The sequence below is a fragment of the Janthinobacterium sp. GW822-FHT07H11 genome (assembly GCF_058798615.1).
In genome coordinates, this window is sequence record NZ_CM179507.1 from 1254754 (window position 1) to 1483865 (window position 229112).

Consider the following 229112-nt stretch of genomic DNA (forward strand, 5'->3'; position numbering starts at 1 on the left):
AATGACGGCCTGCAGCGACTCGGACAGCATGGCGCGCACCATTTCCTTTTCCTCGGCGGGGAAGACGTCGATGATGCGGTCGATCGATTTCGCCGCCGACGAGGTGTGCAGCGTGCCGAACACCAGGTGGCCCGTCTCGGCCGCCGTCAGCGCCAGGCGGATGGTTTCCAGGTCGCGCAATTCGCCGACCAAGATCACGTCCGGGTCCTCGCGCAGGGCCGAGCGCAGGGCGTTGCTGAACGAATGCGTGTGCGAACCGACTTCGCGCTGGTTGATCAGGCATTTCTTGGGCTCATGCACGAACTCGATCGGGTCCTCGATGGTGAGGATGTGGTGGTTCAGGCGCTCGTTGACATGGTTGACCATGGCCGCCAGGGTGGTCGATTTGCCCGAACCGGTAGGACCCGTGACCAGCACCAGGCCGCGCGGGCGCATGGCCAGGTCGGCGAAGATGCGCGGGGCGTTGAGTTCTTCCAGCGTCAGCACCTTCGACGGGATCGTGCGCAGCACGGCCGAGGCACCGCGTTCCTGGTTGTAGGCGTTGACGCGGAAGCGGGCCAGGCCGGGAATCTCGAACGAGAAGTCGCACTCGAGCGCTTCTTCATAGGCCTTGCGCTGGCCATCGTTCATGATGTCGTAGATCATGCCGTGCACTTCCTTGTGCTCGAGCGGCGCCACGTTCAGGCGGCGCACGTCGCCATTCACCCGTATCATCGGCGGCAGGCCGGCAGACAGGTGCAAGTCGGATGCCTTGTTCTTGACGGAGAAAGCGAGTAGTTCGGAAATGTCCATTTATAATCCCTGTGCCTGCAATGATGGGCTACCGCGCGCTGGCGACAGCGTAGCCCGAATCCACTAGAAAATGATTATGTCCACAATCGAACAGAACTTGCAAGCCGTGCGCAGCAGTATTGCGCAGGCGGCGCTTGACGCGCAGCGTATGCCGGCCGACGTGACCCTGCTGGCCGTCTCGAAGACCTTTGGCGCCGATGCCGTGCTCGAAGCGCTGCGGGCGGGCCAGGCGGCCTTCGGCGAGAATTACCTGCAGGAAGCACTCGACAAGATCGCCGCCGTCCGGCTTGCGTTGCCGCAAGGCGCCCCCGCCTGGCACTTCATCGGTCCCATCCAGAGCAACAAGACGCGCCCCATCGCCGAGCATTTCGACTGGGTGCACACGGTGGAACGGGAAAAGATCGCCGCGCGCCTGTCCGAGCAGCGTCCCGACGGCATGCCGGACCTGAACATCTGCCTGCAGGTCAATATCAGCGGCGAAGCGAGCAAGAGCGGCGTGACGCCGTCTGACTTGCCGGCGCTGGCGCATGCCGTGGCGCACTTGCCGCGCCTGCGCCTGCGCGGCCTGATGGCCATCCCCGAGCCGGAAACGGATGTGGCCCTCCAGCGCCGTGCGTTTGCGCAATTGCGTACGCTGTACGAACAATTGAAGGCGGACGGCCTGGCGCTCGATACCTTGTCGATGGGCATGTCGGCCGACCTGCGCGCCGCCGTGCTGGAAGGCGCCACCATCGTGCGCGTGGGCAGTGCCATCTTCGGTTCCCGACACTATTCCTGATTATAGAAAGAACAACCATGACGACAGAATTGAATATCGCCTTTGTAGGCGGCGGCAACATGGCCGCCGCCCTGATTGCCGGCCTGGCGGGCAAGCTGACCCTGGGCGGCAATATCCACGTGATCGACCCGCATGCGCCGGCGCTGGAAAAGCTGCAGGCACAGTTCGGCGTGACGACGGCGCCGCTTGCGGGCGACGCGCTGCGCGGCATGGACGTGATCGTGCTGGCCGTGAAACCGCAAAGCATGCGCGACGTGGCGGCGCAGCTGCTGCCCTTCCTCGACGGCGAGCGGGCGCCGCTGGTGCTGTCGATCGCGGCCGGCATCCGCGCGGCCGACCTGTCGCGCTGGCTCGGTGGTTACGGCGCCATCGTGCGCTGCATGCCGAACACGCCGGCCCTGATCGGCATGGGCATCACGGGCATGGTGGCCAGCGGCGGCGTCAGCGAGGAACAGAAAAAGACGGCGGACGCCATCCTGCGCGCCGTCGGCCAGACCGTCTGGCTCGATGACGAGGCCAAGATCGATCCCGTCACGGCCGTCTCGGGCAGCGGTCCCGCCTATGTGTTTTACTTTATCGAAGCGATGCAGCAGGCGGCCGCCGAACTGGGCCTGACGCCGGAGCAGGGCACGCAGCTGGCCATCGCCACCTTCACGGGCGCGGCGCAGCTGGCGGCCAACTCCAGCGAACCCGTGTCGCTGCTGCGCGAGCGCGTCACCTCGAAGGGCGGCACGACTTATGCGGCGCTCGCCAGCATGGAAGCGAGCGGCGTCAAGGCGGCCATCGTCCAGGGCATCAAGGCGGCCGCCCAGCGCGGTCGCGAGATGGGGGACGAGCTGGGCAAGTAATGCCGTAGGCTGCCAGGCACAGGTATTTTCAAGGGGGCGGCTGTTTCTTGGCGAAACGCTGTAAGACCGTGCGGATCAGGGGCAGGGCCGCGTTCGCTTGCTTGAGCAAGGAAGCGCCCGCCAGCAGCAGCGGCACGAAGCGGCGCGGGCGCACCAGCAGCAGCCCCAGCACGGCGCCGCCCGCCATCAGGGGAATCTTGAAGCGCGTGGCCAGCGCGCGGCGCAGGTTGCCGCCCGTCAATGGTTGCAGCAGCTGGCGCGTCTGCACGCCCAGCGCCAGGCGCTGCAGCGCGCATTCGGCCACCAGCGCATCGCGCCGCCGCGCCAGGCTGGCGGCGTTGTGCACAGGGGACAGTTTGGTCGGGTGGGTGGTCATGGCTGCTCCGTTCCGCGGCGGGCCAGGTGCTGCAGCTGGTCCAGGTCCTTGTTCAGTTCGGTAAGTGTGAAGGACAGCAGTTTCGGCTTGCTGTGGAAACTGGCGCGCACGCCCAGCAGGGTGGCGAGCGCGGCGGCGATGAAGACGGCGGCGGTGATGGCGATGGCGGCGATGCGATGCGTATCCCAGAACACGACGATCACCAGGAAGACCAGCAAGACCAGGCCGACGAACAGGCACAGCAGCGCCAGCATGGCCAGCGCCAGGTAGGACAGGAAGCGCAGCGACTCTTCTTCCATTTCCACGGCCGCCAGGGCCAGTCGGGTCTGGGCCATGGCGGCAAGCGTCGCTGCGACCTGGGCGACATGATGAACGAGATTCATATGCTGCCTTTCGCGTCAGTGCCCGGCGGCCGGGCCGCCGGCGGGGGCCGCCTGCTTAGCGGCGTGACGAGGAGAGCAGCAGGCCGAACAGCACGCCCACAACGGCGCCCGCGCCCACGGCTTTCCATGGATTGTCCTGCACGTACTCGTCGGTGGCCTTGGCCGCCTTCTTGGTGCGTTCAAGCAAGTCTTCTTCCAGCTTGATCAAGTCCTTCTTGGCCGTTTCCACGGTGGCGATGAACCTGTCCTTGACGGCTTTGACATTCTCGCCCGTCTGGTCCTTGGCGCCATCGAGCCAGCCTTCCGCTTCATTGATGACCGTCTTCAGGTCGCCGACCAGTTTTTCGCGGGCCTTGTCGGCGTCGGCGAGGATGCTGTCGCTGCTGGATTTGCCGGTATGTGTCGAGCTCATGTATTACCTCATGGAAGTGAAACTGCACAGTGAAATACCAGTGTAGGCAGCAGCGGCCAGCCTGTATTGCGCCGCCTCAACGGCTGCCGGGGCGCAAGAGTTATTTGCTAGCGGAAAGCAAAGTCCAGCACCACGCCCGCAAATACCGCTGCTCCTAGCCAGTTATTATGCCGGAATGCCGCAAAACACGGCATCCGCTCGCGTGCGCGTATCAGCGTGTAGTGGTAAACGGCGCAGCCGGCCGCCACCAGCAGTCCCGCCACATACCAGTAGCGCAAGCCCAGGTACCAGCCGCAGGCCAGCCACAGCAGCAGGAACACGGCATAGCACAGCATGACGATGGCCACGTCGTAGCGGCCGAAGGTGATGGCCGAGGTCTTGATGCCGATCTTCAAGTCATCGTCGCGGTCGACCATCGCGTATTCCGTATCGTAGGCCACGGCCCAGAAGACATTTCCCAGCAACAGCAGCCAGGCCACGACGGGCACGCTGTCCGTGATGGCGGCAAAGCCCATGGGGATGCCGAAGCCGAAGGCGATGCCGAGATACGCTTGCGGAATCGCAAAGAAGCGCTTGAAGTACGGGTAGGTGCCGGCGATGATGACGGCGGCCACCGACAATTGCTTGGTGAGCGCATTCAGGGGCAGGATCAGGCAGAAGGCCAGCACGGTCAGCACGCCGGCCACGGCCAGCGCTTCCTTGCCGCTGATGCGGCCGCTGGTGATGGGGCGGTCCATCGTGCGCTTGACGAATTTGTCGATATCCTGGTCGGCGTAGTCATTGATGGCGCAGCCGGCCGAGCGCATGAGGAAAGTGCCAAGAGTAAAAATGAGCAGCAGCCGCCAGTCCGGCACGCCTTGCTGCGCCAGCCACAGCGCGCACAGGGTAGGCCACAGCAGCAATACGGTACCGATAGGCTTGTCCAGCCGTATCAGGCGAAAATACAGCGCCAGCTTAGTCATGGGAAACTCAATCTTGTTGAAGAGAAACGGCGATTATCGCAAATAGTACGTAAATGTACTATTTTCCGGCGAGCGCGCTAGCCTTCTTCGTACAGCGAGTCGATGCCGGGCAGGTTGCAGCTGGCGATGGCGGAACACAGCGCGTCGATGGCCGCCTTGCGCGTAAAACTCTTGCGCCACAGCATCACGACGCGGCGCGAGGGCACGGGTTCCTCGAAAGGACGGTATTCGAGCATGCCGTCGGTCGCATGCATGTTCGCCACGGACGCGCGCGGCAGCACCGTCAGGCCGATGCCGCTGGCGACCATGTGGCGGATGGTTTCCAGCGAAGAACCCTCGAAGGTGCGCTGCATGCCATTGCCGGGCGAGGAAAAGCGCGCCATCTCGGGGCACACTTCCAGCACCTGGTCGCGGAAGCAATGGCCATTGCCCAGCAAGAGCATGGTTTCCGACTTCAAGTCCTGCGCCGTGATCTTCTTGCGCGCCGTCCACGGATGGTGGCGCGGCATGGCGACCACGAACGGTTCGTCGTACAGCTCCTGCATGGCCATGCCGTGCTCGGGCAGGGGCAGCGCCATGATGGCCACGTCCAGTTCGCCTTGGCGCAGCAGCTCGAGCAGGCGAACCGTAAAATTCTCCTGCAAGATCAAGGGCATTTGCGGCACGTGGTCTATCATGGCCTTGACCAGCGGCGGCAGCAGGTAGGGGCCGATCGTGTAGATCACGCCCAGGCGCAGGGGGCCGGCCAGCGGGTCCTTGTTTTGCTTGGCCAGTTCCTTGATGGCGGCCGTCTGTTCCAGCACGCGCTCGGCTTGCGCGATGATCTGCGCGCCCAGCGGCGTGACGGAGATTTCGGCGCCGCCCCGTTCGAACAGCACCACGCCCAGTTCATCCTCGAGTTTCTTGATGGCCACTGACAAGGTGGGCTGGGCAACGAAACAGGCTTCGGCGGCATGGCCAAAGTGTTTCGCTCGCGCGACTGCAACGATATATTTCAGTTCAGTCAGTGTCATAAGGTGATTGAAACACAGGAAGTGCTTACTTGCAATGAATGAAAGGTGGCGGAAACGCCAAACTGTGGCGCCGATGGCGTATTGTAGCGGATCGCCCCCTATAATGCGGGGCATGGCAATGGCGGGAGGCCGTGATGGACGTGAGCGTACAGGCGCTGGAAGCGGTAATTAATTACTGGAGGGCAAAGCAGCCGGCACGCGGCAACGAATATGCGCTGTCGCCACCGGTCAGCCGGCTGGCCACCGTGTATGCGCTGATGATCTTTCAGCACCAGGATGCCATCGCGCAAGAGCGGCTGGACCCTGGCACGGTGGCCCTGATCGATGCCTGGCGCGCCGACGGCGGCGGCATCCATGGCGATAGCCACCCGTGAGCCAGTCCTGATTTAACCCAACAACGAGAGCGATACCTATGCCTGACTTTGAACACAAGATATGCGGCCGCGACACGCTGCGCGCGCGCGTGGCGGCCTTGCCCAAGCCGGTGGTGGTGACGAACGGCGTGTTCGACATCCTGCACCGCGGCCACGTGACTTACCTGGCGCAGGCGCGCGCGCTGGGCGCCTCGCTGGTGGTGGCCATCAATACCGATGCCTCCGTCAAACGCCTGGGCAAGGGCGACGACCGCCCGCTGAACAGCTGCGAAGACCGCCTGGCCGTGCTGGCGGCGCTGGAATCGGTGAGCCTGGTCGTGCCGTTTTCGGAAGACAGCGCGCTGGAAGTGGTGCAGGAAATCATGCCCGAAATCTATGTCAAGGGCGGCGACTACGACATGACGGCCATTCCTGAAGGAAAAGCCGTGCTGGCCTATGGCGGCCAGGCCGTGGCGATCGACTTCGAACACGACCGCTCGACCACCAAGCTGCTGAGCAAGGTACGCCAGCAATAGCCGCCTGGCAACGGTCGCATGGCCGCCTGGCGCCTGCGGCCATGCGCATATTTCAATAAGGATGAAAAGACGCTACTATGGGAATCAGGCTCAGGCTGGGATCTCGGTTCCGCAGCCCCGGCGTGCAGGATGGTGTGTCAAGTCGCGTTTTGCGCGGCTTTGTTTGCAATAGAAAACTTAATGAACCTTAAAACCTCTGGGGAATGGCCGCTGGCGTCGGGCACGTGGCGCGCTGCCGATGGCGGATGGGCGTTGCTGCGCACGGCGGCAGGCAATGCCGTCTCGCCCTTGTTGAGCCTGGCCGATGTGGGCAGGCTGATGCACGCCCGCCGCCTGCCGGGCGAACCCGTGCGCCACTACCCCCCTGAATTTTCCTTTGATCCGGCGACAGGCACGCCGCTGCAAGTGCCGCCCGAGGCGGGGGGCGCGCTGCCATGGGTGCCGCCGTATGGCGCCCATCCCGTCAGCGACCGTCCCGTGGCCGGGGCGGCCGGCTTGCACCAGGCCTGCATGCCCTTGCAGCTGGCCGACCAGCGCGCGCGCGCCGAGCATGCGGAAGCGGATGCGTCGCTGCCCTTGCCGCCGCCCGGCGAATATGAGTTCTTTTCCGCCCGCTTCGGCACGGCAGGGCAGGCCTTGCTGGCGCTGGACCCGCGCAAGGCCGCCCTGCACGCCTGGCTGCCTGGCTCGAAACGCTGGCTGGCGCTGCAGGCGGACGAGGGCGGCTTGCTGGCCGAAACGGACCTCGGCGCCGGCGCCTGGCGCGCCGAACTGATCCCCGCATTCAACAGCGTGCTGTACCTGCCGACCGGACACGGCCTGGCCTGCGTCCATGCCGACGTGGCCGCGCTCGGCTACCGGGTCGAGCACCTGGGTGGGGCGCCATGCGTGGGGGCGCCCATCCGTTTCCAGAACCGCCTGTGGGCGCCGCTGCGCGACGACGACGGCCGCATCCGTTTCGTCAACGTCGATGCGCAGCAGCAACGCGGCACCGACGTGCTGCTCGATGGCGTCGTCGCCACGGGCATGCTGGGCGCGCCCGTGGCCTACAACCGCATGGCCGTCTGGCCCGGCGCGCAGGGCCAGTTGCGCCTGCAGCTGCAGCCCGACGGCGACGTGGCCGCGTCGTTCACGCCGTGGCCGGCGGGCCTGGAAGCGCATTTCGAGTTTGGCAGCCCCTATTTGTCGCGTGACGGGGGCTTGTGGCAATTGTGCTTCGAGGAAAGCCGCAACACCTATGTCTACCTGAAGCTGGGCAGCCAGCCCGAGCGCGCCGACGCGCTGGCGCCGCGCCTGTGTTCGGGCAGCGTCAATTACCGTTTTGCCGCCAAGCAAACAACGGCGCCGTGGGAAGAGCCGGAGCACGGCGATGACGGCGGCCGCAACCAGGTCGTCATGCCGCTGCTGGAAGCGGGCGGGGGCGGCAGCGTGTTCGGCGTCAAGTGCGAAACCAGCGCCGGGCTGTTGAGCCTGCTCAATTCCACCGAGCGCCTGCGGGCCCGGCTGGTGCAGGACGACGGCGTGCGCGAAACGGTGTTCCATTCGTTCTTTGTCAGCGAACCGTGGCGCACGCGCCTGTTTGCCAGCGAGGGCCGGCTGTGGGCCTACCACCCGCTGCTGTCGCGCATCGATGGCTGGACCTTGCAGGCATGAGGGCGCGCCTGCTGCTTGCCGCGCTTGCCGCCGCGTGCGCCACGGGTGCCGCGCACGCGGCCGGCATCCAGCAGGCATTCCTGGTACAGAATTCGGGCTGGATGGAGCCATTTTATACGGATCAGCATTCGCAGCTCAAGGCGCTGGTGGGCGCCGTGGCGCAGGCGGCCACGACGCCGGACGACAAGGTGTACACGCTGGCGTTCAGCCAGAGCAGCGGCAGCCATGTGTCGCCGTCGCTGATCGCGCAGGGGCAGGGCGGCGCCGGCGTGGGCCGCCAGCTGGCCGGCCTGGGCCTGGCGCGCAAGGGCAGCGGCGGCGCCCTGGCCGACACGGATTTCCAGGAAGCCGTGACGAAGACCATCACGGGACCGTTCCAGTCCGCCTCGGGCATCGTGTGGATCTTCACGAACAACAGGAACAGCCCGAATAACGATGGCCAGACGGCCGCGCGCAACCGCGACTTCTATCGCCTGCTGCACCTGGAGCCGTCGATCACCAGGACGCTCGTATTTCCATTGCGCATGCCGGTGCAGGGCAAGCTGTACAGCGCCAAGGGCTTGATGGTGTATGCGCTCGCGTATGGCCAGCCGGCGTCGGACGCGCTGAACCGCATCCTGGCCGAAGGGCGGCTGTCGCAAGTGCTGACGCGCCCGCCCGCGCGCCTGAAACCGGTGGACCAGGATGCCGTGCGCATCGTGCCCCAGTCCGTCCAGAACAGCGAGCATGTGCACGCCAGCCTGGGCCGCGACGGGCGCACCATCGTGCTGGACGTCGACGCGCAAAACCTGGTGCCGCAGGTGGTGCTGCAGGCATCGCTGCAAAACATGTTTTACCCCTACGTGATCGACAGCGCCACGGTGCACGCCGCGCTGGCCGGCCAGCGCGTGCCGCTGCAGGTGACGCCGGCGCAGATCCGCCGCCTGCAGCCGGGCGCCAGCCAGTCCGTGCAGGTGCGTTTCGCGCTGCCGATGGCGCAGATACCGTCGCCGTGGTCGGCGCAGGCGCTGGCCGCGATGGGCAAGCAAGTCTTGCTGCCGATGCAGGCGACAGTGGCGCTGAGCGCGCAGCGGCTGGCCGTGGCGCCCGCTTTTTCGCAGGATTTGCAGGACCTGTTTCCCGGCGATCCGCTGTCGGAAATCTTTACGCCGCCCGACAGCGTGCGCGCGTCGCAAGCGATGTTACCCTTGCTGGTGCGCATACAGTATCCCTTGCTGCCCGTGCTGGCGATGCTGGGCGGCGTGCTGGCGCTGGTGCTGGGCGTCATCGCGCTGGGCTTGCTGGGCACGCGCGCCACGCGCTACAAGGTGCTGGTCGACGGCGTGCCGCGGCAGGTGCTGTTGAAACCGTTCAAGCGCCTGCTGATCCGCGACGAACAGGGCGGCGAGGTGGGCGAGATCCGGCGCGGCCTGGGCCGGCCGGCCGTGGTGCGCGTGGCGCAGGGCCGCGCCCTGAGCATGGCCTGAGCGGCCGGCATTGCATTTGTCCCATTCATTACACTATTACTTCGAGGCAGACCATGGCGCAAGATACTCCCAAAGACAACCCAGGTTTTACGCTGCCGGCCCCGCTTCCCGCATCGGCCTCGGCGGCGGCATCGGCCGATGCCCCGGCGGCCACGGCCACCACCGAGCCCGTGCCTGCGCTCGATCCGGCCAGCGCCACCGATACCTCGGCGCGCGACACGCTGATCGGCGGCGCCGTGCTATTGCTGTTGTTCATTGCTTTCTTCTTTGCCAAGAATGCCTATGCGAATGGCCTGGTGGCCAAGCGCGTGCCGCCGAACAAGGCCAACGCGGCCGGCTGGTGGCTGTTCATCTTCCTGGCCAGCCTGGCCACCGGCCTGGTGCTGGCGGCCGTGAACGCGCATAAATTCCTCGCGCCGCTCTTCATGGGACCGCTGGTCCTGGTGGGCCTGGTGGCCTTGCTGTTAACTTTCACGTCGAGCCGCCGCTAGGCCGCGCGCGCTTTCAGGAATCCCCATGGCAGACATTCTGAACCAGACGCTCGACGGCGCCGCCGCCGAGCGCAAGCAGGACAAGATCATCGAACTGCGTCCGACCCTGTTCATCGGCATCGGCGGCACGGGCATGCAGGTGCTGATGCGGGTGCGCCGGCGCATCCTCAATGCCCAGTGGGGCGGGGCGGGGCAGCGCGCGCGCATCGAGGGCCTGTCCGAGTTTCCCATCGCCCAGTTCATCCATTTCGACCTGGACCATGGCGCCGTGATCGAGAGCGGTGAATCGCAGGCGAAGGACCTGCAGTTCGAGCAGGTGAAGTTTGGCGACGACGACAAGGTGGTCGAAGCGTTCGACATGGACAAGTACAGCCGTGATGAAGATTCGCTGGAGAAATATCCGCACATCAAGGAATGGCTGCCGCTGACGCCGCAGCGCATCCGCGAACTGCGTTTCGACATGAGCAGCGGCGCGGGCCAGATCCGCGCCGTGTCGCGCCTGTATTTCTTCGACAAGTATGCGAAGGTGCGCGACAAGATCCGCCTCAAGCTGAAGGCCCTGAAGGCGGGCCTGTCGCACGAGCGCCAGCTGGCCGAGCTGGGTTTGCGCATGGAAACGAACCGCTTCCGCATCGTCGTCGTCGGTTCCGTGGCGGGCGGCACCGGTTCCGGCTCCTTCCTCGACATGGGCTTGCTGGCGCGCTGGCTGGCGCGCAGCGAAGTGGGCACGGCCGACGTCGAGCTGATGCTGTTCCTGCCGACCGGATATACCAAGGCCAACAAGGACAGGGTGGAGGCCAACGGCTATGCGGCGCTGATGGAGCTGGAATCGGCGATGATGGGCAACAAGGGCTATGTGGGCCGCTGGGATGCGTATGACCGCCCGGAACTGTCGCGCGAGCCGTACAGCGAGGTGTACCTGATCGATTCGGGCAACCTGGCCCAGCAGCACACCAAGGATGTGGCCGACGTGTATCACATGGTGGCCGATTCGCTGTTCGAGGATTTCGCCTCGGCCGATTTTGCGCGCGCCAAGCGCTCGATCGCCGTCAACCAGGCGCAGCACAAGAATGCGCTGTACAACGCGCCCGTGCCGCAGGACCGCTTCGGCGACATGCGCCTGTATTACTCGAAGCGCTATTCCGCGTTTGGCATGGCCGTGCTCGACACCCGGCAGGATGCGGCACGCGACGCGCGCGCGCACCGCTGGGCCGGCGCCATGCTGCGCGCCTTCTTTGGCGTGGGCGCCAGCGATGGCGCCGTCAACCGCGCCACGGATGTGCAGCGCGATAACTTCCTGGCCGCCAATATGTTCCTGAAGGGCACGCCCTTCAGCGCGTTTCCCGAGTTTTCCGACAAGAGCATCGAACTGAAGCGCTCGAACGGCGACTTCATCGATTTCCGCATGGTCGACGAATTGCTGGAAGACCGCCACGGCCACCTGCTGGCCGGCGTGGAAAACCGCGTCAATACGCGCATCAACGACATCCGCACGGGCTTCGACCGCAGCGAATGGCCGGCGCAGGTGCGCGATGCGATGGGCCACCTGGAGCGCGATGCCGTGCGCGACCAGGACTCGAATGCCGATACGACGGAAGACCGCATCAGCCGGCGCCGCCGCGAAGTGCTGGAGGAAGTCAAAAAGGTCGTGCGCGACCAGCTGTATGGCTATCTCGACAACAAGGATTTCGGCGGACTCGAATACGTGCTGTCGCTGGTGGAACAGATCAAGGACCGCATCGAGGCGTCGGGCAGCGGCCTGATGGCGCAGATCGGCCACAATGCCGAGCGTTACAGCGAGATCAAGGAAGCCGTGCGCTCGCGCGAATACGAGCGGCTGCTGAATAACCTGGAACAGACGCGCGGCGGCTTTTCCTTCTTCAGCAATAGCGAAAAGCAGGCTGGCGTGGTGATGGACCACTTGCGCATCGAAATGGCGAATGCGCTGAAATTTCATTTGCGGGCCAAGGCGGCCGACGAGGCCGTGATGCTGCTGGCTGAACTGTCGCGCTGGCTGGGCAACCGCATCGGCGTCGATGGCCAGGGGCGCGCGCAGTGGAACGGTCTGGTGGGCGAACTGCAGGCGGGCCGCGAAGGTGTGCTGGCCATGCTGGCCGAGTTGAACCTGGCCAATGCCATCTTGCAGAAAGACCTGGAAAAGGAACATGCGACGCTGATCGTCATCCCCGTCACCGGACGCGAGATCGCGCCGCCGTCGCCCGTCGTGCTGCGCCAATGGGCCGACGAGGCCTTCAAGGACATGGGCGGCTCGAAGGCCCTGTTTCCCATGCTGAATGAACCGGTCCAGCGCGCGCTGATACTGGAAAAGGTCACGCGCATGGCCGAGAACATGATCGCTGCCATGGGGGCGCAGGAAGGCGCGGCCAGCGTGCCCGATCCCCTGGTCGAGGCGCTGGAGCAGATGGAGGTGGCCGAGCGCCTCGACCGCTTCCGCAAATTGCTGGCCTGCGCCATGCCATGGATAGACGCCAACATGGCGGGCGATTTCACGGTGGTGTCGGACCAGTTCAAATGCGTGATCGGCGTGGCCAATGCGGCCGCTTTCCGGACCCGCTTCGGCGCCGAGCTCGAATCGTGCATGCCGACCCAGGTGGGCATCACGGTGAGCCAGCTGGAGATCGTCGAGACGGGCATCCGCGGACGGGCCGTCTGCTACAGCGAGCTGGCCGGCGTGCCGATGACGGTGCTGCGCGGCCTGGAAGGCTGGCGCACCAGCTACCGCAAGGAGGGCGACAATGACAAGGCGCCCACGCATACGCATATCGATCCGACCCAGTTCACGCATCCGATCGCGCCGAACACGGATGAAATGAAGCGCCTGGCGGAAGACTTTGGCCAGTTCCTGCAAGCAATTATGCTGGGCATCCTGACGCGCCACACGGGCCGCGTGGTGCCGCCCGGGCAGTACCAGTTTGCCGTCGAGCCCGGCGACTTGCGGCGCATCGGCAATGAGCGGGCGATACGCCAGAATGGCTTGCCGGCCTCGTACCAGAAGAATATCGAGTTGCGCATCGAAGAAAAACTGGCCGCGCTTGACGCCGTGCAGACCACGGCGCTGGCGGCGCTGGCAAAATACCATGAACGCACCGTGTATGCGCCCCGGCTGATCGCCCAGGCCGACGGTTCGCAGGAAGAATACAAGGGCTTCGGCAGCGCCATTGCCGCCGAAGTGTTCGGCCGCCTGCGCGAATCGGCGCGCCGCAAGGGACTCGACAGCGAGGAGTTCGAGCAGGCGCTGGCGACCCTGCTGGCGCGCCAGAAGGAATGGGCGCACGTGATCGGCGACTCCGACAGCGATGCCTATGACTGGGAAGTGCGCGCACCGGAAGCCGATGGCCAGCCGCGCCTGAAGTACGCGATCAAGGCCGAGATGCTGGAAGCGGGGCGGCTGGAACGCTGGCTCTATCCCCCAAGGGTGGCGCCTGCGGCGGCAGCGGCGGCGCCAGCCGACATGCCGCCTGGGCTGGGCGGCTTGCCGCCGCCGCTGCCCGAACTGCAGTATTTTTTGGGCATCCTGGGCCAGCAGCAAGGACCGTACACGGCCCGGCAGATCGCGCAGTTCGTGCAGGCCGGACAGGTCGTCCCGGCCAGCACCAAGGTCTGGCGCGCCGGCATGCCGGCCTGGGCCGAACTGGCGCAGCTTGCCGAACTGGCGCCGCTGCTGCAGGATGTGCCGCCGCCGCTGATGCCGCCGCCATTGGCGTGAGCGGGGGCGTGAACGGCCAGGCGAGGGAGCCGTCATGAAGAACTGCGCGTATTGCAAGGCTCAGCTGCACGGTCCTGTCGGCTATTGCCCGTATTGCGCGCAGCCGGTCGATGGCGCGCCACGGGCGGCACCCGTGCCGTCCGTAGCGCCTGCGCCAGCCGTGCGGCCGCGCCAGCCGCCGCCCACGCCGGTGGCCGCGCCCGCACGGGCACTCGCACCGGCACCGGTATCGGCACCCGGGGCGGCGCCTGTCGCGCCGCCCCGGCGCGCGGCGCAAGGGCCGCCGCCGGCGCCCGCTGCCGCGCCGCCGTCCGCGCGCCGCTGGCTTCCCTGGGCCGCTGGCGTGGCGGCGCTGGCGGCCGTCGCCTGGTTGTTGTCGGGTAACAAGGAAGACGCCGCCTGCAACGCCGCCATCGACAGCGGCCTGGCGCTGGTGGCGAACGGCAGCCTTGATGGCGCGCGGCAAAAACTGGCCACGGCGCAGGCCGCGTGCGGCGGCACGTCGGCCAGGCTGGCGCAGTTGCAGGCCGCCATCGGCAAGACGGCGGCCGCGTCGGCCGCCTGCCAGCGCGCGGTGCGCGCCATCGGACGCGATCTCGACAGTCATCGCCTGCTCAGCGCCGCCCAGGGACTGGCCACGCTGGCTGCTGCTTGCGACGACACGGCCACGGTGGCCGCGCTGCGCCGGCAACTGGCGCAGCGGCAGGCGGCGGCCGCTGCCGTGCAGGCGGGTGTGCGCCAGGCGCTCGACGAGCGTGCCGTGGCCACGGCGCAAGCCGGCATCGCCAGGCTGGAAAGCCTGGACCGCGAATATCCTGACTTGCCGCAGTTGAAGGCGGACCTGCGGGCGCTGGCCAGCGCGGCCAGCGCCGGGCCGGCCGCCGTGCCCGCGCCGCCCGCACCGCGGCGACAGTCGCGGGAACCGCCGGCCTCGCGCGTGGTCGAATCCGATACGCCGCGCCGCATGCCGGAGCCGGTGGCGCCTGCGCCATCGGCTGGCGGCAATGATGCGGCGGCGCGTGCCGAGATGGCGCAGTCGTTTGTGCGCGATGCCGAGCGGGCCTTGTTGGAGCGCAAGTTCGATGCGGCGAAGACTTACCTGGAAGGCGCGCGGCGGCTCGATCCCGGCAATGCGCAGATCGACAGCCTGTCGCGCCAGATCCGCGCGCGCGAGCGGCAGGTACTGCAGACGGAAACGTCGATACGCTGACGCGCGGCGCATCCGGCCCCGACATATTGGCACACTGTCATACGGAGGTTTCATGTTGCACGCCACCACCCTGCGCGCCATCGCGGCGCTGACCCTGGCCGCCACGCTGGCGGGCTGCGCCACCATGCCGCCGGGCGGCGCGGCGCCATCGGCAGGCGATGGCCGGGCGGCGGCCGATGCCGATCCCTGCAGCGTGGGCGCGTCCGCAGCGGCGGGCGCGGCCGTGGGGGCCTTGCTGGGCGCCCTCGTCAATGGCCGCGATGGCGTGCTGCAGGGCGCGGCCATCGGCGGCGGACTGGCCGCGGCGGGTTGCCTGGCGTTCAATGTGCAGACGCGCCAGACCAAGACGGCGGCGCAGGCGGACCGCGACTACATCCGCGTGCGCGGCGCGCTGCCGCGCGAACCGCAGGTGGTGGCCTACACGCAGCAGCTGAGCGCAGCCACCGTCAGGCGTGGCCAGCCATTTAACATCCATTCCGTGGTGGAACTGGTCAATGGCAGCGCGCAGGGCGTCAGCGACGTGCGCGAGGAGCTGGTGCTGTCCGATCCCCAGGGCCAGCCATTCAAGTCCGGCTCGAAGGTGCTCTCCAGCACGAACAGGGGCGGCGGGCGCTTTGAAAATTCATTTGAGCTGACCTTGCCGCCCGGCGTCTCGCAGGGCATGTATGGCATCCGCACCAATCTGTACGTCAACGGCAAGCTGCTGGCCACGCGCGACTTGCGCACGCAGCTGGTCAGGCGCGCGACGACGGCGTCGATGCTGGCGCTGCGCTAGGCGTCGGCGGCCACTGCGTCCAGCAGCCAGTCCTGGAAGGCGGCGATGCGCGGGTCGCCGCCGCTGCCCTGCGGATAGACCAGGTGGTAGGCGTAGTCGCGCGCCACGGGCATGCCGATGTCGAACAGGCGCACCAGCCGGCCTTGCGCCAGTTCCTTGCTGAGCATGGCCAGTTCCAGCAAGCCCACGGCGGTGCCATCGAGCACGGCCTGCAGCACATGGCCGGAGTCGCCGAAGCCCACGCAAGCGTCGCCGTTGAAATGCGGCACACCTGCCGCCGCCATCCACATGGGCCAGTTCGGCCACGCCACGCCGTCGATCCGGCAATCCACATGGCATAGCGTATGGCCGAGCAAGTCGCGCGGCTGGCGCAGCCCCGTGCCGCTGTCGCGCAGCGCGGGGCTGCATACGGGCACGACGATCGTGCCAAACAGGCGCCTGGCCTGCGCATGCGGATAGTTGCCGGCGCCAAAGCGGATGGCGACATCGACGTCGTCCGTCGCGAAATCGCGCACCTCGTCGCTGATGTCGAACGTCAATTCCACGGCGGGATGGGCGGCCCGCCACTGCGCCAGCCGGGGCAGCATCCAGCTGGTGGCGAAACGGGGTCCCATGGACAGGCGCAGCGGCGCCGCGCCGCGGTCCAGGCGCCGGGCGCGGGCCACCGCATGCTGCAAGGTGGCCAGGGCATCGGCGGCGGCCTCGAACAGCAGGCCGCCGGCCGCCGTCAGCGCCATGCTGCGGCTGTTGCGCGTAAAAAGTACCAGGTCCAGCTGTTCTTCGATTTCCTTGACCTGGTAGCTGACGGCGGCCGGCGTCAAGCCCAGTTCGTCGGCAGCGCGCGTGAAGTTGCGGTGGCGCGCCGCCGCCTCGAAGGTTCTCAGTGCCCGGGTGCCGGGAAGCATGCGTTTCATGGGTCTTCAAGGAAAATTGAATGATGGGTAAAAAATACTCGTTTCTCAAGCGCTAGCCGATTGCCGATAATGATTTTCCTTGATGATACACGTGGAGAAAAAATGTTTGTGGCTCAACTCAATGGCCGTCCCGCCAGCAGCGCGGAGCTGGCGCCGCTGGCCTATGCCGGCTATGCCCATTTCACGGCCATGCAGGTGCGCGCCGGCCAGGTGCGCGGCCTCGACCTGCACCTGGCCCGGCTGCGCCAGGCGTCGCTGCAATTGTTTGGTGCGGCATTGCCCGACGACACCGTGCGGGCCCGCCTGCGCGCGGCGCTGCAGGCCAGTCCTGCCGATTGCTCATTGACGGCGAGCTTGTCCTGCCCAGCCGGCGAATTCGCCGTGGCCGCCGCCCCGGCGATGCCGCAGTTGCTGGTGCGCACCAGTCCGCCATCGGATGGCCCGCCGGGGCCGCTGCGCCTGATGGCGGTCGAACATGAACGCATGTTGCCGTCGATCAAACACGTGGGGGAAATCGCCAAGACATATTATTTGCGCCAGGCGGCCCGGCAAGGACTGGAGGACGCCGCCTTCCTTGACCGCGAGGGCCGCCTCAGCGAGGGGACGATCTGGAACCTGGCGTTCTGGGATGGCCAGGCCGTGGTGTGGCCCGTGGCCGCCATGTTGGCGGGCACGACGATGAGCATCGTGCGCCGCCAGCTGGAGCGGCTGGGCGTGCCGCAGCGCGAGCAGGAAATGCGCCTGGCCGACGTGGCTGGCATGGCCGGCGCCGTTGTCATGAATTCCTGGACGCCGGGCGTGCCCGTCACGCGCATCGGCGACATCGATCTGCCGCCCGCGCCGGCGTTTCTGGCCTTGTTGCACCGGGCGTTTCAGGCGGAAGCGTTGCTGCTGCCTTAGCTTAGGCGCCGCCCTGATAGCCGTGCTGCCGCCACGCCTCGTAGACGACGACGGCCACCGTATTCGATAAATTCAAGCTGCGGTTGTCCGGGCGCATCGGCAGGCGGATGCGTTGCTCGGCAGGAAAACCGTCGCGCAGGGCGGGATCCAGGCCTTTTGTTTCCGAGCCGAACACGAACACGTCGCCGGGCAGGAAGGCCACCTCGCCGAACGGGCGCGAGCCGCGCGTGGTCATGGCGAACATGCGGGCCGGGTCGGGCTGGGCGTCGGCCAGGAACGCTGCCCAATTCTTGTGCACCTTCATCTTGGCGTAATCGTGGTAATCGAGGCCGGCGCGCTTCATCTTGGCGTCGTCGAGCGGAAAGCCCAGCGGTTCGACCAGATGCAGCTGCGCGCCCGTGTTGGCGCACAGGCGGATGATGTTGCCCGTGTTGGGCGGGATTTCAGGTTCTACCAAAACGACATGAAACAAGATGCTCTCCAATAGGCATAAAAACCGTTGTTAGTTAACTAGTGCGGCGGCGTGCGGGCCACGACCAGGACGCTGACCCGCGCCGCGCCATGGCGCTTGAAGGCGGCGGCCAGCACGTTGGCGGTATGGCCGCTGCTCATCACGTCGTCGACGATGCCGACATGGCATCCGCGCAGCATGGCCGCATGTTGCGGCGCGACGGCAAACGCCTGCGCCAGGTTGGCCTGGCGTTCGCCTGGCGCCACGCCGCTCTGTGCCCGCGTTTCGCGCACCCGCAGCGCCAGGCGGGGCTGCAGCGGAATGGCCAGCAGGCGCGCCAGCGGACGGGCAATTTCCAGCGCCTGGTTAAACCCCCGCTCGGCCAGGCGCCCCGCCGCGAGCGGCACGGGGCACAGCAATTGCGGCAGCTCGCGGCCCGGCTGGCGCAATTCATCCGCGATGGCCTCCTGCAGTAGCTGCGCAAACAGGGGCGCCAGCGCCAGGCGCGCGCCAAATTTCAGTTGCAGCAGCAACTGGTCGACGGGGGCCGCATAATCGAACGCCGTGAACGTGGCATCGTACGCGGGCGCCCGGCGCAGGCAGCGGCCGCACACGCTGGCCGCGTCGGCCAGCGGATTGGCGCACTGGCGGCAGCGGGGGCGGACCTGCCCCAGGTACTGCGCGCGGCACGGCGAACACAGCATTTCCTGGCAACTGGCGCCGCACAGCGCGCACTGTGCCGGCAGCAGGCTGGCGCACAGCCGCCGCAGCGCCGGCCATGCCGTGCGTCGATAGGGCCAGGAAGCGTTCTTCATCGCAATCGCGTTGATCCATGTACACTGCCGACATTATCTCATCTCACCCGATTCGACATGCCAGTTCCCACCAGTCCGCCCAAAATGAGTGCGCCCATCGATGCGGTGCAAGTACGCGATTTCTTTTCCCGTCCGGCGCGCGCCGCGCCGTCGGACTTCCTGCGCCGGGAAGTCTCACAGCGCATGCACGAGCGCCTCGAGCTGGTGAAAATCACGCCCTTGCGCGTGCTCGACGCCGGCTGCGGCCCTGGCGCGGACCTGGCGCAGCTGCACAAGGATTATCCCGCAGCGCAGATCATCGGTCTCGATGCAGCGCAAGCGATGATGCAGGCGGCGCGCGCGCCGGCGTCGAAACTGGCCGGCCTGAACCAGTTCCTCAGCAAGCTCCTGCCGGCCAAGGCGGGCGTGGACCTGTTGTGCGGCGACCTGGGCGACCTGCCGCTGGCGCCGAACAGCATCGACCTGGTGTGGTCCAACCTGGCGCTGCACTGGCACGCCCAGCCCGACCGCGTGTTTGCCGAATGGCGGCGCGCGCTGCGCCTGGACGGCTTGCTGATGTTTTCCTGCTTCGGTCCCGATACTTTCCGCGAAGTGCGCGACGCGTTCGCCGAAGCGGACCTGTATCCGCACGCCTTGCCCTTCGTCGACATGCACGACTTTGGCGACATGCTGGTCGAGACGGGTTTTTCCACGCCCGTGCTGGACATGGAGATCATCACCGTGACCTACGATACGGCGGAAAAACTGCTGGCCGACGTGCGCGCGTTCGGCGGCAACCCGCTGACCACGCGCCGGCGCGGCCTGATGGGCAAGGCGGCCTGGCGGCGCATGCTGGACGCGCTGGAAAAGAGGCGCCGTCCCGACGGCAAGCTGGGCCTGAGTTTCGAGATCATCTACGGCCACGCCTTCCGTCCGGCGCCGCGCGTGACGCGCAATGGCGAGGCCATCATCCGCTTCGATCTGCCGCGCAAGCCGAAATGACGGCAGAAAGAAACCGACACTCGGTTGCCATTCGCGCATGGAGGTGCGACAAGCGTTGCAAAGCGCGCGGCGGCCGGGCCGGGGGCGCGCGCAACGCCGATTATTGCTTGATGGATTCAAGTTTACTTGATTATAATCGTTGACTGTTTTGTCAGCTTGCCAAGTAGAAAAAACAAGGGCTGCCTGCAAAATAAAAAAAACAAAGCGAGACTTATTCGAAGTTACTGCATTAGTATAGTAACCATCTTCCATGCATGGCCATATCAGGGCGTGGAAGAAAAACAGGATTCCAGCATGGTTGTTCGTCTGCGTTTTGCTGCCGGCGGCCAGCATGGAATTCGCTGGTGCTTGACGCGCATGGCCGGGATTTGGCCGTGTCGCTTTCATGGAGGAGCGGCAGCGGTCCAGTACGGAGAAATCCGCAGCCGTTTAAAATATCATTATTTTTGGGTGGTTGGGGAAAACATGAAACATGCAAAGCGACTTCAATCGTTGATGCTCGGGCTGTCGCTGACAGCCGCCGGTATCGGGCGATGGGCCACGGCGGCACCGGCAGCCGGCACCTATCCCGGCACTGGCGGTCCCGTGCCGTTCGAGATGAATCTGCAACCGCCGGCGACACAGATCGCCCATGAAATCTACGATTTGCACACCTGGATGATGGTCATCTGCCTGGTGATCTTCGTTGCCGTCTTCGGCGTCATGTTTTATTCCATCCTCAAGCACCGCAAGTCCCTGGGCCACAAGCCGGCCACCTTCCACGAAAGCACCACCGTCGAGATCGCCTGGACCGTCGTGCCTTTCCTGATCGTCATCGGCATGGCCCTGCCTGCCACGCGCACCGTGGTCGGCATGAAGGATACCTCGAATGCCGACATCACCATCAAGGCCACCGGCATGCAGTGGAAATGGGGCTATGACTACCTGAAGGGCGAGGGCGAGGGCATTTCCTTCCTCTCCAACCTGGCCACGCCGCGCGCGCAAGTGGGGGCGCCGGGCATGCCGCCGACGGAAAAACGCGGCGAAAACTACCTGATCGAAGTCGACAATGAAGTCGTGGTGCCGGTCAACAAGAAGATCCGCATGGTACTGACGGCCAACGACGTCATCCATGCCTGGTCCGTGCCCGCCTTCGGCGTGAAGCAGGATGCCATTCCCGGCTTCGTGCGCGACACCTGGTTCAAGTCCGACCATATCGGCACCTTCCGCGGCAATTGCGCCGAACTGTGCGGCAAGGAACACGCCTTCATGCCCATCGTCGTCAAAGTGGTGTCCCACGACGATTACAAGGTATGGGTTGATAAAAAACAAAAGGAGATGGCGGCACTGGCCGATGATCCGAACAAGACCTGGACCATCGACGAGTTGAAAGTCAAGGGCGAGAAAGTCTATGCCGCCAACTGCGTGGTCTGCCACCAGGCGACAGGCAAGGGCGTGCCGGGAGCGTTTGCCGCGCTCGACGGCTCGCCCGTGGTGAACGGTCCGAAGGCGGCACAGATCCATGTCTTGCTGAACGGGCAAAAGAGCGGCAAATTCCCGGCTGAAATGCCAGCCTGGAAACAGCTGTCCGACACGGATATCGCGGCAGTGATTACTTACACGCGCAATACCTGGTCGAACAAGGCCGAAGAGAACATCGTTCAACCAGCCGAAATCGTGGCTGCACGCAAGTAATTAGGAGCCGCATATGAGTACTAGCACCTTGGACCACGCCGGTCACGATCATAGCCACGACCATCCGACCGGCTTGCGCCGCTGGCTGTTTGCCACCAACCACAAGGATATCGGTACCCTGTACCTGTGGTTCTCGTTCATCATGCTGCTGTCGGGCGGCGTGCTGGCCTTGATGATACGCACGGAACTGTTCCATCCGGGCCTGCAATTTTTCCAGCCTGAATTCTTCAACCAGCTGACCACCATGCACGGCCTGGTGATGGTGTTTGGCGCCATCATGCCGGCCTTCGTCGGCTATGCCAACTGGATGATCCCGCTGCAGGTGGGCGCCTCCGACATGGCGTTTGCGCGCATGAACAACTTCTCGTTCTGGCTGCTGCCGCCGGCCGCCATCCTGCTGGCCACCTCCTTCCTCGTGCCCGGTGGCGCCACGGCCGCCGGCTGGACCCTGTATGCGCCGCTGTCGACGCAGATGGGCCCCGGCATGGACATGGCCATTTTCGCCATGCACCTGATGGGCGCTTCGTCCATCATGGGCTCGATCAACATCATCGTCACCATCCTCAACATGCGCGCACCGGGCATGACCCTGATGAAAATGCCGATGTTCTGCTGGACTTGGCTCATTACCGCGTATCTCTTGATCGCCGTCATGCCGGTGCTCGCCGGCGCCATTACCATGACCCTGACGGACCGCCATTTCGGCACGTCCTTCTTTAACGCGGCAGGCGGCGGCGACCCCGTCATGTACCAGCACATCTTCTGGTTCTTCGGTCACCCCGAGGTCTACATCATGATCTTGCCGGCTTTCGGCATCGTCTCGCAGATCCTGCCCGCGTTTGCCCGCAAGCCCCTGTTCGGCTATGCCTCGATGGTCTACGCCACGGCCTCGATCGCGATCCTGTCCTTCATCGTCTGGGCGCATCACATGTTTACTACCGGCATGCCGGTGACGAGCCAGCTGTTCTTCATGTACGCGACCATGCTGATCGCCGTGCCCACGGGCGTGAAAGTGTTCAACTGGATCGCCACCATGTGGAAGGGCTCGATGACCTTCGAGACGCCGATGCTGTTCTCGGTGGGCTTCATCTTCGTGTTTACCATGGGCGGCTTCACGGGTCTGATCCTGGCCGTCACGCCGATCGACATCCAGCTGCAGGATACCTATTATGTGGTGGCGCACTTCCACTACGTGTTGGTGGCCGGTTCCCTGTTCGCCCTGTTCGCCGGCTTCTACTACTGGTCGCCGAAATGGACGGGCCACATGTACAACGAGACGCGCGGCAAGATCCACTTCTGGCTGTCGCTGATCACGTTCAACGTGACCTTCTTCCCGATGCACTTCCTGGGCCTGGCCGGCATGCCGCGCCGCTACGCCGACTATCCGGCGCAGTTCACGGACTTCAACATGATCGCCTCGATCGGCGGCTTCGGTTTCGGCCTGATGCAGGTGTACTTCCTGTTCTTCGTCGTCTTGCCGACCATCCGCGGCGGCAAGGCTGCGCCGGCGAAACCATGGGAAGGCGCGGAAGGCCTGGAATGGACCGTGCCGAGCCCGGCGCCGTTCCACACGTTTGAAACGCCGCCCATCGTCAAGTAATCGTCAAGTAATGCCAGTGTCACGGGCCGGCGCCACTGCCGGCCCCTTTGAATAGAGTGCCTGCCATGACCGAAGTGAAAACTGAGCGCAAGAAACCGAACAACCTGCGTACCGGACTGATATTGGGGGGCCTGGCGGCCTTCTTCTTCCTGTCCGTGTTCGCCAAGCGCCTGTGGTTCTGACGTGACGAGCCCCGTGCAACAGGAAACGCGCGGCCTGAACCGCAAGATGCTGGGCAAGCTGCTCGTCATTGCCGTGTTGATGTTCGGCTTTGGCTATGCCCTGATTCCCGTCTATAAGCAGATTTGCGAAGTGATGGGCATCAACGTGCTGACGCAGAAGGATGGCACGGTTGCCTACGACAACAACACGCAGGTCGACACGACGCGCAGCGTCACCGTCGAATTCGACGGCAATGCCCAGGGACCGTGGCGCTTCCGTCCCACCGTGTCGAGCATGAAAGTGCACCCGGGCGAACTGGTCACCGTGATGTACGAGGTGGTCAACACGCAGGGGCGCACCGTCAATGCGCAAGCCATTCCCAGCTACGCGCCGCAGAGCGCGACGCCGCATTTCAAGAAGGTCGAGTGTTTCTGCTTCAAGCAGCAGACCTTGAAGCCGCACGAGGCGCGGCAGATGCCGGTGGTGTTCTTCCTCGATCCGGCGCTGCCGAAAGAGGTGAAGACCATCACCCTGTCGTACACGTTTTTCGAGATCGCCGGTCTGAGCCAGGCTCAGACGCCGGCCGTCCAATAGGAGAGTGCCATGAGCGAGCCGCAAGCAGCCAAACCGCAGAAAGCGTCGTTCCTGTATTCGCTGCGGGCCGTGGTGTGGTCGTTTACAGGCTTGCGCCGCAAGAGCGACTTCGATACGGATTCAGCCAAGATCAATCCCGTGCATATCGTCATCGCCGGTTTCCTGGTGGTGGCTTGCCTGATCGGCATCCTGATTTCAATTGTTAAATTCGTCGTTTTATAAATTATAAAAAACCACCCTATAAGTTTTCGAGGAGATGATGATGAGTTCCAACCACGCCGCAGCACCCTATTATTTTGTGCCGGGACCGTCGCGCTGGCCCATGCTGGGCGGCGCCAGCCTGCTGCTGACCATGATAGGCGCCTCGGCCTGGGTCAACGATGTCTCCTGGGGACCGTACGTGAATTACCTGGGCCTGGCCGGCATCCTGCTGGTGCTGTATTTCTGGTTCGGCGACGCCATCGGCGAATCGGAAAAAGGCTTGTACAGCGAGCGCATCGACCACTCGTTTCGCTGGAGCATGAGCTGGTTCATCTTTTCCGAAGTCATGTTCTTTGCCGCCTTCTTCGGCGCCCTGTTCTATGCGCGCAGCATTTCGATGCCGTGGCTGGGTGACCTCGACCACAAGCTGATCTGGCCGGATTTCGCGGCGCACTGGGGCAATACGGGCCCGGCCGGCACGGTGCAGGAATTCACCACCATGACGCCGTTCTGGATTCCCACCATTAACACGGCGCTGCTGCTGACCTCGGGTGTCACCTTGACCATCTCGCACCACGCGCTGCGCGCCGGCCACCGCGCCATGACGGCCCTGTTCCTGTTCGCCACCATCGTGCTGGGCGCCATCTTCATGGGCTTCCAGGTCTACGAATACATGCACGCCTACAGCGAACTGAACTTGAAATTGACGTCCGGCATCTACGGCGCCACCTTCTTCATGCTGACGGGTTTCCACGGCTTCCACGTGACCCTGGGCGCCATCATGCTGTCCGTTATCCTGTACCGCGTGCTCAAGGGCCATTTCACGCCGGAGCACCATTTCGGCTTCGAAGGCGCCGCCTGGTACTGGCACTTTGTCGACGTCGTCTGGCTGGGCCTGTACGTGGTCGTGTATTGGTTATAATGGCGGGGCAGGGCGCGCGTTGTTGAGGCGCGCGCCGGCACCATAAAAAAAGCCGTACCGGGAGATCCTGGGTACGGCTTTTTTCTTAGTGTGAAGAATTTGCCAATCAGGCAATGCCGGGCCTTAATGTATTCCCGTCGGCTGGATGTAGCCCAGATGATGCGCCAGCAGGATCAGCAAAAACAGGGCGATCGACAAGCCCACGCGCATGGCCAGTGCCTGCACGGTACGGTTGCTCTTGCCCTTGTCGCGCATGAGGAAGAACAGGGCCGAGCCCAGGCTGCCCAGGATCAGGATGAAGGCGATGGCAACGAGGATTTTCATGGATGATAGCGCCAGGCGAGAGGAGGTTTCATTGTAATGCGTATCCGCTTCCATTTTAGATGGATTCCCTTTGTTGTAATGCTGCTACTGGTGGTGCTGGGAGTTTCTCTGGCGCAATGGCAACAGCGCCGTGCCGATGAAAAAGTCGCCCGCGCCGCCCGGCTGGAAGCGGGCAACCTGGCCGCACCGCTGGCATTGACGGCCGCGCCCCTGCTGCCGGCCGATGCGCAAGCGATCGAATATCGTCGCGTCACCGTCACCGGCCATTTCGTGCCCGCCTGGACGGTGTACCTGGACAACCGCCCCTACAAGGGCCAGGCCGGCTTCCACGTGCTCACGCCATTTCACATTGAGGGTTCCGCCATGCACGTGCTGGTGGCGCAGGGCTGGTTGCCGCGCAACAATGCCGAGCGCACGCGCATTCCCGACTACGCCACGCCCGCGGGCACCGTCACCATTGCCGGCATCGCGCGCCTGAATGCGGGCCATGTGATGGAACTGGGCACGGCGGCGCCGCTGGCGCCGCACGCCATCGTGCAAAATGCCGATATCGGCCAGCTGGCCTCGGCCAGCGGCCTGGCCCTGCAACCCCTGCTCATCGAACAAACAGTTGATCCAGTTGATCCTTCAACAGCGGCGCCAGCGTCCGGCCAGCTTCCCGTGCGCGACTGGCCGGCGCCCGACCTGGGCGCCGACAAGCACCGCGGCTATGCCTTCCAGTGGTATGCACTGGCACTGATGGCTTTTTTATTTTTTGTCTTTACAGGATTTCGACGTGCAAACAAACAACCCTGAAGCAACGCAAGACAGCACCAATAAACAGGCGCAGAACACGGGCCGCTGGAAACTGCTGGCCGTGGTGGCCGTGTGCGCGTTTCCCATCATCGCCTCGTATTTCACGTATTACATCATCAAGCCCACGGGCCGCAACAATTACGGCGCCCTGATCGACCCGCGCCTGTATCCGATACCGGAAGCGCAGCTGCAGGTGACGGAACTCGATGGCAAGGCGGCGCCGCTGGCGCAGTTCAAGGGCAAGTGGGTGCTGTTGCAGACGGGGCCGTCCGACTGCCAGGCAGCGTGCAAGCAGCAACTGTTTGCCATGCAGCAGCTGCGTTTGATGCAGGGCAAGGAACGCGAGCGCATCGAGCGTGTCTGGCTGGTGACGGATGCGCAGCCGCTCGACACCCTCGTGATGCGCGAATTCGACGGCACCAGCATGCTGCGTGTGAATAATGACGCCCTGAAGGCGTGGTTGCCCGTGGAGCCGGGTGGCCAGGCGGCCGAGCACCTGTATCTGATCGATCCGTTGGGCAACCTGATGATGCGCTTCCCGAAAGACGCGGACCCGAACAAGGTCAAGAAAGACATCGCCAAGCTGCTCAAAGCTTCGGCGATCGGTTGAGGAGTCTGCATGCCGACGATGCATCTCTCCGCGCTGGCCCAGCTGGGCTTGACTGGCCTGCTGGTGGCGCTGTTGCCTTTGACCATGGTCTGGGTGTCCGCGGACGCGAATAAATACCGCAAGCTCGTGTGGATCGCCGTCTTCCTGACGGTGGACCTGATCATGTTCGGCGGCTTTACGCGGCTGTCCGATTCCGGCCTGGGCTGCCCCGACTGGCCCGGCTGTTATGGTTCGGCCAATCCTTTCCTGGCGCACGAGCACATCGTGGCGGCGGAAACCCTGATGCCGACGGGCCCCGTCACGGTGGTGAAAGCGTGGATCGAGATGACGCACCGCTACCTGGCCATGGCCATCGGCGTCTTGATCGTGGCAATGATGGTGCAGGCGTGGCGCCAGTGGAAGAAAAGCCAACGCGAGGAATTCGCCCCCGCGCTGCCGACGGCGCTGTTCCTGTTCGTCTGCCTGCAGGGCGCGTTCGGCGCCTGGACGGTGACATTAAAACTGCAGCCCGTGATCGTCACCATCCACTTGCTGCTGGGCATGGGGCTGCTGGCCATGCTGACGTGGCTGGGCGGGCGCCAGGATAACGCCGTGCAACCTTTGCGGCGCGCCGATGCGGACGCGGCCGTGCTGCGTCCCGTGCGCGCGCTGGCCGTCCTGTCGCTCGTGCTGCTCACCGTGCAGATCGCGCTCGGTGGCTGGGTGAGCACCAACTACGCCACGCTGGCCTGCACGGATTTCCCCCTGTGCGGCGGCAAAGTCATACCGGACATGGATTTCGAGCATGGTTTCCACCTGTGGCGCGAACTGGGCAAGACGGCCGCCGGCCATTACCTGCCGTTTTCCGCGCTGACGGCCATCCACTGGGTGCACCGCAACTTCGCCTTCGTCGTGCTGGCCGGCGTCGGCTATACGGTGTTGCGCGCCTGGAAACTGCCATCGCTGCGCGGCACGGCGCGCTGGATCGCCGTGGTGCTGGCCCTGCAGGCGGGCACGGGCCTGGCGACGATTTACCTGAACTGGCCGCTGTCGATTGCCGTCCTGCATAACGGCGGGGCGGCGCTGCTCGTGTTGTTGCTGACCATGTTAAACTACAAGGCTAAATTCCAACTCGATGTAGCGCGGACGCCTGCCTCCGCCGCCGCGCCAGTGCCCACGGCACCAGCCAGTTCTTCCCGTACCGCATAAATGACTACTCAGACACTCAGCCGTAAACCTTCCCCCCGCATCGCCCAGTATTGGGCGCTGACCAAGCCCCGCGTGACGCAACTGGCCGTGTTTTGCGCCGTCATCGGCATGTTCCTGGCCAGCGAGGAGTTGCCGGACTGGCATGCGGTGGTATTCGGCACCATCGGCATCTGGCTGCTGGCCGGCGCCGCGTTTGCCGTCAACTGCCTGGCCGAGCGCGAGATCGATGCGCGCATGGCGCGCACGGCGCGCCGCCCCATGGCCATGGGCGACATTTCCGTCAAGCAAACGGTGGTGTTCGCGCTCGTGATCGGCGGCCTGGGCATGGCGATCCTGTATCACCTCGTCAATCCGCTGACCATGTGGCTGACCTTTGTCACCTTTGTCGGCTATGCGCTGATCTACACCATGGTGCTGAAACCGGCCACGCCGCAAAATATCGTCATCGGCGGCCTGTCCGGCGCCATGCCGCCCGCGCTGGGCTGGGCCGCCGTGGCCAACGACGTGCCGATGCAGGCGTGGCTGCTGGTCCTGATCATTTTCGTCTGGACGCCGCCGCACTTCTGGGCGCTGGCCATGTACCGGCGCGACGATTACGCGCGTTCGGGCCTGCCCATGCTGCCCGTCACGCACGGCATGCAATTTACGCAATTTCACGTCTGGCTGTACTCGATCGCGCTGGCCGCCACCACCTTGCTGCCGTACGCCGTGCGCATGAGCGGCCTGATCTACCTGGTCTCGGCCGTGGTGCTCAATGCCGGCTTCCTGTATTACGCGTGGAAGATGTACCGCCACTACACGGACTTGATCGCGCGCAAAGCCTTTACGTTTTCCATCATCTACCTGGCCTTGCTGTTCGCGGCCTTGCTGGTCGACCACTACATTCCCCTCGGCACATGAAAAAATACCTGACCCTGTTGTTGGCGGCCTCGCTGGTCGCCGTCCTGGCCGGTTGCGGCAAGCCTGCCGCGACTAAGCTGGCATTCAAGAATACGGACGTGACGGGCCTGGGCTATGCGCGCGAGTTCGCGCTGACGGACCACACGGGCCAGCCGCGCACCCTGGCCGACTACAAGGGCAAGCTGGTGCTGATGTTCTTCGGCTACACGCAATGCCCGGACGTCTGCCCCACGACCATGGCCGACATGGCCCAGGTGATGCGGGAAATGGGCCCGCAGGCGGACCAGGTACAGGTGCTGTTCGTCACCGTCGACCCCGAGCGCGACACGCAGGCCTTGCTGGCGCAATATGTGCCCGCCTTCGACAAGCGTTTCGTCGGCCTGTATGGCAACCTGGAGCAGACGGCCAGGGTGGCCAAGGAATTCAAGGTGTATTACGCCAAGGTCGAAGGCGAGACGGACAGCAGCTACACGGTCGACCACACGGCCGGCACCTATGTGTTCGACCGCGAAGGCAAGATCCGCCTGTTCGTGCGCCACGGCGAAACCCCGGCCGCCATCGCGCACGATCTTAAACTTCTGCTATCCTGATCCGGTCGCGCCCCCGGGCGCCATCTTCAGGATACGCAGTACATGGATAAACGTTTCGAGCCGCACGCCCGCCTGGCAGCCGTCATCTTCTTGCTGATCGGCTGCTTCTTCGTCCTGCGGCCTTTCCTGGCCGCCATGCTGTTTGCCGCCTGCGTCGGCATTTCCAGCTGGCCCCTGTATATCCTCCTGCTGGAACGCCTGAAAGGCCGGCGCAACCTGGCGGCCGCCATCATGACCGTGTCCCTGATCCTGGTCATCGTGCTGCCGCTGGCCCTCGTCACCTACAACCTGGCCGACAATGTCTCGCGCATCTATGAGCAGATCCGCGCCGCGCTGGAAGCGGGCGGCCTGCATCCGCCGGCCTGGCTGGCCAGCATTCCCGTGGTGGGCGACACCATCGCCGGCTACGTGGAGCGCCTGCTCGCCGACCGCGAGGAATTATTGAATTTGGGTAAGACCATGCTGGAACCGGCGCGCCATTTCCTCGCTTCCGGCGGCATTTTGCTGGGCACGGGCCTGGCGCAGACCAGCCTGGCCGTGTTCGTCAGCTTCTTCCTCTACCGCGATGGCCAGCAATTGAGCCGCGCGCTGATGACGGGCGCCGGCCGCATCATCGGCGACAGCGCGCCGGGCGTGGGCCTGACCATCAGCCGCACCGTGCGCGGCGTCATGTATGGCTTGCTGGGCACGGCGCTGGCGCAGGCGCTGGTGGCCGTGATCGGCTTCCTGATCGCCGGCGTGCCGGCCGTCGCGCTGCTGGGCGTGGCCACTTTCATCTTTTCGCTGATACCCGTCGGTCCGCCCCTGATCTGGGGCGGCGCCGCCATCTGGCTGTTCAATGACGGCCAGACGGGCTGGGGCATTTTCATGCTGGTGTGGGGCGCGCTGCTGATCAGCGGCGTCGACAACGTGGTCAAGCCCATGCTGATCAGCCGCGGCAGCAGCTTGCCGTTCCTGCTGGTGCTGCTGGGCGTGCTGGGCGGTGTGCTGGCCTTCGGCTTCGTCGGCATCTTTATCGGGCCGACCTTGCTGGCGGTGCTGTACAGCCTGCTCCAGACGTGGACGGTGGGGGAAACTACCGTGCCGCAGGGCAAGGATACGCTTACCTTGAAAAAAGATTAATCACGTAGATCGGCATCCAGATCCCGCTCCTGCTTCGGGATCACCTTGATCAGCACGATGCGGGGTCCGTTCATCTTCTTGACGACGATGTCGAAGTCGACAAAGGTGATGCGCTGGCCCTGCTTCGGAATGTCACCGAGCTTGACCATGATCAAGCCGCCCACCGATTCCACGTCGTCCAGGCCCAGTTCCTCGTTTTCGATATCGATGCCGAGGATGCGTTCGAGCGAGAAGATGGGCAGGCTGGCCTTGCCGATCAGGGTGCCGTCGCTCTGCTTGAGCCAGTCGTTTTCATTGCGGCGGAATTCGTCGCGGATTTCGCCGACCATGGCGCCGAGCAAGTTATCGAGCGTGATGAAACCCAGCGGGCGCTTGCCCTTCTCGCCGATCAGCGCGAAGTGGGGCGCGCCGTCGCGAAAGCGCCGGAACAGTTCCAATGCCGGCGTGCGCGCGGAAATGATGTCCACGGGACGTAAAAACGGCGTGAGCGAGGTGATCGGTTTGCCCGCCTGCTGGGCAAAGAACAGGTCTTTCAGGTGCACCACGCCCAGCACGTCGTCTTCGTTCGTGTCGAAATACGGGTAGCGGCTGAAGCGGTTGCGCAGCACCGTGTCGAGGTTTTCTTCCAAGGTGTTCGAGGCGTGCAGGGCGATCACTTCATTGATCGGGCGCATCAGGTCCGATACCGTCATCTGTTCGAAATCAAGCGATTGCGCCAGGATGTTGCGCTCGTCGCGCGTAAATTTTTCGCCGGGCTGGCTGGTGCGCAAGATCAGTTTCAGTTCTTCGGACGAGTAATGGGCATCGTGGCCGCCCTTGCCGGACAGGCCCGCCAGGCGCAGCACCCAGTTGGCGCTGGCGTTGAGCAGGTAGATGGCCGGGTACATGGTCCAGTAGAAACCGTACAGGGGAATGGCGCTCCACAGGCCGACGGCTTCCGGGTTGCGGATGGCCATCGATTTGGGCGCCAGTTCGCCCACGACGATGTGCAGGAAGGAAATGACGCTGAAGGCGACGACGAAGGACACGCCGTGGATCAGCTCTTGCGAGGTGACGCCGACGGCGCCGAACAGCGGCTCCAGCAAGCCGGCGAACGCCGGTTCGCCGACCCAGCCCAGGCCCAGCGAGGCCAGCGTGATGCCCAGCTGGCAGGCGGACAGGTAGGCGTCCAGCTGGCCATGCACTTTGGCCAGGATGCGGCCCCGCAGTCCCTGTGTCTTGGCGATGGCGCGGATGCGCGTGCGCCGCAAGGTGACGATGCCAAACTCGGCGGCAACAAAAAAACCGTTCAGCGCGACCAGGAAGAGGGCGAGCAGGACTAGCAAGACATTGTGCATGGGGGCGCTGAAGATGGGCTGTAAAAACGACATCTTAAACGACGAAGGGCGGCATAGCCTAATTTAGCCGCGCTCCCCGCCCGTGCCGGCGCGCGTGCGCGGCCGGTTTTTCACGCTTGTTCAGCCTTTGGCCACCGTTTGCGGCCCGCCGCGCATGGCGAAGACCATGACGGCCGAGACGATGGCGGGGATGGCGACGACGAGGAAAATCGTGCTGTTGGGCCAGTTCAGGCGGATCAGCTCGCCACCGAGCACGGGGCCGATGATGGAGCCGATGCGGCCCACGCCCAGGCTCCAGCCTATGCCCGTCGAGCGCAAGGTGGTCGGGTAGTAGCTGGCCGCCAGGGCGTTGACGGCAGGCTGGCCGCCCACCACGCAGAAACCGGCGATGAAGATGGTGATGAACAGGAAGGCCAGCGACACGTCCGGACGGCCGATCAGGGCAATCGCCACGGCGGCCACCAAAAAGCACGGCAGCAGGATGCGGCGGAAGCTCGAGCGGTCGATCAGCTGGCCCATGACGAGGGTGCCGATGGTGCCGCCCACTTGCAGGGCCGTGCCGGCCAGCACGGCGTTGGCCGTCGACAAGCCCGCTTCCTTGGCGATCGTCGGCAGCCAGTTGGACAGGAAATATAAATTCAGCAAGTTCATGAAGTTGATGACCCACAACAAAATCGTCATCTTCGCGCGGCCGCCCGTAAACAATTGCAGCACGGGCGCGCCCTTGTGTTCCTTTTCATGCACGAGGTATTGCGTGTCGGCCGTGATGTTGACGGTGGGATCGATGCGCTTGAGCCACTTGGCGACTTTATCCAGCTTGCGTTTCTTGAGCACCAGGAATTGCATCGATTCCGGCAGCAGGAAGAACATCAGCACGCCGATCACCAGCGGCACCACGCCACCCACGTAAAACACGGATTGCCAGCCGAAGGCGGGAATCAGCGCGGCCGACAATAATCCGCCCAGCACGGCGCCCAGGGTAAAGCCGCACGAGACGAGCATCATCAGGGTGACTTTCTTGCGCAACGGGCTGTATTCGCCGGCCAGCGCCATGGCGTTCGGCATCACGGCGCCCAGGCCCAGGCCGGTAATGAAGCGTATCAGCTGCAATTGCTCGATGGTTGTCGCCAGCGGCGTGACCAGCATGCACAGCGAAAAGAAGATGGTCGAGCCGATCAGCACGGGACGGCGGCCGAACTTGTCGGCCGTGATGCTGAAGACGAGCGAGCCGACCAGCATGCCCAGCAGGCCCGCGCCAAACACGGGACCGAGGTTGGCCTTGCTCACATGCCAGTCGGCAATGATGGCCGGCGCCACATAGCCCATCGCCTGCACGTCGAAGCCATCCATGATGACGCACAGCCCGCACAGGATCAGCATGCCGATCTGGAAGGAGCCGATCTTGTTGTTATTGATGAGATCGGGAATATCGATCGTCTTGCCTGCCGTGGACATGGTGATGCTCCTGTTTTTTTATGGTGATCGCGCCCTTCCAGCGAGGGAGGGGCGCGTGTTGGTCTCAGGCTTCATTACAATCGCTTTTGATTGATTATTCAAACGTTATTTTCGAATGGATTTATCAGGTTTCCTTATGAATCTTCGGGTGGCCCTGGATGGCGGCCAGGATCACGTCCAGCGCCGGGTGCATGATCTTGCGCTCGTTCGAAATGACATAAAACTGTTCGCGCAGGGACGAGGCGTCGCCGACCAGCACGGCGCCGAATTGCTCCTCGATGTCGGCCGCCAGGCTGGCCGAGGCGAAGAACAGGCCCAGGCCCTTGCGGCCAAACGCGTTGAGCATGGCGTTGTCCTCGAATTCGCCGACCACGTCGGGGCGCACACCTTGCTGCACCATCCATTCGTCGATGCGCCCGCGCAAGGCGTTATTGCGCGCGGGCAGCAGAAATGGCGCGCCGTGCAGGCTGTGGGGGAAATTGCCGCGGTACTGTTCCGCCAGTGCGGGGATGGCGAACAGCTTCATGGCGCTCTCGCCCCACAGGTGGCTGGACACGCGCAGGCTGGCGCCGGCCGGCACGGCGCGGTCCGTCAACACCAGGTCCAGCTTGTGCAGGGCCAGGTCGGCCAGCAGGGATTCGAACTCGTCTTCCAGGCACACGAGCTTGACGGGCTTGCTCAGGCTGCGCGTGGCGTCGAGCATGCGGTAGGCCATCAGCTTCGGCAAGGAATCGGAAATGCCCACCGTCAAGCGCATCTTTTCCGCGTCCGTGTCGGCCAGCGCGTCCTGCATCTGCTCGCCCAGCAAAAAAATCTGGTCTGCGTAGCCGAGCGCCAGGCGGCCCGCTTCCGTCGGCACCAAACGCCGTCCCTGCGGCTGCAGCAGCGACCTGCCCAGTTCCTTTTCCAGCAGGGCCAGCTGGGTGCTGATGGTTTGCACGGCCAGCCCCAGGCGTTCGGCCGCGCGCGTCACGCCGCCCTCCTTGGCGACCACCCAAAAGAAGTATAAATGGCGGTAATTGAAGCCCGTGGTTTTCATCGCTGCATCCTCTATCTTCTGATTTTACGAAGTAATACTTCCATTATCTTCTATTTTTAAATGTGTCACACGTCCCTATACTACCTTCCATTGAATGTAGATAAAGGGGAACTATCGATGAAACATTTCAGAGTGTCATTTTTAGTGACATTTATCTGCCTGGGCATTTCCGCCTGGTGGGGTTACACGCACGGTGGCGTGCAGACGATGCTGGCGGCGCTCGGTATCGCGGTGATCCTGGGCGTGATGGAAGTATCGCTGTCGTTCGACAACGCGGTGGTCAACGCTTCGGTGCTGAAGAACTGGGACAAGTTCTGGCAGAACCTGTTCCTCGGCGTGGGCATCATCATCGCCGTGTTCGGCATGCGTCTGCTGTTCCCGCTCGTCATCGTGGCGCAAGCGGCGGACCTGGGCTTGATGGAAGTATGGAATCTGGCCCTGAGCAATCCGGAACAGTATTCGATGCACCTGACGAATCACCATGCGGAAGTGGCGGCTTTCGGCGGTATTTTCCTGCTGCTGGTCTTCCTGAACTTCCTGCTGGACTCGGAAAAGGAAACGCACTGGCTGGGCCGTATTGAAGAAAAACTGGGCGCGCTGGGCAAGATTTCGTCGATTTCCGTGATGATCGCGCTGGGCACGCTGATGGTCAGCCTGTCGATGATCGAAGAAGGCCAGAAACTGGTGGTCTTGACGGCCGGCCTGTGGGGTATTTTGACCTACGTGGGCGTCGATGTGATCAGCGGCTTGCTGGAAGGCGATAACGGCGACGGCAACATGGGCGACATCATCAAGCGCGGCGGTATTGGCGGCTTCCTGTACCTGGAAGTGCTCGACGCCTCGTTCAGCTTTGACGGCGTGATCGGCGCGTTCGCCATCACCAAGGATGTCGTGATCATCATGCTGGGCCTGGCCATCGGCGCGATGTTCGTGCGTTCGATGACGGTGTTCCTGGTGCGCAAGGGTACGCTCGACGAGTTCGTCTATCTGGAGCACGGCGCGCACTATGCGATCGGTATCCTGGCCGTGATCATGTTGGTCAGCATGAAGTTCCACATTCCCGAGATCTTCACGGGTCTGATCGGCGTGGCCTTCATTCTCGCCTCGCTGTGGTCGTCGATCCGCTACAAGCGCAGGATGGCGCTTGAAGAAGGCCGGACGGAAGCGCTGGAAGCGGTCAAGGCAGTGTAAAGAATGCGCGACAAACGACTACACCCGTTTGTCGGCAAGTTGCAGCAAGCGTCGCCGCCGGCCTGGGGAGTCAGGCCGGTGGAGGACGCCAGGTGTTTGGTCATATACAACCCACATAGGAGAAATACATCATGGCAATCAGTCTGCAAAAAGGCGGCAACGTCAACCTGAGCAAGGAAGCTCCCGGCATTTCGAAGATGATCATCGGCCTGGGCTGGGATGCCCGCGCCACCGACGGCGCCGCGTTCGACATCGACGGTTCCGTGTTCCTGCTGAAGGCCGACGGCAAGGTACGCGCCGACGTCGACATGATTTTCTACAACAACCTGAAGTCGAGCGACGGCTCCGTCACCCACTCGGGCGACAACACCACGGGCGCCGGCGATGGCGATGATGAAACCGTCGTCGTCGACCTGGCCACGGTGCCGGCCGAGATCGACAAGATCGCCGTCTGCGTGACGATACACGATGCCGAGGCGCGCAAGCAAAACTTTGGTATGGTGTCGAAGGCGTACGTGCGTTGCGTGAATGCCAACGGCAATACGGAAATCGCCCGCTTCGACCTGTCGGAAGACGGTTCGGCGGAAACGGCCATGGTCTTCGGCGAAATCTACCGCAACGGCGGCGATTGGAAATTCAAGGCCATCGGCCAGGGTTACAAGGGCGGTCTGGGCCCGTTAGCTGCCTCGTTCGGCGTCGGCGTATAAGTTGTAAATAATCAAGGCGGTCCGCAGCGCGGTCCGCCGCCATCACCATCATTGTTGAGGAAGGAACAGTCAGATGCCAGTTTTTACTATTACCGGGGACGTCGACCCGTTCCTGCATGTGTCGCTGGCCAAGGGCGAGAAGATTTATTGCGAATCCGATGCGATGGTGATGATGGAAACCAATCTTGAGCTGAAAGGCAAGATGACGGGCGGCATAGGCGCCGCGCTGATGCGCACCTTTGCCAACGGCGAATCGTTCTTTCAGCAGCATATCGAGGCCATGCGGGGCGACGGCGACTGTCTGCTGTCGCCCACCTTGCCTGGCGCGATGCGGGTGCTTGAGATTGGCGCCCAGCAATACATGATCAGCGACGGCGCCTTCGTGGCGGCCAGCGCTGGCGTGGAATTGAAGGTGCGCACGCAAAGCCTTGGCAATGCGCTGTTTGCCCAGAGCGGTGGTTTTTTCATCACCGAGACGGCAGGCAGCGGCCAGTTGGCGGTATCCGGTTTTGGCGCGATGTCGGAACTGGAAGTGACGCCTGGCAAGGACGTGGTGATCGATAACGCGCACGTCGTTTGCTGGGACAAGCGCCTGCAATACGAAATTTCCATCACGACCGGCAGCAGCGGCGGCTTTCTGGGCAATTTGATCAATAGCCAGACCAGCGGCGAGGGCATGGTGCTGAAGTTTTCAGGCACGGGAAAAATCCTCGTGTGCTCGCGCAACCGCGCGGCCTTCCTCGCCTGGACCCAAAGCAAGCCGGCGTAACTAACATTTGATGTAACCAAGCAAACAGGAGCTATGCGTATGTCTGTCAATTTGAGCAAGGGCCAGAAGATTTCTCTGGACAAGGAAGCTGGTACCACCCTGACCCGTATCACCATGGGCCTGGGCTGGGATGCGGCCAAGACCAAGGGTTTCCTGGGTTTCGGTTCGAAGACGGAAGCCGTCGACCTGGACGCCTCGTGCGTCATGTTCGACGAAAACAAGGGCACGTCCGATATCGTCTGGTTCCGCCAGCTGAAAAGCAAGGACGGCAGCATTGTCCACACGGGCGACAACCGCACGGGTGCGGGCGATGGCGACGACGAACAGATCAATGTCGATCTGTCGAAGGTGCCGGCGCACGTGAAAAGCCTGGTCTTCACCGTCAACAGCTTTACTGGCCAGAACTTCTCGCAGGTGGAAAACGCCTATTGCCGCATCTTGAATGCGAGCAATAACCAGGAAGTCGCGCGTTTCAACCTGTCTGTGCAAGGTACCCACACGGCACAGATCATGGCCAAGCTGTACCGCCATAACGGCGAATGGAAGATGCACGCCATCGGAGAAAACGGCAACGGTCGCACGTTTGACGACTTGATGCCCCAGATATCCGTGCATCTATAAGGAGCAGTACGCAGCGGGCGGGGGACGGACCGGATACCGGCCCTTGTCCGCTGCTCTATTTTGAAGGAGAGTATGTCGTGATGCGATTGCTGATAGCCTTGCTACTTCCGTGTCTCACGTTTTTCATGCTGGGGCGCCCGCTGGCCGGTGCCGTCGCCTTGATCTTGCAGTGCACTGTGATCGGCTGGGCGCCGGCGGCCCTATGGGCCCTGTACACGGTGAACCAGCATAAAACGGAGCAGGAACTGGAAGGTGCGTTAAGCCGCAGCTACATGCGCAGGCGTAGTCGCTTGATTTAAGGTCGATTGATCTAAATCAACCGGGCGCTTGGAATCCTTGCGCTAAAGCCCGCACGAGCGATCGTGCGGGCTTTTTTGTGCGCGCTCACTTCTTGCAGCGGATCGGCACGTTGACGGAAATACCGTCCGAACTCAGGTTGCGGTACTGTAAGTCCTCGCTCTCGATGGCAAAGCTGGGCACGGCGTGCACATAGCGCTGCTTGCAGACGGTGTCGTCGTTGATCAGCTGGTTCGACAGCATGTAGTCGCACAGGGCGAAGCGCGACTCCTCGTCGTCGAGGACCAGCACGCGGGCCGCGCTGTACAGCGCCGATTGCAAGACGTCCGGGCTGCAGTTTTCCGGCCCCGTCAATTTCAGATGGGTCTTCGTCTGCGTGGCCAGGCGCTGCAGCTTGACGAGGGCGGCACGCTCCTGTTTGCGGGAAAAATCGACTTGCGCGTCGCCGCTGGACAGGCGCAGCGCCAGCGAGGCGATCTGGTCGATGGAAATATGCCAGGCAAAGCCTTCCAGCCGCGTGCGGATCTGGCCCGGCAGCGGATCGGCCGCATCGACTTCGCAGCGAAACTGGCCCAGGTGGGGACGGCACAGCACTGGAATGGAAAAGGCGGAGGTGCGCTTGCCCTTGACGAATTTCTGGCTCAGGTCGCCGAAGTTTTCATGCGTGATGGTATCGAAGCGGGCTTGCCCGAAGCCCATCTTGACGAGGTTTTCCTTGCGCTGGCGCGAAAACAGGGCATCGACGGCATCGTAGATATTCTTGTTGAAGATGCGGTCCAGCGGCTGGCGCTCGTCCGACATCTTTTCAAACACGGCGCTGGAATTGGGGGCGTTGGCGTCGATGGAAATGAGGATGAAGGGCTTGCTGTTCAGGCGCGGCGGCACGACGGCCATGTCGTTGCCGTACAGCTGGGTCAGGGCCACGTCCCACAGGGTTTCCACGCCCAGGTTGTCGGCCGCGCCGCCGTCGAACAGGTGCACGTACGAGGGCGATTCGCGCGACTCGGAGCCGAGTTCCGGCACGAAGGTGTTTTTCGGACGGAAACGCTCGAAGGTGACGGAATCGAACACGCCGGGAAAGGCGGCCGAGGTGGCCACGGCCGTGGCCAGGCGGATATCCTGGATCGGCGAATGCAGGGTGTTATAAAAATACTCGTAGGAAAATACCACGCGCTTGCCGCCATCGGTGGCGTCGGTGGCGTTGGCCAGGAAGATGGGGCCGTCGTGCGGCAAGTCCTGGTAGGTTTTCTTGTCGTACAGCACATCGTCAAACACATCGGACAGGAAGGACGTGCGCGTCTTGTTAGTCAGCAACATCGTCGTCAGGTTGGCCGGTTTCAAAATGGTCTGGCCGAAGAAATCCGTTTTCAACTTGCTGCGCAGCAAGGGCCAATCCGTCTGCTTGCCATGCAGCGCATAGTAGCCGCCCGCGATGGCGCCGCCCGACACGCCGGAGATGGCCGAGGCGCCGCTGACGAGGCCGAACTGCTCCAGCTGTTCCAGCGACGCCGCCGCGAAATTGGCGGCCCGGCTGCCCCCGCCGGACAGGGCGATGCCGATGAAGTGGTCGTTGGGCATCGGATTCTGGATGCGCGCCTTGGGCGCGTCGATGCGCAGGCGCGGCGATTCCTGCACGGTAAACGTGCGGTTTTCGACGCCGCTGTTGGGGTGCAGGGCCAGTACCGTGCAGCCGCTCAGCAGCGCAGCGAGGACAAGGGGGGGAAACAAGCGTGGATGCATGCGGGATCTGTGCGTAGTCATTGGTTGGGATACGGACGGAAAGCGTGTGCGATTCTAACAAACTTGCCCATGCTCATGCAGAGAGTTGCACCGCGAGGATGGCCGCGTTGTAGCCGGCATGCGCGAGCATGGGCGCCAGCAGCGAACGGCTGCGTTCATAGGCGGCGCCCGCGCACAGGCCCAGCACGAAGACGGGCAGCATGGAGACCGGCGGATGCACGATGGCGAAGATGGCCGCGCCGATGCCGATCGCCTGCCAGGCGGGCAGCGAGCGGCGCAGGCCGCCCTGGATCAGGCCACGGAAAATGAATTCCTCGCACAGGGGCGCGGCCAGCAGCGCCAATCCTGCCAGCCATGCTGCGTCCCAGCCCGTCCCGGCCGCCAGCGGCGCGCGCGCGGCTGGCCAGCCGCAGGCTTGCACGATGGCCAGGTAGCCGATGCCGAAGAGGGCCGCCAGCAGCGCCGCTGCCGCGCCCCGGCGCCACGGTTGCCGGCCCGGCCCGATGCGCGGCACGCCTGCCGTCTTGCTGCGCCAGTAGACGAGGCGCACCAGGACATAGGTGAGCGCGCCTGCGCTGCCGAAGGCGATGGCGGCCTGCGCCAGCGTTGCACCGGCCTTGTCCTTGAGCAGGAACAAGGCCAGTGTCTGCAGGATAAAAAACAGCATGGCGGCGATCAAGCCATCCGAGGCCGAGACCCTGGCCGGCGGCGAGGCGGCCGGATCGAGCAGGTAGGGCAGCGCATCGCGCGCCTTTTGCCACAGGGCCAGGGCCAGCGCCACCGTCAGCACGACAAACACCAGTTGCTGCGCCACGCTGCCGGCCGCCAGCGCTGCAAGGTACAGGCCGGTCAGCAGCAGATACAGATACATATACGTGGGACGCACCTTCGCCGTCGCTTCGGTGGCCAGCGGATCGCTGGCAAACACGCCCAGCGCCACGGCGATCATCGAATACAGGGGGATGCCGGCCAGGGCCAGCAGCATCAGGCCCGCCATGTCCCAGCGCCATGCGGGCAGCCAGGCCAGCGCCGCGCCAAACAGCATGCACGGATACAGCAGGGCCAGCACGGCCCACAATTGCGCCTTTTGCCGCAGCGCCTGCTCGATGGACACGGGAAACGTGTACAGCAGCCATAGCGCGCCGCCTTCCTTGTTCAGGGTCTGGAAGGCCGACATCATCAGCACGTAGCTGCCGAGGAAAAAGCCGGTCGACGCCAGCAGGGCGGGGCTGGCCAGCAGCGCGTGCAGGTCGCGCGCCTGGCCCGAAAAAAAAGCCTGGCCGCCGAGGATCAGCAGCGGCATCAGCAGGGTTTGCACGAGAAAATTGCGGTCGCGCAGCAGCAGGGTCAATTCGCGGCGCTGGATCACCGTGCCGACGCGGGCGCGCCAGTGGCCGGCGGGCAGCGGCATTGGGGAAGGCCTGCGGCTCGCTTCGCGCTGGCCCGCGCCCGCCACGCCGTGGCGCAGCTGGCGGCGCAGCAGCGCCATGCCCAGCAGCATCAACAGCAGCACTTGCGCCAGCAGCAGGCAGGCCGGCAACAGCGCATCCGCCAGGCTGGCGGCATTGAGCACGCGCACCAGCAGGCCGGGCGGCGTCCAGCTGCTCCAGGCGGGCATGGCAGCGGCCCAGCCATGGGCAAAGCCGCCCGTGCCCATGCCGAAGGACATGCCCATATACATGGGAAACACCCCTGCCACCGAGAGCAGCGCCTGCAGGTTGCCCAGCTGGGCCGGACTGAGCGACAGGCGCAGGCCCGTATCGACCAGGGTGCGCAGCATGGCGGCCAGGGCCAGCAGGAGCAGGCTGGCCGCCAGCCCGGACAGCGGAGAAAACCAGGCCTGGCCCGAATACCAGGCGATCATGGTGGTGCTGGGCCACAAGGCCAACAGGCCGGCCGGATTGACGACCGTGCGTTCGAGCACGCGCGCCCACAGCAGCGTGGCTTTGTCGACCGGCAAGGTGACCAGCCATTCCAGGTCCCAGTCCGGTTTCGACAGCTCGCCCATGCCTAGCGGTAATAATACGCTGACCAGCCACAGCAGCATTAATTGCAGGGCCAGGCCGCCTGCCAGCGCCGTACTGAACGGTTGCCCGATGAATTCGGCGATGACGGGCGCCAGCAGGCGTTCGCCCGCCTGCATGCTGCCTTGCGCCTGGCAGGCTGCCACCTGGTCGAGCAGGCAATGCATGTTGAGCACGCCATGGCGCGCCATGGTGCCGAAGGAAAACAGCATGGGCAGGAACAGCAGCACGCCCAGCAGCCAGCGGCCCCGTTTCTTGCCCGGCGTGGCGGGGCGGCCCGGCCCGGTCTTCCTGAAAGCGAAGCCGCGGCCGCTGACGTTGAGCAGGCGCTGCAGGCGCAAGCGTGTCAGCAGCCAGATGGCGCGCCAGGCAGTCAGCGGCGCCGGCGTCATGCGGCGCCCGTTTCATCGGTGAGCTGCAGGAAGAGTTCTTCCAGGCTGCCGTCGCTGGACAGTTGCCGGCGAATCTCGTCCAGGCTGCCCGTGGCCGCCAGCGCGCCGCGGTGGATGATGGCCACGCGGCTGCACAGCTTTTCCGCCATGTCGAGCAAATGCGTGGAAACGAAGATGGTGGTGCCGGCGGCGGCGATGCGCAGCAGCCGTTCCTGTACTTCGCGCGAGGCGCGCGGGTCCAGGCCGTTGATCGGTTCATCGAGGATCAGCACGGCCGGATCATGGATCAGCGCGCAGGCCAGGCCCAGTCTTTTCTTCATGCCCAGCGAGTAATTGACGGCGAAATCCTCGCCCGCCTCGTCCAGGCCGAATTCACCGAGCAGCCGCGCGGCGCGGGCGGCCGCTTCCGCGCGCGCATAGCCATGCATTTCGGCAACGAATTGCAGGATTTCGCGGCCCCGCAAATAATCGTAAAAAATCGGGTTGTCCGGCAGGTAGCCCACCTTGCGCTTGACGGCGGCGCCATCGCGGTGGCAATCGAGGCCATCGATCAGCACGCGCCCGCTGCTGGGCACGAGGATACCCATCAGCATGCGGATGGTGGTGGTTTTGCCCGCCCCGTTCGGGCCCAGGAAGCCGAATACTTCTCCTTTTACCACTTGCAAGGTCAGCGGCTTGACGGCCTCGAAGGTGCCGTACTGTTTGGACAAGCCTTCGAAGGCGATCATGGCGCACCCAAGGCGGCCAGCAGGCGCCGCTCGCCATCGGGCGTGAGGCGCAGGGTGCGGCTGTCGAGCTCGCGCTCGGCCCAGCGCTGGCGCAGGGCCAGCTGCAGCAGGGCCGCCCCCAGCGCGCCGCCCAAATGGGCGCGCCGTTCGCTCCAGTCCAGGCAGGCACAGGCAAAGCGGCGGCGCTGGCGCTGCAATTGCGGCACATCGATGCCCAGCGCCGCCATGCCGGCCGCGCCCGCTTCCGACAGGCAATATTCGCCTTCGCCCTTGCCGTCATCGTCCAGCAGCCAGCCTTGCGCGTGCAACTGGTCGTGCATGGCGACGGCGACCGTGCCGGCCATGTGGTCGTAGCAGGTGCGCGCATGGCGCAAGCGGTCCGGCGTGGAGGGAGTAAACGGCGTTGCGGGCACGCCTGCCACCACCAGCAGCGCTTCCAGCGCCCGCGCCACCTCCACGCTGGCCAGGCGGTAATAGCGGTGCTTGCCCTGCGCCAGCATCGACAGCAAGCCATCCTCGCGCAAGCGCGCAAGATGGGCGCTGGCCGTCGAGGCGCCTACCTCGGCCAAGGTGGCCAGTTCCGTGGCCGTGCGCGCATGGCCATCGAGCAGGCTGCACAGCATGCGCGCGCGGGCCGGTTCGGCGATGGCGCCGGCCAGTTGCGCCAGGCCCATGTCGGCCGAGGGAAGTGTGTCATCCATGATTCGTCCGTGGGCGAAGTGTTGTGGTGGAAGGCGCAGCATACTCGTGTCCCCACATCACTGCAATGGAATGCGCATGCCGCTCGCCGACCCTTTTTCCGCCGTCACCCACGCGGCGCCGTATGACTACTATCGCCGCCTGGCGGAAGGCCCGCCCCTGCGTTTCGAGACGTCGCTCGATTGCTGGCTGGCAACGGGAGCCGTTGGCGTGCGGGCCGTCCTCGAGCATCCCGCTTGCCGCGTGCGCCCACTGGGGCAGGCCGTGCCGCTCAACCTGGCAGGCACGCCGTGCGGCGCGATCTTTGCCGAACTGGTGCGCATGAACGAGGGCGAGCGGCACGCCGTGCCGAAACAGGTGCTGGCACGCGCGCTGGGCCAGGTGGACCTGGCGCGCCTGCATGGACGGGCGATGCAGTTTGCCGGCGACCGCGTTCCGGCCAGCGCCGCGCAGCTGAACGAGGCGATTTTTGAGCTGCCCCTGTTCGCCATGGCGGACTTGCTGGGCTTTGCGCCAGCGCAATGGCCGGCGCTGGCCGCCTGGACGCGCGACTTTGTCGCCTGTTTGTCGCCGCTGAGCAATGGAGAACAACTGGCCGACGCGCAGCAAGCGGCCGATGCCCTGTTGCATGGTTTCACCGCCTTGCTGCGCGAGGCGGATGCCTTGCCCGGCAGCTTGCTGCATGACATCGTGACCGGGGCGGATGCCGTGGGCTGGCAGGCGTCTGGCGGCGTGCTGGCCAACTTCGTGGGCTTGCTGTCGCAGACCTGCGACGCCACGGCCGGCTTGCTGGGCAATGCCGTCGTGGCCTTGCGCGTGCAGCCTGAATTGTCCACGCAAGTGCGTGCCGCGCCCCGGCTGTGGCCGGCCATGCTGCGCGAGGTGGCTCGGCATGATCCCGCCATCCACAACACGCGCCGCTACACGGCCGATGCCGTGGCATTGCACGGCGTGCGCATACCGGCCGGGCAGATGATCGTCGTCGTGCTGGCCAGCGCCGGCCAGGCGGAGTCGGGCTTTGGCCATGGCCGCCACGCCTGTCCGGGCCAGCCCATCGCGCAGACCATCGCCACGGCATGCCTGCAGGCATGGGCCGATGGGCTGGAAGACATGCCGCTGGCATGGAGTTATTTGCCTTCGCTGAACGCCCGCATCCCCGTCTTCAGCGCTGGAGAAACAGCATGATCGCCGTGATTTTTGAGGTCTGGCCCAGCGCCGAAGGGCGCCAGCAGTACCTGGACTTGGCGGCATCTCTGCGGCCCTTGCTCGACGAGGTCGACGGTTTCATTTCCATCGAACGCTTTGGCAGCCTGAGCGAGCCAGGCAAATTGCTGTCGCTGTCTTTCTTTCGCGACGAAGCGGCGCTGGCGCAGTGGCGGCAGCTGGAGGCGCACCGGGTGGCGCAATCGGCCGGCCGGCAGGGCGTGTTCGACGATTACCGGCTGCGCATCGCCGGCGTGGTGCGCGATTACGGCATGCTGGAGCGACAGCAGGCGCCCGCCGACAGCCAGCGCCGCCACGGTGTTTAGCGGGGCAGCGCGCCCTGCGTGATCTTCACCTTGACCCGGTAGGTGGGCGCGGCCGCATTCAGGGCGGGCGGCGTGGCCGGGTCGACGTCGAGCAGGGTGAACGTCAAATGTTTGACGGTGACGGAACTGGCGGCGCCGGGCATGGAATCGGATAGGACGATGTCGGTGCTGCCTGCGCTGTTGAGCAAGCTGAAGCTGTAGCTGACGTAGCCTTTCCACACGCACACGGCGCCCTGGCGGCAGCGGCTGTCGTTGACGCGCTCGAGCTTGAGCGTATCGGTGGCCGTGATGGCCACTTGCTCGCCGGGCGAGAGCACGTGGGTGACGCTGCGCGGCGTGTTTTCCGCGTCGCCGGCGCTGCCGGCCGCGCCGCAGCCAGCCAGCATGGCCAGGCAGGCGATGAGCAGGGGGAGCAGGTAGCGGCGATATGGTGGATGGAGGGAATGCATGTTTTTCCTTTCAGATAGAGCATCTTCGGCGTGGCGTTGACGCGCAAGATAACAATAATCATAACAAAATGATATTTTTCTGGCGCGCCATTGGCGTGTCGTGGATGAATTGACGCGCCGGCCACGCGGCACGCCGATTACTGCGTAGAATGGCTGTTTTGAAAATCAGGAAACAACCATGAAAAAAACTGCCCTGGCGAAAAGCGATGCCAAGAAACTGATGGGAAAGATGAATGTTCCCGGCGCCGGTGCATTCGGTAAGGAAGCGGTGGTCGTCGACCGCCGCGAGCAGCGCAAGCGCGACCAGGCCCTGGGCCTGGTGCCGTTCGCCGTCAAGCTCAATAGCGACCTGGTGTTGCAATTGCAGACGCTGGCCAAGGAAGGCGGCACGGATCTGAATGAATTGGTCGCCGAGCTGCTCGCCAAGGGCTTGGCTGCAGCTTAACGGCCGACCATGTTTATCTGTTGATAAACATCAAGGTTCAAAACTAAAAGGCGCCTTGCGGCGCCTTTTTCACTGCGGCCCTGCCGTGCCTTATACGTAGGCCGCCAGCGCGCCCTTCATTTTTTTCAATGCCGCCACTTCAATCTGGCGGATGCGTTCGGCCGATACGCCAAACTCTTCGGCCAGCGTGTGCAGGGTGGCGCCGGAGCCGTCGTCGTTGGCCAGCCAGCGCGCTTCGATGATGCGGCGCGAACGGTCGTCCAGCTTGCCCAGGGCCGTTTCCAGGCCTTCCGATTGCAAACGCGTCACCTGCTCCGCTTCCAGCACCTTGGTCGGCTCGCTTTGCTCCGACGACAGGTAGGCGATCGGCGAAAACTTGTCGTCCTCATCGTCGGTCGGCGATTCCAGCGCGATGTCGCGGCCGCTCAAACGCGTTTCCATCTCGATCACTTCTTCGCGCTTCACGTCGAGCAGCTTGGCCAGCGCATCGATCTGCTTCGGCGTCATCGCGTCCAGGCCCGTCTTGTGGCTGCGCAGGTTGAAGAACAGCTTGCGCTGTGCCTTCGTCGTCGCGACCTTGACCAGGCGCCAGTTTTTCAGGATGTACTCGTGCATCTCGGCTTTCACCCAGTGCATGGCGTACGACACCAGGCGCACGCCCTGGTCCGGATCGAAACGTTTCACGGCCTTCATCAGGCCGATATTGCCTTCCTGAATCAGGTCGGCGTGCGGCAAGCCATAGCCCAGGTAGCCGCGGGCAATCGAGACCACCAGGCGCAGGTGCGACAGCACCAGCTCCTGCGCGGCGGCCAGGTCATTTTTTTCGCGCAGGCGTTTCGCCAGCGAAATTTCTTCGTCGTGGGTCAACATGGGCAGACGGTTCACGGCCGAGATATAGGCGTCGATATTGCCCAGATTGCCGGTGAACCCGAGGCCCAGCGCATTATTTTTGGTCGGAACCAATGCGGACGTTGCGGACATCATAGTCATGTTTTCTCCCTCGTAGTCTTGCTTTGTTCCAGTTGGCCATGTCACGCGACATGGCCTGCTTGTAGCTTCTTCTTGCGTATCCGGTCTTGCACTTTACAGATCGCGGCTCCATCTACATCTGGCGCTCATGGCGGTTCTGCTATTGGTATGTCCCTATATTAGCACTCTCTGCCTGAGAGTGCCAATCAGCACATTTAATCGTCCTGATAGCCTAAATACTATGGCGATTTACTAGTTAATAATTTATCTGAAAGGTGCCGCCAGGGCCCATGGTGACTGCAGTGTGCACCTGTTCGGCCGCGCCCGAAAGCGCTGCACGGTTCTTTTCGTCAACATGGCTAGTCTACGGCCTCTGGCTGAAGCGAACCTTAAGAATACTTGTTAAATATCAAGATAACCACAATATGTGGGGAATGGCAAAAAAGCAAGGCGAGGCTGAGGCGCATGGCGACGCCTGGGGCGCCGCCATGGCAGGGAAGGTCAGTTCAGGCGCGCCAGGTGGCGCTGCACGCACAGGAAGGCGCCGATCAGGCCCAGGCCCGCGCTCAGGGCCAGCAAGCCGGCCATCGGCAGCGGCGCCAGCGGCACCAGCTGGAATTCCGACGCATATAAACGGGCAAATTCGGCAATCGCGGTATTGAGCGGTTGCAAGGCCAGTGCCACGGCACCCAGGGCCACGGCGCCGGCGCACAGGCCCAGCAGCGCGCCCGTGTAATAGAAGGGGCGGTGGATGAAGGTGTCGGTGGCGCCGATCAGTTTCGAGATGCTGATCTCGTCGCGCTGCTGCATCACCTGCAGGCGGATGGTATTGAAGACCACGGCGATCACGGCCACGCCCAGGGTAATGGCCAGCAGCAGCAAGACCAGGCGCAGCACGCCGAGCAGGGCCGCCAGGCGCTTGACCCAGGCCGAATCGACTTGCGCCGATTCCACGCCGGGCAACTGGCGCAGCTGTTCCGCCACGGCGTCGACATCCTGCGCCTCGCTGGCCGTATTGAAGGCGTCGAGCTTGAGGACATAGCTGTCTGGCAAGGGATTGTCGCCCAGCGTGCTCAGCACGTCGGCCAGGCCGCTCTTGTTCTTCAGCGTATCGAGCGCCTGTTCGCGCGGGATGAAGACGATCTTGGCCTTCTTGTCGTGCACGATCTTGCGCATTTCGCCGGCCAGGGCCACGGCCTGGTCGCGCGGCGTGTCGATTTTCAGGAAGACGCTGATCTCCGGGTCGACCGACATCTGTTCCGACATGGGGCGCACATTGTCGAGCATGGTCAAGCCGGCAAACGGCAGCGACAGGGCGATGGCGACGACAAAGACATTGAGCAGGAAACCGCCAGGCGACTTGCGCAGGTGGATCAGCGCCGAGCCCAGCGCGAAGCGGTGTTGACGGAACCAGCCTCTCATGGCTGTTCTCCCTGCGCGTCGTCCAGGCCGGGGGCGGGCGCGAAATCGGGATCGGGCGGGGCGAACACGGGCGCCTGCGTGGCCTTGTCGATGGCGACCAATTGGCCGTTCTTCAGGTGGATCACGCGGGCGGCGGCGTCGAGCATCTGTTCGTCGTGGCTGGAGATGAGGCAGGTCACGCCCACGGAGTGGAACGCTTTGAGGGCGTCGAGCACCTTGTCGGCGCTGGCGCGGTCCAGGTTGGCCGTCGGTTCGTCGGCCAGGATGATCTGCGGCCGGTTGACGATGGCGCGCGCGATCGACACGCGCTGCTGCTCGCCGCCCGACAGCGACAGCGGGCGCGCCAGCGCGCGGTCGAGCAGCCCGACCTTATCGAGCGCGGCGCGCGCGCGCTGCTCGGCGGCAGCCTTTGGCGCCCCGACGACGAGCAGCGGCAGCATGACGTTGGCGAGGATGGAGCGGTCGTTCAGCAATTTTTGCTGCTGGAAGATCAGGCCCATGTTGCGGCGCAGGAAGGGCACGCCGGCCGGCTTGATCTTCGCCATGTCCTGGCCATTGACGATCAGCTTGCCCGAGGTGGGGCGTTCCATGGCGGCGATCATTTTCAGCAAGGTGGACTTGCCGGCGCCCGATGGCCCGGCCAGAAAGACCAGCTCGCCTTTCGCAATGCTCAGCGAAATGTCGCTGAGCGCCACTGCGTCGGGGGAGTATTGCTTGGAGACGTGCTGAAATTCAATCATGTGAGGCTTATCCGAGCAGCGCTTCGACAAATTCGGCAGCCACGAAAGGCTGCAAGTCTTCAATTTTCTCACCGATGCCGATGAAATACACGGGCACGGGGCGCACGCGGGCGATCGCCGCCAGCACGCCGCCCTTGGCCGTGCCGTCCAGCTTGGTGATCACCAGGCCGCTCAGCTGCAGGGCGTCATCAAACGCCTTCACTTGCGTGAGGGCGTTCTGGCCCGTGTTGCCGTCGATGACGAGCAGCGTTTCATGCGGCGCGCCCTCCATGCCCTTGCCGATCACGCGCTTGATTTTCTTCAATTCTTCCATCAGGTGCAACTGTGTCGGCAGGCGGCCGGCCGTGTCGACCATCACCACGTCGATGCCGCGCGCTTTCGCCGATTGCACCGAGTCGTAGGCCACGGCGGCCGGGTCGCCCGATTCCTGCGAAATCACGGTGACGTTGTTGCGCTCGCCCCAGACCATCAATTGTTCGCGCGCGGCGGCGCGGAAGGTGTCGCCCGCGGCCAGCAGCACGGACTGGTTGTTCGACTGCATGTGCTTGGCCAGCTTGCCGATGGTGGTGGTCTTGCCGGCGCCATTCACGCCGGAAATCATCATCACCAGCGGCTTGTGGCGGCCCAGCTCGAAGCGTTTTTCCAGCGGCGACAACAGCTCGATCAGCAGCACTTTCAGGGCGGCCTTGACGGCGGCGGCGTCGAGCAGCTTGTCTTCCTTGACCTTTTTCTTCAGTGCCGTGAGCAGGTAGTCGGTGGCGTCGATGCCGGCGTCCGACATCAGCAGCGCCGCTTCCAGCTCTTCGTACAGGGCATCGTCGATCTTGGCCCCCACGAACAGCACGGACAGGGTATTCGACGTCTTCGACAAGCCCGCCTTCAGGCGCGCCATCCAGGATTTTTTTTCTGGCTCGGTGGCAACGATCACGGGCACCACGTCGGCCGGCGCACCCGTCAGGGCGCCCGATGGCGGCGCGGCTGGTGCAAGGGCGGCGGGAGGAGGAGCGGGCTCGACACTGACAGGAGCGGTTTCCGGAGCGGCAGGTTTTTTCTTGAAGAAACTAAACATGGATTGAGTGGTGGCGGGTGCTGACCTTAGGCCCGGCGGCGCCGGACACTGTTGATACGGGCTATTCTACCAGAGCGCGCCCGGCGCTTCATGCTTTACTGTTCGATTGGCAACATTGCGCGCGCATGCGCGAAGTTCGCCGCAGTTGTGCCGCAGTCACCGCGCAATCAGTGCGTTTGCAGGGCCTCGGCCTGGTGGCGGCGGCGCCAGTCGGCAATGCTTTCCTCCACCTGGCGCAAGTCGAGCACGTGCAGGAAGGACGGCGCACGCTTGTGGAGCACGGGGCTGCGTCCGCCGGCCCACAGTTCGACCTGGGCCGGCAGGCAGGCGTGCAGCTGCTGCAGGCTGTCGCGCGTCTGCCTTTCCTTGCTGGCGCTGGAAAAGGACAGCGCCACGATGTCGGCCCGCTGTGCGCGGGCAGCGATGGCGATATCGCTCAGCGGCGTTTCCACGCCCAGCGACATGCAGTGGGCGCCCGCTGCCACGCACAGCGCCTCGGCCATCAGCAAGCCGAGGCCGTGGCGTTCCTGCGGCAAGGTGGTCAGCACGATGCGCGGGCTACGAAGGCTGGGGCTGCTTGCCTGTGGCAGCGAAAAAATGGCGTGGCGCATCACGGTCTGCAGGGTTTCGCTATACAGATGTTCTTCATACACAGCCAGGTCGCCGCAGGCCCATGCCTCGCCGACCAGGCTGGTGAGGGGGGCGATGACCTCGATGGTGAACGCTTTCAAGCCCAGTACGGCCAGCGCCTGGCGCAGGGCCATGCCGAGTTCCGTCATCTGGTGGCTGCGGCACAAGGCCAGATAGTGCTCGATTTGCGGTTGCGGCTGTTGCGGGGCGCTGGCGCCCGTGCCAGCCAGTTGCTGCAGCTGCACGATGGTGTGCTGCATGATCTTGCCGGGGCGAAAGCCCAAGTCCAGCAGGCGCTTTACCATGCGCAGCTTTTGCACCTGTTCCGCCGGATAGCTGCGTTCGCCAAAGGCATCGCGCTGTGGCTGGGGGAAGGCGTAGCGGCGTTCCCACACGCGCAAGGTTTCCTTGGCCAGCCCTGTATCGCGCTCGACGTCGCTGATGCTGAAGGCGGAAGGGGGTTGCAGCGTTTGCAGGTCAGTATCCATGCCAGGTTTTTGCTCGCTTGCGGAAGAACGTGGCATGCATTTTACGCCTTCCGCCGCGCCGTACCAAATGGCTGAATCCGTTTTGAAATGGCTTGCGTATAAGTTCCTGAACTGCCAGACCCGGATTGACATAGATCAAGATTTAATCGACTATGCGCTAAGTCTGATTTGTCCAGGACAAACTTGATATGGTGCCATGATGAAAATTGCTGTCGTTGGTGCGGGCATTGCCGGCCTGTCGTGTGCGTATCGCCTGGCGCAGGCGGGCCAGGACGTCACCCTGTATGAGGCGGGCGATTATTTTGGCGGCCACAGCCACACGGTCGACGTCACGCTCGATGGCGCCACGCATGGCATCGACACGGGTTTCCTCGTGTTTAACCATGCCACTTACCCGCACCTGGTCCGGCTGTTCGAGGAACTGGGCGTCGAGGCGGCCGACAGCGACATGTCGTTTTCCGTGAAGATGCCGCTGGGCACTGCCGCGAATGACCGCGTGCTGGAATGGGCGGGCGCCAATTTCGATACGGTGTTTACCCAGCGCAGCAACCTGCTGCGCCCCGCCTTCCTGCGCATGCTGCGCGATATCGTGCGCTTCAACCGCCAGGCCAGCGCCCTGGCCATGGCGAGCATGCCGGCGCCGGCCCTGTCGCTGGGCGAGTTCCTCGACCTGCACGGCTATGGCGCCGAATTCCGCCACTGGTATCTGCTGCCGATGGCGGCCTGCATCTGGTCATGCCCGGCGCGCCAGATGCTGGCCTTTCCGCTGGCCACCTTCATCCGTTTCTGCCACAACCATGGTTTGCTGCAGGTCAATGACCGGCCACAATGGCGCACGGTGCGGGGCGGTTCGCGCGTGTACGTGGAAAAATTGCTGGCGGGCATCCCGCAGCAGCGCCTGGCCTGTCCCGTGCTGGCCGTGCGCCGCCAGGGGCACGGCGGCGCGCGCATGGTCGAGCTGCACACGGCGGCCGGCGTCGAACATGTCGATCACGTGGTGCTCGCCTGCCACAGCGACCAGTCGCTGGCCCTGCTGGCGGACTGCCGCGATGACGAGCGCTGCGTGCTCGAAGCCGTACGCTACCAGCCGAACCGGGCCGTGCTGCACACGGATGCCTCCTGCCTGCCGCAGCGCCGCCGCGCCTGGTCGGCCTGGAATTACCAGGGCCGGGCGGCAGGGGAGGGCGAGGCGCCGTACGTGTGCGTGCACTATCTGTTGAACCAGTTGCAGCCGCTGCCGTTCACGACGCCGGTCATTGTCTCGCTCAATCCCCTGGACGAGCCGGACCCGGCCAAGGTGATCGACGAGTTTTCCTACGCACATCCCGTGTTCGATGGCGCGGCCATCGCGGCCCAGGCGCGCCTGGCCGGTTTCCAGGGCGCGCAGCACACCTGGTTTGCGGGGGCCTGGACGGGTTATGGTTTCCATGAGGATGGCTTGAAGTCGGGCCTGGCGGTGGCGCAAGTGCTCAATGGCATGGCGGCGGAGCTGGGCCATGCCGCCTGAGCCATCGCCGCAGCCGCAGCTGTGCCTGGGCCAGGTGCGCCATGCGCGCCTGCGTCCGCGCGCGCATGCCTTCAGCTACGGCATCTATTATGTGCGCCTGCCCCTGCGCAGCATGGGCACGCAGGATTTTCCCGCCCGTCTGATCTCGCGCAACGGCGCCAATCTGCTGTCTTTCCGCGACAGCGACCATGGCGATGGGGAAGCGCCGCTGCTGCAGTGGATAGACGGCCTGCTGCGCCAGCAGGGCGTGACGGATGCGAACGGCGAAATCTGGCTGCAAACCATGCCGCGCGTGTTCGGTTACGTCTTCAATCCCGTCAGTTTCTGGTTTTGCCACCGCCCGGACGGCGCGCTGCGCGCCGTGCTGTGCGACGTGCGCAATACCTTTGGCGAGCGCCATTTGTATTTGCTCGAACAGGGCGGGCCCATCGCGTATGGCAGCGAACTGGTCGCCAAGAAAATCTTCCACGTCTCGCCGTTTTGCCAGGTGGAAGGACAGTACCGCTTCCGTTTCCTGCGCAACGGTGACAAGGGCGGCGAACGCCACCTGGCGCGGGTCGATTACGATGACCTGGACGGTCCGCTGCTGCGGACAAGCTTGTCCGGCACGGCCGGCCGCCTGGACGACATGGCCATTTCCGGCGCCTTGCTGCGCTATCCCTTCATGACGTTTGGCGTGATGGCGCGCATCCACTGGCAGGCGCTGCGCCTGTGGCTGCGCCGCGTGCCGTTTGTCAGCAAGCCCCTCCCCCCACAAGAAAAGGTGTCCCGATGAGTTCCGATTCCCTGCCGAGCTGCCTGCAGGCACGCAGCCACGCCTGCCATGAGCACGCGCACCTGGACATGCCCGCCGCCGGGCGCGTGATTTTGCGCCTGCTGGAAAAATTGCAATGCGGCACCTTGCGCCTGCGTACGCCCGACGGCAGCGTCCTGCTGTATGGCGACGGCGGCAATCCCGTCACCCTGGACTTGCACAACTGGCGCCTGTGCGCGGCCGTCCTGCGCTCGGGCGACATCGGCTTTGCTGAAACGTTTATCGCGGGCGACTGGCGCACGGACAATTTGCCGGGCCTGATCGAATTGATGATACGCAACCGCGACCAGATGGAATCATTGATCTACGGAAACTGGTGGGGCCGCCTGGCCTACAAGCTGCGGCACGTGCTCAACCGCAATTCGCGTACCGGCAGCAAGAAGAATATCCACGCCCATTACGACATCGGCAACGCTTTCTATCAATTATGGCTGGACCCGTCGATGACATACTCGAGCGCCCTGTTCAGCGAAGGCGCCAGCCTGGAACAGGCGCAGCAGGCGAAATACCGGCGCATCGCCGAGCAGCTGCAGCTGCAGCCGCGCCCGCGCGTGCTGGAAATCGGTTGCGGCTGGGGCGGCTTTGCGGAAACGGCGGCGCGCGACTACGGCGCCCATGTCACGGGGCTGACCCTGTCCACCGAGCAACTTGCTTACGCGCGCCAGCGCCTGCACGACGCGGGGCTGGCGGCGCAGGCCGATTTGCAGCTGTGCGATTACCGCGACAGCCATGGCCAGTACGATGCCATCGCCTCGATCGAAATGTTCGAAGCCGTGGGACAAAGCTACTGGCCCGGCTATTTTGCCTGTGTGGCGCGCAACCTGAAGCGGGGCGGACGGGCCTGCATCCAGACCATCGTCATCGCCGATGAATTGTTCGAGCGCTACAGCAAGAGCACGGATTTCATCCAGCAGTACATTTTTCCGGGCGGCATGTTGCCATCGCCGGCCGAATTTCGCCGCGGCGCCGAAGCGCAGGGCTTGCGCGTGGTGGAAGCGTTCAGCTTTGGCCTCGATTACGCGGAAACCCTGCGCCAGTGGCGCGCCCGCTTCCTGGCCCAGCGCACGGCGCTGGAAAAGCAGGGGTTCGACGGTCGCTTCCTGCTGACCTGGGAGTTTTACCTCGCGTATTGCGAGGCCGCCTTCCTGGCGCACAACACGGACGTGATGCAATTTACCTTGCTGAAGGAGTGAGCATGCGCCGCTGGCTTGCCATTGTCGTGTTGTCGTTGACCACGGCCGGTGCCGTGGCCGCGCCCCCGGCCCATGTCGCTGCCGACGTGCCCGAAGCCCGCCTGGCGGGCGCGGGCGACTACACCTGGTTCGGCATGCGTATTTATCAGGCGCAACTGTGGGTCGGGCCGCTCGGCTACCAGGGCGCGGCGTCCGCCACGGCGCCCTTCGTGCTGGAACTGCGCTATGCGCGCGCGCTCGACGGCGGCAAGATCGCCGAAGCCAGCCATGAACAGATGCAAAAGATCGGCGTGGGCACCGAGCAGCAGCGCCAGTCGTGGCTGGGCACCATGCGGCGTATCTTTCCTAACGTCAAGGAAGGCCAGCGCATCGCGGGCGCCTACCGGGCCGGCATTGCGCCCGGCGTGCGTTTTTATCTGGATGGCCAGGTGCTGGCCGACGTGCCGGACGGCGACTTTGCGCGCGCCTTCTTCGCCATCTGGCTGTCGCCGGCGGGCACGGCGCCGACGCTGCGCGCGGCCTTGCTGCAGAACGCGGCGCCGCTGCCATGAACGCCGCCGCCGGCGCGTTGAGCTTGCCCGCCCTGTTCAGCTATGGCCTGTTCGGCTTGCCGCTGGCCATGCTGGCGCTGCCCATCTATATCTATGTGGCGCCGTTTTATGCGCAGCGCAGCAGTCTTGACCTGGCGCAGATCGGTGCCGTGCTGCTGGCGGCCCGCATCGCCGCCGCCTTCATCGATCCTGCCCTCGGTGCATGGATGGCGCGCGGCGGACGCAGCTATGCCATGCTTGTCGCCGCATCGCTGCCCTTGCTGCTGCTGGGCTTTGCCGCCCTGTTTCATCCGCCCGCCTTGTCGCCGGCCGCTACCGTGGCATGGTTGCTGGCCGCCTTGCTGCTCGTGTATGCGGCCTATGGCCTGGCCGGCATCGCCTACCAGAGCTGGGGTGCGGCCCTGACCCAGGCGCGGGGGCCGCGCGCGCGCGTGACGGCCGTGCGCGAAGGCTGCGGCTTGCTGGGCGTGATCGTGGCGGCGGGCCTGACATCCGTGCTTGGCTATGACGGCCTGTCGCTGGCGTTTGCCGCCTGCCTGCTGGCGGCAGCTTGGCTGTTGCTGGCGCGCGCCCCACGTCCGGCCTGGCGCGAACCTGCCTTGACGGCGCCTGCCGGCGGCTGGCGCCTGCCGTTTCGCCAGCGCGCCTTCCGCTGGCTGTTTGCCGTCCTGCTCGTCAATGGCGTGGCGGCGGCCATTCCCGCCACCCTGTTCCTGTTCTTTGCCGCCGACTATCTGCAACTCGGGCATTACGCGGGCGGCTATCTGATCGCATATTTCTGCGCGGCGGCCGCCTCGATGCCCGCGTGGGTGGCGCTGGCCCGCCGAGCCGGCGAAGCGCGCGCCTGGATGGGCGCCATGCTGCTGGCCACGCTGGTGTTTATCTGGGCATATGGCCTGGGGGCAGGCGCCGCCTGGGGTTTTGCCGCCATTTGCTTCCTGTCTGGCCTGGCTCTGGGCGCTGACCTGGCCTTGCCGCCCGCCTTGCTGGCCGGGCTGATTGGCCAGGCGGGCCATGCGGGCCGGCATGAAGCCGCGTATTTCGGCTGGTGGAACTGGGGCGTGCAGATGAGCCTAGCCCTGGCGGCCGGCATCGCCTTGCCCCTGCTGGCCTGGCTCGGCTATGTGCCGGGGAGCCGTGGCGGCTTGCCGGCCTTGTCCGCCGCCTACGCCTTGCTGCCCTGCGGCCTGAAGCTGCTGGCGGCGCTGCTGCTGTGGCGCGCACCCTTACAACATATATATACCGATCACCGGGAGAACCTCGCATGCCCCTCATGAACACCTGGAAAAGCCGCCTGCCGGCGGCCGCCTTGTTGCTGGCGTTGGCCGCCTGCTCCACGCCGCCCATGCCGGCCACTTACGCGCAGGAAACACCCAAGCTGGACTTGCAGCAGTATTTCAACGGCACCCTCGACGCGCATGGCATCTTCCAGGACCGTTACGGCAAGGTGCTCAAGCGTTTCACCGTGGTGATGCGCGCCAGCTGGCAGGGCGACACGGGCACCCTGGACGAGGATTTCACGTATGCGGACGGCAGCCGCCAGCGCCGCGTGTGGACCTTGCGCAAGACGGCGCCCGGGCGCTTCATCGGCACGGCGCCCGATGTGGTCGGGCAAGCCGTCGGCGAAGTGGCGGGCAATGCCCTGCGCTGGCAATACGTGCTGGCCTTGCCCGTCGACGGCACGCTTTATCACGTCGATTTCGAGGACTGGATGTTCCTGATGGATGACAAGGTCATGCTCAACCGCGCCGCCATGAGCAAGTTCGGCTTCGGCCTGGGCGCCGTGACCCTGTCCTTCAGCAAGCGTGCGCCGGTGGCGCCATGAACGGCAAGATAGCCAGCTGGGCCGGCAAGCGGGTCTGGATCATCGGCGCTTCCAGCGGCATCGGCGCCGCCTGTGCCGCCTTGCTGCTGCGCCAAGGCGCTTGCGTGGCCCTGTCCGCCCGCCATCGCGCCAGCCTGGAGCTGCTGTGCGAAGGGCAGCCGCTGGCGCTGGCCTTGCCGCTCGATGTCACCCAGCCGGCGCAGGTGCGCGCCGCCTGTGCCGAACTGGCGCGGCAATGGCCGCGCATCGACCTGGTGCTGCTGGTGGCGGGCGGCTACCAGGCCATGCGCGCCGACGATTTCGACCTGCCAGCGGCGCACGGCTTGCTGGACCTGAACGTGGGCGGCGTCTTCAATTGCCTGGAGCCGGTGTTGCCATGGCTGCTGCGCCAGGGCAGTGGCGGCATCGGCATCGTCGCCTCGGTGGCCGGTTACGGCGGCCTGCCCAAGGCGCTCGCGTATGGCGCCAGCAAGGCGGCGCTGATCAATCTGACGGAATCGCTGTACCTCGACCTGCATGGGCGCGGCATCGCCGTGTACCAGATCAATCCCGGCTTCGTGGCGACGCCGCTGACAGCGGCGAATGATTTCCAGATGCCGGCCTTGATGACGGCGCATGACGCGGCCGCCGCCATGCTCGATGGCATTGAGCGTGGACAATTCCACATCCACTTTCCCAAGCGCTTCAGCAATATGCTGCGGCTGGCGCGCCTGTTGCCGTATCGCCTGTATTTCTGGCTGATCCGCAAGGTGACGGGAATATGAGCGGCCCAGGGGGCCAGATGCCGGACAGGCCGTGCGCGCTGGCGCGCCTGGTGGCATTTTATGAAAACCTCAGCCTGGAAAGCCTGGCCCAGCTGGGGGCCGTGTATGCGCCCGACGCCACTTTCAAGGACCCGTTCAATGAAGTGAGCGGCCATGCCGCCATCCTGGCCATTTTCGAGCACATGTTCGTGCAGGTCGATGCTCCCCGTTTTATCGTGCTCGAGAGCATGGAACGCGACGGCCAGGCTTTCCTGACCTGGGAATTCCGTTTCCGCATGCGGCGCCTGGTCCCTGGCGAACAATGCATACGCGGTGCCACCCATGTGCGTTTTGACCCGCAAGGCAGGGTGGTATTGCATCGCGACTATTGGGATGTGGCCGAGGAACTGTACGAAAAGTTGCCGCTGCTGGGCAGCTTCATGCGCTTGCTGAAGCGGGCAGGCCGGCGCCAGGGCACGTCGGATGGTGTTTTAAAGCAAAAATTTCCTAAAAGAAAAAGCTAATACTGCGGAATCGATCAGTAAAAAATTTGATTTCGGTCAAAGTGTCGTTTTTTTGACACAAATAAACGTAAATATTGAGAAGGCAACATTGTAAGAAATTGTTTCAGTTGATGCGGAATTTGCAAGCAATAGTCGTTGCATTGTTCTTCAGTTCGCTTGATGTCGGCGCGCATGGAAGTGTCGAAAAACATTTCTGCCAAGGCAATTTAAATTACCGAAGAGTCAGTAATTGAATTGTCACTCTGCCTATTTTTCGCGCGTGCGCGGCGACGTCGAAATCCTCTTCTACGCCCCTGAATAATGCGGCAGCGCACCAAAATAGTGCGCCTTATTTCCCGTTTTTGGGCCCTGCGCAGCAAACATTGGCGAGGCGGTGTATGCTTCGTCCCGTTTATCCATTATCACCTTACAAATTGTGTGCTTTGTCGCGCAACTGATGAACGGTAAATGATGGGTGAAGCATGTTGATGTTTTGATCATGCGCCTGATACTGTTGCACTAATACAACGGGTGTCTACAAGGCATGCGCTATGATGGAATGGTCAATCAGGCCAATGCATTGGTTGGCAAGGGGCACTGGCTCTATCGCACAGTACGGTTAGCGATGGTCGGGATGCCTGAAAAAGCCCCCGGCCTGGTACCGGAAGTAACATGTTGGAACTTGATGGAATGTGAAACGGTCGTTATAGTGCCGCTTCCGGTGCCCTTTGAGCACCGAACCGGCGCACGAAAATACGGTCGTTATGCAGCCTTCTAGCTTATCGGTGCAATAGCGTGCCGATACCGATATGAATTGTTCCTCTGACCGGAACAGCAATGTGGCAGGTGGAGACCTTGCCCTCACTCATAAAAAGCGCTCTGCTAGAGCGCAGCTCGAGATGCATAGGCTGTATTACTTTTTGCTTCAAAAATTAAAGGAAATCGCAATGAAAAAAACTCTGATCACCCTGGCAGTCCTGGCAGCAGCCACCGGCGTAGCCCAAGCTCAATCGAGCGTCGTCATCTACGGTACCGTTGACGCTGGTTTCGTCAGCGAGCGCGGCGGTGTTAACGGCAACGTTAACAAACTGGACAGCGGCGTTGCTTCGGCTTCCCGTATCGGCTTCAAAGGCACCGAAGATCTGGGCAGCGGCCTGTCGGCACTGTTCGTCCTGGAATCGGGTTTCGGCGTTGACAACGGTACGCAAGACAAAGCTGGTTCGATCTTCAATCGTCAATCGTACATCGGTCTGAGCAGCAAAACGACCGGTACCCTGACCCTGGGTCGTCAATACACGCCTTGGTACAACACCCTGTCGAAAGTTGCTGATCCATTCGCAGTGGGCTACGCTGGTTCCGCCAAGAACCTGTTCCCATCGAAAGCACTGACCCGCACCAGCAACACCGTGCTGTACACCTCGCCAAACTTCAACGGTTTTGACGCTGACGTGGCTTACACCTTCGGCGAAAAAGCTGAGTCGAACAAAATCGGCCGTCAAATCGGCGCGTCGGTTGGCTACTCGAACGGTCCTCTGAACGCACGTCTGGCTTACAACACCACCAGCAACGACACCGCAACCACCGAATCGGGTAGCGCACGTAACTGGTTGGCTGCAGCTAACTACGACTTCGCAGTTGCAAAAGCTTACATCGCATACGGCTCCAACAAAGGCGACAACAGCGCAATCGCTAACAACGCCAAGGAAAACGCAGACGGTACGTTCTCGACGAGCAACTCGTTCAACTACAAAACCGCTGGTTACAGCAACGACAGCAACAACATCCTGGTTGGCGCTACCGTACCAGTTGGCGAAGCTGGCACCGTAATGGCTTCGTTCATCCGCACGAACGACAAAGCCGGTACGAACGCTGATGCTGATCAATGGGCACTGGGCTACTCGTACTCGCTGTCGAAGCGTACCAGCACCTACGCTTCGTACGCTAAAATCAAGAACAAAAACGGCGCTGGTTACACCGTTGGTAACAACAGCAACGTTGGTTCGGGCGACAAAGCCTTCAACGTTGGTGTTCGTCACTCGTTCTAATATTCGCGCAAGCGAAGCTTAGTACCGCTGCAGGCGTCCCCTCGGGGATGTCTGTCGGCAAAGAAACGCGTCTCCAGGCTAGTCCTGGCGGCGCGTTTTTGCATGGAGCGCCAGTTATAATGTTGCCGTTATTAAAGTAAAGGAATGCCATGTATGCATTGAAATTGCCGCGCCTGGCTGCCATGCTGGCCGCGCTGTTGCTGATCGGCACTACCGGCGCCGTCTTCGCCGCCAAGGGCAAGCAGGCGGCGGGGCTGGAACGCTATGGCGTGGCCGTTTACTCCGACCTGTGCCTGCAGAAGGATAGCGGCGAGATCGGCGGCCAGCGCGTGACCCTGCACCGCTTTGCCGAAGCCGATTCGGTCATCTATGAATTCACGGCCGGCGCCCTGAGCTGGCCCATCGTGGCCAGCGACGTCAACCTGGACGCCGCCACGGGCGCCTTCGACTTCACCATCGCCGGCGCCGACAGCGAAGAGCGTACCATCGTCGGCAAGTTCTCCAGGGATGGGCAGACCCTGACCCTGGAGGGCGATTACTGCGGTGGCAATGTGCGCATGCCCATGAAGCTGCGCCGCGTGCGCGATTTCGGCCGGCCGCTGAAAACGTGCACGCCTTGCCCGCCCATGCCGCAGGCGCCGGCCGAGGCAGCGCCTGCCGCGCCAGTGCAGGAGAGCGCGCCTGCGCCCGCCGCTGCGTAGTTTTTTGTTGTTTTGAAATGAAAAAGGCCCGGTATCGACCGGGCCTTTGTTGTTTTCAGCGTGGCGCTGGCGGCTATTTTGCCGCCTGGGCCTTTTCCGCATTCGCGCGGATGGTGCTCAAGGTGGCGTTTGGCGTGATCAGGTTGCCGTCATAGCGCAGCTCGATCAGGGCCGGCAAGCTGTGTGCGTTGGCGTGCGCCAGCGCCCGCTGCAGGGCTGGGGCGAACTCTTCTGTCGTATTCACCACTTCGCCATGCGCGCCGTATGCTTGCGCCAGCGCCGCGAAATCCGGATTGTGCAGGGTCGTGCCCGACACGCGGCCCGGGTAGTCGCGTTCCTGGTGCATGCGGATGGTGCCGAACATCTGGTTGTTGAAGACGATGATGACCACGCCCGCCTGGTATTGCACGGCCGTCGCCAGTTCCTGGCCATTCATCATGTATTCGCCGTCGCCGGCAAAGGTGATCACGGTGCGCTGCGGGTGCACGATCTTGGCCGCCACGCCGGACGGCACGCCGTAGCCCATGGCGCCATTCGTCGGCGCCAGCTGCGTGCGCAGGCCGCCGTAGCGGTAGAAGCGGTGTGCCCACGAGGCGTAGTTGCCGGCGCCGTTCGTCACGATGGTATCAAGAGGGGCCTGGGCCATGATCTCCTGCGTCACTTGCCACAGGTCCAGCGGCGCCTGGCCATCCTGGAAGATGGGCGGCCGCTCCTGGTAGGCGGCCAGCTCGGCCTTGGCTTCGGCCGGCGTATGTTTCCATGCGGAAGCGTCGACGGGCGCCATGGCGGCCAGCATGGCGCAGATTTGCGGCATGCCGCTGTTGATCATCAGTTCGGCCTGGTAGACACTGCCCAGTTCCTCGGCATCCGTGTGGATGTGCACCAGGCGCTGGCGCGGCACGGGCGAGTCGAACAGGGTGTAGCCGCCCGTGGTCATTTCGCCCAGGCGCGGGCCGATGGCGATGACCAGGTCGGCATTTTTCACGCGCGCGGCCAGTTTCGGGTTGATGCCGATGCCCACGTCGCCGATGTAGTTCGGGTGGGCATTGTCGAGCAAATCCTGGAAGCGGAAGGCGCAGGCGACGGGCAGGTGGTTGCTTTCCGCAAACTGTTGCAGGTCGGCGCAGGCTTGCGGCGTCCAGGTGGTGCCGCCCAGCAATACCAGCGGACGTTGCGCCTCGGCCAGCATGGCGCGCAGCTGCTGCAACTGGGCGTCCGATGGCGCCGCCTGCACGGCTTGGTAGGCGCGCGTGTCGGCGACAGTCGCCATGGAAATGAGCATGTCTTCCGGCAGGGCCAGCACGACGGGGCCGGGACGCCCGCTGGTGGCCACCTGGAAGGCGCGCGCCAGGTATTCGGGGATGCGTTCGGCGCGGTCGATCTGTGCCACCCACTTGGCCATCTGGCCGTACATGCGGCGGTAGTCGATTTCCTGGAACGCTTCGCGGTCGACGAAATCGTTGCCCACCTGGCCGATGAACAGGATCATCGGCGTCGAATCCTGGTAGGCCGTGTGCACGCCGATCGAGGCGTTGGTGGCGCCCGGTCCGCGCGTGACGAAGCAGATGCCGGGCTTGCCGGTCAGCTTGCCGTAGGCTTCGGCCATGAAGGCGGCGCCGCCTTCCTGGCGGTTGATGATGAAGCGGATGCCTGAATCGTGCAGGGCGTCGAGCACGTCGAGGTAGCTCTCGCCAGGCACGCCAAAGGCGGTGTCGACACCGTGGATGTGCAGGGCATCGACCAGGATCTGGCCGCCGGTACGGGATTGTTGCGTCATGTTCGGCTCTTTATATTCTAGTGGGGTGGCAAAGAAAATCGGGCAAGCGAAGCGCATGCGCTGGGTATGCAAGCAGCTTGCGCCATTCTATGTGAGCCGATTTGGCCCGGCTTTTGAAATGGCGACACCGAATTACACAATCTCCCGGTGCCGGGCTCGCGGGCCGCGGCCGTTCCGGCAGCGGCTTTTTGCAGAAACATGCTGCGGCGCGGTACAATGGCGGGTGAAGCAGGCCAGACAGTCGCTGGCCGGCGCAGCAATGCGCTGGCGGGAGGAAGGTCCGGACTCCATAGAGCGGGGTGACGGTTAACGGCCGTCCGCTGAAAGCCGCAAGGTATAAGGCGAGGAATAGGGCCACAGAGACGAGCGTATTAAGTTACGGTGAAACGCGGTAACCTCCACCTGGTGCAATTTCAAATAGGCACGCGATGATGCTGCTCGCGGAGCGTGCGGGTAGAAAGCTTGAGCGCCCGAGTAATCTGGCGCCTAGAGGAATGACTGTCATAGCGCCGACCCGCAAGGGGAGGCGCCGTAACAAAATCCGGCCTATCGGCCTGCTTCACTTGAATTCCTGCTTCCTGGCGTGCCAGGAAGCGTACGCCAGGCGGCATTTTCCGCCTGGCGATGCATCCCAAAAGCCCCTGCAAAGGGGCTTTTTTTGTTTATAAAAAAATACTTGGCAGCATAAAGTTGTATATACAATTAAAAATGACAATTGGTTAAAGTTTCTCGAATCTAATTAATTGCTGCATTGCAAAATAACTTGTCAATGGTGAAGCCAGGCCCGGAAAATAGCTGGCTGGGACCCTGGACGGGGCACTTTTTTGCTGAAAACCAAGTCTTTTCCAGTCGCCGTTTATCGTTGTGCTCGCACGACGAAACTATTGTCATGCATCAACTAACTGTAAAAATTTCAAGTTTTCCATTTCGTTTTTTCTGATGTTTACGGTAGGAAAACACATGTGTGCAGATGAGGTAGCACATTCACTATCTTTCATAAGTGCCTAATTTATCGATATATTTTTATTTGATACTCCTTCAACGATCTGCGCTAAGTCCTTAATTTCATTAATAAAATTCCCGTTTTGCCAATCGGAAACCGCTTGACCACTATCTTTGCTTACTCTAAAGTGGGCAACTGTGTGAAAAAGTGTATTTTTGTGGGAAATTTTCCCTCCCAGCGTGACGCCAAGGCGTCGCAACCCCAGCTCAAAAAGGTCTTTCGTGTTTCAAGGCGCGTCCGCTATCAATCTCGATGCCAAAGGCAGGATGTCTATCCCTGCCAAGCACCGTGACGCGCTGGCGATCCAATGCGAAGGCCGGCTGACCCTGACCAAACACCCCGATGGCTGCCTGCTGTTTTTCCCCCGTCCCGTGTGGGAAAGCCACCGCCAGCAGATCGCCGCCTGGCCCATGTCGGCGCGCGCCTGGCAGCGCATCTTCCTCGGCAACGCTTGCGATGTCGAACTCGATTCGGCCGGCCGCGTGCTGATCTCGCCTGAATTGCGCAACGCCGTGGGGCTGTCGCGCGAAGTCATGATGATCGGCATGGGTAGCCACTTTGAAATATGGGATGCCGCCAAACTGGCCGACAAAGAACAGCAGGCGATCGATGCCGGCACTCCCGATGTACTTTCCAATTTTTCTTTCTAAGGCTCCGTAATGACACTACTCACGGTGCCGGAATTTCAGCATCGCACGGTGCTGCTCGATGAAGCGGTCGATGCGCTCGACCTGTCGGGCGACCGCGCGCACGGCATTTATGTCGACGGCACGTTTGGCCGCGGCGGCCATAGCCGCTTGATCCTCTCGCGCCTGGCGCTTGACGCGCGCCTGATCGGCTTCGACAAGGATTTGCAGGCGATCGCCACGGCGGAACAGATCGCCGACCCTCGTTTTGAAATTGTCCATGACAGCTTTGCCACCATGACGGCCAGCCTGGCCGCGCGCGGCGTGCGGCAGGTGGACGGCATCCTGCTCGACCTGGGCATCTCTTCGCCGCAGGTCGACGATGCGGCGCGCGGTTTCAGCTTCCGCAACGACGGACCGCTGGACATGCGCATGGATACCACGCGCGGCATCTCCGCGGCCGAATGGCTGGCGGTGGAAACCGAGCAGAATTTAGAGAAAGTGATACGCGATTATGGGGAAGAACGGTTTGCTTTTCAGATTGCAAAGGCGATTGTTGCTGGCCGGGCAGTCCAGCCAATTTCAAGCACACGACAGCTTGCCGGCATCGTGGCAGGCGCCGTCAAGACCCGCGAGAAGGGTAAGGACCCCGCTACCCGCACCTTTCAGGCAATCCGCATTTTCATTAACAAAGAGCTCGAGGATCTCGAGATCGGTCTGAACCAGGCGTATGCCTGCCTGGCGCCCGGCGCGCGCATGGCCGTGATCAGCTTTCATTCGCTGGAAGACCGCATGGTCAAGCGCTTCTTCGCCTCGAAGGCGAACGTGGAGCAGCCTGACCGCCGCCTGCCGATCCGCGCGGTCGACCTGCCGCAGCCGGAGATGAAGCTGATTGCGAAGATGAAGCCATCCGACGCCGAGATCGAGGGCAATCCCCGTTCGCGTTCGGCCGTGATGCGCGTGGCGCAGCGTTTGCCCATTCCAGCTAGTGGCGGCGCCCGATGACTGGCAAGCTGTGCGTGGTGTTGTCGGCCCTGCTGGTGTGCTGCGGCCTGTCGCTGGTGAACGCGCAGTACCAGTCGCGCCACCTGCTGATCGACCTGGAGCGCGCGCAAGCGCTGTCGCGCCAGCTCGACATCGACTGGGCGCAGCTGCAGCTGGACCAGTCCACCTTGGGCAAGCATGAACGCATCGAAGCGATCGCGCGGCGCGACCTGAGCATGACGCCGCTGACGGCAGCGCGTACGCAATACCTGACGGAGGGCGAATAATGAAGTTGGGCGGTAACAGCAACGGCCGGGTGGCGGCATCGAAGGGCGTGCCATTCTCGAAAAACCCCGTACTGGCGGTGCGCCTGCCCGTCTGGCGTTCGCGCGTCGTGCTGTTCCTGCTGTTCTTCGCTTTCGCCGGCCTGGGCGCGCGCGCGCTGTGGCTGCAGGGCGTGTCGACGCAGTTCCTGCAAAAGCAGGGCAAGGCGCGCTATGAGCGCACCCTGGAATTGCCGGCCACGCGCGGCAAGATCACCGACCGCAACGGCCAGGTGCTGGCGTCGTCCGTCCCCGTGAAAGCCATCTGGGCCATTCCCGACGACGTGCTGCAGGCGTCGCCCGAGAAAATCAATGCGCTGGCCGGCCTGCTGGACATGAACGTCAACGAATTGCGCAAGAAGCTCGATTCGGACCGCAGCTTCGTCTACTTGAAACGCCAGGTCGAGATGGACGTGGCCGACAAGATATCCAAGCTGGGCATCGACGGCATCGACGAGCGCAAGGAATACAAGCGCTTCTATCCGCAGGGTGAAGTGATGACCCACGTGGTGGGCTTTACCAACGTGGAAGACGTGGGCCAGGAAAGCATGGAACTGGCGCAGCAGAAAACCCTCGTCGGCACCACCGGCAGCCGCCGCGTGATCAAGGACCGCCTGGGCCACATCGTCGAAGACATCGGCTTCATCCACGAACCGCATGACGGCAAGGACCTGACCCTGTCCGTCGACAGCAAGATCCAGTACATCGCCTTCACGCAGCTGAAGGAAGCGGTGGAGAAATTCAATGCCAAGGCCGGCGGCGCCGTGGTGCTCGACGTGCACACGGGCGAAGTGCTGGCCCTGGCCAATTACCCGAGCTACGACCCGAACGACCGCCGCAAGCTCACCGGCCAGCAGCTGCGCAACCGCGTCATGACCGATACCTTCGAACCCGGTTCGACCCTGAAGCCGATCACGGTGTCGCTGGCGCTCGACACGGGCCGGGTCAAGCCGACCACCTTGATCGACACGGGCCCGGGCCGCTACACGATCGCCGACCGCACGATTACCGACACCAAGCCGCACGGCGTGATCAACGTCTCTGAAATCATCGAGATGTCGTCGAATATCGGCACCTCGAAGATCGCGCTGGGCATGCCGTCGCAGGAAATGTGGGAAATGTTTACCAAGGTGGGCTTCGGCCAGCAGCCGAAATGGGGCTTCCCCGGCGCCGTGGCCGGCCGCGTGCGTCCATATAAATCGTGGCGCCCGGTGGAACAGGCCACCATGAGCTACGGTAACGGCATTTCCGTGTCGCTGATCCAGCTGGCGCGTTCTTATATGATGTTCGCCCGCGACGGCGACACGATTCCGTTGTCGTTCCAGAAGGTCAATGAACTGCCCGTGGGCCAGCAGGTGATCAAGCCGAAGACGGCCGCAGAAATGCGCGCCATGCTCGAACTGGTGGTCTCCGGCGCGCACGGCTCGGCCAAGCGCGCCCAGGTCGCCGGCTACCGCGTCGGCGGCAAGACGGGCACCGCCTATAAAGTGGAAAATGGCCGCTATGCGATGCCGCGCAAATACATCGGCTCTTTCGTGGGCATGGTGCCGATGTCGGCGCCGCGCTTCATCATTGCCGTGATGATCGATGAACCGACCGGCCCAGCCCACTATGGCGGCCAGGTTGCCGCTCCCGCTTTCGCGGCGATTGCGACCAACGCGCTGCGCGCGATGAACGTACCGCCCGATTCCTCCGTTACCGAAATCGTGGTCCCGGCCAATGCCGGCCCGGAGGCCATGTGAAGTCACTCATGACCATACAAGACATCAGTTTGTGGATCAAAACGGCTGCCCCGTCCGGGCAGCTGACGTCCGATTCGCGCCGCGTGCAGCGCGGCGACGTGTTTTTCGCCTACGCGGGCGCCACCGATTTCATCGCCGCCGCCATCGCGCAGGGCGCCGCCGCCATCGTGCATGACGCCGTTGAATGGAACGCCGCATGGAGCGTGCCGCACCTGCTGGTCAGCGACCTGAAACGCCTGGCCGGCCCCGTGGCGCATGCTGTCTACGACATGCCCGACAGCGCCATGTTCAGCGCCGGCGTGACGGGCACGAATGGCAAGACCTCGTGCGCGCTATGGTTGGCGCAGGCCCTGGCGCGCCTCGGCGTCACCTCGTCCGTCATCGGGACTTTGGGCGTGGGCTTGTGCAAGCCGCGCGGCGCCATCGAATTCGACGTCACCGGCTATACCACGCCTGATGCCGTGCTGCTGGCGCGTAAACTCGCCGCCATGCGCGACGCCGGCGCCAAGGCCGTCGCCATCGAAGTGTCGTCGATCGGCCTGGACCAGGACCGCGCGGCCGGCATGCATTTCGATGTCGCCATGTTCACCAATTTGACGCGCGACCACCTCGATTACCATGGCGACATGGCCGCCTACGAGGCGGCCAAGGTCAAGCTGTTCGACTGGCCCGGCCTGAAAACGGCCGTCATCAACCTCGACGACCCCATGGGCCTGCGCCTGGCGCAGCACGTGGACGGCAAGCTGGCGGGCGAGTATCCCGTCATCGGCTATACCTTGCAGGATGCAGCCAGCCAGCCGGACTTGCCCGGCGTGCTGATGCTGCGCGCCAGCCAGTTCCGCAGCCGCAATGCCGGCACCGACTTCCACCTGGAATGCGCGCTGGGCGTGGCGCTGGTGAAAACGCAGCTGGTAGGACACTTCAATATCAGCAATGCGCTGGCCGTGCTGGGTGCCTTGCTGGCGCACGGCACCGGCCTGCGCGCCGCCATCGATGGCATCGAATCCTTGCAGCCGGCCCCCGGCCGCATGCAGCAGGTGGGCGGCCAGGAAGCGCCGATGGTCGTCATCGATTACGCGCATACGCCGGACGCGCTGGAAAAAACCCTGGCCGCCTTGCGCCAGGTGGCGCAGGAACGGGGCGGCCAGCTGTGGTGCGTATTTGGCTGCGGCGGCGACCGGGATCCGGGCAAGCGGCCGCAGATGGGCGCCATCGCGCAGCTGGCCGACCACGTGCTCGTCACCAGCGACAATCCGCGCAGCGAAGACCCGCATGCCATCATCGGCCAGATCGTCGCCGGCATGCGTGCCGATGGTCCGCAGCCGCAGGCCATCGAAGACCGCGCCGCCGCCATCCTGTCGGCCATCAAGCACGCCGCCAAGCCGGACGTGATCCTGTTGGCGGGCAAGGGCCATGAACCGTACCAGGAAATCAAGGGCAAGAAACTGCCGTTCTCCGATGCAGACCACGCGCAGCTGGCCCTGTCCGCGCGCCTGACCATGATGAGGACGAACTGATGCGCGGCACCCTGACAGAACTGATGCAGGCGCTGGACGGCGCGCAACTGGCGGGCGACGCCGCCCGCGCGTTCGCCGGCGTCTCCACCGACAGCCGCAGCGCCCCAGCCGGTTCGCTGTTCGTCGCCCTGCGCGGCGAGAGCTTCGACGCCCATGACTTCCTCGAGCAGGTGGCCGCCAGTGGCGTCGCCGCCGTGGTGGTCGAGCGCCTGCCCGCAGGCTGGGACAGCGGCAAGGTACCTGCCATCGTGGTGCCCGATACCCTGGTCGCGCTGGGCCGCATCGCCAACCATTGGCGCGGCCGTTTTAATTTGCCCGTCATTGGCGTCACCGGCAGCAATGGCAAGACCACCGTCAAGGAGATGATTGCATCGATCCTGGCGGCGGCCTTCGGTGAAGAAGCGCGCCTGGCCACGCGTGGCAACCTGAATAATGAAATCGGCGTGCCGCTGACCCTGTTCCGCCTGAATGAAGAACACAAGGCGGCTGTCATCGAGATGGGCATGAACCATCCGGGAGAAATTGCACGTCTGGCGGCGATTGCCGCGCCGACCCTGGCGATGGTCAACAACGCGCAGCGCGAGCACCAGGAATTCATGCATACGGTGGTAGCGGTGGCGCGCGAGAACGGCGCCGCGCTGGCGGCATTGGCCGACGACGGCGTGGCTGTCTTCCCGCATGGCGACGAATTCACGCCCGTGTGGCGCGAACTGGCCGGCGCGCGCGCCGTCATTACCTTCGGCTTGTCGAAGGAGGCGGACGTCAGCTGCACGCACCGCGCGGCCGAGGATTTTGGCAGCGACCTGTTCGTTAGCGTGCGCGCGCAGGACGGCGGCCTGCGCCAGTTCTTCGTCGGCCTGCAGGCGGCGGGCGAGCACAATGTGCGCAATGCGCTGGCCGCGGTGGCATGCGCCGTGGGCGCCGGCATCGCCATCGAACATATCAAGCAGGGCCTGGAGGCGTTCGCCCCCGTGAACGGCCGCCTGCAGAAAAAACGTGCCGCCAATGGCGCCACCATCATCGACGACACGTATAACGCCAATCCGGATTCGGCGCGCGCGGCCATCGATGTACTGGCGCAGGCGCCGGCACCTCGCATCCTGGTGCTGGGCGAGATGGGCGAAGTCGGCACGCAGGGGCAGCAGTTCCACGAAGAGATCGGCGCCTACGCCGCCGCCAAAGGCATCGAACACGTGCTGGCGACGGGCGGCCTGGCGCGCCACCTGGTGAATGCGGCGCAGGCGGCCGCCAGCCAGGAATCAGGCACGGTCGTGGAGTATTTCGAACAGTTCGACGGTTTGCTGGCGGCGCTCGATGCGCATTTGTCCGGCCGTTCGGATGCAACAGTATTAATCAAGGGCTCCCGCTTCATGAAAATGGAACGGGCCGTGCAGCATTTGATTGGTTCAAACAACAAAAACAAGGAAGCTCACTAATCATGCTGCTCTGGCTCGCTCATTATTTCCAGGACGACATTGGCCCATTGCGGGTCTTTAACTTCATCACATTCCGCGCCGTCTTCGCCACCTTGACGGCGATTTTGATCGGCCTGTGCGCCGGCCCCGCCGTGATCCGCATGCTCACGCGCATGAAGGTTGGCCAGGCCGTGCGCACGGACGGTCCGCAAACGCACTTGAAAAAACACGGCACCCCGACCATGGGCGGCGTGCTGATCCTGATCGCCATCGGCATTTCCACCTTGCTGTGGGCCGACCTGTCGAACCGCTTCATCTGGCCCGTGCTGATCGTCACCCTGGGCTTTGGCGCCGTCGGCTGGGCCGACGACTACCGCAAGGTGGTGCACCAGGATCCGGAAGGCATGCGCTCGCGCGAAAAATACTTCTGGCAGTCGCTGATCGGCATCGTCGCCGCGTTTTACCTGGCGTTCTCCGTCTCCATCTCGGAGCCGAATGCGGGCCAGGTGTGGAACCTGATCTATGCATGGGTGCAGTCCGGCTTTGCCATGGACTTGCCGCCCAAGGCCGACTTGATCGTGCCGTTCTTCAAGACCATCAGCTATCCGCTGGGCGTGTGGGGCTTCATCGCGCTGACGTACTGCGTCATCGTCGGCACCAGCAACGCCGTCAATTTCACCGACGGACTCGATGGCCTGGCCATCATGCCGACCGTGATGGTGGGCACTGCCCTGGGCTTGTTCGCCTACCTGACGGGCAATGTCACTTATGCGCGCTACCTGTTCATTCCGCACATCCCGGGCGCCGGCGAGCTGGTGATCTTCTGCGGCGCGCTGGCCGGCTCCGGCCTGGCCTTCCTCTGGTATAACACCCATCCCGCCAAGGTTTTCATGGGCGATGTGGGCGCGCTGGCACTGGGCGGCGCACTGGGCACCATCGCCGTCATCGTGCGCCAGGAAATCGTCCTGTTCATCATGGGCGGCATCTTCGTGGTCGAAACGCTGTCCGTGATCATCCAGGTTGCCTGGTTCAAGTACACCAAGAAGCGCTACGGCGTGGGCCGTCGCGTCTTCCTGATGGCGCCTTTGCACCACCATTTTGAACAAAAAGGCTGGAAAGAAACGCAGGTTGTCGTGCGCTTCTGGATCATCACCATGATGCTGGTGCTGCTCGGCCTGACCACCTTGAAGCTGCGCTGATGATGTACCTTGATAAAACCGCACTGGTACTGGGCCTCGGCGAATCGGGGCTGGCCATGGCCCTGTGGCTGGCGCGCTGCGGCGCTGCCGTGCGCGTGGCCGATACAAGGGAAGCCCCTGAACGCCTGGCCGCGCTGCAGACGGCCGTGCCGCAGGCGCAGTTCATCGCTGGCGCCTTCACGGCCGACCTGCTCGATGGCGTCGACTTCGTCGCCGTCAGCCCCGGCCTGGCGCCGCACCGCGAACTGGCTGGTATCGCTCCGGCCGCGCAGGAAAAAAACATCCCCGTGTGGGGCGAGATCGAACTGTTCGCGCAGGCCCTGGCCGCGCTCAAGGCGGAACGCGGCTATGCGCCGAAAGTCATCGCCATCACGGGCACGAATGGCAAGACGACCGTCACCAGCCTGGTGGGACTGCTGTGCGAACGCGCGGGCCTGGCCACGCGCGTGGCCGGCAATATCAGCCCGGCCGCGCTGGACGTGCTGCGTGAAGTGCTCGATGCTGAACCGGCCCGGGCTCCTGCCGCCGCTGAAGAGGACGGCGAAGCCGCCGAACCGGTGGTCAGCGCCCTGCCGCAGGCGTGGATACTGGAGCTGTCCAGCTTCCAGCTGCACACGACGTTCAGCCTGCAGGCCGATGCGGCCACGGTGTTGAATCTGTCGCAGGATCACCTGGACTGGCACGGCGACATGGCTGCCTACGCTGCCGACAAGGCGCGGATCTTCGGCGACCAGACCGTGCGCGTGCTGAACCGCGACGACGCGCTTGTGATGCGCATGGCCGACCCGCTGGCCGAGACGATTACCTTCGGCACGGGCGAGCCGGTTGAAGTGGACAGTTTTGGCCTGGTCAATGAACGCGGCATCTTCTGGCTGGCGCAAGCCGTGCCCAGCGAAGAAGTGATCGAGAAAAAACGCCGGAAGAACGATCCGGCGCCGGAACCGGTGCCGACGATGGCGAAAAAGCTGATGCCGGCCGACGCGCTGAAGATCCGCGGCCAGCACAATGCCTCGAATGCCCTGGCTGCGCTGGCCCTGTGCCGCGCCATCGGCTTGCCGTTTGCGCCGCTGCTGCATGGCTTGCGCGAATACCAGGGCGAGCCGCATCGCGTGGAATTGATCACGGCCGTCGGTGAAGTCGAGTACTACGACGACAGCAAGGGCACGAACGTGGGCGCGACAGTGGCCGCATTGTCCGGCCTGGGCAAGGCGTTTGGCGGCGCGGAACAGCGCCTGGTGCTGATCGCCGGCGGCGACGGCAAGGGACAGGATTTCTCGCCGCTGGCCGAACCGGTGTCGCGCTATGTGCGCGCGGTGGTGCTCATTGGCCGCGATGCGCCAGCCTTGCGCGCGGCGCTGGAGCCTTCCGGGGTGGATCTGCACGATTGCGCCACCTTGCCGGAAGCGGTCAGGCGCGCCAGCGGCCTGGCGCTGGCCGGTGACGCGGTGCTGCTGTCGCCAGCCTGCGCCAGCCTGGACATGTTCAAGAACTATGCGCACCGCGCGCAGGTGTTCGTCGACGCCGTGCGCGATATCGCCCTCGAAAACGGACAGGATATCTGATGGCCTTCCAACTGCCATTCCGCTTCGGTTCCGGCTCGGCTGCCAAGCCGCTGGATGGCCGCGCGCGGCAGTCGAAGATGATGGAATACGACCAGCCGTTGGTGTGGGTGGTCCTGCTGCTCATGTTGCTGGGCATGGTGATGGTGTATTCGGCGTCGATTTCGCTGTCGGATGCGCGCAAGTTCGCCGCCTACACGAACAATTATTTTGTCGTGCGCCAGGCGCTCTTCATCGGCATCTCGATCATCGCCAGCGCGCTGGTGTTCCGCATCCGCATCGCCACCTGGCAGAAGATGGCACCGTGGCTGTTCATCGGCACCCTGGTGCTGCTGGTGATGGTGCTGATACCGGGCCTGGGCGTGTCGGTCAACGGTGGCCGCCGCTGGTTGAACCTGCCGGGCCTGCGTCCGCAGCCGTCAGAGCTGATGAAGGTGGTGATGGTGCTGTACGCGGCCGACTACACGGTGCGCAAGCAGGAATACATGCACAAGCTGACCAAGGGCTTCATGCCGATGGCGCTGGCCGTCAGCTTCGTCGGCCTGTTGCTGCTGATGGAGCCCGATCTGGGCGCCTTCGGCGTGATTGTCTGCATCGCCATGGGCATCCTGTTCCTCGGCGGCGTCAACGCCATCTGGTTCGGCGGCATCGGCGCGATGCTGACGGCGATTTTCGTCACCATCATCGCCTTGTCGAAATTCCGCCGCGAGCGGTTTTTTGCCTACCTTGATCCATGGCAGGAAGACAATGCGCTGAACAAGGCGTACCAGCTGACGCACTCGCTGATCGCCTTCGGGCGTGGCGAGCTGTTTGGCGTGGGCCTGGGCGGCAGCGTGGAAAAACTGCACTACCTGCCCGAGGCGCACACGGACTTCCTGCTGGCCGTGATCGGCGAGGAACTGGGCCTGGTGGGCGTACTGATCGTGATCGGCATGTTCTACTGGATCATCAAGCGGGCATTTGACATTGGCCGCCAGGCGATCGCCATCGACCAGACCTTCGCCGGGCTGACCGCGAAAGGCATCGCCATCTGGATCGGCGTGCAAACCTTCATCAACATGGGCGTGAACCTGGGCCTGCTGCCGACCAAGGGCCTGACCCTGCCCTTGATGAGTTATGGCGGCACGGGCGTACTGATTAACTGTATCGGCCTGGCGATTTTGCTGCGCATCGATTACGAAAACCGGATCCTGATGCGGGGAGGCCGGTTATGAACAACGCGACGAATTTGAAAACGACAAAAAGACTGATGATCATGGCGGCCGGCACCGGTGGCCATATTTTTCCTGGGCTGGCGATCGCGCAGACGATGCGCGCGCGCGGCTGGGAAGTGAGCTGGCTGGGCACGACCCACGGCATGGAGCAGGACCTGGTGCCGAAAAGCGGCATTCCGATGGACGCCATCGCGTTCTCCGGCATGCGCGGCAAGGGCCTGGCGCACACGGTGAAGGGCGGCTTCAAGATGCTGGCCAGCTTCTTGGCCATCCGTCGCTTCATCGCCAGCCGCAAGCCGGACGTGGTGATGGGCATGGGCGGTTACGTCACCGTGCCGGGCGGCCTGATGGCGCGACTGAAGGGCGTGCCGCTGGTGCTGGTCAATGCCGACGCGGCGCTGCTGTTGTCGAACAAGACCCTGGTGCCGCTGGCGCAGCAGGTGTGCTTCGGTTTTCCCGCCGATTTCGGCAGCGCCGCCGGCAAGGCCGTCGTCACGGGCAACCCCGTGCGCGCCGAGATCCTGGCCATGGCGCCGCCGGCCGCGCGTTTCGCGGGCCGCAGCGGACCGTTGCGCATCCTCGTGGTGGGCGGCAGCCTGGGCGCGAAAGCGCTGAACGACAGCCTGCCTGCCGCGCTGGCGCTGATGCCGCAGGGCGAACGCCCGCTGGTGACGCACCAGTCGGGCAAGAAGAATATCGACGCCCTGCATGCGGCGTATGCGCAGGCGGGCGTGCAGGCTAATGTGGTCGACTTCATCGACGACATGGCCAGGGCGTATACCGAGGCCGACCTGGTGATTTGCCGCGCCGGCGCGATCACCCTGTCGGAACTGACGGCGGCCGGCGTGGCCAGCGTGCTCGTGCCGCTGGTCGCGTCGACCACCAGCCACCAGCGCGACAACGCGCAATGGATGGCAAAACAAGGCGCGGCGATTCATCTGCCGCAGACGGAAATGAGTGCGGCGTCGCTGAGCGCCTTGCTGGCGTCGTTGACGCGCGATACCTGCCAGCAGATGGCGCAGGCGGCACTGGCAGCAGGCAAGCGCGACGCCAATGAGGCGATCGCACACGTATTGGAAAAACTGGCATGAGGTTAGCTCTGTGAAGCATAAAGTAAACAATATCCACTTTGTCGGCATTGGCGGCAGCGGCATGAGCGGCATCGCCGAAGTGCTGGTCAACCTGGGCTACAAGGTATCGGGCTCCGACCTGGGCAGCAATGCGGCGACGCAGCGCCTGGCGAGCCTGGGCGCGACGGTCATGCTCGGCCACGCGGCTGAAAATATCGGCGACGCCGATGCGGTCGTGACGTCGGGCGCCGTCCCGCAAGACAATCCGGAAGTGGCGGCGGCGCGCGCGCGCAAGATTCCGCTGGTGCCGCGCGCCGTGATGCTGGGCGAGTTGATGCGCCTGAAGCGCGGCATCGCGATTGCCGGCACGCACGGCAAGACGACCACCACCAGCCTGGTGGCATCCGTGCTGGCGCAGGGCGGCCTCGACCCGACTTTCGTCATCGGCGGCCGTCTGACCAGCGCCGGCGCGAACGCCAAACTGGGCTCGGGCGACTACCTGGTGGCCGAAGCCGATGAATCGGACGCCTCGTTCCTGAACCTGACGCCGATGATCGAAGTGATCACGAACATCGACGCCGATCACATGGACACCTACGAGCACGATTTCGAGAAGCTCAAGCAGGCCTTCGTGCAATTCACGCACCGCTTGCCGTTCTACGGCCGCGCCATGCTGTGCATCGACGATCCGCACGTGCGCGCCATCATCCCGTCCGTGACCAAGCCGGTCACCACCTACGGGTTCGCGGAAGACGCGCAAGTGCGCGCCGTCAACGCGCGCGCCGTGGGCCTGGAAATGCATTTCACCGTGCTGCAGGAAGGCTATCCGGACCTGGACGTGGTGCTGAACCAGCCCGGCATGCACAATGTGCAGAATGCCTGCTCGGCGATCGCCATCGCGCGCGAGATCGGCATCGCCGACAGCGCCACGCAGCAAGGCCTGGCCGAGTTTTCCGGCGTGGGCCGGCGCTTCACGCGCTACGGCGACGTGGCGCTGCCGAACGGCGGCAGCTTCGCCCTGGTCGACGATTTCGGCCACCATCCGGTGGAAACGGAAGTGACCTTGGCCGCCGCGCGCGCCGCCTATCCGGGCCGCCGCCTGGTGCTGGCGTTCCAGCCGCACCGCTACAGCCGCACGCGCGACCTGTTCGAGGATTTCGTGAAAGTGCTCGGTGCGCCGGACGTGCTGCTGCTGTCCGAAGTGTATGCGGCGGGCGAAGCGCCTATCGTCGCCGCCGACGGCCGCGCCCTGGCGCATGCCCTGCGCGCGCGCGGCAAGATCGAACCGATTTTCGTCGAGTCCATGACGGACATGGCCGACACCATCATGAGCGTGGCGCGCGACGGCGACGTCGTGCTGACCATGGGCGCGGGCTCCATCAGCGGCATCCCGAATCAACTGACAACGTATCAATCCAACACTGTAAAGGCCTGACGTGAACCAAGCTTCAGCTATCGACGTTAAACAATTGGGCAAGGTCGGCGTCCTGTTCGGCGGCCGCTCGGCCGAGCGCGAAGTGTCGCTGATGTCCGGCGCGGGCGTGCTGGCCGCCTTGACAAGCCATGGCGTGGATGCGCATGGCTTCGACACGGGCGAACGCAGCCTGGCCGAACTGGCCGCAGAAAAATTTGACCGCGTCTTCATCGCGCTGCACGGCCGCTTCGGCGAAGACGGCAGCCTGCAGGGCGCGCTGGAACAGCTGGGCATTCCCTACACGGGCAGTGGCGTGATGGCTTGCTCGGTGGGCATGGACAAGGTCTATACCAAGATGATCTGGCTGATGCACCAGTTGCCGACGCCGAAGTACGCGGTGCTGGACGACAGCTCCGACCTGGCCAAGGTTGCCGCGCAACTGGGCTTGCCGCTGATCGTCAAGCCGCCGCATGAAGGCTCGAGCATCGGTATCACGACGGTCAACGAGGCATCGGCCTTCCAGGCCGCCTACGATATCGCCGCCGGCCTCGACGATTCGGTGCTGGCCGAGGAATTCATCAAGGGCCGCGAGTTCACCGTGGCGATCCTGGGCAAGGGCGCCACGGCGCGCGCGTTGCCGCCGATCGAAATCGTCGCGCCGCAAGGCAACTACGACTACCAGAACAAGTATTTTACCGACGATACGCAGTATTTCTGTCCGCCGCAGCTGGACCCGGCCATCATCGCCGAGATGGAACGCATCGCGCTGGAAGCCTACCGCGCCCTGGGCTGCGAAGGCTGGGGACGGGTCGATGTGCTGATGCGCGCGGCCGACAGCAAGCTGTTTTTGCTGGAGGTGAATACCTCGCCGGGCATGACGGGCCACTCGCTGGTGCCGATGGCGGCGCGCGCGGAAGGCACCAGCTATGAAGACCTGTGCCTGGAAATCGTCGCCGGCGCAAGCCTGAAAATGCACAAGGGACAGCGCTGATATGTGGCATGACGCTAAAAGCCTCAATACGACTGCCAACGGCTTGCTGGCCGCGGTTCTGGTCGTGTGCGTGGCGGCCGGCGTCTGGTGGGTCTCGCAGCGCCCGATGTTCGACCTGCGCACCATCAAGGTGGAAAGCGCGGACGACAAGGGCCTGCGCCATGTGAATTACCTGACCCTGCGCAGCGGTACCCAGGGTCGCATCAAGGGCAATTTTTTCACGACCAACCTGGAAAGCGTGCGCGGCGTGTTTGAATCGGTGCCCTGGGTGCGCCGCGCCAGCGTGCGTCGCGAGTGGCCGAACCAGCTGATCGTGGCCCTGGAAGAACACGAGGCGCTGGGCACGTGGGGCGAAGACGGACGTTTATTGTCGGTCAAGGGCGACGTGTTCACGGCGAATGTGGCCGAAGCCGAGGATGACCATGAGTTGCCCGCGTTTGCTGGCCCCGATGGCAGCGAGAAGGAAGTGCTGGCCACCTACGTGCAGCTGGCAAAGTGGTTTGCGCCGTTGAAGATGGTGCCGGAAACCCTGTCGCTGTCGAGCCGCTATGCGTGGACCGTGAAACTGGATAACGGCATGAGCGTGGCGTTGGGGCGCGAGCAGAATCATACGACTCTGAAGGCGCGCGTCGACCGGCTGGTGGGTATCTACCCGCAGCTGGCAAGCCGGCTGGAAAATATCGATACGATCGACATGCGCTACCAGAACGGCCTGGCACTCAGTTCCGCCGGCCTGGTGATACCGGCCGAAGGCAAGGATGGCAGGCCGGCGCCGGCGATCAGGAAGAAGAATGGCAGTCCGATTAAGAAACCGGCTTGACCGAATAATCAATTAATCAATTAATCAATTAATAGCCCAAAAACTAGGCGACAGAAATGACAAAAGACGCGAAAAACCTGATCGTCGGCCTCGACATCGGCACCTCGAAAGTGGTGGCGGTGGTAGCCGAAGTGATGTCCGACGGGCGCCACGAAGTGATCGGGCTGGGCCAGCACGAATCGAAGGGCCTGAAAAAGGGCGTGGTGGTCAATATCGAGGCCACGGTGGAATCCATCCAGCGCGCGCTGGAAGAGGCCGAGCTGATGGCTGACTGCAAGATACGCAATGTCTACGCGGGTATTGCGGGCAGCCATATCCGCAGCTTCAATTCCAGCGGCATGGTGGCCATCAAGGACAAGGAAGTGACGGCGACTGACGTGGCGCGCGTCATCGAGACGGCAAAAGCGGTTAACATTCCGACCGACCAGCAATTGCTGCACACGGTGCCGCAAGAGTTCATCGTCGACAGCCAGGAAGATGTGCGCGAGCCTATCGGCATGAGCGGCATCCGTCTCGAGGTAAAGGTGCATATCGTCACCGGTGCCGTGTCGGCGGTGCAGAACATCGTCAAGTGCGTGCGCCGCTGCGGCCTGGAAGTGTCGGACCTGATCCTGCAGCCGATGGCCTCGGCCGACGCGGTGCTCACGCCCGACGAGAAAGAGCTGGGCGTGGTGCTGATTGACATCGGCGGCGGCACGACCGACGTGGCGGTGTTTTCCGATGGCGCGATCCGCCATACGGCAGTCATCCCCATCGCCGGCGACCAGATTACCAACGACATCGCCATGGCCTTGCGTACCCCGACCGCGGAAGCGGAAGAGATCAAGATCCGCTATGGCGTCGCCAAGCAGGTCCTGGCCGATCCCGGCGAATCGCTGGAGGTGCCAGGCCTGGGCGACCGCGGCCCGCGCAACCTGTCGCGCCAGGCACTGGCGGCAGTGATCGAGCCGAGGGTCGAGGAGCTGTTCGCGATGGTGCACCAGGTGGTGCGCGAATCCGGCTACGAAGGCGTGCTGTCGTCGGGCATCGTGCTCACGGGCGGCACTTCCATCATGCCGGGCATGGTGGAAATGGCGGAAGACATCTTCCTCAAGCCAGCGCGCCTGGGCACGCCCGAATACCGCGGCCAGCTGGCAGACGTGGTGCGCAGTCCGCGCTATGCCACGGTATTGGGCCTGCTGCTGGAAGCGAAGAAGCAATACCTGCGCGGCCACATCGTGACGCGTCAGGACGGCTCGGTGAAGGCAGTCTGGCAGCGCATGAAGGAATGGTTTTTAGGGAATTTTTAAGGGCATGACTTACGCCCGGCAGCACAGGTTTTTTGGCAGCATCGCAGGTACACACACATAACTTTATTTTATATTTAACCGCAGTTTTCAATCTCCAGTTCTCCTACCAATATGAGGCCTGGCGCTTGGAAACCGCATTCTGATAGGAGCACATCATGGAGTTCGATATGGTCGATAACACAGCTTTAGGTACCGTCATCAAGGTCGTCGGCGTCGGCGGTGCGGGTGGCAATGCAGTCCAACACATGATCAACAAAGGCATGTCGGGCGTGGAGTTCATTGCCGCCAATACCGACGCACAGGCCCTGTCGACATCGAAGGCCCACAACATCATCCAGATCGGCGATACCGGCCTGGGCGCCGGCATGAAGCCGGCTGTCGGCCGCCAGCTGGCCGAGGAATCGCGCGCACGCATCGCCGATTCGCTGCGCGGCGCGCACATGGTCTTCATCGCTGCCGGCATGGGCGGCGGCACGGGCACGGGCGCCGCTCCTATCGTGGCCGAAGTGGCCAAGGAACTGGGCGCGCTGACGGTGGCCGTGGTATCGAAACCGTTCTCGTACGAAGGCCAGAAGTGCATGGACATCGCCGACGAAGGCCTGGAGCAGCTGTCCCTGCACGTCGATTCGCTGATCATCATCCTCAATGAAAAACTGGAAGAGATCTACGAAGACGAAAGCATGCTGGAATGGATGCAGCATGCCGATGATGTGCTCAACAACGCGGTGGCCGGCATTGCCGAGATCATCAACGTGCCGGGCCATATCAACGTCGACTTCAACGACGTGAAAACCATCATGGGCGAGCAGGGCAAGGCCATGATGGGCACGGCGACGGCTTCCGGCGTGGACCGCGCGCGCATCGCCGCCGAACAGGCTGTCGCTTCGCCGCTGCTCGATGGCATCGACCTGTCCGGCGCGCGCGGCGTGCTGGTCAACGTCACGGCCAGCCGTGGCTTGAAAGGCAAGGAGATCAAGGAAGTCATGGCTGCCGTGCGCGCGTTTGCCGCGCCGGACGCGTCGATCGCGCAAGGTATCGCCTACGACGACGCCATGGGCGACGATATCCGCGTTACCGTGGTGGCCACGGGCCTGGGCCGCGCCAAGAAAAACATCCAGCTGGTACCGCAGCAAGTGCTGCGCACCGGTACCCACAATGGCCCGCTGACCCCGTCGGCGGCGATGGGCGGCGCGCAGGCGGCGACGACGACGGTTGGCGTGGCCACGCCGGCGGCCGGTTTCGACGGCATGAAGGCACCGGCCGTATGGCGCCGTGAATCGGCTTCCGAGCAAGTGCGCGCGATGGAAAAGAATGGCATGGAAACCTACGACATTCCAGCCTTCCTGCGTAAGCAAGCAGATTAAGGTGATCTGATGTCAGTAAAGATGACGGCGGCCTGAGGGCCGCCGTTTTTTTTGCTGTTTTTTGACTTTTGGCTTTGCCTTTCCGCCCGCTTTCTGCACAAATGCGGCAAGTCAGGCATACTATCGCGCAGTGTCGGCATCATGCCGGCAGCATCCTCAACCGACAGTACACAAGGAGTCAACATGACCATCAAGATCGGCGACACCCTGCCAGAAGGCACCCTGGCCGAATTCATCGAAAGCGAAACCGAAGGCTGCGCACTGGGTCCGAACACGTTCAACGTGCAAGACCTGGTCAAGGGCAAGAAGATCGCCATCTTCGGCCTGCCAGGCGCCTACACCCCGACCTGCTCGGCACAGCACGTGCCAGGCTACGTCAAGCACGCTGCCGACCTGAAAGCGGCGGGCGTCGATGAAATCTGGTGCATTTCCGTCAACGACGCGTTCGTGATGGGCGCCTGGGGCCGCGATCAGAAAGCCACCGGCGTGGTGCGCATGATGGCTGATGGCAATGCTGCCTACAGCAAGGCGCTGGGCCTGGACGCCGATTTCAGCAAGTTCGGCATGGGCACGCGCTCGCAGCGTTACTCGATGCTGGTCGACAATGGTGTCGTGACGCAATTGAACGTCGAGCAGGGCGGCAAGTTTGAAGTGTCGAATGCCGAGACCTTGCTGAGCCAGCTGGCCTAAGCAGATCGCAGGTTGGCGTATGCCAAGCGCAGGTCGGCGCAGGTTGGCGTAGGTCGGCGTAGGTCGGCTTAGCGCAGCGTAAGCCGACGAGTTGCGTTCGCACCGCGTTTGCTTCAGCATTGTTGGATTACGCGCCACGCGCTAATCCAAGCTACGCAATAAAAAAACGGCGCCATCGGCGCCGTTTTTACGTTTACTGTACCGATGGCTTGGTCGCCTCGAACATGGCCGCGTCGATGCTGAACGAATAATCGTCCTGCAGCGCGAAATACCGGCGCGCTTCCTCGGGCGCGCCGTCGAACAGGTGGCGGATGGCCGCCACGCGCTCGTTCGGCGTGCGCATGCGCGCCACCCATTCGTCGAACTGCATCGTCAGTTTCCATACGCTGCGCAGCTGATGCGTAAAACCGGCGTTGTCGAACTTGGCGCCCCATTCGCAGGTGCGGTAGTCGCGCACGTGGGAGGCGTCGCGCAGCATTTCCACCGCCTGCAAGGTGCTGTCATACAGTGCCGTTTTCGGCGCCACGATATCGACCACCAGCAAGGTGCCGTTCGGACGCAGCACGCGCCAGCTTTCCGCCAGCGCGCCGGCCACGTCGTTCCAGTGGTGTGCGGAAAAGCGCGTCACCACCATGTCGAAGCTGGCGTCGGCGAACGGCAGCCTGGCCACGTCGCCCTGTTGCGTACTGATGTTATGCAAGCCGCGCTGCGCCTTGGCGTGGTCCACCACGTCGAGCATCGGTTGTGCCAGGTCATAGGCCGTGACGGACTGCGCCACGGGGGCGATGGCGAAGCTGGCATGGCCGGCGCCGCAGCCCAGGTCCAGCACCACTGGCCGGCCATGGCGGCGCGCGCATTCCTGCATCAATACCAGATCGGCCCCCTGCGCATGCACCGCACTGCTCAGGTAGGCATTGGCGGTTTTGCCAAACTGTTCGGTAACGACATCGTGCTGGTGCATGGTTTCTCCCCTGGTGATGGATGCATGTGATTGCGTTCCTGCAGAATAGGGGTAAAAATATCCTGTAACAAGACCATAACTTATACTGGTATATCTAATACCACGCTATCAGCATGAAGGAATGCCATGTCGAGCAAGCTCGCTGAATTCATCCGCGCACGGCGTGAAGCCGTGACACCCGCAGCGGCCGGCTTGCCGGGCGGAGGACGGCGCCGCACGCCGGGCTTGCGGCGCGAAGAGCTGGCGCAACTATGCGATGTCAGCCCCACCTGGCTGACGTGGCTGGAACAAGGGCGGCCTGTATCGGCTTCGGCCAAGATGCTGGCCCGCCTGGCCCAGGTGCTGCAGTTGAGCACGGCAGAGCGCGCCTATCTGTTCGAGGTGGCCGACAAGATAGATCCCCGCCATGGCGCGGCTGATGGTGGCGGACCCGCCGCCAGCGAGTTGTCCGCCATCGTCGCTGCCATCGATGCGCCTGCCTATATTCTGGACCGCCAATGGAACGCCGTGGCGTGGAACGGAGCGGCGGCTGCGCTGTTTGCCGGCTGGCTGCATGACGCCGCCGGGACGCCCAACCAGTTGCGTTTCATGTTCCTTGAACCGGAAGCGCGCATCCTGGTTGCCGGCTGGCCCGAACGGGCGCAACGCCTGGTGGCGGAATTTCGCGCCGATATCGGCCGTCATGCGGACCAGGCGCCATTGGCCGACCTGATCGCGGAGCTGGCGCAAGCGAGCGTGGAATTCCGGCAATGGTGGAGTGCCCAGCAGGTACAGGGGCGTGATGGCGGCTTGCGGCGTTTCCAGCATCCACGGCAGGGTTTGCTGCATTTCAATCAGGTGACCTTGCATCTGGCGCGCCAGCATGAGCTGAAACTGGTGATGTTGTTACCGGTCGCGCGTGCCGGCTGATTTTTCGCATGAACCGACGGTGCCGGCTTTTCTTGCTGGCACCGCCGGCATGTCCTGATCTTAATTATTATCATTATTGAAAACTCTGCTGGATATTTCACATCTATTTGGCAGGAAAATAATTGCAGGCCTACTTCACTGCTTATTGAAAGAATATGTTATCCGGGTTGTATGGATTTTGTTTCATGAAAATCCATGTTTACATTTTAGTAAAACAGTCATAGCATGCATATTGATGTTTCCACGAGGCATCTATTTTCCGTGAAAATTCAATGGAGATTTTATGTGCATGAAAAAAAGCGGTCTGGTATTAAGTGCCTGTTTCGGCATTTTATTAAGCGCATGCGGCGGTAATAACGATGTTCCTGAAAACGCCACGGTCAGCAAGATATTGGCGGCGAGCGGCGTCAATCCGGTTGCGGCAAATACAATCGCATTGTCGGCAGAATTGAATAATCCCGGCGAGTTGCACGCCAGGACGGCATTGAATCTTCCTGTTTCGAATCCGCATGCGATCCGCGCCGACGCCAATGCGGCGCTGGCCTCCCATGTAGAGGCAAGCCGCGCGGCGTCCGCGAAGGCGCCAGGGCCCGCATTGCGCGCCGCCGCCACCGTCCTTGCAGCCGTTCCCGCGCCAATCGCGGGCTGCCAGGCGATAGACCTGGGCCTGATCTATACGGACGCAACGCCCGCCGCCGGCGATGTGAAGTGCTACCAGTTTGTCGTCAATGACAAGACCAAAATCGACAGCAACGTGCTCATGCCCAATGGCGTGACGGCTTATGCCTACCTGTTTGCGGTCGATCCCGTGAGCGGACAGTTAAGCGACGTGGCGCTCGATACGGATGCCGCCGTGAACGCGCCGCTGGTGCTGCAAGGCATCGCCGAATCCGCGCGCCTGGTACTGGTCGTGCAGCCACAGAACGGCGCCGCAGGCCAGGCATATCAATTTGGCGCCTGGTCTCGCCCCGGTTTCGATGCGCATGAGCCAAACGACAAACCTGGCAAACCCGTACTGGCAAAGGTCAATCAGACCCTGAAGGCCAATATCGACGTGGCAGGCGTGGATCAGGATTACTACTTCTTCCCGTTGCTGCGGGGCCAGACATCGACGAATATCACGATTAACTTTACCGCGCAGCAGTCAGCCGGCGTGCGCATCGCCAGAAAGAATCCGGATGGCAGCTATGCCTGGGCCGCCGAAAGCACCTTGACCGCGGCGCAATCGGGTCAAACCCTGGCGTTGACGAATATTCCCGTCGGATCGGCGGCGGTTGGCCAATATGGCGTGATGGTGCGCGTCAGCGGCGAGGATGCGGCGGCGCCAGCGGCGCAGCCCTATACGCTGCGTATTAATACCAGCGATGTTTATGTTGCGGAAATCCGCCAATTCAACAATGAGAATATTACGCGCTGGTTTCCATTTCCGCAGGCCGGATTGCAAGTGCACAGTTATATCGATTTGTATGTGCAAATCAAGGATGAGGGCGGCCAGCCGGTGGAAGGACAAAGCGTGATTTTTTACGTGGTGAGAAACGCCGGGGATAATACAACCTTGCAATTGCACACCGTGCTTACCGATCAATTCGGACAGGCATCGTATAACGCGCCATTGGCGGCATGTACGGGCGACCGGTATACCGCGACGAATTATGGACCGTTCAATAATACGGATCCGCGCTGGGATGGGGAAGGGCAGGTGGGCGCGTATTGGTTCCAATTGCCTGGAGCACAGCCGACGCCGCCTGAAACCAGTATCACGAGGCCGATTACTTTTAACCGCGTGTGTAAAGAAACAGTGGTGCCGGGTACCGGGCGCCAGCCGTAACAGGCGAATGCGGGAAGGATGGCAAAAACTTTCCCGCATTGGCCAAAGCTGGACGCAGGTGGGCGATGGCCGGGTGTGCACGGTTGGGCATGCATCGTTTCCATGCCCGTCCATCGCGCCTGCGCGCCAGCCCATGGCGCTGCCATCTGGCCGCCGCTTGCTATAATCCTGGCAACATCGCGGCGCCTGCCGTTCCAGCTAGGAGTTTTTCTGACATCCCCATCCAATAACCTGCGCAGCATCTATGCGATGCTCACTGCCGCCGGCATGTTTTCGCTGATGGATACGGCCATGAAGCTGTTATCCGAACATTATCCCGCCATGCAGGTGACGGCCTTGCGGGCCTTGTCATCCCTGCCGCTGGTATGCCTGTACCTGCTGTACCGGGGGGCCTTCAAGAATGTGCTGCAGGTGCGCTGGCCGCTGCACGTGCTGCGCGGCGCGCTGGGCGTGGCCATGATCACGCTGTTCGCGTATGGCTTGAAACGCATGTCGCTGGCCGAGGCGTATTCGCTGTTTTTCATTGCGCCCCTGCTGATCACGGCGCTGTCCGTGTTTATCCTGAAGGAGCGCGTCGACCTGGCGCGCTGGTGCGCGATCGCCATCGGCATGCTGGGCGTGCTGGTGGTGCTGCGGCCGAACGGCACGGAATTTTTCTCGATCGCCGGCCTGGCCGTGCTGGGCGCGGCCGCCTGCTATGCGATTTCCGCCATCACGGGCCGCATCCTCAGCCGCACGGATGCCAGCGAAAGCATGGTGTTCTGGCTGATGGTGATGATGGCCGCCGGCGGCGTGGCGCTGTGCGCGCACGAGTGGGTGGCGATCCGCCGCGAAGACTGGCTGTTGCTGCTGGGTTTATCCGTCAGCGGTTTCCTGGGCCAGCTGGCCATCACGGAAGCGTTCCGCACAGGCAAGGCATCGAGCGTGGCGCCGTTCGAATATTCGGCGCTGGCCTGGGGCATGAGCCTGGACTGGCTGTTGTGGCGCACCTTGCCTGATGAATACACGATGATAGGCGCGGCCATCATCATCGGCAGCGGCATTTACCTGGTGCGGCGCGAAGCGGTGCATATCGAGAGCGAACACCCTTAGGCCGCTGTGGTTTTTCTGGCGTGTGCCATGCCGCACCGCAACGAAAAACCGGCAAGTAGATATAATCGTGGAATGTTAAAACAACGCACTATCAAACAATTGGTCCGCACCGTCGGTGTCGGCTTGCACTCGGGCACCAAGGTGGAACTGACCTTGCGTCCCGCGGCGATCGACACGGGCATCGTGTTTCGCCGCATCGACCTGGTGCCCGTGGTGGAGTTTCCCGCCAGCGCCATGGCCGTCGGCGACACGCGCATGGCGTCCGTGCTGATCAAGGATGGCGCCAGGGTCTCGACCGTGGAGCACCTGATGTCGGCCGCGGCCGGCCTGGGCATCGACAATATGGTTATCGACGTGAATGCGGAAGAAATCCCCATCATGGACGGTTCCGCCTCTTCCTTCGTCTACCTGCTGCAGCAGGCCGGCGTCGAGGAGCAGCAGGCGGCCAAGAAATTCATCAAGGTGATCAAACCCGTGGAAGTGCGTCATGGCAAGGGCGACGCGGAAAAATGGGCACGCCTGTCGCCGTATGACGGCTTCAAGCTCGATTTCTTCATCGAATTCAATCACCCGGCCGTCGATGGCACCATGCAGCGCGCCTCCGTCGATTTCGGCGACGTGTCCTATGTGCATGACGTGGCGCGCGCGCGCACCTTCGGTTTCATGCAGGACGTGGAAAGCTTGCGCGGCATGGGCCTGGCCCGTGGCGGTTCGCTGGAAAACGCCATCGTCATGGATGAGTACCGCATCTTGAATGCCGATGGCCTGCGCTACGAAGACGAGTTCGTGCGCCACAAGATCCTCGACGCCATCGGCGACCTGTACCTGGTGGGCCACCCCTTGCTCGCGTATTACACGGCGCACAAGTCGGGCCACGCGCTGAATAACCAGCTGCTGCTGGCGCTGCTGGAGCGGCCCGATGCGTATGAAATCGTCTCGTTCGATACCAATGAGGCGGCGCCGCAATCCTACCTGCGCCAGATGGAGCGCGAGTGGTCGTTGACGTAGGTCGGATTAGGCCGCAGGCCGTAATCCGACAACCCCGCAGGCGCCAACAATGTTGTCGGATTATGGCCCGAAGGGCCTAATCCGACCTACGTGCTGCCGCCTGGCGTTGCTAATCTTTAGGTTCGCGGTGGTGGCGCACCAAACTGCGCAGCGCCGCGATCAGCTGCTCGTTCTGCTTCGATGCCGGCAGTGCCGTGCTCAATTCTTCCAGCGCCGACATGGCCTTTTCCGGCAAGACCAGCGCCCGCGTATGCACGATGGGCGCGATGCTCTTGATGACTTGCACTTTCAGCTTGATGCCTGAAATCTGCCAGCCCTTTCTTTCCAGTTCCCCTTGCAGTTTCGGCAATTGCTGCTTGAGCTTGGCCGCCAGCGCCGCGTTCGGCGTGGCCAGCACCAGTTGGCCGCCTTCGAACTGCAGGATGTCGCAATGCTCGAACATCGCCGGCAAGGCCCTGGCGCAATCCTTTTGCAGCGCGGCCAGGCGCGTGACGGTGGGCATCAGGGAGGCCATCGTCGCGTTGCCGCGCAAAAAGTCGGTCGCGCCCGTGACGGCCGGACCCGAACGGGCGAAACCGTAGCCGCGGCGCGGCGCCGGAGAATAAGTGGGAGTTCGCATGACCGCAACATAGCACACTCGCCTGCGCGTGGCGAGTGCGCCGCGCATGACCTTGCCGTTTGGTAAATGTCCGCAATTTCTGCCATTTGTTTGTCATTAAGCTATTGTTATATGGTGCATTACCCCAACCTTGGCGGGAACGCATGATAAAATCATCGTCTTTTGCCATAGTCGAACTCCGTGCGGTCACGCGATAGTTACTTCGTTGTCACCAACCGAGCTTTTTTTAACGGCGTTTTTTCAAGAATTCAAGCATGTCATTACTGACCCAGATTTTCGGTAGCCGCAACCAGCGGCTGCTCAAGCAATACCAAAAAACGGTACGCGAGATCAATGCGCTCGAGCCGGTCATCGAAAAGCTGTCGGATGCCGAGCTGCAAGCGAAGACGCCTGCCTTCAAGGAACGCATCGCCGGTGGCGAATCGCTCGATACCTTGTTGCCGGAGGCGTTCGCCGTCTGTCGTGAGGCAAGCAAGCGCGTCTTGCGCATGCGCCATTTCGACGTGCAGATGATCGGCGGCATGGTCTTGCATTATGGCAAGATCGCGGAGATGGGCACGGGCGAGGGCAAGACCCTGATGGCAACCCTGCCGGCCTACCTGAATGCCTTGTCGGGCAAGGGCGTGCATATCGTCACCGTCAATGATTACCTGGCGCAGCGCGATGCCGAGACCATGGGCCGCCTGTATGGCTGGCTGGGCTTGTCGACGGGCGTCAACATGTCGCAGATGGAGCACAGCGCCAAGCAGCAGGCCTACAACTCCGACATCACTTACGGCACCAACAATGAATTCGGTTTCGACTTCTTGCGCGACAACATGGTCTACGAAGCGCGCGACCGCGTGCAGCGCAGCCTGAATTTCGGCATCGTCGATGAAGTCGACTCGATCCTGATCGATGAGGCGCGTACGCCACTGATCATTTCGGGCCAGGCCGAGAACCACACGGACCTGTATCACAAGATCAATGCCGTGCCTGCGCGCCTGACCTTGCAGATCGGCGAAGAAACGCCGGACGGCAAAGGCAAGGTCGAGGTGCCGGGCGACTACACCAAGGATGAAAAAGCGCACCAGGTGCTGCTGACGGAAGCGGGCCATGAAAAGGCCGAGCGCATCCTGATGGAAATGGGCCTGCTGCCGGAAGGCGCATCGCTGTACGATTCGGCCAACATCACCCTCGTGCATCACCTGTATGCGGCGCTGCGCGCGCATGCGCTGTACTTCAAGGATCAGCACTATGTGGTGCAGAACAATGAAGTGGTGATCGTCGATGAATTCACGGGCCGCCTGATGACGGGCCGCCGCTGGTCCGATGGCTTGCACCAGGCCGTCGAAGCGAAAGAAGGCGTCAAGATCCAGAACGAGAACCAGACCCTGGCCTCGATCACCTTCCAGAACTACTTCCGCATGTACGCCAAGCTGGCCGGCATGACCGGTACGGCCGATACCGAAGCGTACGAATTCCAGGAAATCTACGGCCTGGAAACGGTCGTGATCCCGCAAAACCGTCCGTTGCAGCGCAAGGACCGCCAGGATCAGGTCTACAAGTCGTCGGCGGAAAAGTACAATGCGATGTTGAACGACATCCGCGACTGCTACGAACGCGGCCAGCCCGTACTGGTGGGCACGACTTCGATCGAGAATTCGGAACTGCTGTCGGGCATCCTGACCAAGGCCGGTTTGCCGCACAACGTGCTGAACGCGAAACAGCATGCCCGCGAAGCGGAAATCATCGCCCAGGCAGGCCGTCCGAAAGCCATTACCATCGCCACCAACATGGCCGGTCGCGGTACGGACATCGTGCTGGGTGGCAACGTCGAGAACCAGATCAAGTTCATCGAAGCCAATCCTGAACTGAGCGACGCCGACAAGGCAGCCCAGTCGCAGAAACTGCGCGATGAATGGCAATCGCTGCACGACCACGTGGTCAATGCGGGCGGCTTGCACATCATCGGCACTGAACGCCATGAATCGCGCCGCGTCGACAATCAGTTGCGTGGCCGTGCCGGTCGCCAGGGCGATCCCGGTTCGTCGCGCTTCTACCTGTCGCTCGACGACGCGCTGCTGCGCATCTTCGCGGGCGACCGCGTGCGCGCCGTGATGGACCGCCTGAAAATGCCGGAAGGCGAACCGATCGAGGCCGGCATCGTCTCGCGCTCGATCGAATCGGCCCAGCGCAAGGTGGAAGCGCGCAACTTCGATATCCGCAAGCAATTGCTGGAATACGATGACGTCGCCAACGACCAGCGCAAGGTCATCTACCAGCAGCGTAACGAGTTGCTGGAAACGACCGATATCTCGGAAATGATCGCTTCCCTGCGCCATGGCGTGTTTACCGACCTGGTGCACGAGTACGTGCCGCAGGAATCGGTGGAAGAGCAATGGGATATCAAGGGCCTGGAGAAGACCCTGGCCGGCGAATGGCTGATCGACCTGCCGCTGCATACCATGCTGGAAGCCGATTCGACCCTGACGGACGAAGAGATCCTGGAAAAGGTGCTGGCCGCGGCCGACGCCGTGTACCAGTCGAAGATCGATATCGTCGGCAAGGAATCGTTCGGTGGCTTCGAGCGCAATGTCATGCTGCAAAGCGTGGACAGCCACTGGCGCGAACACCTGGCGGCGCTCGATCACCTGCGCCAGGGTATTCACCTGCGCGGTTACGCGCAAAAGAACCCGAAACAGGAATACAAGCGCGAAGCGTTTGAACTGTTTGGCCAGATGCTCGACATGATCAAGAACGACGTCACGAAACACGTGATGACGGTACGTATCCAGTCGCGCGAAGAAGTCGATGCGGCCGAACAGGCGATGCAGCAGTCGCACGTGGAAAACGTGCACTACCAGCACGCCGAATTCGACCCGAACGCGGCGCCGGAAGAACTGCTGGCGCCGACGGCTGGCGACAGCAACGACCAGTATGTCGACGACATGAGCGTAAGCATGGGCGTCAAGGTTGGCCGCAACGATCCATGCCCTTGCGGCAGCGGCAAGAAGTACAAGGCTTGCCACGGCAAGCTGGCATAAGCCGGTTCGTTGGCATGACAAGAACGGAGACTGCGGTCTCCGTTTTTTTATGTCCGCCTTGCCTGCCGCGGGGCCTGCTCAGGGAAATGCCCAGTACTGCGGCGCCTGCGCTGGAATGCCTTTCAGGCCACCGCGGTTTTTTGCCCGTTGCCCCGTCTTGATCATGGTGGCGATATCGGTCAGCAGGACGCGGTTGCTGGCGAAGTAGTCATGTCCCGTGAAGTTCATGATGACGGCCGAGGCATCGACGAGTTCCATGCCGGGTATGGTGACGACAGGGCGGCGGATGTCGCCTATCCTGTCCCACTCGGCAAAACTGTAGGACGCGCGGATGGCCTTGTCGTTCGCGGACGCATACAGGGTGGCGGGAAGCTTGAGGCTGGCGAAGCGGGGAGCGATCTGCTCGCGGAAGATATCGGCATTGATGTCCGGCGCCGCCAGCACCACCTGCTTGAACAGGGGCCGCAGCTCGGGGCGTTTTTCCAGCAGGTTGGCCAGCGCCACGGTCATCGGGCGGTTGCCCATGCTGTGGGCGATGATGTAGATGTCGGTGGCGGAAGAGTGCGCCGCGAAGTCGGCCAGGAAGGCCTGCAGGTGCGCCTGCGTCCATTCGGCGGCGTTTTCATCGAACTCATAGCCTGCAAACGTGCCTTTCGATGGCCAGCTGTAGAACACGGGCAGGGCGCCGATATCGAGGTCGACCGCCATCTGCGCCGTGCGCCGGGCGGCGTCGTCAAACGAGTTGCTGTAGCCGTGGATGTAAATGAAGGCGGCGCGCCGTTCCGGGGAGGCCTGTATCCTGGCCTTGACGCTGGCGAGAAAATCCGCGTGCGACAGGCGCGTGGTTTCCTTGATCAGCACATATTTTTGCGCATTGTCGCCGGAGAGGATGGCGTACCAGGGCGGCAACGGCAGCTCGCCCGGCGCTCTTTTCTCCGGGATGCTCACGACGACGCTGCCATAGCTGAGGTAGGGCGCCACGCGGTTGGGCTGCCAGCCATAGTTGCGGCTGCCGGGCTGGTATTGCCGGTCGGTGGCGTAATACACGGTGACGTGCATGGCACCGGGCGGCGGCGCATCGTTGCCGGAACTCAGCGTGCCGCCGCTGCCCGTGCTGCCGACCAGGTTGCCGAGGTTGCCGAGCATGCCGCTCGTGCCCGACCATGCGCTGCTCCACGGACTGGCTGGCGATGGCGGCGGTGCCGCGGCAGGCGGTGGAACTTGCGCTGCGGGCGGCGCTTCGGATGCCTGTTCGGTGACGTGGGCGCCGGCGCCGTCTGCCGGGCCACGCGGCACCGTACAGGCTGTCAACCAGGCCAGCAGGCAAAGCAGGGATAGCCGGCGCAACAGGCACGACAGGCCTGAAGCGCTGCGCTGCATCCGGTTTGACCGACCCTGCGTCATGACATCCTTCCCTGGGCGGTACGATTGCAAGACTCGCCATCGTCCATTCCCATACCTTAGCGCCGCCAGGCGGCATGGTTCTGATAAATCGCAAGCCTGGCCGCGCCACCGGCCCGTATCGGCGCCGCCGTGGCTGGCGCGACTATTCACTTGCCGCATGTTCATCCGCGCCGCGAAGGCGCTACAATAGCGCTTCCTTTTTCCCTAGCAGAAGAACTCATATGGCCGTCAATTCTCCCAAGCCCGTCGCCGCCGACTTGAAAGCCGTCGCCGGCATTGAAATCGGTGTTGCCGAAGCCGGCATCAAGAAACCCAACCGCAAGGATGTGCTGGTATTGAAACTGGCGCCGACGGCCACCGTGGCTGGCGTGTTTACCCTGAACCGCTTCTGCGCGGCCCCGGTGCAAGTGTCGAAGGCGAATCTGGCCGCCGTGACGGCCGGTGGCGCGCCGATCCGCGCGCTGCTGGTCAATACGGGCAACGCGAATGCGGGCACGGGCGAATCGGGCCTGGCCGACGCCCAAGCCAGCTGCGCCGCGCTGGCCGAGCTGCTGGGCTGCACGCCGCAGCAGATTTTGCCGTTTTCCACCGGCGTGATCCTCGAACCGCTGCCGGTGCAGCGCCTGGTGGCCGGCCTGCCGCAAGCCGTGGCCGCGCTGACCTCGGATAACTGGTTTTCGGCCGCCGAAGCCATCATGACCACCGACACGCAGCCGAAAGCCGGCTCGCGCACGGTCACCATCGGTGGCCACGCGGTCACCCTGACGGGCATCAGCAAGGGCGCCGGCATGATCAAGCCGAACATGGCCACCATGCTCGGTTTCCTCGCGTTTGACGCCACCGTGGCCCAGCCCGTGCTGGACCAGCTGGTGAAGCAGGCGGCCGACAAATCGTTCAACTGCATCACCATCGACGGCGACACATCCACCAATGACTCGTTCATGCTGGTCGCCACGGGCGCCGGCAGCCTGGTCATCGATTCCATCGATTCGCCGCATTACGCGGAACTGGCCAAGGCTGTCACGGAACTGTCCACCTTCCTGGCGCAAGCCATCGTGCGCGACGGCGAAGGCGCGACCAAGTTCATGACGGTGACCGTGGAAGACGGCCGCAGCGTGGAAGAGTGCCGCAAGATCGCCTATTCGATCGCCCATTCGCCGCTGGTGAAAACGGCGTTCTTCGCTTCCGACCCGAACCTGGGCCGCATCCTGGCCGCCATCGGCTACGCGGGCGTGGACGACCTGGACGTGGGCCAGTTGAACCTGTACCTGGACGACGTGTGGGTGGCCAAGAACGGCGGCCGCAACCCGGACTACCAGGAGCAGGACGGCCAGCGCGTGATGCAGCAAAGCGAAATCACCATCCGCGTGAAACTGGCGCGCGGCGACGCCACCGCCACCGTGTGGACGTGCGACCTGTCGCATGACTATGTGTCGATCAACGCCGACTACCGCTCATGACCGGCCTCGATCAATTCCTGATCCGTGCCGAGGCGTTGCTGGCAAGGGTGGAAGCGATCCTGCCGCAGGCGACACCCGCGCCGGACTGGAGCAGCTTCGCGTTCCGCTGGCGCCGTCGCCCGGGAGCCGTGCCTTATCTGCAGGCCGTGGCGCACGTGTCGAACATCGCGTTTGACGACTTGCACAATATCGGCACGCAAAAAGCGCAAATTGAACAGAACACGCGTCAGTTCGTCAGTGGCCGTCCGGCCAACAATGTGCTGCTGACGGGCGCGCGCGGCACGGGCAAGTCCTCGCTGATCAAGGCGTGCCTGAACCAGTTTGCCGGCCAGGGCCTGCGCCTGATCGAAGTGGATAAAGCGGATCTTGCCGACTTGCCCGACATCGTCGACCTGGTGGCGGCGCGTTCCGAGCGCTTCATCATCTTTTGCGACGACCTGTCGTTCGAAGAGGGTGAAAGCGGCTACAAGGCGTTGAAGGTGGCGCTCGACGGCAGTATCGCCGCGCAATCGGACAATGTGCTGATCTACGCCACCTCGAACCGCCGTCATCTGATGCCGGAACGCATGTCGGACAATTCCAGCTACAAGACGGACGATGATGGCGACTTGCATCCGGGCGAGACGGTGGAAGAGAAAATCTCGCTGTCCGAGCGCTTCGGCCTGTGGCTGTCGTTCTATCCGTTCAAGCAGGATGACTACCTTGACATCACGGCGCACTGGCTCGCCTCGTTCGGCTGCACGCCGGAGCAGATCGCGCAGGCGCGCGGCGACGCCTTGCGCTGGGCCTTGCAGCGCGGTTCGCGTTCGGGCCGGGTGGCGTGGCAATTCGCGCGCGATTACGCGGGAAAGTTGCCGCAATGAATGAAGTGACCTTGAAGGAAAAAATCAAGCCTGTCGACGTGGCCGTCGGCATCCTGATGAAGCCGAATGGCGATGTGCTGCTGGGCCAGCGCCCGGCTGGCAAGCCGTATGACGGCTATTGGGAATTTCCTGGTGGCAAAGTCGAACCGGGCGAAGCCATCCTGGACGCCTTGAAACGCGAGTTTGTCGAGGAGCTGGGGCTGCATATCGATAGCGCCGAGCCCTGGTGCGGCGTGGAATACGTCTACCCGCACGCCCATGTGCGCCTGCACTTCTACATCAGCCGCGATTGGCGGGGCGAGCCGCAAAGCCTGGAAGGGCAGGCGTTTGCCTGGCAGGGCACGGTGGGCGTCGAGCCCTTGCTGCCCGCTACCATTCCCCTGCTGGAATGGCTCGACGTCGTGCGCCAGGAAAGCCTGGCAGCCTGATGGCCGCTTGCGCCGGCACGCAGCCTCCGTGCTGCGCGCCGGCGCAAGCTTTGCGCGTACTTTCCTTGTATCGGGCGCGCTTTGCGCTACAGTGCAGTCATCCAGCACTGGGGGAGACGCATGCCGCTGACCCTGACCTTTACCGATACCGATGAGTTGCTGATCGCCGCGCTGCACAAACGTGCCCGCGCGCATGGCCGCAGCCTCGAGGAGGAACACCGCGATATCCTGCGCAGCGTCTTGCGCCCGCTACCGAAACGCCCGCTTGACGATATCCTGCGCGGCATGCCCGCCGTGGGCCAGGATGCCGATTTCGAGCGCAGCTGAGCATGGCCGCTTATCTGGTCGATACGGACGTGATCGTTGCCGCGAGCAAGGGGAGCGGCGCGCCCGCCCGCGTGCAGGATTTTTTCGGCCGCGTGGCGCCCGAGGCACGCTATGTGCCGGTGCAGGTGATCGCGCAGTTGCGCGCTGGCATACAGCGCAGCTGGCAGCGCGAAGCCACGCTGGAAGCGCTGGCCCTGGAAGCGTGGCTGGAAGCCTTGCTGGCCGACTATGCGGCACGTCTGCTCGAGTTCGATCTCGATTGCGCGCTCGTCTGCGGCCGCCTGCGCGGCCACGGGGCCGGCGTGGACGCGCAGATCGCGGCGATGGGCATCGCCTATGGCTTGACCGTGGTCAGTGGCAGGCTCGACAGTTTCGCGGCGCAAGGCTTGCGCGTGGAAAATCCGTTTGCCTGAGGTTTACTGGGGTTTGTTGTCTTCGTCCGCCAGCGGATCGTCGAACGGGTCGGCGGCGGGGATCGTGTATTTTTCCTCGGCCCAGGCACCCAGGTCGATCTGCTTGCAGCGCTCCGAACAGAAAGGACGATATTTGTTGGCTTCAGTCCATTCGACTTTGGCGGCACAGGTAGGGCAGTTAACGACGGTCATGATGGGGCAAATAAGTAACAGTTAAAAATTACAGAGCGTGAGCTCGAATGGCACATCATCTTCCAGCGGCTTGGGTTTCAGGTCGCCGCCCTGGGTGGTGAAGCGTACCCACAGCATGTATTTGTTGGCAGAAATTTCCGGAATGGCAGCGCTGCTTTCATCCAGGCTCAGGCGTAGCATCTGGTACACCTTGCCTTGCAACATTTGTTGATAGCTGCCGCCATTGGCGATCAGTTTCACGGGACCGCCGGAATCGCGCAGCAGGCGCAGCACCAGGGCCAGCGCGTCGAACAGGGGGGCCAGCGGGGCAAACCAGGCGTGGATATCGGCCAGGCGCTGTTCCGAACTGCGTTTTTGCCAGGCAAAATACGACGGCAAGTCGAATTCGCAGGCGCCGCCCGGGATGATGGTGCGCCCGCGTATGCTCATCAGCCATTCATTGTCGCGGATATTCTGTCCCGTCTTGCCCTGCGCCGCCACCAGGGCGCCGCTGACACTGTCGAGTTCGCCGAGTATGGCGTCCAGGGTTTCCGGTTCCACGTTCGGGTTGCTGCGGTAGCCGAGCAGGCTTTGGCGTTGCCGCTCGAGTTCCTGCAGCAGGTCCGATTTCAGGTCGGCGCGGCCGGCCACTTCAAGCATGTCGAAAATGGTTGCCAAAGCAACATGGTGCTGCATTGCATGTTCTTGCTGGACGAAAAACTTGAATTTGTCGTACAGGTCTTCCAGCCGCAACAGCGTTCGTATGCGTTCGTTGAAAGGGTATTCGTAGACAATCAAAATAATTCCCTTAAGTAAGGACCTGCAAACAATCCCGTGATTTTGAACCAAGCGTCGACAAATTACAAACGTTGCGGCCCCATTCCGGCCATTCTTTTTGAAAATGCCAGATATAAGTCGTGCAACTGGGCAATCTGCGGCGCCAGGGCCGCCAAATCGCCATTGTTGTCGATCACATCGTCGGCCGCCGCCAGGCGCATGGCGCGCGTCGCCTGCGTGGCCATGATGGCTTTGACTTGTTCTTCCGGCAAGCCATTGCGGGCCATCACGCGCGCCACTTGCAGACTTTCCAGGCAATCGATCACCAGCACGCGGTTGACCCGTTCCACCCAACCGCCGGACTCGACCAGCAGGGGCACGGCAAAGATCACATAGCTGCCCGTCGCTTCGGCCGCGGCCGCCAGGGTGGCCTGGCGGATGCGCGGGTGCAGGATGGCTTCCAGGCGCGCTTTCGCCTGCGCATCGGAAAAGACCAGCTGGCGCATCCTGGCGCGGTCCAGGGCGCCGCGCGCATCGGCAAAGGCGGCGCCAAATTCGGCCACCAGGGCAGGCATGGCGGCGCCATTCGGAGCCGTCAGGCCGTGTGCGATCTGGTCGGTGTCGACGACGCTTGCGCCGCGCGCGGCAAACATGTCGGCGACCGTGCTCTTGCCACAGCCGATGCCGCCCGTTAATCCCACGCTGAAGTACGAGGCCGTGTTTTGTTCCATGTCTGTTATCCAAGTCGGGGCGCAATGCTGCGCGGAGAAATCAGCCGATCAGGCCAAGCGTGAGCTGCGACAGGGGCGTGCCATACAGCAGGGCGATCAAGCCCGCGGCGGCCAGGTAGGGGCCAAACGGGATGGGTTTGTCGCGCGCGCGCCTGGCAAAGACGATCAGCGCGATGCCGACCACGGCACCGACCAGCGATGATAATAATATAATCGTCGGCAACATCGTCCAGCCCAGCCAGGCACCGAGCGCTGCCAGCAGCTTGAAGTCACCATAGCCCATTCCTTCCTTGCCTGTCGCCAGCTTGAAGGCCCAGTACACGGCCCACAGGGCCAGGTAGCCGGCGGCCGCGCCGATGACGGCATCCTGCAGCGGCACGAAGGTGCCATTGATATTGACCAGCAAGCCGGCCCATAGCAGGGGAAAGGTCAAGTCATCGGGCAACATTTGCGTGTCGGCATCGATGAAGGTCATGGCGATCAGCAGCCAGGCAAACACGAGGGTGGCCAGGCCCGTCCAGCCGCTGCCGAAATGCCAGACCAGCAGCGCGGAGAGGGCGCCTGTCAGCAGCTCCACCAGCGGATAGCGGGCGGAGATCGGCGCCTGGCAGGCGCTGCATTTGCCGCGCAACAGCAGGTAGCTGAGGACGGGGATGTTTTCCATGGCCGTGATGCGGTGGCCGCAGGCGGTACAGTTGGAGTGCGGCAGCATCAGGTTGTAGCGGTCCGCGTGCGGTAGCGGCTGGCCGCTTTCTTGCGCCACGTAATTGTCGGAGTCGCGCTGCATCATCTTCGGCAGGCGGTGGATCACCACATTCAGGAAGCTGCCGACGATCAGGCCGAACAGGGCGGCGACGAGGGCGACGGGCAGGTTGCCGGGCGCGGCGAACAGCAGGGTATCTTGCATGGTAGATGGGTCTGTGATGATGAGTGTTGCCGAGCAAACATTGCCTGGCACTGCCGCAGTGTAAAACATCCGCCGGCGCGCGGGGACGTTTTCCGGCGGCCATTCTTTCAAATGACGGCGCCGAGTTTAAAGATGGGCAAATACAGGGCGATCACCAGGGTCCCCACCAGCACGCCGAGTACCACCATCAGCGCCGGTTCCAGCAGCGAGGACAGGACGGCGACGGTTGCCGCGATTTCCCCTTCGACGATGTCGGCCGCGCGCGACAGCATGGCATCGAGCGCGCCCGATTCCTCGCCGATCAGGACCAGCTGCGTCAGCAGTTCGGGAAATACGCCGCTATGTTCCATGGCCAGGGCCAGGCTGCCGCCGGCGCGGATTTCGCGCTCGATGCCTTGCGTGGCGTCCTGGTACAGCACATGGTGGGCCGCCGCACCCACCAGGTCGAGCGAGTCGAGCAGCGGCACGCCGGCGGCAAACATGGCGGCCAGCGTGCGCGTCCAGCGGGCGATCGCCGCCTTGCGCAGTAGCGGGCCGAACACGGGCAGGCGCAGTGCCTGCAATTGCGCCTGCCTGCGCCAGGCCGGCGAGCGGTACCACGCGAGGCGCAGCAGCAGGCAGGCGAGCAGCAGCGCGGCCGGCAGTGCCAGCCAGTAGCGCACGCAGAACGCCGACACGGCCATCACGGCCAGGGTGGGCAGCGGCAAGGGTGCGCCGAAGCTGTCGAAGACCTGGCGGAAGGCGGGCACGACCCAGGTCATGATGATGCCCGTGACGGCGATGGCGACAAGCACGATGACCAGCGGATACATCAGCGCGCCGCGCACCTGCCGCCGCAGGGCGATGGCTTTTTCCTGGTGCGTGGCCAGGCGAGCCAGCAATTCCTGCACGATGCCGGCCTGCTCGCCGGCCGCCACCAGGTTGCAATACAGGCCGTCGAACAGGTGGGGAAATTGGCGAAATGCCTGCTGCAGGCTGCTGCCTGCTTCGATATCGCGCCGCAAGTCGGCCATCAGCTCGGTAATGGCGGGCTTGGCATGTCCCTTGCCGGCGATGTCGAACGCGTGCAGCAGCGGCACGCCGGCCGCCATCATGGTCGACAGCTGGCGCGTGAACAGCGCGATATCGTGGCGCGTGATCGCCTTGCCCGGCGCGGCGCGGGCAGCGCGCACGCGCGTGGCGAGTATGCCCTGGCGGCGCAAGGCCAGGCTGGCCGTGGCGGCATCGGTGGCGCGCACGATGCCATCGACCGCCTTGCCATGGCGATCTGTTCCCTTCCATGCAAACCGCCGCTCGGCTGCCATGTGCGCCTCCCGCTGTCACGGTAGCAGCGGCAAGCCAAAGCACCAGCACGGATGGCCGGAAGCTTGATCTGGCTCAGCCTTTGATGGTTTGCACTTCTGTCTGTATTGCAGCCTGGGCCTTGACGCCGGCGGCCTCGTCTTCATCGCCATCGCTGCCTTTGCTGATGCTTTCCCCATCGTCGCGGCGCAAGGTCCAGAAGGTCAGCGAAGACAGCACGGTCAAGCCGGCCAGGGTCAGGAATGCATGGTGCAGCGCAGTGCTCAGCATGGCGCGGTCCGATTGCGGCATGTCGCCCAGGTACCAGCCCGTGATCAGCGAGCCGAAGGCGAGGCCAAAGCTCATCGACAACTGCTGCATCGAGCTGGCGATGGTGCTGGCCATGCTGGAGTCGCTCTTGTCGACATCGGCATACGCGATGGTGTTCATGCTGGAAAACTGCAGCGAATTGAAAAAGCCCAGGCACAGGCTGATGGCGACGATCATGTACAGCGGCGTGCCCGCGCCCACCAGCGAAAACATGGCGATGGTGATGCCGATCAGCACAGTGTTGACGATCAGCACCTGGCGGTAGCCGAAGCGGGCCAATACCCGCGCGGAAATGAATTTCATGCCCATGGCGGCCGCCGCCGACGGCATCATCAGCAAGCCCGATTGCCATGCTGGCAAGCCCAGGCCCAGCTGGTACAGCAGGGGCAACAGGAATGGCAGGCCACCCACGCCCAGGCGCGTGACGAAGCCGCCCACCACCGAGACGCGGAAGGTGCGGATCTTGAACAGGGTCAGGCGCAACAGCGGATGCAGCACTTCGCTCGAATGCCAGGCATACGCGGCCAGCAGGCTGATCGAGATGAACAGCAGCACGGCAAACGAGGTGCCGTCGATGCGGTGTTCGCCGAAGATTTCCAGCAGCCACGACAGCAGCGCGATGCCGGTGCCGAACAGTACCAGGCCGATCAGGTCCAGCGGACGCGGCTTGTCGCCGTAATAGTCGGGCATGTAGCGGTGCGCCAGGTACAGGGCCACCAGGCCGACAGGCACGTTGACGAAGAAAATCTCGCGCCACGACAGCCAGTGGACGATCAGCCCGCCCACCGTCGGTCCCAGCAGGGGGCCGATCAGGGCGGGGATGATGACGAAATTCATGGCCGCCAGCAATTGCGACTTGGGAAAGGTGCGGATGATGGTGAGCCTGCCCACCGGCATCATCATGGCCGCGCCCACGCCTTGCAGCAGCCGCGCCGCCACCAGCATCGGTGAACTGACAGACAGGCCGCACAGGATGGAGGCGAGGGTGAAGATGGCCACGGCGGCGGAAAACACGCGCCGCGTGCCGAAGCGGTCGGCCATCCAGCCGCTGATGGGAATGCACACGGCCAGGCTCAGGATATAGCTGGTGACGACGGCTTTCAGGCTCAGCGGCGTCACCTGCAGGCTGGCGGCCATGGCGGGAATGGCGGTGTTGACGATGGTGGAGTCGAGTTGCTCCATGAACAGGGCGGTGGCAACCACCCAGGGAAGGTAGCTTTTAACGGGGGAACTGGTCATGGATGCGAGCCTGAGGAAGGAAAACGGAGCCGACAGTAGCGTGAATTGTCACATAAACGGCGTTTGCGCGCCGCCTGGCGCCGTGCCGGGGCGACGCCGGCACGGCGCGCAGCGCATGCGGGAAGGGCAGGCGAGCGGGAACTGGCGTCGAAAGTCCATAGAACAATTGTTCCATGGCAATAAAGTTTTGCCGGGATTAGCATGGTGCCATCATCGCGAATTGTGCAATGCCGGCATTCGCCATCCCTACCCTGGAAGGTCACACATGAAGAATGCAATTTCGATCGTTTTGTTAGGCGCGGCCCTGTCCGCATGCGGTGGCGGCAGCGATGGCGGCACGCCTGATGCGCCCGTCACCCCGCCGGTCGTGGTGACACCGCCCGTCATTCCCGCCGACAGTGTGAGCGTGGCATCGGAAGCCGTGGCCAAAGAGGCCGGCCTGAGCGTCATTGCCGGTGCCAGTGCCGACGAAAGCGTGTATGACGTGGCCGCCGATATCGGCGACACCTGGCGCATCACGTTCGACAGCGTCAAGAAAACCTATGCGATCCGCGTCCTGTCGACGCAGTTCGGCCTGAGCGACCGCAGCGGCACGTTTACCGCCGTCACGACGGGCAAGCTCACCACCTACACGGCAACGGACTTCAGCGTCACCGTCGATGCGCGCACGCGTCTGCTGTCGGGCAATATCAAATTGGGTAACATGGTCTCGACCGTCAGTGGCAGCGGCTATGCGGTGAGTGACGTGGCCAAGCTGGCCGGCAACTATATTTTCCTGGGGTCCATGCGCAATGCGTCGAACGGCGCTTTCCCTTTCCATCCGAAAGGCACTCTCAAGATCGCAGCCGACGGAGCGGCCCAACTGTGCAATGGCGGCGTGTTCAACGCGCAAGGCGTGTGCTCCGCGGTATCGCCGCAGCTGGAAGCGGAAAACGCCAGCCTGACCCTGGTCAAGGATGCGAAGAACGGCTTGCTCGTCGCGCGCCAGGGTGACCAGGACTTCGGCATCGTGCATGTGCATGCGGGGGACCGGGGGCTGGCGCTGTTCATCGACCGCTATGGCCGTAATCAGGAAAATGTCATGCGTGTGGGCACCATCGTGGCCGCCAAACAACAGAAGATCGGCACGGAACTCAATGGCAGCTATGCCTGTGCCGCGTCGGGCATCAGCGCGAACATCGTCGTTGCCGGCAGCACCGCCACCATCACCAACAACACCGCTGGCAAGACGCACGCCGAAACCATAACCATCAACAAGCTGGGCTTGGGTGCGCAAGCCGTCGATTTCGATGGCGTCGCCGTGTTCAAGGACCCGGCCGACGTACCTGCCGACTATTCGATGTTCATGCCCGTATCGTCGAGCATGGCAGTCGAGTTTTCGACCGACCGTTCGTACATGGGCATGTGCCTGAAAAAATGACGGCTAGCGTTTGATCTGATCCAGCAAGTAGGTCGGGTTAGCCGGTACGGCGTAACCCGACATCCCCATCAGCGTGGCAATCGTTCCAACGCATCCATCAACGGCAGCGCAGCGTCCGCGATGCGCTCCAGGCTGGCCTCGCGCAGGGCGGCGGTGTCCACCGTGTGGCCGGAGTCCAGCCCCGCCCAGCGCAGCAGCGCCGAACACGCGGCGGGCGTGTCGAACAGGCCGTGCACATAGCTGCCGAGGATTTGCCCGTCGCCCGATACGGCCCCCTCGGGCCGGCCATCGATGACGAACGCCGGTTGCCGCAGGGCGGCGCCCTGCGAGACGCCCATGTGGATTTCATAGCCTGCCACGGGGGCGTCGGCCGCGCCGGCAAATGCGCAGTGGCCGTGCACCTGTTCCAGCCGCTTGTCGCTTGTTAATTCAGTCACCATGTCGAGCAGGCCCAGTGCCGTTGACTCTCCTGCCGCGCCTTCCACGCCCAGCGGATCGCGCACGCTCTGCCCCAGCATCTGGAAACCGCCGCAGATGCCGAGCACCTTGCCGCCATAGCGCAGGTGTCTGGCCAGGTAGGCGGGCCAGCCCTGCTGCTGCAGCCAGGCCAGGTCGCCGCGCGTGTTTTTACTGCCAGGCAGGATCACCAGGTCGGCCGGGCCAATTGGCTGCCCCTGTTTGACGAATTGCAGGTCGATGCCGGGATGGGCGCGCAGCGCGTCGACGTCCGTGTGATTGCTGATGCGCGGCAGTTGCGGCACCACCACCTTGAAGGCGCCGCGTTCCGCCTGCATCGCTTCGACGGCGTCTTCCGCGTCGAGGAACAGGCCTTGCAGGTAGGGCAGCACGGCCAGCACGGGTTTGCCCGTCCGCTGCTCCAACCACTCGATGCCTGGCTGGAGCAGGGATAGGTCGCCGCGGAAGCGGTTGATGACGAAGCCGATGATGCGCGCCTGTTCGCTCTCGGACAGGCAGGCCAGGGTGCCGATGATGTGCGCGAAGACGCCGCCCCGGTCGATGTCGGCCACCAGGATCACGGGGCAGTCGACGGCTTCGGCAAAGCCCATGTTGGCGATGTCGCGCGCGCGCAGGTTGACTTCGGCCGGACTGCCCGCGCCTTCGACGATGACGGCGGCATAGTGCTGGCGCAGGCGCGCATACGACTCCAGCACGGCACCCATGGCGATGGTCTTGTATTGCTGGTAGTCGCGCGCATCCATCTCGGCGCGCACCTTGCCGTGGATGATCACCTGCGCCCCCGTGTTCGACGACGGTTTCAATAGTACCGGGTTCATGTCGGTGTGCGGTGCGATGCCGCAGGCCAGTGCCTGCAAGGCTTGCGCGCGGCCGATTTCGCCGCCGTCGGCCGTCACGGCGCTGTTCAAGGCCATGTTTTGCGGCTTGAACGGCGCCACCGTCACGCCGCGGCGTTTCAGCAGGCGGCACAGCGCGGCCACGACGGTGCTCTTGCCCGCGTCGGACGTCGTGCCCTGCACCATCAGGGCCGGGAAGGGCGAGCTCATGGCTGGCGCTCCTGCCACTGCGCGATGATGTCGCTGATCTGGCGCAGCCCTTCGGTAATCGCCGCCGGGCCGGGCGAGAGGATGTCGGGCGACTTGATTTCGAACAACATCTGGTTTTTCACGGCAGGAATCGTCTCCCAGTCCGGACGCGCCGCCAGCTGCGTCGGCTGGAACTTCTTGCCGCACCAGCTGGCGAGGATGATGTCGGGCGCGCGCCGCACCACGGCCAAGGGATCGGCGATGATGCGCTCCTTTGCGCCCGCATGTGCGGACAATTCCGGGAAGGCGTCCGTGCCGCCGGCGATCTCGATCAGTTCCGACGCCCAGCCTATGCCGCTCATCAGGGGATCGTTCCACTCTTCGAAATACACCACGGGCCTGCGCGTCCAGGCGGCGGCGCGTGCCCGGGCGGCGGCGATGTCCGCGCGCAGGCCGGCGACCAGCTCGCGGCCGGCATCCTCGCGCTGCACCAGCGCGGCCAGCACGCCGATCATGCGCAGGATGCCGTCGACCGTGCGCTGGTTGAACTGGTGCACCTCGATGCCGGCCTTGACCAGGTCGCGGCAAATGTCTGCCTGCATGTCGCAAAAGCCGATCACGAGGTCGGGCCGGACCGCCAGGATGCGCTCCAGGCTGGACGAGGAAAAGCCGCTGATCCTGGTTTTTTCCTCACGCGCGCGGCGCGGACGCACGGTGAAGCCCGAGATGCCCGCGATGACGTCCTCGGCGCCCAGCGCGTACAGCGTCTCCACCGCCTCCGTCGACAGGCAGGCGATGCGCTGATAGTGACTCACGGCGCCGCCTTGGCTGCGGGAGCGCTGCGGCGCTGGCGGGCCAGCTCCAGCTGTTCGCACATGGCGGCCGTGCCTTCGATCATGCGCGGGCCGGCGCGGTTCAGCAGGTCGCCATTCAGGCGGAACAGGTTATTCTTGCGCACGGCCGTCATCGACGGGAAGGCGCGCCACATGGCCAGGCCGCCTTCGCTGCGCGGATCGCTTTTTTCGCTGGTGCCGAAAATGACTTCCGGGTCTTCCTGCAGCACGCCTTCCTGCGTGACGACGGGCGCCACCACCTTCATCGCGGCGAATACATTCTGGCCGCCGCATACGCGCATCGAATCGCTGATGATGCTCGCGCCGCTCAGGGTGTACAGCGGCTTGTCCCATACCTGGTAAAACACGCGCACGGGCGGGCGCTGCGCGTATTGCGCCGTCAGGCTGGCCAGTTTGGCGCGCAGCTGCGCGGCGGCCGGCTTGGCGATTTTTTCTGTTCCCATCAGCTGGCCCAGGCGCTCCATGCTGTCGGGGATATCGGCCAGCTTGCGCGGCTCGCTGTGATAAATGGGCACTTTCAGCTGGCGCAGCATGGCGATCTGGCGCTCGGCGCTGCCGTGCATCCAGACGACGATCAGGTCCGGCTTCATGGCGATGATGCGTTCCATGTCGTACTGGCGGTTGTCGCCCACTTGCGGCAGTTTCTTGGCCGCTTCCGGGTAATCGCTGTAGCTGACGACGCCGGCGATCCTGTCGCCGCCGCCGGCCGCGAACAGCAGCTCCGTGATGTGCGGCGCCAGGGCCAGGATGCGCTGCGCCGGTTTTGCCACGGTGACGGCATTGCCGTCGTCGTCGCGCACGGTGATGGCTGCGTGCGCCTGGATCGAGATCAGTCCGGCCAGCAGCAGCGGTATTTTCAGGTGGTTCATGCGTGTTCCTTGTTCCATGCGGTGAGCGCCTGTTGCAGGCGTTGCCAGGCTTCTTGATCGGGTGGCAATCCCAGGCGGATGCCGTGGGCGGCGTGGCGGAACAGGCGTACCCAGATGCCGTGTTCCGCCATGTGGTGCCAGAATTCTTCGGCGCGGTCTTCGGGCCACCATTGAAACAGCGCGCTGCCGCTGCTGGCGATGGCGTGGCTGGCCAGCAGCTGGCGCAGGCGCTCGCCTTCGCCGTGCAGGCGAGCGCGCATCGCCTGCTGCCAGCGCGTGTCGGCCAGCGCGGCCAGCGCCACCTGCTGAGCAGGACCGCTGACGGTCCATGGTCCCAGCAGGTCGGCCAGCGCGGCAAGCAGCGCGGGAGGGGCGGCGACAAAGCCCAGGCGCAATCCCGCCAGGCCAAAGAATTTGCCGACCGAGCGCAGCACGATCAGTCCCGGCTGGCCCGTATGCTGGCCCAGGCTGGCGTGCGATTCCGTATCGCCAAACGCCTCGTCGACGACCAGCCAGCCGCCGCGCGCAGCGAGCCTGGCGGCCCAGTCCAGCAGCAGCTCGGGCGCGATGCGTGCGCCCGTGGGATTGTTCGGGTTACAGATGACCATCACGTCGCAGTCGTCCACGGCAGCGGCCAGTTGCGCATAGGGCAGTTGCCGCAGGCTGTGGCCATGCTGGCCCCAGTGGTGCGCGTGTTCCGCATACGAGGGCGCGGCGACCACCACGCAGGACGGCGCGCGCAGCCGGGGCAGGGCCTGGATGGCCGCCTGCGTGCCCGCCACGGGCAGCATGGCCGGCGCGTTGTAATAGGCGCAGGCGGCGGCAGCCAGGGCAGGATCGGCTTCCGGCAGCCGGTGCCAGGCATGCGCGCCGGTCGCCGGCACGGGATAGCCGTGCGGGTTGATGCCGGTCGACAGGTCGATCCATTCGGCGATGGGCCTGCCGTATTCGCGCGCGGCATCGCGCAGATTGCCGCCGTGTTCAAGCATGGAATTTCCCTCGCAGGTAATACAGGCCCGCCAGCAGCGCCACCCAGATCAGCCACAGCACGGCCGTTTCGGCCACCAGGCGCCAGGCGCGGTCGATGTCGCGCGCTTCGGCCGGGCGGCCGGCGCCCAGCGGCGGGCGGCGTTCCAGTTCGCCGTCGTAGATGGCGTCGCCACCCAAGGCCAGGCCCAGGGCGCCGGCGCCGCTGGCCATGACGGGACCCGCGTTCGGACTGCCCCAGCTGGGGGCCTGGCTGCGCCAGCACTGCCAGGCGCGCTGCTTGTCCGCCATGCTCTTGCCCAGCAAGACATAGGACAGGGCCGTCAGGCGCGCCGGCAGGTAATTGAGGATGTCGTCGATGCGCGCGGCGCAGCAGCCGAACCAGTCGTAGCGCGCATTGCGGTAGCCCCACATGGCGTCGAGGGTATTGGCCAGCCTGAATAGCACGGCGCCAGGGCCGCCGGCCACGGCAAACCAGAACAGGGTGCCGAAGACGGCGTCATTGCCGTTTTCCAGCAGGGACTCGGTGCTGGCCTTGGCCAGGCTGGCCGCATCGGCGTTGGCCGTGTCGCGGCTGACGATGCGCGCCGTCAGCCGGCGCGCGTTGTCCAGGTCATCGATGGCCAGGGCCTCGGCGATCGGCTGATTGTGGTCGCGCAGGCTGCGCAAGCCCAGGCACAGGTAGAGCAGGAAGACGTGAAGTGCCGCGCCCGCCAGGCCGCACAGCCACCAGGCGGCATAGCTGAGGGGCAGTACGGCCAGCGACCACGCCAGCGTGCCGCGCAGGAAGCGTCCGCGGCCCCGGTTCAGCAGGCGTTCGAGCGTGCTGGCGAGGCGGCCAAAGCCGACCAGCGGATGCCAGCGCCGCGTTTCTCCCAGCAGCATGTCGAGCAGCACGCCGGTCGTCATGAGCAACGCCAGCATGGGCAGCGACAGGCCGCTCAGCATGGGCCGCCTTTCAGGTGCAGCGGCAGGCCAGCGGCCACAAAGACAGCCCTGTCGCACACGGCCGCCACGGCCTGGTTCAGGCGGCCGGCTTCATCGGTGAAGCAGCGCGAGATGGCGCCGTAGGGCACGATGCCCATGCCCACTTCGTTCGAGACGAGAACGAGGTCGCAGCCGGTGTCTTCGATTTCGGCCAGCGCGTACAGCAGGTGCGCGCGCTCGCTGTGGAACAGTTCGGGCAGGGCGATGTCGCCCACCTCAGGATACGCCTGGCCACTGGAAAACATCAGGTTCGTCAGCCACAGCGTCAGGCAGTCCACCAGCAGCAGGCGGTCCGGACGGGCCTGCCGCAGGATGGCGTCGCCCAGGCGCAGCGGTTCTTCCACGGTCGTCCACCGAGCCGGGCGCTGCATGCGGTGATGCGCGATGCGCGTGGTCATTTCGCCATCGCCGGCCTGCGCGGTGGCGATGTAGATCACTTCCTTGCCGGAGTTTTGGGCCAGTTGCTCCGCATGGGCGCTCTTGCCGGAACGGGCGCCGCCGAGGACCAGGGTGCGCGTCATGGCGCCGCTACCACTCGGTGCCGGCTTGCGCGCCGATGCCGGCCGCGTACGCATGCTTGACGACGGCCATCTCGGTGACGGTGTCGGCGATCGCGATCAGTTCGTCGGGCGCGCCGCGGCCCGTAATGACCACGTGCTGCATGGCCGGGCGCTCCAGCAGGTCGGCGATGACCTTGTGCACGTCGAGGTAGTTGTACTTGAGGGCGATATTGAGTTCGTCGAACAGCACCAGGCCGTAGCTGGGGTCGGCCAGGAAGGTCTTTGCCTGTTCCCATGCCAGTTCGGCTTTTTCGATGTCGCGTTCGCGGTTTTGCGTTTCCCAGGTATAGCCTTCGCCCATCGCATGAAAACTGATTTCGTCGGGGAAGCGGCGCAGGAATTTCTCTTCGCCCGTCGACATGGCGCCCTTGATGAACTGCACCACGCCCACTTTCATGCCGTGGCCCATGGCGCGGATGGCCATGCCGAAGCCGCTCGAACTCTTGCCCTTGCCATTGCCCGTGTTGACGATGATGATGCCGATTTCCTTGTCCGCCTTGGCGATGGCTGCATCGATGATGGCCTTCTTTCTCTCCATGCGCACGCGGTGGCGCTCGTTTATAGCTGCGGTATTGGCTGCGGTGTCCGCGTCGACGTGTTTGCTATCGCTCATGTTTAATCCTCTTTCGGTATGAATATCTTGCGTTTGCCGTGATCGATGATCTCGATAGGGTGGCCCAGGTAGTCGCCCAGGATGGACGCCTGCATCACCTCGGCCACGGAGCCGGCCAGCCAGCCGCCGTCGCCCATCAGCAGCAGCGCATGCGTCGAGACGCTATGCGCCAGGTTCAGGTCATGGCCCACCATCACCACGGTCTTATTCTGTTCGCGGCACAGCTTGGCCAGCAGGCCCATGACGCTGACCTGGTGCGCCAGGTCCAGCGCGTTGGCCGGCTCGTCCAGCAGCAGCAGTGGCGTGTCCTGCGCCAGCATGGCGGCGATCGCCACGCGCTGGCGTTCGCCGCCGGACAGGCTGCGCACATCGCGCTCGGCCAGGTGTTCCACTTCCATCGAGGCCAGCGCCGCCAGGGAGATGCGCTGGTCGTCGCTGCCTTCCCAGTAATGGTTGTCGTGATACGGGTGGCGCGCCGACAGCACGGTTTCGATGACGCGGTACGAGAACGCGTCGTGGCGCGCCTGCGCCAGGAAGGCCCGTTCGCGCGCCAGGTCGCCCAAAGGCCAGTCGATCAGGGCGCGGCCCTGTATCGTCACGTGGCCGGCATCCGGGTCGCGCAAGCCGGCCAGGGTGCGCAGCAAGGTACTTTTTCCTGCGCCATTGCGGCCGATGACGCTCCAGCATTCGCCATCCTTGATGTGCCAGGTGAGGTTTTCGACGAGGCAGCGCGTGCCTGCCTTCAGGCCCAGTTGGTAGGTGCGTATCATATTGGCATCATCCGCGGCGCAATCGGTGCAGCTGGTATAGGAAGACGGGAGCGCCTATCATCGCCGTGACCACGCCGACGGGCAATTGCAACGGTGCCAGCACGGTGCGCGCCAAAGTGTCCGCCAGCACCAGGAAGGTGCCGCCGGCCAGCGCGGCGGCGGGAATTAACAGGCGATGATCGGGGCCGCAGGCAAAGCGCAGCGCATGCGGCACGATCAGGCCGACAAACCCCACGCTGCCGGCGCTGGTGACGGCGCTGGCCGTGAGCAGGCCGGAACAGAAGAACAGACCCTTGCGCAGGGCGCCCACGCGCACGCCCAGGGTGCTGGCCGCTTCCGCGTGCAGCGCCATGACGTTCAGCGAGCGCGCGCTGCGCAGCGCAAAGACCATCGCGCCGGCCAATACCAGCCAGGGCATCAGGCGCGCGGGGGCGCCGGCCAGGTCGCCGATCATCCAGAAGACCATGCTGCGCAAGCGGCTTTCCGGGGCAATCGACAGCATCAGGGTAACGAGGGCCATGCAGGCCGAAGCGAGGATCACGCCTGTCAGCAGCAACAGCGAGGCGCCGCCTTCGGCCGCCGTGCCGCCGCGCAGGTCGCGCCGGGCAAACAGGTACAGCAGCATGGAGACGCCGACGGCGCCGGCAAAGGCGGCAGCGTCGACCACCCATAGCGCGCACATGAACAGCAGCGCGGCCAGCGCGCCGACGGAGGCGCCGGCGGAAATGCCCAGTACGTATGGGTCGGCCAGCGGATTGCGCAGCAGCGCCTGCATCATGACGCCGGCCAGCGACAGTGCCGCGCCCGTGACAAAGGCGGTCAGCGCGCGGCCCAGGCGCAGGTCAAGCAGGGTTGCGGCGATGTTGTCGGTCTTGCCCTGCACCAGATGGAGCAGGGCGGAAGGCAGGTCGGCGAGCGGAATCGCGATCGAACCGATCATGCCGGAGAATATCAGGCTGGCAATCGCGCACACGATCAACACCGTGAGAATCACCGTGGCGCGGTGGCGCATATTGCGAAAAAATGGGTGCATGTACTGCCTTAAAATCGGGAACCGCATCTGCGGGCGATGGCGGCATGCCATCGCCCGCAGCTTACATCATTGCTGCATGGTTATTTCGAGCCGTAACGCAGGCCGACGAAGAAGTTGGAGCCAGCCGTATTGTAGTGACGTGCCAGTTCATACTTCTTGTCGGTGATATTGTTCCAGCGCGCCAGCACCGACCAGTCCTGCGCTACTTGATAGGTGGCGAACAGGTTGACCAGGCCATAGCCGCCAAGGCTGGTCGTGTTGGCAGGATTTTCAAAACGCTTGCCCGACAATTGCCATTCGGCGCCCGTGTTCAGTTGGCCGATGCTGTAGTCAGCTGCAAAGTTGGCGTGACGCTTGGCGCGGCGCACCAGCGATTTGTCCAGGGTTTGATCGCGCGGATCTTGCAGGTCGATATTGCCGCTGAGGCCAAAGTCGCCGAACTTGCGGCGGCCAGTCAGGGTGATGCCTTCCAGCAATGCCTTGTTGACGTTGTAGGCGCAGCCGTATGGATGCGTGGCCACTTCAACCGGGCAGGTGTCCGCATAGATCAGCAAATCGGTCACGCGATTGTGGTAGTACACGGCACTCAGCTGTGTCTTGCCATCGTCATAGCGCAGGCCGACTTCAGCATTGCGGCCTTTTTCAGGACGGTTGCTGGCGATGCCGTAACCTGGGTAATACAGTTCATTGTAGGTAGGCTGGCGGAAGCTGGTGCCATAACTGGCAGTGGCGCGCAAGGTATTGTTGATCTGGTAGCCGTAACCCAGGCTGCCTGTGGTGGTCGAACCGGTTTCCGACATCTTGTCGCGGCGCAGGCTGCCGCTGAGCAGGTGCTGGTCGCGCTTCATGGTGTAGGAAGCTGCCAGCGACTTGGTGTCGCGGGCACGATTCAAGATTGGCTTGGCGCTGGAGACGACTTCTTCCTTGCGGTAGCTGGCCAGCAATTGCAGCGTATCGGCGCCGATGGCGATGTCATTTTGCCAATCGAATGTCGATTGCTTGGTTTCCAGATGGCTTTTGCCGGCCGCGCCCGCAGCGGTGTCCTCGTTGGCCTTGTCGCGTGCTTCGGCAACTTGTACCTTGCTGTGCCAGCCTTGAACGAATTCATTGTTCATGAATACGCCGATGTTTTCCAGCTTTTGATTGCTGCGCGTATCATAGCCAGGGCCGTTGTCGTACTGGGCTTCCAGCTTACTGTTCATGAATACCAGGCCCAGATCATGTCCCTTGGCCAATTGGAAGCCAACCTGGCCAGTGACGCTTTTCTTGTCGTAGCCGTCTTTGTCTGAGTTGTAAGAGAAATTGCCTGGTTTGGTGGCCGAAAAACCGTCGCTTTTTTCCTTGCTGACATTCAACGAGTAGCTCAGGCTGTTGTAGCCACCGCTTGCTCCCGAAACGCTGGCATCATATTGGCGCGTGGCATCGCTGCCAAAGCCGACCGATGCGCCAAGCACGGGCGCGCCGCTGCCTTTCTTGGTGAAAATCTGGATGACGCCACCGATGGCATCGGCGCCGTACAGGGTGCTCAATGGACCGTAAACGATCTCGATGCGGTCGATATTTGCCAGTGGAACCGGGCTCCAGTTGGCGGTGCCCAATGTCGAGGAACCGATGCGTACGCCATCCACCAGAACGATATTCTGGGTGCTGTTGGCGCCACGGATGTAGACCGACGATGCCGTGCCTGCGCCACCATTGCGGGCGACTTCGATGCCGCGTTGCTTTTGCAGCAATTCGGTGACCGATCCTGCGCCCGAACGCGCGATCTCTTCACTGGTGATGATGGCCGTATTGGCCAGCAATTCGCTGGTTTTTTGCGGCGTGCGGGTGGCGGTAACGATCACCGGATCGAAGGTGTCGGGCGTGGCTTGGGCGAAGGCGGCAGGCGCGGCAATGGCTAGCGCGAGCGACGTGAGCGCCGCGTGGCGGGAAACAGCATGGGTCATGATAATTTTCAGTAAGTAATATGCAACCAGCCGACGTCCCCGTTGGCCAGATTGAACAGAAGTGGGAACTGAAGATGACGATCGAAGATGGCCATGGGCCATTCGGATCGCGAACATCCCCGTTCGCACACTTCCACCTGTTCTGGCCGGTATCCGGGCTGGCAAGTACGGCTATCCCACCTTCCCATGCTCGATGATTGCAAGCACAGTGGTTGTCAGAGATAGCTTGTCGTCCGTTTCCTGTAGAGAGGGGCGACACTTGCTTACCGTTGCGGGGGCAGCACACGTTCGCCGCGAGCGCGGCATCGTGTTTCCCGTTTAACTGCGCCCATGGACATGGGCGCGGGCACCAAAACCCCGCCATTATACGTGCAGCGGGCGTGGACTGACATGGCGGGCTTGCCTATCGGCTATCAGAAATCGACGATGACCGTCGCACCATAGGCGATTTTGTGAGCTGACGTGGCCGCCCGCAAGGCCGTTTCCTCCAATGGCAGGCCAGCCTGCAAGGCCGCCAGCAGGCGGATGGTGCCGGCATGGCAGATGATGATGGCTGTTTCGTGTTGTTCGCGCAACAGATCGCCTAAAAACGCATCGATGCGGGCGGCCATCGCCAGCACATTTTCGCCATCGCCCGGACGATAGTGCGCCATGTCGGCTGCCCAGGCATCGATGTCCGCGCGCGCGATCGCATGCCAGGGCCGCATTTCCCATGTGCCGAAATCCATCTCGGCCAGCCGCGCATCAAACTGCAATGCGCTCGCGGGCAGATCCTGCGCCAGGGCTGACGCCAGGCCGGCGCAGCGGCGCAGCGGACTGGCATACAGCGGCACATCGGCTGGCAAGGTGGCTTGCAGGCTGGCGCACACCTTGGCCATTTCGTGCGGCGCCACTGCCACGTCGCTGCTGCCATAGCAGGTGCCGCTGGTCACTTGCGGCGCGGGATGGCGCACTAAAATGAGGCGCATGCTAAAAGAAGCGTACGGGAGGCTGGAAGCTGGACAGGATGGCCAGGTAGATCGCCACTTCCGCCACCTGCTGCACGGCGCCCAGGCAGTCGCCCGTGTAGCCTTGCAGGCGGCGCTGGCATTTTCGGCCCAACCAGAATGCGGCGGCGGCCGCCGCCACGATGGCAAAGACCAGTGCCGCCCAGTCAACTATCCCCAGCACGCCGCAGGCGATGGCAGGCAATAGGGCACAGACGGCGGCGATGATGAATTCTCCCGTGCTCATGTCCTGCGCCATCGGCTTGGCCTTGCCTTCGTCGCGCGCGTAATCCATGAGCCAGATCAGCGAGACGGCGGCCAGGCGTGATAGTGGATGGGCAATAAACAGGGTCGCCACGACGACGGTCGGCGGCAGCGAAGCGAGGGCCGCGCATTTGATGGCCAGCAGGCAGACGATGCCGATGGAGCCATACGCGCCGATGCGCGAATCCTTCATGATTTCCAGCACCCGCTCACGCGTCAAGCCGCCGCCGAAGCCGTCGCACATGTCGGCAAAGCCGTCTTCATGGAAGGCCCCCGTCAGGTAGATGCCGGCGGCGACGGCCAGCAGCACGGCCACCGTCGAAGGCAGCAGCCAGCTGGTCAGCAGGTACACGGCGCCGCTGATGGTCGCCACCACCACGCCCACCAGCGGAAAGTAGCGCGAAGCGTGCTGCAGCCAGGCCGGCTCGAAACCCACCCAGCGCGGTATCGGCAGGCGCGTGAAGAACTGCAGTGCGATGAAGAACAGGCGGCATTGGAGGACTGCTGCCGAAACGGGATTGCTCATCGTCTTAGTCTGGCGTGGACTTTTCGCTGACCTGGGCCGAGGCGAAGGTAGCCATCTCGCGCATGAAGTTGACGGCCGCGTGCAGCAGCGGCAAGGCCAGCGCCGACCCCGTGCCTTCACCGAGGCGCAAATCGAGGTGCAGCAGCGGACGCGCACCCAGGCTGGCCAGCAGCTGGCGGTGGCCGTTTTCATCGGAACAGTGCGAAAACACGCAGTAATCGAGGATGGCCGGCTGCAAGCGCGCCGCCACCAGCAGGGCGCTGCTGACGATGAAGCCGTCGATCAGCAGAATCATGCGTCGTTCGGCTGCCTTGAGCATGGCGCCGGCCATCATGGCGATTTCGAAGCCGCCAAACGTGGCCAGCACGTCGAGCGGCGCATGGACTGCTGCGTGATGGGCGACGGCCGCCTCGATCACCTGCTGCTTGTGCAAAATGCCTTCTTTCGACAGGCCGGTGCCGGCGCCCACGCAGTCGGCGACCGGTGTTTGCGTCAGCTTGTGCATCAGGGCGGCGGCGGCGGTAGTGTTGCCGATGCCCATTTCGCCAAAGCCCAGCACATTGCCGTCCAGGGTGGCGACCAGGTCCATGCCCGCCTGCACGGCGGCCAGGCATTGCTCGCGGCTCATGGCAGGTTCTTGCGCGAAGTTGCGCGTGCCGGGGCCCTGTTTGCGATCAAGCAAGCCGTCGCGCGGGCCGAAGTCATGGTTGACGCCCGCATCTACTATATAGAGGGCACAATCGTTCTGGCGGGCAAAGACATTGATGGCGGCGCCATTGCCCAGGAAGTTTTCCACCATTTGCCAGGTCACGCTTTGCGGATAGGCGGAGATCCCTTCGGCCACCACGCCATGGTCGGCCGCAAAGACGATGATGGCGGGCTGGCGCAGGGCCAGTTGCGTGCTCTGCTGGATCAGGCCGATCTGGCGCGCGAGCGTCTCCAGCAGGCCCAGGCTGCCCAGCGGCTTGGTCTTGCTATTGATGGCGTGTTCGAGTGCGCTGGCCAGGACAGAGTCGGCAATGGGGGCGATATGTGGAATAGGCATGGGAATCAGGATGGATAGGGCGGGCTGTATTGCCAATGCTACGATATCACACAGCAATATTTACCCAGCTGCAAATTAGCACTTGCGGGGCCTGCGGCTCAGGGCTATAATTCGCCCCCTCGCTGAACGACGCATGCAAATGCCGAGTGACGCAGGGTAGAAAAGAAGGAGTTGACGGATTTAGTGAAATGCTTCATACTCTTCCTTCTTCGCAGCTGACAAACACAACGCTTTGTCGATAGCGCGAAAGCAGTAACCGAATACAGTTCTTTAACAATTAACAGTCGATAAGTGTGGACATTTGATGCAAGTGCAGCAGCGATCTTCGGATTGCTGTAATACTTAAAATATCAAATGTTCACAAGAAATAATGAAATAGGCGCTACGCAAGTAGTGGCCTGTCAGTTTTTTGAGTGAGCGACCCGTCAGCAATGACGGTGCCTGTAAAAGGGCAAAGTAACAGAGATTAAACTGAAGAGTTTGATCCTGGCTCAGATTGAACGCTGGCGGCATGCCTTACACATGCAAGTCGAACGGCAGCACGGAGCTTGCTCTGGTGGCGAGTGGCGAACGGGTGAGTAATATATCGGAACGTACCCTGGAGTGGGGGATAACGTAGCGAAAGTTACGCTAATACCGCATACGATCTAAGGATGAAAGTGGGGGATCGCAAGACCTCATGCTCGTGGAGCGGCCGATATCTGATTAGCTAGTTGGTAGGGTAAAAGCCTACCAAGGCATCGATCAGTAGCTGGTCTGAGAGGACGACCAGCCACACTGGAACTGAGACACGGTCCAGACTCCTACGGGAGGCAGCAGTGGGGAATTTTGGACAATGGGCGCAAGCCTGATCCAGCAATGCCGCGTGAGTGAAGAAGGCCTTCGGGTTGTAAAGCTCTTTTGTCAGGGAAGAAACGGTGGGAGCTAATATCTCCTGCTAATGACGGTACCTGAAGAATAAGCACCGGCTAACTACGTGCCAGCAGCCGCGGTAATACGTAGGGTGCAAGCGTTAATCGGAATTACTGGGCGTAAAGCGTGCGCAGGCGGTTTTGTAAGTCTGATGTGAAATCCCCGGGCTCAACCTGGGAATTGCATTGGAGACTGCAAGGCTAGAATCTGGCAGAGGGGGGTAGAATTCCACGTGTAGCAGTGAAATGCGTAGATATGTGGAGGAACACCGATGGCGAAGGCAGCCCCCTGGGTCAAGATTGACGCTCATGCACGAAAGCGTGGGGAGCAAACAGGATTAGATACCCTGGTAGTCCACGCCCTAAACGATGTCTACTAGTTGTCGGGTCTTAATTGACTTGGTAACGCAGCTAACGCGTGAAGTAGACCGCCTGGGGAGTACGGTCGCAAGATTAAAACTCAAAGGAATTGACGGGGACCCGCACAAGCGGTGGATGATGTGGATTAATTCGATGCAACGCGAAAAACCTTACCTACCCTTGACATGGCTGGAATCCCCGAGAGATTGGGGAGTGCTCGAAAGAGAACCAGTACACAGGTGCTGCATGGCTGTCGTCAGCTCGTGTCGTGAGATGTTGGGTTAAGTCCCGCAACGAGCGCAACCCTTGTCATTAGTTGCTACGAAAGGGCACTCTAATGAGACTGCCGGTGACAAACCGGAGGAAGGTGGGGATGACGTCAAGTCCTCATGGCCCTTATGGGTAGGGCTTCACACGTCATACAATGGTACATACAGAGCGCCGCCAACCCGCGAGGGGGAGCTAATCGCAGAAAGTGTATCGTAGTCCGGATTGTAGTCTGCAACTCGACTGCATGAAGTTGGAATCGCTAGTAATCGCGGATCAGCATGTCGCGGTGAATACGTTCCCGGGTCTTGTACACACCGCCCGTCACACCATGGGAGCGGGTTTTACCAGAAGTAGGTAGCTTAACCGCAAGGAGGGCGCTTACCACGGTAGGATTCGTGACTGGGGTGAAGTCGTAACAAGGTAGCCGTATCGGAAGGTGCGGCTGGATCACCTCCTTTCTAGAGTTTGCACGAAGCAGTAATGCTTCACGCATCAAATGTTCACACTTATCGGCTGTTAGTAAGAGAAGAAACAGTAGTCGTAGTAGTTCCGCGTTGGGGCTGTAGCTCAGCTGGTTAGAGCACCGTGTTGATAACGCGGGGGTCGTTGGTTCGAGTCCAACCAGCCCTACCAGTAACACCCGAGTCGTAAATTCCCGGGGGATTAGCTCAGCTGGGAGAGCACCTGCTTTGCAAGCAGGGGGTCGTCGGTTCGATCCCGTCATCCTCCACCAAGTACTTTGAAAGTGCAAACGTAAGCCAGTCAGGTTTAGGTTTGATCTTTTAGCGATCAAAGCTGTTTCGTTCTTTAACAATCTGGAAGAAGTAAAGATTATTTATTGATCGGTTTGCCGTAAAAAGCGAATCGATGGGTAATGATTGTATGTATCAACAAACAAGCAACAACGTTGTACTTTCTTATCCCTGTAGCGCTCTTTCATCATGTAAATGTTGAGAGGCTAACGTTATAGGGACAAGCGAATAAGTGCACATGGTGGATGCCTTGGCGATTACAGGCGATGAAGGACGTAGTAGCTTGCGATAAGCTGCGGGGAGTGAGCAAACACACTTTGATCCGCAGATTTCCGAATGGGGCAACCCACCCTTTTAGGGTATTGCATACTGAATACATAGGTATGCAAGGCGAACGCGGCGAACTGAAACATCTAAGTAGCTGCAGGAAAAGAAATCAACCGAGATTCCCAAAGTAGCGGCGAGCGAAATGGGAAGAGCCTGTACGTGATAGTCGGACCGATAACAGAATCCTCTGGAAATAGGAGCCATAGCGGGTGATAGCCCCGTATGTGAAATCGGACCGGTGGTACTAAGCGTACGACAAGTAGGGCGGGACACGTGACATCCTGTCTGAATATGGGGGGACCATCCTCCAAGGCTAAATACTCGTAATCGACCGATAGTGAACCAGTACCGTGAGGGAAAGGCGAAAAGAACCCCGGAAGGGGAGTGAAATAGATCCTGAAACCGTGTGCATACAAACAGTAGGAGCGGACTTGTTCCGTGACTGCGTACCTTTTGTATAATGGGTCAGCGACTTACATTCAGTGGCAAGGTTAACCGCATAGGGAAGCCGTAGAGAAATCGAGTCCGAATAGGGCGATCAGTCGCTGGGTGTAGACCCGAAACCAAGTGATCTACTCATGGCCAGGATGAAGGTGCGGTAACACGCCCTGGAGGTCCGAACCCACTAATGTTGAAAAATTAGGGGATGAGCTGTGGGTAGGGGTGAAAGGCTAAACAAACTTGGAAATAGCTGGTTCTCTCCGAAAACTATTTAGGTAGTGCCTCAAGTATCACCATCGGGGGTAGAGCACTGTTATGGCTAGGGGGTCATTGCGACTTACCAAACCATTGCAAACTCCGAATACCGATGAGTGCGAGCTTGGGAGACAGACGTCGGGTGCTAACGTCCGGCGTCAAGAGGGAAACAACCCAGACCGCCAGCTAAGGTCCCAAAGATTGGCTAAGTGGAAAACGAAGTGGGAAGGCTAAAACAGTCAGGATGTTGGCTTAGAAGCAGCCATCATTTAAAGAAAGCGTAATAGCTCACTGATCGAGTCGTCCTGCGCGGAAGATGTAACGGGGCTAAGCCAGTCACCGAAGCTGCGGATATATAGCAATATATATGGTAGGAGAGCGTTCTGTAAGCCTGCGAAGGTGTCTTGTAAAGGATGCTGGAGGTATCAGAAGTGCGAATGCTGACATGAGTAGCGATAATGGGGGTGAAAAGCCTCCACGCCGTAAGCCCAAGGTTTCCTGTTCAACGTTCATCGGAGCAGGGTGAGTCGGCCCCTAAGGCGAGGCAGAGATGCGTAGCTGATGGGAAGCAGGTTAATATTCCTGCACCGTCGTATGATGCGATGGGGGGACGGATCGCGGAAGGTTGTCTGACTGTTGGAATAGTCAGTTTCTGTCTCATAGAAGGCGCTTAGGCAAATCCGGGCGCGGAATTCAAGGGGATGGGACGAGTGAACTTGTTCACGAAGCAATCGGAAGTGGTTCCAAGAAAAGCCTCTAAGCTTCAGTCATACGAGACCGTACCGCAAACCGACACAGGTGGGCGAGATGAGTATTCTAAGGCGCTTGAGAGAACTCGGGAGAAGGAACTCGGCAAATTGGTACCGTAACTTCGGGAAAAGGTACGCCCCGGTAGCTTGATTGGTTTACTCCATGAGGGTGAAAGGGTTGCAATAAACTGGTGGCTGCGACTGTTTAATAAAAACACAGCACTCTGCAAACACGAAAGTGGACGTATAGGGTGTGACGCCTGCCCGGTGCTGGAAGATTAAATGATGGGGTGCAAGCTCTTGATTGAAGTCCCAGTAAACGGCGGCCGTAACTATAACGGTCCTAAGGTAGCGAAATTCCTTGTCGGGTAAGTTCCGACCTGCACGAATGGCGTAACGATGGCCACACTGTCTCCTCCCGAGACTCAGCGAAGTTGAAATGTTTGTGATGATGCAATCTACCCGCGGCTAGACGGAAAGACCCCATGAACCTTTACTGTAGCTTTGCATTGGACTTTGAACCAATCTGTGTAGGATAGGTGGGAGGCTTTGAAGCGGGGACGCTAGTTCTCGTGGAGCCAACCTTGAAATACCACCCTGGTTTGTTTGAGGTTCTAACCTTGGTCCGTTATCCGGATCGGGGACAGTGCATGGTAGGCAGTTTGACTGGGGCGGTCTCCTCCTAAAGTGTAACGGAGGAGTTCGAAGGTACGCTAGATACGGTCGGACATCGTGTTGATAGTGCAATGGCATAAGCGTGCTTAACTGCGAGACTGACAAGTCGAGCAGGTACGAAAGTAGGACATAGTGATCCGGTGGTTCTGTATGGAAGGGCCATCGCTCAACGGATAAAAGGTACTCTGGGGATAACAGGCTGATTCCTCCCAAGAGTTCATATCGACGGGGGAGTTTGGCACCTCGATGTCGGCTCATCACATCCTGGGGCTGTAGCCGGTCCCAAGGGTATGGCTGTTCGCCATTTAAAGTGGTACGTGAGCTGGGTTTAAAACGTCGTGAGACAGTTTGGTCCCTATCTGCCGTGGGCGTTGGAAATTTGAAGGGGGCTGCTCCTAGTACGAGAGGACCGGAGTGGACGAACCTCTGGTGTACCGGTTGTCACGCCAGTGGCATTGCCGGGTAGCTAAGTTCGGAAGAGATAACCGCTGAAAGCATCTAAGCGGGAAACTTGCCTTGAGATGAGATTTCCCAGAGCCTTGAGCTCTTTGAAGGGTCGTTCGAGACCAGGACGTTGATAGGCTGGGTGTGGAAGTGCAGTAATGCATTAAGCTAACCAGTACTAATTGCCCGTACGGCTTGTCCCTATAACCTTAGCAGGTACAGAGGATAAGACGGTACAACGTTGCGTGTGTGTTGATACACCAATTCATTACCCAAAATCTTTGCTTCTTCCAGATTCATGGCCTTGTCGTCCCACAGGAGACAAACGCCGGTACAAGTTATGCCTGATGACCATAGCAAGTTGGTCCCACCCCTTCCCATCCCGAACAGGACCGTGAAACAACTTTGCGCCGATGATAGTGCTGCAACCAGTGTGAAAGTAGGTTATCGTCAGGCTTGTTATTCGTAGTAGAAGAAAACCCCGCCGGACTCCGGTGGGGTTTTTTTTCGTCTGGGGGTTTTGTGGCGCGCGGCGGTGGCTGCTGTCGGCTTACGCTGCGCTAAGCCGACCTACGCCGTTGGGGGAATGCTGGACGAAAAAAAGGCAGCGCTGCGCGCTGCCTCTGTTATCTAATACTGTCCCATTCCAGGTTAAAGCGGGCCAGGAATTTCTTGATCCGGTCCGCATCATTCGGTTTCGCCTTTGCCCCGCGCGAGATGGCATACAATGTGCGGCCCGCATCGGACAGGCTGTTTGACTGCCGGCAAACCTGGATGACTGCCTGCAGTTGCAGCGCATCGAACAGATCGAGTTGCGCTGCCGCCTGCTCTCCCATGATCCCTGTCAAGTCCACTTCCGGACTATCGCTCCGCCCACCATGATGTTGCCACATCCGCTGCAGGCGCCTGATCTCTTCGTCGACCACGCTATCCGTGATGCGGCCCGCTTCCGACAGGGTGGCCAGGCGCGTGACGGCGGCCGATAAATCGCGGAAATTGCCGCTCCATGCCGCCGATGGCGCGGCGGCAAAGCGCATGAAGCGCTCGCGCGCCTCCTTGTTGAAGCGCACTCTTTCGCCCGTCTCCGCGCCGTACTGCGCCAGCAGATAGTCGAGGTTCGGCTCGATGTCTTCCGGCCGTTGCGCCAGGCCTGGCAATGCATAGGTCCACAGATTGATGCGCGCATACAGGTCTTCGCGGAAGCGGCCGGCCGCCACCTCCTTGCCCAGGTCGCGGTTGGTGCCGGCGATCAGCTGAAAGTCGCTTTGCACCTCCATGTCGGCGCCGACGGGGAAAAAACGCTTCTCTTCGATGGCTTTCAGCAGCATCGCCTGCTCGTCGAGTCCCAGTTCGCCGATTTCATCGAGAAACAGCAGCCCCTTGTGCGCGCTGCGCAGCAAACCTGGCCGGTCCGTCCCCGCACCCGTGAATGCGCCCTTGATATGGCCAAACAGGGTGGAGGCGGCGCCGTCGCCGTGCAGGGTGGCGCAATTGAGGTCGATGAACTTGCCGTCGATCTGGTGGCGCGACCGTTTCAGCTCATAGATGCGGCGCGCGAGGAAGGATTTGCCGGCGCCCGTCGGCCCCGTCAGCAGCATGGGCGCTTTTGACTTGATCGCGACGCGTTCGATTTCCCCGATCATGTCGTTGAATTTCGCATTGCGCGTGGCGATGCCGGACTTCAGGAAGGCGACGCCTTCGGCCTGCTCGCGCATAAAACGCTGGGCGATCTGGTCGTAACGCGACAGATCGAGGTCGATCAGCGCGTAACTGCCGGGATTGCCGATGGCCTGGCGCCTGGGCGGCGACGTTTGCACGAGGCGGCCCGGGAAGTAGCGCGCTTCCGTCATCAGGAACATGCAGATTTGCGCCACGTGGCTGCCGGTGGTGATGTGGATCCAGTAATCCTCCTGCTCCGGATCAAAGGGGTAGCTGTTGGCGAAATCATAGAGGGCGCCATACACGTCTTCAAAATCCCAGGCATCGCTGATCGGCAGATCATGCGCGATCAATTCCGTTTCCGGCGAAACGCTGGCGATATCCTGCGACACCTGGCGTACCAGGCTGGAAAATTGCTCGCCGGCATACAGCAGCTCGAAGCGGTCGATGATCTTGTCTTCGTGCTGGGTCAGCGCGATGCTGGGCCGCCACTTTTCCCAGCGCGCGGCACCCCTGCCATTGTCGAGTTGTGTGCCGAGAAAACCGATGACGACAGTGCGTTTTGCTTGCATGAATTGGATAAGAGTTTATCTGAAAAGATAATTGTATCCGAATCTCCGACGTTCGCCATTTTCACCTGAAAGTGCAGGGAGAGAATATTGATGAATAAAATCAATTACTTACAGACATTTCTGGGGAATCATTGAAAGCTGGCACAGCGCTTGCAATAGAAGGGATAACAGCGAGATAAACGTAGAGAGCAGAGAGGACAAAAAATGGCCAACGCCCAGTTATTCCAGCGTGCACAACAGACCGTGACCTTGCCAGCGGCGCTGGCGCACAATGCCGAAGGCGCGCCAGCGTATGCGCTGACGCCACGCCATCAATTGGCACAATACGCAGCCACAGGCTGCCTGAACACGACGTTTTATGCGAGCGCCGAGGCGCAGCTGGCAAAGGTAATCGAGCTGTGCCAGGCCGTCGAGCCGGCCTTTATCGCGCAAACGGCCGTGTACTGCCGCGAGCGTGGCTACATGAAGGATATGCCAGCCTTGCTGGTGGCCGTGCTGGCCGGGCAGGGCGCCGCCGAATTTGCGCCGGCCTTCCAGCGCGTGATTAACAACGGCAAGATGCTGCGCAATTTCGTGCAGATCGTGCGTTCGGGCGTCACCGGCCGCAAGTCGCTGGGATCGCGTCCGAAAAAGCTCGTGCAGGCATGGTTGAACGGCGCGTCGGAACAGGCCTTGCTGGCCGCCGCCGTGGGGAACGCGCCATCGCTGGCCGACGTGGTCAAGATGGTGCACCCGAAACCCGGGGATGCCTGGCGCGCCGCGTTCTTCGCCTGGCTGATCGGCAAGCCCTACGATGCGGCCGCACTGCCGCCGGCGCTGGCTGCGTTCGAAGCTTACAAGCTTGATCCAGCGCAAGCGATTCCGGACGTGCCGTTCCAGATGCTGACGGCGCTGCCCTTGAACGCACAGGCGTGGGCGCAGATCGCCCGCCAGGGCGGCTGGCAGATGGTGCGCATGAACTTGAATACCTTCGCCCGCCACGGCGTGTACGAGCTTGAAGGCATGGCGGAACTGATCGCCGCCAGGCTGCGCGATCCCGAGGCGATTGGCCGGGCACGGGTGTTTCCGTACCAGCTGATGTCGGCGTACCTGGCCGCTGGCGACAAGGTACCGCGCATCGTGCATGCGGCGCTGGAGCAGGCCTTGGAAATCTCGCTGGCGAACGTGCCGCGGATCGCCGGCAAGGTGGTGGTGTGCCCCGACGTTTCCGGCTCCATGGCCTCGCCCGTCAGCGGCTTTCGCGGCAGCGCCACCTCGAGCGTGCGCTGCATCGACGTGGCGGCGCTGGTGGCGGCGGCCATGCTGCGCAAGAATCCGGACGCGATGGTGCTGCCGTTCGAGCACAGCGTGGTGCAGTGCGCGCTCGGCGCGGATGACAGCGTGATGGTGAACGCGGCCAGGCTGGCGGCCATCGGCGGAGGCGGCACCAATTGCAGCGCGCCGCTGCTGCGCATGAACAGCAAGAAGGAGCTGGCGGACCTGGTGATCTATGTGTCCGATAACGAATCATGGATCGACGCCAGACGCAGCGGCGCCACGGCGACGATGGGACAGTGGCATGTCTTCAAGCAGCGCAATCCGCAGGCAAAGCTGGTGTGCATCGATATTGCGCCGCACGCCACCACGCAGGCGATGGAGCGCGAGGATATTTTGAATATCGGCGGTTTTTCCGACGACGTCTTCAGGATCATCGCCGCCTTTGCCGCCGGCCAGCTGGACCCCGCCCACTGGGTGGGGGAAATCGCCGCCATCGATATCGCGGCACCAAGTTGTTGAAGCAAAGCGCATGAATGCGGACCAGACTACATAACAGACGTCTTGTCCAACTTTGTCATGTGCCGCAGTGCCCCGAATGCCGACAGGATTACATCGATCAGCCGCGTCAAACCGGCCTGCCAGGCGCAGTCAGCCTGGCAGAAATCCTGTCCCCCTGGTCGGGTTGTCGTACTGATGAATGCCGGTGGAACTACATCCAGAGCCGATGCGTCGGCAGCGTTTCACCAATCCTTGTCATCACCCCCTATACAATAGAAGAAGAGCATAGCGATGAAAAACGAAGAATACGAAGTCCTGCATACCGAAGGCAGCCGTCCCGTGAAAATGTGGACGCGTGGCGTGCCTGTCGAAGAAGCGGCCAAAAAACAATTGCGCAACACGGCGACCCTGCCGTTCATCTACAAGCATATCGCCGTCATGCCCGACGTCCACCTGGGTAAAGGCTCGACCATCGGCAGCGTGATTCCCACCCTGGGCGCCGTGATTCCGGCGGCCGTGGGCGTGGACATCGGTTGCGGCATGATGGCGGCGAAAACCACGCTGACGGCGAATGATTTGCCCGATAATCTGGGGCCGCTGCGCAGCGCCATCGAGCGCGCCATTCCGCACGGGATGTCGCCGAAGACGCGCGGCCACCGTGGCCGCGACGAGGGCTCCTGGCATACGCCGCCCTCGGTGGTCGACGCCGCGTGGCTGCAACTGAAGGATGAATTCGATGCCATCTGCCTGAAAATGCCCAAGCTGAAGAACACGAACAACTATCGTCACCTGGGAACCCTGGGCAGCGGTAATCACTTCGTCGAAGTGTGCCTCGACGAGCAGGGCAGCGTATGGTTCATGCTGCATTCGGGTTCACGCGGCGTGGGCAATGCCATCGGCACGCATTTCATCGAACTGGCCAAGCAGGATATGCGCACCCACTTCATCAACCTGCCCGACCAGGACCTGGCCTACCTAGCCGAAGGCACGCGGCATTACGATGATTACGTGGAAGCGGTGGGCTGGGCGCAGCGCTTTGCGCGTAACAACCGCGAAGTGATGATGCAGAATCTGATCGCGGCCGTGCGCACGGTCATCCATAAACCGTTCCAGACGCATGTGGAAGCCGTCAACTGCCACCATAACTATGTGCAGAAGGAACACCACTTCGGCAAGGACGTGTTGATCACGCGCAAAGGTGCCGTCTCGGCCCGCGCCGGAGAACTGGGCATCATTCCCGGCTCCATGGGCGCAAAGAGTTTTATCGTGCGCGGCAAGGGCAATGCGGACAGCTTCCATAGCTGCAGCCACGGCGCGGGGCGCACGATGAGCCGCACGGAAGCGAAGCGGCGCTTCAACTTGGACGACCAGATCCGCGCCACGCAAGGCGTGGAATGCCGCAAGGATGCAAACGTGATCGATGAAATTCCGATGGCCTACAAGGATATCGACGCGGTGATGCTGGCGCAGCGCGAGCTGGTCGATGTCGTGCATATCCTGAAGCAGGTCGTTTGCGTCAAAGGTTAATAGAGAGAAAATACAGATGATAGAAATTGATGGAGCGCAAGGTGAAGGCGGCGGACAGATATTGCGCTCGGCGCTGAGCCTGTCGATGATCACGGGCCAGCCATTCCGGCTGATTAACATTCGCGCGGGGCGGGACACGCCCGGCTTGCTGCGCCAGCATCTGCTGGCCGTGCAGGCGGCGGCCGCCATTTGCGGGGCGCGCACGACACCGGTGGCGCTGCGCGCAGCCAGCCTGGAATTCGTGCCTGGCCCCATACGCGGCGGCGATTACCGCTTTGCCATCGGCAGCGCCGGCAGCTGCACCCTGGTATTGCAAACCCTGCTGCCAGCCTTGCTGCATGCGGATGGGCCATCCACCGTGCGCATCAGCGGCGGCACGCACAATGCCATGGCGCCGCCCGTGCATTTCCTGCAGCGCGCGTATGGCCGTATCCTGGAACAGATGGGCGCCGAGGTAGAGATGACGCAGCAGCGCTACGGCTTTCATCCCGCGGGCGGTGGCGAGGTGCAGGCCAGCGTGCAACCGTGCCAGCGCTTGCGGCCCATTTCATTGCTGCAGCGCGGCGAGCGGAAGGCCGGGTATGCGGAAAGCATGGTGGCGGGCGTGCATGTGAACGTGGCGCAGCGCGAGCTCGAGCGCGTCGCCGAGGGCATGGGCTGGAGCGGCAAGCAGTTGCGCCTCGTCGGCTTGCCGGCGGACCAGGGACCTGGCAATGTCCTGTTGCTGACATTGGAGCATGAGCATGTGACGGAAGTGTTTACTTCTTTCGGCGAAAAGCACTTGCTGGCCGAATCCGTGGCCAAGCGCCTGCTGAACGAGGTACGCGCCTATCTCAAGTCGGACGCGGCCGTGGGTGAACACCTGGCGGACCAGCTTCTGCTGCCAATGGCGCTGGCCGGCGGCGGTGCTTTCAGCTGCAGCAAGGTGTCGCAGCATGCGTTGACGAATGCCGAGGTGATTTCCAGATTCTTGCCTGTGCGTATCACTTTCGAGCAGCAGGAGAGGCACAGCATTTGCACGCTGGCCGCCGCCTGAGGCGCGCGGTGATACAAACAGGTGTTGCAGCTGTTCCAAATTGATACATGGGCGGCCGGATCAGGGGCATGCAAGCATGGCATGGCATTTGCTCTTCTTGGATATTCACTAAAAAAACCAAGGAGACCAGCATGACCTATTCCATCCGTACCCTGCTCGGCGTGGCCGCCGCCGGCGCCGTTGCCCTCACTTCCCTGCTGACCTTGCCGCAAGCTTATGCGCACGGCAATGTCACGCCGCAAGGCGTCGACACCACGGGCTTGCCCAAGGTGGGTGACAAGTGGCTCGAACAAAACCCGTATCGGGGCAACAAGCTGGCCCTGACGGTGGGCACCTCGGCCTACAACCAGAACTGCGCGCGCTGCCACGGCATCGAAGCCATCTCGGGCGGCATCGCGCCGGACCTGCGCCAGCTGGACCGCGATTGCTTCGGCATCAAGAATGAGACAAAGAAACAGGCCTGCTACAAAGAAACGGACAATTATTTCCTGGCGACCATCCGCCACGGTAAAGTACGCAATGGCGCCGTGTACATGCCGCCGTTCGAGGGCGTGTTCAACCAGGAAGCCATGTGGGCCATCAAGACCTATCTGGAAACCCGCCGCGAGTCTAATTAGGTCGAACTGATAACGAAGGAGTCCCATGCGTTCATTTCAACTCCGGGGCGCGCGCGCGATGCTCTCGCTCGCCTGCCTGGCGCTGTGCGCAGCCGCGCCGGCGCGCGCCGACTGGCAGAAAGTGCAGCAGTCGGGCAGCCTGAAGGTAGCCGTGTATAACGAGTTCGCCCCGTTTTCCGACAAGGGCGCGGGCATCGATATCGACATTGCCGAGGCGCTGGCCAAAAAGCTGGGGCTGAAACTGAGCCTGCTGCCCTTTCCTGCCGGCGAAAACCTCAACGATGACTTGCGCAATATGGTGTGGAAGGGGCATTACCTTGGTTACGGTCCCGCCGACGTGATGTTGCACGTGCCGGTCGACAAGCAATTGATGGCCGACAACAGCAAGGTCGAGATCTTTGCGCCGTATTACGTGGAAACCGTGCGCCTGGCGCGCAGCGCGCAAGCCGTGCCGCAGTTCGACGGCGTCGCTTCGCTGGCCGGCAAGCGCATCGGCGTGGAAAAGGTGTCGATCGCCGCCATGCTGATGCTGGGCGAAGACAATGGCCGATACCGCGACGACGTGCGCATCTTCGACACGGCCGCCGAAGCCTTGCAGCAATTGCAGGCAGGCAAGCTCGACGCCGTGCTGGCGAACCGCTCGGAAATCGAGTCGGTGCTGAAAAGCGACCCTGCCTTCCCCTTGAGCGAAGTGGCATTTTCGCGCCTGCCGCGTGCCGGCTGGGCCGTGGGACTGGCCGTCAGCAAGGAGCAGCTCGACGTGGCCAAGCTGCTGCAGGCAGCCATGAACGAGATGGCAGCCAGCGGGGAGCTAAAAGCCATCTTTGAAAAGTATGGCGTGAAGGAAGCGCGGCCGTAACAGGCCATGTTGGATGATAATAAAGCCCGCGCATTGGAAGATGCGCGGGCTTTTTCATGAGGACGCCTGAAAAATGTTCAGGGCAAGGCGCATTGCCGCAGGCAGTACGAATAGTACGACAAGGCAATGCAACGCGGCCATGGACTTTTTCTCAGGTGTTCTTAAAACGCGTATTGGGCGCTGACGCCCAACAACCAATTGCGTCCCGGCGCCGCTTCATAGTAGCGCTTGTTGCTGTCGCCGACGATGACGGAGCCCACGTAGGTCTTGTCGAAAAGATTGTTCAGGCGGGCAAACTCCTTGAAGCGCCAATTCCCCACGTTTTGTTTGGCGTTGACGCGCGCATTGAACACCGTGTAGCCGGGCGCCGGCTTTTCACTGTTGCTGTCTTCCGCATACACCTGATTGCTGGCCACGCTTTCCAGCGCCGCGCCGAAACGGTCGAGCGTGTCTTTCCAGGCCAGTTCCGCGAACAGGTTGGCGCTGGGCACGCCCGGCAGGCGGCTGCCTTCGCGCACGTTGCCAAACGCCTGGTCATACACGGCGTGCAGGCTGGTCAGCGCCACTTTTGTCGTGAAGCCATACGGCAGGGTCGAGTCCAGCGATACTTCCATGCCCTGGCGCAAGGTTTTACCTGCATTGCGATAGCTGGTGCGTCCGCCGCTGGACTTGTCGACCACCAGTTCGTCGTTGGTCTTGATCTGGAACACAGCCGCGTTCACATGCGTATTGTTGTTGATCCTGGCCTTGATGCCCGCTTCCAGGTTGGTGCTGGTGGCCGGTTTCAGCTGGTAATTGAAGCCGCCGCCCGTACCCGAGTAAAACAGTTCGTTCAGGGTGGGCGCTTCGAAGCCGCGCGCGGCGCTGGCGTAGACGTTGACGTTCGGCGTCAGTTTATACAGCAGGCCCAGCACGGGCGTCGTGTGGCTGTATTCCAGGCTGCCGCTGTCGTTGCCATTGCCGAGGAAGTGGTCGTTGACCGACACTTTCATCTTGCTGTAGCGCAAACCTGCGCTGAGCAGCCATGGCCCGCTTTGCCATTCCATCTGGAGATACGGATCGAGGCTGGAGACGACATCCTGCTCGTCGCGGCGCAGCTTGCCCTTCACGCCAAAGGTATTGCCAATGTAATTCTCATAGCCGGTGCGGTCATCGCTGGAGCGGCCGTAATCGATGCCGATGGTGGTGCTCAGCTTGCCGCCAGCCAGCTGGTTGACGTGCAGCCAGTTGGTGTCGATGCCGTAGAACTGGCGCTGGAAGTCGACCACGCCGCCCGAATGGCTGGCTGGCGCCTGGAAACCCTTGGTGAATGCCTGGTACTGGATCACATCGCGGTTGCCGCCATACACCATTACATGCAGGCGGTCATCGCCGAACGACTGTTCATAGGTGGCGCCGATCTGCTGGTGGTCGATGCTCTTGCGCGTGTTGTAGCGTTCGGCCAGGGTGCGTTTCGGGGTTTGCGTGTCGCTCGCATCGATTTCACCGGCGCGCGGGTCGCGGGCAAACGTGGGCCAGGTGGCGCCCAGCGGATCTTGCGTATTGCCCTGGTGCAGGCTGTTGGCAACGATGGTCAGCTTGCTGTCCGCATTCGGCTTGACCGTGATCTTGCCGAACGCCTGTTCGCGCGTGGCGGCGCTGTGGTCGCGGAAGCCGTCCGTGCGGAAGCGCGAACCGTCGAGCACGTAGCCGATGCCGCCTGCCTGGCCTTGCGCCGACAGGTCCACCTTGCTGGTGCCGAAACTGCCGCCCGTCACGTTCAATTCGACGGATGGGGGATTTTGCCCATCCTTGGAGAACAGCTGGATCACGCCGCCCGAGTGGTTGCCATAGATGGCAGAAAACGGTCCGCGCAGCACTTCGATGCGCTCGGCCGTATCGAGGTTGAAGGTGGCGGCCTGGCCTTGGCCATCGGGCATGCTGGCAGGAATGCCATCGCTGATCAGCTTGACGCCGCGCACGCCGAAGGCCGAGCGGGCGCCGAAGCCACGCGACGAAATCTGCAGGTCTTGCGCATAGTTCTGGCGGTTCTGCACCACCAGGCCGGGCACGGCGGCCAGCGCTTCCGAGGCATTGACGCGGATTTGCCCATCCTGGATGCGGGCGCTGTCGACCACGTCGATCGAGGCCGGCACTTCCTGGCTCGGGTGGGCGATGCGGCTGCCGCTGACGACCACCGTATCCATGAGTTGCCCGGCGGCCAGGTCAGCGGACTCGGCAGCGAAGACATGGGGGGCGAGGGTGGCGCTGCCGGCGACAAACAGGCTGGCGATGGTGTTCAGGCGGAAACGATGCTGCATGCGGATTCTCCAATGTGAATAAAAGCCTGCTTGAGCGCGTGAGCGGCACAGGTCTGCATAGTCTTATCAAGCAATATGCCTGCCATGTCTCCATTGGTGGGCTGAAATTATACGCGTGTCAGTGGCACGGCGTTTGCATACAGCAATTATCAGAGGCGCCGATGCCGCGCGCTTTTCCTGTGTTTTGCCATTGAAAAGGTGATTATGCCCAACTTCTTCCCGCGCTTGCGCCAGGTGTGCTGGCTGTTGCCCGCGCTTGCCAGTACTGCTCTCCAGGCCGCTCCTTTTGCCTATGTCCCCAATGAAAAATCGGGCACCTTGAGCGTGATCGATACGGCCACCGACCAGGTGGTACGCCAGATCGCGGCGGGCAAGCGTCCGCGCGGCATTGCCGCCGATCCCACCGGGCGGCAATTGTTTGTCACGGACGCGGCCAGCAGCGCCTTGCTGCTGATCGATAACGCGGCTGGCACGCCCGTGCGCACGGTGGCGCTGGGCAAGTCACCCGAAGGCGTGAGCGCCTCGCAAGACGGCAGTTACGTCGCCGTGGCCGTCGAGGAAAACAATAGCGTGGCCCTGCTCGATGGCCAGACCGGCGTCGTGCTCGCCGATATCAAGGTAGAGGGGCGCAACCCGGAGCATGCGGTCTTCAGCCCGGACGGGCGCTGGCTGCTGGTCAGCGCCGAAGAGGCCGAGCAAGTCGATGTCATTGATGTCGCGCAACGCCGCCAGGTGGCGTCCATCGCCGTGGGACTGCGTCCGCGCGGTATCGGTTTCAGTCCGGACTCCGGCCGTGCCTATGTGGCGTGCGAACTGGTCAATGCCGTCTACGTCATCGACATGGCCGCGCGCAAGGCCGTCGCCACCATTCCTGCAGGCAAGAATGCGAATGGCATCGTCGTCCATCCCGGCGGCAAGCAAGTGTATGTATCGAATGGCACGGACGGCACGGTGATGGTGATCGATACGGCCAGCAACCAAGTGACGGCCACTATTGCCGTCGGCAAGCGTCCGTGGAACATGGCCATCACGCCGGACGGGAGCAAGCTGTACGTGGCCAATGGCCGTTCGAACAGCGTTTCCGTCATCGATACGGCCACTGCGCGCAAGGTGGCTGATATTACCGTTGGTGAATTGCCGTGGGGCGTGGTGATTCGGTAGCGGAACAGGAACAGGTGTTCCAGTCTGGTACACCTGTTCCATTGTGCAGCGGCGCAGGGGCGCAGCAGCAGGGCTGGCACGGATTGGAACAGGACGCCGCCGCCCTGTTCAAAACGCAAACAGGTGGCCGTGCCCGGGACTCAGGGGCATGCATGCTGAAAACAGCGCCGATTCAGGCGCTTCCCCCTTGCATCAGGGGTAAAACGCGCTAATTTTGTAGGCAGGCGGCGAGCTGGCACGGCATTTGCGGAAGACTCCGTGTACTTACCCCATCTGTACCAGGACGTTTGATTTTAATTACAGCACTTCCATTCTAATTAACCCGATAGAGGACGACATGAATCTCGCAGACATCAGCAAACTGGGCGTAGCCAATCCCTTCAAACAACGCTATGACAATTACATCGGCGGCAAATTCGTTGCCCCAGTAAAAGGTGAATACTTTCCCAACATCACGCCGATCACGGGCTTGCCGTTTTGCGAAATCGCCCGTTCCACGACGGAAGACGTCGAGCTGGCGCTGGACGCCGCGCATGCCGCCAAGGATGCCTGGGGCAAGACTTCGCCTGCCGAGCGCGCCAATATCCTGAACCGCATCGCCGACCGCATCGAACAGAACCTGAGCCTGATCGCCACGGCGGAAACCATCGACAACGGCAAGCCCATCCGCGAAACGATGAATGCCGACATTCCGCTGGCCATCGACCATTTCCGTTACTTTGCCGGCTGCATCCGTGCGCAGGAAGGTTCCGTCGCGCAAATCGACTCGGAAACCTATGCCTATCACTACCATGAGCCGCTGGGCGTCGTGGGCCAGATCATTCCGTGGAATTTCCCTATCCTGATGGCCGTGTGGAAACTGGCGCCAGCCCTGGCCGCCGGCAATTGCGTGGTCCTGAAACCGGCCGAGCAAACCCCCGCTTCCATCATGGTGTTGATCGAGCTGATCGGCGACCTGTTGCCGCCAGGCGTGCTGAACATCATCAACGGTTTCGGCCTGGAAGCGGGCAAGCCGCTGGCCTCGAGCAAGCGCATCGCCAAGATCGCTTTCACGGGCGAAACGGGCACGGGCCGCCTGATCATGGGCTACGCCGCGCAAAACCTGATTCCCGTCACCCTGGAACTGGGCGGCAAGTCGCCGAACATCTTCTTTGAAGACGTGATGGATGCGGACGACGAGTATTTCGACAAGTGCCTGGAAGGCTTTGCGATGTTTGCGCTGAATCAAGGCGAGGTGTGCACTTGCCCATCGCGCGTGCTGATCCAGGAATCGATCTACGAGAAATTCATCGAGCGCGCGCTCAAACGCGTGGCCGCCATCAAGCAGGGCAATCCGCTCGACTCGTCCACCATGATCGGTGCGCAGGCATCGCAGGAGCAGCTGGAAAAAATCCTGTCCTACCTCGACATCGGCCGCCAGGAAGGCGCTGAAGTGCTGGCCGGCGGCGAGCGCCACACGCAGGCGGGCGACCTGGAAGGCGGCTACTACGTGCGTCCGACCGTGTTCAAGGGCCACAACAAGATGCGCATCTTCCAGGAAGAGATTTTCGGGCCGGTCGTGTCCGTGACCACCTTCAAGGATGAAGCCGACGCGCTGGCCATTGCCAACGACACCCTGTACGGCCTGGGCGCCGGTTTGTGGACGCGCGACGGTTCGCGCGCCTTCCGCATGGGCCGCGCCATCCAGGCGGGCCGCGTGTGGACCAATTGCTACCACCTGTACCCGGCCCACGCCGCGTTCGGCGGCTACAAGCAATCGGGTATCGGCCGCGAAAACCACAAGATGATGCTCGACCACTACCAGCAAACGAAGAACTTGCTGGTGAGCTATAGCCCGAAAGCGCTGGGCTTCTTCTAAACCGGCAACATGCGCCGCGCCAGGAAAATGGCGCGGCGCGCATGAAAGGGATGCCATGGGTGCAGCAATTGCCAGGGTGGTCGCCACCGATGCGGCGCTGGAAATGATGGACAAGTTGCGTGAGCGTCACGGTCCGCTGATGTTTTTCCAGTCGGGCGGCTGCTGCGACGGCAGTGCGCCCATGTGCTATGCGCTGGGCGAGTTCGATGTCAGCGATACCGACATTTATCTCGGCAATTTGAATGGCACACCGTTCTACATGGGACTCGAGCAATTCGAGTACTGGGAGCATACCCAGTTGATTATCGATGTGGTCGATGGCAATGGCGGCATGTTTTCACTCGACAACGGCACGGGCAAGCGCTTCCTGACGCGTTCGCGCCTGTTTACCGATGAAGAGTGCGCCTTGCTGCATGCGCAACCGCATGACCACGGCAGCACTTGATACATACACATACTAATAACAGAGGGAGATGATTGTGCAGAAAAAAATCATGGGGATAGTCGTCAGTATGACCTTGGCATCGTTCGCCCAGGCGGCCGACGTGGGCAATGTCACCAATGCCATGCTCGACAGCACGGCGAAGAATCCGACCAGCGTCCTGTCATTCGGCATGGGCACGCAAGGCCAGCGCTATTCGCCGCTGACGCAGATCAATGACAAGACGGTGGCCAAGCTGGTGCCGGCCTGGTCGTTTTCATTTGGTGGCGAGAAGCAGCGGGGGCAGGAATCGCAGCCATTGATTCATAACGGCAAGATGTTCGTCACGGCTTCGTATTCGCGCATCTTCGCCGTCGACTTGAAAACGGGCGCCAAGCTGTGGAAATATGAACACCGCTTGCCGGACGGCATCATGCCCTGCTGCGACGTGGTCAACCGCGGCGCGGCCCTGTACGGCAACCTGGTGATTTTCGGCACGCTGGACGCCTATCTGGTGGCGCTGGACCAGAACACGGGCAAGATCGTCTGGAAGGAAAAAGTCGATGATTACGCCGCCGGCTATTCGATGACGGCCGCCCCGCTGATCGCGGACGGCCTGCTGCTGACGGGCGTGTCGGGCGGGGAATTCGGCATCGTCGGCCGGGTCGAGGCGCGCAATCCGATGACGGGCGACCTGGTCTGGAGCCGTCCGACCGTGGAAGGCCATATGGGCCACCGCTATGACAAGGATGGCAAGGCCATCGACAACGGCATTTCGGGCACCGTCAACAAGACGTGGCCGGGCGACCTGTGGAAAACCGGTGGCGCTTCCACCTGGATGGGCGGCACCTATGATCCGCAGACCAAGCTCGCGTATTTCGGCACGGGCAACCCCGCGCCATGGAACAGCCATTTGCGGCCGGGCGACAACCTGTATTCCTCTTCCACCGTCGCGCTCGACGTGAAGACGGGCCAGATCAAATGGGCCTACCAGAACACGCCCAACGATTCCTGGGACTTCGATGGCGCCAATGAGTTCGTCACCTTTGACATGGATGGCAAGCGCTACGGCGGCAAGGCCGACCGTAACGGCTTTTTCTATGTGATCGATGCCACCTCGGGCAAGCTGCAGAACGCCTTCCCCTTCGTCAAGAAAATCACCTGGGCCAGCAGCATTGACCTGAAGACGGGCCGGCCGAACTTCATTGCCGCCAACCGTCCCGGCGATCCGACCAAGGGAGAAGAAGGCAAGAAGGGCACGACGGTATTTTCCGCCCCGGCCTTCCTGGGCGCGAAAAACCAGATGCCGATGGCCTACTCGCCGCAAACCAAGTTGTTCTATGTGCCGGCCAACGAATGGGGCATGGATATCTGGAACGAGCCGATCAGCTACAAGAAGGGCGGCGCCTTCCTCGGTGCCGGTTTCACCATCAGGCCGCTGTTTGACGATTACATCGGCGCCATGCGCGCCATCGATCCGAAGACGGGCAAGATCGTCTGGGAAATCAAGAACAATGCGCCATTGTGGGGCGGCGTGATGAGTACAGCCGGCAATCTGGTGTTCTACGGCACGCCGGAAGGCTACCTGAAAGCCGTCGATGCGAAGACGGGCAAGGAACTGTGGAAATTCCAGACCGGTTCCGGCGTCGTCGCGCCGCCCGTGACCTGGCAGGATGGCGATACGCAGTATGTCGCCGTGGTTTCCGGCTGGGGTGGCGCGGTGCCGCTGTGGGGCGGCGAAGTGGCGAAGAAAGTCAACTTCCTGGAGCAGGGCGGTTCCGTGTGGGTGTTCAAGCTGGCGTCAAAGTAATGGGGTAAAGCACTCGGCGATGCCGGATGGATGTCTCCCTGTCCCGCTGGGTGCTTTGTTTTTTTCTGACGGCTGCGGCCGTCAGTTTTTTGTTTACGCAGGCATGGCCGATCCTGTTCCTGGCGATCTAAAAAGTAACACTGCCAACCGTGATTGATCCGCTATTGCACAAGTAAAAGCGACTTTTTCCTACTCTTCCCCTGCGCTGTGTTGGGCACGCTTATTGCCAAGATTGAGTTACATCAATTACTGGTGTGCACACTAAAAACAGAGAAGACTGAGGAGAAAAAAATGAACAAATTCATCAAGCTGGGGAGCCTGGGTGTCATGAGTATCGCAGCGATGGGATCGGCCCAAGCCGTCGATATCAAGGCCGGCGACTGGACCGTGTCGGTGGGCGGCATCGTCAACGCCTATTACACGCAAGTGTCGTGTTCGGGCGATGCGGTGGGCGGGCTGGCGCTGGGCGGCCAGGCGCTCGGTTGCGGCGGCGAGAAGGACCGCACCACCATCGGCAACGGTTTGTTGCCGAACGGCTTGATCACCTCGGCAACGTCGCGCCTGGGCGAGTATGACGTGAAAGCCTTGATCGGCATCTACAACTCGACGGCCACCGACAGCGCCATCAGCCAGAACAGCGTGGTTGACGTGCGCCAGGCTTTCTTTACGTTTGGCAATGAGCACATGGGCACTTTCAAGCTGGGCCGCGACTATGGCATCTTCGGCGCGAATGCGATCCTGTCCGACATGACCTTGTTGGGTTCGGGCGCACCGGTGCAGGCGACGCAGCGGGGCCGGGTGGCCCTGGGCCATATCGGCGCCGGCTATACCTATCTGGGCAACTATGGCCAGATCATGTACAGCTCGCCGAAGTCCGGCGGCGTTGGCGTCGACGTGGCGCTGGTCAGCCCCGTGTCCGATACGCCCATCGTGGCTGGCTCGACCTATTCAGCGAAATCGAGTCCGCAAGTGCAGGCTCAGCTGACGTATGCACAAGAGGGCTTGAAAGCCTGGTTAGGAGTAAAGTCGCAGAAATTCACGTCGAAGACGCCCGGCGTCGACGACTTGACCATGCGCGGCGTGGAAGTGGGCGGCTCCTACCAGATGGGGCCGGCTGGCGTGCTGGTGAATTTCCAGGGCGGCAAAGGGCTGGGCATCCTGTCCGATGCGGACCAGGGCGATACCAAGTCGAAGAACTGGCTCTTGCAAGGCACGTACAAGACAACGGACAAGCTGAAACTGGGCTTGTCCTACGGCATCAGCAAGAACGACGACAACACGGCCGGCACGGGCGGCCTGAAGTCGAACGCCAACCTGACCCTGGGCGCCTACTATTCGCTTAACAGCGCCATTACCCTGGTGGGCGAACTGGGACAGACGCGCTCGAAAGGCTTTACGGGTGGCGAAGCGAAGATGAATGGCGTGTCCCTGGGCGGCATTATTTTCTTCTAACCAATGAATGCGGCGCCGGAATCTGCGGCGCCGCGCGGAGCACAGTGCATGCGGATAATGCGGTTGTTCATCGGGTGCTGGCTATTCCTGTTCATCCTGGGACAGGCGTGGGCGGGCGTGCTCACCCAGGCCGAGCTGGCGCGGCGCTTTCCCGCGCCCCTCGTCGTGGGCGAGAAGGAAGCCGACTTGCCCGTCTGGCCCCTGTTCAAGCAAAATGCCACGGCCACCGAGCTGGTCGGCTATGTCTTCGAGTCGGTGGACCTGGCACCGATTCCCGGCTTTTCCGGCGTGCCCGTCAATCTGTTGATCGCCATCAATCCACAGGGCAGTTTTCTCGATGTCGCCGTGTTGTCGCACCACGAACCCGTGTTTCTCGATGGCCTAGGTGAAGCGCCGTTGTTCCAGTTCGTCAAACAGTACCAGGGCTTGTCGCTCAAGCAGAATATCGCCATCGGTGCCCAGAGGAAACGTGCAGCGGATGCCACGCATGCCGATATCGACGGCGTGTCGAAGGCCACGGCTTCCGTGCGTATCATCAACCAGAGCGTGCTGGCCTCGGCCTTGAAAGTGTCGCGCAAAAAACTCGGTTTCGCGCAAGGCCGCGACCCGGACCAGATCGCCCGCATCCGCATGGGGGTGTTCGAGAAACTCAGCGTGGTGCAGATGCTCGAACAGGGCTTGATCCAGCATGTGCGCCTGAGCAACAAGGAGGTGGAGAGCCTGTTTGCCGGCAGTCCCGGAGCCGGACTCGAACCGGAAGCTGCGCGCGATCCGGAAGGCGTGTTCATCGACCTGTACCTGGCGTATGTCTCCGTGCCCACCGTGGGACGCAATCTGTTGACGGAGCGCAGCTGGAACAAGCTGCGTAACCGGCTCGACGAGGGCGACCACGCCATCCTCGTCATGTCGCGTGGGCGCTACAGCGTGCTGGGCGAGGACTTCGTGCGCGGCACGGTGCCGGACAGGCTGTTGCTGAAGCAGGATGGCTTGCCCATCGATATGCGCGACCTGGACCTGGAATTGCGCTTGTCGGAAGGGACTGCGTTGCCGACTGAAAATATCGCTGTCTTCCGCGTCATCAGCCAGGCGGGGCTCGATGCGGCCAGCCCGCTGGCGTTTACCATGCCGATCACACGCAGCAAAGGTATCGTGTATCCGGAACGCATCGCCCGCAACGTCGATTTCAGCTACCGCTTGCCGGCCGAGTTTTATAGCGCGCCGCAAGGCGACGATGCCAGCTGGCGCGGTACGTGGAAGGGGCGCAAGGCTGAGCTACTGATTTTGCTGGCCGGGCTGGCGCTGCTGGGCGGCGCCCTGGCCTGGCAGAAACGCCTGGTGCGCGATGGCCGGCAATTCGTGTGGTTCCGCTGCCTGTTCCTGGTATTTACGGTTGGCTTCATCGGCTATTACGCGCAAGGGCAGTTGTCGATTGTTAATCTCACGGGAGTAATCCAGGCGCTGCTGGCGGGCCGCAGCCTGGGCTTTTTCCTGTTCGATCCGATGACGGTGATCCTGTGGGCTTTCGTGTTGCTCAGCCTGTTTATCTGGGGACGTGGCACGTTTTGCGGCTGGCTGTGTCCATTTGGCGCGCTGCAGGAATGCATGGGTAAACTCGGACAGTGGCTGCGTTTGCCTCAATGGAAGATCAAGCCGCGCCTGGACGGGCGCTTGAAATGGATCAAGTATGGCTTGCTGGCGGCCATTCTGGGCAGCAGCATGTTTTCCAGCCAGATCACCGACAAGCTGGTGGAGCTGGAGCCGTTCAAGACGGCCATTACCTTGAATTTCGTGCGCGCCTGGCCCTTCGTCGCGTATGCCGTGGGCTTGCTGCTGCTGAGCAGTGTTTCCTACAAATTCTTTTGCCGCTATCTGTGCCCGTTTGGCGCGGCGCTGGCGCTGCTGGGGCGCTTTCGCCTGTTCAACTGGATTCCCCGCCGCAAGGAGTGCGGCACGCCTTGCCAGACGTGCCGCCACCGTTGCGAGTATCACGCCATCGCACCGAGCGGCAAGGTCGATTACGACGAGTGTTTCCAGTGCATGGATTGCGTGGTGATTCATGCCAGTGATGAAAAATGCGCACCCTTGATGCTGGAAATCAAGCGTGCCCGTACCATACCGATAGCCAGGGCAGCGGTGGAGGAGAGCAGTAATGCAGCGTAGAACCTTTATCTCGGCGGCGATCGGCAGCGTGGCCGGCATGGCCGGCTTGTGTTTGCCTGGAAGCATGGCGCGCGGCACGGTTGCCCCATCCGGCATGCGCCTGTACCACGGCGCCGCGCTGGCATTTGGCACGACGATCACCGTCAGTGTGCTGCACCATGACCAGCGCCAGGCGGAACTGGCGATGGAAGACGCATTTCATGCTGCCAGGAATATAGACCGGCTGATGAGCATTTACAGTCCCGCCAGCCAAGTCTTTCAATTGAACCGCGACGGCCGCCTGGCCCGGCCCGATCCCCATTTGCTGGCGGTGCTGGCGCAGGCACGGTCTTTGTCGCAATGGAGCGAGGGGGCGTTTGATGTCACCGTGCAACCCTTATGGCAGCTGTTCCGGACGGCGGCCGACCAGGCTGGCTTGCCGGCGGAGGCGCCGCGCCGTGCGGCGCAAGCACGCGTCGGGTGGCGGCAACTGGCGTGGGATAGACGCGAAGTGCGTTTTCTTCAGCCCGGCATGGCGCTGACCTTGAATGGCCTGGCGCAAGGCTACGCGGCGGACATGGCGCTGGCGGCCGTGCAGGCGCGCGGCATACGGCACGCGCTGCTCGACACGGGCGAGTTCATTGCGCGCGGACAGCGTTCCGTGCGCCGTCCCTGGACCCTGGGCATCCGGGATCCGCGCGACGGGGAAATCCTGGCCGCCACCTTGAAAGTGGCAGGGCGCAGCGTGGCCACGTCCGGCGACTACGAATGCACGTTCACGCCTGATTTCAAGCACCACCACATCTTCGACCCGTCGATCGGCGATTCGCCGCGCGAACTGGCCAGCGTGACCGTGCTGGCACCGACGGGCTTGCTGGCCGATGGCTTGTCGACGACCTTCATGGTGACAGGGGCCGCACGTGCGCACGCCATGGCCGCGCGCATGGACGGGATCGACCTGATGACCATCGACAAGCTGGGCCAGCGCAGGATGTCGCCCGGCTTTCCCCGTCTACTCTAGGCTATTTCAGGTGCGGCACCTTGCGGTAGATCGTGTTGCGCGACACGCCCAGCGCGCGGGCCGTGGCCGAGACGTTGCCGCCGTGCGCATCGAGCGATTTGAGGATCGCGCTTTGCTCCATCTCTTCCAGGTTGGCGCCGGCCGCGATCATGCGGTCCGTGCTGGCGCTGGCGGCAGTCGCTTGCGTCATTTCAATATCGTCGAGGAAATCATCGGGCATGTGGCGCAAACAGATTTCATGTTCGTCGCCCGCCATGACGATGGCCGTGCGCAACAGGTTCGTCAACTGGCGGAAGTTGCCCGGCCACTTATGCTGGTGGAACAGGCGCAGGATATCGGGCGCCACCGTGTAGCGCGTGTCGGGCGCTTCCGTCGCGAGGATTTTTTTCACGACCGTATCGAGGTCCATGCGTTCGCGCAGCGGCGGCAGCTTGACCACCAGGCCATTGAGCCGATAATACAAGTCTTCGCGGAACAGGCCCTTGGCCATGCGGTCGCGCAAATTGTGATTGGTGGCGCAGATCAATTCCACGTTGACGGTGATGGACTTGCTGCTGCCTAGCGGCGTGACCATGCGTTCCTGCAGCACGCGCAGCAGGCGCGCCTGCAGGCCGAAGGGCATGTCGCCGATCTCATCAAGGAACAAGGTGCCGCCATTTGCCTGCAGTATCTTGCCCACCGCGCCTTTCTTGCGCGCCCCCGTGAAGGCGCCGTCTTCATAGCCGAACAATTCAGACTCGATCAGGGTTTCCGGAATCGACGCGCAATTGACGGCGATAAACGGTCCCATGGCCCGTGGCGAGTCGTTATGGATGGCTTGCGCCAGCAATTCCTTGCCGGTGCCTGTTTCGCCCATGACGAGGATGGGAATGTCGCGCCCCAGCACCTTGTTGACCTTTTCGATCACCAGTTCCAGTTGCGGGTCGCCCGTGCGCAGGTAACGGAGGCCGGACAGGCGCCGGGCCGCGTTGGCTGCATGGCTGGCCGGCGCGGGCACCTGGGCTGGCACGGCGTTGATGTCGCTATGGTCGGTGCTGGCAGTAAAGCCGTGCTGGAAGACGCTATTGGACAGGCGCAACTGCGCACGTCCATACACGCGCACGCCGCTGTGCATGCACAGGTTCAGCAAACCGGGTGAGGCCGTGCGGTAATGCTCGTACAGGGCGGAAACGGGCAAGCCGAACAGCGAGCTGAAGGTATGCGATTGCAGCGCGGCGAATGACAGGCCCAGCTGGAATAAACCATTCTTGTTGGCGGACAAAAAACGGCCGCCCGGCGTGAATGAGGCGATGCCTTCCATCAAGGTGCCGATGAATTCGGGACGGGCGTGGAAGTGCACGGTGATGGCGTCTTCGAAGGTGGCGGAAAACAGCTGATTTTCGATCATCAGCGCCGACATGCGCACCAGGGCCATCGTATGCTTGTGGAAACTGCGCTGGTCGCTCGACACGTCCAGCACGCCGATGACATTGCCCCGGTGGTCGGTGATCGGTGCGGCTGAGCAAGTCAGGAAGTGATTGGCGGCCAGGTAATGCTGGTCCGCATGGACCAAAGTCGGTACTTTTTCCGTGATGGCCGTGCCGATGGCATTCGTGCCACGGCTTTGTTCCGACCACGCCACGCCGGGCTGCAAGGCCACGCGGTTGGCTTTCTCGAGAAAGTCGTCGTCGCCCAGCGAGTGCACGATCACGCCGTTGGCATCCGTGAGGATCACCATGTTATGCGTGTTGACGATCTGCTGGTACAAGGTTTCCATCGCCGGCAGCGCATGCGTGTGCAGCATGCGGTTTTGTTCGATCAGCAGTGTCAGATCGGACTTTCCCGCAGGCGTAAAGTCGGGCGTGGCCGTGGGCGACAGGCCAAAGGCGACCGAACGCTGATGGGAGGTCTCTATGATAACGGGAACGTTGTCCTGTCCCGCAGGTGATGGGTTTGCGTCCGCAAGGGACGAAAACGGTGCGCTACGGTACGTAGCTGACGGTTGATACATGATCTCGTTGCCTCCGTTGGGCCCTATGCTGCTGCGCTCTTTTGAATATCGAGAGTGTTCCATAATGTAGCACCTGTTACAGATGGGAGCAAAGCATAGCGAGCCGGGCTGTCCCCAGTGTTGCTGCCTGGCCCAGAGTTGTTCCCATTGGTGGTCAGTGCCTATGCCTGTATAAGCAAGTGCGGTGCCAGCCGGGGGTTGCCAAGGTTGAAAATAGCCCTTGCAGGGCGTACGGCTCAGGGCTATAATTCGCCCCCTCGCTGAACGACGCATGCAAATGCCGAGTGAAGCAGGGTAGAAAAGAAGGAGTTGACGGATTTAGCGAAATGCTTCATACTCTTCCTTCTTCGCAGCTGACAAACACAACGCTTTGTCGATAGCGCGAAAGTAGCACCGAATACCGTTCTTTAACAATTAACAGTCGATAAGTGTGGGCATTTGATGCAAGTGCAGCGCCGATCTTAGGATTGGCGTCTAACTTAAAATATCAAATGTTCACGAATAAATAAATGAAATAGGACGCTACGCAAGTAGTGGCCTGTCAGTTGTTTTTGAAGTGAGCGACCCGTCGCAAGACGGTGCCAATAAAATGGCAAAGTAACAGAGATTAAACTGAAGAGTTTGATCCTGGCTCAGATTGAACGCTGGCGGCATGCCTTACACATGCAAGTCGAACGGCAGCACGGAGCTTGCTCTGGTGGCGAGTGGCGAACGGGTGAGTAATATATCGGAACGTACCCTGGAGTGGGGGATAACGTAGCGAAAGTTACGCTAATACCGCATACGATCTAAGGATGAAAGTGGGGGATCGCAAGACCTCATGCTCGTGGAGCGGCCGATATCTGATTAGCTAGTTGGTAGGGTAAAAGCCTACCAAGGCATCGATCAGTAGCTGGTCTGAGAGGACGACCAGCCACACTGGAACTGAGACACGGTCCAGACTCCTACGGGAGGCAGCAGTGGGGAATTTTGGACAATGGGCGCAAGCCTGATCCAGCAATGCCGCGTGAGTGAAGAAGGCCTTCGGGTTGTAAAGCTCTTTTGTCAGGGAAGAAACGGTGGGAGCTAATATCTCCTGCTAATGACGGTACCTGAAGAATAAGCACCGGCTAACTACGTGCCAGCAGCCGCGGTAATACGTAGGGTGCAAGCGTTAATCGGAATTACTGGGCGTAAAGCGTGCGCAGGCGGTTTTGTAAGTCTGATGTGAAATCCCCGGGCTCAACCTGGGAATTGCATTGGAGACTGCAAGGCTAGAATCTGGCAGAGGGGGGTAGAATTCCACGTGTAGCAGTGAAATGCGTAGATATGTGGAGGAACACCGATGGCGAAGGCAGCCCCCTGGGTCAAGATTGACGCTCATGCACGAAAGCGTGGGGAGCAAACAGGATTAGATACCCTGGTAGTCCACGCCCTAAACGATGTCTACTAGTTGTCGGGTCTTAATTGACTTGGTAACGCAGCTAACGCGTGAAGTAGACCGCCTGGGGAGTACGGTCGCAAGATTAAAACTCAAAGGAATTGACGGGGACCCGCACAAGCGGTGGATGATGTGGATTAATTCGATGCAACGCGAAAAACCTTACCTACCCTTGACATGGCTGGAATCCCCGAGAGATTGGGGAGTGCTCGAAAGAGAACCAGTACACAGGTGCTGCATGGCTGTCGTCAGCTCGTGTCGTGAGATGTTGGGTTAAGTCCCGCAACGAGCGCAACCCTTGTCATTAGTTGCTACGAAAGGGCACTCTAATGAGACTGCCGGTGACAAACCGGAGGAAGGTGGGGATGACGTCAAGTCCTCATGGCCCTTATGGGTAGGGCTTCACACGTCATACAATGGTACATACAGAGCGCCGCCAACCCGCGAGGGGGAGCTAATCGCAGAAAGTGTATCGTAGTCCGGATTGTAGTCTGCAACTCGACTGCATGAAGTTGGAATCGCTAGTAATCGCGGATCAGCATGTCGCGGTGAATACGTTCCCGGGTCTTGTACACACCGCCCGTCACACCATGGGAGCGGGTTTTACCAGAAGTAGGTAGCTTAACCGCAAGGAGGGCGCTTACCACGGTAGGATTCGTGACTGGGGTGAAGTCGTAACAAGGTAGCCGTATCGGAAGGTGCGGCTGGATCACCTCCTTTCTAGAGTTTGCACGAGCCAGTTAAATGGTTCACGCCTCAAATGTTCACACTTATCGGCTGTTTAATTAAGAAGAAACAGTAGTCGTAGTAGCACCGCGTTGGGGCTGTAGCTCAGCTGGTTAGAGCACCGTGTTGATAACGCGGGGGTCGTTGGTTCGAGTCCAACCAGCCCTACCAGTAAAAGCGTCAAACGAAAGTACAAACCTACTTTCGTTTGGTTGATGGCTAAAAACCACTGGCAAAGCCAGATGATTTTTAGAGGTCAAAGCCACGCAAGACCCATAGGGGGATTAGCTCAGCTGGGAGAGCACCTGCTTTGCAAGCAGGGGGTCGTCGGTTCGATCCCGTCATCCTCCACCAAGTACTTTGAAAGTGCAAACGTAAGCCAGTCAGGTTTAGGTTTGATCTTTTAGCGATCAAAGCTGTTTCGTTCTTTAACAATCTGGAAGAAGTAAAGATTATTTATTGATCGGTTTGCCGTAAAAAGCGAATCGATGGGTAATGATTGTATGTATCAACAAACAAGCAACAACGTTGTACTTTCTTATCCCTGTAGCGCTCTTTGATTACCTAGTAATCAGAGGCTAACGTTATAGGGACAAGCGAATAAGTGCACATGGTGGATGCCTTGGCGATTACAGGCGATGAAGGACGTAGTAGCTTGCGATAAGCTGCGGGGAGTGAGCAAACACACTTTGATCCGCAGATTTCCGAATGGGGCAACCCACCCTTTTAGGGTATTGCATACTGAATACATAGGTATGCAAGGCGAACGCGGCGAACTGAAACATCTAAGTAGCTGCAGGAAAAGAAATCAACCGAGATTCCCAAAGTAGCGGCGAGCGAAATGGGAAGAGCCTGTACGTGATAGTCGGACCGATAACAGAATCCTCTGGAAATAGGAGCCATAGCGGGTGATAGCCCCGTATGTGAAATCGGACCGGTGGTACTAAGCGTACGACAAGTAGGGCGGGACACGTGACATCCTGTCTGAATATGGGGGGACCATCCTCCAAGGCTAAATACTCGTAATCGACCGATAGTGAACCAGTACCGTGAGGGAAAGGCGAAAAGAACCCCGGAAGGGGAGTGAAATAGATCCTGAAACCGTGTGCATACAAACAGTAGGAGCGGACTTGTTCCGTGACTGCGTACCTTTTGTATAATGGGTCAGCGACTTACATTCAGTGGCAAGGTTAACCGCATAGGGAAGCCGTAGAGAAATCGAGTCCGAATAGGGCGATCAGTCGCTGGGTGTAGACCCGAAACCAAGTGATCTACTCATGGCCAGGATGAAGGTGCGGTAACACGCCCTGGAGGTCCGAACCCACTAATGTTGAAAAATTAGGGGATGAGCTGTGGGTAGGGGTGAAAGGCTAAACAAACTTGGAAATAGCTGGTTCTCTCCGAAAACTATTTAGGTAGTGCCTCAAGTATCACCATCGGGGGTAGAGCACTGTTATGGCTAGGGGGTCATTGCGACTTACCAAACCATTGCAAACTCCGAATACCGATGAGTGCGAGCTTGGGAGACAGACGTCGGGTGCTAACGTCCGGCGTCAAGAGGGAAACAACCCAGACCGCCAGCTAAGGTCCCAAAGATTGGCTAAGTGGAAAACGAAGTGGGAAGGCTAAAACAGTCAGGATGTTGGCTTAGAAGCAGCCATCATTTAAAGAAAGCGTAATAGCTCACTGATCGAGTCGTCCTGCGCGGAAGATGTAACGGGGCTAAGCCAGTCACCGAAGCTGCGGATATATAGCAATATATATGGTAGGAGAGCGTTCTGTAAGCCTGCGAAGGTGTCTTGTAAAGGATGCTGGAGGTATCAGAAGTGCGAATGCTGACATGAGTAGCGATAATGGGGGTGAAAAGCCTCCACGCCGTAAGCCCAAGGTTTCCTGTTCAACGTTCATCGGAGCAGGGTGAGTCGGCCCCTAAGGCGAGGCAGAGATGCGTAGCTGATGGGAAGCAGGTTAATATTCCTGCACCGTCGTATGATGCGATGGGGGGACGGATCGCGGAAGGTTGTCTGACTGTTGGAATAGTCAGTTTCTGTCTCATAGAAGGCGCTTAGGCAAATCCGGGCGCGGAATTCAAGGGGATGGGACGAGTGAACTTGTTCACGAAGCAATCGGAAGTGGTTCCAAGAAAAGCCTCTAAGCTTCAGTCATACGAGACCGTACCGCAAACCGACACAGGTGGGCGAGATGAGTATTCTAAGGCGCTTGAGAGAACTCGGGAGAAGGAACTCGGCAAATTGGTACCGTAACTTCGGGAAAAGGTACGCCCCGGTAGCTTGATTGGTTTACTCCATGAGGGTGAAAGGGTTGCAATAAACTGGTGGCTGCGACTGTTTAATAAAAACACAGCACTCTGCAAACACGAAAGTGGACGTATAGGGTGTGACGCCTGCCCGGTGCTGGAAGATTAAATGATGGGGTGCAAGCTCTTGATTGAAGTCCCAGTAAACGGCGGCCGTAACTATAACGGTCCTAAGGTAGCGAAATTCCTTGTCGGGTAAGTTCCGACCTGCACGAATGGCGTAACGATGGCCACACTGTCTCCTCCCGAGACTCAGCGAAGTTGAAATGTTTGTGATGATGCAATCTACCCGCGGCTAGACGGAAAGACCCCATGAACCTTTACTGTAGCTTTGCATTGGACTTTGAACCAATCTGTGTAGGATAGGTGGGAGGCTTTGAAGCGGGGACGCTAGTTCTCGTGGAGCCAACCTTGAAATACCACCCTGGTTTGTTTGAGGTTCTAACCTTGGTCCGTTATCCGGATCGGGGACAGTGCATGGTAGGCAGTTTGACTGGGGCGGTCTCCTCCTAAAGTGTAACGGAGGAGTTCGAAGGTACGCTAGATACGGTCGGACATCGTGTTGATAGTGCAATGGCATAAGCGTGCTTAACTGCGAGACTGACAAGTCGAGCAGGTACGAAAGTAGGACATAGTGATCCGGTGGTTCTGTATGGAAGGGCCATCGCTCAACGGATAAAAGGTACTCTGGGGATAACAGGCTGATTCCTCCCAAGAGTTCATATCGACGGGGGAGTTTGGCACCTCGATGTCGGCTCATCACATCCTGGGGCTGTAGCCGGTCCCAAGGGTATGGCTGTTCGCCATTTAAAGTGGTACGTGAGCTGGGTTTAAAACGTCGTGAGACAGTTTGGTCCCTATCTGCCGTGGGCGTTGGAAATTTGAAGGGGGCTGCTCCTAGTACGAGAGGACCGGAGTGGACGAACCTCTGGTGTACCGGTTGTCACGCCAGTGGCATTGCCGGGTAGCTAAGTTCGGAAGAGATAACCGCTGAAAGCATCTAAGCGGGAAACTTGCCTTGAGATGAGATTTCCCAGAGCCTTGAGCTCTTTGAAGGGTCGTTCGAGACCAGGACGTTGATAGGCTGGGTGTGGAAGTGCAGTAATGCATTAAGCTAACCAGTACTAATTGCCCGTACGGCTTGTCCCTATAACCTTAGCAGGTACAGAGGATAAGACGGTACAACGTTGCGTGTGTGTTGATACACCAATTCATTACCCAAAATCTTTGCTTCTTCCAGATTCATGGCCTTGTCGTCCCACAGGAGACAAACGCCGGTACAAGTTATGCCTGATGACCATAGCAAGTTGGTCCCACCCCTTCCCATCCCGAACAGGACCGTGAAACAACTTTGCGCCGATGATAGTGCTGCAACCAGTGTGAAAGTAGGTTATCGTCAGGCTTGTTATTCGTAGTAGAAGAAAACCCCGCCGGATTCCGGTGGGGTTTTTTTTCGTCCGGCGCTTTTGTGGGGCGCGGCGGTGGCTGCTGTCGGCTTACGCTGCGCTAAGCCGACCTACGCCGTTGGGGGAATGCTGGACGAAAAAAAGGCAGCGCTACGCACTGCCTTTGTCATCTAACGTCGCTTAACTTCCGCGATAAGTCGAATACGACCACGGCGACACCACCAGCGGCACATGGTAGTTTTCATCCGTATGCGCAATGCCGAAGGCCAGGGTCACCAGGTCGATGAAGCGGGGCGAGGGCAATTCCACACCTTGGGCGGCGAAATAGTCGCCTGCATTGAACACCAGCTCATACTGGCCCGCCTTCATGCTGTCGCCTTCCAGCAAGGGAGAGCTGCAGCGGCCATCGCTATTGGTCATATCCATCTTCAATAACACTTTGCCTTCCGGAGCGACCGAAAACAGGGCCACCTTGACGCCGGCTCCCGGCCTGCCGTGGGCGATATCGAGTACATGCGTGCTGAGTTTTCCCATTTGCTATCCTGTATATAGGGTGAGTGAATGTGCTTATCGTGCAAATCATATACCGGTGACTGCGTCCGGCTATATGATTGGGCATATAGCCAACATTGTCCTCCTATAGGCGCGCCTCCGCATGAGCAATTACGAACATTATCCTCGCGACTTGATCGGCTATGGCCGCACGCCACCGCATCCGCAATGGCCGGGCAAGGCCCGCATCGCGCTGCAATTCGTCCTCAATTACGAGGAAGGGGCGGAAAACAGCGTGCTGCATGGTGATGCCGCGTCGGAAACGTTTCTGTCGGAAATGATCGGTGCGGCCGCTTTTCCTGCACGCCACCTGAGCATGGAGTCGATTTATGAATACGGCTCGCGCGCCGGACTGTGGCGCTTGCTGCGCATGTTCGAGGAGCGGCGCCTGCCGCTGACCATATTTGGCGTCTCGATGGCCCTGAAGCGCAACCCGGAAGCGGTGGCTGCCTTCCAGGAACTGGGGCATGAAATCGCCTGCCACGGTTTGCGCTGGATTTCCTATCAAGACATGGATGAAGCGACGGAACGCGAGCACATGCGCGAGGCCGTGCAGATCATCCGCGAATTGACAGGTTCCGCTCCGCAAGGCTGGTACACGGGGCGCGACTCTCCGAATACGCGCAAACTGGTGGTCGAGCATGGCGGTTTCCGCTATGACGCCGATTATTACGGCGACGACCTGCCATTCTGGGAAAAAGTGGCGTATACGGATGCCGCGGGCATGCCGGCCGTGCAGCCGCAGCTGATCGTACCCTACACCCTGGACACGAACGACATGCGCTTTGCCGCCATGCAAGGTTTTAATTCGGGCACGCAATTTTTCGATTATCTGAAGGATGCCTTCGACGTGCTGTATGCGGAAGGCGATCCGAACGGCTTGAATCAGCCGAAGATGCTGTCGGTGGGCCTGCATTGCCGCCTGGTGGGGCGTCCGGGACGGGCCGCGGCATTGGCGCGTTTTCTCGACTATGTGCAGCGCCATGAGCAGGTGTGGATCACGCGCCGCATCGATATTGCCGAACACTGGCATGCGACGCATCCCTATAGTGTCTGATAGGTATTGATATTGGATGATAAGTAAAATCAGTCTTTGCATATAGTTGTCCCATATGCCGGTGTTAATCTCCTATACTGGGACTATACCGAGGCCAGCATGTCAGAACCGATCCGCTTTTATTACCGTGGTGCCGTACAGGAAGTACGCAACGCCGCCCCTACGCAGACTGTGTTGCAGCACCTGCGCGAGGATTTGCATTGCACGGGCACCAAGGAAGGCTGCGCCGAGGGCGATTGCGGCGCTTGCACGGTCGTCATCGGCAGCCTGGTCGATGGCCAGCTCGAGATGAAGGCCGTCAACGCCTGCATCCAGCTCACGCCTACCCTCGATGGCAAGGCCCTGTTTTCCGTGGAAGACTTGCAGCAGCCCGATGGTGCCCTGCATCCGGTGCAGCAGGCGATGGTCGAGTGCCACGGTTCCCAGTGCGGTTTTTGCACGCCCGGCTTCGTCATGTCCTTGTGGGGCATGTACCTCGAGAAAAACGGTGCCACGCCCACGCGCTGCGAAATCGACGATACGCTGTCCGGCAATCTGTGCCGCTGCACCGGTTACCGGCCCATCATCGATGCGGCCAGGCGCATGGGCGAATTGCCGCATGTCACGTTCGATCGCGATGCCTTGAAGGTGCAATTGCAGGCGCTGCAGCGCGGCAGCCTGAGCACCTATGAACATCGCGGCCAGCATTTCCACGCGCCGCGCAGCATCGATGAATTGGTGGCGCTGCGCGCGGCAAAGCCGCAGGCCTGCCTGCTGGCCGGCTCCACCGATATCGGCCTGTGGGTGACCAAGCAACTGCGCGACCTGGGCGACATCATTTATCTGGGCAACGTGGCTGCCCTGAAAACCATTGCGGTGGACGATGGCAAGCTGCACATCGGCGCCGGCGCCAGCCTCAACGATGCCTATGCGGCGCTGTGCCAGCATTATCCGGATGAATTGTCGGAACTGTGGCAGCGTTTTGCCTCCTTGCCGATCCGTAACGCAGGTACCCTGGGCGGCAATGTGGCCAATGGTTCACCCATCGGCGACTCGATGCCGTGGCTGATTGCGCTGGGCAGCGATATCGTGCTGCGCGGTCCTGCCGGCCAGCGGATCATGCCGCTCGAAAATTTTTATCTTGGCTATCAAAAGAAAGACTTGCAGCCCGGCGAATTCGTCGAAGCCGTGCGCGTGCCCTTGCCCCGTGCCGGCGTGCATTTCCGCACGTATAAACTGGCCAAGCGCTTCGACCAGGATATCTCGGCCGTGTGCGCCGCGTTCGCGTTTGAGCTCGATGGCGCGCGCATCGTCGATGCGCGCATCGCCTTCGGCGGCATGGCGGCCACGCCGCAGCGCGCTGCGCAGACGGAAGCGTTCCTGCGCGGACAGGCGTGGACGGAAGACAATTTGCTCATCGCCATGCGCTTGCTGGCCGACGATTACGCGCCGCTGTCCGACATGCGCGCGTCGAACACTTACCGCATGACGACGGCGCAAAACCTGTTGCGCCGCTTCTGGCTGGAAACACGTCCCGGTGCGCCGTTGCCGCCGACGTCCCTCAACGCCTACGCTTGCCGCGCCTGAAAGGACCAGCATGAACCATCCTGCCACGCCCGAACTGCAAGCGGCCGCCTGGAGCGCCGTGGGCAAGCCCAGCCCGCATGAATCGGCACAATTGCATGTTCTGGGGCAAGCCACCTACACGGACGATATCGCCGAATTGCAGGGAACCTTGCACGCGGCGCTGGGCCTGTCGCAAAAACCGCATGCGCGCATCACGGCCATGGATCTCTCCGCCGTGCGCGCCGCTGTCGGTGTCGTCGCCGTCTACACGGCGCAAGACATTCCCGGCACCAATGATTGCGGTCCCATTATCCACGACGATCCCATCCTGGCGTTTGATTTGGTGCAATACGTGGGCCAGCCCATCTTCATCGTGGTGGCCGATACGCACGACCATGCGCGCCGCGCCGCCCGCCTGGCGCAAGTAACGTATGACGAGTTGCCCGCGATCATGACACCGCAGGCGGCCAAGGCGGCGCAAGCGTATGTGCTGCCGCCCATGCAGCTGAGGCGTGGCAACTACCAGGCCGCGTTCGAGAAGGCGCCGCATGTGGCCAAGGGCCAGCTGTATGTGGGGGGCCAGGAACAGTTTTACCTGGAAGGACAGATTTCCTACGCCATCCCGAAGGAAGCGCAGGGCATGCTGGTGCTATGTTCGACCCAGCATCCGAGCGAGATGCAGCACGTGGTGGCGCATGCGTTGGGCGTGCATTCGCACAACATCACGGTCGAATGCCGGCGCATGGGCGGCGGTTTCGGCGGCAAGGAATCGCAATCGGCCCTGTGGGCGGCGGCGGCATCGATCGCGGCGGCCAAACTGAAGCGTCCCGTCAAATTGCGCGCCGACCGCGACGACGACATGCTGGTGACGGGCAAGCGCCATTGTTTCTACTATGAATACGAGGTCGGCTACGACGACGACGGCCGTATCCTGGCCGCCAAGGTGGACATGACCACGCGCGCCGGGTATTCGGCGGACCTGTCCGGTCCCGTCGCCACGCGCGCCGTCTGCCATTTCGACAACACCTACTATTTGTCCGACGTGGATATCCGTGCCGCCTGCGGCAAGACGAATACCCAGTCGAACACGGCTTTCCGAGGCTTCGGCGGGCCGCAGGGCGCCATCGCCATCGAGTATGTGATCGATGAAATCGCCCGCCATTTACAGCGCGACGCGCTCGATATCCGCCTGCTCAATTTCTATGGCCACAACGATGCGGAAGGACGCAATGTCACGCCGTACGGCCAGACCATCGTCGACAACGTGATCCATGAACTCGTTGCCGAACTGGAAGACAGCAGCGATTACCGCGCGCGCCGCCGCGCCATCGAGGCGTTCAACGAGGCCAGCCCTGTCTTGAAGAAGGGGCTGGCATTCACGCCGCTGAAATTCGGCATCGCCTTCAACGTCACGCATCTGAACCAGGCCGGTGCGCTGGTCCACGTGTACGTGGATGGCTCCGTGCTGGTCAACCATGGCGGCACGGAAATGGGGCAGGGCATCAATACCAAGGTCATGCAGGTGGTGGCGCACGAGCTGGGCCTGGACCCCGACTGCGTGCGGGCCACGGCCACCGACACCAGCAAGGTGGCGAACACGTCGGCCACGGCGGCATCCACCGGCGCCGACTTGAACGGCAAGGCGGCGCAGGACGCGGCGCGCCAGATCCGTGAACGCCTGGCCGATTATGCGGTCAAACTGTACGGCGGCGAGGTGGCTTGCGTGCGTTTCTTCGACAAGCATATCCACGTCAATGGTCATGTGGTGCCGTTTGCCGAGCTGGTGCAGAAGGCTTATCTGGCCCGCGTGCAACTGTGGTCGGACGGTTTCTATGCCACGCCCGGGCTGTCGTGGGATGCGAAGACGATGACGGGCCACCCGTTTTCGTATTATGCGTATGGCGCGGCCGTGGCCGAAGTGGTGGTCGATACCCTGACCGGTGAATGGAAACTGCTGCGTGCCGATGCCTTGTACGACGCGGGCCAGTCGCTCAATCCTGCGATTGATCTGGGTCAAGTGGAAGGCGCATTTATCCAGGGCATGGGCTGGCTGACGACGGAGCAGCTGTGGTGGAATGCGGCGGGCAAGCTGATGACGCACGCGCCATCGACGTATAAAATTCCCGGCATTTCCGATTGTCCGGAAGATTTTCGCGTCAAGCTGTTCCAGAACCGCAACGTGGAAGACAGCATCCACCGTTCCAAGGCCGTGGGCGAGCCGCCGCTGTTGCTGCCGTTTTCCGTCTTCTTTGCCATCCGCGACGCCATTTCCAGCGTGGGCCATCATGCCGTGCAGCCACCGCTGAATGCCCCCGCCACCAGCGAGGAAATCCTCAAGGCGGTCATGGCCGTGCAAGCGGCCGGCGTGGCCGCGTAGGAGCAGACGATGAACGACTGGCTGACGGCAATCGAGAATGACACGCAGGCATCCGTGCTGGTGACGGTGGCCCTGGTGGAAGGTTCCGGGCCGCGCGAGGCGGGTGCGAAGATGCGTGTCAGCCTCGATGGCCAGGTCGATACCATCGGCGGGGGCCACCTGGAATTGCGCGCCGTGGAAATCGCCAAGACCATGCTGGCGACAGGAGACACGCATGCGCGGCTCGAGCGTTTTGCGCTGGGGCCCAGCCTGGGACAATGTTGCGGCGGCGTCGTCCACCTGGCGTTTGAATATGTCGATGCCAGCCTGAAAACATTGCTGGCAGCCTTGCGCGAGCGCCGCCAGCACGATAGCTGGCGCCTGACGGCCCTTGATGGCGATGCCGCGTCGGCGCTGTTCGATGCGGCCGGTAGCTTGATCGCCGGCACGCCAGGCCAGGCGCCCGACACGTTTTCACGCGAGCGCGCAACCCATGTGGCGCAGGGTAGCGAAGGGCGGCGCTGGCTGGTCGACCCCTGCCTGGCGCCGCGCGCGCACCTGACCTTGTTCGGCGCCGGCCACGTGGGGGCCGCCATCGTGCGCGCGCTGGCCCACTTGCCCTGCAATATCACCTGGGTCGATGAACGCGAAGACATGTTTCCTGCGGCGTTGCCGGCGGGGTTGCCAGATAATGTGCGCATCGCCGCCACCGATACGCCCGAAGAATTCGTCGCCATGGCGCCGCCGGGCGGCAGTTTTCTCGTCATGACGCATAGCCATGCGCTCGATCAACGCTTGACGCAAGCCATCATGGAGCGCGAGGATGCGGGCTGGTTCGGCTTGATCGGTTCGCACACCAAGCGCAAGCAGTTCGAGCATCGCCTGCAGGCGCGCGGCGTGCCGGCTGAGCGCATTGCCGCCATGGTGTGTCCGATCGGCATGCCTGGCATCCGCAGCAAGGTGCCGGCCGTGATCGCCGCCTCCGTGGCCTGTCAATTACTCATGGTGTGGGAGGAAGCGGCTGCGGCCGCCCTGGCCGCACCGCTGCGGCTGGCCTCTGCCAGCACGCCACCGCGCCGCCCACTACGCGCCGCCATTCACCCTTTATAGAAAGAAGTCATGCCGATTGTTCCCGTCACATTGCAAGCTTACCGTGCCAGCTTGCTGCACTTCCACGCCGATCCTGCGTTCAGCGAGGAGGCGCACGCCTGGCATGCGGACGGCTTGCTGATCGTGGCCGATGGCAAGGTCGTGGCAGCCGGCGATTACGCGCAATTGCTGGCGACTTTGCCGCCCGGCACGCAGATCGTCGATTACCGGGGCAAGCTGATCGTGCCGGGTTTCATCGATACCCACCTGCATTTCCCGCAGACGGAAATGATCGCCTCGCCTGCGCCCGGCCTGCTGCCATGGCTGGAAACGTACACGTTTCCCACTGAACGCGCATTTGAGAATCCCGGGCATGCGCGCAATGTCGCCGAGTTCTTCCTCGATGAATTGCTGCGCTGCGGCACCACGACGGCCATGGTGTATGGCAGCGTGCATCCGCAATCGGTCGAGGCCTTCTTTGGCGCCAGCGAGGCGCGCGGCTTGCGCATGGTGGCGGGCAAGGTCATGATGGACCGCAATTGCCCAGAGTTCCTGCGCGACACGGCCGAGTCGGGCGCACGCGACAGCGAAGCGCTGATACGCCGCTGGCACAAGCGTGGCCGCTCGCTGTATGCGATCACGCCCCGTTTCGTGCCGACGTCGACGAATGAACAGATGCACCTGGCGGGCGAACTGGCGCGCGCCTATCCGGATACCTATCTGCAAACCCACGTGTCGGAAAACGAGGATGAATGCCGCTGGGTGCGCGAACTGCACCCGCAGGCGCGCAGCTATCTCGATGTGTACGACCAGTACGGCATGCTGCGCCCGCGGGCCATGTTCGGCCATTGCATCTGGCTCGACGAGCGCGACCGCGCGCGCATGGCGGAGACATCCTCGGCAGCCGCCGTTTGTCCTACGTCAAACCTGTTCCTCGGCAGCGGCCTGTTCGATTTCGAGCGGGCCGATGCGGCGAGAGTGCTGCTGTCGCTGGCGACCGATGTGGGCGGCGGCACCTCGTTCTCGATGTTGCAAACCATGAACGAAGCCTATAAAGTAGCACGCTTGAAAGGCAGCTACCTGCCCGCCTTGCGCATGTTTTACCTGGCCACCCTGGGTGCCGCGCGCGCCATGCAGCTGGAAGGCACCCTGGGCAATTTCACGGCTGGCACGGAAGCCGATTTCATCGTGCTCGACAAGCAATCGACGCCGCTGCTCGAGCGCCGCACGGCCGCTTGCCAGAGCCTGGAGGAATTGCTGTTCGCCTTTGCGCTGCTCGGTGACGACCGCGCCGTGGCCGCCACCTATTCGGGCGGCCAGCGCGTGCATGTGCGGGGGCAGGGCTGACCTACCTGTTGTTCAACACGAATCATCCTGAGCGAGAACGCGAATGCACATAACACTCACTGGCCTGGCGCTTGCCGCCGCGCTGACCCTGACCGGAACGGCGCATGCCGCCAAGGCCGCCAGCCCGTCTTCCAATGAAGCGGCCACCGCGCGCCATTTCGCCGCGTTGGTATCCGGTGCGCAGCCCAAGACAGCCGAGTTGAGCCTGTTCTTTTCCATGATGCCCAAGGGCGGCGACCTGCATCACCATTATTCGGGCGCCATCTACGCCGAGCAATTCCTCGACTGGGTCGACAAGGAAAACTATTGCGTCAACAAGAGCACCTACCGCATCGAAAGCAACAAGGACGTCGTGGCGGCCGAGCGCGCCAAGCCGGCCGCGCAGCGCAGCTGCCTGTCGTCCACGGAAGTGTTTGCCGACGCGGGCCTGTATGCGGAATTGCTGCAGCGCTGGTCGACCAAGGATTTTTATAACCACGGCGCCATCCAGACGCCGCCGGACCGTACCTTTTTTGATACCTTCGGCTACTTCGGTCCCGTGGCATCGACGAATACGGCCGACGGCTTGAAAACCCTGAAGCAGCGCGCCATCGCGGAAAACCTCAGCTACATCGAAACCATCTTCGAACTGTCGCCATTCGTGCAAAACGCGCAATTCGATCAGCAGGTGCTGGCGCCGGGCTTGCCGCCGGCAGCGTTGCAAGTGTTGCTGGCCAACTGGACGCAGAGCCTGGAACAGGATGCGGCCTTCCAGAAAAGCATCACGGCGTATAACGACAATGTGAATGCCAGCAGCGTCGGCATCGACGACGCCAACTTCACCATGCGCTACCAGGCCTATGTGCTGCGCTTCCTGTCGCCATCGCAGGTGTTCTCTTCGATGGTGGCCGCGTTCAAGGCGGCGAGCCTGAATCGGCTCGTGGTGGGCGTGAATATCGTGGGCCAGGAAAGCGTGAACGTGTCCATGCGCGACTACAGCCTGCACATGGAAATGTTCAAGTTCCTCAAGACAAAATATCCGAACGTCAAGATCGCCCTGCACGCGGGCGAGCTGGCGCTGGGCATGGTGCCGCCGGAAGGCATGGCCTTCCATATCGCTGAAGCCGTCGACGTGGCGGGCGCCGACCGGATTGGCCACGGCATGGATATCGCGTATGAAAGCAAGGCCTTGGCCACTATGCAGAAGATGCGCGAGCGCGGCATTCCCGTGGAAGTGAATTTGACCAGCAACGATTACATTCTGGGCATCAAGGGGCAGGCGCATCCGGTCACCCTGTACCGCAAGTATGGCGTGCCGTTCGTCATCTCGACCGACGATGCCGGCGTGTCGCGCAATACCTTGTCGAACGAATATGTGCTGTTTGCCAGCCAATACAAGACCGATTATGCGGAAATCAAAAAGCTGTCTTATAACAGCCTACGCTATTCCTTCCTGGCAGATGCCGATAAACAACGTTTGCTGCGGGCGCTGGATGCCAGGTTTGTCCGTTTCGAAGCGCAAATTGCCGCCGCCGACAAGGCGGGCAACGGTGTCAAACCGTAAGTTTCACAGCTGCTGAAACTGATACTATTCAGGCGGCCGGTTGCTCCGGCCGCTTTCTTTTTCCCCTCTCAAATCCCCATGCTGTCCTTTTGTTAATTTTGTGGCAGCCATGCGACACAATTAACGGCAGATGCACGACTTTATCCATATTCATGGATGAATCAATTTCAAGTACATATTGCTCATTTATAATCTCGCGCCATAAGCCCGGGCGCTGTCAGCACGATATTAATCCAGCTACTTACACCATGCTATTTATACTTTAAATATATAAATATGTAAAAAAAAACGTATTTGTCATCCAATTTTTGATGATGCATAGTGAGATGAATGTGATATTAAAAAGTCACAATTCATATGGGTGATATCGTATGAAGATGGGTATTTGCAGTAAATAAAGGTGAGATGCAGGGTGAAAACGAACAGTCAACTGAATAAATGACGACATTTTCCTGCTTCTTGCTGCCGTGTCACAGTCTTGAAATATTTAACAATTACACTCGCGGCTTGCCATGTTAGCCGGGCAAGCAGGTCGGGTGTATGACACAGGTGCTAGCGCCCCGTGTTGTACGGAAGAGAACACGTTTCTCGCCGTTATTGCTTGAAATATCGATGGTTGTGATGAGTGCAAGGGCGTTTTTGCAAGGTCTTGTCAGGGCCAGCAGCCAGTCCAGCCGGCGTAACAGTTGCAGTATCGTAAAGAGGAAATGTTGTGTTTGTGTTGCTGTGCGGCGCAGCCGGACAGTGGGGCAATCCAGGATTTTCAAAAAATAATAGTCTTTTCTGGGGTTAAAGATGATCAATCACAAGCGACTTCGGCTAACGCAAATCGCGTTAAGCCTGTCTATTGCACTGGCGGCGGCACCATCGTTCGCACAGAACACTACGTCTTCCATCGGCGGCCGTATCTCGGCCAATGACGGCAAGCCGGCAGCTGGTGCCACCGTTACCATCGTTCATACCGAATCGGGTTCCGTCAGCAACGTGACGACCGATGCGGAAGGCCGCTACGTCGCCCGCGGCTTGCGCGCCGGCGGTCCTTACACCATCACGGTCACCAAGAATGGTGACGTGGAAAAACGCGAAGGCGTGTACGTCCAACTGGCTGAAACGGCCAACGTGGACGCTACCCTGGGCGCGCAGATGCAGACGGTGAATGTGACCGGCACGGGCGCACGCGCACAGATCTTTAACCGCAGCAACATGGGTGCGGGCACCAATATCGGTGCCAGCGAGCTGGCCATGCAAGCATCGATCCAGCGCAACCTGCAAGACTACGCCCGTTCCGACCCGCGTGTTTCGCAAACGGACAAAGAGCGCGGCGAGATGTCGGTGGCAGGCCAGAACTCGCGCTACAACTCGATGACCATCGATGGCGTGGCCGTGAACGATACCTTCGGCCTGGAATCGAACGGCAGCCCGACGGCCAAGCAGCCAATTTCTATCGATGCCATCCAGTCCGTCCAGGTGAACGTCGCCAACTACGACGTGACGCAAAAAGGTTACACGGGCGCGAACATCAACGCCGTGACCAAGTCCGGCACCAATGAATTCAAGGGCAGCGTCTATTACGTGTTCCGTAATGACACGATGGCCGGCGACCGCTACAACAGCTCGAATGACACCTACTCCGCGCCACCAGCGTTCCGCGAAACGACCAAGGGTGTTTCCGTCGGCGGCCCGCTGATCAAGGACAAACTGTTCTTCTTCGCCAACAAGGAAAAGCTGGAAAGTACGCGTACCGCGCCTAACTTTGGCCCACTCGGCAGTTCGATGACGAACGTCGGCGTAACCCAGTCCGCCATTGACCAGCTGCAAGCAATTGCCAAGAGCCAGTATGGCTTGGACGTCGGTACGACCGCCGTGCCCGCCGGTACCAAAATGACGGTAAACGATACCCTGTTGAAACTGGACTGGAATATCAACGACAACCATCGTGCGATGGTGCGCTACTCGAAAACGGATCAATCCGAGCCGATGTTTACCGGCGTGTCGTCAAGCGGCGTTGCCCTGAGCTCTGCCTGGCGCCAGCAGGACAAGACGATCGAAACGACGGTGGCTCAATGGTTTGCCGACTGGACGCCAAGTTTCTCGACCGAATTCAAGGTGTCGTCGCGCGACTATGACAGCCTGCCGAAAAACAATTCCAGATTGCCAACGATGGCCTTGCAGTTTTCCGGCAAGCTGCCAGCGGACGCGCCTGAAGGCGTTTCGACCGGCAACCGTTACCTCAATTTCGGCACGGACCAGTCGTATCAGCATAACGTCCTGCGCACCAAGACCAAGGATGCCTATCTGGGTGCCAACTGGGCCTTGGGCGATCATGAAATCAAGTTTGGTACCGATTTTAGCAAGAACGATATCTACAATGCGTATCTGCAAAATATCAACGGCAACTACAACTTCGCTTGTATCAATAACGTAGGCTATTCGTTCGTCCCGAAGAATCCGGACGGTAGCACGACGTTCAATTGCAGTTCCACCAGTGCCGCGCTGCACGAGCAAGCCGTACTGGAGAATTTCCGTATCGGCCGCCCGAACACCTACCAGGTACAGGTGCCGGTAGCAGGTGGATCGCTGGATAATGCGATTTCAGATTTCAGCATGAAAAACTATGGCTTTTTCGCGCAAGATGTCTGGGCTGTCAACAAGCAACTGACCGTGCAATACGGCGTGCGCGTGGACAAGGCCGCGCTCAGCGATCGTCCTTTGCGCAATGCGCCGGCCGCGGCACCGATGGTTGCCGGCTATCCGCTGGCCTCGAATCCGCGCGGTGGCGTAGCGCAAAGCGGCGGCTTTGGCCTGGACAACACGCAGACGATCGACGGCCAGACCCTGGTGCAGCCGCGCGTCGGCTTCAACTACAAGTTCGAGAGCGCCCGTCCAACGCAATTGCGTGGTGGTGTCGGCCTGTTCCAGGGCGCGGCTGCCGCGGTCTGGATGTCTAACCCATTCTCCAACCCTGGCGTGGCAACCGCAGTGATCGGTTGCGGTTCCGGCTTTAGTGTTGCTTGCCCGAAAGTTGGCGGTACTTTCAATCCTGACCCGGATAAACAGCCGACCAATGTTGGTGCAACGCCTGCACCGAACGTCGACTTCCTGTCGCCTGACCTGCGTCAGCCGTCTATCTGGAAAGGCAATCTGGCACTGGAACATGAGTTGCCATGGATGGGCTTGGTATTTGGCGCGGAGTATCTGCGGACACAGAACAAGGACGCGATTTACTACGAGCACTTGAATCTGGGCGCTGCCACCCGTACCGGTACCGATGGCCGTGCGCTGTACTACACCACCAATGCGTACGACACCGCTTGCTGGGCGACCTCGCCTGGTAACAGCCTGAGCACGACCGCTGCTCCAGTCTGCGGTGGCGCCAGCAACCGTGCCTTGAAAAATCCGAACTACAACAACGTGTTGCTTGCCAAGAAAACGGACAAGGGGGCAGGCAATCTGGTGACGCTGTCGCTGACCCAGCCGATGAGCAAAGGTTTTGGCTGGTCGGTTGCCTACACCTACACCGATGCCACTGAAGTGGCGCCGCTGACGTCGTCGGTCTCGAGTTCGAACTTCAATGCCCGTGCGATTTTCAACCCGAATGAAAACGTCGCAGCCAATTCCGGCTACCTGGTAAAAGACCGTTTCAATGCCGTCCTGAACTGGCAGAAGCGCTTCTTTGATAACTACAAAACCAGCTTTGGCCTGTTCTATGAAGGCCGCAAGGGCAAGCCATATAGCTGGACCTATAACAATGACTTGAATGGTGATGGCGTCAATGGCAACGATTTGATGTACATCCCGTCGAAACCAGGTTCGGGCGAAGTGGTGTTCCGTGGCGATACCGCCACCAGCCATGCCAACGAAGACCGTTTCTGGGCATTTGTTAACGCAAACGGCGACCTGCGCAACAGCGCTGGCGGCGTGACGAAGCGTAACGGCAGCTTCTCGCCGTGGACCAACAGCTTCGACATGCGTATCAGCCAGGAGGTGCCAGGCTTCTTCAAGGATAACAAAGGCGTGTTCACGATGGACTTCTTCAACGTGGGCAACATGATCAACCGCAAGTGGGGCCGCATTAATGAAATGGCTTTCCGTTCGGCGGGTGGCCAAACGCGTAACTTTGTCGATTTTGCCGGCCTCGATGCCAACGGTCGCTATATCTACCAGGTGCGTGACAAGGTAGAAGACTATACCGTGCGTCAACAAAAGGGCGAATCCCAATGGGCAATCCAGGCAACCGTCAAGTACGAGTTCTAATCTTGGCGCTGGTTTGAAGTCTGAACGGCTGGTGGCGACACCAGCCGTTTTTTTTATTGGCAAGATGGTTTACCCTTTTCCTTTTTGATGACTACCTATCCGATGCTTCCCTACTTACGCACACGGGCCGCCAGCGCAGCCCTGATCCTGGTCCTGGCCGCCATGGGTGGCTGCGCCATGCCTCGCGCGACACCTGTCGATATCAATCTGGTCGCCCTGAACGACTTCCACGGCAACCTCGACCGCAGCAAATTCACCTACGCGAGCGCCGCCGATGCCGGGCGCAAGACGGTGCTGGCGGGCGGCATCGATACCCTGTCCGGCGCCTTGACGGCGTGGCGCCGCGAAGATGCACAGCTGATTTTTGTCGGCAATGGCGACCTGGTCGGCGCCAGCCCCGCCATGTCGGCGCTATGGGCCGATGAACCGAGTATCGTTGCCATGAATATGCTGGGCATGAAGGCCAGTTCCGTCGGCAACCATGAATTTGACCAGGGCAAGGCGGAATTGCTGCGCCAGCAGCGCGGCGGCTGCGAGTCCTCGCGCGCCGACAAGGCCTGCAAGTTCACGCCCGACTTCAAGGGCGCCAGCTATACCTATCTGGCGGCCAATGTGATCGATACGCAGACGGGCAAGTCGCTGCTGCCCGCCTACCGCATCGAAGAGGCGCATGGCGTCAAGGTGGGCCTGATCGGCGCCGTGCTCAAGGATACGCCGTCCGTGGTGACGGCCGCCGGCATTGCTGGCCTGCAATTCGGCGATGAAGCCGACGCCATCAACGCCACCTTGCCGCAACTGCGCGCGCAGGGCGTGGGCGTCTTCGTCGTACTGCTGCACCAGGGCGGCGAGACAATCGAAGCCGTCGACCAGCCCGATTGCAGCCAGCTGAAGGGCGAAGTGGTCGACGTGGTCAAGCGCCTCGATCCCGCCATCCAGCTGGTCATCAGCGGTCATTCGCACCAGGGTTATCTGTGCCGCGTCGATGGCCGGCTGGTGACGCAAGCACAGATGGGCGGGCACATGTTGACGCGCATCAAGCTCAAAGTTGATCCCGTCAAGAATGCGCTGATCGATGCCAGCGCGCAAAACGTCGTCATGCTGCCAGGCCAGTATGAGCCGGACCCGGCCGTGGCAGCCTATCTGGAATCGGTCAAGCAGCGCAGCGCGGCCGAACTGTCGCGCCCCGTGGCCGCCATCGCCGTGCCCAGCGTGGGCCGCAGCACCAAGGGCAGCGGCGCTTCCGCGCTGGGCGACCTGGTGGCCGACAGCACCCTGTTCGGCGCGCGCGCCGCTGGCGCGCAAATCGGCCTGATGAACAATGGCGGCATCCGCAAGGACCTGGAAGCGGGCGCCGACCTGATGACGAACGTGGGCCAGAACCAGGCAGTTGTCCCGTTCGGCAATACCCTGATCGTCGTCAGTCTTTCCGGCGCGCAAATCGGTACCTTGCTCGAGCAGCAATGGCCCGGTAGCGAAGCGGAAGACAACAATCTGCTGCAAGTGTCCGAAGGTTTTACTTATCGCTGGGACAGCACGCGGCCCCAGGGCCAGCGCGTGCTGCCAGGCAGCATCTTGCTCAATGGCGTCGCCATTGATGACGGCCAACAATACCGTGTCGCCGCCAACAGTTTCCTCGCCGGCGGCGGCGACCGCTTCACCGTGCTGGCGGCCGGCACGCGCCGCCTGGACACGGGCGTGCGCGACATCGACGCCTTCAGCGATTACCTGATCGCCCGCGCGCGCGCCGGCAAGCCCGCTGGCAGCGCCACGGCGGCGGGCCGCATCGTGCGCGTCAAATAATCTACAAGGAATAACCATGCGTCGTTTATCTGTTTCCCTGCTCGTCACTACCCTGTTCGCGGGCACGGCCCACGCCGATTTCGCGATTCCCGGCTTTGAGCTGGTGCACACTTCGCCCGTGGAAACGAGCTTGACCAATCCCGACCTGCGCGAGCCCGTCGCCGTGTGGCGCGAGCTGTTCGATGGTGCAAAAAAAGAGATCGTCATCGCCCAGTTCTATGCCGTCAGCAAGCCCGGCACGGCTTTTGAAAAGGTGCTGGACAGCCTGACGGCCGCCGGCCAGCGTGGCGTGAAAATCCGCTTCCTGCTGGACCAGAAGGGCGTGGGCCTGTCGGAAGCGGCCACCATCGCGCGGATCAAGGCGATTCCGAACCTGGACTTGCGCCTCATCGACTTCAATAAAATCACGGGCAACGGCATCGTGCACGCGAAGTACCTGGCCGTCGATGGCGAGGTTGCGTATATTGGCAGCCAGAATTTCGACTGGCGCTCGTTCGAGCACATCCATGAGACGGGCTTGAGAATCACCGAGCCAGCCATGGTCAGCCAGGTGCAGGCGATTTTCGAGCAGGATTGGCAAGCCCAGTCGCTGACGTCGCAAGGCAGCCGCGCCACGGTGCTCAACAACAAGGTGGTGCCGGCCAACTACGCGCAAAACGCTTTCCTGCTGGCCAGCCCGAATGCCTACAACCCGGCCGGCGTGGGTGACTCGGAAACGGGCTTGCCCGCCTTGCTGGCGCAAGCGCAAAGCGAAGTGCGCATCCAGCTGCTCGATTACGCGCCGCTGTCCTACGGTCCCAACCGCACGCGGCCATATTACGCCGTGATCGACAATGCCGTGCGCGCCGCGGCCCAGCGTGGCGTCAAAATCAAGCTGATGGTGTCCAGCTGGAATACGGAGGCGCCGGCCATCGCCTACCTGAAGAGTTTGGCCCTGGTGCCGAACGTGGAGATCCGCATCGTGACGATTCCCACGGCCTCGACGGGTTTCATACCGTTCGCGCGCGTGATCCACAGCAAGACCATGAGCATCGACGGCAAGCTGGCCTGGGTCGGCACGAGTAACTGGGCGGGCGGCTATTTCGATTTGTCGCGCAACCTGGAAGTGGTGCTGCGCAACGAACCGATGGCGCAGCGCATTGCCGCGCTGCATGAGCAGACGTGGAGCTCGGCATATGCGCAACCGATCGACATCAACAAGCAATATCCGAAGCCGGCGAAAGCCGCGCCGCAAGCAAAGGAGTAACGGTGAAAAAATTGATGAGCGTGCTGGCGCTGGGCACCGCATTCGCTTCCGGCAATGCGCTGGCCTGGGGCAACGACGGCCACCGCGCCGTCGGTGCCATCGCCGATCAATTGCTCAAGGGCAGCGCGGCCCAGGCCCAGGTGGCCAAGTTGCTGCTGCCCGGCGAAAGCCTGGAAAAGATCGCCAACTGGCCCGATTGCGTGAAGGGCACGTATTGCGGCCCGCAATCGCCGGAAATGTTGAGCTATGTGGCGGCAAACCCCAAGCACGGCGAGTACCATTACACGAACGTGCCTTTTCAACATGCGCATTACCACGACCATGGCGTGGGCACGGCCGATGACGATATCGTGCAAACCTTGAAACAGGCGATCCTGGTGTTGCAGGGCAAGGCCGATGCGGCCAGCAATCCGCACGGCTTCAGCCAGCGCGTAGCGCTGATCCTGATCACGCACCTGGTGGGCGATATCCACCAGCCTTTGCATGTGGGCAATGCGTTTCTCGGCAAGGATGGCCAGTTCTTCGTGCCCGCCACGCAGGCGCAGATCGACGACGTCGCCATTTTCAATGCGCGCGGCGGCAACGACCTGCTGCTCGACGATGCTAGGATGACGGCCCTGTCGGATGCCGTGATTCCCCCGCCGCTGCCGGCGGAAGAGGGGACTGCGAAAGCTCCAGCCTATCCGAAGTCGGCCACCAAGCCCCTGCATTCCTACTGGGATACGACCGTGGTCGATTACGCCATGCGCCGCCTCAGCACGCGCACGCCGCAGCAGTTCGCCCGCACCGTGATCGCCAGCGTTCCCGTGGTGAGCGCCAACAGCGGCGACCCCGCCACCTGGCCGTATCAGTGGGCCGATGCCTCGCTGGCGGCGTCAAAGCTTGCTTTCACCGATGTGGTGGCGGGCCCGGCCACGCAGCAGACCAGCCGCAAGGGTGATGTCTACAACGTCTGGAGCTTGACGGTGCCCGATAATTATCCCGTGCCCAGCTCGGCGCTGGCGAAGCAGCAGCTGACCGAGGCGGGCTATCGCCTGGCTGCCGTGCTGCAGGCGATCTGGCCACAGTGACATGCGTGAAAAGCGGCCTGCGGGCCGTTTTTTTCATGCCAGGGTGATGGCGATGCCCATCTCGCGGTAGGGCGCGACCAGGGCGTCCTCCACATCGCGGTGTACGATGATATCGTTGACCTGGCTCAAGGGTGCGATCTGGAACGGCGAGGCCGTATTGAACTTTTCCGGCGAGGCCAGCACGACGGTGCGGCTTGACGCCTCGCTCAGCGCGCGTTTCACACATGCTTCTTCGTAATCGCCGGTGGTGATGCCCGCCTGCGGATGCAGGCTGGCCACGCCCATGAAATACAGGTCGGCGCGGATGCGGCCGATGGCTTCCACGGTGGCCGCGCCGACGCCCACGATCGAGTGCTTGTACAGGCGCCCGCCCAGCATCAGCACGTCGATCAAGGGGTGATGCACCAGTTCGACGGCAATCGACGGGCTGTGCGTGACGACGGTGGCGCGCAAGTCGCGCGGCAGCTGGCGTGCCAGCTGCACGGCGGTCGTGCCGCCATCGATGAATACCACTTGCCCCGTTTGTATCATGGCGCCCGCCGCGCGGCCGATGGCGGGCTTGGCTTGCGGCGAAATCTGTTCGCGCCCCGCAAACGGTGCCAGCGCGGGCGAGCGCGGCAGCAAAGGCAGGGCGCCGCCGTGCACACGTTCCAGCAAACCCTCTTTCGCCAGCTCGCGCAGGTCGCGCCGTATCGTGTCTTCCGACAAGCCAAGGGCGTCGCTGACGGCCTTGGCAACGATGTGTCCCTCGCGCTGGAGCAAGTCCAGCAGGTATTGTTTGCGTTGATGTGTGAGCATGATTTTTCTTGTGTGTTCTTGTATTTTCTTGATATTGCACGAGTTTGCATGATAAAGTCGGCGAAGGCAAGCACATGTAAACACAAGGAGACACTATGCGCGAAGAAAATAGCCAGCAGGAACGGGTCCGCATCCAGCAGGTGCAGACCCTGTCGCACGACTGGTATCTGCTGCAAAAGACCACGTTCGATTACCTGCGCCACGATGGCGAATGGCAAACGCAGACGCGGGAAACCTATGACCGTGGCGACGGGGCCACCATCCTGCTCTACAACAAGGTCAAGCGCACGGTGATCCTGATCCGCCAGTTTCGCTTTCCCACGTATCGTACTGGCCACGACGGTTTCCTCATCGAAGCGGCCGCCGGCTTGCTGGAAGAGGCCAGCGCCGAGCAGCGCATCCGCGCCGAGGTGGAAGAGGAAACCGGCTACCGCGTGGGGCAGGTGCACAAGGTATTCGAAGCCTTCATGAGTCCCGGCTCCGTGACGGAGCGCCTGCATTTCTTTGTCGCCGAATACGACCCTGCCAGCCGCATCGGCGATGGCGGCGGCCTGGCGCAGGAGGGAGAAGATATCGAGGTGCTGGAGCTGCCCTTGGCGCAAGCGCTGCAGATGGTGGCCGACGGGCGCATCTGCGACGGCAAGACCATCATGCTGCTGCAGCATGCGCAGCTGCACCTGATGCCGCGCAAACGGGGCCTGCAAATCCTCATTGCCGGCCCCTACCGCTCGGGCACGGGCGACGATCCGGGCTTGATGGCGCGCAATGTGGCAGCCATGGAAGCCGTCTGCCTGCCGCTGTATGCCAAGGGACACATGCCCGTGCTCGGCGAATGGCTGGCCTTGCCCATGCTGGCGCTGGCAGGTTCAAGCCGGGTGGGCGACGCCGTGTATGAGGAATTGTTCCACGCGCATGCGACGCGTTTATTGAGCCATTGCGATGCCGTGCTGCGTCTCGGCGGCGCGTCTGGCGGAGCGGACCAGATGGTGGCCGTGGCGCAGGATCTCGGTTTACCCGTGTATTTCTCGCTGGACGAGATTGCCCAGGCGTAAAAAAAGCGAAGCCCGCAGGCTTCGCTTTTCTGATGCTGTCACAGTCTCTTAACGGGACTTAACAAAGGGGATGCCGATAGCCTTCGGCGCGATGGATTTCGCCATCAAGCCGGCCAGCACGATCACGGTGACGACGTATGGCACCATCTGGATCAGCGAGCCGGGGATGCGGCCCACGACGGGCAAGTCCACGCCTTCAATTTGAATCTGGATGGCGGCGAAGAAGCCGAACATCAGGCAGCCGAGGAAGGTGTAGACGGGACGCCAGTTGCCGAACACCATGGCCGTCAGGGCCAGGTAGCCGGCGCCGGCCGACATGTCGCGCAGGAAGAAGCCGCTTTGCACGATGGCCAGATACGCGCCCGAGAACGAGCACAGGATGCCGGCCACCAGCATGGCCAGGTAGCGCGTCGCTTCCACGCTCACGCCGGCCGAGTCGGCCGCGTGCGGGTTTTCGCCGCAGGCGCGCAGGCGCAGGCCGAAACGCGTGTGGTACAGCAGCCAGTGCACCAGCGGGATCAGCAGGAAGGCGACATACACGAGGATGGAATGGCCGCCGATCAGATGGGCATACACCCAGCCGATGAAGGGGATGTGTTCCACGTACTGTGTGCCCGGCAAGACCACGTCGAACAGGCGCGCCGAACCGAGGTCGGGCGTGCGGCCGCCTTGCTGGAAGAAAAATTGCGCCAGCACAAACGTCAGTCCGCTCATGGCGATGTTGATCGCCATGCCAGCCACCAGCTGATTACCCTTTTGCGTGATGCTGACGTAGGCCTGCAGCAGCGCCAGGGCGACGCAGACGAGCATGCCGGCCGCCATGCCGTAATACGGGTTTTGCGTCGTGTAGGCGACGGCGGCGGAAGCGAAGGCGCTGGCCAGGATCTTGCCTTCCAGGCCGATGTCGATCATGCCGCTGCGTTCGGCGAACAGGCCGGCCATGGCGGCAAAGATCAGGACGGGCGCATTGCGCACGGTCGATACCAGGATGCTGGCGAAATGAAAGTCGTCGAGTGTCATGGTGTTAGCCTTTGGTGCGCTTGAGCAGGGCGGAAATGGCCGGTGCGTAGAAGTTTTCCATGGCGCCGCAGAACAGGATGATCAAGCCCTGGATGAAAATGAACGTTTCCGTCGGGATATTCGGTTTTTCCAGCGACAGGTCGAAGCCGCCCTGGATCAGCGCGCCGAACAGCACGGCCGACAAAAAGATGCCGACCGGATGCTGGCGCCCCATCAGGGCGATGGCGATGCCGATGAAGCCGGCGCCGCCGACGAAATTGAGCGACAGGTAATGGGTCGAACCCATGATGGAATTGACGGAGCCCAAGCCCGCCAGCGCACCCGAGATCAGCATGACGACGATGATCATCTTGCTGATCGACACGCCCGCATAGTGGGCCGCGTGCTTGTTGAGACCCGTGGCGCGCAGCTTGAAGCCCCACGACGAACGCCAGACCATCACGCCATAGATGACCAGCGCGGCGATTGCCAGGATAAAGCTGATGTTCAGCGGCGTGTCGCCCAAGGATGGGAACCAGGTGGAGAGGCGCGGCATTTCGCCGCTTTCCGCAAACACGCGGCTGGCCGTGTTCTGCTCGCCCGGCGGAATCAGGTACTTCACGATAATAAAATTCATCAGGCTGGCGGCGATGAAGTTGAACATGATGGTGGTGACCACGATGTGGCTGCCGCGCTTGGCTTGCAGGTAGCCGGGCAAGAAGCCCCACAGTGCGCCGAACAGGGCGGCGCCGATCATGGCGGCCGGAATCAGCAGCCAGGCGGGCAGGGTCTGGTCGAAGGCCAGCATGGCGACAGTCAAGCCCAGGCCGCCGATATACATCTGGCCTTCGGAACCGATATTGAACAGCCCGGCCTGCATCGCCACGGAGACCGACAGGCCCGTGAAGATGAAGGTGCTGGCGTAGAACAGGGTGTAGCTCAGGCCTTCCGGATTGAGGATGGCGCTGTGGACGAGGATGGACAGCGATTCGGCCGGGTCTTCGCCCAGCATATAGATCACCAGGGCCGCGACCAGCAAGGCCGACAGCAGGTTTAACATGGGCATGACAAAGGCTGTCGCCCAGCGTGGCAAGTCGTTATTCATGATTTATGCATTCCCCCCATCAACAGACCGATGCGGGTGGTATCGAATTCTTCAATTTTCAGTTCGCCGGTGATGCGTCCGCCGCACATGACGAGAATGCGGTCGGCCAGCGCCCGCACTTCTTCCAGTTCGACGGATACCAGCAGGATCGCCACGCCCGCGTCGCGCAGGGCCAGCAATTGCGTATGGATGCTTTCGATGGTGCCGATGTCGACGCCGCGCGTGGGCTGGCCCACCAGCATCAGTTTCGGCTTGGCCAGCACTTCGCGCGCGATCACCACCTTTTGCTGGTTACCGCCTGACAACAAGCCGATGCGCAGGTCCGGATTGGCCGGGCGCACATCGAAGGTTTTGAGCAGTTGCGCGCAGCGCGCGCCGATGGCCTTGAAGTTGAACAGGCCCCAGCGGTTTTTCAGGTGGTCCTGGTAGCCGAGAATGGTGTTCTGCATGACGGAGAAATTTTTCACCACGCCATCGCGCAAGCGGTCTTCCGGAATGTGGGCGATACCCAGTTCGCGGAAGGCCAGCGGCAAGCCGTCGGCATCGTGGCGCTTGGCAAATGGCAAGTCCTTGTCGAGAAAACGCAGCGTGCCGGACGTCGGCAAGCGCATGCCCGACAGGATTTCCAGCAGTTCGCTCTGGCCATTGCCCGAAACCCCCGCGATGGCGACGATTTCGCCAGCGCGCAAATTGAAACCTATGTCGGCCAGCAATTTCACCTGTTGCGCGTCAGCCAGTTGCAAGCCGTCAACTTCCAGCACCGTGGCGCCCGGATTGTACGGTGCACGGGGCAAATGGCTCTGGATGGGGCGACCCACCATCATGTTGGCCAGTTCCTCTTTCGAGGTGCCGGCCGTTGCCACGGCGCCCACCACCGTGCCGCCGCGCATGACGGTGACGTTGTCGGTGATTTCCAGGATCTCTTGCAGCTTGTGCGTGATCAGGATGATGGTCTTGCCTTGTTCCTTGAACAGGCGCAGGATTTCAAACAGCGAGGCCGTTTCCTGCGCCGTCAGCACGGCCGTCGGCTCGTCGAGGATCAGGATATTGGCGCTGCGGTAAATCTGCTTGAGGATTTCCACGCGCTGCTGCGCACCGACGGACAGGTCTTCGATCTTCGCCAGCGGGTCGACGTCGAGGCGGTAGCGCGCGCAAATCTCGCGCAGCTTGGCTTCCGCTTCGGCTCGGTGGCTGGCCAGGCGAAAACCGCCTTCCGTGCCCAGCATGATATTGTCGAGGACGGTGAAGTTCTCGACCAGCATGAAGTGCTGGTGCACCATGCCGATGCCGAGCTTGATCGCTTCCTGGCTGTTGCGGATAGGCTGTACTTTTCCGTCGAGCAGGATTTCCCCGCCATCGGCACGGTAATACCCGTACAGGATGCTCATCAAGGTGGACTTGCCCGCGCCATTTTCCCCCACCAGGCCATGGATGCTGCCCTTGGCGATGGAAAAACTGACGTCGGCGTTCGCCTTCACATGTCCAAATTGCTTGGAGATGCTGCGAAATTCTACTGCTGGCTGCATAGGTTCATAAAGGATAGTTTCATGGAAACGCGCCGCACGGAGACAGGCCCCGGCGGCGCGCTAAAAGATACGGAGAAAAATTAAACCGGGCAGCTGCTGCCGACGCGGTAATCGATCACTTTGACCTTGCCATCGATGATGTCCTTGCGTGCACCCAGCACGCGTTTCTCGATTTCCGGGGTGATCAGCTTGCGGTTGTTCGCATCGAGCGCCCAATCCACGCCGCCTTCTTTCAAGCCTTTATAGCTGACGCCGCCCTTCCAGGTGCCGTTCTTGACTTGCATGAAACTGTCGTACACCGTGTTGTCGACGCGCTTGACCATCGAGGTCAGGATGCTGCCCGGGTACAAACCATTCTGGTTCGAATCGACGCCGATGGCCAGCTTGCCTTTTTCCTTGGCCATTTGCAAGGTGCCCATGCCGCTGCCGCCGGCCACGGCGAAGACGACATCGACGCCGCGCTCGAACTGCGAGCGGGCCAGTTCGCCGCCCTTGGCCGGGTCGTTCCAGGCGCCGGACGTGGTGCCGACCATGTTTTGCGTGATTTCCGTCTTCGCATTGACGGCCTTGACGCCTTGCGCGTAGCCGCAGGCGAAGTTGCGGATCAAAGGAATGTCGATGCCGCCGATGAAGCCGACCTTTTTGCTCTTGCTGGCCATGGCGGCGGCCACGCCCACCAGGTAGGAGCCTTCTTCTTCCTTGAAGACGACGGAATTGACGTTGTTGCCGGCGGCCTGGCCGTCGATCAGCACGAATTTCACGTTCGGAAATTCCTTGGCGACCTTTTGCACGGCTTGCGTCTGCGCAAAGCCGATGGCGGCGATCATGTCGAGTTTCTTGCGGGCCAGGCCGCGCATGACTTGCTCGGCTTGCGTATCGCTCGATGCCTGGACTTCGATGAAGGAAATGCCTGTGTCTTTTTTGAAGCGCGAGGCGCCTTCGAAAGCGGATTGGTTGAACGACTTGTCGAACTTGCCGCCCGCGTCATACACGACACCCAGTTTTGGGGTAGCCGCGGACGCTTGAGCAGTCAGAAATACGGCTGCGATCGTCAAACTAAATTGTGTAAGTTTCATGAATTGGCTCCTGGAAGATCGATATTGTATATTTTTTATAGGTGAAACATATAATTTGGGGCTGATTTAGCCTGTTTTTGATGCATCGGTGAATGGTTTCTTATCAACATTGCACCGTAACATACAAGATCATTGCTCGCGCTATCTGTTTTGTTTGTGCTCTGTGATGCCGGTGCAACAGTCGCACGGCCTCGCCAGGCCGCCGCGCGGAGTATCGAATGGAATGGCCGGAACAGCCGGAAGTGCCTCGTCAACAGCGTGGCGTGACGGGCAAGGCGGGCAGGCGACCGGCACCCCGTTGGGCGCTCGGATCACTATGCATCATGCCAGATATGTATGACAAATACGTTTTTGTTTAATTATTTATATGAAAGTCATATAAATTGGCAGGCAAGCGAAGGGCCGGGTTCGGACCTTCAGGGGCCGACCCCGGTCTTGCGGCTTTTTGGGGGTTGGCGTTGCTTGGTGACGCTGGGGGCTTTGCCTCAATTCGCGGGGGGATTGATAATGTTCAGGAAGGCCCGCACGACGGGAGCGTCGTCGAGCGTGGTGTAGCTGATATACAGGTTGGCCGACGGCGGATTCGTCTTGATCGGCAGGAAGACCACGCCGGGCCAGCCGATGCGGCTCGTCGTTTCCGGCACCAGGGTCACGCCCAGGCCTGCGCCCACCATGGCCAGCAGGGTTTGCGGCTCGCTCGCTTCCTGGAAGATCACGGGTTCGAAACCCGCATTGATGCAGCATTGCACCAGGTAGCGGGGAAAGGCGGATTTATCGAGGTTCAGGGTCAGCATCGGCTCGTGGGCGATGTCGATCAGCTCGATGGCCGTGTGTTTCGCCAGCGGATGGTGTTCGTTGACGGCCACGCAGACGTTTTCGCGGAAGCACAGTTCCTGGCGTAGGTTGTCGTGGCGCAAGTCGTCGTCATTGAGTTTCGGTTCGCGCCAGAAACCCACGTCGATCTGCTTGGCGCGCAGCGCTTCGTATTGCACCGTGGGGCCGTATTCATGGATGGTCCAGCTGACGCGGGGAAATTTGGTCTGGAATTCTTCCAGCAGGCTGGGGATGGGACCCCACATGGCCGAGCCGACGATGCCCACGCGCAAGCGGCCCACTTCGCCGCGGTCGATCTGGCGGATGGTGTCGATGGTCATGCGCATCTTGGCCAGCAGCTCGGCCGCCTCGTTCATCAGCGCCTTGCCCGCCACGGTCAGCTCGAAGGTGCGCGTGGTGCGCGCAAACAGGCGCACGCCCAGTTCGCTTTCCAGTTTCATGATCTGCTGGCTCAGGGGCGGCTGCGAGATATGCAGGCGCTCGGCGGCGCGGCTGAAGCTTTTCTCCTCGGCAACGGCAAGAAAATACTTTAACTGTTTCAGATCGATGGACATGCTTTCCTTGCATTACCTGATACTAAGCGGGAACCTAAGCGGGAACGGCGCGCGAACCTGAAGGTGCGCGCGCTTTTTTACGGCAGGCCTATTATCGTGCCGCGACTGCCTGCATGGCAATGGCCAGCGCGGTGCCAACTTGGGCATTGTGCTTGACGAGGGCGATATTCGTCGCCAGGCTGCGGCCATCCGTCAGCTGCTTGATGCGTGACAACAGGAAGGGCGTGACTTGCTTGCCTTTCACGCCGCCCGCGTCCGCTTCCTGCAAGGCTTGCGTGGTGATCGCATCGATCTCTTCCTTGGGCATCGCTTGCGCGGCTGGCACGGGGTTGCTGACGATCACGCCGCCTTTCAAGCCCAGCTGCCATTTCGTGCCGATGAAGGCGGCCTGTTCGGCGGCCGTGTCGAGGCGGAAATCGGCCTTGAAGCCGCTTTCGCGCGTGAAGAAGGCAGGGAAACCTTCCTGGCCCACGCTGATGACGGGCACGCCGTGCGTTTCCAGGTATTCCAGGGTCAGGCCGATGTCGAGGATGGATTTGACGCCCGCGCAGACGACGGCGACCGACGTTTGCGCCAGTTCCTGCAAGTCGGCGGAAATGTCGAAGCTGGTTTCCGCGCCGCGGTGCACGCCGCCGATGCCGCCCGTGACGAACACGGCAATGCCGGCCATTTCCGCGCAAATCATGGTGGCGGCCACGGTGGTGGCGCCCAGTTTGCGCTGCGACAAGACGAACGGCAGGTCGCGGCGGCTGACCTTCATGGCGTCGGGCGAGGTGCCCAGCAATTCCAGCTGCTCCGGCGACAGGCCCACGCAGATCTTGCCGTCGATGATGGCGATGGTGGCCGGCACGGCGCCGCCGTCGCGGATGATCTGTTCCACTTCGCGCGCCATTTCCACGTTTTGCGGATACGGCATGCCGTGCGAAATGATGGTCGATTCCAGCGCCACGATGGCTTTGCCGGCGGCGCGCGCGTCGAGGACTTCTTGCGAGAACGAGAGGAAGTTATTGAGTTGCGTCATGTGTCAATCCTGTTGAAAGAGGGTAGGGGGAGGCGGCGCCAGGTCGGCGTCGTCGATGTCGTCGAGGGCGCCGGCCGAAATCTGGGGCGAGACGGTGGCGGCCGATTCCAGGGTCATGGCCGCCAGCTTCAGGCCGCGCCGGCAAGCCAGTTTCAAATCGCTGCTGTCGTGGTAGAGCGACCAGCAGACGGCGGCGGAAAACGCGTCGCCGGCGCCCGTCACGTCGACGGCGTCCACTTCGCGCGCGGCCAGGTGCACGATGGGCGCATCCGGGCTGTCGCCATCGGTGAAGTACACGCCTTCGCCGCCGCAGGTGACGATCACCTGGCGCGCGCCCTGGCGCTGCACTTCGCGGCAGGCGGCGCGCACCTCGAACGCCGTCGGCAAGGCCCGCGCCACGCGCGTTTCCAGCTCGCCCCGGTTGAGTATCAGCAGGTGCAAGCCCGTCAGGTCTTGCGGCAAGTGCGCCATCTTCGGCTGCGAGACGGCGACGATGACGAGCGGCGTCGCGCGGGCCGCGTCCTGGCGCGCGTCGGCCAGCAGCGCCTGCACGCTGTCGTGGCCCAGGTTCAGGTCGCAGACGGTGAGGGCGGCGGCGGCGCGCTGCGGCTGGCGGCTGTGCAAGAAGGCGGGCGTCAGCTGTTCGTACAGTTGCATGTTGGCCATCGCCAGCAGCATTTCGCCATGCTCGTCGAGCACGGCCGTGTAGGTGCCGCTGCTGGTGTTGCTCAGGTGCAAGCTGCCGCGCATGTCGATGCCCGCGTCTTCCGCGTGCGTCTGCAGCGCGTGACCGGCCGCATCGTCGCCCAGCGCCGTCAGCAAGGCCACGGGAATCGACAATCGGGCCAGGTTTTCCGCGATGTTGCGGCCCACGCCGCCAAATACCTCTTCCGAGCGCACGGGATTCGAGGTGCCCATCTGCAGGGTCGCCAGGGTGCGCATCTTGCGGTCCAGATTGGCGGCACCGATGCACAGCACGGGACGGCTGTCGGGCAGCACGTAGGCACGTCCCAGCAGGCGGCGCTCGCGGATGAGTCCGGCGATGTGGCCGGCGACGGCCGAGCGCGACAAGCCCAGCTCGCTCGCCAGGTCTTGCTGCGAGATGAAGGGGTTGTTGCGGATCAGCGCGTACAGCTGGTCTTTCTTATTGGTATCGGTCACGAGGTTTTCGCTGAAGGTTTAAACATTTGTCTTTAACTGTAAACATTTGTCTGATCAGTGTCAAGCGCGTGTCCAGCGCGCATGCAAGGCCTTCGTATGGGCCTTGTATGCATGCATTTTCCGGGCATGGCAGGCCTGGGCTAGCCTCGACTATAATATCGGCCATTTATATTTGAATTGTATAAATGGGCAAGAAAAATGGTATTTGCCATACATATTCCGTTTGATGCATAGTGGCGGCAAATACTGGCAATACGCATTTCGATATACCTGTAACACCATACATACCCGATACCTGGGCCGCGGCACCTGGCCGCCGCGCAGGCAGCAAGCAATCATCATTAGTCAATCAGAGGATAACCATGTCGAACAACACCCCTTTCCACGCCGCCGAAATCATCCGTGCCCGCGCTCCTGAAAATTTCAAGCCGCGCGTGGCGATGATCCTCGGCTCCGGCCTGGGCGTGTTGGCCGAGCAGATGACGGACGCCGTCAGCATCAGCTTTGACGAATTGCCAGGCTTTCCGATCAGCACCGTGCACGGCCATGCCGGCGAACTGGTGGTCGGCACCCTGTCGGGCGTCGCCGTCGTCTGCATGAAGGGCCGTGGCCACTTTTATGAAGGCTATGGCATGGGCGTGATGACGAGCGCCATCCGCACCCTGAAGCTGCTGGGCTGCGAAATGCTGTTCGTTACCAACGCCGCCGGTTCCCTGCGCCCCGAAGTGGACGCCGGCAGTCTGGTGGCCATCAGCGACCATATCAACCTGCTGCCAGGCACGCCGATGGTCGGCCCGAACGACGACCGCTTCGGCCCGCGTTTCTTCAGCATGGCCAATGCCTATGACGCCGAACTGCGCCAGCAAGTCAAGGATACGGCGGCCGCCAGCGGCATCACCCTGCACGAAGGCGTGTTCGTCGCCTACCCTGGCCCGAACTTCGAGACGGCCGCCGAAATCCGCATGATGGCCCGCCTGGGCGCCGACACGGTCGGCATGTCCGTGGTGCCGGAAGTGGTCTCGGCCCGCCATTGCGACCTGAAAGTGGTGGGCGTGTCCGTCATCACCAACCTGGCCGAAGGCATGTCGCCATTCGCCCTGTCGCACGAACAGACCCTGAAATACGCGGCCATCGGCGCGAAAGACCTGGTCAAGCTGATTCTGGCTTTCCTCTCCAAAGTCGCTGAAAAGCCGCAAGCCTAAGCACTTTTTTATGCAGTAGCGGCGCGCCGGCCACCGGCGCTGCCGCGCGGCAGGCCGGGAAAATCCGGCCTACACTGTCCGCATCATCTTTGCATCAATCCATAAAGCGAGCCTTATCATGTCACGCGCATTTATCCTCCTGCTTGATTCCTTCGGCCTTGGCGCGACGCCAGACGCCGCCAAGTATGGCGACGCAGGTGCCAATACCTTTGGCCACATTGCCAGCACTGTCGCCAAAAGCGGCAAGACCTTGAAACTCCCGAACATGGAACGCCTGGGCCTGGGCGCCGCCGCCCACCTGGCCAGCGGCGAATGGGCCACGGGCTTCGACCAGCGCGACGGTTTTACCGGCGCCTACGGCGCGGCGCGCGAGCGCTCCACCGGCAAGGACACGCAGAGCGGCCACTGGGAAATCGCCGGCGTGCCCGTCGAATTCGACTGGGGATATTTTCCCCGCACCACGCCGTCGTTCCCGGCCGACCTGACCGACAAGCTGAAAGCCCTGTCCGGCGTGCCGGGCTTCCTCGGCGACTGCCATGCCTCGGGCACGGACATCATCAACAAGCATGGCGACGAGCACGTCGCCACCGGCAAGCTGATTATCTATACCTCGGGCGACTCGGTGATGCAGATCGCCGCGCACGAAGAATCGTTCGGCCTCGAGCGCCTGTATCAGGTGTGCGAAATGGCCTTCAAGCTGGTCGAGCCGTACAACATCGGCCGCGTCATCGCCCGCCCGTTCACTGGCAGCAACGGCAACTACACGCGCACTTCCAACCGCCACGACTATGCGGTGGCGCCGCCAAGCAAGACCCTGCTCGACCACGTCAAGGATGCGGGCGGCGAAGTCGTCGGCCTGGGCAAGATCAGCGATATTTTCGCCACCCAGGGCATCTCGCGCGTCGTGAAGGGCGTCGACAACATGGCGCTGTTCGAAGCGCTGTTGACAACGGCCGATGAAGTGCAGGACAAGTCGCTCACTTTCGTGAACTTCGTCGATTTCGACCAGGCCTTCGGCCACCGCCGCAACGTCGAAGGCTATGCCGACGCGCTGCGCGAAATGGATGGTCGCCTGCCGGAATTCATGGCCAAGCTGAGGGAAGGCGACCTGGTCGTCATCACCGCCGACCATGGCTGCGACCCCACCTGGCACGGCTCCGACCACACCCGCGAACACATTCCGATGATCTTCTTCGGCCCCGGCGTCGCCCCGCGCGCGCTGGGCATTTCCGAGACCTTCTCCGATATTGGCCAAACCCTCGCCAAGCACCTTGGCGTACCACCACTTGCTAATGGAACCAGCTTGTTATGACACTCATGCACCCCGACTTCAAGCGTAACGAGGCGGTCGGCCTCGATCTGGGCTGGATCAACCAGATCCGCGTCAACCGCGCCGCCACGGACCGCCGCGCGGCCAGCCTGGCGAACCGCCGCACCGTGAAAAAGGAATACCAGGCCGCTTGGCTGGTCAAAGCCATTCAGATGATCGACCTGACCACCCTGGGCGGCGACGATACGCCGGGCCGCGTGGAGCGCCTGTGCATGAAGGCCATGCGCCCGCTGCGCGCCGACCTGATGGACGCACTGGGCCTGACGCAGCTGAGCACCGGCGCCGTGTGCGTGTACCACGAGATGATCGCCCCGGCCGTGAAAGTCATCCAGGGCCGCTTGCCGATCGCCGCCGTGTCGACCGCCTTCCCGGCCGGCCTGACGAACATGGAAACGAAGCTGCGCGAGATCGAACTGTCGGTCGCCGCCGGCGCGTCGGAAATCGATATCGTCATCACGCGCCAGCACGTCCTGAACGGCAACTGGCAAGTGCTGTACGACGAAATGCTGGCTTACCGCAAGGCGTGCGGCGAAGCGCACGTGAAGGCGATTCTCGCCACGGGCGACTTGCTGACCATGGAAAACGTGGCCAAGGCGTCGTGGGTCTGCATGATGGCGGGCGCCGATTTCATCAAGACGTCGACCGGCAAGGAAAGCGTGAACGCCACCATTCCCGTGGCCCTGACGATGGTGCGCACGGTGCGCGAATACTATGAACAGACGGGTTTCAAGGTGGGCTTCAAGCCGGCCGGCGGCGTCAGCTCGGCCAAGAGCGCGCTGCAGTTCCTGACCCTGATGAAGGAAGAGCTGGGCAACGAATGGCTGCAGCCGCACCTGTTCCGCATCGGCGCTTCCAGCCTGCTGACCGACATCGAGCGCCAGCTCGAGCACTACGTCACCGGCAGCTACTCGGCCAATCATCGTCACGCACAACCTTAAAGAACAATCGTCATGCCTACAATTAACGAGATTCTCACTACTATGGACTACGGCCCTGCTCCCGAAAGTCAAAAAGAAGCGCAGGCGTGGCTAGACGGCCACCAGCGCACATTTGGCCTGTTCATCGACAATGCCTGGAGCGAGCCGGCCGAGCTGTTCGCCTCGACCAATCCGGCCGACGGTACGCAGCTGGCCGAGCTGACGCAAGCCACCGACGCGGACGTGGAACGCGCCGTGGCAGCGGCGCGCCGCGCGCTGCCCGTATGGCAGGGCATGGGCGGCCACGGCCGCGCCAAGGTCATGTACGCGCTGGCCCGCTTGCTGCAAAGGCATTCGCGCCTGTTCGCCGTGCTCGAAACCCTGGATAACGGCAAGACCATCCGCGAAACGCGCGATATCGACCTGCCGCTGGCTGCGCGCCATTTCTACCATCACGCGGGCTGGGCGCAGCTGCAGTCGGAAGAATTCGCCGACTACCGCGCCGTGGGCGTGGTGGGCCAGATCGTGCCGTGGAATTTCCCCCTGCTGATGCTGTCGTGGAAAATCGCTCCGGCCCTGGCCGCCGGTAACACGGTGGTCTTCAAGCCGGCCGAATTCACGTCGCTGACCGCCATGCTGTTCGCCGAATTGTGCGTACAGGCGGGCGTGCCGGCCGGCGTGGTCAACATCGTCACGGGCGACGGCCGAGTGGGCTCGGCCATCGTCAATCATCCTGGCGTCGACAAGATCGCGTTTACGGGTTCCACGGAAGTGGGCCGTTTGATTCGCGTAGCGACGGCCGGCAGCGGCAAGAAGCTGTCGCTGGAATTGGGCGGCAAGTCGCCGTTCATCGTCTTCGAAGACGCGGACCTGGACGGCGCCGTGGAAGGCCTGGTCGATTCGATCTGGTTCAACCAGGGGCAAGTGTGCTGCGCCGGCTCGCGCCTGCTGGTGCAGGAATCGGTCCAGGAGCGCTTCCTGAACAAGGTACGCGCCCGCATGGAAAACCTGCGCCTCGGCTCGCCCCTGGATAAATCGATGGACGTGGGCGCGCTGGTCGACCCCGTGCAGCGCCAGCGCATCGCCGCGCTGGTCGATACCGCCCGCGCCGAAGGCTGCGACGTGTGGCAGCCCGCGTGCGAACTGCCGGCTGACGGCTCGTGGTTCCCGCCGACCCTGATCACGGGCGCGTCGACGTCGGCCGCCGTGGCGCAGGCTGAGATCTTCGGCCCCGTGCTGGTGGCCATGAGCTTCCGTACGCCGCCCGAAGCGGTGCAGCTGGCGAACAACACGGTGTACGGCCTGGCCGCCAGCGTGTGGACCGAGTCGATCAGCCTGGCCCTCGATATCGCGCCCGCCATCAAGGCCGGCGTGGTGTGGATCAACAGCGCCAACCAGTTCGATGCGGCCTGCGGCTTCGGCGGCTACCGCGAATCGGGCTTCGGCCGTGAAGGCGGCCGCGAAGGCATGCTGGAATACATGACGGCCCTGGCCGAAGATGCACGTCCGGCCTTGCCGGTGGTGGAAGCGAAAGCCAAGGCCAACGTGAAGCCGGCGGCAGCGGACCTCTTCGCCATCGACCGCACGGCCAAGATGTACATCGGCGGCAAGCAGGCGCGCCCTGACAGCGCCTACAGCGCGCCCGTGTTCGGCGCGAATGGCGCCTTGCTGGCCGAAGTGGGCGTGGGCAGCCGCAAGGACATCCGCAACGCCGTCGAAGCGGCCCATAAAGCGTCCGGCTGGACCAGCGCCACGGCGCACAACCGCGCACAAGTGCTGTACTACATCGCCGAAAACCTGGCTGCACGCGCCGACGAATTCGCCGCCCGCATCGCCGCCATGACGGGCAGTAAAAATCCGGAGAAGGAAGTGCAGGCTTCGATCGAGCGCCTGTTCTATTACGCCGCCTGGGCCGACAAGTACGACGGCCTGGCGCACCAGCCGCCGACCAAGGGCATCACCGTGGCGCTCAATGAAGCGGTCGGCGTAATCGGCATCGTCTGCCCGAATGAAGCGCCTTTGCTCGGCTTCATCTCGCTGGTGGCGCCGGCCATCGCGCTGGGCAACCGCGTGGTGGTGGTGCCGTCGGAAGCGCATCCGCTCTCCGCGCTGGACCTGTACCAGGTCTTCGACACGTCCGACTTGCCTGGCGGCGTCGTCAACATCATCAGCGGCGACGCCGATGAACTGGCGCGCACACTGGCCACGCACGCCGACATCGACGCCGTCTGGCGCCATGACGGCTCGCTTGACGGTTGCGCGGAAGTCGAGCGCCTGTCGGCAGGCACCCTGAAGCGCACCTGGGTCGGCGGCGCCAAGGGCCGCGACTGGTACAGCACCGCGCAAAGCGGCGGCCGCGCCGTGCTGGCGCATGCGTCGCAAGTGAAAAACGTATGGATACCTTACGGCGTTTAACTGGCTGATCATTGGAATTGTAAAGCTGGGGTCAGACCCGTCGGGGGGATACGCCAATGGGCGTATCCCGATCCCGCAGGGACTGGCCCCTAAGCTATTTTTTATTGGAGTTATTCCATGTTTTTAACCCAGGAAATCATCCGCAAGAAGCGCGACAGGGGTATCCTGAGCGCCGAGGAAATCCAGTTTTTCGTGCGTGGCATCACTGACGGCAGCGTCAGCGAAGGGCAGATCGCGGCGCTCGGCATGGCCGTCTATTTCAACGACATGAACATGGACGAGCGCGTGGCGTTCACCCTGGCCATGCGCGATTCCGGCCAGGTGCTGGACTGGCGTGCGCTGAACTTGCCGGGCCCCGTCGTCGACAAGCATTCGACGGGCGGCGTGGGCGACGTGGTCTCCCTGCTGCTGGGCCCCATGGTCGCCGCCTGCGGCGGCTACGTGCCGATGATCTCGGGCCGCGGCTTGGGCCACACGGGCGGCACGCTGGACAAATTCGACGCCATTCCAGGCTATTGCACCGTGCCGGACAATGCACTGTTCCGCAAGGTGGTCAAGGAAGTTGGCGTGGCCATTATCGGCCAGACGGCCCAGCTGGCGCCAGCCGACAAGCGTTTTTACAGCATCCGCGACGTCACCGCCACGGTGGAATCGGTGGCCATGATCACCGGCTCCATCCTGTCGAAGAAGCTGTCGGCCGGCCTGGACGCGCTGGTGATGGACGTGAAAGTGGGCACGGGCGCCTTCATGCCGACCTACGACAAGTCGGTGGAACTGGCCGAGAGCATCGTCGCCGTCGGCAATGGTGCCGGCATGCAGACCTCGGCCATCCTGACGGACATGAACGAATCGCTGGCGCCGTACGCCGGCAATGCGCTGGAAGTGCGCGGCGCCATGGATTACCTGACGGGCCGTTCGCGGCCCGCGCGCCTGCATGAAGTCACCCTGGCGCTGTGCGCCGAGATGCTGGTGCTGGGCGGCCTGGCCGGCACCGAGGAAGAAGCGCGGATGAAATTGATCGCGGCCCTCGATTCGGGCGCGGCGGCCGAGCGCTTTGCGCGCATGGTGGCGGCCCTGGGCGGCCCGGCTGACCTGGTCGAGAACCCGGACAAGCACCTGGAGCAGGCGCCATTCGTCGTGCCGGCGCCGGCACTGTCCGCCGGCTACGCCAACGTGCGCGATTGCCGCGCCATCGGCCTGGCCGTGGTGGCATTGGGCGGTGGCCGCCGCCGTCCGACCGACAGCATCGACTTCGCCGTCGGCCTGACGGACCTCGTGGGCCTGGGCGAGCAAGTCTCAGTGGGCCAGCCGCTGGCCATGGTGCACGCGCGCACGGAAGCGGCGGCGCAGCTAGCCGTCAGGGAAATCCAGGACGCGTATGCAATCAGCGCGCTGGCGCTGGCGGGCAATCCGGTGATTTATCGTACCATTCGTCCTTAAACTAAACCCAGAAGCAAAGTCCGGGGTCGTACCCTGAGGGTACGACCCCGGCATCTCGCTGTTGGGGTTGAAAAGAAAACAAAATGAACAACCAAGAACTGATCGCCGAAGCCAATGCGGGCCGTGAACTGGCCTACGCGCCATACTCGCGTTTCAAGGTGGGCGCGGCGCTGCTGTGCAAGGATGGCCGCGTCTTCCGTGGCTGTAACGTGGAAAACGCCGCGTATGGCTTGTGCAACTGCGCCGAGCGCACGGCGTTTTTCAGCGCCATCGCGCATGGCTGCAAACCGGGCGATTTCGCCAAACTGGCCGTCACGGGCGACACGGCCGAGCCGATTTCTCCGTGTGGCGCCTGCCGCCAGGTGATCTTCGAGATGGGCGGCGCCGACCTGCCGGTGATCCTGACGAACCTGAAAAACGACATCCTGGAAGTGACGGCGGGCTGGCTGCTGCCGCACGGCTTCGGCAATTCCGACCTGGACATGACGTAACAGGATACGCTTGAACAAGACGATCGACATCCAGGCCGCCGTGGCCATCGCCGCGGCCGAAGCCCTGGCCGCCAAGACGCAGGGCACTTTCGGCGTGGGCGGCGTGCTGCTCGACGGCGCCGGCAACGTGCTGCAATCGATGCATAACAATGTCGTGCGCCAGGGCCTGGTGTTCGACCCCACCGCGCATGGCGAACGCCAGCTGGTGGACTGGTATTTTGCCGAGCGGGCCAAGGGCACGCCCTTGCCGCCACCGGGCGAGCTGACCATCGTCACCTCGCTCGACCCTTGCTGCATGTGCGCGGGCGCCATCCTGGCGGCGGGATTCAATGTGGTGGTGGCGGCTGCCGATGGCAAGGCGGGCATCAATTTCGATGGCGCCGCCAGTTTCACGGCCTTGCCGGCGCCGCTGCAGGCCCAGGCCGGACGCAGTTTCTGCTATCCCGCCGTGCGCGGCGCCAGCGACTATGCGCGCGCGCCGACTGGCGCCGCGCCGCGACCCTTTTTCATCGGCAAGAGCATCCATGAGGCGACGCAGGCACTGTGTTCGCTCGTGTTCGAAGCGACATCGGCCCAGGTGATGCAGCTGCTGAATGCCGGCGACGACGTGCCCCTGCGCGATCCGGCCGCCTTGCCGTCCGATCATCGCGTGGTGCGCGCCTTGCGCCGCCGCTATCCCGACGCCTTGACCTACCGCTGCGTGCCGCATGCGCCCGATGCCGGCCTGGCGCCCTTCCTGCAGGCGGCCATGGAGCAGGATGTGCGCGATGGCGGCCAGGGCGACGCGGCCGCCTTGCTCGATTCCTTCGGCAACCTCCTGCTGTGCATGCCGGGGCAGCTGGCGCGCTCCCTGATCCGCACGCCGTTCATGGAATGCACGCGCCAGTATGCGCAGCTGCGCTACGAATTGATGGCGGGCGCCGATGCGGCGCGGCAGGAAGAGATCAAGAGCTACCTGGGCCATCCCAAGCACGGCACCTTCGTGCTGGCCATCGGCCCGGACGACAGCGCCGCCAGTTTCATGACCTTGGGCGCCTACGGCTCGACCATGGAAGGGGCGCTGCCGGAGAATAATCCGGCGCAGTTCCAGTACGTGCGCCCGGCCATGGACGAGGGCGATCTGCTGGCGCTGTGCGATGCCATGCCGCCCTTGTACCGCAAGCTGATCCGCATCCGGCCGCGCCAGGTGGCGGACCAGGCCCTGGTCCAGGCGCTAGGCTAGTCTAGGCGTCATCGTCCGGCAGGTTCTTCAGCAGGAAGTCGCGTACGTTTTCGCCGGCCACGCGGCGGATCTGCGCCTCCGACAGCCCAGCGTCCAGCAGCGCCTGCGTCAGGCGTGGCAGGCCGGCCGCGTCGATGGCCGTGGTGACGGCGCCGTCGAAGTCCGAACCATAGGCCACGTGTTCGGCGCCGATCAGCTTGACCGTGTACTTGATGGCGCGCGCGATGGAGGCCACGTCCTTGCCGCAGACGGCCGTATTCCAGAAGCCGATACCCACCAGGCCGCCCTGGGCGGCGATGCGTTTCAATTGTGCGTCGCTCAGGTTGCGCCCGTTGGCGCAGGTGCCGCGCACGCCCGTGTGCGACACCATCACGGGGCGTTGCGCCAAAGTTAACACGTCGTCGATGGTGGCGGGCGAGGCGTGCGCCAGGTCGACGATCATCTTGCGCTGCTCCATGGCGCGCAGCCATTGCCTGCCCAGCGGCGTCAAGCCGCCTTTTTTCAAGCCGTGCTGGGAACCGGACAGCTCCGTGTCGAAGAAATGCGTGGGCGCGGCCATGCGGTAGCCGGCCTGGTACAAGATATCCAGGTTGTCCAGCCTGCCTTCGAGCGCATGCGCGCCTTCCAGCGTCAGCCAGCCGGCCAGCAGGGCCGGATCTTGCTCGCGCGCGGCAATGAAGCTGCGCAGCTGGGCGCGGCTGCCAATCACGCGCACCTTGCCATGGCTCTTGGCTGCTTGCTGGCGCAATTCGTCGGCCTGCCAGGTCGCGCGTGCCAGCAGGCTGTGCCAGGTGGCGGGCGGCAAGCCTTGCGCCACCACCAGCGCCGTGATGTTGTCCGTGTCGCTGCCATTGCGGTCGATATTCATCTTGCGCGGCGTCTTGGTCACGACGGAAAACGCCTGCAGCGCCACATTGCCTTGCGCCAGGCGCGGGAAATCGACATGGCCATGCTTGCCTGCCTGATTCAGGTCGCGCTGCCACAGCAGGCTGTCCGCGTGCAGGTCGGCGATCCACAGGCTACGGTGCAGGTTTCGCGTCGCAGCCGTCGCTGCCTTGGCAGCTTGGGGATAGACTTGATTGAGTTGCTGGTCGACCAGCGCGGGGGCGGACAGAAAACCGCCGACCAGCGCAAGGCTGGCGGCGGCAGTGATGCTGATGATCATTGTGCTCCGTTTTACCATGGGTCGTAGGTGCCCAGGCTCCATATGTGGCCTTCCGGATCGCGGCAGGTGAAGCCGCGTCCGCCGTAATCCTCGTCCTTGATGTCGAGCACGATCTCGGCGCCCATTTCGCAGGCGCTGCGGTAGACGGCATCGGCGTCGCTGACGACCAGGTAGCAGTTTTGCGTATTCGCGCCACTGATGTCGCCGGGCAGTTTCATCAGGCGGCCATAGTCGCTGTCGATGGCAGGCGCCACCATGACCATGCCGTTGCCAAAGCTGAGTTGGGCGTGCGCGACGCCGCCTTCGCCATCGGGCACGATCAGTTGCTTTTCAAAACCGAACGCATTGCACAGCCATTCTATGGCGGCCGGCGCGTCGCGGTAGCGCAGGCAGGGAATGGTCGTGCCCGTGGTTGCTTTTGCTGTAGTGGTCATCTGGAAACTCCTATGGCGGGTGGGGAGTAGTTTCGATCGTCCTGGGTACGCAACGTTCCACGGTCAAGCCATCCATGGGGATGGTGTTTGATATTCGTCAGCCCGGTGCGCACCCATAGTGCCATAAAACAATGATGACATTCCTGCCATGACGCAAATTTTATTGCGGCGGCTCCGTGGCGGCGGCTTTCTTGCCCCAGCCCAAGCCGCCGCTGTTGCTGGCCCATTTCAGCAGCAGGAAAATGGCAAACAGGGTGATGGCCAGCGGCAAGATCGTGATGACGAAAGCGAGGCCAATGGCGCAGGCCAGCAGCATGGGCCATGGCATGGCGGCCAGCCCATCCATGGCTTGCCGCGCATGGCCGCACAGCGCGTTCCAGAAGGTCGAAAACGATGTTGCGCCTGGTGTCGAATTGATGTCTTTCATGCCGCTCTCCTGTCGTCGTGGGTGCCGGCCCGTGGCCTGGCGATGACTGCACTATAGCCAGTCCAGGGCAGGCCGGCACCGCGTGTGCGACAGATGGCAGAAAAGACAGGCCCAACGACGAAATGCGGCGATAAATGGCTATTCGAATACCTTGAGCTTCAGTTGGAAGCTGAGGGCGCCGTACAGGCGGTCCTTGTAGGAGGGGACGATGGCAATATTGACGCCCACGCGCTGGTATTCATAGCTGATGGTGGGCACCAGGGCCGGGAACCAGCCACCGTCGCGCATCTTCGGATAGCCGCTGAAACCGCCGACCACGGCGCCGATACGAAGCGGACCCATCTGAATGGGCTGGTAGTACACGCCCAGGTAATTGGAGTATGCGCGGTCGCTGTTGTAGAAGCGGCCCGCCGTAGCCGAGGCGACGGTGGAAAAACGGTATTCGGCTCCCAGTCCCGGATTGCTGTCGTTGAGATTCTTGTCGCGCTGGAAGTGATACGAATAAAATCCGGCATTGAGCCAGGTTTCGCTCAGTGGCTTATTCTCGATCATGTTGAATACCTCCGCCTGCGCGCCGCAGGCGGCTGCCAGCAGCATGACGCCCAATGCCAATTGTTTCATACCCGATTCTTCCTTTTCAATTCACGTGGGATGGCCGGCTGTCCATGCCAGCTGGCGTTGCCGCGATCGTATCATCAACCGAGGTGGTGCTCGCCGCAATATTGCCTGGTGCCCCTTCCGCTGTGCCGGGGACGGCGTGTAAATAATTGTCTTTGGGAAATATTATTTACATTATTGTTACAATATTTGTCGATTTGCGACAGATCAAACCCAGCAGTTATGATATTCTGCAGTCAAGTTAATTTTCTTTTTGGAAATAAGATGTCAACAATGCTCAAATCACCATTCGTATTCTTGCTGTCCACCGTGTTTGTTGCCGGGGCTGCTCAAGCTGGCGTCGTCGATTTGGGTATCGGTGGCGCCAATTTGTATTCCTTGGGTAATTTTTCCGCCAGCGGCAGTGATGTCGAAGGCGCCGTGCTGGTGGCCGGCAATCTGAGCGGTTCGAGTTATTCGATCAATGATCACAACAAGGATGCGTACGTTACGCACGGCAATACCGGCTATGCGCTGGTGGTGGGCGGCAATCTCAGCTACAGCTCCGGCTCGATCAAGCATGGTAATTACTATGTGGGCGGCACCACGTCCACCAGCAGGGTGGGCCTGGACACGGCGACGAAGACGACTGTCAATCCCGTCTCGTTCGCCGCCACTTCGGCGCAGCTGAAAAACACGTCGACGTCGCTGTCGAAGGTGGCGGCCACGGGCAGCAGCGCGCTGGCATACGGCGGCCTGACCTTGAAGGGTGGCGCGGGCAGCGTGCAAGTGTTTGACCTGAGCGCATCCACCCTGGCATCGGTCAACAACTTCAAGTTCAGCAACCTGCACACGAATGACACGCTGATCCTCAACATCAGCGGTACCAACGTGACTCTCTCGGGCGGCTACGATGATTTCAGCAAATACAATGTGCTGTACAACTTCTATGAAGCGCAGACGGTGACGCTCAAAGGCGTTGGCCTGTACGGCAGCGTGCTCGCGCCGCTGGCGACCCTGGCGGGTGGCAATGGCCAGATCAACGGCAGCGTGGTGGTCGGCAACTGGGCCTCGGACATCCAGGTCAACGCCAACCACTACTTCACTCCCACCAACTTGTCCGGCTACGTGTCGGCCGTACCGGAGCCGGAAACCTATGCCATGCTGCTCGCCGGCCTGGGCCTGGTCGGTTTCATGGCGCGCCGCCGCAAGAACAAGACCGCAGCCTGAGTGCTGCGGCTTTCCAGAAACCGCCTGCGTGGCGGTTTTTTTTCGTCTCCATCAAACCTTGACGGCCGCCAGCACCATGTGCACGATCAGCGTTTCGGCGTCCTCGTAGTCCCTGCGCGTGAGCGGCTTGCGGTCCAGCACCAGTGCCATCTGCGCTGAAAAATCCGCATACGATTGCGTCATGGCCCAGATGGCGAACATCAGGTGCGTGGCGTTGACGGGCGCGATCCTGCCGGCGGCGATCCAGGCTTCGAAGACGGCGATATCCTTGCGCAGCAGGGGCACGACACGCTCGCGTATCTGCGTGCCGTACAGGGGCGCGCCATTGATCACCTCGAGCGCATACACGCGCGAAGCCCATGGCTGTTCGCGCGAAAAGCGCAGCTTGGCGCTGATGTAGGCACGCAGCATGTCCTGTGGCGCGTGCTCGCCATCGGCCGCGCTGGCCAGACTGTCCATGCGCGCCAGCCAGTCATCGAGCACGTCATCGAGCACGCGCTGGTACAGCTGCTGCTTGGAGGGAAAATAATACATCAGGTTTTGCTTTGACAGGCCGGCCCGCTCGGCGATGGTGGCGATCGAGGCGCCCTCATAGCCGCTTTCCGCGAATGCGCGCACGGCTTGCTCGAGGATGTCCGCTTCCAGGCGGTCGCGGTTTTGCAGGCGCCGGCCGCTGGCGCTCTTGGGCGGGGTGGCCGGGGATTTTTCGCTGTCCATGGAGGTTCCCTAGCGGCGACGGATCGATTGCAGGAATGCCAGCAGCACGGGCGTGTCGGTGTAGGCCACGTTGAAGCGGAACCACACCGTCTCGGGCGCGCGCAGCATGAAAAATTCGTTCGGCGACAGCAGGATGCCGGCCTTCAAGGCCATGTCGGCGATAAGCTTGCCGTTCCATTCCGGCGTTTGCACGTCGGGCCAGCCGGCGCTGACGAACATGCCGCCGCGCGGACGCGCCACGGGCGCCATGCCTGCCTGCGCCAGGCAGTCGATGCTGCGCTCCCGCGCCGCGTCGAGCTGCGCCACCAGCCGCTCTATCATGCGCTTGTAGGGTCGCGCGGAAACGGCATGATAGGCGGCGCGCTCATTGATTTCCGACGTGGTCAGCCCCGCCAGCATCTTCACGCGCACCAGTTCGGCCACCAGCGGCGGCGAGGCGCAAATCGACCCTACGCGCAGCACGGGCGACAGGGTCTTGGACACGCTGCCCACGCGGATCACGCGGCGCAAGCCATCCATGGCGGCCAGCGATGCTTCGCCGCGCGCCGCCAGTTCGCGGTAGATATCGTCTTCCACCAGCCAGAAATCGAATTGCTCGGCCAGCGCCAGCAGGCGGTGCGCCTGCGCCTGGCTCAATGAAGTGCCGAGCGGATTTTGCAGCGCCGTGTTGACGAACATCAGTTTCGGCTGCGTGCGCGCCGCTTCGCTGGCCAGCGCATCGAGGTCCAGGCCCGCCTCGCCGCGGTTGACGCCGACGGGAATGCAGCCGTGGTGGCGGATCAGCGACAGCAGGTTGCTGTAGCCGGGGTCTTCCACCAGCACCGTGTCGCCCGGCTTGGTCAGACTGCGCAGTATCAGGTCGAAGGCGTGCGTGGCGCCATGCGTCAGCAGGACCTGGTCCGCTTCCACCTGGAACAGGTCTTCGGACAATGTCGTCGCCAGGTGCTGGCGCAGCGAGGGAAAGCCGAGAGGGTGGCCATAGCCGCGTAGCCGGCTGGCGGGGATGCGCATGGCCTGGCGCACGGCGTCGAGCACGGTCGCCTCGCCATACATCTCGGGTGGCAGCCAGCCTGCGCCCACGGGCAGCGCATCGGACACGCCCGAGTACAGGTCCGGCGTGAGCGCGTCGATGGCGGTGGGACTCGCAAGAGTGTTGGCAATGAGGGCCGCCTGCGGCGAGGCGGCGATATCGTGGCGCGCGACGAAATACCCGGAGCCGCGGCGCGACGACAGCAGGCCGAGGTTGACCAGGCGGTCGTACGATTCGACGACGGTAAACGTCGACACGCCATTGCACTTGGCGAACTGGCGCACGGATGGCATCTTGGTGCCGATGCGCAGGGCGCGGCTGCCCACCATGACGCTGATGGCGATGACGATCTGCTCGACCAGGCCGCCCTTCTTCTGGCGGCCGATATCCAGCACGGGCCAGCCGCTGGCGTTACCTTCGCCCTCGTCCTGCTTCACGTTGTGCGTCACCGGTGGCTCCTTATGCTGCCTTGCACAAAACTGTACTGATTTTCTGGCCTGTACGGTTGGGATACTTTGCCGTTTGTGTATCTGTGCCATTGCGGATGGCCTGTCTATTATTACATCAGCTTTTTGCCAACTGGTAAATTATTTTACGCTTCGTCAAAAACGATCCTGGCTCCGCGCCAGCCCATCCCAAGGAGAAGGTCATGAACGAAACCAGGCCGGAATCGATGTCGGCATTCTGGATGCCGTTTACCAACAACCGCGACTTCAAGGCCAACCCGCGCCTGCTGGTCTCGGCCGAAGGCATGTACTACAAGGACGTCGATGGCAATGCCATCCTCGATGGCACGGCCGGCCTGTGGTGCGTGCCGTGCGGCCATGCGCAGCCGCAGATCGTCGGCGCCATCCGCGAGATGGTGGGCCAGCTCGACTTCGCCCCCACCTTCCAGATGGGCCATCCGGCCGCCTTCGACCTGGCGGAAAAACTGATGGACTACACGGGGCATAAATTTGGCCACGTGTTTTATACGAACTCCGGTTCCGAAGCCGTCGATACGGCGTTGAAGATGGCGCTGGCCTACCACCGGGCGCGCGGCGAGGGCGCACGCACCCGCCTGATCGGCCGCGAACGCGGTTACCACGGCGTGGGCTTCGGCGGCATTTCCGTGGGCGGCATCGGCGGCAACCGCAAGACCTTCGGCCCCCTGCTGCCGGGCGTCGACCACCTGCCGCACACGCACAACCTGGACAGGAACGCCTACACGGTGGGCGAGCCCGAATACGGCACGCACCTGGCCGACGAACTGGAACGCATCGTCGCCCTGCATGACGCCTCGACGATTGCCGCCGTCATCGTCGAACCGGTGGCCGGTTCCACGGGCGTGCTGATCCCGCCGAAAGGCTACTTGAAACGCCTGCGCGAGCTGTGCACCAAGCACGGCATCCTGTTGATCTTCGATGAGGTGATCACGGGCTTTGGTCGCATGACGACGCCGTTCGCGGCCGATTATTTCGACGTCGAGCCGGACATGATGACGACGGCCAAGGGCCTGACCAACGGCATGGTGCCGATGGGCGCCGTCTTCAGCAAAAAGTATATCCACGACGCCTTCATGGATGCGCCACCAGGTATCGAACTGTTCCACGGCTATACGTATTCCGGCCATCCGCTTGCCTGCGCCGCCTCGCTGGCCACCCTGCAAGTGTTCGAGGAGCAGGACATCCTCGGCCACGCTAAAGCGATGCAGGCGTATTGGAGCGACGCCGTGCATTCCTTGAAAGGCTTGCCGCACGTGATAGACCTGCGCAGCATTGGCCTGATCGCCGGCATCGAGCTCGATCCCATCGCCGGCAAACCGGGCACGCGCGCCTTCAACGCCTTCAAGCAAGCCTTCGCCGACGGCGTGCTGATACGCACGACGGGCGACATCATCGCCCTGTCGCCGCCGCTGGTGCTGGAAAAACAGCATGTCGACGAGCTGTTTGGCAAGCTGGCCAAGGTATTAAAAAATCTCGATTGAGACGGCGTCAACCCGGGGTCAGACCCGTTGGGTCTGACCCCGGCATTTTTTGGGTTTATAAAGAGGAATACCAATGACTGATCTCGACACGATTACCCACTACATCAACGGCGCCAAAGTCGACACGCAAAGCGGCCGTTACGGCGACGTGTACAACCCGGCACTGGGCGTACCCGTGGCCCGGGTGGCGCTGGGCACCGTGGAAGACGTCGACGCGGCCGTGCAGGCGGCGGCCGCCGCCTTCCCCTCGTGGTCGGCCACGCCGCCGCTGACGCGCGCCCGCGTCCTGTTCCGCTACCTGCAGCTGTGCCAGCAGCACACGGATGAGTTCGCCGCCATGCTCACGCGCGAGCATGGCAAGACCTTTGCCGATGCGCAGGGCGAGGTGGCGCGCGGCATCGAAATGGTGGAATTTGCCGTCGGCATCCCGCAATTATTAAAAGGCGAATTCACGGACCAGATTTCGCGCGGCATCGATGCCTGGTCCATGCGCCAGGCGCTCGGCGTGGTGGCCGGCATCACGCCATTCAATTTCCCCGTGATGGTGCCGATGTGGATGTTCCCCGTCGCTATCGCCTGTGGCAATACCTTTGTCTTGAAACCGTCCGAGCGCGATCCGTCGGCCTCCTTGTTGCATGCCCGGTTGCTCAAGGAGGCGGGCTTGCCAGACGGCGTCTTCAACGTGGTGCAGGGAGATAAAGTGACGGTTGATGCCTTGCTCGACCACCCCGTGGTGCAGGCGATCAGCTTTGTCGGTTCGACGCCGATAGCGGAGTATATCTATGCGCGCGGCAGCGCCAGCGGCAAGCGCGTGCAAGCCCTGGGCGGCGCCAAGAACCACATGGTGGTGATGCCGGACGCGGACATGGACATGACGGTCGATGCGCTCATCGGCGCGGCCTACGGTTCGGCGGGCGAACGCTGCATGGCCATCTCCGTGGTGGTGGCCGTGGGCGACGCGGGCGACAAATTGATCAATGCACTGGCAGGGCGCACGGCCGCACTGAAAGTGCGCGACGGTATGGAAGATGGCGCGGAAATGGGCCCCGTCGTGTCGCTGGCGGCCAAGCAGCGGATCGAAAAACTCATCGCATCGGGCGTGGAACAGGGCGCGACGTTGGTGGTCGATGGCCGCAACCACGTAGTGCCGGGACGCGAGAATGGCTTCTTTATCGGCGGTACTTTATTTGACCATGTCACGCGCGACATGCGCATCTACAAGGAAGAAATTTTTGGCCCCGTGCTGTGCGTGCTGCGGTGTCCTGACGTGGTGCATGCGGTGGAACTGATCAACGCCAACGAGTATGGCAACGGCGTGGCCATCTACACGCGCGATGGCGGCGTGGCGCGCGAATTCGTGCGCCAGATCCAGGTCGGCATGGTGGGCGTCAACATCCCCTTGCCCGTGCCGATGGCCTTCAACAGTTTCGGCGGCTGGAAGCGCAGCATGTTCGGCGACCACCACGCCTATGGTCCCGAAGGCGTGCGTTTCTACACGCGCCACAAGGCCGTGATGCAGCGCTGGCCGAACACGGCAAGCGCTGGTGTGGAATTTGCTTTTCCCCAGATGAAGTGACGGTTTAAAACTAAAAGTCCACCGCAGGATCAACGAAGGAAAACGCGATGATCGAGTCCCTGAACTATTTGCCGCATCCCGCCCTGCCCAACGAGGAACTGGCGGGCCATTTCACGGACCTGGCACCGCCGTTGACGGCGCGCCAGGCGGCCATCGAAAGCGCCCGCTGCCTGTACTGCTACGATGCGCCGTGCAGCCGCATCTGTCCGTCGGAAATCGACGTGGCCAGCTTCATCCGCAATATCCACGACAAGAACATCAACGGCGCCGCCGCCGGCATCCTGAAACAGAATATCCTGGGCGGCAGCTGTGCCCGCGTCTGCCCCACGGAGATCCTGTGCGAAGACGTCTGCGTGCGCAACCATGACGCCGAAGGCCAGCCCGTCAAGATCGGCCTCTTGCAGCGCTACGCCGTCGATCACATGCACTTTGCCAGCCATCCGTTCCAGCGTGCGCCTGCCACCGGCAAGACTATCGCCGTGGTCGGCGCGGGGCCGGCGGGCCTGTCGTGCGCGCACCGCCTGGCCATGCTGGGCCACGACGTGGTGATCTTTGAAAAGGAGGGCAAGGCGGGCGGCCTGAATGAATACGGCATCGCCAAATACAAGCTCACGGACGATTTCGCGCAAAAGGAAATCGGCTTCCTGCTGCAGATAGGAGGCATCGACATCCGATGTCGCCAGGCGCTGGGAGAAAACCTGCAGCTGCGCGACCTGCACGCGCAGTACGACGCCGTTTTCCTGGGCCTGGGCCTGGGTGCCAGCCGCAAGCTGGGCCTGACGGGCGAGGATGCGCCGGGCTTGCTGGCCGCCGTCGACTACATTGCCGCGCTGCGCCAGGCCGATGACCTGGCCGCGCTGCCCGTGCCGCAGCGCGCCATCGTCATCGGCGCCGGCAATACGGCCATCGACATGGCCGTGCAGGTTCAGCGCCTGGGTGCCGAGGAAGTCACCCTCGTGTACCGGCGCGGCTTCGACGCCATGACGGCCACGCACCATGAGCAGGAAATCGCCAAGGCGAACCAGGTGCGCATGCTGACGTGGGCCCAGCCGCGGCAGGTGCTGCTCGATACTGCCGGCAAGGTGGCCGGCATGCGCTTCGAAAAAACCCGCATGCAGGGCACGCGCCTGGCGGGCACCGGCGAAACCTTCGACGTGGCGGCCGACGCCATCTTCAAGGCCATCGGCCAGAGCCTCGACACCGGCGTGCTGCATGACCCGATGGCATCCTTGCTGCAGCGCGAAGGCGACAAGATCGCCGTCGATGCGGGTTTTCGCACGGTGCTGCCGGGGATCTATGCGGGCGGCGACTGCGTGGCGCCGGGGCAGGACTTGACGGTGCAGGCCGTCCAGCATGGCAAGCTGGCCGCACTGGCCATCCATCACGATCTTCTTTCCAAAGTGGAGGCTGCATAATGGCTGATCTCAGCATCGAATTTTGCGGCATCAAGGCGCCGAATCCCTTCTGGCTGGCGTCCGCACCGCCGACCGACAAGGCCTATAACGTGGTGCGCGCCTTCGAGGCCGGGTGGGGCGGCGTCGTCTGGAAAACGCTCGGTGAAGACCCTGCCGCCGTCAACGTCTCGTCGCGTTATTCCGCCCTGTACGGCAAGAACCGCGAAGTGGTCGGCTTCAATAACATCGAACTCATTACCGACCGCTCTTTGGCAATCAACCTGCGCGAAATCACGCAGGTGAAAAAGGACTGGCCGGACCGCGCCATGATCGTCTCCCTGATGCTGCCGTGCGAAGAGCACTACTGGGCCGATATTTTGCCCAAGGTCGAGGCGACGGGGGCCGACGGCATCGAGCTCAATTTCGGCTGCCCGCACGGCATGCCGGAGCGGGGCATGGGCGCGGCCGTGGGCCAGGTGCCCGAGTACGTGCAGATGGTCACCGCCTGGTGCAAGAAGCACAGCCGCCTGCCCGTCATCGTCAAGCTCACCCCGAACATCACGGACGTGCGCATGCCGGCGCGCGCGGCCAAGGCGGGCGGCGCGGATGCCGTTTCGCTGATCAATACCATCAATTCCATCACGTCGCTGGACTTGGACCGCATGGTGGCCTTGCCTATCGTGGGCGGCGCCAGCACGCACGGCGGCTATTGCGGCACGGCCGTGAAACCCATCGCCCTGAACATGGTGGCGGAAATCGCCCGCGATCCGCAGACGCGCGGCTTGCCCATTTCCGGCATCGGCGGCATCGGCAACTGGCGCGACGCGGCCGAATTCATCGCCCTGGGCGCCGGCTGCGTGCAGGTCTGCACGGCCGCCATGCTGCACGGTTTCCGCATCGTCGAAGAGATGAAGGATGGCCTGTCGCGCTGGATGGACGAGAAGGGCTATGCACGCATCAGCGACTTTTCCGGCAAGGCCGTGGCCAACACGACGGACTGGAAATACCTGGACATGAATTACCAGGTCATCGCGCAGATCAACCAGGATGACTGCATCAAGTGCGGCAAGTGCTACGTGGCTTGCGAAGACACCTCGCACCAGTCGATTGCGCAGCTGATCGACGCGGCCGGCACGCGCACATATGAGGTGATCAAGGAGGAATGCGTGGGCTGCAATCTGTGCGAAATCACCTGTCCGGTGCAGGGCTGCATCACGATGGTGCCGCAGGCGACGGGCAAGCCATACATGAACTGGACGCAGGACCCGCGCAATCCACGGGCATTGGCGGAGACGGCGTAGGGCACGTTTTTTGCGTACGCATATTTTATAAACAGTTGCCCAAGTTTGCAGTAAGCTAGGCCGCAGCCGTTTTTAAAACGCCCAACCTCCCAACCGATGGAGCAATCCTGTGAACCACGACTATTCAGGCAACACGCAACTCTGGAATGAAGACCTTGCACCCACCACGGCAGCGCAGCGCACCTGGCGCTGGTATCACTTCGCCGCGCTGTGGGTCGGCATGGTCATGTGCATTCCTGCCTACACCCTGTCGGCCAGCCTGATCGACAGCGGCATGTCCGGTTACCAGGCCGTGCTCACGGTATTCCTCGCCAACGCCATCGTGCTCTTGCCGATGCTGCTGATCGGCCACGCGGGCACCAAGTACGGCATCCCGTATGCGGTGCTGGCGCGCGCCTCGTTCGGCACCATGGGCGCGCGCCTGCCGGCGCTGATGCGCGCCATCGTCGCCTGCGGCTGGTATGGCATCCAGACCTGGTTCGGCGGCCAGATGATCTACACCCTGATGGGGGTGTTAATGGGGCATGAGCTGGGCGGCGAGAAGATCGCGGGCCTGGGCATCAACGGCAGCCAGCTGCTGTGCTTCCTGGCCTTCTGGGCCATCCAGTTCTATTACATCCTGCACGGCATGGAGTCGATCCGTAAACTCGAAACCTATACGGCGCCGCTGAAAATCCTCATCTGCTTCGTGCTGCTGTACTGGGTGCACAGCAAGGCCGGCGGCGTGGCCAGCCTGCTGGACCAGCCATCGCAATTCATCCCCGGCGGTAAAAAGGCGGGCCAGTTCTGGAGCGTCTTCTGGCCGTCGCTCACCGCCATGGTGGGGTTCTGGGCCACCTTGGCCTTGAACATCCCCGATTTCACGCGTTTCGCCAAGACGCAGCGCGACCAGGTGATCGGCCAGTCGGTTGGCTTGCCGGTACCCATGGGATTGCTCGCCATGCTGGCCGTGATCGTCACGGCAGGCTCCGTCGTCATGTACGGCAAGGCCATCTGGGATCCGGTCGACCTGGCCAGCCGCATGACGGGCGCCGCCGTGCTGGTCGCGCTGATCATCCTGCTGATCGATACGGTCAGCGTCAACCTGGCGGCCAACCTGGTGGGACCGGCGTATGACTTTTCCTCGCTGGCGCCGAAGCAGATTTCGTACAAGATGGGCGGCTACATCACCGCCTTCATTGCCATCGTCATGATGCCGTGGAAGGTGCTCGAATCGACGCAGGGCTACATCTTCACGTGGCTGATCGGCTACTCGGCCCTGCTGGGCCCCATCGCCGGCATCCTCATCGTCGACTATTATTTTGTGCGCAAGACGCAACTCGACGTCAGGCAGCTGTACCGCGACGACGGCGTCTACTCGTATGGCAATGGCTGGAACATGGCCGCCCTGATCGCCTTTGTGATCGCCGTGCTGCCGAATATCCCGGGCTTTTTGAACGCGGCCTTTCCCACGGCGTTTCCCGGCGTGGGCGAAGGCTTCAAAACCATCTACACCTACGCCTGGTTCGTGGGCGTGGCCATCGCCGCCGTCGTCTACGGCGTCATGATGAAGGGCAAGGCCGTGGCGCAGGTGCAGCAGGTGCCGCAGTCCTGATCTTTTCGAGAAGGAGACAAGATGACTACATTGATACGTGGCGGTACTGTCGTGAATGCCGACCGCGCCTTCCGCGCCGATGTGCTGATCGAGGGCGACACGATTGCCGCCGTCGGCGAGAACCTGGTGCTGCCGGCTGGCGCCACCGTGATCGACGCGGGCGGCCTGTACGTGATGCCGGGCGGGATAGACACCCACACGCACATGAATTTGCCTTTCATGGGCACCGTGACGGCCGACGATTTTTTCACGGGCACGGCGGCGGGACTGGCCGGCGGCACCACCACCATCATGGACTTCGTCATTCCGGCGCCGAAGCAGTCGCTGATCGAGGCCTATCACCAGTGGCGCGCGTGGTCGGCCAAGGCGGCTGGTGACTATACCTTCCACGTGGCGATCACCTGGTGGAGCGAACAGGTACATGCGGAGATGGGCACCCTCGTGCGCGAGCATGGCGTGAACAGCTTCAAGCACTTCATGGCGTATAAAAACGCCATCATGGCCGACGATGAAACGCTGGTGAAAAGCTTTACCCGCTCGCTGGAACTGGGGGCGCTGCCCACCGTGCACGCGGAAAACGGCGAGCTGGTTTTCCAGTTGCAGCAAGCCTTGCTGAAGAAGGGGATTACCGGGCCGCAGGCGCACCCGCTGTCGCGCCCACCGGCCGTGGAAGCGGAGGCGGCCAACCGCGCCATCGCGATTGCCAACGTTTTGAATACCCCCGTGTACATCGTGCACGTCTCGTGCGCCGAGTCGCTCGACGCCATCACGCGGGCGCGCGCCAACGGCCAGCGCGTGTACGGCGAAGCGCTGGCGGGCCACCTGGTGATCGACGACAGCGTCTACCAGCGCGATGATTTCGACTACGTGGCGGGTCACGTCATGAGCCCGCCGTTCCGCGGCAAGCACCACCAGGCGGCCCTGTGGCACGGCCTGCAAAGCGGCAACCTGCACACGACGGCCACCGATCACTGCACCTTTTGCGCCGAGCAGAAGGCGGCGGGCAAACAGGACTTCACGCGCATCCCGAACGGCTGTGGTGGCGTCGAGGAACGCATGGCCGTGGTGTGGGATGCGGGGGTCAATTCCGGCATGCTCACGCCGTCCGAATTCGTCAAGGTATCATCGACCAATGCGGCGCAGATCTTCAATATGTATCCGCGCAAGGGCGTTATCGCCGCAGGCAGCGATGCCGATATCGTGCTGTGGGACCCGCAGGGCACGCGCACCATTTCCGCCGCCACGCAGTTCGCCAAAGGGGGCTTCAACGTCTTCGAAGGGCGCACCGTGCGCGGCATTCCGAGCACCACGATTGCCGCCGGCAAGGTGGTCTTCCACCAGGGCGAACTGATGGCCGTCGAAGGGGCAGGGCGCTATATCGCACGCCCGGCTTTTTCCGCCACCACCGCATAAGGAGTTGACGATGGATGCATTGCGTATCAATGGCGGGCGATTGTGGGCGGCCCTGATGGAGCTGGCGCAGATAGGCGCCACGGCAAAGGGCGGCGTCAAGCGCCTGGCCCTGACGGACCTCGACAAGGAAGGCCGGGACCTGGTGGTGCGCTGGGGCCGTGAAGCCGGCATGAGCATCACGATCGACCAGATCGGCAATGTCTTCATGCGCCGCGACGGCACCGACAACACCTTGCCGCCCGTGATGACGGGCAGCCATATCGACACCCAGCCCACGGGCGGCAAGTTCGATGGCAATTACGGCGTGCTGGCTGGCCTGGAAGTGGTGCGTACCCTGAACGACCTCAATATCAAGACGCGGTCGCCCATCGAGGTGGCGTTCTGGACCAATGAGGAAGGTTCGCGTTTCGTGCCCGTGATGATGGGATCGGGCGTCTTTTGCGGCGCCTTCTCGCTCGAAACCGCGTATGCGGCCAAGGACACGGAAGGCAAGACGGTGGGCGAGGAGCTGGCGCGCATCGGCTATCGTGGAGACCAGGTGCCGGGCGACCATCCCATCGGCGCCTACTTTGAAACGCATATCGAGCAGGGACCCGTGCTGGAAGACGCGGACAAGGTGATCGGCGTGGTGCCGGCCGTGATGGGCCTGTCCTGGTACGACTGCGTGGTGACGGGCATGGAGGCGCATGCGGGACCGACGCCGATGGGCTTGCGCAAGGATGCGCTGCAGGTGGCCACGACCATCATGCAGGAGGTGGTGGCGATCGCCAACCGCTATCCGCCGTATGGCCGCGGCACGGTGGGCATGGTGCAGGTGTTCCCGAACAGCCGCAACGTGATTCCCGGCGAAGTCACATTCAGCATCGACCTGCGCAATGTGAACGACGAACTGCTCAATACCATGCACGGCGAGATCACGGCCTTCATCGACGCCACGCGCGAAAAAACAGGCTTGGGCATTTCACTCGAAAGGGTGTCCTATTACCCGCCATGCCCGTTCCACCCCGACTGCGTGGGCGCCGTGCGCAATGCCACCGCAAAGCTGGGCTACTCCGTGATGGACGTGGTGTCCGGCGCCGGTCACGACGCCATCTACGCGGCCCGGCTGGCGCCGGCCGGCATGATCTTCGTGCCGTGCAAGGACGGCATCAGCCACAATGAAATCGAGGACGCCAAGCCCGAGCACCTGGAGGCGGGCTGCAATGTGCTGCTGCACGCGATGCTGGAGCGGGCCGTGGCTGTCTAGCTGCCGCTGCGCGGCGGTGCTATGCTGGGCGCCTTGCGACAACAGGCGGCCCAGCGATGAGCATTTCCGATACCGATACCGAGCGGCACCCGGCCGCGCTGCACGCCGCGCGTGGTGGCGAACTGCTGTCCATGGGCGACGCGGCAGGCGCGCAGGCCTGTTTCCAGCAGGCGCTGCTACTTGACCCCGACAATGCGTTTTCCCTGCTCAACCTGGCCTGGATGCGGGAACAGGAGGGCGCACTGGTAGATGCCTTGGCCCTGTACCTGCGTGCGCTGGCTCACATGCCGGACGACGCGCATCTGCTGCAAAACCTGGGCGCGCTGCTGCTGCGGATGCGCCGCATGGACGAAGCCGAGAAAATCTTGCGCCGCGTGCTGGCGCTGGCGCCCGAGCTGCCTTCAGCCTGGTCCAACCTGGGCGCGCTGCAGGCCAGCCTGCAGCGCGAAACACAGGCGGAGCACTGCTACCGGCGGGCCATGGAAATCGATCCCGCCTACGCGAACGCGCGCTACAATCTCGCCTACCTGCTGCTGCGCCAGGGCCGCCTGGCGGAAGGCTGGCACATGCTGGAAGCGCGGCCGCAACCGTCCGCGTTTGGCGACTACTTTCACTTCCCGCGCTGGCAGGGCGAGCCGCTGGCCGGCAAGTCGCTGCTGATCTGCCCCGAAGCGGGCATGGGCGATATGCTGCTGCTGTGCCGCTACGTGCCCTTGCTGCGCGAATTGGGCGCAGCCAGCGTGTCGCTGCTGTGCCATGCGCCGCTCAAGGCACTGCTGCGGACCGTGCCTGGCATCGACGCGGTGATGGCCATCGGCGAGGCGGTCGCTGAGCATGGGCGCGATTATTGGGTCGCCCTGCTGAGCATTCCCGGCCTGTGCGGCACGGTGCTGGAAACGATACCGTCGAACGTGCCGTATGTGCACGCGGATTCGCATGCCGTGGCCGCCTGGGCCGCGCGCCTGCCACCCGCGCCGTTGCGCGTGGGCCTGGCCTGGAAAGGCAATCCCGCATTTGAAAACGATGGCGAGCGTTCATTGGCGGCGCTCGACACGCTGGCGCCGCTGGCCGCGGTGGCAGGCGTGCAGTTTGTCAGCTTGCAAAAGGGCGCAGGCGAGGATGACACTTCGGCATCACTGGCCCTGGCTGGCGGCGGAGCGGCGCTCGGTGACATGGCCGATACCGCGGCGCTGATCTCCAACCTGGATCTGGTGATCAGCGTCGATACGGCCGTGGCGCACCTGGCGGGTGCGCTGGGCACGCCGTGCTGGCTGCTGCTGCCGCACTACCGGTCCGACTGGCGCTGGCTGGCGGGACGCAGCGATAGTCCCTGGTATCCCGCGATGCGCCTGTTCCACCAGCCTGCGCCAGGTGGCTGGGCGCCGCTCGTTGCGCACCTTGCCGAGCAGCTGATGCAGTGGCGGCAGGAGATGCTCCCTCCCGGGAGAGACGCTTAGGCTTTGGACCCTGGCTGGAAATCGCGCAGGAATGCCAGCAGTGCACGCGCCGCGATATCGGCATCGTCGGCCGTCATGGTTTCCAGCGGATTATGGCTGATGCCGCCGTTGCCGCAGCGCGTAAACAGCATGGCCACGTCGGTGATGGCGGCCATGGCCATGGCGTCGTGGCCGGCACCGGACAGCAGCGCATACGGTTCGATGCCGACCGATTCCACGGCCTGCGCCAGCTGCGCCATCAGCCACGGCGCGCACGGCGCGGCGCGGGCCGACAGCAGCAGTTCGATCTCGACATCGATCTGGCGCCGCGCGCAGATGGCGGCGATGCCATCGAGAATATCGTCGACGGCGCCCTGGCGCACGGCGTCGCTGGCCGCGCGGATGTCGAGCGACAGGGTGCAGGCGCCGGCGATCACGTTGACGGAGCCGTTCGGCACGTGCAGCTGGCCGACGGTGCCTACCAGTGCTTCGCCCTGGCTGCAGCGCTGTTCCACCAGCAGGATGATTTCGGCCGCCGCGCTGGCAGCATCCTTGCGCATGGCCATGGGCGTGGTACCGGCGTGGCTGGCCACGCCGCCAAGATTGACCAGGTAGCGCGAGCTGCCGGCAATCGCCGTGACGATGCCCAGCGGCAGGTCGCGCTCGAGCAGTACGGGACCTTGCTCGATATGCACTTCCACATAGCCGAGCAAGTCTTCGGGATCGCGCGCGATGGCGCCGATGGCCGTTGCATCGTGGCCTGCGGCGGCCAGCGCGTCGCGCATGCTCACGCCATCCGCATCCAGCTGCTCCAGCAGCGACAGATCGAACTTGCCCGTGATGGCCGTGCTGCCGAGGAAGGTGCTCTTGAAGCGCACGCCTTCCTCTTCGGCGAAGCCGACGATCTCGACGTGGAAGGGCAGCTTTTCGCCCCGTTCGTGCAGGTGGCGCACGACGGCGATGGGCAGCACGATGCCCAGCCGCCCGTCGTACTTGCCGCCGTTGCGCACCGTGTCGTAATGCGATCCCGTCATCAGGGTCTTTGCGTCGGGTGCTTCGGACAGGTAGCGGCCGACCACATTGCCGACGGCATCGATCTGCACCTGCATGCCCGCTTCCGTCATCCAGTCGGCCAGCTGCGCGGCCGTTTTCCGGTGCGCCGGCGTCATGTAGGCGCAGGTCAGGTTGTAATCGCTGTCGCTCCAGCCAGCCAGTGTCTCGGCCTGCTGCATGATGGCCGGACCGAAGTCCAGGCGCACGTCGAACAGCTCGTTCAGGCGCAGTTCGGCGATGCGCTTGATCTGCCGCAGCGATTCGGCCAGTTCATCGGCGCGCCGGTTTTTCAGGCGCCGCGCAAACGTGGCGATGATGTCCTGGCGCGTCAAACCCTCGCCCGTCGGGCCCTTGACGGCCAGGATGAAGGGAAAGCCGAACTTGGCGTTGTAGTCGGCATTGAGGCGCTGCAGGGTGGAAAATTCCTCTGGACTGCACAGGTTCAGACCGGACTTGGCCTGTTCGCGCGTCGATTCCGCCGTCAGCTGGCCCGCGATGGCAGCCTTGCCCGCCAGTTCCGGGTGGGCGCGTATCAGCCCGAGCTGCTCTTCGGGCGAGGCTTGCGCCAGCACGCGCTGCAGTTCCGTCTTGAGCGCCGTCAGGCTGGAAAACGGACGGGCGTTGGCCGCGCGCAGGGGTATCCAGGGCGAATGTTCATAGATGCCATGCAGCTGCGCGACAAAATCCGCCTGGCTGCCGGCATTCAGGTCTGAAAGGGTGGTCATGGTTCTCCGATCATGCAAGCGGTGATGATAGCGCCCTGTTCTGCATCCATTATATGCGCGCGCTGATAGCGGCTATCGCTGCACCAGCGCCTTGGCGGCGGCGCTGACCTGGTCGCGCAGCCATTTGTGTTCGGGCGCCTGGTGCACGCGCTGGTGCCACAGCTGATAAAAGCGCATGGGCGGGAATTTCAAGGGTACGGTATACGTTTTCAGCGGCAGGGTCTTTTCATAGAAGCGCATGAACTGGCGGCCTGTGGTGAGCACCAGGTCCGTCTGCGTCAGCATGTAGGGAATGAGGCCGAAATACGCTGATTCCACCACCACGTTGCGCTGCAGGTTTTGTCGCTCCAGGAAGGAGTCGATCACGCCATGGTAGCCGGGCATCATCTGCGACGGCGCCACGTGGGGCAGGCTCAGATAGTCGTCCAGGGTCATGGCGTCGCTGGCCGTGCGCCGCGCATAGGCGTTTTCCGCATGCATGGCGCAGACGATGGGGTCTTCGAACAGCTTCGAGATGTGCAGATGGGCGGGCGGTTCATCCCAGTTGGCGATGACCAGGTCCAGGCCCCCGTCGGACAATTGCCGGATATGATCGATGCCCTGTCCCAGGCTGTGCAGCACGACGCGGCTTTTCGGCGAACCGCGGCGCAGCAGGGCCACCACGTTGGGCAGGAACTGGCTGTCCAGGTAATCGGGCGCGGCGATATGGAAGGTGCGCGCCTCTTCCTGTGCCACGAACGGTGTCTTCTTGATGAACAGGCTTTCCGTCTGGTCGAGGATGCGTTTGGCCGGGTTGAGCAGGCTTTCGCCATGCTGGGTGGGCACCATGCCGCGCGCGCCGCGCACCAGCAGCGGGTCGCCTGTCAGTTCGCGCAGCTTGCGCAGGGAGGCGGAAATCGAAGGCTGCGGCTGATTGAGCTTGAGCGCCACGCGCGAGACATTCTTTTCCACCAGCAGCAGGTAGAGGATGCGGATCAGGTGCAGGTCGAGGTGTTGCGGCAGGCTGGACATGGGGCGGCGGCTCTGTTGTATATCGATTTGAATATGTCAAATATACGATATTTTTCATGTGATGGGCGGTAAATCCGTTTATCTTGTGTAGATTGGCACGAATATTGGTTCGGTTCGACTAGAGGAAATTTATGGAAGTATTTGCCTACCTGATCCCGTACGGCCTTGAGTGGCTGAACCTGATCGTCCGCTGGCTGCACGTCATCACGGGCATCGCCTGGATCGGTGCTTCCTTTTATTTCGTCTGGCTCGACAATTCCATACGCCCGCCGGCGCCCGGCTCCGAGCTGGCGAAGAAGGGCGTGTCGGGAGAATTGTGGGCCGTGCATGGCGGCGGTTTCTATAACCCGCAAAAATACCTGGTGGCGCCCGCCGAACTGCCGCAGGAACTGCACTGGTTCAAGTGGGAAGCGTATTCCACCTGGCTGTCCGGCTTTGCGCTGCTGACGATTGCCTACTACTTCAATGCGCAGGCCATGATGATCGACAAGGCCGTGGCCGATATCACCAGCGGCCAGGCCGTCGGCATCGGCATCGCCACCCTCGTCATCGGCTGGACCGTGTACGACCTGCTGTGCAGGTCAAAACTGGCGCAATATGAGCTGTGGTTCGGCGTGACGGTGTTCGCGCTGATCGTCGGCGCCGCGTATGTGCTCACGCATCTGCTCAGCGGGCGTGCCGCCTACATCCACGTAGGCGCCATGATCGGTACCATCATGGTGGCCAATGTGCTGATGCTGATCATTCCCGGCCAGCGCAAGATGGTCGAGGCCATGGCGGCCGGCAAGCTGCCCGATCCCAAGCACGGCCTGAAGGCCAAGCAGCGCAGCGTGCATAACAATTATTTTACCTTGCCCGTGCTGTTCATCATGATCAGCAACCACTACGCAATGACCTACCGCAACGATCATGCGTGGCTGGTGCTGGCGCTGATCATGGCGGCCGGTGTCTTTATCCGCCACTTCTTCAACCTGCGCCACAAGGGCCGTGTGGAGTGGCGCTATCCGGCCATCGGCGTGGCCTTGCTGCTGGCCGTAGCTATCGCCATCGCGCCGAAAGCGCCCGTGGCCTTGGCGGCCGCGCCTGTGGTGGACCCGGTGGCGCAGTTCAGGAGCGTGCATGCCATCATCGCCCAGCGCTGCGCCACCTGCCACTCGGCCCGGCCCACGCAGCCCGGTTTCGCCACGGCGCCGGCCGGCATGATGCTGGATAATGAAACGCAGATCCGCCAGCATGCGGCGAAAATCTACCAGCAGGCCATCGAGCTGAAGGCCATGCCGATCGGGAACCTGACCAATATGACCGACGCCGAGCGCCGCGAACTGGGCGCCTGGTTGCAACAAACCATGCAAGGAGCAAAATGACTACGCACGCAGAAAAAATCACGGCCTGGATCGACGATCACTTCGACGAGGAAGTCGCATTTTTACAGAAGGTAGTGCAGCAGCCGACGGATACGCCGCCCGGCAATAACGCGCCGCATGCGGAGCTGGTGGCGCAGCTGCTGCAGGCGTATGGCTGGAACGCCGAAAAGCACGCCGTCCCAAAGGACCAGGTCGAGGCGTACGGCATGCAGAGCATCACCAACCTGATCGTGCGGCGGCCTTACGGTGCGGGCGGTCCGACGGTGGCCCTGAATGCGCATGGCGACGTGGTGCCGCCCGGCGATAACTGGACGTATCCGCCGTATGGCGGGCAGATTGACGGCGGCTATATCTACGGCCGCGCGACGGCCGTGTCGAAAGGCGATTTCGCCACCTATGTGTTCGCCGCGCGGGCGCTCGAAGCGCTGGGTGTTCCCCTGAAAGGCCAGCTGGAACTGCACTTCACGTATGACGAGGAATTCGGCGGCTTGCTGGGGCCTGGCTGGCTGCTGGAACAGCGGTTGACGAAGCCCGATTTCGTCATCGCCGCCGGCTTCAGCTATGGCATCGTCACCGCGCACAACGCCTGCCTGCAGCTGGAAATCACCGTGCACGGCAAGTCGGGTCACGGCTCCATGCCGGAAACGGGTCATGACGCACTGCAGGCCGCCAACAAGATCCTCAACGCCATCTACGGTCAGCTGCCGGAGCTGAAGAAGATCAAATCCAAGGTGGCGGGCATCGACTCGCCCACCATGCTGGTGGGCCGCATCGACGGCGGCACAAATACGAATGTGGTGCCGGGCAAGGTCGTCATGAAGATGGACCGCCGCATGATCCCGGAGGAAGACCCGGTGGAGGTGGAAGCGCAGGTACGCGCGCTGATCGAAGACGCCGTGCGCGGCGAACCGGGCATCCGTATCGAAATCCGCCGCCTGCTGCTGTCGCACGCGCTGCGGCCCTTGCCCGGTTCCGAGCGGCTGATCGGCAGCCTGCAGAAAAATGCGCAGGCGATTATGGGCGAAACCATCCCCGCCGTCGGCACGCCCCTGTATGCGGATGCGCGCCTGTATGGCGAACGGGGCATCCCCGCCGTGCTGTATGGCGCCGGTCCCCGCACGGTACCCGAATCGAATGCGAAAAAGGCCGACGAGCGCCTGGCGCTCGATGACTTGCGCAAGGCCAGCAAGATCGTGGCCCTGACCTTGCTTGACTTCCTGGCCGCCTGACTGGACCGCGACCATGCCGCTGGCATCCGGTAAGATGCATGCCTGGGAAATCGGGGGAGGCAGCATGGATGTGACTGGAAAGAAGACGATAAGGGAACTGGCGGCCGACCTGGCCGCCGGCCGCATCACCAGCGTGGCATTGACAGAGCAGATGCTGGCGCGCGCCGAGGCGCACCGGGCGCAGGGTGGCCATGCCTATGTCAGCCTCGATGGCGAACAGGCCTTGGCCGAGGCACGCGCCAGCGACGCGGCGCGCGCGGCCGGCCTGGTGCCTTCGCCGCTGGCCGGCATCCCCATTTCGATCAAGGATCTGTTCGACGTCAAGGGGCAGGTCAGCAGCGCCGCCTCGCTGGCGCTGGCCACGGCGCCGCCCGCCGTTACGGATGCCGGCGCCGTGGCGCGCCTGCGCGCGGCCGGCGCCATCCTGCTGGGCCGCACCAACATGAGCGAATTCGCATTTTCCGGCCTGGGCTTGAATCCCCATTACGGCACGCCGCGCAATCCGCACGACGGCGCGCGCGTGGCAGGCGGCTCCACCTCGGGCGGCGCCGTCACGGTGGCCTTGGACATGGCGGCCGGCGCGCTGGGCACGGACACGGGCGGCTCGATCCGCATCCCGTCCGCCTTCTGCGGCCTGACTGGGTTCAAACCGACGGCAGCCTCCGTGTCGCTGGCCGGCACGGTGCCCTTGTCGCGCTCTCTCGACTCGGCCGGCCCCATCGCGCGCAGCGTCGATTGCTGCGCCATCCTCCATGCGGCGCTATCGGGCCAGGAGCTTGCCGGTGGCGCGCCAGCGCTGAAAGGCCTGCGTTTCGGTTTTACTGCGGATTACGTGGGCGCCAATGTCGAACCGCAGGTGCAGCAAGCTTTCGATGCCGCGCTGGACAAGCTGCGGCAAGCCGGCGCCCTGGTGGAACGGTTTGACTTTCCCGAATTGCTGGAGCTGCCGGGTATCAATGGCGGCGGGGGCCTGGTGGCGGCGGAAGCCTGGCACTGGCACCGGGCGCTGCTCGATGACAAGGGCGCGCAATACGACCAGCGCGTGGCGGCGCGCATCCGCCGCGGCCAGCAGCAGGGCGCAGCCGACTACATCGACCTGCTCGATGCGCGTGCGCGCCTGATCGCCATCGCCAGGCGTCGCCTGGCGCCGTTCGACGCCTGGCTGATGCCCAGCGTGGCTATCCTTGCACCGCAAGTCGCGCCGCTGGAAGCGGATGACGCCACCTTCTTTGCCACGAACGGCCTGGTGCTGCGCAACGCCAGCGTCATCAACTTCCTCGACGGCTGCGCGCTGTCGCTGCCTTGCCATGCGGATGGCGAATTGCCCGTGGGGCTGGGCATCTGCGGCCTGGCCGGCGCCGACGATACAGTGTTGCAAATCGGCCGCGCCGTGGAGGCCCTGCTGCGAGGGCACGGAAAAGAATAGTGCCATAGTGCAGGAAAATGCCAATTCTGTCATGATGGCTGGCATTGACATGGGATAGTCGCGCTGCGGGCGCCGGCAAACTTCACACTGTGCACCGATACGACCTGATTAGCTGTCATGACTGCGGCGTGCTGTACCGCAAACGTCCGCTGCGTCCGCGCGAAAAGGCGCGCTGCATCCGTTGCCGTTCGGTGCTGTACCGGGGGGCTCACGCGCGTGGCGCATCGGCCGAACTGAGCAAGGTGGTGGCGCTGACCCTGGGCGCCGCCTTTGTCTTCCTGATCGCCCAGTTTTTCCCCATCGTCGAACTCGACGTCAATGGCCTGACCTCGAGCGCTACGCTGCTCGGCTCCATCCGCGTGCTGTGGTACGAGCAGATGCACATCGTGGCCACGATGGTCTTCCTGTTTACCATTCTCTTTCCCGCCATCGAACTCGGTTCCCTGCTGTATGTGGCGCTGGGCCTGCGCGGCGGCGTCAAGGTGCCGGGCTTCAATCGCGTGCTGCGTGCCGTGCAGACGGCGCGCGAATGGGGCATGACGGAGGTGCTGATGATCGGCATCCTGATCACCGTCGTCAAGATGACCAGCCTGGCCACCGTGCTGCCGCAACCTGGCCTGTTCGCGTTTGGCGCGCTGACCCTGTTGCTGGCTATCGTCGTCTCGTTCGACCCCAAGGCCCTGTGGAACCTGGGCGACGAGCTGACGCGCCAGGCGCTGCCCGGCATCCGCTACAAGGCTTTCGCGTCCGGCGAAAAGGTCGTTCCCTGCCATGCCTGCGGCCTGGTGGCGCCGCCGCTGGCCAAGGGCAGGCACCTGGCGTGCGTGCGCTGCGGCACGGCCCTGCACGTGCGCAAACCGGACAGCATCAACCGCACCTGGGCCCTGCTGATCGCCGCCATGATCCTCTATATTCCCGCCAACCTGCTGCCCGTGATGGTCACGCAATCGCTGTTCGGTGCGCAGGATGACACCATCATGAGCGGCGTGGTGCTGTTCTGGACCAGCGGCTCGAAAGGTCTCGCCATCATCATTTTCATCGCCAGCGTGGTCGTGCCGATGCTGAAACTGGGCGTGCTGGCGCTGCTGGCATTCACGGCGCAGCGGCGTTCGCGCTGGCGGCCGCGCCAGCGCACCATCTTGTACCGCATGGTCGAATTCATCGGCCGCTGGTCCATGCTCGACATCTTTGTCGTCACCCTGACGGTGGCGCTGGTGCGCTTCAAGTCGCTGGCCGTGATCACGGCCGGTCCCGGCGCCCTGGCCTTTGGCGCCGTGGTGGTGCTGACCATGCTGGCGGCCATGCAGTTCGACCCGCGCCTGATCTGGGACCCCGTCGACGGGCAGGTGCCTGGCGAGGAAGAACCCGTGGTGCTGGCAAATACCGGAAACAATACAGTGATTGGAGAACAGCATGTCTGACAAAGAAGCGGGCGACCTTGCCGAAACCGGCGCGCCAGCAGTGGCGCGGCTGCCCGAACCCGATGTGGACCCGGCCAGCCGCTGGCTGCCGTCGCTGGTGTGGCTCATTCCGCTGCTGGCCGCGCTGATCGGCGCCGGCCTGGCCGCCAAGTCCATCCTCGACCAGGGACCCACGGTGACGGTCAGCTTCAAGAGCGCCGAAGGCCTGGAGCCGGGCAAGACCAAGGTCAAGTACAAGGATGTCGACATCGGGCAAGTGCGCGCCATCACCCTGGGCGACGATTTGAGCAAGGTGCTCGTGACGATCGACATGAGCAAGGAAGCGCGCCGCTTCGCCACCGCCGACTCGCGCTTCTGGGTGGTGCGCCCGCAGATCGGCGCCAGCGGCGTGACGGGCCTGGGCACCTTGCTGTCGGGTGCCTACATCGGCGTCGACACGGGCAAGTCGGAGCAGAAGAAGGAGAACTTCATCGGCATGGAAAGTCCGCCCGCGGTGGCCGGCGACCAGAAGGGCAAGCTGTACACCCTGCACGCAGACAGCCTCGGTTCCGTCGATGTCGGTTCGCCCCTGTTCTTCCACCGCCTGAGGGTGGGCAAGGTGGTCAGCTTCGCGCTGGACAAGGATGGCAACGGTATCAGCATGTCCGTCTTCGTCAATGCCCCGTACGATCAATTTGTCGGCAAGAATGCGCGCTGGTGGCATGCCAGCGGCGTCGACGTGCGCCTCGATTCCAACGGCTTCAAGCTAAATACGCAGTCGCTGGCCGCCATGCTGGTGGGCGGCATCGCCTTCGAGGCGGAGAACGGCCGCAAGCCCGAGGAGCCGGCGCCGGCCGGTACCAGCTACCGCTTGGCCGCTGATGAAGCGAGCGCCATGCGCGAGCCCGATGGCGAGGCGATCACCACCGTGTTCTATTTCGACCAGTCCCTGCGCGGCTTGCAGGCCGGCGCCACAGTCGATTTCCGCGGCATCGTGCTGGGCGAGGTGCGCTCGGTCGGCATCGAGTTCGATCCCGTGAAGAAGAACTTCCGCATGCCCGTCACCGTCAACTTGTACCCGGCCCGCCTGGGCATGCGCTTCAAGGCCGCCGTCGACGATGAGGAAGGCTCGGCCGGCCACCAGCTGCTCGAACGCATGGTCAGCCGCGGCTTGCGCGCCCAGCTACGCACGGGCAACCTGCTGACCAGCCAGCTGTACATCGCGCTGGACTTCTTCCCGAAAGCGCCGAAGGTGGCGCTGGACCTGAACAAATATCCGCTGGAAGTGCCGACCGTGCCGAACACCCTCGATGAATTGCAGACGCAGATCGCCAGCATCGCGCGCAAGCTCGATCAGGTACCGTATGCGGAGATCGGCAATAACCTGAATGCCACGATCAAGCAGGCCAATACCCTGTTCAAGCAGCTCGATGGCCAGGTGGTGCCGGAAATGCGCGATACGCTGACGGCGGCGAAGCAGACCTTCGGCACGGCCGAACAGGTGCTGCAAAAGGATTCGCCGCTGCAGTCGGACGTGCGCCAGGCCTTGCAGCAGCTGACGCAAACCCTGCAATCGCTGAACGCCCTGTCGGATTACCTGGAACGCCACCCCGAGTCCCTGATCCGCGGTAAAAAAGGAGATGAAAAAAAATGATGAAGCCGATGTTTGCCGCGCTGCTGGCGGCCAGCCTGCTGGGCGCCTGCTCCACGCCCCAGCCCGAGCATTTCTATACGCTCAGCGGCGGCGCCGACGCGCAGCCGGCCAAGCCCGTGAAATACTATGTCGAGGTGCTGGCCGTCAGCGTGCCGCAGCAGGTGAGCCGCAACCAGTTTGTCGTGACGGCGCCGTCGGGCCGCATCGAACTGCTGGAGCAGCAGCGCTGGGCGGGGCCGCTGGCCGGCGAGATCGGCCAGGCCCTGTCGACGGCCGTGACAAACGACCTGGGCGCCATCGATGTGTTCCGCACGCCGCATCCCGACGACTTGCCCGTGTACCGCATTAGCACCAACGTGCAGCGTTTCGAGTCCGTGATGGGCCAGTACGCGCTGATCGATGCCGTGTGGAGCGTGCGCCAGCTGGCCAGCAACAAGGTGCTCACTTGCCGCACGGTGGCCAATGAAAAGGTGGGTGCCGGCTACGATGCGCTGGTACTCGGTCACCGCCGCGCGGTGCACCGCATCGCCGCCGATGCGGCCAGCGTCGTGCGTGCTTTTGACAACGGCAACGCCGCCTGCCCGGCCGCCTGAGCCGCCTTCCGCTACCCAGTCCAGGCGGGCGCTGGTAAAATGCGGGGATGGGAATGACCTCTTTTATACGCCGCTGCGCCGCCTGGATCGCCTGTTTCGCGATCCTGCTGGCGGCGCTCGCGCCGTCGATTTCCCAGGCCATCGCCAACGCCAAGCAGGAATCCGGCTCCGGCTGGGCGGAAATCTGCTCGGTTGCCGGCATCCGTTTTGTCCAGCTTGTGCAGGCCGATGACGGCGCCGCCGATGGCAAATCCGGCGGCAAGGCCATGCAGATGGAGCATTGCGCCTTCTGTTCCACGCATGCCGGTTCGGTCGGCCTGCCGCCCAGCCCCGTGCTGCCGCTGCCCGTCATTACCGGCACGGCCATTTTGCCGTCGCTGTACTACCAGTCTCCTTTCCCTCTCTTCATCTGGTCCACCGCGCAGTCGCGCGCGCCGCCCGGTCTCATTTAAGTTTTCGCATTTTCAATGCTGGCGCTGTCCACCTTGCGGTGTGACGTCCCGCATCCGCACACTTAAACGAGAATCACATGAACAAGACATTATTGGTGCTGGCGGCAGCCATCGCCCTGGCCTATCCCTGCGCGCGGGCGCAGCAACTTGAGCAAACCGACCACGCCATCGACACCGTCGTCGTTTCCGGCTCGCGCGCGCAATCATGGCTGTCCGAGACGCCGCAGGCCATCGGCGTCGTCAATGCCAAAGCACTGGAGCGCGACAAGCCCAGGACCATGGGCGATATCCTCAACCGCATCGCCGGCGTGTACTGGAATGACCTGGGCAACGAGCAGCACAGCATGAGCATCCGCCAGCCCATCGGCACGAATGCCGTCTACCAGTACCTGGAAGACGGCATCCCCATCCGCCCGCTGGGCGTCTTCAACCACAACTCGCTCAATGAAATGAACATGGCGGGCGCCAGCGGCGTGGAAGTGGTGAAGGGCGCCGCCTCCTCGCTGTACGGCAGCAATGCCGTGGGCGGCGCCGTCAATTTCCTCACGGCCGGCGCCAGCGTCACGCCGACGGCCAAGGTGGGCGTGCGGCGCGATAATGTGGGCGGTTTCACCCGCTACGACACGTCCGCCAGCGATACCTGGGGGCCGCTGGGATTGCGCTTTTCCCACTACAGTTCGCGCCGTTCGCGCGACAACTGGCAAGAGTACAGCTATGGCGACAAGGATTCGTTCTCGCTGCGCGCCGACTATGCGCTCAGCCCCACCTCGCAGCTGCGCGCCACCCTTGTCCACACGGATCTTGACGCCGCCATGACGGGCAGCCTGTTCGAGAACGACTACCGCCGCAATCCGGGCAAGAGCCTGAACACTTTTACTTATCGCAAGGACAAGACCACGCGCATGAACCTGGCGTGGGAGGGCGCGACGACGGCCCATGGCACGAGCACCGTCACCGTGTTTACGCGCAAGAACGACCATGGGCAGATTCCCGCGTATTCGATCGGCAGTTGCGTGGGGCTGAAGTGCAAGGGCGTCATCAACAACAACCACGTCGATTCGCTGGGCCTGGACGTGAAACACCAGCAGGAGTTCGCCTGGCTGCGTTCGCGGCTGGTCGCCGGCGTGTACGTGGACAGGAGCGACAATCCCTTTGTCAGCGACAACCTCTCCATCGTGCGCGATGCCGCCACGGGCCGCTACCTGCGCTACACCCTGGCCAATGCCAGCAACCCGCAGGGCGTGCGCGACTACCAGACGGACATTTTGAACACGGCCGTCTTCGCGCAGTGGGAATGGTCTCCGCTGGCGGGCACGCGCGTGGTGCTGGGCGGCCGCTCGGACGCCATCCGCTACGATTACCACAACAAGCTGGCGCCCGGCGGCAGCGTCAATGACGGCGCCCCCGACGAGTCGCGCAGCTTTTCGCACATGAGTCCGAAGCTGGGCGCCACCTACGCCATCGGCCATGCGGGCAGCGCGTATGCGAACGTCAGCCAGGGTTTTACGCCGCCCGAAGTAAGCCAGCTGTATGGCAAGACGGGCATCGCCGACCTGCAGCCATCCGTCTACAACAACTATGAACTGGGCCTGCGCTGGGCCTTCCTGCAGGGCCGCTTGAAACTCGACACGGCCCTGTACCGGCTCGACGGGCGCGATACCATCGTCAGCTACACGCTCTCGCCGGGCAACAGCGAAAACCGCAATGCGGGACGCACGCGCAGCGAAGGGCTGGAGCTGGGCCTGAACTACGACAGCGGCCCGTTCGACGCGCGCTTCGCCACGGCCATCGCGCGCCACCGCTACCTGCGCTACCAGGTCTCCAGTACCCTCGATTACAGCGGCCGCACCATGCCGCAGGCGCCGCGCGACATCACCTCGTTCGAGATCGGCTACAAGCCCATGGCCGGCGCGCGTATCGCACTCGAGGCCGTGCACCAGGGCCGTTACTGGATGAACAACGCCAATACGGTGGAGTACAAGGGCCATGCCTTGCTGAACCTGCGCGCCAGCTACCAGCTCGCGCGCGGGCTGGAAGCGTGGGCGCAGGTGCGCAATATGGCCGATAAGCGCTATGCCGATTCGGCCAGCAGCAGTTATTCGGGTGTGGGCAGTTACGCGGCCAATACGCAGAACCAGTACACGCCCGGTGCGCCGCGCAGCGTGATGCTGGGCCTGGCCTATACCTATAATGGACTGTGAGGCTGGCCATGGACGATCACACCTTTCTTATCGCACGGCGCAAAAGCCTGTACTGGCGCATCCACTTCTGGGCCGCGCTGATCGCCTCGCCATTCGCGCTGGTGGCCACCCTGACGGGCATCCTGTACGTCTTCACCCCGCAGATCGAGGCACGGCTGTACCAGCACCTCGATCACGTGGCGCCGCAAGCGTCCATGCTGCCGCTGGACGCCGCCGTGGCGGCAGCGGAGCGGGCGGCCCCGCATGGCTGGACGGTGCAGCACGTGGTGCCGCCGTTTCAACAGGACGACGCAGTGCAGGTGGCGTTCGCGCCGCCCGGCGGCGCGCCCGACGAACATGCGGGCCATGGCGGGCATGCCGCACCGGTCAAGCCGAAATTCGGCCTGCCCGCGCAAGCCATCATCGTCTACGTGAATCCGTATGACGCGCGCGTGCTGGGCAGCCTGGCCGGCAGCGAACGTTTCGGCAACTGGGCGAAAAGGCTGCATTCACGCCTGCTGCAGAATGATGGCTGGCGCTGGATGATCGAGCTGGCCGCCAGCTGGCTGATGGTGATGCTGGTGACGGGCGTGGTGCTGTGGTGGCCGCGCGGCGCGCAATCTGGCTTGCCTAAGCGGGGCGCGCGGGGCCGCAATGGCTGGCGCCAGTGGCATGCTTTTATCGGCGTGGCGCTCGGCATCGTCAGTGTCGTGATCCTGACGACGGGCCTGACGTGGAGCCAGCAGGCGGGCGCGCGCATCCGCGTGCTGCGCGACGTCAGCGGCCAGGCGCCGCCGCCTGTGCCGCGCGGCCTGCACTCGACCGAGGAGGGCGCTCCGCTCGACTGGCAGGATGCGTGGCGGGTGGCGCGCAGCCATGCGCCGGCCATCGCCGTGCAGCTGACGGCACCGGCCAGCCAGGACGATGTGTGGCGCGCCACGATGGCCGACCGCAGCCAGCCCACCTTGCGCTTCGACCTGCAATTCGACGCCTACAGCGGCAAGCCCCTGTATTACGCAGGGTGGGACGCGCAGACGGCGTTCGGCAAGGCGACCGCCATCGGCATCCCGTTTCACCGTGGCGAATTCGGCTGGTGGAACCAGGCCTTGCTGCTGCTGTTCGGCGCCAGCGTGCTGTTTTCGCTGGTGTCGGGCTGGGTGATGTTCTTCAAGCGCCGTTTGCCAGGCACTTCGGGCTTGCCCAAGTTGCTGCCGGGCGCCTGGACCTCGCCGTCACCGCTGGCCTGGCTGGTGGCGGCCGGCATGTGCGCGCTGATGCCGCTGCTGCTCATTTCCGGCTGCATGCTGATGCTGCTGGAGCTGGGGTTGGAGCGCGCCAGACGCCGGCGCATGGCTGCGCGTTGACATGGCATACGGCCCGGCGATTGCTGCGTTAGAATAAGGGAGTGCGGCCAGGCTCGTTGCCATGGGCCGCCCCTTGCAATGGCTAAACCATGGTATTCATCGATTTTCCCGCCTTGTCCGCACTGGCCGCCGCTTCGGCGCTGGTGACGAAAAAATGCAGCTGCTGCAGCGTGCCGCTCGATGCCTGGCAGCGTCTGCCCACCTCGCTGCAACTCGACCGCTTTGAGGAGGTCGGCACCCTGCGCGAAGACCCGTACGAAGAACCGACGTTTGCCGAGTACCACCCGCAGGGCACGCGCTACGACAGCGCGGACGCGCCCATCGCGCCGCGCTTTTATCCCGCCAACCTGAGCCAGGTGGCCCGCTGCCTCGACTGCGGCCGCCACTACCTGCGCTACAACGAGGCGGGCGGCTACTTCACCGAACTGCGCATCCGCGCGCTGCGCCCGCAATTGCTGGCCGACGCGCCGCTGTCAGCGTGAGGGCGACAGGCTTTCCTTGACGTGCGCGATGCCGTGTTCATCGTAGATCGAATACACGGCGGCGAGGAGGTTTTCCAGTTCCGGCGAGCGGTCCATATGCCGCATGCTGAATAAAATGGGCGAGAACGCATGCTTGTCGTCCAGCTTGCGGTACACGACGTTCCGGTGATGCATGGCCTGCACGCTTTCCGGCACGATGGAAATGCCCTGGCCGGCCGCCACCAGTCCCATGGAAATCTGCAGCTCGCGCACTTCCGTGACGGGACCGGGCGTGACATTGCCTTCGCTGAACATGGCCAGCACCTGGTCGGCAAAGCTGGGGCGGGGCGCTTTCGGATACACGAGCAGGGTCTCGTGGATCAGGTCAGTCAGGCGCAATCCGTCTTCCCCCTTGGCCAGCCGGTGGCCGGGCGGCAGGGCCACCACCAGCCGTTCCTCGCGCAACAGGATGCGGCGGATGCTGGGATCTTCGCTTTTCAGGCGCCCGAAACCCACGTCGATGCGGCCTTCCTTCAGGGCCTTCAACTGCTGCACCGTCGTCATTTCATGCAGGGTCACGTCGACCTCGGGATGGCGCTCGCAAAAGCGGTGCACGATGTCGGGCAATTCGCCATACAGAGTCGAGGCGACGAAGCCGATCGACAGGGTGCGCTCCAGCTTGCCCACGCGCTGCGTCATCGCCTGCAGGTCGCGCACCTGGTCGAGCAGGGGCCGCGCATGGGCGAGGAAAAACTCGCCCGCTTCCGTCAGCCGCAAGGGCCGCGAGCCCTTTTCGATCAGCGCCACGCCCAGCGTTTCTTCCAGCTGCTGCATCTGCCGGCTCAGCGGCGGCTGCGCGATGTGCAGGCGCGCGGCGGCCCGCGTGAAGTTCCTTTCCTCTGCGACCGCAACGAAGTAGCGCAAATGCCGTAGTTCCATCTTCATACCTTTCAGGTATAGGTTTGATACCAACTCGGTGTTGGACGTGGGGACATTCGGGGAATATCGTGTCACCACTCCACAGAATTATACGGAATAAATATGATTCAAAATATCGAGACCTACCTGGTCGATGTGCCAACCATCCGCCCGCACCGGATGTCCGTCGCCACCATGAATACGCAGACCCTGGTGCTGGTGCGCCTGCGCTGCGCCGACGGCATCACGGGCTGGGGCGAGGCGACCACCATCGGCGGCTTGAGCTACGGCGGCGAAAGCCCGGAAAGCATCAAGACGAATATCGATACCTATATCGCACCGCTGCTGGTCGGCATGGAAGCGAGCGCGGTGGCCAAGGCCATGGCCCGTGTGCGCAAGGTCATCCAGGGCAACCGCTTCGCCAAGTGCGCGATCGAGACGGCGCTGCTCGATGCGCAGTCGCGCCGCCTGAACGTGCCGCTGTCGGAATTGCTGGGCGGCCGCGTGCGCGATGCGCTGCCCGTGGCCTGGGTGCTGGCCAGCGGCGACACGGCGCGCGATATCGCCGAAGGGGAAAAAATGCTGGACTTGCGCCGCCACCGCATCTTCAAGCTGAAGATCGGCCTGCGCGACGTGATGGACGACGTGGCTCACGTGCTGGAAATCAAGCGGGCGCTGGGCGAACGGGCCAGCGTGCGCGTCGACGTCAACCAGGCCTGGAGTGAGACGGACGCCGTGCGCGGCATCGCCGCGCTGGAAGCGGGCGGCATCGACCTGATCGAACAACCGGTGAAGGCCGGCAACCGCGCCGCGCTGGCGCGCCTGAAACAGCGCTTCGACGTGGCCATCATGGCCGACGAAGCCTTGCACGGCCCGGCCGATGCGCTGGCGCTGGCGCAGGCCGATGCGGCCGACGTGTTTGCCGTCAAAATCACCCAGTCGGGCGGCTTGCTGCCCGCGCTGGAAGTGGCGACCGTGGCGCGCCTGGCCGGCGTCGGCCTGTACGGCGGCACCATGCTCGAAGGCGGCGTCGGCACGGCGGCCACGGCCCACGTCTGCTCCACATTTGCGGAACTGGCCTGGGGCACGGAATTGTTCGGGCCTTTGCTGCTGACGCAGGAAGTCTTGCGCGAGCCGCTCGTGTACCGCGACTTCATGCTGCAGGTGCCGACGGGGCCGGGCCTGGGCGTCGAGATCGATATGGACAAGCTGCGTTCCATGCAGCGTCAATAAGGAGAAACCATGTTATTCCATGTACGCATGAACGTGAACCTGCCGTTGAGCATGCCCGCCGAGCAGGCGGCGCAGCTGAAGCAAACGGAAAAGGAACTGGCGCATCGCCTGCAGCACGAGGGCAAGTGGCGCCACCTGTGGCGCATCGCCGGCCAGTACGCCAACATCAGCGTCTTCGACGTGGACAGCGTGGACGAACTGCATAACTTGCTGACCTCGCTGCCGCTGTTTCCCTACATGCAGGTCGACGTGATGCCGCTGTGCCGCCATCCCTCGTCGGTCCGCGACGACGATTCCTGACCCGCGCAGTACCCTCACTCAAGGAGACACCTGATGAACCATACCGACATTGATACCCTCGTCAAGAAGTGGATCGTGGAAGCGGCCGACCGACCGGCCAACCCGCGCGTACAGCAAGTGGTGCTGCGCCTGCTGGGTGATTTGTGCAAGGCCATCGAGGACCTGGACCTGACGCCCAGCGAAGTGTGGAGTGGCGTGTCCTACCTGTCGTCTGCCGGCGCGTCGAGCGAACTGGGCTTGCTGGCCGCCGGCCTGGGCCTCGAGCACTTCCTCGACCTGCGGGCCGATGAGGCCGAAGCGAAAGCGGGCATGGCAGGCGCCACGCCGCGTACCATTGAAGGCCCGCTGTACGTGGCCGGCGCGCCGCGCAGCACGGGCTTTGCCCGGCTGGACGATGGCAGCGAGAGCGCACGCGCCGAAGTGCTCTACATGCAGGGCACCGTATTTGATGCAGATGGCAAGCCGGCTCCCGGCGCGCAGGTCGAGGTCTGGCATGCAAACTTGCTGGGCAATTATTCCTTCTTCGACCAGAGCCAATCGCCGTTCAACCTGCGCCGCACCATCATTGCGGACCAGAAAGGACGCTACCAGTTTCGCAGCATCCTGCCCGTCGGCTACGGCTGCCCGCCCGACGGCACCACGCAGCGGCTGCTCGATCTGCTGGGGCGGCACGGCCAGCGCCCTGCGCACATCCATTTCTTCATCAGCGCGCCGGGCCACCGCAAGCTGACCACGCAGATCAATATCGATGGCGACCATTATCTGTGGGACGATTTCGCCTTTGCCACGCGTGAAGGCCTGGTGCCGCCCATTGCGCGCATCGACGATGCGGCGCAGCTGGCGGCCCTGCAGCTCGAACAGCCGTTCGCCTCGATCGATTTTGATTTTCACCTGAGCCGCGACAGTGGGGCGCTGCCGCCGGCCGAGGTCGAACGGCCGCGCGCCGCAGCCTGAGGACGACGCCATGCCCGAGTTGTTGACCTCCGACGGTAGCGTCCTGCATTACCGCACCGATGGCGACCGCGCCAAGCCCTGCCTTGTCCTGTCGAACTCCCTCGGCACGGACTTGTCCCTGTGGCAGGCGCAAGTGGCCGCGCTGGCCGATGATTTTTTTGTCGTGCGCTATGACACGCGCGGCCATGGCCAGTCCGTCGCCGGCGCCGGAGCATTCGGCATCGAGCGGCTGGGGCTGGACGTTGTGGCGCTGCTCGATCAATTGGATGTGGAGCGCGCCGCGTTCTGCGGCATTTCCATGGGCGGCTTGACGGGGCAGTGGCTGGGCATTTACCAGCCGCAGCGCTTGACGCAACTCGTGCTGGCCAACACGGCGGCGCGCATCGGCACCGCCGATGCCTGGCTGGCGCGCGCGCAGCAAGTAAGGCGCGACGGCATGGCCGCGGTGGCCGATGGCGCCGCCGCGCGCTGGTTCACGCCGCAGTTTATCGCTCGCGAGCCGGACACGGTGGCGTACCTGGTGGCTACATTGGGCGCACAGGCTGCGGACGGCTATGCGGCCTGCTGCGAGGCGCTGGCACAGGCGGACCTGCGCGCCGCCGTCGGCACGATAGCCGTGCCCACCTTGTTCATCGCAGGCGAGCACGATCCCGTGACGACGGTGGACGATGCGCGCCGGCTGCAGCAGCAGGTGGCAGGCAGCCGCCTGGCGAGCGTGGCCGCGTCGCATATCTCGAATGTCGAGGCGGAGCAGGTATTCACGGCGCAGCTACGGGCCTTTTTGCTGCAATAAGCTGGTCGCGCCTGAGCGGCACGGCAAGAATTCGCTTTGCCCTTGAGTACCGCTGCCGGCTGGTCCGGTACGCGGCAGGGGAAGCTTTATTGAAAAATAATAAGAAAAAGCAGACTTGGAGTAGACGGATGGAAAACAGATTAATCATCATCGCGGCGATCACGGTGGGCTACTTTGCCCTCATGTCGTACATTACCTACAGCGTGCGCAAGCACGCCAACAGTGCAGAGGGCATGACGGCGGGCGGGCGCAACTATCCCGCCTACCTGATCGGTGCGTTGCTGCTCTCCGAATTCATCGGCAGTTCGGTGAGCATCGGCACGGCCCAGAAGGGCTATGAACTGGGTATTTCCGCCGCCTGGAACCTGGTGGCGCTGTCGCTGGGCTTCTTGCTGCTGGCCATCGTGCTGGTCAAAAAATACAAGGAAAGCGGGCAGTCGACGATTTCCGGCATCCTGGCGCAAACGTATGGCGAGCCCGTGCGCTATGCGGCGTCGATACTCACCATCGTCGCGCTGGGCATCGTCGCCGTGGCCCTGTACGCGAGCGGCGGCGCCGTGCTGGCGGCCGTGCTGCACATCAACAAGACGGTGGCCATCTTGCTGGTGGGCGCCATTACCGTGATCTACGTCAGCCTGGGCGGCATGCGCTCGGTCGTGTACACGAATTTTGCCCACTCCATCGTCAAATACCTGGGCGTGATCCTGGCGCTGGCCTATGCGCTGGAAGCCTCCGGCGGCATCGGCGCGCTGCAGGCGCAGCTGCCGGCCAAGATGTTCAACTGGGTCGAGATCGGCTGGGGCCAGATCATCGCCTGGATGATAGGCGGCATCGGTTCCATCTTCGCCACGCAATACGTGATCCAGGCCCTGGTCAGCACCGACAACCCTGCCGTGGCCAAGCGCGCCTGCTATTACGTGTCGTCGCTGATGATCCCGTTCGGCCTGATGGCAGCCCTGATCGGCATGTGCAGCGCCGTGCTGTATCCGGGCATGAAGTCGATCGACGCCTTCCCGACATTGATCGCGCACATGCCGGCCTTTTCCGCCAGCATCATGATCGTCGGCCTGGCCGGCGCCCTGTTCGGCGGCATTTCCGCCACCACCCTGGCATCGGCCACCCTGGCCATGAAGGATTTTTATGATCCCTGGTACAACAAGGCGAAGAATGACGCGAAATCGCTGATGTTCCTGCGCATCGCCATCGTCGTGGCCGGCCTGCTGCCGCTGGTGCTGGCGCTGTATGCGGAAAAACTGCTGATGATCGCCTTTCTCGGCAAGGCCCTGCGCGCCACCCTGGCCGTGCTGGTGCTGATGGCCTTCTATGCGCCGAAATTCGGCACGCCGCGCGGCGCCTTTGTCGGCGTGATCGTCTCGGTGATCGCCACCATCGGCTGGTTCCTGGCGGGCAATCCGTACGGCGTGGACAGTTCCTACCTGGCGCTGGCCGGTCCGCTGCTGACGATGGGCATCAGCCATCTGTTCAAGCCGGCGCAAGCTGTGGCGAAGCCGGCATCGTCGTCGCACCTCTAGGTTAGACCAGCCCCGTCATGTAATAGATGGCAATGACGAGGAACACGGCCACCGTCTTGATGACGGTGATGCCGAAAATGTCGCGGTAGGACTGGCGGTGCGTGAGGCCCGTGACGGCCAGCAAGGTGATCACGGCGCCATTGTGCGGCAGGGTATCCATGCCGCCGCTGGCCATGGCCACCACGCGGTGCATGACTTCGAGCGGAATATGCGCCTGTTGCGCGGCCTGGATAAAACTGTCCGACATGGCGGCCAGCGCGATGCTCATGCCGCCCGAGGCCGAGCCCGTGATGCCGGCCAGGGTTGTGACGGACACGGCCGCGTTGACGAGCGGGTCGGGCACGCTGCGCAAGGTATTGCTGACTGCAAGAAAACCGGGCAGGGCGGCGATGACGCCGCCAAAGCCGTATTCGGATGCCGTATTCATGGCCGCCAGCAGCGCGCCGCCGACGGCCGCCTTGGTGCCTTCGGCGAAGGCGGCACGGATGCGCCCGAAGGCCGTTGCACAGACGAGCAAGATTCCCAGCAACAAGGCGCCTTCCACGGCCCAGATACCGGTCACGGAAGCGATCGCCGTGGACACGGGCGCATGCAAGCCCGGCAAGGCCTCGGCGGTGAGCACATAGCTGGCGCCATACCAGTGGGGAATCAGCTTGGTCAGCGCAAAGTTGGCCACGCCCACCAGCACCAGCGGCGCCACCGACAGCAGCGGATGGGGCAAGTCGCCACCACCGGTCTTGGCCTGCTCCGCTTCCACTCCATACCCTTCGCCCGTCGCCATGACGGAGCGCCGGCGCCATTCCAGGAAGGCCAGTCCCATGATCACCGTCAGCACGGCGCCGATGGTGCCCAGCCATGGCGCGGCCCAGCCGGTCGTATTGAAGAAGGTGGTGGGGATGATGTTCTGGATCTGCGGCGTGCCCGGTAAAGTATCCATGGTGAACGAGAACGCGCCCAGGGCGATGGCGCCGGGCATCAGTCGCTTGGGGATATTGCTCTGGCGATACAGCTCGGCCGCGAACGGATACACGGCAAACACCACCACGAACAGCGACACGCCGCCGTAAGTCAGGGCCGCGCACACGGCAACGATGACGGCATTCGCGCGCGCGCTGCCGATGTAGCGGATGGCGGCCACGACGATGGACTGCGAAAAGCCGGACAGCTCGATCAGCTTGCCAAACACGGCGCCGAGCAAAAAGACGGGGAAATACAGCTTGATGAAGCCCACCATCTTTTCCATGAAGATGCCGCTGAAGACGGCCGGCACGGCGGACGGGTCGGTGAGCAGCACGGCGCCGAGCGCGGCGACGGGCGCAAACAGGATCACGCTGTAGCCGCGGTAGGCGGCCAGCATCAGGAAGGCCAGTGCGGCCAGAACTATCAGGAAAGACATCGATCAGGCCCTTGCGCGATGGAAGTGTTTAATTAATCAATTGTTCAATTAATATCACACTTCCACGGTGCGTGCCAACGCACGGATCAAGAATTGCGCCCAGGCACCGATAGATGCCAACGGCCAGCTATCCCACTGTCGCGTTGACCTTGCCGATGAGCGAGCACCCGCACGCCGTCTTGTCGCCCTGGACGGCCACCGAAATACCGCCGGCGCTCAATCAGCGGGGAGATTGCTTCCTATTTGGACCAAACGGGACGTCTATTTTCCGGCATATCCGCTTGAAAAAATGATTCAATCATACGCAAGGTATTGATGTCATATAAGGATTGGGTTCCTGCAAAATGCCGACCACCACAATCGATGGCGACCTGTCTGCCTTGCATCCAAAACCAATAATCTCGTATGAATGGCTCACACTTTATATGTCGAAGCTGAGTATTCGCGTCGCGTCGTCGTGCGAAAGTTGCCACTCTATCTTGCTGCGCCAGAGCTTGCGGGCCTGAATGTAGAGTCCGTATGTCGCCGGGTCGCGGCTGGCTGGCATGTGTTCCTTCCAACGGGCACATGCTGGCAGCGGGTCGTCCAAGCTAAATTTTTTGAATCCATATGGCAGGGCATGCAAGGCTCTCTCCTGTAAGTAGCTTGAGAGGAAAAAAGCCGCAGCGACGAGCGACGCCAGCAGAACAAGGCAATATAGCCATCGTAGACGAGAGCCGTTTGCAACCGCATGAGATGTGACGGACATTCAGGTTAGCTCAGTACGTGGGTTTGTCGTATGACTCTGGCTCGACCGCGTCCTCCACACCGGACCAGGGTGGCAATTCAGCCGGAGGCAACGGAAGTACTTGGTCGAGCCTGCTCAGCTTGAGGTCGGGATTGATTTCCAACGCGTCGTAAATCGCTTCGTAGCGCCTTTCTCGCTCCGTGTCTACTTTAATTCCCAAGGGCCTTAGTGCATCTTTTTCCTTGTCAGAGTTCCTGGCCCAATACCCTTGGTTGAACATAATCCTAAGGTCTCGCGCGCATTCTAGGCTCCCAAATTTCACGCCATTTTGATATATGCGTATAGCATCTTGAAACTTCATACTCACTCTGGCATTTAGAGCCAGCTCGTGGGCTGCTGGTCCGTGCCCCTGATGATATGCGCACTGCAGCATGGTTGCCTCATCTCCCCGGCGTCCAGCTTCGCTATAAGCTTGAGCCAATGTCATCTGTGCTTCCGGGCTGCCGAGCTGGGCCGCCTTCAGATAGTATGCCCAAGCTAAATCGACATCGTAGTGCGCGCCGCCATAGCCGTGCTCGTGAGCGACACCGAGGTCATACAGACCCCAGGGTTGCATTTCCTTGGCGGCCATGCGGACGATGTCTACGCTCTTGTCGGGGTCTGCATCAAGTACGTGATTGGATTCGAGAACACCGAGCCCACGCAGATAAAAATGCGCCATCAGTGCTCGTGCTCCCCAGTCGCCCAAGTCGGCCGCTTTTTTTACATCGGTGAGGATGCGCGTGGCCTCCTCACGCGTGAATTGCCACCCTATTTTGCTACGCCACACCTTGCGCGCCTCGATGTAGAGCCGGTATGCTGCCGGGTCGCGGCTGGCCGGCATGTGTTCCTTCCAACGGGCACACGCTGGTAGCGGGTCGTCCAAGCTAAATTTTTTGAATCCATATGGCAGGGCATGCAAGGTTCTCTCCTGTAAATAGCTATTGAGGAAAAATGCGCCTACAGCCAATACCACCAGCAGAGCCGAGGCATATATCCTTCGTTGTCTTAATTTTTCCATGGCTAAACGACAGGGATGCCAGGTTTTCGGTCAACGTAGAAGGGCAGTAGCTGACTTGTCAGTTGAATTCCCGATTTTTTGTTGTTCGCGTTTATAGAAGCGCTTTCCTGCCATTTTTGAAACGTATCCGTCATATCCCCAAATTGCGCCGGTCCGGCCAACCCGGAGCACTGGCTGAACAAATCACTGCGCAATTGAAACGCCACATCCTTCGCCTCGCTCAACACATTGAGTTCGCTGTCCAGGGCCATGCTGCGCAAATTCAAGTTGGCCGAGCCTATCGTGAACGCCGCGTCATCCACAATTGCCACCTTGGTGTGAATGTAGATTTCTTCGTAATCCGTCGCTTGCAACCTATCCTTGTCTCTTGCGCAAGTCCACAACGAGCCCATAAAAACGTTGATGCCGTGTTCAGATAGTTCTTCCGCGGATATAGGCGGTTTAGTCTTTTTCTCGCGAGCCTGCTTCACGGCCCTTTCGTGCTCCACCTTCATTGTTTCGCTCATGCCGACCTTGCTGGCTAGGTCATAGGTCGGCAAATCCATGCTGTCAGTCTCCGGGGTGGAGGTCAGGATGAACACATACATCGGCTTCAGGTAGCCGGCCGAACGTAGGCGACCCACGCACTCAATGAGGTGGTCCGCCCAAGGCGCGTACTGGACATATTGGTTCTGTATGAAAATGTAGCGCAGAGCTTGCCGATTCAGATTGGCGTAGCACTCCTTGACGGTCTTCTCGGCATGCTGCGGCTGGGTGCGCAGCAACTGCACATTGTGCGGCCCGTTTTGCAGTTTGAACGCGCTCAACGGTATCTTTGCGCGCCGCGCGATAAAATCAGGGTCCATCTCGCGATGCAGTAAGTCCCCGATTTTTTTAACAATGCGCGTGACTGGCGTTTTAAAAAACCACGCGGTTTCCATGAAAAAGGAACTGGGTCTGGTCGACTCTTGCCACGCTTGGCAGAAATTGTGATTGAGGTCGTAGAGAATCGGACCGAATAGGCGGCAGGATACATCCTGGTAAGGTTGGGCCACACGGCTATGCTTGTCGATGTAGGACTGAACCAGCCTTTCCTTGTCCGCCTGCTGCCGCTCGCTCAATTTGTATCCTGGCCCGGGCAAGTCATAACATTCGCCTTCCTTCCATGCAGCCTTCTGTAGCGCCACATGCTCCGTGTCGTAGATGCGCTCGCGCCTGGGGTCGCGGAAATGGTGCTCTGGGGTATCCCAAAAATCGGTGATGGAATTATGTCCCAT

At 62.4% G+C, this 229112-nt stretch carries 192 protein-coding genes, 4 tRNA genes, 6 rRNA genes, 1 other RNA gene, 1 pseudogene and 1 riboswitch (2 of these 205 only partly in view); of the genes and pseudogenes, 134 read left to right on the forward strand and 70 right to left on the reverse strand.

What is annotated here, in order from left to right; genetic code table 11:
* Positions 1-792: the 5' portion of a type IV pilus twitching motility protein PilT gene (locus AC3RCJ_RS05575; RefSeq protein ID WP_492959745.1), read on the reverse strand. It extends 252 nt beyond the left edge of the window; only the first 792 of its 1044 coding nucleotides appear in the window; its start codon is at positions 790-792; its stop codon lies off the left edge, out of view.
* 76 nt (positions 793-868) lie between these two features.
* On the opposite strand from AC3RCJ_RS05575, the gene AC3RCJ_RS05580 reads away from it, so the two are divergent.
* On the forward strand, positions 869-1570 hold the full coding sequence (locus AC3RCJ_RS05580; RefSeq protein ID WP_492959743.1) for a YggS family pyridoxal phosphate-dependent enzyme: 702 nt from the start codon (positions 869-871) through the stop codon (positions 1568-1570).
* 17 nt (positions 1571-1587) lie between these two features.
* On the forward strand, positions 1588-2418 hold the full coding sequence (proC, locus tag AC3RCJ_RS05585; RefSeq protein WP_492959741.1) for a pyrroline-5-carboxylate reductase: 831 nt from the start codon (positions 1588-1590) through the stop codon (positions 2416-2418).
* A 28-nt stretch (positions 2419-2446) separates the two neighbouring features.
* Here the strand turns inward: proC and AC3RCJ_RS05590 are convergent, their stop codons facing one another.
* From AC3RCJ_RS05590 to AC3RCJ_RS05610, 5 genes are all read right to left on the reverse strand, one after another.
* Entirely contained in the window at positions 2447-2794 is a 348-nt protein-coding gene (locus AC3RCJ_RS05590; protein WP_492959739.1) for a hypothetical protein, read from the reverse strand.
* Positions 2791-3177 (reverse strand): phage holin family protein, encoded by a 387-nt coding sequence (locus tag AC3RCJ_RS05595; protein ID WP_492959737.1) that lies wholly within the window; start codon positions 3175-3177, stop codon positions 2791-2793. Before AC3RCJ_RS05595 ends, AC3RCJ_RS05590 begins: the two co-directional genes overlap by 4 nt.
* A 55-nt stretch (positions 3178-3232) precedes the next feature.
* Entirely contained in the window at positions 3233-3589 is a 357-nt protein-coding gene (locus AC3RCJ_RS05600) for an ElaB/YgaM/YqjD family protein (RefSeq protein ID WP_492959735.1), read from the reverse strand.
* A 107-nt stretch (positions 3590-3696) separates the two neighbouring features.
* Complete coding sequence (ubiA, locus tag AC3RCJ_RS05605) at positions 3697-4551, reverse strand: 4-hydroxybenzoate octaprenyltransferase (RefSeq protein WP_492959733.1); 855 nt, start codon at positions 4549-4551, stop codon at positions 3697-3699.
* A gap of 77 nt (positions 4552-4628) precedes the next feature.
* The gene (locus AC3RCJ_RS05610; protein ID WP_492959731.1) at positions 4629-5564 is read right to left on the reverse strand and encodes a hydrogen peroxide-inducible genes activator; all 936 of its coding nucleotides are present in this window, start codon (positions 5562-5564) and stop codon (positions 4629-4631) included.
* A 134-nt stretch (positions 5565-5698) separates the two neighbouring features.
* Between AC3RCJ_RS05610 and AC3RCJ_RS05615 the strand changes: the two genes are divergently transcribed.
* The 8 genes from AC3RCJ_RS05615 to AC3RCJ_RS05650 all read left to right on the forward strand — a co-directional run bounded on the left by AC3RCJ_RS05615 (position 5699) and on the right by AC3RCJ_RS05650 (position 15775).
* On the forward strand, positions 5699-5938 hold the full coding sequence (locus AC3RCJ_RS05615) for a DUF3717 domain-containing protein (RefSeq protein WP_492959729.1): 240 nt from the start codon (positions 5699-5701) through the stop codon (positions 5936-5938).
* Between the two features lie 38 nt (positions 5939-5976).
* Positions 5977-6453: a D-glycero-beta-D-manno-heptose 1-phosphate adenylyltransferase gene (rfaE2, locus tag AC3RCJ_RS05620; RefSeq protein WP_492959727.1), complete on the forward strand. Its 477-nt coding sequence runs from the start codon at positions 5977-5979 to the stop codon at positions 6451-6453.
* 180 nt (positions 6454-6633) lie between these two features.
* Positions 6634-8106: a hypothetical protein gene (locus AC3RCJ_RS05625; protein WP_492959725.1), complete on the forward strand. Its 1473-nt coding sequence runs from the start codon at positions 6634-6636 to the stop codon at positions 8104-8106.
* Entirely contained in the window at positions 8103-9572 is a 1470-nt protein-coding gene (locus tag AC3RCJ_RS05630) for a hypothetical protein (protein WP_492959723.1), read from the forward strand. The genes AC3RCJ_RS05625 and AC3RCJ_RS05630 overlap by 4 nt, the downstream gene beginning before the upstream one ends.
* A 53-nt stretch (positions 9573-9625) precedes the next feature.
* Positions 9626-10063 carry a hypothetical protein gene (locus tag AC3RCJ_RS05635; RefSeq protein ID WP_492959721.1) on the forward strand — a complete coding sequence of 146 codons (438 nt, stop codon included), beginning with the start codon at positions 9626-9628 and terminating at the stop codon, positions 10061-10063.
* A 25-nt stretch (positions 10064-10088) separates the two neighbouring features.
* Positions 10089-13790: a tubulin-like doman-containing protein gene (locus tag AC3RCJ_RS05640; protein WP_492959719.1), complete on the forward strand. Its 3702-nt coding sequence runs from the start codon at positions 10089-10091 to the stop codon at positions 13788-13790.
* A 34-nt stretch (positions 13791-13824) separates the two neighbouring features.
* Complete coding sequence (locus AC3RCJ_RS05645; RefSeq protein ID WP_492965275.1) at positions 13825-15000, forward strand: hypothetical protein; 1176 nt, start codon at positions 13825-13827, stop codon at positions 14998-15000.
* A 52-nt stretch (positions 15001-15052) separates the two neighbouring features.
* A complete protein-coding gene (locus tag AC3RCJ_RS05650) occupies positions 15053-15775 on the forward strand; it encodes a hypothetical protein (RefSeq protein WP_492961685.1) in 723 nt (240 codons plus the stop codon).
* Here the strand turns inward: AC3RCJ_RS05650 and AC3RCJ_RS05655 are convergent.
* A complete protein-coding gene (locus AC3RCJ_RS05655; protein ID WP_492961683.1) occupies positions 15772-16689 on the reverse strand; it encodes a LysR substrate-binding domain-containing protein in 918 nt (305 codons plus the stop codon). The genes AC3RCJ_RS05650 and AC3RCJ_RS05655 overlap by 4 nt on opposite strands.
* Positions 16690-16791: 102 nt before the next feature.
* On the opposite strand from AC3RCJ_RS05655, the gene AC3RCJ_RS05660 reads away from it, so the two are divergent.
* The gene (locus AC3RCJ_RS05660) at positions 16792-17589 is read left to right on the forward strand and encodes an aminotransferase class IV family protein (protein ID WP_492961681.1); all 798 of its coding nucleotides are present in this window, start codon (positions 16792-16794) and stop codon (positions 17587-17589) included.
* 1 nt (position 17590) lies between these two features.
* On the opposite strand, the gene trmL is transcribed toward AC3RCJ_RS05660, so the two are convergent.
* Together trmL and AC3RCJ_RS05670 are read right to left on the reverse strand one after the other, a co-directional pair.
* Positions 17591-18061 carry a tRNA (uridine(34)/cytosine(34)/5-carboxymethylaminomethyluridine(34)-2'-O)-methyltransferase TrmL gene (trmL, locus tag AC3RCJ_RS05665; RefSeq protein ID WP_492961679.1) on the reverse strand — a complete coding sequence of 157 codons (471 nt, stop codon included), beginning with the start codon at positions 18059-18061 and terminating at the stop codon, positions 17591-17593.
* Positions 18062-18099: 38 nt separating this feature from the next.
* A complete protein-coding gene (locus tag AC3RCJ_RS05670; protein WP_492961677.1) occupies positions 18100-18855 on the reverse strand; it encodes a double zinc ribbon domain-containing protein in 756 nt (251 codons plus the stop codon).
* A gap of 84 nt (positions 18856-18939) precedes the next feature.
* On the opposite strand from AC3RCJ_RS05670, the gene AC3RCJ_RS05675 reads away from it, so the two are divergent.
* The 7 genes from AC3RCJ_RS05675 (at position 18940) to AC3RCJ_RS05705 (ending at position 24989) form a co-directional block, all read left to right on the forward strand.
* A complete protein-coding gene (locus tag AC3RCJ_RS05675; RefSeq protein ID WP_492961675.1) occupies positions 18940-19836 on the forward strand; it encodes a methyltransferase domain-containing protein in 897 nt (298 codons plus the stop codon).
* Positions 19837-20301: 465 nt separating this feature from the next.
* Entirely contained in the window at positions 20302-21510 is a 1209-nt protein-coding gene (gene coxB / locus AC3RCJ_RS05680; protein WP_492961673.1) for a cytochrome c oxidase subunit II, read from the forward strand.
* A 13-nt stretch (positions 21511-21523) separates the two neighbouring features.
* Positions 21524-23110, forward strand: coding sequence for a cytochrome c oxidase subunit I (gene ctaD / locus AC3RCJ_RS05685; RefSeq protein WP_492961671.1), 1587 nt, complete (start codon positions 21524-21526; stop codon positions 23108-23110).
* Positions 23111-23175: 65 nt separating this feature from the next.
* Positions 23176-23292: a cytochrome oxidase small assembly protein gene (locus AC3RCJ_RS05690; RefSeq protein ID WP_232250973.1), complete on the forward strand. Its 117-nt coding sequence runs from the start codon at positions 23176-23178 to the stop codon at positions 23290-23292.
* Between the two features lies 1 nt (position 23293).
* Positions 23294-23866, forward strand: a complete 573-nt coding sequence (locus AC3RCJ_RS05695; protein ID WP_492961669.1) for a cytochrome c oxidase assembly protein — start codon at positions 23294-23296, stop codon at positions 23864-23866.
* Between the two features lie 9 nt (positions 23867-23875).
* Entirely contained in the window at positions 23876-24088 is a 213-nt protein-coding gene (locus tag AC3RCJ_RS05700; protein WP_492961667.1) for a DUF2970 domain-containing protein, read from the forward strand.
* A gap of 40 nt (positions 24089-24128) precedes the next feature.
* Positions 24129-24989, forward strand: coding sequence for a cytochrome c oxidase subunit 3 (locus AC3RCJ_RS05705; RefSeq protein ID WP_492961665.1), 861 nt, complete (start codon positions 24129-24131; stop codon positions 24987-24989).
* Positions 24990-25112: 123 nt separating this feature from the next.
* Here AC3RCJ_RS05705 and AC3RCJ_RS05710 read toward each other — a convergent pair whose 3' ends face one another.
* Entirely contained in the window at positions 25113-25313 is a 201-nt protein-coding gene (locus AC3RCJ_RS05710; RefSeq protein WP_492961663.1) for a twin transmembrane helix small protein, read from the reverse strand.
* Positions 25314-25349: 36 nt separating this feature from the next.
* Between AC3RCJ_RS05710 and AC3RCJ_RS05715 the strand changes: the two genes are divergently transcribed.
* From AC3RCJ_RS05715 to AC3RCJ_RS05740, 6 genes are read left to right on the forward strand one after another with little or no spacing between them, the layout of a single operon-like run.
* On the forward strand, positions 25350-26108 hold the full coding sequence (locus tag AC3RCJ_RS05715; protein WP_492961661.1) for an SURF1 family protein: 759 nt from the start codon (positions 25350-25352) through the stop codon (positions 26106-26108).
* Complete coding sequence (locus tag AC3RCJ_RS05720; protein WP_492961659.1) at positions 26089-26718, forward strand: SCO family protein; 630 nt, start codon at positions 26089-26091, stop codon at positions 26716-26718. Before AC3RCJ_RS05715 ends, AC3RCJ_RS05720 begins: the two co-directional genes overlap by 20 nt.
* Positions 26719-26736: 18 nt before the next feature.
* On the forward strand, positions 26737-27906 hold the full coding sequence (locus tag AC3RCJ_RS05725; protein WP_492961695.1) for a COX15/CtaA family protein: 1170 nt from the start codon (positions 26737-26739) through the stop codon (positions 27904-27906).
* Complete coding sequence (cyoE, locus tag AC3RCJ_RS05730) at positions 27907-28806, forward strand: heme o synthase (protein ID WP_492961657.1); 900 nt, start codon at positions 27907-27909, stop codon at positions 28804-28806.
* The gene (locus AC3RCJ_RS05735) at positions 28803-29396 is read left to right on the forward strand and encodes an SCO family protein (RefSeq protein WP_492961655.1); all 594 of its coding nucleotides are present in this window, start codon (positions 28803-28805) and stop codon (positions 29394-29396) included. Before cyoE ends, AC3RCJ_RS05735 begins: the two co-directional genes overlap by 4 nt.
* A 42-nt stretch (positions 29397-29438) precedes the next feature.
* Positions 29439-30518, forward strand: a complete 1080-nt coding sequence (locus AC3RCJ_RS05740; RefSeq protein WP_492961653.1) for an AI-2E family transporter — start codon at positions 29439-29441, stop codon at positions 30516-30518.
* Here AC3RCJ_RS05740 and AC3RCJ_RS05745 read toward each other — a convergent pair.
* The 3 genes from AC3RCJ_RS05745 to nhaR form a co-directional block, all read right to left on the reverse strand.
* Positions 30515-31855: a hemolysin family protein gene (locus AC3RCJ_RS05745; protein ID WP_492961651.1), complete on the reverse strand. Its 1341-nt coding sequence runs from the start codon at positions 31853-31855 to the stop codon at positions 30515-30517. The two genes, AC3RCJ_RS05740 and AC3RCJ_RS05745, sit on opposite strands and share 4 nt — an antisense overlap.
* 120 nt (positions 31856-31975) lie before the next feature.
* Positions 31976-33310 carry an MFS transporter gene (locus AC3RCJ_RS05750; protein ID WP_492961649.1) on the reverse strand — a complete coding sequence of 445 codons (1335 nt, stop codon included), beginning with the start codon at positions 33308-33310 and terminating at the stop codon, positions 31976-31978.
* A 124-nt stretch (positions 33311-33434) separates the two neighbouring features.
* Entirely contained in the window at positions 33435-34349 is a 915-nt protein-coding gene (gene nhaR, locus AC3RCJ_RS05755) for a transcriptional activator NhaR (protein ID WP_492961647.1), read from the reverse strand.
* A gap of 117 nt (positions 34350-34466) precedes the next feature.
* On the opposite strand from nhaR, the gene AC3RCJ_RS05760 reads away from it, so the two are divergent.
* From AC3RCJ_RS05760 to AC3RCJ_RS05780, 5 genes are all read left to right on the forward strand, one after another.
* The gene (locus AC3RCJ_RS05760; protein WP_070222545.1) at positions 34467-35540 is read left to right on the forward strand and encodes a DUF475 domain-containing protein; all 1074 of its coding nucleotides are present in this window, start codon (positions 34467-34469) and stop codon (positions 35538-35540) included.
* Positions 35541-35671: 131 nt separating this feature from the next.
* Entirely contained in the window at positions 35672-36247 is a 576-nt protein-coding gene (locus AC3RCJ_RS05765; RefSeq protein ID WP_070222543.1) for a TerD family protein, read from the forward strand.
* 73 nt (positions 36248-36320) lie between these two features.
* A complete protein-coding gene (locus tag AC3RCJ_RS05770; protein ID WP_492961645.1) occupies positions 36321-37016 on the forward strand; it encodes a TIGR00266 family protein in 696 nt (231 codons plus the stop codon).
* Positions 37017-37055: 39 nt separating this feature from the next.
* Complete coding sequence (locus AC3RCJ_RS05775) at positions 37056-37637, forward strand: TerD family protein (RefSeq protein WP_492961643.1); 582 nt, start codon at positions 37056-37058, stop codon at positions 37635-37637.
* 80 nt (positions 37638-37717) lie between these two features.
* On the forward strand, positions 37718-37936 hold the full coding sequence (locus tag AC3RCJ_RS05780; RefSeq protein ID WP_151094033.1) for a YqaE/Pmp3 family membrane protein: 219 nt from the start codon (positions 37718-37720) through the stop codon (positions 37934-37936).
* Between the two features lie 85 nt (positions 37937-38021).
* On the opposite strand, the gene AC3RCJ_RS05785 is transcribed toward AC3RCJ_RS05780, so the two are convergent.
* The 4 genes from AC3RCJ_RS05785 to AC3RCJ_RS05800 all read right to left on the reverse strand — a co-directional run bounded on the left by AC3RCJ_RS05785 (position 38022) and on the right by AC3RCJ_RS05800 (position 43519).
* Positions 38022-39674: a patatin-like phospholipase family protein gene (locus tag AC3RCJ_RS05785; RefSeq protein ID WP_492961641.1), complete on the reverse strand. Its 1653-nt coding sequence runs from the start codon at positions 39672-39674 to the stop codon at positions 38022-38024.
* Between the two features lie 73 nt (positions 39675-39747).
* On the reverse strand, positions 39748-42090 hold the full coding sequence (locus AC3RCJ_RS05790; protein ID WP_492961639.1) for a CPBP family intramembrane glutamic endopeptidase: 2343 nt from the start codon (positions 42088-42090) through the stop codon (positions 39748-39750).
* Positions 42087-42818: an ABC transporter ATP-binding protein gene (locus AC3RCJ_RS05795; protein ID WP_492961637.1), complete on the reverse strand. Its 732-nt coding sequence runs from the start codon at positions 42816-42818 to the stop codon at positions 42087-42089. Before AC3RCJ_RS05795 ends, AC3RCJ_RS05790 begins: the two co-directional genes overlap by 4 nt.
* Complete coding sequence (locus AC3RCJ_RS05800) at positions 42815-43519, reverse strand: ArsR/SmtB family transcription factor (RefSeq protein WP_492961635.1); 705 nt, start codon at positions 43517-43519, stop codon at positions 42815-42817. The genes AC3RCJ_RS05795 and AC3RCJ_RS05800 overlap by 4 nt, the downstream gene beginning before the upstream one ends.
* A gap of 76 nt (positions 43520-43595) precedes the next feature.
* On the opposite strand from AC3RCJ_RS05800, the gene AC3RCJ_RS05805 reads away from it, so the two are divergent.
* A complete protein-coding gene (locus AC3RCJ_RS05805) occupies positions 43596-44702 on the forward strand; it encodes a cytochrome P450 (protein ID WP_492961633.1) in 1107 nt (368 codons plus the stop codon).
* Positions 44699-45046, forward strand: a complete 348-nt coding sequence (locus AC3RCJ_RS05810; RefSeq protein WP_492961631.1) for an antibiotic biosynthesis monooxygenase family protein — start codon at positions 44699-44701, stop codon at positions 45044-45046. Before AC3RCJ_RS05805 ends, AC3RCJ_RS05810 begins: the two co-directional genes overlap by 4 nt.
* On the opposite strand, the gene AC3RCJ_RS05815 is transcribed toward AC3RCJ_RS05810, so the two are convergent.
* Positions 45043-45495 (reverse strand): hypothetical protein, encoded by a 453-nt coding sequence (locus AC3RCJ_RS05815; protein WP_492961629.1) that lies wholly within the window; start codon positions 45493-45495, stop codon positions 45043-45045. The two genes, AC3RCJ_RS05810 and AC3RCJ_RS05815, sit on opposite strands and share 4 nt — an antisense overlap.
* Positions 45496-45673: 178 nt before the next feature.
* Here AC3RCJ_RS05815 and AC3RCJ_RS05820 point away from each other — a divergent pair, with 178 nt between their 5' ends.
* On the forward strand, positions 45674-45940 hold the full coding sequence (locus tag AC3RCJ_RS05820; RefSeq protein ID WP_492961627.1) for a hypothetical protein: 267 nt from the start codon (positions 45674-45676) through the stop codon (positions 45938-45940).
* Between the two features lie 90 nt (positions 45941-46030).
* Here AC3RCJ_RS05820 and rpoH read toward each other — a convergent pair whose 3' ends face one another.
* The 5 genes from rpoH to AC3RCJ_RS05845 all read right to left on the reverse strand — a co-directional run bounded on the left by rpoH (position 46031) and on the right by AC3RCJ_RS05845 (position 51258).
* Positions 46031-46924, reverse strand: coding sequence for an RNA polymerase sigma factor RpoH (gene rpoH / locus AC3RCJ_RS05825; protein ID WP_492961693.1), 894 nt, complete (start codon positions 46922-46924; stop codon positions 46031-46033).
* Between the two features lie 486 nt (positions 46925-47410).
* Positions 47411-48331, reverse strand: coding sequence for a permease-like cell division protein FtsX (gene ftsX, locus AC3RCJ_RS05830; RefSeq protein WP_492961625.1), 921 nt, complete (start codon positions 48329-48331; stop codon positions 47411-47413).
* Complete coding sequence (locus AC3RCJ_RS05835) at positions 48328-49071, reverse strand: cell division ATP-binding protein FtsE (protein WP_492961623.1); 744 nt, start codon at positions 49069-49071, stop codon at positions 48328-48330. Before AC3RCJ_RS05835 ends, ftsX begins: the two co-directional genes overlap by 4 nt.
* 7 nt (positions 49072-49078) lie before the next feature.
* Complete coding sequence (gene ftsY, locus AC3RCJ_RS05840; protein WP_492961621.1) at positions 49079-50140, reverse strand: signal recognition particle-docking protein FtsY; 1062 nt, start codon at positions 50138-50140, stop codon at positions 49079-49081.
* 167 nt (positions 50141-50307) lie between these two features.
* Positions 50308-51258 carry a MerR family transcriptional regulator gene (locus tag AC3RCJ_RS05845; RefSeq protein ID WP_492961619.1) on the reverse strand — a complete coding sequence of 317 codons (951 nt, stop codon included), beginning with the start codon at positions 51256-51258 and terminating at the stop codon, positions 50308-50310.
* Positions 51259-51457: 199 nt separating this feature from the next.
* Here AC3RCJ_RS05845 and AC3RCJ_RS05850 point away from each other — a divergent pair, with 199 nt between their 5' ends.
* The 10 genes from AC3RCJ_RS05850 (at position 51458) to AC3RCJ_RS05895 (ending at position 61140) form a co-directional block, all read left to right on the forward strand.
* A complete protein-coding gene (locus tag AC3RCJ_RS05850) occupies positions 51458-52765 on the forward strand; it encodes an NAD(P)/FAD-dependent oxidoreductase (RefSeq protein ID WP_492961691.1) in 1308 nt (435 codons plus the stop codon).
* Complete coding sequence (locus AC3RCJ_RS05855) at positions 52755-53540, forward strand: DUF1365 domain-containing protein (protein ID WP_492961617.1); 786 nt, start codon at positions 52755-52757, stop codon at positions 53538-53540. The genes AC3RCJ_RS05850 and AC3RCJ_RS05855 overlap by 11 nt, the downstream gene beginning before the upstream one ends.
* Before the next feature lie 68 nt (positions 53541-53608).
* Positions 53609-54772 carry a class I SAM-dependent methyltransferase gene (locus AC3RCJ_RS05860; protein WP_492961689.1) on the forward strand — a complete coding sequence of 388 codons (1164 nt, stop codon included), beginning with the start codon at positions 53609-53611 and terminating at the stop codon, positions 54770-54772.
* Between the two features lie 2 nt (positions 54773-54774).
* Positions 54775-55323 carry a chalcone isomerase family protein gene (locus AC3RCJ_RS05865; protein WP_492961615.1) on the forward strand — a complete coding sequence of 183 codons (549 nt, stop codon included), beginning with the start codon at positions 54775-54777 and terminating at the stop codon, positions 55321-55323.
* A complete protein-coding gene (locus AC3RCJ_RS05870) occupies positions 55320-56600 on the forward strand; it encodes an MFS transporter (RefSeq protein ID WP_492961614.1) in 1281 nt (426 codons plus the stop codon). The genes AC3RCJ_RS05865 and AC3RCJ_RS05870 overlap by 4 nt, the downstream gene beginning before the upstream one ends.
* The gene (locus AC3RCJ_RS05875) at positions 56588-57148 is read left to right on the forward strand and encodes a DUF3833 domain-containing protein (RefSeq protein ID WP_492961612.1); all 561 of its coding nucleotides are present in this window, start codon (positions 56588-56590) and stop codon (positions 57146-57148) included. Before AC3RCJ_RS05870 ends, AC3RCJ_RS05875 begins: the two co-directional genes overlap by 13 nt.
* Entirely contained in the window at positions 57145-57912 is a 768-nt protein-coding gene (locus AC3RCJ_RS05880; protein ID WP_492961610.1) for an SDR family NAD(P)-dependent oxidoreductase, read from the forward strand. Before AC3RCJ_RS05875 ends, AC3RCJ_RS05880 begins: the two co-directional genes overlap by 4 nt.
* Positions 57909-58415, forward strand: coding sequence for a nuclear transport factor 2 family protein (locus AC3RCJ_RS05885; RefSeq protein ID WP_492961608.1), 507 nt, complete (start codon positions 57909-57911; stop codon positions 58413-58415). The genes AC3RCJ_RS05880 and AC3RCJ_RS05885 overlap by 4 nt, the downstream gene beginning before the upstream one ends.
* A 926-nt stretch (positions 58416-59341) precedes the next feature.
* Positions 59342-60439 carry a porin gene (locus tag AC3RCJ_RS05890; protein ID WP_492961606.1) on the forward strand — a complete coding sequence of 366 codons (1098 nt, stop codon included), beginning with the start codon at positions 59342-59344 and terminating at the stop codon, positions 60437-60439.
* Positions 60440-60588: 149 nt separating this feature from the next.
* Positions 60589-61140, forward strand: coding sequence for a hypothetical protein (locus tag AC3RCJ_RS05895; protein ID WP_492961604.1), 552 nt, complete (start codon positions 60589-60591; stop codon positions 61138-61140).
* A 73-nt stretch (positions 61141-61213) separates the two neighbouring features.
* On the opposite strand, the gene AC3RCJ_RS05900 is transcribed toward AC3RCJ_RS05895, so the two are convergent.
* Positions 61214-62917 (reverse strand): thiamine pyrophosphate-binding protein, encoded by a 1704-nt coding sequence (locus AC3RCJ_RS05900; protein WP_492961603.1) that lies wholly within the window; start codon positions 62915-62917, stop codon positions 61214-61216.
* A gap of 225 nt (positions 62918-63142) precedes the next feature.
* On the opposite strand from AC3RCJ_RS05900, the gene rnpB reads away from it, so the two are divergent.
* The 17 genes from rnpB to AC3RCJ_RS05985 all read left to right on the forward strand — a co-directional run bounded on the left by rnpB (position 63143) and on the right by AC3RCJ_RS05985 (position 82137).
* Positions 63143-63482: RNase P RNA component class A (gene rnpB / locus AC3RCJ_RS05905), an RNA gene on the forward strand.
* Positions 63483-64141: 659 nt separating this feature from the next.
* Positions 64142-64570 (forward strand): division/cell wall cluster transcriptional repressor MraZ, encoded by a 429-nt coding sequence (mraZ, locus tag AC3RCJ_RS05910; RefSeq protein ID WP_076568405.1) that lies wholly within the window; start codon positions 64142-64144, stop codon positions 64568-64570.
* 9 nt (positions 64571-64579) lie between these two features.
* The gene (gene rsmH / locus AC3RCJ_RS05915) at positions 64580-65551 is read left to right on the forward strand and encodes a 16S rRNA (cytosine(1402)-N(4))-methyltransferase RsmH (protein ID WP_492961601.1); all 972 of its coding nucleotides are present in this window, start codon (positions 64580-64582) and stop codon (positions 65549-65551) included.
* Entirely contained in the window at positions 65548-65817 is a 270-nt protein-coding gene (ftsL, locus tag AC3RCJ_RS05920) for a cell division protein FtsL (protein ID WP_010394930.1), read from the forward strand. Before rsmH ends, ftsL begins: the two co-directional genes overlap by 4 nt.
* The gene (locus AC3RCJ_RS05925; protein WP_492961598.1) at positions 65817-67595 is read left to right on the forward strand and encodes a peptidoglycan D,D-transpeptidase FtsI family protein; all 1779 of its coding nucleotides are present in this window, start codon (positions 65817-65819) and stop codon (positions 67593-67595) included. Before ftsL ends, AC3RCJ_RS05925 begins: the two co-directional genes overlap by 1 nt.
* A gap of 8 nt (positions 67596-67603) precedes the next feature.
* Positions 67604-69112: a UDP-N-acetylmuramoyl-L-alanyl-D-glutamate--2,6-diaminopimelate ligase gene (locus tag AC3RCJ_RS05930; protein ID WP_492961596.1), complete on the forward strand. Its 1509-nt coding sequence runs from the start codon at positions 67604-67606 to the stop codon at positions 69110-69112.
* Complete coding sequence (locus AC3RCJ_RS05935) at positions 69112-70548, forward strand: UDP-N-acetylmuramoyl-tripeptide--D-alanyl-D-alanine ligase (RefSeq protein ID WP_492961594.1); 1437 nt, start codon at positions 69112-69114, stop codon at positions 70546-70548. Before AC3RCJ_RS05930 ends, AC3RCJ_RS05935 begins: the two co-directional genes overlap by 1 nt.
* Positions 70549-70550: 2 nt before the next feature.
* Positions 70551-71726, forward strand: a complete 1176-nt coding sequence (gene mraY / locus AC3RCJ_RS05940) for a phospho-N-acetylmuramoyl-pentapeptide-transferase (RefSeq protein ID WP_492961592.1) — start codon at positions 70551-70553, stop codon at positions 71724-71726.
* The gene (murD, locus tag AC3RCJ_RS05945) at positions 71726-73288 is read left to right on the forward strand and encodes a UDP-N-acetylmuramoyl-L-alanine--D-glutamate ligase (RefSeq protein ID WP_492961590.1); all 1563 of its coding nucleotides are present in this window, start codon (positions 71726-71728) and stop codon (positions 73286-73288) included. Before mraY ends, murD begins: the two co-directional genes overlap by 1 nt.
* Positions 73288-74499 (forward strand): putative lipid II flippase FtsW, encoded by a 1212-nt coding sequence (ftsW, locus tag AC3RCJ_RS05950; protein WP_492961588.1) that lies wholly within the window; start codon positions 73288-73290, stop codon positions 74497-74499. The genes murD and ftsW overlap by 1 nt, the downstream gene beginning before the upstream one ends.
* Complete coding sequence (gene murG, locus AC3RCJ_RS05955) at positions 74496-75590, forward strand: undecaprenyldiphospho-muramoylpentapeptide beta-N-acetylglucosaminyltransferase (protein ID WP_492961587.1); 1095 nt, start codon at positions 74496-74498, stop codon at positions 75588-75590. Before ftsW ends, murG begins: the two co-directional genes overlap by 4 nt.
* 10 nt (positions 75591-75600) lie before the next feature.
* Complete coding sequence (murC, locus tag AC3RCJ_RS05960) at positions 75601-77004, forward strand: UDP-N-acetylmuramate--L-alanine ligase (RefSeq protein WP_492961585.1); 1404 nt, start codon at positions 75601-75603, stop codon at positions 77002-77004.
* 1 nt (position 77005) lies between these two features.
* Complete coding sequence (locus tag AC3RCJ_RS05965; protein ID WP_492961583.1) at positions 77006-77974, forward strand: D-alanine--D-alanine ligase; 969 nt, start codon at positions 77006-77008, stop codon at positions 77972-77974.
* 1 nt (position 77975) lies between these two features.
* Entirely contained in the window at positions 77976-78794 is an 819-nt protein-coding gene (locus AC3RCJ_RS05970) for a cell division protein FtsQ/DivIB (RefSeq protein WP_492961581.1), read from the forward strand.
* A 56-nt stretch (positions 78795-78850) separates the two neighbouring features.
* Positions 78851-80083 carry a cell division protein FtsA gene (ftsA, locus tag AC3RCJ_RS05975; RefSeq protein WP_010394955.1) on the forward strand — a complete coding sequence of 411 codons (1233 nt, stop codon included), beginning with the start codon at positions 78851-78853 and terminating at the stop codon, positions 80081-80083.
* 155 nt (positions 80084-80238) lie between these two features.
* Positions 80239-81447, forward strand: a complete 1209-nt coding sequence (gene ftsZ / locus AC3RCJ_RS05980) for a cell division protein FtsZ (protein ID WP_492961579.1) — start codon at positions 80239-80241, stop codon at positions 81445-81447.
* Positions 81448-81630: 183 nt separating this feature from the next.
* Positions 81631-82137 (forward strand): peroxiredoxin, encoded by a 507-nt coding sequence (locus AC3RCJ_RS05985; RefSeq protein WP_492961577.1) that lies wholly within the window; start codon positions 81631-81633, stop codon positions 82135-82137.
* Positions 82138-82330: 193 nt separating this feature from the next.
* On the opposite strand, the gene AC3RCJ_RS05990 is transcribed toward AC3RCJ_RS05985, so the two are convergent.
* Positions 82331-83098 (reverse strand): class I SAM-dependent methyltransferase, encoded by a 768-nt coding sequence (locus AC3RCJ_RS05990; protein ID WP_492961575.1) that lies wholly within the window; start codon positions 83096-83098, stop codon positions 82331-82333.
* A gap of 126 nt (positions 83099-83224) precedes the next feature.
* On the opposite strand from AC3RCJ_RS05990, the gene AC3RCJ_RS05995 reads away from it, so the two are divergent.
* The 4 genes from AC3RCJ_RS05995 (at position 83225) to lpxC (ending at position 87935) form a co-directional block, all read left to right on the forward strand.
* The gene (locus AC3RCJ_RS05995; RefSeq protein WP_492961573.1) at positions 83225-84007 is read left to right on the forward strand and encodes a helix-turn-helix transcriptional regulator; all 783 of its coding nucleotides are present in this window, start codon (positions 83225-83227) and stop codon (positions 84005-84007) included.
* Positions 84008-84296: 289 nt separating this feature from the next.
* Positions 84297-85835 carry an Ig-like domain-containing protein gene (locus tag AC3RCJ_RS06000; RefSeq protein ID WP_492961571.1) on the forward strand — a complete coding sequence of 513 codons (1539 nt, stop codon included), beginning with the start codon at positions 84297-84299 and terminating at the stop codon, positions 85833-85835.
* Between the two features lie 249 nt (positions 85836-86084).
* Entirely contained in the window at positions 86085-86927 is an 843-nt protein-coding gene (locus tag AC3RCJ_RS06005) for a DMT family transporter (protein ID WP_492961569.1), read from the forward strand.
* A 72-nt stretch (positions 86928-86999) separates the two neighbouring features.
* The gene (gene lpxC / locus AC3RCJ_RS06010) at positions 87000-87935 is read left to right on the forward strand and encodes a UDP-3-O-acyl-N-acetylglucosamine deacetylase (protein WP_492961567.1); all 936 of its coding nucleotides are present in this window, start codon (positions 87000-87002) and stop codon (positions 87933-87935) included.
* A gap of 109 nt (positions 87936-88044) precedes the next feature.
* On the opposite strand, the gene AC3RCJ_RS06015 is transcribed toward lpxC, so the two are convergent.
* Positions 88045-88554 carry a DciA family protein gene (locus AC3RCJ_RS06015; protein ID WP_492961565.1) on the reverse strand — a complete coding sequence of 170 codons (510 nt, stop codon included), beginning with the start codon at positions 88552-88554 and terminating at the stop codon, positions 88045-88047.
* A gap of 254 nt (positions 88555-88808) precedes the next feature.
* Between AC3RCJ_RS06015 and secA the strand changes: the two genes are divergently transcribed.
* A complete protein-coding gene (gene secA / locus AC3RCJ_RS06020; protein WP_492961563.1) occupies positions 88809-91580 on the forward strand; it encodes a preprotein translocase subunit SecA in 2772 nt (923 codons plus the stop codon).
* A gap of 78 nt (positions 91581-91658) precedes the next feature.
* Here the strand turns inward: secA and AC3RCJ_RS06025 are convergent, their stop codons facing one another.
* Positions 91659-92726, reverse strand: coding sequence for an alpha/beta hydrolase (locus tag AC3RCJ_RS06025; protein WP_492961561.1), 1068 nt, complete (start codon positions 92724-92726; stop codon positions 91659-91661).
* Between the two features lie 479 nt (positions 92727-93205).
* Between AC3RCJ_RS06025 and argJ the strand changes: the two genes are divergently transcribed.
* The 5 genes from argJ to AC3RCJ_RS06050 all read left to right on the forward strand — a co-directional run bounded on the left by argJ (position 93206) and on the right by AC3RCJ_RS06050 (position 96475).
* Complete coding sequence (gene argJ, locus AC3RCJ_RS06030; RefSeq protein WP_492961559.1) at positions 93206-94444, forward strand: bifunctional glutamate N-acetyltransferase/amino-acid acetyltransferase ArgJ; 1239 nt, start codon at positions 93206-93208, stop codon at positions 94442-94444.
* Positions 94441-95307 carry an ATP-binding protein gene (locus AC3RCJ_RS06035; RefSeq protein ID WP_492961557.1) on the forward strand — a complete coding sequence of 289 codons (867 nt, stop codon included), beginning with the start codon at positions 94441-94443 and terminating at the stop codon, positions 95305-95307. Before argJ ends, AC3RCJ_RS06035 begins: the two co-directional genes overlap by 4 nt.
* A complete protein-coding gene (locus AC3RCJ_RS06040; RefSeq protein ID WP_492961555.1) occupies positions 95304-95735 on the forward strand; it encodes an NUDIX domain-containing protein in 432 nt (143 codons plus the stop codon). The genes AC3RCJ_RS06035 and AC3RCJ_RS06040 overlap by 4 nt, the downstream gene beginning before the upstream one ends.
* A 120-nt stretch (positions 95736-95855) precedes the next feature.
* Complete coding sequence (locus tag AC3RCJ_RS06045) at positions 95856-96062, forward strand: FitA-like ribbon-helix-helix domain-containing protein (RefSeq protein ID WP_492961553.1); 207 nt, start codon at positions 95856-95858, stop codon at positions 96060-96062.
* A gap of 2 nt (positions 96063-96064) precedes the next feature.
* Entirely contained in the window at positions 96065-96475 is a 411-nt protein-coding gene (locus AC3RCJ_RS06050; RefSeq protein WP_492961551.1) for a PIN domain-containing protein, read from the forward strand.
* A gap of 3 nt (positions 96476-96478) precedes the next feature.
* Here the strand turns inward: AC3RCJ_RS06050 and yacG are convergent, their stop codons facing one another.
* From yacG to AC3RCJ_RS06080, 6 genes are all read right to left on the reverse strand, one after another.
* A complete protein-coding gene (gene yacG / locus AC3RCJ_RS06055) occupies positions 96479-96670 on the reverse strand; it encodes a DNA gyrase inhibitor YacG (protein ID WP_492961687.1) in 192 nt (63 codons plus the stop codon).
* An 18-nt stretch (positions 96671-96688) separates the two neighbouring features.
* Entirely contained in the window at positions 96689-97444 is a 756-nt protein-coding gene (zapD, locus tag AC3RCJ_RS06060) for a cell division protein ZapD (protein ID WP_492961549.1), read from the reverse strand.
* A 62-nt stretch (positions 97445-97506) separates the two neighbouring features.
* Entirely contained in the window at positions 97507-98154 is a 648-nt protein-coding gene (coaE, locus tag AC3RCJ_RS06065; protein ID WP_492961547.1) for a dephospho-CoA kinase, read from the reverse strand.
* 40 nt (positions 98155-98194) lie between these two features.
* Complete coding sequence (locus AC3RCJ_RS06070; RefSeq protein WP_492961545.1) at positions 98195-99061, reverse strand: prepilin peptidase; 867 nt, start codon at positions 99059-99061, stop codon at positions 98195-98197.
* A 107-nt stretch (positions 99062-99168) separates the two neighbouring features.
* The gene (locus tag AC3RCJ_RS06075; RefSeq protein WP_492961543.1) at positions 99169-100365 is read right to left on the reverse strand and encodes a type II secretion system F family protein; all 1197 of its coding nucleotides are present in this window, start codon (positions 100363-100365) and stop codon (positions 99169-99171) included.
* Positions 100366-100438: 73 nt separating this feature from the next.
* Entirely contained in the window at positions 100439-101911 is a 1473-nt protein-coding gene (locus tag AC3RCJ_RS06080; protein WP_492961541.1) for a DHA2 family efflux MFS transporter permease subunit, read from the reverse strand.
* Between the two features lie 265 nt (positions 101912-102176).
* Here AC3RCJ_RS06080 and AC3RCJ_RS06085 point away from each other — a divergent pair, with 265 nt between their 5' ends.
* Positions 102177-103331: a hypothetical protein gene (locus AC3RCJ_RS06085; protein WP_492961539.1), complete on the forward strand. Its 1155-nt coding sequence runs from the start codon at positions 102177-102179 to the stop codon at positions 103329-103331.
* A 68-nt stretch (positions 103332-103399) separates the two neighbouring features.
* Here AC3RCJ_RS06085 and AC3RCJ_RS06090 read toward each other — a convergent pair whose 3' ends face one another.
* The 13 genes from AC3RCJ_RS06090 to cobT form a co-directional block, all read right to left on the reverse strand.
* Positions 103400-104854 (reverse strand): cobyric acid synthase, encoded by a 1455-nt coding sequence (locus AC3RCJ_RS06090; RefSeq protein ID WP_492961537.1) that lies wholly within the window; start codon positions 104852-104854, stop codon positions 103400-103402.
* Positions 104851-105648 (reverse strand): ABC transporter substrate-binding protein, encoded by a 798-nt coding sequence (locus AC3RCJ_RS06095; RefSeq protein ID WP_492961535.1) that lies wholly within the window; start codon positions 105646-105648, stop codon positions 104851-104853. Before AC3RCJ_RS06095 ends, AC3RCJ_RS06090 begins: the two co-directional genes overlap by 4 nt.
* Entirely contained in the window at positions 105645-106556 is a 912-nt protein-coding gene (locus AC3RCJ_RS06100) for a cobalamin-binding protein (protein WP_492961533.1), read from the reverse strand. Before AC3RCJ_RS06100 ends, AC3RCJ_RS06095 begins: the two co-directional genes overlap by 4 nt.
* On the reverse strand, positions 106553-107545 hold the full coding sequence (gene cobD, locus AC3RCJ_RS06105; protein ID WP_492961531.1) for a threonine-phosphate decarboxylase CobD: 993 nt from the start codon (positions 107543-107545) through the stop codon (positions 106553-106555). Before cobD ends, AC3RCJ_RS06100 begins: the two co-directional genes overlap by 4 nt.
* Positions 107538-108491 (reverse strand): adenosylcobinamide-phosphate synthase CbiB, encoded by a 954-nt coding sequence (gene cbiB, locus AC3RCJ_RS06110; protein ID WP_492961529.1) that lies wholly within the window; start codon positions 108489-108491, stop codon positions 107538-107540. Before cbiB ends, cobD begins: the two co-directional genes overlap by 8 nt.
* Complete coding sequence (gene cobU / locus AC3RCJ_RS06115; protein WP_492961527.1) at positions 108485-109051, reverse strand: bifunctional adenosylcobinamide kinase/adenosylcobinamide-phosphate guanylyltransferase; 567 nt, start codon at positions 109049-109051, stop codon at positions 108485-108487. Before cobU ends, cbiB begins: the two co-directional genes overlap by 7 nt.
* Before the next feature lie 7 nt (positions 109052-109058).
* A complete protein-coding gene (gene cobO, locus AC3RCJ_RS06120; RefSeq protein ID WP_492961525.1) occupies positions 109059-109703 on the reverse strand; it encodes a cob(I)yrinic acid a,c-diamide adenosyltransferase in 645 nt (214 codons plus the stop codon).
* Between the two features lie 2 nt (positions 109704-109705).
* On the reverse strand, positions 109706-110473 hold the full coding sequence (locus tag AC3RCJ_RS06125) for an ABC transporter ATP-binding protein (protein WP_492961523.1): 768 nt from the start codon (positions 110471-110473) through the stop codon (positions 109706-109708).
* A gap of 7 nt (positions 110474-110480) precedes the next feature.
* Entirely contained in the window at positions 110481-111506 is a 1026-nt protein-coding gene (locus AC3RCJ_RS06130; RefSeq protein ID WP_492961521.1) for a FecCD family ABC transporter permease, read from the reverse strand.
* Between the two features lie 80 nt (positions 111507-111586).
* Positions 111587-113617: a TonB-dependent receptor domain-containing protein gene (locus AC3RCJ_RS06135; RefSeq protein ID WP_492961519.1), complete on the reverse strand. Its 2031-nt coding sequence runs from the start codon at positions 113615-113617 to the stop codon at positions 111587-111589.
* Positions 113580-113821, reverse strand: a riboswitch (cobalamin riboswitch). It overlaps the preceding gene by 38 nt.
* A 44-nt stretch (positions 113822-113865) precedes the next feature.
* Positions 113866-114420 (reverse strand): histidine phosphatase family protein, encoded by a 555-nt coding sequence (locus tag AC3RCJ_RS06140; RefSeq protein WP_492961517.1) that lies wholly within the window; start codon positions 114418-114420, stop codon positions 113866-113868.
* Between the two features lies 1 nt (position 114421).
* A complete protein-coding gene (locus AC3RCJ_RS06145; RefSeq protein ID WP_492961515.1) occupies positions 114422-115228 on the reverse strand; it encodes an adenosylcobinamide-GDP ribazoletransferase in 807 nt (268 codons plus the stop codon).
* 4 nt (positions 115229-115232) lie between these two features.
* Positions 115233-116273, reverse strand: coding sequence for a nicotinate-nucleotide--dimethylbenzimidazole phosphoribosyltransferase (gene cobT / locus AC3RCJ_RS06150; RefSeq protein ID WP_492961513.1), 1041 nt, complete (start codon positions 116271-116273; stop codon positions 115233-115235).
* Between the two features lie 468 nt (positions 116274-116741).
* Here cobT and AC3RCJ_RS06155 point away from each other — a divergent pair.
* The 5 genes from AC3RCJ_RS06155 (at position 116742) to rrf (AC3RCJ_RS06175) (ending at position 121913) form a co-directional block, all read left to right on the forward strand.
* Positions 116742-118272, forward strand: a 16S ribosomal RNA gene (locus AC3RCJ_RS06155).
* A 98-nt stretch (positions 118273-118370) separates the two neighbouring features.
* A tRNA-Ile gene (locus AC3RCJ_RS06160) sits at positions 118371-118447 on the forward strand.
* Between the two features lie 24 nt (positions 118448-118471).
* Positions 118472-118547 (forward strand) — tRNA-Ala (locus AC3RCJ_RS06165).
* A 237-nt stretch (positions 118548-118784) separates the two neighbouring features.
* Positions 118785-121660 (forward strand): 23S ribosomal RNA (locus AC3RCJ_RS06170).
* Positions 121661-121800: 140 nt separating this feature from the next.
* Positions 121801-121913 (forward strand): 5S ribosomal RNA (gene rrf, locus AC3RCJ_RS06175).
* The 16S, 23S and 5S rRNA genes sit together here with 2 tRNA genes alongside, the layout of an rRNA operon.
* A gap of 170 nt (positions 121914-122083) precedes the next feature.
* On the opposite strand, the gene rtcR is transcribed toward rrf (AC3RCJ_RS06175), so the two are convergent.
* On the reverse strand, positions 122084-123688 hold the full coding sequence (rtcR, locus tag AC3RCJ_RS06180) for an RNA repair transcriptional activator RtcR (RefSeq protein WP_492964884.1): 1605 nt from the start codon (positions 123686-123688) through the stop codon (positions 122084-122086).
* Positions 123689-123892: 204 nt separating this feature from the next.
* Between rtcR and AC3RCJ_RS06185 the strand changes: the two genes are divergently transcribed.
* The 5 genes from AC3RCJ_RS06185 to AC3RCJ_RS06205 all read left to right on the forward strand — a co-directional run bounded on the left by AC3RCJ_RS06185 (position 123893) and on the right by AC3RCJ_RS06205 (position 129482).
* The gene (locus AC3RCJ_RS06185; RefSeq protein ID WP_492964885.1) at positions 123893-125464 is read left to right on the forward strand and encodes a vWA domain-containing protein; all 1572 of its coding nucleotides are present in this window, start codon (positions 123893-123895) and stop codon (positions 125462-125464) included.
* A 270-nt stretch (positions 125465-125734) separates the two neighbouring features.
* Complete coding sequence (locus AC3RCJ_RS06190) at positions 125735-126970, forward strand: RtcB family protein (protein WP_492964886.1); 1236 nt, start codon at positions 125735-125737, stop codon at positions 126968-126970.
* A 16-nt stretch (positions 126971-126986) separates the two neighbouring features.
* Complete coding sequence (gene rtcA, locus AC3RCJ_RS06195) at positions 126987-128006, forward strand: RNA 3'-terminal phosphate cyclase (RefSeq protein ID WP_492964887.1); 1020 nt, start codon at positions 126987-126989, stop codon at positions 128004-128006.
* Positions 128007-128137: 131 nt separating this feature from the next.
* Positions 128138-128623, forward strand: a complete 486-nt coding sequence (gene pedF, locus AC3RCJ_RS06200; RefSeq protein WP_076573049.1) for a cytochrome c-550 PedF — start codon at positions 128138-128140, stop codon at positions 128621-128623.
* Positions 128624-128648: 25 nt separating this feature from the next.
* A complete protein-coding gene (locus tag AC3RCJ_RS06205; protein WP_492964888.1) occupies positions 128649-129482 on the forward strand; it encodes a substrate-binding periplasmic protein in 834 nt (277 codons plus the stop codon).
* A gap of 161 nt (positions 129483-129643) precedes the next feature.
* Here AC3RCJ_RS06205 and AC3RCJ_RS06210 read toward each other — a convergent pair whose 3' ends face one another.
* A complete protein-coding gene (locus AC3RCJ_RS06210; protein WP_492964889.1) occupies positions 129644-131782 on the reverse strand; it encodes a TonB-dependent receptor family protein in 2139 nt (712 codons plus the stop codon).
* Between the two features lie 204 nt (positions 131783-131986).
* Here AC3RCJ_RS06210 and AC3RCJ_RS06215 point away from each other — a divergent pair, with 204 nt between their 5' ends.
* The 7 genes from AC3RCJ_RS06215 (at position 131987) to AC3RCJ_RS06245 (ending at position 141644) form a co-directional block, all read left to right on the forward strand.
* On the forward strand, positions 131987-132943 hold the full coding sequence (locus AC3RCJ_RS06215; protein WP_492964890.1) for a beta-propeller fold lactonase family protein: 957 nt from the start codon (positions 131987-131989) through the stop codon (positions 132941-132943).
* 337 nt (positions 132944-133280) lie between these two features.
* Positions 133281-134801 carry an aldehyde dehydrogenase gene (adh, locus tag AC3RCJ_RS06220; protein WP_492964891.1) on the forward strand — a complete coding sequence of 507 codons (1521 nt, stop codon included), beginning with the start codon at positions 133281-133283 and terminating at the stop codon, positions 134799-134801.
* A gap of 55 nt (positions 134802-134856) precedes the next feature.
* Positions 134857-135246 (forward strand): DUF779 domain-containing protein, encoded by a 390-nt coding sequence (locus AC3RCJ_RS06225; protein ID WP_492964892.1) that lies wholly within the window; start codon positions 134857-134859, stop codon positions 135244-135246.
* Positions 135247-135295: 49 nt separating this feature from the next.
* The gene (locus tag AC3RCJ_RS06230; RefSeq protein WP_492964893.1) at positions 135296-137032 is read left to right on the forward strand and encodes a methanol/ethanol family PQQ-dependent dehydrogenase; all 1737 of its coding nucleotides are present in this window, start codon (positions 135296-135298) and stop codon (positions 137030-137032) included.
* Positions 137033-137323: 291 nt separating this feature from the next.
* Positions 137324-138484, forward strand: coding sequence for a porin (locus AC3RCJ_RS06235; RefSeq protein ID WP_492964894.1), 1161 nt, complete (start codon positions 137324-137326; stop codon positions 138482-138484).
* A gap of 57 nt (positions 138485-138541) precedes the next feature.
* Complete coding sequence (locus AC3RCJ_RS06240) at positions 138542-140644, forward strand: 4Fe-4S binding protein (protein ID WP_492964895.1); 2103 nt, start codon at positions 138542-138544, stop codon at positions 140642-140644.
* The gene (locus AC3RCJ_RS06245; protein ID WP_492964896.1) at positions 140634-141644 is read left to right on the forward strand and encodes an FAD:protein FMN transferase; all 1011 of its coding nucleotides are present in this window, start codon (positions 140634-140636) and stop codon (positions 141642-141644) included. Before AC3RCJ_RS06240 ends, AC3RCJ_RS06245 begins: the two co-directional genes overlap by 11 nt.
* Before the next feature lies 1 nt (position 141645).
* Here AC3RCJ_RS06245 and AC3RCJ_RS06250 read toward each other — a convergent pair whose 3' ends face one another.
* Positions 141646-143427 carry a sigma-54-dependent Fis family transcriptional regulator gene (locus tag AC3RCJ_RS06250; protein WP_492964897.1) on the reverse strand — a complete coding sequence of 594 codons (1782 nt, stop codon included), beginning with the start codon at positions 143425-143427 and terminating at the stop codon, positions 141646-141648.
* Positions 143428-144243: 816 nt separating this feature from the next.
* Between AC3RCJ_RS06250 and AC3RCJ_RS06255 the strand changes: the two genes are divergently transcribed.
* The 5 genes from AC3RCJ_RS06255 to rrf (AC3RCJ_RS06275) all read left to right on the forward strand — a co-directional run bounded on the left by AC3RCJ_RS06255 (position 144244) and on the right by rrf (AC3RCJ_RS06275) (position 149499).
* A 16S ribosomal RNA gene (locus AC3RCJ_RS06255) occupies positions 144244-145774 on the forward strand.
* Positions 145775-145874: 100 nt separating this feature from the next.
* A tRNA-Ile gene (locus tag AC3RCJ_RS06260) sits at positions 145875-145951 on the forward strand.
* A 107-nt stretch (positions 145952-146058) separates the two neighbouring features.
* Positions 146059-146134 (forward strand) — tRNA-Ala (locus AC3RCJ_RS06265).
* A 236-nt stretch (positions 146135-146370) separates the two neighbouring features.
* Positions 146371-149246, forward strand: a 23S ribosomal RNA gene (locus tag AC3RCJ_RS06270).
* Between the two features lie 140 nt (positions 149247-149386).
* Positions 149387-149499: ribosomal RNA gene (rrf, locus tag AC3RCJ_RS06275) — 5S ribosomal RNA — on the forward strand.
* 184 nt (positions 149500-149683) lie between these two features.
* On the opposite strand, the gene uraH is transcribed toward rrf (AC3RCJ_RS06275), so the two are convergent.
* Entirely contained in the window at positions 149684-150037 is a 354-nt protein-coding gene (uraH, locus tag AC3RCJ_RS06280; protein ID WP_071079294.1) for a hydroxyisourate hydrolase, read from the reverse strand.
* Positions 150038-150158: 121 nt separating this feature from the next.
* On the opposite strand from uraH, the gene puuE reads away from it, so the two are divergent.
* The 10 genes from puuE to AC3RCJ_RS06330 all read left to right on the forward strand — a co-directional run bounded on the left by puuE (position 150159) and on the right by AC3RCJ_RS06330 (position 167362).
* The gene (gene puuE / locus AC3RCJ_RS06285) at positions 150159-151112 is read left to right on the forward strand and encodes an allantoinase PuuE (protein ID WP_492959435.1); all 954 of its coding nucleotides are present in this window, start codon (positions 150159-150161) and stop codon (positions 151110-151112) included.
* Between the two features lie 99 nt (positions 151113-151211).
* The gene (gene xdhA, locus AC3RCJ_RS06290; protein WP_492959433.1) at positions 151212-152678 is read left to right on the forward strand and encodes a xanthine dehydrogenase small subunit; all 1467 of its coding nucleotides are present in this window, start codon (positions 151212-151214) and stop codon (positions 152676-152678) included.
* A gap of 10 nt (positions 152679-152688) precedes the next feature.
* Positions 152689-155034, forward strand: a complete 2346-nt coding sequence (xdhB, locus tag AC3RCJ_RS06295) for a xanthine dehydrogenase molybdopterin binding subunit (RefSeq protein WP_492959431.1) — start codon at positions 152689-152691, stop codon at positions 155032-155034.
* A 9-nt stretch (positions 155035-155043) separates the two neighbouring features.
* On the forward strand, positions 155044-156123 hold the full coding sequence (xdhC, locus tag AC3RCJ_RS06300) for a xanthine dehydrogenase accessory protein XdhC (protein ID WP_492959429.1): 1080 nt from the start codon (positions 155044-155046) through the stop codon (positions 156121-156123).
* A 9-nt stretch (positions 156124-156132) separates the two neighbouring features.
* Positions 156133-157449: a guanine deaminase gene (guaD, locus tag AC3RCJ_RS06305; RefSeq protein ID WP_492959427.1), complete on the forward strand. Its 1317-nt coding sequence runs from the start codon at positions 156133-156135 to the stop codon at positions 157447-157449.
* A gap of 43 nt (positions 157450-157492) precedes the next feature.
* Positions 157493-158992: an adenosine deaminase family protein gene (locus tag AC3RCJ_RS06310; RefSeq protein ID WP_492959425.1), complete on the forward strand. Its 1500-nt coding sequence runs from the start codon at positions 157493-157495 to the stop codon at positions 158990-158992.
* A gap of 795 nt (positions 158993-159787) precedes the next feature.
* Positions 159788-163246 (forward strand): TonB-dependent receptor, encoded by a 3459-nt coding sequence (locus AC3RCJ_RS06315; protein WP_492959423.1) that lies wholly within the window; start codon positions 159788-159790, stop codon positions 163244-163246.
* Positions 163247-163348: 102 nt separating this feature from the next.
* Entirely contained in the window at positions 163349-165046 is a 1698-nt protein-coding gene (locus tag AC3RCJ_RS06320) for a bifunctional metallophosphatase/5'-nucleotidase (RefSeq protein WP_492959421.1), read from the forward strand.
* A gap of 16 nt (positions 165047-165062) precedes the next feature.
* Entirely contained in the window at positions 165063-166292 is a 1230-nt protein-coding gene (locus AC3RCJ_RS06325; RefSeq protein WP_492959419.1) for a phospholipase D-like domain-containing protein, read from the forward strand.
* A 2-nt stretch (positions 166293-166294) separates the two neighbouring features.
* Positions 166295-167362: a S1/P1 nuclease gene (locus AC3RCJ_RS06330; RefSeq protein ID WP_492959417.1), complete on the forward strand. Its 1068-nt coding sequence runs from the start codon at positions 166295-166297 to the stop codon at positions 167360-167362.
* A 33-nt stretch (positions 167363-167395) separates the two neighbouring features.
* Here AC3RCJ_RS06330 and AC3RCJ_RS06335 read toward each other — a convergent pair whose 3' ends face one another.
* Positions 167396-168160, reverse strand: a complete 765-nt coding sequence (locus AC3RCJ_RS06335) for a DeoR/GlpR family DNA-binding transcription regulator (protein ID WP_492959415.1) — start codon at positions 168158-168160, stop codon at positions 167396-167398.
* Positions 168161-168255: 95 nt separating this feature from the next.
* Between AC3RCJ_RS06335 and AC3RCJ_RS06340 the strand changes: the two are divergent.
* Positions 168256-168840: pseudogene (locus AC3RCJ_RS06340) on the forward strand (NUDIX domain-containing protein); the annotation flags it as partial.
* 420 nt (positions 168841-169260) lie between these two features.
* On the opposite strand, the gene AC3RCJ_RS06345 reads toward AC3RCJ_RS06340, so the two are convergent.
* From AC3RCJ_RS06345 to AC3RCJ_RS06375, 7 genes are all read right to left on the reverse strand, one after another.
* Positions 169261-170232 carry an ABC transporter permease gene (locus AC3RCJ_RS06345; RefSeq protein WP_086145100.1) on the reverse strand — a complete coding sequence of 324 codons (972 nt, stop codon included), beginning with the start codon at positions 170230-170232 and terminating at the stop codon, positions 169261-169263.
* A gap of 4 nt (positions 170233-170236) precedes the next feature.
* A complete protein-coding gene (locus AC3RCJ_RS06350) occupies positions 170237-171316 on the reverse strand; it encodes an ABC transporter permease (protein WP_070219324.1) in 1080 nt (359 codons plus the stop codon).
* Positions 171313-172842 (reverse strand): ABC transporter ATP-binding protein, encoded by a 1530-nt coding sequence (locus tag AC3RCJ_RS06355; protein ID WP_492959412.1) that lies wholly within the window; start codon positions 172840-172842, stop codon positions 171313-171315. The genes AC3RCJ_RS06350 and AC3RCJ_RS06355 overlap by 4 nt, the downstream gene beginning before the upstream one ends.
* A gap of 80 nt (positions 172843-172922) precedes the next feature.
* The gene (locus AC3RCJ_RS06360) at positions 172923-173918 is read right to left on the reverse strand and encodes a BMP family lipoprotein (protein WP_492959410.1); all 996 of its coding nucleotides are present in this window, start codon (positions 173916-173918) and stop codon (positions 172923-172925) included.
* 485 nt (positions 173919-174403) lie between these two features.
* The gene (locus AC3RCJ_RS06365) at positions 174404-175306 is read right to left on the reverse strand and encodes a LysR family transcriptional regulator (protein WP_492959408.1); all 903 of its coding nucleotides are present in this window, start codon (positions 175304-175306) and stop codon (positions 174404-174406) included.
* A gap of 91 nt (positions 175307-175397) precedes the next feature.
* Positions 175398-176327 carry a pseudouridine-5'-phosphate glycosidase gene (locus tag AC3RCJ_RS06370; protein ID WP_492959406.1) on the reverse strand — a complete coding sequence of 310 codons (930 nt, stop codon included), beginning with the start codon at positions 176325-176327 and terminating at the stop codon, positions 175398-175400.
* A gap of 3 nt (positions 176328-176330) precedes the next feature.
* Positions 176331-177488: a carbohydrate kinase gene (locus AC3RCJ_RS06375; RefSeq protein ID WP_492959404.1), complete on the reverse strand. Its 1158-nt coding sequence runs from the start codon at positions 177486-177488 to the stop codon at positions 176331-176333.
* Positions 177489-177850: 362 nt separating this feature from the next.
* On the opposite strand from AC3RCJ_RS06375, the gene xapA reads away from it, so the two are divergent.
* From xapA to AC3RCJ_RS06410, 7 genes are all read left to right on the forward strand, one after another.
* Entirely contained in the window at positions 177851-178690 is an 840-nt protein-coding gene (xapA, locus tag AC3RCJ_RS06380; RefSeq protein ID WP_492959402.1) for a xanthosine phosphorylase, read from the forward strand.
* Between the two features lie 118 nt (positions 178691-178808).
* The gene (locus AC3RCJ_RS06385) at positions 178809-180002 is read left to right on the forward strand and encodes a phosphopentomutase (RefSeq protein WP_492959400.1); all 1194 of its coding nucleotides are present in this window, start codon (positions 178809-178811) and stop codon (positions 180000-180002) included.
* Positions 179999-180958 carry a deoxyribose-phosphate aldolase gene (deoC, locus tag AC3RCJ_RS06390; protein WP_492959398.1) on the forward strand — a complete coding sequence of 320 codons (960 nt, stop codon included), beginning with the start codon at positions 179999-180001 and terminating at the stop codon, positions 180956-180958. The genes AC3RCJ_RS06385 and deoC overlap by 4 nt, the downstream gene beginning before the upstream one ends.
* A 12-nt stretch (positions 180959-180970) precedes the next feature.
* Entirely contained in the window at positions 180971-183352 is a 2382-nt protein-coding gene (locus tag AC3RCJ_RS06395; protein WP_492959396.1) for an aldehyde dehydrogenase family protein, read from the forward strand.
* Between the two features lie 117 nt (positions 183353-183469).
* Positions 183470-184792 carry a thymidine phosphorylase gene (gene deoA, locus AC3RCJ_RS06400; protein WP_492959394.1) on the forward strand — a complete coding sequence of 441 codons (1323 nt, stop codon included), beginning with the start codon at positions 183470-183472 and terminating at the stop codon, positions 184790-184792.
* Positions 184793-184875: 83 nt separating this feature from the next.
* On the forward strand, positions 184876-185283 hold the full coding sequence (locus AC3RCJ_RS06405; RefSeq protein WP_492959392.1) for a cytidine deaminase: 408 nt from the start codon (positions 184876-184878) through the stop codon (positions 185281-185283).
* A 10-nt stretch (positions 185284-185293) separates the two neighbouring features.
* Positions 185294-186505, forward strand: a complete 1212-nt coding sequence (locus AC3RCJ_RS06410) for a nucleoside deaminase (RefSeq protein WP_492959390.1) — start codon at positions 185294-185296, stop codon at positions 186503-186505.
* A 1-nt stretch (position 186506) separates the two neighbouring features.
* On the opposite strand, the gene AC3RCJ_RS06415 is transcribed toward AC3RCJ_RS06410, so the two are convergent.
* From AC3RCJ_RS06415 to AC3RCJ_RS06430, 4 genes are all read right to left on the reverse strand, one after another.
* Positions 186507-187670: a dipeptidase gene (locus tag AC3RCJ_RS06415; protein ID WP_492959388.1), complete on the reverse strand. Its 1164-nt coding sequence runs from the start codon at positions 187668-187670 to the stop codon at positions 186507-186509.
* A gap of 11 nt (positions 187671-187681) precedes the next feature.
* A complete protein-coding gene (locus AC3RCJ_RS06420; protein ID WP_492959386.1) occupies positions 187682-188104 on the reverse strand; it encodes a VOC family protein in 423 nt (140 codons plus the stop codon).
* Positions 188105-188264: 160 nt separating this feature from the next.
* The gene (locus tag AC3RCJ_RS06425) at positions 188265-188531 is read right to left on the reverse strand and encodes a hypothetical protein (RefSeq protein WP_492959384.1); all 267 of its coding nucleotides are present in this window, start codon (positions 188529-188531) and stop codon (positions 188265-188267) included.
* Positions 188532-188669: 138 nt separating this feature from the next.
* The gene (locus tag AC3RCJ_RS06430) at positions 188670-189152 is read right to left on the reverse strand and encodes a hypothetical protein (protein ID WP_492959382.1); all 483 of its coding nucleotides are present in this window, start codon (positions 189150-189152) and stop codon (positions 188670-188672) included.
* A 261-nt stretch (positions 189153-189413) separates the two neighbouring features.
* Here AC3RCJ_RS06430 and AC3RCJ_RS06435 point away from each other — a divergent pair, with 261 nt between their 5' ends.
* Entirely contained in the window at positions 189414-190358 is a 945-nt protein-coding gene (locus tag AC3RCJ_RS06435) for a choice-of-anchor A family protein (RefSeq protein ID WP_492959380.1), read from the forward strand.
* Between the two features lie 51 nt (positions 190359-190409).
* Here AC3RCJ_RS06435 and AC3RCJ_RS06440 read toward each other — a convergent pair whose 3' ends face one another.
* Both AC3RCJ_RS06440 and AC3RCJ_RS06445 read right to left on the reverse strand, forming a co-directional pair.
* Positions 190410-191075, reverse strand: coding sequence for a TetR/AcrR family transcriptional regulator (locus AC3RCJ_RS06440; RefSeq protein WP_492959378.1), 666 nt, complete (start codon positions 191073-191075; stop codon positions 190410-190412).
* A 9-nt stretch (positions 191076-191084) separates the two neighbouring features.
* Positions 191085-192554 (reverse strand): aminotransferase-like domain-containing protein, encoded by a 1470-nt coding sequence (locus AC3RCJ_RS06445; protein WP_492959376.1) that lies wholly within the window; start codon positions 192552-192554, stop codon positions 191085-191087.
* Between the two features lie 200 nt (positions 192555-192754).
* Between AC3RCJ_RS06445 and aptA the strand changes: the two genes are divergently transcribed.
* From aptA to AC3RCJ_RS06485, 8 genes are all read left to right on the forward strand, one after another.
* Entirely contained in the window at positions 192755-194071 is a 1317-nt protein-coding gene (gene aptA, locus AC3RCJ_RS06450; protein ID WP_492959374.1) for an omega-aminotransferase AptA, read from the forward strand.
* Positions 194072-194144: 73 nt separating this feature from the next.
* Positions 194145-195647: a CoA-acylating methylmalonate-semialdehyde dehydrogenase gene (locus AC3RCJ_RS06455; RefSeq protein WP_492959372.1), complete on the forward strand. Its 1503-nt coding sequence runs from the start codon at positions 194145-194147 to the stop codon at positions 195645-195647.
* A 47-nt stretch (positions 195648-195694) separates the two neighbouring features.
* Complete coding sequence (locus AC3RCJ_RS06460) at positions 195695-197062, forward strand: NAD(P)-dependent oxidoreductase (protein ID WP_492959371.1); 1368 nt, start codon at positions 195695-195697, stop codon at positions 197060-197062.
* Positions 197062-198342 carry an NAD-dependent dihydropyrimidine dehydrogenase subunit PreA gene (preA, locus tag AC3RCJ_RS06465; RefSeq protein WP_492959369.1) on the forward strand — a complete coding sequence of 427 codons (1281 nt, stop codon included), beginning with the start codon at positions 197062-197064 and terminating at the stop codon, positions 198340-198342. The genes AC3RCJ_RS06460 and preA overlap by 1 nt, the downstream gene beginning before the upstream one ends.
* A 109-nt stretch (positions 198343-198451) precedes the next feature.
* Positions 198452-199936, forward strand: a complete 1485-nt coding sequence (locus tag AC3RCJ_RS06470) for an NCS1 family nucleobase:cation symporter-1 (protein ID WP_492959367.1) — start codon at positions 198452-198454, stop codon at positions 199934-199936.
* Between the two features lie 21 nt (positions 199937-199957).
* Positions 199958-201349, forward strand: a complete 1392-nt coding sequence (gene hydA / locus AC3RCJ_RS06475) for a dihydropyrimidinase (RefSeq protein ID WP_492959365.1) — start codon at positions 199958-199960, stop codon at positions 201347-201349.
* 10 nt (positions 201350-201359) lie between these two features.
* Entirely contained in the window at positions 201360-202595 is a 1236-nt protein-coding gene (locus AC3RCJ_RS06480) for a Zn-dependent hydrolase (RefSeq protein WP_492959363.1), read from the forward strand.
* Between the two features lie 56 nt (positions 202596-202651).
* Positions 202652-204052 (forward strand): tetratricopeptide repeat protein, encoded by a 1401-nt coding sequence (locus AC3RCJ_RS06485; RefSeq protein ID WP_492959361.1) that lies wholly within the window; start codon positions 202652-202654, stop codon positions 204050-204052.
* On the opposite strand, the gene AC3RCJ_RS06490 is transcribed toward AC3RCJ_RS06485, so the two are convergent.
* A complete protein-coding gene (locus AC3RCJ_RS06490; RefSeq protein ID WP_492959359.1) occupies positions 204049-205809 on the reverse strand; it encodes an allantoate amidohydrolase in 1761 nt (586 codons plus the stop codon). The two genes, AC3RCJ_RS06485 and AC3RCJ_RS06490, sit on opposite strands and share 4 nt — an antisense overlap.
* 72 nt (positions 205810-205881) lie before the next feature.
* Positions 205882-206820 (reverse strand): LysR substrate-binding domain-containing protein, encoded by a 939-nt coding sequence (locus AC3RCJ_RS06495; RefSeq protein WP_492959357.1) that lies wholly within the window; start codon positions 206818-206820, stop codon positions 205882-205884.
* A 131-nt stretch (positions 206821-206951) separates the two neighbouring features.
* Here AC3RCJ_RS06495 and AC3RCJ_RS06500 point away from each other — a divergent pair, with 131 nt between their 5' ends.
* From AC3RCJ_RS06500 to AC3RCJ_RS06545, 10 genes are all read left to right on the forward strand, one after another.
* Positions 206952-208184 carry a urate hydroxylase PuuD gene (locus tag AC3RCJ_RS06500; RefSeq protein WP_492959355.1) on the forward strand — a complete coding sequence of 411 codons (1233 nt, stop codon included), beginning with the start codon at positions 206952-206954 and terminating at the stop codon, positions 208182-208184.
* A complete protein-coding gene (locus tag AC3RCJ_RS06505) occupies positions 208181-209413 on the forward strand; it encodes a M20/M25/M40 family metallo-hydrolase (protein WP_492959353.1) in 1233 nt (410 codons plus the stop codon). The genes AC3RCJ_RS06500 and AC3RCJ_RS06505 overlap by 4 nt, the downstream gene beginning before the upstream one ends.
* A gap of 64 nt (positions 209414-209477) precedes the next feature.
* Complete coding sequence (locus AC3RCJ_RS06510) at positions 209478-210839, forward strand: amidase (protein WP_492959351.1); 1362 nt, start codon at positions 209478-209480, stop codon at positions 210837-210839.
* A gap of 128 nt (positions 210840-210967) precedes the next feature.
* Complete coding sequence (locus AC3RCJ_RS06515; RefSeq protein WP_492959349.1) at positions 210968-212260, forward strand: paraquat-inducible protein A; 1293 nt, start codon at positions 210968-210970, stop codon at positions 212258-212260.
* Positions 212253-213893 carry a PqiB family protein gene (locus AC3RCJ_RS06520; RefSeq protein ID WP_492959347.1) on the forward strand — a complete coding sequence of 547 codons (1641 nt, stop codon included), beginning with the start codon at positions 212253-212255 and terminating at the stop codon, positions 213891-213893. The genes AC3RCJ_RS06515 and AC3RCJ_RS06520 overlap by 8 nt, the downstream gene beginning before the upstream one ends.
* Positions 213890-214486, forward strand: coding sequence for a PqiC family protein (locus AC3RCJ_RS06525; RefSeq protein ID WP_492959345.1), 597 nt, complete (start codon positions 213890-213892; stop codon positions 214484-214486). The genes AC3RCJ_RS06520 and AC3RCJ_RS06525 overlap by 4 nt, the downstream gene beginning before the upstream one ends.
* A 53-nt stretch (positions 214487-214539) precedes the next feature.
* On the forward strand, positions 214540-214938 hold the full coding sequence (locus AC3RCJ_RS06530) for a DUF2946 domain-containing protein (protein ID WP_492959343.1): 399 nt from the start codon (positions 214540-214542) through the stop codon (positions 214936-214938).
* 77 nt (positions 214939-215015) lie between these two features.
* On the forward strand, positions 215016-217139 hold the full coding sequence (locus AC3RCJ_RS06535) for a TonB-dependent receptor family protein (protein ID WP_492959341.1): 2124 nt from the start codon (positions 215016-215018) through the stop codon (positions 217137-217139).
* Between the two features lie 8 nt (positions 217140-217147).
* Complete coding sequence (locus AC3RCJ_RS06540; RefSeq protein ID WP_492959339.1) at positions 217148-218482, forward strand: PepSY-associated TM helix domain-containing protein; 1335 nt, start codon at positions 217148-217150, stop codon at positions 218480-218482.
* An 89-nt stretch (positions 218483-218571) separates the two neighbouring features.
* Entirely contained in the window at positions 218572-218964 is a 393-nt protein-coding gene (locus AC3RCJ_RS06545) for a hypothetical protein (protein WP_492959337.1), read from the forward strand.
* Here the strand turns inward: AC3RCJ_RS06545 and AC3RCJ_RS06550 are convergent.
* Positions 218956-219882: a LysR family transcriptional regulator gene (locus tag AC3RCJ_RS06550; protein ID WP_492959335.1), complete on the reverse strand. Its 927-nt coding sequence runs from the start codon at positions 219880-219882 to the stop codon at positions 218956-218958. The two genes, AC3RCJ_RS06545 and AC3RCJ_RS06550, sit on opposite strands and share 9 nt — an antisense overlap.
* 102 nt (positions 219883-219984) lie before the next feature.
* Between AC3RCJ_RS06550 and AC3RCJ_RS06555 the strand changes: the two genes are divergently transcribed.
* The 5 genes from AC3RCJ_RS06555 (at position 219985) to AC3RCJ_RS06575 (ending at position 224673) form a co-directional block, all read left to right on the forward strand.
* Positions 219985-221094: a muconate/chloromuconate family cycloisomerase gene (locus AC3RCJ_RS06555; protein ID WP_492959333.1), complete on the forward strand. Its 1110-nt coding sequence runs from the start codon at positions 219985-219987 to the stop codon at positions 221092-221094.
* A 9-nt stretch (positions 221095-221103) separates the two neighbouring features.
* Entirely contained in the window at positions 221104-221394 is a 291-nt protein-coding gene (catC, locus tag AC3RCJ_RS06560) for a muconolactone Delta-isomerase (protein WP_492959331.1), read from the forward strand.
* 33 nt (positions 221395-221427) lie between these two features.
* Positions 221428-222348, forward strand: a complete 921-nt coding sequence (catA, locus tag AC3RCJ_RS06565; RefSeq protein ID WP_492959329.1) for a catechol 1,2-dioxygenase — start codon at positions 221428-221430, stop codon at positions 222346-222348.
* Between the two features lie 10 nt (positions 222349-222358).
* On the forward strand, positions 222359-223141 hold the full coding sequence (pcaD, locus tag AC3RCJ_RS06570) for a 3-oxoadipate enol-lactonase (protein ID WP_492959327.1): 783 nt from the start codon (positions 222359-222361) through the stop codon (positions 223139-223141).
* Positions 223142-223269: 128 nt separating this feature from the next.
* The gene (locus AC3RCJ_RS06575; RefSeq protein WP_492959325.1) at positions 223270-224673 is read left to right on the forward strand and encodes a sodium:solute symporter family protein; all 1404 of its coding nucleotides are present in this window, start codon (positions 223270-223272) and stop codon (positions 224671-224673) included.
* Between the two features lies 1 nt (position 224674).
* Here the strand turns inward: AC3RCJ_RS06575 and AC3RCJ_RS06580 are convergent, their stop codons facing one another.
* The 3 genes from AC3RCJ_RS06580 to AC3RCJ_RS06590 form a co-directional block, all read right to left on the reverse strand.
* Positions 224675-226069, reverse strand: a complete 1395-nt coding sequence (locus tag AC3RCJ_RS06580; RefSeq protein WP_492959323.1) for a GntP family permease — start codon at positions 226067-226069, stop codon at positions 224675-224677.
* Positions 226070-226827: 758 nt separating this feature from the next.
* Positions 226828-227856, reverse strand: a complete 1029-nt coding sequence (locus tag AC3RCJ_RS06585; RefSeq protein ID WP_492959321.1) for a tetratricopeptide repeat protein — start codon at positions 227854-227856, stop codon at positions 226828-226830.
* A 2-nt stretch (positions 227857-227858) separates the two neighbouring features.
* On the reverse strand, positions 227859-229112 hold the 3' portion of the coding sequence (locus AC3RCJ_RS06590; protein ID WP_492959319.1) for a phospholipase D-like domain-containing protein. Its footprint extends 699 nt past the window's final position; 1254 of the gene's 1953 nt are visible here — the last part of the coding sequence; its start codon lies off the right edge, out of view — the gene reads right to left on this strand; it ends in the stop codon at positions 227859-227861.

What these genes read in the sequence shown, in the direction of transcription:
- AC3RCJ_RS05615 (WP_492959729.1), top strand. Translation starts at nt 5,699, where the DNA reads ATGGACGTGAGCGTACAGGCGCTGGAAGCGGTAATTAATTACTGGAGG.
- cbiB (WP_492961529.1), bottom strand. Translation starts at nt 108,491, where the DNA reads ATGCTGAGCGGCCTGTCGCTGCCCATGCTGGCGTTGCTCATGACGACC.
- AC3RCJ_RS05765 (WP_070222543.1), top strand. Translation starts at nt 35,672, where the DNA reads ATGGCAATCAGTCTGCAAAAAGGCGGCAACGTCAACCTGAGCAAGGAA.
- cyoE (WP_492961657.1), top strand. Translation starts at nt 27,907, where the DNA reads ATGACTACTCAGACACTCAGCCGTAAACCTTCCCCCCGCATCGCCCAG.
- AC3RCJ_RS06125 (WP_492961523.1), bottom strand. Translation starts at nt 110,473, where the DNA reads ATGATACGCACCTACCAACTGGGCCTGAAGGCAGGCACGCGCTGCCTC.
- aptA (WP_492959374.1), top strand. Translation starts at nt 192,755, where the DNA reads ATGAACGAAACCAGGCCGGAATCGATGTCGGCATTCTGGATGCCGTTT.
- AC3RCJ_RS05710 (WP_492961663.1), bottom strand. Translation starts at nt 25,313, where the DNA reads ATGAAAATCCTCGTTGCCATCGCCTTCATCCTGATCCTGGGCAGCCTG.
- AC3RCJ_RS05800 (WP_492961635.1), bottom strand. Translation starts at nt 43,519, where the DNA reads ATGGATGACACACTTCCCTCGGCCGACATGGGCCTGGCGCAACTGGCC.
- guaD (WP_492959427.1), top strand. Translation starts at nt 156,133, where the DNA reads ATGCCGATTGTTCCCGTCACATTGCAAGCTTACCGTGCCAGCTTGCTG.
- AC3RCJ_RS06230 (WP_492964893.1), top strand. Translation starts at nt 135,296, where the DNA reads ATGGGGATAGTCGTCAGTATGACCTTGGCATCGTTCGCCCAGGCGGCC.
- AC3RCJ_RS06040 (WP_492961555.1), top strand. Translation starts at nt 95,304, where the DNA reads ATGAATGAAGTGACCTTGAAGGAAAAAATCAAGCCTGTCGACGTGGCC.
- AC3RCJ_RS06335 (WP_492959415.1), bottom strand. Translation starts at nt 168,160, where the DNA reads ATGCTCACACATCAACGCAAACAATACCTGCTGGACTTGCTCCAGCGC.
- AC3RCJ_RS05900 (WP_492961603.1), bottom strand. Translation starts at nt 62,917, where the DNA reads ATGACGCAACAATCCCGTACCGGCGGCCAGATCCTGGTCGATGCCCTG.
- murG (WP_492961587.1), top strand. Translation starts at nt 74,496, where the DNA reads ATGAACAACGCGACGAATTTGAAAACGACAAAAAGACTGATGATCATG.
- AC3RCJ_RS06535 (WP_492959341.1), top strand. Translation starts at nt 215,016, where the DNA reads ATGAACAAGACATTATTGGTGCTGGCGGCAGCCATCGCCCTGGCCTAT.
- cobT (WP_492961513.1), bottom strand. Translation starts at nt 116,273, where the DNA reads ATGCCTATTCCACATATCGCCCCCATTGCCGACTCTGTCCTGGCCAGC.
- AC3RCJ_RS05770 (WP_492961645.1), top strand. Translation starts at nt 36,321, where the DNA reads ATGCCAGTTTTTACTATTACCGGGGACGTCGACCCGTTCCTGCATGTG.
- deoC (WP_492959398.1), top strand. Translation starts at nt 179,999, where the DNA reads ATGACACTCATGCACCCCGACTTCAAGCGTAACGAGGCGGTCGGCCTC.
- pedF (WP_076573049.1), top strand. Translation starts at nt 128,138, where the DNA reads ATGACCTATTCCATCCGTACCCTGCTCGGCGTGGCCGCCGCCGGCGCC.
- AC3RCJ_RS06540 (WP_492959339.1), top strand. Translation starts at nt 217,148, where the DNA reads ATGGACGATCACACCTTTCTTATCGCACGGCGCAAAAGCCTGTACTGG.
- AC3RCJ_RS06395 (WP_492959396.1), top strand. Translation starts at nt 180,971, where the DNA reads ATGCCTACAATTAACGAGATTCTCACTACTATGGACTACGGCCCTGCT.
- AC3RCJ_RS06190 (WP_492964886.1), top strand. Translation starts at nt 125,735, where the DNA reads ATGAAAAACGAAGAATACGAAGTCCTGCATACCGAAGGCAGCCGTCCC.
- AC3RCJ_RS05880 (WP_492961610.1), top strand. Translation starts at nt 57,145, where the DNA reads ATGAACGGCAAGATAGCCAGCTGGGCCGGCAAGCGGGTCTGGATCATC.
- AC3RCJ_RS05745 (WP_492961651.1), bottom strand. Translation starts at nt 31,855, where the DNA reads ATGCACAATGTCTTGCTAGTCCTGCTCGCCCTCTTCCTGGTCGCGCTG.
- AC3RCJ_RS05835 (WP_492961623.1), bottom strand. Translation starts at nt 49,071, where the DNA reads ATGATTGAATTTCAGCACGTCTCCAAGCAATACTCCCCCGACGCAGTG.
- cobU (WP_492961527.1), bottom strand. Translation starts at nt 109,051, where the DNA reads ATGACGCGCACCCTGGTCCTCGGCGGCGCCCGTTCCGGCAAGAGCGCC.
- AC3RCJ_RS05845 (WP_492961619.1), bottom strand. Translation starts at nt 51,258, where the DNA reads ATGGATACTGACCTGCAAACGCTGCAACCCCCTTCCGCCTTCAGCATC.
- puuE (WP_492959435.1), top strand. Translation starts at nt 150,159, where the DNA reads ATGAGCAATTACGAACATTATCCTCGCGACTTGATCGGCTATGGCCGC.
- catC (WP_492959331.1), top strand. Translation starts at nt 221,104, where the DNA reads ATGTTATTCCATGTACGCATGAACGTGAACCTGCCGTTGAGCATGCCC.
- AC3RCJ_RS06490 (WP_492959359.1), bottom strand. Translation starts at nt 205,809, where the DNA reads ATGACCACCCTTTCAGACCTGAATGCCGGCAGCCAGGCGGATTTTGTC.
- ftsA (WP_010394955.1), top strand. Translation starts at nt 78,851, where the DNA reads ATGACAAAAGACGCGAAAAACCTGATCGTCGGCCTCGACATCGGCACC.
- AC3RCJ_RS06085 (WP_492961539.1), top strand. Translation starts at nt 102,177, where the DNA reads ATGAAGAATGCAATTTCGATCGTTTTGTTAGGCGCGGCCCTGTCCGCA.
- AC3RCJ_RS06000 (WP_492961571.1), top strand. Translation starts at nt 84,297, where the DNA reads ATGAAAAAAAGCGGTCTGGTATTAAGTGCCTGTTTCGGCATTTTATTA.
- AC3RCJ_RS05725 (WP_492961695.1), top strand. Translation starts at nt 26,737, where the DNA reads ATGCATCTCTCCGCGCTGGCCCAGCTGGGCTTGACTGGCCTGCTGGTG.
- AC3RCJ_RS06575 (WP_492959325.1), top strand. Translation starts at nt 223,270, where the DNA reads ATGGAAAACAGATTAATCATCATCGCGGCGATCACGGTGGGCTACTTT.
- AC3RCJ_RS05760 (WP_070222545.1), top strand. Translation starts at nt 34,467, where the DNA reads ATGAAACATTTCAGAGTGTCATTTTTAGTGACATTTATCTGCCTGGGC.
- rpoH (WP_492961693.1), bottom strand. Translation starts at nt 46,924, where the DNA reads ATGATGTCCGCAACGTCCGCATTGGTTCCGACCAAAAATAATGCGCTG.
- AC3RCJ_RS05780 (WP_151094033.1), top strand. Translation starts at nt 37,718, where the DNA reads ATGCGATTGCTGATAGCCTTGCTACTTCCGTGTCTCACGTTTTTCATG.
- AC3RCJ_RS05690 (WP_232250973.1), top strand. Translation starts at nt 23,176, where the DNA reads ATGACCGAAGTGAAAACTGAGCGCAAGAAACCGAACAACCTGCGTACC.
- ftsY (WP_492961621.1), bottom strand. Translation starts at nt 50,140, where the DNA reads ATGTTTAGTTTCTTCAAGAAAAAACCTGCCGCTCCGGAAACCGCTCCT.
- nhaR (WP_492961647.1), bottom strand. Translation starts at nt 34,349, where the DNA reads ATGAAAACCACGGGCTTCAATTACCGCCATTTATACTTCTTTTGGGTG.
- AC3RCJ_RS06550 (WP_492959335.1), bottom strand. Translation starts at nt 219,882, where the DNA reads ATGGAACTACGGCATTTGCGCTACTTCGTTGCGGTCGCAGAGGAAAGG.
- AC3RCJ_RS05785 (WP_492961641.1), bottom strand. Translation starts at nt 39,674, where the DNA reads ATGCATCCACGCTTGTTTCCCCCCCTTGTCCTCGCTGCGCTGCTGAGC.
- AC3RCJ_RS06350 (WP_070219324.1), bottom strand. Translation starts at nt 171,316, where the DNA reads ATGAATAACGACTTGCCACGCTGGGCGACAGCCTTTGTCATGCCCATG.
- AC3RCJ_RS05855 (WP_492961617.1), top strand. Translation starts at nt 52,755, where the DNA reads ATGCCGCCTGAGCCATCGCCGCAGCCGCAGCTGTGCCTGGGCCAGGTG.
- ctaD (WP_492961671.1), top strand. Translation starts at nt 21,524, where the DNA reads ATGAGTACTAGCACCTTGGACCACGCCGGTCACGATCATAGCCACGAC.
- AC3RCJ_RS05600 (WP_492959735.1), bottom strand. Translation starts at nt 3,589, where the DNA reads ATGAGCTCGACACATACCGGCAAATCCAGCAGCGACAGCATCCTCGCC.
- AC3RCJ_RS06505 (WP_492959353.1), top strand. Translation starts at nt 208,181, where the DNA reads ATGACTACGCACGCAGAAAAAATCACGGCCTGGATCGACGATCACTTC.
- AC3RCJ_RS05705 (WP_492961665.1), top strand. Translation starts at nt 24,129, where the DNA reads ATGAGTTCCAACCACGCCGCAGCACCCTATTATTTTGTGCCGGGACCG.
- AC3RCJ_RS06525 (WP_492959345.1), top strand. Translation starts at nt 213,890, where the DNA reads ATGATGAAGCCGATGTTTGCCGCGCTGCTGGCGGCCAGCCTGCTGGGC.
- AC3RCJ_RS05875 (WP_492961612.1), top strand. Translation starts at nt 56,588, where the DNA reads ATGCCCCTCATGAACACCTGGAAAAGCCGCCTGCCGGCGGCCGCCTTG.
- AC3RCJ_RS06070 (WP_492961545.1), bottom strand. Translation starts at nt 99,061, where the DNA reads ATGCAAGATACCCTGCTGTTCGCCGCGCCCGGCAACCTGCCCGTCGCC.
- AC3RCJ_RS06145 (WP_492961515.1), bottom strand. Translation starts at nt 115,228, where the DNA reads ATGAGCAATCCCGTTTCGGCAGCAGTCCTCCAATGCCGCCTGTTCTTC.
- AC3RCJ_RS05700 (WP_492961667.1), top strand. Translation starts at nt 23,876, where the DNA reads ATGAGCGAGCCGCAAGCAGCCAAACCGCAGAAAGCGTCGTTCCTGTAT.
- AC3RCJ_RS06580 (WP_492959323.1), bottom strand. Translation starts at nt 226,069, where the DNA reads ATGTCTTTCCTGATAGTTCTGGCCGCACTGGCCTTCCTGATGCTGGCC.
- AC3RCJ_RS06025 (WP_492961561.1), bottom strand. Translation starts at nt 92,726, where the DNA reads ATGCTCGGCAACCTCGGCAACCTGGTCGGCAGCACGGGCAGCGGCGGC.
- AC3RCJ_RS06440 (WP_492959378.1), bottom strand. Translation starts at nt 191,075, where the DNA reads ATGGACAGCGAAAAATCCCCGGCCACCCCGCCCAAGAGCGCCAGCGGC.
- AC3RCJ_RS06425 (WP_492959384.1), bottom strand. Translation starts at nt 188,531, where the DNA reads ATGAAAGACATCAATTCGACACCAGGCGCAACATCGTTTTCGACCTTC.
- AC3RCJ_RS06530 (WP_492959343.1), top strand. Translation starts at nt 214,540, where the DNA reads ATGACCTCTTTTATACGCCGCTGCGCCGCCTGGATCGCCTGTTTCGCG.
- AC3RCJ_RS05990 (WP_492961575.1), bottom strand. Translation starts at nt 83,098, where the DNA reads ATGCACCAGCACGATGTCGTTACCGAACAGTTTGGCAAAACCGCCAAT.
- AC3RCJ_RS05740 (WP_492961653.1), top strand. Translation starts at nt 29,439, where the DNA reads ATGGATAAACGTTTCGAGCCGCACGCCCGCCTGGCAGCCGTCATCTTC.
- AC3RCJ_RS05580 (WP_492959743.1), top strand. Translation starts at nt 869, where the DNA reads ATGTCCACAATCGAACAGAACTTGCAAGCCGTGCGCAGCAGTATTGCG.
- AC3RCJ_RS05670 (WP_492961677.1), bottom strand. Translation starts at nt 18,855, where the DNA reads ATGAAGAACGCTTCCTGGCCCTATCGACGCACGGCATGGCCGGCGCTG.
- AC3RCJ_RS05775 (WP_492961643.1), top strand. Translation starts at nt 37,056, where the DNA reads ATGTCTGTCAATTTGAGCAAGGGCCAGAAGATTTCTCTGGACAAGGAA.
- ftsX (WP_492961625.1), bottom strand. Translation starts at nt 48,331, where the DNA reads ATGAGAGGCTGGTTCCGTCAACACCGCTTCGCGCTGGGCTCGGCGCTG.
- AC3RCJ_RS05640 (WP_492959719.1), top strand. Translation starts at nt 10,089, where the DNA reads ATGGCAGACATTCTGAACCAGACGCTCGACGGCGCCGCCGCCGAGCGC.
- xdhB (WP_492959431.1), top strand. Translation starts at nt 152,689, where the DNA reads ATGAACCATCCTGCCACGCCCGAACTGCAAGCGGCCGCCTGGAGCGCC.
- xdhC (WP_492959429.1), top strand. Translation starts at nt 155,044, where the DNA reads ATGAACGACTGGCTGACGGCAATCGAGAATGACACGCAGGCATCCGTG.
- AC3RCJ_RS05715 (WP_492961661.1), top strand. Translation starts at nt 25,350, where the DNA reads ATGCGTATCCGCTTCCATTTTAGATGGATTCCCTTTGTTGTAATGCTG.
- AC3RCJ_RS06050 (WP_492961551.1), top strand. Translation starts at nt 96,065, where the DNA reads ATGGCCGCTTATCTGGTCGATACGGACGTGATCGTTGCCGCGAGCAAG.
- catA (WP_492959329.1), top strand. Translation starts at nt 221,428, where the DNA reads ATGAACCATACCGACATTGATACCCTCGTCAAGAAGTGGATCGTGGAA.
- cobD (WP_492961531.1), bottom strand. Translation starts at nt 107,545, where the DNA reads ATGCTTGAACACGGCGGCAATCTGCGCGATGCCGCGCGCGAATACGGC.
- AC3RCJ_RS05790 (WP_492961639.1), bottom strand. Translation starts at nt 42,090, where the DNA reads ATGACGCCGGCGCCGCTGACTGCCTGGCGCGCCATCTGGCTGCTGACA.
- deoA (WP_492959394.1), top strand. Translation starts at nt 183,470, where the DNA reads ATGTTTTTAACCCAGGAAATCATCCGCAAGAAGCGCGACAGGGGTATC.
- AC3RCJ_RS05815 (WP_492961629.1), bottom strand. Translation starts at nt 45,495, where the DNA reads ATGCATTCCCTCCATCCACCATATCGCCGCTACCTGCTCCCCCTGCTC.
- AC3RCJ_RS06140 (WP_492961517.1), bottom strand. Translation starts at nt 114,420, where the DNA reads ATGCGCCTCATTTTAGTGCGCCATCCCGCGCCGCAAGTGACCAGCGGC.
- AC3RCJ_RS05625 (WP_492959725.1), top strand. Translation starts at nt 6,634, where the DNA reads ATGAACCTTAAAACCTCTGGGGAATGGCCGCTGGCGTCGGGCACGTGG.
- AC3RCJ_RS05935 (WP_492961594.1), top strand. Translation starts at nt 69,112, where the DNA reads ATGCGCGGCACCCTGACAGAACTGATGCAGGCGCTGGACGGCGCGCAA.
- AC3RCJ_RS05635 (WP_492959721.1), top strand. Translation starts at nt 9,626, where the DNA reads ATGGCGCAAGATACTCCCAAAGACAACCCAGGTTTTACGCTGCCGGCC.
- secA (WP_492961563.1), top strand. Translation starts at nt 88,809, where the DNA reads ATGTCATTACTGACCCAGATTTTCGGTAGCCGCAACCAGCGGCTGCTC.
- AC3RCJ_RS06420 (WP_492959386.1), bottom strand. Translation starts at nt 188,104, where the DNA reads ATGACCACTACAGCAAAAGCAACCACGGGCACGACCATTCCCTGCCTG.
- AC3RCJ_RS05925 (WP_492961598.1), top strand. Translation starts at nt 65,817, where the DNA reads ATGAAGTTGGGCGGTAACAGCAACGGCCGGGTGGCGGCATCGAAGGGC.
- argJ (WP_492961559.1), top strand. Translation starts at nt 93,206, where the DNA reads ATGGCCGTCAATTCTCCCAAGCCCGTCGCCGCCGACTTGAAAGCCGTC.
- mraY (WP_492961592.1), top strand. Translation starts at nt 70,551, where the DNA reads ATGCTGCTCTGGCTCGCTCATTATTTCCAGGACGACATTGGCCCATTG.
- AC3RCJ_RS06005 (WP_492961569.1), top strand. Translation starts at nt 86,085, where the DNA reads ATGCTCACTGCCGCCGGCATGTTTTCGCTGATGGATACGGCCATGAAG.
- adh (WP_492964891.1), top strand. Translation starts at nt 133,281, where the DNA reads ATGAATCTCGCAGACATCAGCAAACTGGGCGTAGCCAATCCCTTCAAA.
- AC3RCJ_RS05930 (WP_492961596.1), top strand. Translation starts at nt 67,604, where the DNA reads ATGACCATACAAGACATCAGTTTGTGGATCAAAACGGCTGCCCCGTCC.
- AC3RCJ_RS06435 (WP_492959380.1), top strand. Translation starts at nt 189,414, where the DNA reads ATGTCAACAATGCTCAAATCACCATTCGTATTCTTGCTGTCCACCGTG.
- AC3RCJ_RS05655 (WP_492961683.1), bottom strand. Translation starts at nt 16,689, where the DNA reads ATGAAACGCATGCTTCCCGGCACCCGGGCACTGAGAACCTTCGAGGCG.
- AC3RCJ_RS06480 (WP_492959363.1), top strand. Translation starts at nt 201,360, where the DNA reads ATGGATGCATTGCGTATCAATGGCGGGCGATTGTGGGCGGCCCTGATG.
- AC3RCJ_RS05650 (WP_492961685.1), top strand. Translation starts at nt 15,053, where the DNA reads ATGTTGCACGCCACCACCCTGCGCGCCATCGCGGCGCTGACCCTGGCC.
- AC3RCJ_RS06545 (WP_492959337.1), top strand. Translation starts at nt 218,572, where the DNA reads ATGGTATTCATCGATTTTCCCGCCTTGTCCGCACTGGCCGCCGCTTCG.
- AC3RCJ_RS06075 (WP_492961543.1), bottom strand. Translation starts at nt 100,365, where the DNA reads ATGGCAGCCGAGCGGCGGTTTGCATGGAAGGGAACAGATCGCCATGGC.
- AC3RCJ_RS05630 (WP_492959723.1), top strand. Translation starts at nt 8,103, where the DNA reads ATGAGGGCGCGCCTGCTGCTTGCCGCGCTTGCCGCCGCGTGCGCCACG.
- xapA (WP_492959402.1), top strand. Translation starts at nt 177,851, where the DNA reads ATGTCGAACAACACCCCTTTCCACGCCGCCGAAATCATCCGTGCCCGC.
- AC3RCJ_RS06460 (WP_492959371.1), top strand. Translation starts at nt 195,695, where the DNA reads ATGATCGAGTCCCTGAACTATTTGCCGCATCCCGCCCTGCCCAACGAG.
- AC3RCJ_RS06495 (WP_492959357.1), bottom strand. Translation starts at nt 206,820, where the DNA reads ATGTCCAGCCTGCCGCAACACCTCGACCTGCACCTGATCCGCATCCTC.
- AC3RCJ_RS06555 (WP_492959333.1), top strand. Translation starts at nt 219,985, where the DNA reads ATGATTCAAAATATCGAGACCTACCTGGTCGATGTGCCAACCATCCGC.
- AC3RCJ_RS06225 (WP_492964892.1), top strand. Translation starts at nt 134,857, where the DNA reads ATGGGTGCAGCAATTGCCAGGGTGGTCGCCACCGATGCGGCGCTGGAA.
- AC3RCJ_RS05970 (WP_492961581.1), top strand. Translation starts at nt 77,976, where the DNA reads ATGTGGCATGACGCTAAAAGCCTCAATACGACTGCCAACGGCTTGCTG.
- AC3RCJ_RS06245 (WP_492964896.1), top strand. Translation starts at nt 140,634, where the DNA reads ATGCAGCGTAGAACCTTTATCTCGGCGGCGATCGGCAGCGTGGCCGGC.
- ftsW (WP_492961588.1), top strand. Translation starts at nt 73,288, where the DNA reads ATGGCCTTCCAACTGCCATTCCGCTTCGGTTCCGGCTCGGCTGCCAAG.
- AC3RCJ_RS06100 (WP_492961533.1), bottom strand. Translation starts at nt 106,556, where the DNA reads ATGAACCACCTGAAAATACCGCTGCTGCTGGCCGGACTGATCTCGATC.
- AC3RCJ_RS06385 (WP_492959400.1), top strand. Translation starts at nt 178,809, where the DNA reads ATGTCACGCGCATTTATCCTCCTGCTTGATTCCTTCGGCCTTGGCGCG.
- AC3RCJ_RS06585 (WP_492959321.1), bottom strand. Translation starts at nt 227,856, where the DNA reads ATGGAAAAATTAAGACAACGAAGGATATATGCCTCGGCTCTGCTGGTG.
- ubiA (WP_492959733.1), bottom strand. Translation starts at nt 4,551, where the DNA reads ATGACTAAGCTGGCGCTGTATTTTCGCCTGATACGGCTGGACAAGCCT.
- AC3RCJ_RS06210 (WP_492964889.1), bottom strand. Translation starts at nt 131,782, where the DNA reads ATGCAGCATCGTTTCCGCCTGAACACCATCGCCAGCCTGTTTGTCGCC.
- AC3RCJ_RS06130 (WP_492961521.1), bottom strand. Translation starts at nt 111,506, where the DNA reads ATGCACCCATTTTTTCGCAATATGCGCCACCGCGCCACGGTGATTCTC.
- AC3RCJ_RS06320 (WP_492959421.1), top strand. Translation starts at nt 163,349, where the DNA reads ATGCTTCCCTACTTACGCACACGGGCCGCCAGCGCAGCCCTGATCCTG.
- AC3RCJ_RS06015 (WP_492961565.1), bottom strand. Translation starts at nt 88,554, where the DNA reads ATGCGAACTCCCACTTATTCTCCGGCGCCGCGCCGCGGCTACGGTTTC.
- proC (WP_492959741.1), top strand. Translation starts at nt 1,588, where the DNA reads ATGACGACAGAATTGAATATCGCCTTTGTAGGCGGCGGCAACATGGCC.
- AC3RCJ_RS05985 (WP_492961577.1), top strand. Translation starts at nt 81,631, where the DNA reads ATGACCATCAAGATCGGCGACACCCTGCCAGAAGGCACCCTGGCCGAA.
- AC3RCJ_RS06325 (WP_492959419.1), top strand. Translation starts at nt 165,063, where the DNA reads ATGCGTCGTTTATCTGTTTCCCTGCTCGTCACTACCCTGTTCGCGGGC.
- AC3RCJ_RS06455 (WP_492959372.1), top strand. Translation starts at nt 194,145, where the DNA reads ATGACTGATCTCGACACGATTACCCACTACATCAACGGCGCCAAAGTC.
- AC3RCJ_RS06500 (WP_492959355.1), top strand. Translation starts at nt 206,952, where the DNA reads ATGGAAGTATTTGCCTACCTGATCCCGTACGGCCTTGAGTGGCTGAAC.
- AC3RCJ_RS06405 (WP_492959392.1), top strand. Translation starts at nt 184,876, where the DNA reads ATGAACAACCAAGAACTGATCGCCGAAGCCAATGCGGGCCGTGAACTG.
- AC3RCJ_RS06315 (WP_492959423.1), top strand. Translation starts at nt 159,788, where the DNA reads ATGATCAATCACAAGCGACTTCGGCTAACGCAAATCGCGTTAAGCCTG.
- AC3RCJ_RS05870 (WP_492961614.1), top strand. Translation starts at nt 55,320, where the DNA reads ATGAACGCCGCCGCCGGCGCGTTGAGCTTGCCCGCCCTGTTCAGCTAT.
- AC3RCJ_RS05885 (WP_492961608.1), top strand. Translation starts at nt 57,909, where the DNA reads ATGAGCGGCCCAGGGGGCCAGATGCCGGACAGGCCGTGCGCGCTGGCG.
- AC3RCJ_RS05735 (WP_492961655.1), top strand. Translation starts at nt 28,803, where the DNA reads ATGAAAAAATACCTGACCCTGTTGTTGGCGGCCTCGCTGGTCGCCGTC.
- murD (WP_492961590.1), top strand. Translation starts at nt 71,726, where the DNA reads ATGATGTACCTTGATAAAACCGCACTGGTACTGGGCCTCGGCGAATCG.
- AC3RCJ_RS06235 (WP_492964894.1), top strand. Translation starts at nt 137,324, where the DNA reads ATGAACAAATTCATCAAGCTGGGGAGCCTGGGTGTCATGAGTATCGCA.
- AC3RCJ_RS06080 (WP_492961541.1), bottom strand. Translation starts at nt 101,911, where the DNA reads ATGACCAGTTCCCCCGTTAAAAGCTACCTTCCCTGGGTGGTTGCCACC.
- AC3RCJ_RS06310 (WP_492959425.1), top strand. Translation starts at nt 157,493, where the DNA reads ATGCACATAACACTCACTGGCCTGGCGCTTGCCGCCGCGCTGACCCTG.
- coxB (WP_492961673.1), top strand. Translation starts at nt 20,302, where the DNA reads ATGAAACATGCAAAGCGACTTCAATCGTTGATGCTCGGGCTGTCGCTG.
- AC3RCJ_RS06520 (WP_492959347.1), top strand. Translation starts at nt 212,253, where the DNA reads ATGTCTGACAAAGAAGCGGGCGACCTTGCCGAAACCGGCGCGCCAGCA.
- rtcR (WP_492964884.1), bottom strand. Translation starts at nt 123,688, where the DNA reads ATGCAAGCAAAACGCACTGTCGTCATCGGTTTTCTCGGCACACAACTC.
- AC3RCJ_RS05890 (WP_492961606.1), top strand. Translation starts at nt 59,342, where the DNA reads ATGAAAAAAACTCTGATCACCCTGGCAGTCCTGGCAGCAGCCACCGGC.
- coaE (WP_492961547.1), bottom strand. Translation starts at nt 98,154, where the DNA reads ATGGAACAAAACACGGCCTCGTACTTCAGCGTGGGATTAACGGGCGGC.
- AC3RCJ_RS06485 (WP_492959361.1), top strand. Translation starts at nt 202,652, where the DNA reads ATGAGCATTTCCGATACCGATACCGAGCGGCACCCGGCCGCGCTGCAC.
- AC3RCJ_RS06215 (WP_492964890.1), top strand. Translation starts at nt 131,987, where the DNA reads ATGCCCAACTTCTTCCCGCGCTTGCGCCAGGTGTGCTGGCTGTTGCCC.
- AC3RCJ_RS05750 (WP_492961649.1), bottom strand. Translation starts at nt 33,310, where the DNA reads ATGTCCACGGCAGGCAAGACGATCGATATTCCCGATCTCATCAATAAC.
- AC3RCJ_RS05675 (WP_492961675.1), top strand. Translation starts at nt 18,940, where the DNA reads ATGAGTGCGCCCATCGATGCGGTGCAAGTACGCGATTTCTTTTCCCGT.
- AC3RCJ_RS06045 (WP_492961553.1), top strand. Translation starts at nt 95,856, where the DNA reads ATGCCGCTGACCCTGACCTTTACCGATACCGATGAGTTGCTGATCGCC.
- ftsZ (WP_492961579.1), top strand. Translation starts at nt 80,239, where the DNA reads ATGGAGTTCGATATGGTCGATAACACAGCTTTAGGTACCGTCATCAAG.
- rsmH (WP_492961601.1), top strand. Translation starts at nt 64,580, where the DNA reads ATGACACTACTCACGGTGCCGGAATTTCAGCATCGCACGGTGCTGCTC.
- AC3RCJ_RS05995 (WP_492961573.1), top strand. Translation starts at nt 83,225, where the DNA reads ATGTCGAGCAAGCTCGCTGAATTCATCCGCGCACGGCGTGAAGCCGTG.
- AC3RCJ_RS06355 (WP_492959412.1), bottom strand. Translation starts at nt 172,842, where the DNA reads ATGCAGCCAGCAGTAGAATTTCGCAGCATCTCCAAGCAATTTGGACAT.
- AC3RCJ_RS06430 (WP_492959382.1), bottom strand. Translation starts at nt 189,152, where the DNA reads ATGAAACAATTGGCATTGGGCGTCATGCTGCTGGCAGCCGCCTGCGGC.
- AC3RCJ_RS05645 (WP_492965275.1), top strand. Translation starts at nt 13,825, where the DNA reads ATGAAGAACTGCGCGTATTGCAAGGCTCAGCTGCACGGTCCTGTCGGC.
- AC3RCJ_RS06035 (WP_492961557.1), top strand. Translation starts at nt 94,441, where the DNA reads ATGACCGGCCTCGATCAATTCCTGATCCGTGCCGAGGCGTTGCTGGCA.
- AC3RCJ_RS05610 (WP_492959731.1), bottom strand. Translation starts at nt 5,564, where the DNA reads ATGACACTGACTGAACTGAAATATATCGTTGCAGTCGCGCGAGCGAAA.
- AC3RCJ_RS05860 (WP_492961689.1), top strand. Translation starts at nt 53,609, where the DNA reads ATGCCCGCCGCCGGGCGCGTGATTTTGCGCCTGCTGGAAAAATTGCAA.
- rfaE2 (WP_492959727.1), top strand. Translation starts at nt 5,977, where the DNA reads ATGCCTGACTTTGAACACAAGATATGCGGCCGCGACACGCTGCGCGCG.
- AC3RCJ_RS06090 (WP_492961537.1), bottom strand. Translation starts at nt 104,854, where the DNA reads ATGAGCTCGCCCTTCCCGGCCCTGATGGTGCAGGGCACGACGTCCGAC.
- AC3RCJ_RS06360 (WP_492959410.1), bottom strand. Translation starts at nt 173,918, where the DNA reads ATGAAACTTACACAATTTAGTTTGACGATCGCAGCCGTATTTCTGACT.
- AC3RCJ_RS05595 (WP_492959737.1), bottom strand. Translation starts at nt 3,177, where the DNA reads ATGAATCTCGTTCATCATGTCGCCCAGGTCGCAGCGACGCTTGCCGCC.
- AC3RCJ_RS06185 (WP_492964885.1), top strand. Translation starts at nt 123,893, where the DNA reads ATGGCCAACGCCCAGTTATTCCAGCGTGCACAACAGACCGTGACCTTG.
- lpxC (WP_492961567.1), top strand. Translation starts at nt 87,000, where the DNA reads ATGTTAAAACAACGCACTATCAAACAATTGGTCCGCACCGTCGGTGTC.
- AC3RCJ_RS05590 (WP_492959739.1), bottom strand. Translation starts at nt 2,794, where the DNA reads ATGACCACCCACCCGACCAAACTGTCCCCTGTGCACAACGCCGCCAGC.
- AC3RCJ_RS06415 (WP_492959388.1), bottom strand. Translation starts at nt 187,670, where the DNA reads ATGATCATCAGCATCACTGCCGCCGCCAGCCTTGCGCTGGTCGGCGGT.
- rtcA (WP_492964887.1), top strand. Translation starts at nt 126,987, where the DNA reads ATGATAGAAATTGATGGAGCGCAAGGTGAAGGCGGCGGACAGATATTG.
- AC3RCJ_RS06240 (WP_492964895.1), top strand. Translation starts at nt 138,542, where the DNA reads ATGCGGTTGTTCATCGGGTGCTGGCTATTCCTGTTCATCCTGGGACAG.
- preA (WP_492959369.1), top strand. Translation starts at nt 197,062, where the DNA reads ATGGCTGATCTCAGCATCGAATTTTGCGGCATCAAGGCGCCGAATCCC.
- AC3RCJ_RS06345 (WP_086145100.1), bottom strand. Translation starts at nt 170,232, where the DNA reads ATGACACTCGACGACTTTCATTTCGCCAGCATCCTGGTATCGACCGTG.
- cobO (WP_492961525.1), bottom strand. Translation starts at nt 109,703, where the DNA reads ATGAGCGATAGCAAACACGTCGACGCGGACACCGCAGCCAATACCGCA.
- AC3RCJ_RS06205 (WP_492964888.1), top strand. Translation starts at nt 128,649, where the DNA reads ATGCGTTCATTTCAACTCCGGGGCGCGCGCGCGATGCTCTCGCTCGCC.
- ftsL (WP_010394930.1), top strand. Translation starts at nt 65,548, where the DNA reads ATGACTGGCAAGCTGTGCGTGGTGTTGTCGGCCCTGCTGGTGTGCTGC.
- AC3RCJ_RS06250 (WP_492964897.1), bottom strand. Translation starts at nt 143,427, where the DNA reads ATGCTGCACACGCATGCGCTGCCGGCGATGGAAACCTTGTACCAGCAG.
- AC3RCJ_RS05820 (WP_492961627.1), top strand. Translation starts at nt 45,674, where the DNA reads ATGAAAAAAACTGCCCTGGCGAAAAGCGATGCCAAGAAACTGATGGGA.
- AC3RCJ_RS05660 (WP_492961681.1), top strand. Translation starts at nt 16,792, where the DNA reads ATGTTTGTGGCTCAACTCAATGGCCGTCCCGCCAGCAGCGCGGAGCTG.
- AC3RCJ_RS06370 (WP_492959406.1), bottom strand. Translation starts at nt 176,327, where the DNA reads ATGACGCAACTCAATAACTTCCTCTCGTTCTCGCAAGAAGTCCTCGAC.
- xdhA (WP_492959433.1), top strand. Translation starts at nt 151,212, where the DNA reads ATGTCAGAACCGATCCGCTTTTATTACCGTGGTGCCGTACAGGAAGTA.
- hydA (WP_492959365.1), top strand. Translation starts at nt 199,958, where the DNA reads ATGACTACATTGATACGTGGCGGTACTGTCGTGAATGCCGACCGCGCC.
- AC3RCJ_RS06510 (WP_492959351.1), top strand. Translation starts at nt 209,478, where the DNA reads ATGGATGTGACTGGAAAGAAGACGATAAGGGAACTGGCGGCCGACCTG.
- AC3RCJ_RS05810 (WP_492961631.1), top strand. Translation starts at nt 44,699, where the DNA reads ATGATCGCCGTGATTTTTGAGGTCTGGCCCAGCGCCGAAGGGCGCCAG.
- AC3RCJ_RS05795 (WP_492961637.1), bottom strand. Translation starts at nt 42,818, where the DNA reads ATGATCGCCTTCGAAGGCTTGTCCAAACAGTACGGCACCTTCGAGGCC.
- AC3RCJ_RS06365 (WP_492959408.1), bottom strand. Translation starts at nt 175,306, where the DNA reads ATGTCCATCGATCTGAAACAGTTAAAGTATTTTCTTGCCGTTGCCGAG.
- AC3RCJ_RS05895 (WP_492961604.1), top strand. Translation starts at nt 60,589, where the DNA reads ATGTATGCATTGAAATTGCCGCGCCTGGCTGCCATGCTGGCCGCGCTG.
- AC3RCJ_RS05805 (WP_492961633.1), top strand. Translation starts at nt 43,596, where the DNA reads ATGCCGCTCGCCGACCCTTTTTCCGCCGTCACCCACGCGGCGCCGTAT.
- AC3RCJ_RS05865 (WP_492961615.1), top strand. Translation starts at nt 54,775, where the DNA reads ATGCGCCGCTGGCTTGCCATTGTCGTGTTGTCGTTGACCACGGCCGGT.
- pcaD (WP_492959327.1), top strand. Translation starts at nt 222,359, where the DNA reads ATGCCCGAGTTGTTGACCTCCGACGGTAGCGTCCTGCATTACCGCACC.
- uraH (WP_071079294.1), bottom strand. Translation starts at nt 150,037, where the DNA reads ATGGGAAAACTCAGCACGCATGTACTCGATATCGCCCACGGCAGGCCG.
- AC3RCJ_RS05850 (WP_492961691.1), top strand. Translation starts at nt 51,458, where the DNA reads ATGAAAATTGCTGTCGTTGGTGCGGGCATTGCCGGCCTGTCGTGTGCG.